The sequence below is a fragment of the Mycoplasmopsis bovigenitalium genome (assembly GCF_900660525.1).
GTDB classification, from domain to species: domain Bacteria; phylum Bacillota_I; class Bacilli_A; order Mycoplasmatales; family Metamycoplasmataceae; genus Mycoplasmopsis; species Mycoplasmopsis bovigenitalium.
Window position 1 is genome coordinate 346029 of record NZ_LR214970.1, and the last position, 230686, is coordinate 576714.

The window sequence follows — 230686 nt, forward strand, 5'->3', positions numbered from 1 at the left end:
CAATGATTTTGTTGGTATGCAACCAACATTAATACAAGTTCCACCAAGTTGGTCTTTTTCAATTAGTGCAACTTTTTTGCCTTTTTTAGCCAATAAAGTTGCTAAAGGATATCCTCCAGGACCTGAACCTATTATTACAATGTCATATTTATTCATAATTACCTCTTTTCGAATTTATTATATAACTAATTTTTAAAATAAAAAAAGCGAAATTAACAAAAAACGCTTTTTTGACTATTTTTAAGTTTAAAAATCAAGTTTTTAATATTCATCAACAAGTGGGAATTCTTTTGTTAGTAATTTGACTTGTTGTTTAATTTGTTTTTTAAGTTCTGAATTCTTCAATATCGAATTGCCATTTGAAAGAATTGTGTGAATAATTTGGGCTAACTCATTTCATTTTGTAAAGTTTCTCGAAGTCATTGCGGCAACGCCAATACGTATTCCCGAAGAAACCATTGGGCTTAATGTGTCATTTGGAATTGTATTTTTATTAACTGTTATGTTGAATTTTTCTAGTAAATTTTCGGCTTCTTTACCAGTTGTTCCATAACTTTTGTGAACATTAATTGTGAATAAATGGTTTTCAGTTTTGCCCGATACTATTTCAATGTTGTTTGCCAAAAATCATTCGCTAAATTGTTTGGCATTTTTAACAATATTTTTGCCATATTGTTTAAATTCTGGCTTTAGTGCTTCACCAAAAGCCACTGCTTTTCCAGCAATTGCATGGAAAAGCGGACCGCCTTGATAACCAGGGAACACCCATCTATCGACTTTTTTAGCAATTTCTTCATCATTTGTCATTATTATTGCACCACGAGCGCCACGAAGTGTTTTGTGTGTTGTTGAGGTAATTATGTCTGCATAACCAACAGGACTTGGATGTACGCCAGCAATAATTAATCCCGAAATATGTGCGATATCAGCCATCAATTTTGCCCCACAAGCATCGGCAATTTCTCTGAATTTTGCAAAATCAATAATTCTTGGATATGCAGAATACCCACAAATAATAACAGCAGGTTTTTCTTTAATAGCTAATTGCTTAATTGCTTCATAATCCAATACTCCATTATCATCGACATCATAGGAAACTGAATTGTAAAAAATCCCGCTAAAGCTAATTTTATAGCCGTGAGTTAAATGCCCACCAGAATTTAATGATAGTCCCATTATTTTATCACCTGTTTTAGCAACTGCAGCTAGCGCTGCTGCATTTGCTACTGAACCTGAATAAGGTTGAACATTGGCAAATTTAACATTGAACAATTTTTTTAATCTATCAATTGCAATCTTTTCAACTTTATCAACATGTTCGCAACCCCCATAATATCTTCTATCTGGATATCCTTCGCCATATTTATTTGTTAAAACACTACCAACTGCGTTTAAAACATCATTAGAAACATAGTTTTCTGATGCAATTAGTTCGATGTGGTCTTGTTGTCTTCTTTTTTCAGCGTTGATTGCATTTTGAATTTCTTTATCTTTAAGTTTAATATTTTTGTACATGTTAACTCCTAGTTATATTGTTCGTTTATTTTTTCAATTGTTGTTGAATCTGCACAAATTCTAATTGTTATTTTTTTGACGTTTTCAATTGAATATGAATCGATTTGGTAAATTGAGAAGATATTAAAATTATTTTTGATTTCATCGATTTTTGATGATATGTTTGCTTTAATATCTAGTTCAAATGTTATATCAATGGTTTTAAGAGGCGACTGGTTGTATGATTCAAAAGTAATGTCAATTTGATTTTTGATATCCATAAATTCAGCTACTCATAAGTTGTGTTGTGAGTATTTTGGATGAATCTGACCAATTCAACCAATCATCTGACCACCAAGCATAATTTTTGCTGATGTATTTGGATGAATATATTCATTATCTTTGAAAGGAATAAATTCAATTTCGTTATTTTTCAAATAGTTTATGATGTCTTGTTTGATTTCAAAGAAATCTTTAATATTTGAAATAAGGCCAATTGTATATTTGTTATTATTTATCATTCCAAATTCAAAAAATGAAAACTTATCAATTTTTCTTTTTAAATTATAGTCAGCGGCTTGAATCATTGATGATATTATTGAGTTTCTAATTTGTTCGCGTTCTTTTGACACAAACGTTTGTAATTTAATTGTATTTGGGAAATTAAATGGGTTTAAAAAGTTAGTTTGTTCGCTTTCTAATGTGAAGGTTCTTATCTCATTGTAGCCCATTGATTGAAGCAGATTTTTACTAATATCTCTTCGGTCTACTTTGAATGGAAGTAGTGTTGGTGCAATTGGTTCAAAATTAGTGTATCCATAAAATCTAAAGTATTCTTCAATGATATCCTCATAATTATTGATATCTTTTCGATAATTTGGAGCAATCAATCTGTTTTTATCCATTCGAAAACCAATAGTTTTTAATTTTTGTTCAACCTCATCAAAACGAGATAATTCTCTTATATCGCAGTTGGCGTAAAGTGCTAATTTGTGTCTATTTTGCAACACTGAATTACCGATTTTTTCAGAAGGCATTCCAACAATATTGCTGAATTGAACTTTATCAAGGTGAGCTTTATACTGTAAGTATTGCATACCAAAACGAACCATTTGACTATTAACACCACGCCCTGCTTGAATTGATGAAGCAGTATCAAATTTAATTTCTTTTGCTCCATGTCTAACTATTTTCGAGTCAAAAGAACCAATTTCAAAGGTAACATTTTCAGTTTTTTCATCAACTTTTGTATTTTCAAGACCCATAACAGAAGCTAATGAAATAGCCCCTTTTTTATTTGTGATTGCTAAAACATTGTTTACTTGTTGTGTTTTATCACCTAGTAGACAAACTTCGCCAGTAAATATTTCACAACCTAGTTTTGAACCAATTTTGTCTTTATCATAAGCATGAGTGGGTGCTCCAGTGTAAATAAGAGCTAGATTTGTAACATCAATTGCTCAAATATTTTTAGCTTCAACACCATGTTTTGCTAAAAATAACATATCTTTAAGCGAACTTTTTTTGTTTTTTGCATGAACATCTAAAAATGATAATGAATTGCAATTTTTCCTTGAAACACTAATTGTTGATTTGAATTTTGGCTTAATTGATTTGTTTTTTCAATTGAATCAGTCAAATTTTGTATTTAAATATGCAGCAATTTCTTGAGCAAGAACATAATATGAATTAGCATCAGGTCTATTTGCCGGAGTTGTTATATCAATAATATAGTCATCAAGGTCAAAATATTCAACTGGGTCTTTGTCAAGAGGTAATTTTTGATTTAGCATCATTAAATCTTCTTGATTGAAAGGTAATTTTGAAATATCGTAACCTAATTCTGAAAAATTGCATAGCATTCCTTGTGATTCAATGCCGGCCATTTTTTTAGCACCAAAAACTATTTCACCTTTTTGCGAACCAACAACAAATGCAGTTGTGTAGGCACCAACTTTTGCGTTTTTAGCATTAGTTTGAATTGTAATTTTTTCATCGTTTGCTAATTCAAGTTCAACAACTGTTAAATTTTTTGAATTTGGGTTAGGGTACACATTAATAACTTTTGCAAATTTTACACCTTTAACATCGCTCAAAGGAGTTATGCTTTCAACTTCGTAACCAAGATTGTTAATTACTTTTTCGATTGATAAATCAAGCTTGATATTGGGCATAAATTTATTTAATTCTTTAAGGGTAATAATCATATTATTTTTCCTTTCTCATTGAAAAATCAATTGATTTGGTTAATTTACTATTTACTTTTCTAAAAAAATTTGAGTCTTTAAATGATTGATTTGTGCGTGTGTATGATAGTGGTGAAGGATGCGAGGTATAAATTATTTGATTTTCGCTGATTTTGCCACTTTCGATCAAGGGTTTTATAAATTGATAAGACTGCTTACCTCATAATCCAAAAATTACATTCTGATTTATATTAGCAATAAATTCAATTAATTTAAAAACAAATTGCTGTCAACCTATATCATTATGCGAGTTAGCCTTAAATTCTTCAACTGTTAAAACAGTGTTGATTAATAAAACTCCTTGTTTAGCTCAAAAATCCAATGAATAAGTTTCAAAAATACTGTTTGGATAATCTTTTTTAACTTCTTTAATTATGTTAGCTAAACTTTTTGGGCATTTTTTCAATCTTGTGCTGAATGCTAAGCCATCAGCTTGATTAGGATTGTGATATGGGTCTTGACCAATGATTATTAATCTAGTTTCATTGGGTTCAAAAAACGTTAGAGCTCTAAATCAATCTGATTTTTTTGGTCAAATAACATTATTTTTAGATGAATTATTAACTTTTTCTAAAATTAATTTGAAATAATCCTGCTTTGACTCATTTTCAAGAAAATCGTAAAATTTATTTTTCTTTGTAAAACTGTTTAAGTGTTCGCAAATCATTATTGTAAAATTCCCGAATATCTTTAATGTTGTATTTAATCATCGCTAGCCTTTCAATACCCATTCCAGCGGCAAATCCATTGTATTTTTTATTGTCATAGCCGGCCAATTTCATGACATTTGGGTGCAACATTCCAGCTCCTAGCACTTCAATTCAACGGTTTTTGTAAAAAATATCTACTTCAACACTTGGCTCAGTAAAAGGGAAGAAACTTGGACGCAATCTTAATTCTAATTCTTCTTCAAAAACATAACTTAAAAGTGATTTAAGAGTTCAAATTAAATTAGGGAACGAAACATTACCAACGCTTACAAAATCTAGTTGCGTAAATTGGTGTGAGTGTGTTGCGTCATCTTCGTCATTTCGATAAACTTTTCCAATAGCAAAATTATTTAATGGTTTATTTGCGTTTTTTTCAAGTTCAAGTGCACTAATTCCAGTATTGTGAGTACGTAATAATGTTGTTGGATTTAAGTATAATGAATCATGCATTGCTCTTGCTGGGTGGTCTGAGGGCATGTTAAGTTTTTCAAAGTTGTAATAATCTGAAACGATTTCGCCTTCTTTTGATTCAAAATAACCATTTTGAATAAATCAATCTCTTAGTCGATTTTCAATGATAGTTATTGGGTGCAGTGAGCCAGTTGCATTAACCGGTTTAGTTACATCAATAAATGATTCATTTATTAATTTTTCGATTTTTTGGTTTTCTAGTTTTAGTTCAATTTCTTTAAATTTTGCCTCATATTCATTTTTTAGTTGGTTGATTTTTTGACCTTGTTGTTTTTTTTCTTCAATTGAGGCAGTTTTAAGTTTTTGTTGCAACTCAAAAATGTCGCCCTCTTTTGAAAATACTTTACTTTTGGCAATTTTTAAGTCTTCAAAACTCTTGATTTCTTCTCAAATTATTTTCATTATTTTTTACCTTTCCTTGTTTCGATACTTTTGTAATAATTAACAATTTTATCTATATCATTTCAATCAGGTTTGAAAAATTTTTCATTAACTTGTTTTGGCAAATAATTTTGATTAATTCAGTTGCCTTCATAATCATGAGGTCACTTATAACCAACACCATTACCAAGTTTGCTTGCTGATGAATAGTGTGCTTCTTTTAATATTTTTGGCACATCATAAACATTTCCTTGTTCAATGTATGATTGAACATTTTTCATTGCCTTATATGTGCTTGCACTTTTTGGACTCAATGCCATATAGCAAATTAAATAAAATATTGGTAAATTTGCCTCAGGAAATCCCAAGCGCTCAACTGCGTTAAGCGCTGCTTCAACACGAAGCGCTATATTTGGGTCTGCCAGTGCAATATCTTCATAAGCCACACAAGTTATGCGCCTAAAAAGCCCTTGATAATCGCCTGTTTTTAAAATTAAAGCCCCATAATAAAGCGAGGCATCAACATCAGAACCCCTTAACGATTTATGAAATGCTGAAAGATTATCATAATGTGCATCGCCATTCATGTCTGAATAAAAGTTGATGTTTGGTATTATTGTTTTTAAAAGTTGTTCATTTATTTCTTTGTCTTTTCCTAATAGAGCTAACATTTGTAAATTATTTAAGCAGAATCGATAATCGCCTGATGAATATTTAACAAGTTTTTCAATGTTGTCGTCATTTATTTTCAACTCGGGAAAGTAATTTTTAATTACATCTTTTATGCCTAAATACACTTGTTTTTCGTCTAATTTGTCAAATCGCAATATTTGCATTCTGCTTCTTAGAGCAGGGTTAACTCGAAAATATGGATTTTCGGTTGTTGTTGCATAAATAATTATTTTGTCAAATTCTAAATATGATAATAAAACATCTTGAACATTTTTAGTTAATCTGTGTATTTCGTCAATTATTATTATTTGATTATCTTGAAGTAACTCTAATAATCTATTTTTATTTTCAATACTTGCATTGAATAAGGCATATTTTAAATTCATTTCATTGGCTAGCGCACAAGCTGCTGATGTTTTACCAGTTCCTGACTCGCCATAAAATATAAAGCTTGTGGAAATTTTATTTTCTACAATTTTGCTCAATAATTTAACATTATTTTCTTGCCCTATAATTTGACTAAGAGTTTTTGGCCTTAATTCATTAGCTAAATTTTTCATATTAATATTTTAATAAATAAAGAATTTTTTTGTATAAAAATTATAAATTTTAATAATTCCTAAAAAAACCATTTGTAATTGAATTGGTAAGAGTTAATTTTCAATAAAATAATTAAAAAAAGCAAATGTGTTAACACTTGCATTTCTTTAATTATTTTTTAACATCTTCTTCAGTAAAGCCTTGGTCATTTTGTTGTTGCTGTTGCATTTGTTGAGCAATTAATTCAAATGCTTTATCGATTTCATCAAGTTTGGTTTTTAGTTCTGTGTAATTTTTATCATCTAGAAGTTTTTGAAGCTCAGCGATTTTTTCTTCAGTTTGTTTTGTTTGTTCTTCATTTATTTTGTCTTTATTTTCTTCAAGTGATTGTTTCATTTTTGCAATTAGAGTTTCGGCACGAACAATTGTTTGAATTTCTTCAGCGCGTTTTTCGTCTGCTTCTCTGTTTGCTTCGGCATCTTTAACCATTCTATCTATTTCAGCATCACTAATTTTTGATGAATTTTCAATAATTTTGCTTTCTTGTTTACCAGATTTAACATCTTTTGCAGAAACTGTTGTAATACCATTAGCATCAATTGTGAATGAAACTTCAATTTGAGGCACTCCTCTTGGGGCTGGATCAATTCCATTTAGGTCAAATGTACCTAGCGCTTTATTGTCTTTTGCTAATTTTCTTTCACCTTGAAGAATGTGAATTGTTACAGATGTTTGATTATCTGCTGCTGTTGTAAAGGTTTTTGTTCTTGTGGTAGGAATACGTGTATTTCTTTCGATTAATGGTGCAACAATTCCATGTTCTGTTTCAATACCCAATGTTAAAGGAGTAACATCAACAAGTAAAATATCATTAATATCACCCGCTAAAACAGCACCTTGAATAGCAGCTCCCATTGCCACAACTTCGTCAGGGTTAACTGATTTGTTTGGTTTTTTACCTAATTTTGTTTCAACTAATGTTTGAACAGCTGGCATTCTTGTTGAACCACCAACAAGTAAAACGTCACTAATATCAGCGATCGATAATTTAGCATCAGAAAGTGCTCTATCAATTGGTGATTTTGTTCTCTCTAATAAATGAGATGTCATTTGCTCAAATTCACTTCTTTTTAATGAAGCTTCAACGTTAATTGGTGCTTGTCCTTCAATAAAAATTAAGAAAGGAAGTGAAATATTTGCCATCATTGATGAAGAAAGGTCGATTTTTGCTTTTTCAGCCGCTTGTTTTAGGCGAGCCATCGCCATTTTATTTTCTCTAACATTGTAATTGTGATCTTTTTGAATTTTTTCAACTAGTCAATTAACTATTGCATTATCTCAGTCATCACCACCTAACTCATTATCACCGGCAGTTGATAGAACTTCGAATGTTCCATCAGCTAATTCCAAGATTGAAACGTCAAATGTTCCACCACCAAGGTCGAAAACTAAAACCTTTTTCTCTGAATCGGTTTTATCTAGACCAAAACTAAGTGCTGCTGCGGTAGGTTCGTTAATTATTCTTAATACTTCAAGACCAGCAATTTTACCTGCTAATTTGGTTGATTCACGTTGCGCGTTATTGAAATAAGCGGGAACAGTAATTACTGCTTTATCAACTTTGTGGCCAATTTTTTCTTCTGCATATTTTTTAAGGTTAGCTAATATCATTGCAGAAATTTCCTCTGGTTTATATTCTTTTCCATTAGCTTTTACTGTTTTATTTGTACCCATTAGTCTTTTAATTGAAGCAATAGTGTCTGGGTTTGTTTCGATTTGGTTCTTTGCATTTTCACCAACGATTGTTTCGCCATCTTTGAAAGAAACAACAGATGGAGTAGTTCTTTTACCATTTAAGTTTTCAAGTACAACGGGAGTTCCATTATCAACAATAGAAACAACTGAGTTTGTTGTACCTAAGTCTATACCAATAATAATTTCTTTTGCCATAATAATTCCTTTCGAATGTTTCGATATATAAGTTAATTTTACCATAATTTAGCACTCAAACAATTAAACTGCTAATTTTTTATTTTTTCGTTTTTTGCTTAAAATAAGTGTTATTAGTAAAAGTAGGTTATAAAAAATAATTCATATTAGTATAGTTTTATTAGAAATTTGCCAATCTGCAACAATATTTATTGATAAAAAGTTGGCAATATTAATTAATCAATCAAGGGCAAAATATATTCAATGTAAAAAATGTGGACTTCATCAAAGTAAAATTGAAAAAAGATAGATAAATTCAAAGATTAAAGCAAAGAAAAATGAATAAATAATTCCTATTAAATTAATTTGTTTATTGAATTTTATTGACCACGTAATCATAAAAATATACATAGCAACACTTATTATAAGTACTTTTAAAAACGTATTTTTTAATTTATAAACATTGAAAATTTTATTAATTAATATAGTAACAAGTGTTGCAGTGTATGACAAAATGAAACTTTCGCTAATTATATTATTAAAATTAATTGTAAAAGTAACCAAGGCACATAACGCGAGTGATTTAAAGCTATCTAAATTAAATTTTTTTCTAAAAATATAAAATAAATAGGCTCTAAGAACTGGAATGTAGCTTGAAAGTGTGCAAACATAGTAAAAAATAATTGAATTAGTTAATATATTTAATAGTTTATATGTAAATTTGTTTTTTATTTTTTTGATAAGTCCAAATAATAAATTGAATAATATATCAATGTGAAATCCTGAAATAACAAGTAGGTGCACTATGTTGATTTGGGCAGATTTTTTAAGTATATCTCTTGAATGAGTATTTTGACCAAAAACAATCATTTTTCAATATTTTTGGAATAATTCACTACCCCTAGAAGTTAAATTTTCAATCAAATTATAGAATGAATAATTGGCTGAATAAATCCGGGTTACTACTGCTTTATTTATTATATTTGTAACATTGTTTGCAATATGAAAATTATTTATATTTTCTAATGCGTCTATATTTCCTTTAATTTCAACGCTTTGACCAACCTGAAGTGGATTTGCTGTAACATATTTATTTAAATAAATCAAAAAATTATTATTTTTTACATTTACTATGGCATATTTTTCTCCTGCTTTAACCACATACGCTTTCATTTCATAATGGCCTAATTCAATTTGTTGAGGTTTATCAATATATTTTTTAATTAAATAAAAGCTTGCGATAATTAAAATAAAAATTATTTTTTTAGGAAAAAAAGCAAAAATAAATAGGCATTTTAATATGTATAAAAATATCCAAAAGTATTGAGTTTCGAGGTTTTTGGTCAATGATAAATGCAATATTAGCGGACTTAAAATAACTAATATGTTAGTTATATTATTAATATATTTTGTAATTTTTTTAGAGTTGCTTGGCCAACGCCTTTTAATGATTCTAATTGCTGTCACGTTATTGATTCATTATCTTTTCTTAGTTTTAATACTTTTTGCGCAGTTGATTTAGTTATTCCATATAAAGTTAATTGATTTATGTTATTTAATTCTTTTCACTTTAAAAATGCCCCTTTATTCAAGTCATAAGGGATATAGATTTCACTATTTTTTAATATTTTTGAATCAAAATCTAGTTTGCTTAAATTTGCATTGTGTTTAGGGCCTGCTCTTTTTAAAATTGAATACAATTTTTCGCCAAAATTAACCTCAAATTCACCTGGATTATTAACTGCACCAGATATTTTTATTTTCAAGGTTTTTGATTTATTTGCAGATTTTAAATATGTACCCCTTTGGTCCAAGGTTAAAGAAAGGGATATACTGAATAACCCAACTGCCAATAATCCGCCTAATATTCACACTTTTTTCTTCATCGCTAAAAATTATGCAACATAAGAAATTTTGCTCAAAAAAGGAAAAAAATATAAAAAAAGCCTTGATTTTACAAGGCTTTGGATTAGAAAATTAAAGTTTTGGCTAATCCTTTGTTAGTAAATACATATGATGTGTTGCCATTAAATACTACATCAACTAATTCTGGATAGTCTATAAATGGGTTTCGATTTTTTTGGTGTTTATAAATTCCATTATTTCTGTCTAAATCAAACTGTGAAATTGGGTCTAGATAGTGTCATTTAAGCATTGTTTTTAAGAAATTTTTATTGATTTTGTTGCCTGAATCAAAAAATCTTTGTGCTGAACGATTGTGTCTGATGCTTTTGTCTTTATAAGTTAGGGCAAAGTATAAAAATGCTCTTGCAATATCCCCTTTGAATTCATCATTTGGCTCAACAACTTGCTCGCCATCTTCAACTCCCGCACCAAGTTTTGTGCCATTGCTTGAAATTATTTTGCCATTTTTAACTTCGCCAAATGGAAGGTTGCCATGAAGTGCATTAACTTGTTTATCAGAAGGTCAAACATGGTGCGCGTCGTTTTTCATTGGCGCTGCTTTTTTAAATCATGACTGAGCAACTAAGTGCTCTCTGTTCATTCCTAAACCTTCTCTATTACCTGTATCTGAATATTTACCAAATTCAAAGTTATATTTGTCGTTTCCATTCGGAATTTCAGTGTATATGTCAAGAACGCTGCCATCATTTTCATAGTATTTATCTACAAATGAATCACGATATGTGGTGTGTAATTGATCATAACCACCAGTTTTGTTTCTATGGGCTTTTTGAATTTCAAAAAGAGCATCAATTAATTCCTGACCGCTTTTGCCTTCTAATGATGCATAAAAGTTGCTATTTGTATATTCAACTTGTTTTGCTTCATTGATTGATTTTGCAACAATTTTAGAGCTTTTTTCATGTTTTGGATTATTTTCAACATTGCTTATTGAAGTGGTGCCTTGGTCATTATTTGGATCTTGGTCTACTGGAAAATCGTCTTGATGGGTTTCAATTCCGTTTGGATTCTTTTCAAGTTTAAATACTGAAGTATAAACATTTTCGCTAACGTAAGGCGGTTTATTTTTGCCTTTGTATTTAGTAACTTTGTAATAAATGGTTAATTCGTTATCATTAATTTTAAAATCAATTAAATCATTTGTCTTTTTGTCGCCTTGTTTCATTGACTGGTTAGCATAATTGAATTTGCCTTGATCTCTAAGTCTAAAAATAAGCTTAGCGGCAGCTCATCCATCTTTGCCTTTTGGCTTTTCTGGTGCATAAACAATACCTCTTTTAGAGAAGGCAAAAAATAATTTATTTGTTTTTAAAATTTCAAGCACATTCCCTTCAAAGCCTTCAACAAGAATTAATCCTTGGTTTTGTTTTTCAGCTATTTCGGCAAATTTAGGGTCTTTGCTTCTTAAATTTGGCTCGCTTTGAATGGTGTGAGTTTTTGAAGGTTGCTTGATTTTATTAGTGTTTTGTCCATTTCCGCCAGTATTTGAAGAACCTGCATCATTTTGGGGATCTTTTTCTGGGGTTGTTACTTGTTTTTGAGGTTTTTTTGTTTGTTCAACTTTTTTACATGATATTGAAACAATGCTTGTTGAAATAACAGCAATGGGACTAATTGCCAGCATTAATTTAAATTTGTTCATTAATCTCCTAGGAATTTGAAATTTAAAAAATTCTTTCTTTAATTATATTAAAAAATCATTTAACTTATTTTTTGCACGTTTTAAAGCAGATTAATTGAATAAAAATAATGGAAATATTATGAAATAATAGTTGAATATAGGTGACATAAAACAGAAAATAAAAAACTCAGAGCACTGAGTTTGATTGATTATTTACCGTTTTTTGAAATTTCAACAAGGTTTGAAAATACTTTAGGTTCGTTGATTGCTAATTCTGAAAGCATTTTTCTGTTGATTGTAATGTTTGCTTTTTTAAGTCCGTTAATAAATTGTGAATATGAAACACCTTCTGCTCTAGTAGCAGCATTAATACGAGCGATTCATAGTTTTCTAAAGTTACGTTTTACTTGTTTACGGTCTCTAAATGCATATGTTCAAGATTTAACAACTGCTTGTTTAGCAACTTTGTAACCTATTGATTTGTGTCCAAAATATCCTTTAGCTAATTTTAGTCATTTTTTTCTTCTAGCTCTTGTAACTGTTCCGCCTTTAACTCTCATAATTTCCTTCTTCCTTTATTGTGAATTGTGAATAAAATCTATTAAAATAGACCTTTAAATCTTTTGATGTCAGATGCGTGCATTTGAACAGATTTACGTGCTTGACGTTTTTGTTTTGTGGTTTTATTTTGGGCTAGATGTGAACGGTATGCTTGCTCTCTTAAAACTTTACCTGTACCAGTAATTTTGATACGTTTTTTTAGAGCACTTTTTGTCTTCATTTTAGGCATATTGACTCCTTTATTCTTCGTCGTTTTCATCAGAATCTGACTCAGAATTGTTTTGTTCTGTATTTTTATCTACTATGTTCTGTATTTTTATCTACTATGTTGTTTTCCTTTTTATATTTAGCAACTTTAATTTTATTTGGTTGTAAATAAAAGTCAAGGAATTTACCGTTAATTAATGTTGCTTCTTTAGTGATTTCCGCTATATCTTCAAGTAAAGCATAGAATCTATTTAATGTGTCATGACCTAATTCTGGTCTAGCAGCTTCTCTACCACGGAATTTTAAACTAACTTTTAGTCTATCACCGTCAAGTAAAAATTCTCTAGCTTTTCTTGCTTTAGTTTTTAAATCATGTTCGCCAATCATAACTGTCAAACGAATTTGACGGTTTTGAATTACGGTTTGCTTTTCTTTAGCAGCTTTTTGTTTTTTCTTTCTTTCATACTTGAATTTGCCATAATCTAGAATTCTGGCAATTGGTTTTGGTTCTACACTAATTAAAACCAAGTCCATTCTATACTCTCTAGCAATCTCAATTGCTTCGCGAGTTGGTGTAACGCCAATTTTGTCCCCTTCAGGTCCAATTAAAAAGACTTTTGAAAAAGGGATATTGCCGTTAATCATGTGTTCAGCTGCTGGCTTTTTATTTTTAGTATTTGTTGGTTGAATAATTAACTCCTTAAATAATAGATAAATGTAAAAATAAAAGTGGTATCCCACTTCTAAACTACGATCAAAAGAGATTTTAATTGTAGCTAGAAACCCAAGGCTATGGCCATCAGGTGAGATGTTATCTACTTTCTGCAATTAAATATTGCTTTTATATTTTAACACTTTTATTAAATAATTTAGAAAATTAATTATTTTCCTTATACGAATAAAAATGAATTGAATTAGTAAAATTAAATAACAAAACTTACTATTATTTTTTCTGCTTTTTTGATTATTTTGTATCCAAATTCATCGCTATGTTCATCTAAATATTTTATAACTTGGTGATACAATTCGTTATCTTCATTGTCAATAAATTTGACTTCAACTTCGTTAGCACCCTTTTCTCAAGCATCATCTAATTCAAGTTCGAAATTACAAATTGCTTGTTTGATGTTTTGGTAGTTTCCTAAAATTATTTCAATCATATTTCTCCTTTACCATTTTTTACATAAAATTCAGGCAATTATTCTTTTAATTCTGCTTGCTGTATAGCGTTTCGATACACAAGCATTAACAAAAGAATTATAATCTGGTTGATTAGCATTTTTTAGTAATAAATTTTCAATGCCTTCAGAAACCAATTTTACCTTTTTCAATTTATTTATGTTTGTATTGGTCAAAATCTTAATAAATTTTTTATAGTATTTATCAATAAAGCGTGGGTGCTTTATTTTCATTGGTGAAAACTGCGATATTGATTCATTGTTGCGCAATTTATTGCGTAATAACGATGCTGAGGCATAATTATCAATTGTTGTTTCACTATGAAAAGCAATATTTCTCTCCAATGAGTAAGGTGTGATATTGTAATCATTAAAAATTATTGTTTTTATATACTCAAAACCTAAAATATCATTAGGCATAGTGAAGTTTTTTCCCGTTAATTCTTGCAATGCACAACTAAAAGCTTTGGGATATGCTAATTTCTCTTTACGAATATATTTACGAATGATTTGGTCAAAATTTTGTTGGTTTTTTTTAAGAGTTTTTGCAATAAAAATCATCTGCTCAATATCATTAGATTCGGAACCAAAAACAATTTTATCAACTCCTGCTTTATATAATTTTTTAATAGCATTTTGAGCAAATATATGGGCGGCTTGAACACCTTGTTCGAAGTTTAGCTTTAAAACTTTATTTACTCCATATTTTTTTGCTATTGCTTTGCGTTTAGCAAAACTAGTGATGGTTAACTCGCCCCGCTGACTGAATTTATCAGTCATGACAACAATAATTTTCTCGTTAGGGAAATTCTCTTTTATTCAATTTAACTGGCGAATATGACCATTATGAAATGGATTATATTCTGCGACAATTCCAATAGCCATATTACTCCTTTTATTTATTAATTTTAAATAAAAAATCAATCTAAAAAAGCAATTAAAAAATATTATTAAATATCCTTATTTTTTTCAATGAACTTATTGAATGAAAGTTTATGTTGTAGCACTAAAGATTATCAATTTGTCATTAATTTATAATTATTTTTTTTGTGATTTGATTCCCAAAACTTCCAAAAATAAAAAGTTTTGTGATTTGATTCCTAAAACTTTTAAATAGAAAAAAGTGGTTTATAATATAAATATTAAGGGTAAATATGGTTGAAAGTAACAAACAATTAAAATCAAGAGATATATATCTTAGTCAATTAATTGAATTCAAGGATAAAGAACCAATTAAGGTTATTACTGGTATTAGAAGGTCTGGTAAGTCAAGTTTATTAAAACTAATGCAAGAACATCTTTTGGATAATGGCGTTAAGGAAAAACAAATTATTTCAATGAATTTTGAATCTTTTGATTTTCAGAGTATGAATTATACCGATTTGTATGAGTATGTAAAAAACCGAATAGTTAAAGGCAAAAGGTCTTATTTGTTTTTTGATGAGCTCCAACGAATTGATAAATGAGAAAATGCTATAAACGCATTTCGTGTTGACTTTGATTGTGATATTTATATTACTGGTTCTAATTCATACTTATTATCAACCGAATATTCTACATATTTGGCAGGTAGATATGTAGAAATTAAAATGTATCCGCTGTCATTTAAAGAATTTATTGATTTTCATGGTTTTAAATTAGTTGAATATAAAACACTGCTTGGCAATAATAAAAAAAGAGCTTTGAATGCAAATGATGAAATTGTTGAAATTAATGACTTATTTGATGCTTACTTAAGATATGGCGGGATGCCTGGAATAATGGATATTGGACTTGAACAAAATAAAGTACTAACACTTTTAGATGGTGTATATTCAACAGTAATTATAAGAGACATTCTTCAGCGACACAGAAAAAGCCAATTAAGTCAAATCTCTGACACAGAGTTATTGAGAAAGATTGTATTATTTTTGGCAGATAATATTGGCAACAATACTTCAATTAATTCAATTAGCAATGTCTTGTTATCTCAAAATATGCTTCAACAAGTTCAAAAATCATCTAAACCAGCTACCAAAACTATTTCATCTTATGTTGCCTCACTAAAGGAATCGTTTTTATTTTATGAAGTAAAACGTTTTGATATAAAAGGAAAAGAATATTTAAGCACACTTGGTAAATACTACATAGTTGATATCGGATTAAGAAATTATTTACTTGGATTTAGAGATAGAGATAAAGGTCATATTCTTGAAAATATTGTTTATTTTGAACTATTAAGAAGAGGTTATGATGTTTGCATTGGCAAAATAAATGATTTAGAAGTTGATTTTATAGCAACAAAACCTGATGAAAAAATTTATATTCAAGTTAATCAAAGCATGAAAAATGAATCAGTAAGAGATAGAGAACTTAATGCATTGCAAAAAATAAACAATAATTATCGAAAAATGATTATTAGTTTAGATAAATTAATCGATGATGAATTCAATGGCATTGAAATTGTTGATTTAATTGAATGGTTGCTAAAATAGCAATAAATTAAAATGTGCGTTTTTGATGTTTAACGCACATTTTATTTTCGCAATTTTCTAAATGCCCTTAATGAATTCACTTATATACGACTTAAATTTTTCAATTTTATCATGTTGCTGATTAAAGAAAGGAAAGCCAATAATTTTATATTGGTCAGAAAGCAGTCCGCTAATATGATTTTTTTCTTCAATTTCCATTAAAAATTCTTCTTTTCATGGGTCTTTTTCAAGTATGTGCTGACCTTTTGGTTCAATGAATGCTTGATATGTTGTTTCCTCATAAATTGTTTTTCTTTTAATAAATAATAAAAAGTCTGGCTCAAATCTTTGGCCTTTATCAAATGAATAGATAGCTAATTCAGGAATTCTTTCATTTCTTACAACATAGTACTCTAGGTCTTTATTTTTGAGCATCGGTTCAATATCGCTTTTAAAGTGTTTGATAAATAATTTTTCTTCGCTTGTGCCATAATTATCATTAAACACATATCAATTTTCTTTTGATAAATCAAGTTGATAAGCATTATTAGTACAATTATTTTGTGAATCACCCTTACCACCATTATTATCAATAGTTTGGAGATTAATAATTTTATCTTTTAATACTTCGCTAAGCTGCTTAGCTACAAATTCTGTTGAACCCTCATATTGTGGTTTTAAATTTAAAATATGTGATGCAATGTTTGCTAAAGCGTTTTTAACGGCAAAAAATATTGTTTTAGCACTTAAATTGCCCGAATATGTGATACTTATATTTGAGTTACCAATAAATTCGTCAGAAGTTAAAAACTCTTTAGTTGATTTTAAATTAGTAAATTTTTCTTTTAAAACATTAAAACTTAACTCGTTATAACATTCAATAGCACCCAAAAGAATGTTATAACTAATGTCTTTTAGTTTGATATTTGTTACATTTACATTCAAATTATTGTTTGAATAATCATCACCAAATAAATTTGATATATAACCTGAATTTTTAACATCAGTATAATCATAAGTTTTGTTTCTAATGCTTGATTCTAGAGAGTCTGGTTTACTTTTAGGTATTCTTTTATTTGAATAAACAAAGGTTTTTTTATAAAATTCGCTAGATTTAAATTCATCTTTTAGTCTATATTCTATTTTATTTTGCACTTCAGGTTGTAAACCGCTAGCAATTAAGGCTCTATGCAGTTCTGAGATATATTGTGAGTCATTTTTGCTATGAAAATACATAGTTTCTAAAATTCGATTTTTGTTTTCGATATCTTGGTCATATTTTCTTTTGAATTTGTCATCTTCATCATTGGTTGCAAATGGGCAATATCTAGCTCCCCGACCAATAAGTTGTGCTTCTTTAATTGTATAAGACCCAATTTTGCCTTTTCCGGCTTGTCGCGTATCATATAAGCGCACTATATCAAATAAATTTAATACATCCCAGCCCTCATTTAACATATCAACTGAAAAAATAATTCTGATTGGATTATTGGTGTCTTCTAATGAATTAACTAACAATTGTTTTTCTTTATTATCGTCAGAAGCTCCATTCATAATTATTGAATTTTCAACAGTAAATGAATTTTTAATTGATTGCTCTAATAATTCAAGAGTATTATCTTTTTGTTTAAAGTAATTGATAGCTTCATTTAATTTTTCAATGTTAAATAGCTCTAAATTCAACAATTCATAACTTGTTAAAGTTTTTATTTTGTTAAAAAATTCTTCATAAAAACTTTTCGATTCATTAATTCTTTGCGACTTAAGCATAATTACAGGTTTAATATTAAGTTTTAAGTCTGAAAAAAGAAATTTTCGATATTCACTCATTACTAATGCTATTAGCGTTCTTTGTCACAAATCACCAGAAGTAGCAAAATTTTGAAAATCTTTTGTATAGCCACTTTCCCTAAAATTTACAAGCGGATAGTTAAAGACAATTTTATCCTTGTATTTTTCAAGAACATTGCTATCTTTTAAATCACAAGTTGCCGTGAATTCAAGCATTATATTATCTTTATTTCTATTAAATGCATTCATAACTGAGATTTCTCAGTTTTTTAATTCAGATTCTTGGTCTATTGTTTTTTTCTTAGTAAATGAATTAATGTGATGGCTTTCATCAGAAATAAATACAACTTTATTGTCTTCAAATTGGTCAAATGTTATTTTATTTTCCTTTGGCTGCATTAAATCTAAGTGCAACTTTTGCGTGGTAGTAAAGACTATTTCAATATCATCACTAAGTATATTATTGGTAAAATTATCAACTTTTTTGATTTTTATATTATTGCCTAAATATTGAATATTTTCGTCAAATAAATATTTGCTAGATAATGGATTAATAAAGTTTTCAATTGTTTTTTCAAGCACATTGGTTTGATTGACAAAAAACAAAAATTTCCGATAACCTTTTGTATATAAATAAAGAATAAGTCCAGCCATTATAACAGTTTTACCACTCCCTGTTGCCATATGAAATAGTGAGTGAATTTGTTTATTATTTCTTAATTTACCATTTTCAAAATACAAAATAAAATTACTAAAAGCATCTTTTTGATACTCTCTTAAAATTATGTTTTTTGATAGTCCACTATTAATAATGTCGGGAAAATCAATACTTTTGCCATATTCTTTTAAAGTATTAATTTTTTCATATAAAAATTGTTCTTTTATATTATTTATCCCTATAAAATGAGTTGGTAAATGATTTATCAACTTCACTTATATTAAAATCTTCATCATCAATATCTGAGTAATTTACATATAGTTTATTTTTATCAACTAAACTAATAAGAGCTTTTTTCTTGTCAGTTAAATCTAAATTATCGAATTCTTTTTCAGCATTTATTAATTCTTCATTTGATATGTAAGGGACTATTCGATTATCTGAATATATTTTGGTTTTGATTTCATTGATATTATTTTCTTTAGAATCTAGGATTTGGTTAATTAAAGTTTGAGAGTTTTCTAAAAGCTCATAATAAACAAATGAACCTCCACCTTGTCATTTTACCGATTCAGAGATGCCGCCTTGTTCGCCTTTGATTACTTTTTTCATTCTTTCAACAGTTATATCTTGAATATAATCCATTTGCTCAATTCCTATGTATCTGCGATTCATTTTGTGAGCAACTGCCGCTGTTGTACCAGAACCTAAGAAAAAGTCAAGAACAATATCGTTTGGTTGAGTACACGATAATATTAAATTTTTTATTAGCAATTCTGGTTTTGGGTTGGAAAAAATACTTTGAATTGTATTAAATATTTTTTTGTTCTCATCGTCTGCATCTTGATTTTGCCCCCAATCCAACAATAAATCTGTTATAGCTTTTTCTTTTCCTTGTTCTTCTTCTGACAAATCTCTTCTAAGACCTAAATTCGCCGTTATAAAAATTAAATCATCTCTTACAAAATTATTGATATTTTCTTGTGTAGTTCTGAAATTTGCTTTTATTTTACAACTATTAATTGTTCTTCCATTTTCTAGATAAACATCATTAAGATATTCTATTGTCATACTTTTTGATGTATAACTTCCTTTTTTAATTTTATCCACATCAGCTTTTACTCTTATTCCCAATGGAAATTCAATAATTGATATTGGATTGCTAGCATTAATAATGGGCTTGTTATTATCTGAAATGCTATCTATTGTAAATTTACCAACATTTTTTTCATCTTTGGCGTACACCAATATGCTTTCCATTATTGCCGCTATTCTCGATAAAAATGATGGCTGTTTCTTTTTCTTTCAATGCAAGTGTCCTATAAAATTCTCTCTACCAAATATGTCATCTAATAAAATATTTAAATAGGGTAATTCTGATGTTCCAACCCCAGCATTTCTCGATGTATCCATTTGTACAAAAATCGCCCCATCATCACTTAGTAGTCTTCTAGCCAACTCTAGTCTATTTTTCATAAATACAAGTCAAGTTGAATGATTAAATGAGTCATTGTAGTTGAACGAATCATTCCCTGTATTATATGGCGGGTCAATATAAATGCACTTTACCTTGCCTTCATAGCGTTTAAGCAATGATGAAAGAGCAATTAAGTTATTGCCTTTAATTATTAAATTATCATTTTCATTAAGTGTGATATTTTCTTGAATACCATCTTTTGTATATCTTTTTGCATTAGTAAAAACTTTGGGAGCGAGCATTTTACTAATTTCTCCGCTGGCAATTACTTCATTATAAAGTATCTCGCGACGCTTTTGTTTGTCTTTTTCTTGCCCCCCCCCTATTAAGCAATCTTTATATGGAAAATCTAAAACAACATCATTTGTTTTAGAAATGAAATTGCCATTATGTGTTAAACCGATTTTGTTTGAATATTTAGTATATGAATCTGGCAAGAATTCTTTTGATTCAATAAATCAAGCAAATTTTTGTTTATCAAAAACCAATGAATTTTCAACATTAACAAAGAATGTCTCTTTTACTTGTTGATTTGCAATTAATAAAGCCAATAAATCTTTATCCATGTTCATAACATCACTATAAACACTTGTTTTTAATAATTTACCATCTTCTGATATATACTTTTCGTTTGTTAAAAGTAATTTAGAAACTATTTCAAAAATGTTATTCTTCATAACTTGCTCCCTTTCTAATTTGTAAAAATGATATGTATATTTATTAATTAATTAAATGATAGCAAAATTTTATTTGCTTTCATCAGCGTAAGTTAGAAAAGCTAAAAAACATTAAAAATATGCTTTTAGAAAAATGTTTGCAGACAAAAAAACACTGAAACCAGCTATTAGATTCAAGGAATTTACTAACGCTTGAGAACAGAGAAGGTTTAATGAATTACTAATTAAAATAGTTGATAAAGGTTATCCCCACATGCCAACCTTAACCGCTTCTGTAACTGGAGATGTATTTCGCAGAATCGATACAGGGTATAGTGTAAGCGTATCAAATGCAAGTTTAATGAACTATGTTCGAGTCTTAAAAAATTATTTCATACTTCACCTTTCATCATTTAGAAGCGGGTTAGCATTCTCTGATTTTGATGGTATTACTTCACCAGCATACTTAGTTTTAAGGCTAATTGGTCAAAATGTTCATAACCCAAAATACTGAAAACACTTTTTTAGAACTGAAACATTTATAAAATCATTAGTTCCATTCACATATGGATTAAGAGTTGGTAAAACAATTAATCTTGATGAGTTAAATGGTATTGAAATTGTTGATTTAATTGAATGGTTGCTGCAATAGCAATAAATTAAAATGTGCGTTTTTGATGTTTAACGCACATTTTATTTTCGCAATTTTCTAAATGCCCTTAATGAATTCACTTATATACGACTTAAATTTTTCAATTTTATCATGTTGCTGATTAAAGAAAGGAAAGCCAATAATTTTATATTGGTCAGAAAGCAGTCCGCTAATATGATTTTTTTCTTCAATTTCCATTAAAAATTCTTCTTTTCATGGGTCTTTTTCAAGTATGTGCTGACCTTTTGGTTCAATGAAAGCTTGATATGTTGTTTCTTCATAAATTGTTTTTCTTTTAATGAATAATAAAAAGTCTGGCTCAAATCTTTGGCCTTTATCAAATGAATAGATAGCTAATTCAGGAATTCTTTCATTTCTTACAACATAGTACTCTAGGTCATTATTTTTGAGCATCGGTTCAATATCGCTTTTAAAGTGTTTGATAAATAATTTTTCTTCGCTTGTGCCATAATTATCATTAAACACATATCAATTTTCTTTTGATAAATCAAGTTGATAAGCATTATTAGTACAATTATTTTGTGAATCACCCTTACCACCATTATTATCAATAGTTTGGAGATTAATAATTTTATCTTTTAATACTTCGCTAAGCTGCTTAGCTACAAATTCTGTTGAACCCTCATATTGTGGTTTTAAATTTAAAATATGTGATGCAATGTTTGCTAAAGCGTTTTTAACGGCAAAAAATATTGTTTTAGCACTTAAATTGCCCGAATATGTGATACTTATATTTGAGTTACCAATAAATTCGTCAGAAGTTAAAAACTCTTTAGTTGATTTTAAATTACTAAATTTTTCTTTTAAAACATTAAAACTTAACTCATTATAACATTCGATAGCACCCAAAAGAATGTTATAACTAATGTCTTTTAGTTTGATATTTGTTACATTTACATTCAAATTATTGTTTGAATAATCATCACCAAATAAATTTGATATATAACCTGAATTTTTAACATCAGTATAATCATAAGTTTTGTTTCTAATGCTTGATTCTAGAGAGTCTGGTTTACTTTTAGGTATTCTTTTATTTGAATAAACAAAGGTTTTTTTATAAAATTCGCTAGATTTAAATTCATCTTTTAGTCTATATTCTATTTTATTTTGCACTTCAGGTTGTAAACCGCTAGCAATTAAGGCTCTATGCAGTTCTGAGATATATTGTGAGTCATTTTTGCTATGAAAATACATAGTTTCTAAAATTCGATTTTTGTTTTCGATATCTTGGTCATATTTTCTTTTGAATTTGTCATCTTCATCATTGGTTGCAAATGGGCAATATCTAGCTCCCCGACCAATAAGTTGTGCTTCTTTAATTGTATAAGACCCAATTTTGCCTTTTCCGGCTTGTCGCGTATCATATAAGCGCACTATATCAAATAAATTTAATACATCCCAGCCCTCATTTAACATATCAACTGAAAAAATAATTCTGATTGGATTATTGGTGTCTTCTAATGAATTAACTAACAATTGTTTTTCTTTATTATCGTCAGAAGCTCCATTCATAATTATTGAATTTTCAACAGTAAATGAATTTTTAATTGATTGCTCTAATAATTCAAGAGTATTATCTTTTTGTTTAAAGTAATTGATAGCTTCATTTAATTTTTCAATGTTAAATAGCTCTAAATTCAACAATTCATAACTTGTTAAAGTTTTTATTTTGTTAAAAAATTCTTCATAAAAACTTTTCGATTCATTAATTCTTTGCGACTTAAGCATAATTACAGGTTTAATATTAAGTTTTAAGTCTGAAAAAAGAAATTTTCGATATTCACTCATTACTAATGCTATTAGCGTTCTTTGTCATAAATCACCAGAAGTAGCAAAATTTTGAAAATCTTTTGTATAGCCACTTTCCCTAAAATTTACAAGCGGATAGTTAAAGACAATTTTATCCTTGTATTTTTCAAGAACATTGCTATCTTTTAAATCACAAGTTGCCGTGAATTCAAGCATTATATTATCTTTATTTCTATTAAATGCATTCATAACTGAGATTTCTCAGCTTTTTAATTCAGATTCTTGGTCTATTGTTTTTTTCTTAGTAAATGAATTAATGTGATGGCTTTCATCAGAAATAAATACAACTTTATTGTCTTCAAATTGGTCAAATGTTATTTTATTTTCCTTTGGCTGCATTAAATCTAAGTGCAACTTTTGCGTGGTAGTAAAGACTATTTCAATATCATCACTAAGTATATTATTGGTAAAATTATCAACTTTTTTGATTTTTATATTATTGCCTAAATATTGAATATTTTCGTCAAATAAATATTTGCTAGATAATGGATTAATAAAGTTTTCAATTGTTTTTTCAAGCACATTGGTTTGATTGACAAAAAACAAAAATTTCCGATAACCTTTTGTATATAAATAAAGAATAAGTCCTGCCATTATAACAGTTTTTCCACTCCCTGTTGCCATATGAAATAGTGAGTGAATTTGTTTATTATTTCTTAATTTACCATTTTCAAAATACAAAATAAAATTACTAAAAGCATCTTTTTGATACTCTCTTAAAATTATGTTTTTTGATAGTCCACTATTAATAATGTCGGGAAAATCAATACTTTTGCCATATTCTTTTAAAGTATTAATTTTTTCATATAAAAATTGTTCTTTCATATTATTTATCCCTATAAAATGAGTTGGTAAATGATTTATCAACTTCACTTATATTAAAATCTTCATCATCAATATCTGAGTAATTTACATATAGTTTATTTTTATCAACTAAACTAATAAGAGCTTTTTTCTTGTTGGTTAAATCTAAACTGTTGAATTCTTTTTCAGCATTTACTAATTCTTCATTTGATATATAAGGGACTATTCGATTATCTGAATATATTTTGGTTTTGATTTCATTGATATTTTTTTCTTTAGAATCTAGTATTTGGTTAATTAAAGTTTGAGAGTTTTCCAAAAGCTCACAATAAACAAATGAACCTCCACCTTGTCATTTTACTGATGTAGAGATGCCGCCTTGTTCGCCTTTGATTACTTTTTTCATTCTTTCAACAGTTATATCTTGAATATAATCCATTTGCTCAATTCCTATGTATCTGCGATTCATTTTGTGAGCAACTGCCGCTGTTGTTCCCGAACCTAAGAAAAAGTCAAGAACAATGTCGTTAGGTTTACTTGAAATTTCTATAATTCTATTAACCAAAAATTCAGATTTAGGATAAGTGAACAAATCTTTTTTAAAAATACTTTTTAAATGTTCTTTTGCTTTATCATTAATTATATTTTTATCAATTAAAAATGTATTTGTTTTTGTTCCTTTAATCATTCCATCTTTAATAATATAATCTTTAACATAAATATCATAAATACCCAATGAATTTTTTTTACAAATAAGTAAATTAGAATTATTCTCCACATTTTCCTTATTCCATCTCCATCTTCCTAATGTTCCATCTGTTTTAACTGGGAAAATTTCAATATAATTAGGATTATAATTTATCGTTATTTCGTTATTTTTTTCATCAAAATATATAGGGTAATACATATTGGGTCTATCTTCTTTTAATGATTCATTTCCTGATTTTCTTAATGATAGTAATCTATATTCATCATTTAAACTTTTATTTTCATCTGCTCCAAACTTATAAAAAACGCCATTATATTGAATTTTTGTATAAACAAGAATATATTCATGAGACCTAGCAATTGGATAGTTAGATTCTTGTCTTCCGCGCGGATTCATTAAAGGTATAATATTAGCGACAAAATTCTCCCTCCCAAAAATATCGTCCATCAACATCTTTAAATAAGCTTGTTCATTGTCATCACATTGCACAAAAATAACGCCATCATCTTTTAACAGCTTTTTCGCTAACTCTAGCCTATTTTTCATAAATACAAGTCAAGTTGAATGATTAAATGAGTCATTGTAGTTGAATGAATCATTCCCTGTATTATATGGTGGGTCAATATAAATGCACTTTACCTTGCCTTCATAGCGTTTAAGCAATGATGAAAGAGCAATTAAGTTATTGCCTTTAATTATTAAATTATCATTTTCATTAAGTGTGATATTTTCTTGAATACCATCTTTTGTATATCTTTTTGCATTAGTAAAAACTTTGGGAGCGAGCATTTTACTAATTTCTCCGCTGGCAATTACTTCATTATAAAGTATCTCGCGACGCTTTTGTTTGTCTTTTTCTTGCCCCCCCCCCTATTAAGCAATCTTTATATGGAAAATCTAAAACAACATCATTTGTTTTAGAAATGAAATTGCCATTATGTGTTAAACCGATTTTGTTTGAATATTTAGTATATGAATCTGGCAAGAATTCTTTTGATTCAATAAATCAAGCAAATTTTTGTTTATCAAAAACTAATGAATTTTCAACATTAACAAAGAATGTCTCTTTTACTTGTTGATTTGCAATTAATAAAGCCAATAAATCTTTATCCATGTTCATAACATCACTATAAACACTTGTTTTTAATAATTTACCATCTTCTGATATATACTTTTCGTTTGTTAAAAGTAATTTAGAAACTATTTCAAAAATGTTATTCTTCATAACTTGCTCCCTTTCTAATTTGTAAAAATGATATGTATATTTATTAATTAATTAAATGATAGCAAAATTTTATTTGCTTTCATCAGCGTAAGTTAGAAAAGCTAAAAAACATTAAAAATATGCTTTTAGAAAAATGTTTGCAGACAAAAAAACACTGAAACCAGCTATTAGATTCAAGGAATTTACTAACGCTTGAGAACAGAGGAAATTCGAAAATGTATTTTTCAATATTCAAGAAAAAAACAATGGCACATTTGATATTAAAAAATATATTTCGGTAGCAACCAATACTTTTAAGACAGATTTGAAAATTGATAATATCAAAACTATTGCAGGTTATAGCATATTTAGAGTTGGCGACATTGCATATGAAGGCCACACTAATAAAGAGTTTCCATTCGGCAGATTTGTACAAAATACTTTAAAAAATGGCATTATTTCTAATATTTTTACAGTTTTTAGACCTAAGATTGAATTTTCGTTGAATTTTTCAAAATATTGAGCAAATAGTAATAATGTAATGCTTGCGGCATTAAAAAGAAGTTCAAAATCAGGAATAATGATGAATTCTTTGGATATAGAAATAATTAATAAAGAGATTATTAAGCTGCCAGAACTCAAAGAACAAAAAAGAGTAGGTAGTTTATTATCAAATATCGACTCCCTAATCACCCTTCATCAGCGTAAGCATTATTATTGATTTTTTTCATTTTTTATACATAAAAAAGTATTTATTTATATGGGTGTAGAAAGGTAAAATGAAAAAATCAGAAATACTTTTATATAAATATTTGAACCTGTAAAATTTAAGTGTGTTATGCAAGCAAGCGTGCTTGCATTTTTTAATATCAAAAAGGATAAAAAAAGAACCCGAACTTCGGGTTCCAAAATTGCTTGCTAATATACAACAAAATTATAACCCAAAAATTCAAAAATAAAAATTTTAAATAAAAGGAGGTTAAATGAGCGCAATTGATAATATACAAATTGAAAACGAATATTTAAATTCATTAACCTCCGGAGAATTAAGAAATTTTTGATTTGAAGAAAAATTTAAAAAATTGTATAGAGAGAGAAAATATGCAAAATTAAATTTTCAAGGGTTAAAACTAATTTCAAATACAAAATTGAAATTATCACAAGAACTTGTTAAAGTTTTATTAGGTAAAAAAATTGCGGTTGAAATTCTAGCAATTTTAAAAGCACTAGGCGGAGTAAAAAAATGAATATCACTAACTAAACTTTTTAAGTACGGCTTAAAAAAATCTAGTGTTTATTCAGTTATAAAATTCCTAATCGAAAATGGACTAATTTTATACTGTAATCAAATGTTAAAATAGCGCCACGGGTTGTCGATTCTAGAAGCAAAAAAACATTAATAATTTCGGGCAAAAAATGCTGATTTATATTTTTGCTTTATGGCTTAAGTGTCGTTAAAATTTTTCGCATTTTAAATTGAAAAGCTAAGGCTGAAAAATTAGCGAAAAAAGACGCTATTTGTAATTACCATAATCGCTTGTATAAAAGAGAGTGTGGATGTGGCAAAAAAGTTATTATCCAGAACAAATATTTTGCAGGCGAGAATAGACATTTCATTTATTCTTGTTTTAAAAAACTAACCTACATTTTTGATAAAGAAATGAAAGATGTTTTTAAAACTGTTAAATCTTGAAAATGATTTGCTAATGGTAGAAATTATTACTTTGATGCTCGGGGCAAATTCTGCTTTGAATTTAAAAGTGAGAGATATCTTCTGTTAAATATTTTTTAGAGTTAATAAACTAAGCACTGCATCGAGGAATGAGGGTGCAAATAAATTAAGTGGTGTACCTTGATTCCTCGGTGCTAGTTATGAACTTAACCTAATAATTTACTTTAAGCAAGTAAATATTTTTGCTATTAAATTTTTGAAAAAAATGAAATTTAATAGTTGGTTGGAAATAGACTTAGTCCAGAATTAGCAACATAAATAAACTGTAGAGGAAACTAATATATGTATATAAAGAAAACTACCTTTAACTCTTATATTGAATGATAAATAATGCTTAATTTTAAATTTAAGTAAAGTATGGCAAAAATTTATTCTCATATCGAGTTTGCAAAGCGTGGTTTTTCAAAAAGAATAATGTCTGGACAAAAAGAACCGCACAATTTTGAATTTTATAAATCGGGCAAGCATTTGGATTACATAGCGAGAAAAAGTGCGGTATGGGTGCAAGATGACGCAATGGATAAAAATACCTTAAAAGCGGAATTTAAGCATAGTGGACTAAGTATGCAAGAGTGAATAAACTCGCGTACTGCAGAAAAAATGAAGAGCGAGAAAAGTGGAGTATATAAACTTTTTGGTAATGGTGAAGATATAGATATTAAAGAAGAAAAAGAATTATTATCAAATCTATCGAATAAACAAGTCGTTTGAGAAATGATTATTAACCCGGGCGACTTAGGAATAGAGAATTTTTTAGTAGATAAATTTGAATGAAATGATTTGCTGACTAAAAACTTGAAAAAACTTTTAAAAGCAAACAAATTGGATGCTGAAAATATAACGGGACACTGGGCTATGCACGCAAACACTGAATATCCGCATATCCATTTAAGTTTTTGAGAAACTAACCCACAAATATTAAATGCAAATGGCAAATTAACTTATAAAAGCAAGGGAGTATTTAATAAAAAAACCTTAGATAACTTTAATGAAGTAATGGCTAATGAAATTACGTTTAATAAGCAATATCAAGAACTAAATATTTTTAAATCTTCAATTTGAGAAAAAAGAAAGAATATTCGTCAATTGACACAAATTGCTTTTGAGTCAGATGAAAAACTGTTAAATGATGTGCTAAATATTAAAAACTCATTACTTGGCGCAAGAAATAAAACATATTCAAAAACATCGGATGACGTTAAAAAATCGATTTGAAATGTATTTGAATATGTACTAGAAAATAATCAAAAATTCAGAGAAGAATATTCTGAATATCAAAATGAAATCCAAAAACTAAAAGAAAAAGATTTAGGAACTCAATTTAACAATAGATTACAAAAAGAATTTATTGAAAAAGAAAGCAAAGAATTTGAAAGTCAAATTGGTAATGCAATTATTAAACTATGTATTGATGATGAAATTGATGAGCAATATGATTCACAAAATCTATTAGGTAATTATTCTGAATATAAATCAAGACAAAGCAATTATCAGTCCAAATCAGATGCAAGCATAAATAAGAAAATCGATTGACAGTGAATTATTAAAAAATGGGAGTGAGAAGCAAACGGAGTGCATTTTAAAAACAAAATAGAAGCAATAAAAAAATATCGCACAAATATAGTTGCTAAAAGGTAAAAAAATATGGATAAAAATTTAACAAAAACAATTGAGAGTGGAGTTTGAATTAATTTACATATTAAAGATATTAATTTAATCAAAAGCGATTTAGATAATATTAAAAATCAATTTATTAATCTGTGTAAAGTCAATAAATTTACTTATGAAAACCTAAACATAACAAAACTAAAATCAAAAGTTAATATCTCAATGAAAGTTGATGATGTTAAATATGCTTTACAGTTGGCTTTATTTTTAGAAAAGAGGCTAGCAAATAAAAAAATAGATATTCAACAATACGTTGTTCAGAAATGGGCTTTAAATGAAAAAACAAAGTAAATTATTTGTTTTAAGTAAATATGTTTTTTGTTTAGTGATATTGCCGCCATTTTTATTTATGGTGCTTGGATTATTAGGTCAATTATATTTTTACAAATTCACAATCTTAAAGAATTGATTTAATGGTTCACGAAATGCTTTAAATGATATTTTTGCTTTTTATAAAAGGGGAAATAATTATTGATTTGTTTTATTAATAATTGTTGTCTGTTTAATACTTTTAGCGGTATTTGAATATAAAAATATACTTGAAAAATTTTCTAAAAAAACTAAAGATGAATCAGCATTCTTGTGAAATGAAAACACAAAAGAGGGTTCAATTAAAAACTTAAAAAAAGAATTTGCAAATAATGATGAACCGGGATTTGCCATTGGTCATATTAAAAAGCACGGTACATTAGTTAATCATACTGATGCACATATGATTTTGTTAGGTATTGCGGGTTCAGGGAAAACTTGAAGAATTCTTTTCGAAAATATAAGACGCAACGCTTCATTAAGTAGTGCCAAAAAACCGCATATGGTTATAACCGATCCAAAAGGTGAATTATTAAAAGCAACAGGAACTATTTTAAAAGATAATGGATACAATATAAGGTTATTTGATTTTGATAATTCACATAATTCAGTAAGGTGAAATCCTCTTAAAAAAGTTTGAGATTGTTTGCATAAAGGCAGAGAATTAAATGATGAAGATTATTCAGATGCAATTGTCGCTATAAATGATATTGTAGAAAACTTGCCAAATGCACAAGAAAAAAATTCATATTGAGTAGCACAGGCAAAAAACTGTATTAAGGTTATTTTAAAATTTATGGCGTTTTATTCAACTGTTAACCCAGAATTTACCTTAGATTTCTTTACTATGAAAAATGCTTATAGTTTTACCTCAATCGATATGTTTGTAAATGGTGCTTGAAGAGAGGAAGTTAAAAAATATCAGTTAGTTAATAAATTTTGAAATGAACTTTTTACTGAAATTGATGGATTAGCAACCGTAGTTCAAGAAACATTATCTGGATATTTATCAAATGCACAAAACGCATTAATTCTATTTCAAACTAGCCCAGTTATTCAAAGTATTACATCACAAAATAATATTGACTTTATCGAAATGTTTAATAGCGAAAAACCGTTTGCGATATTTATTAAATTCCCAGATCATAAAAGAGCAAATTCATTTTTGATACCAATATTAATTTCTCAAATATATGAACAAGCAATAACAAAAGCAAATAGTAATGAAACTTTATCACTTGATAGAACGTTATTAATGATATTTGAAGAATTTGCTTCAATTGAAAAACTAAAAGATATTGGCGACTGAATGGCAATATCAAGGTCTAGAAAAATATTCTTTGCTTTATCGCTGCAAGACTATGCGCAATTAGATAAATACAATACGGGTGCTTCTGAAAATAAATTAATTAAATCACAAGCCCGTTTAACTGTATTTTTAGAAACTAACAACCAAGAAACACTTAAAGAGATAAGTGAAATGATTGGTGAAAATAAAGTAGAGAAAAAATCAACTACATCAAACGATAAAGGGACAAGTACAACGATAGCAGAGCAAAATGAACGTATTTTTAGTATTAGTGATTTGAAATTCAAATCTAAATTAGATGCTTTAGTTCTATCAGGTGGTTATAAACCGATTCTAATTAAGCCATTATTTGCATTTAATTATATGAATATTGATAAGTCATATATTCATAATGAACCAATTGGCAATGCTTCAAGTAAATATGTATTTGATTTTAAGAAAATGAAAAAAATTGCCCTTGGTGTAAATAATCAAATTGAAAAGCAGGAAGAGCAGAACTTAAAGGAAATTAATATACAACCAAAAAATGAAGATAAGTTGGCAAATAATGAAAATAATTCACTACAAAAATTCCGCCAAAAAACCAAACAGATTAGTTCGCAAAACCCAGAAGAAATTTATCAAAAAATTAATGATACATTTACAAAATGAAAATTGTCGCAAGAAGAAAGAGCGCAAGTAGCAAATATTATAAATACTGTGCCAAACAAAAAAGAACAAATACAAGAAATAGCAAAAATAATAAATAAGGAAAATGAATAATGAAAACGATAGTTTGAGATTTATTCAATAAATTTACTAAAAACCTCGATGCACAAAAACAATTATTAATTAGGCGACTCAGTGTGAATTGCATTAATAAGAATATTGATAAAAAGGAGTAAAAATGGCAGAACAAAAACACAATTAAATAAAAAAGCAGCGGAATATAACCAAAAACTAAAAGAAAAATATTTACAAGACTTAAAAGAAAGATATCAAAAATTAGGTCTAACAAAAGATAGCATTTTAATTTTTAACAAAAAATAAAAGAAAACACAAGTGCAAAAAGTAATAGACAAAAACTTGATGAACAAATCCAAAAACTTAATGAAGCAATCAAAAAAGCAAATAAAAACAAAAACCGAAGATAACTTATTTGCTAATCAAGATTCTGAGTTTAAAAAAGGAGAAGTAATGAACAAAATTTATACTTACGGAATTATTGAAGATACAATCAAACCACAAATATATTGAGAAGATTTTTGAAATAATGATTTCCACTATATAGCAGAGAAAGAAGATACTGATTGATATATTGACAATAAAGCCAAAATTGACAGTGAATATTTTGTATTTAAATTTGGCAAAATAAACAGTAGAGATTATTATTATGTATACAAAACTGAAAATAATGGTGTAGATATTCGCCAAGATAAATATGGGGATTATCAAACATATAGTGGCGTATATGCGCTTAAAAAAAGTGATTTTGATAATGATTTTGAACAAGCATACTCTTTTGCGAAACAGGAAATGAATTATTTAAATGAACTAAAAGATAGTTATTTTAATGAAATTCGATTTAGGGCTTATGAATATGATCAAGAAAAGCAGAAATATGTGGAAACTAAAGATTATTTTGAAAATAAATTAATTCAAGCGCACGATTTAGAAGAAATAATGCAAGAAAAAGATTTAACTTTAAAAGAAAAACTAATAAAGATCGCACGCGACGAAAACATATTAAATTGGAACAAACTAGATGAATATGATTTTTTACAAGATCCAAACAGCATTGTAATGAGTGAAAAAGCACTTTTAGAATTACCGCAAGAACTACATCCATTCATTGATAAAGGGCTGAGCGAGAGAGAAAAAGAGTTAAACCAAGAAGCAAAATCCGAAAAAGAACCATTAAATTCACAGGATTATTGGGTAGTTGAATTTAATGAGGCGTTCCCAGAGGGTGGGGTAAAAGATTATAAGGGAGAGGTTATTACACAAGAACTTGTTGATGAACTTAAAAAACTTGATGAAAGAATATGTAAATCAAAACCCGTGTGGGCAAAAGAAGAACAAGACGGAAAAATAACCTTACTTGAGATACCATATTTTAAATTCTATTTTGACCATATTGTAGATGGAGAGGTAATAGATCGTGGTTACAAAATACTTATAGGCGATGGAAATGAATTAAACAAGCACGATTTTCAGTTCTTATATGAGCAAGTAAATAAAGAATACATTACAGAAAATAACCAAGAAGCAAAATCCGAAAAAGAACCAGAACAACAAATCGAGCAACAAGTTAAAAAACAAGTTAAATGTTGCGTATGTAATGGTTGAAAGTTCTGGATTACAAATAGAGGAATTGCTTAGTGATTTGTCGGCATTTTTAAAGCAAATAATTGAGCAAAGCAAGATTAATAAAAAGTATTTACTGGCAAATGATAAGCAAAGCGAATTAGAAAAAGAAATTGATGAACTACTAAATGATGTAGCAAACTTACAAGGAGTTAATAGTAATAACTAATAAATAAAGGAAAAAATGAAGAGCGATAAACAAAAAACGTTTTATAGAATTCGGGGAAGGAAAGGTAAATATACTAAGCCCTTAGGAGCAACGAAAAATTGAGACGTGGCGGTTCAATGAGTTGTAGAAATAGCGGCAAAGAATAAATGGGATATAATAGAAATAGAAAGATGTAAAGTAATAAAAACTTTTAGGGTAAAAAATGAAAAAAATTAAATTGTTAAGTGTAGCACCATTAGCATTATTGCCATTATGTGCGACAAGTTGTAATATTTATCAATTGTTTGTTGATAAGCAAAACAGAGGGAAAGTTGGATCTGGTAAAAATGGAGCGATTATATTACCGGATGATGGAAGCAATCAAGGAAGCAGTGGGCAAAATAAACCCACTGAAGAAGTTGATAAAACAAAAGTATTTGAATATAATGGACTTAAATTTAAGTTAAATAAAGAAGATGATTTTGATAAAAATGAAGTGTTCTATGCTAATGATGTGTTAGAAAATGATTCACAAAAAATAAAAGAGAAAATCCCGAAAATTAAAGATTATTGAGTGGAAGAAATAGCAGTTCAAGGAGTACCTAATATAAGTTATATTTCGCGTTATATCAGAAATATTGATTTAATAAAACGCTATAAATTATCTGATAAAGAGCAAACAATAGCAAGTGAAGAGCAACTTAAAGTACTTGTTAAAAAACTTAAAGGAATATTAGAGGTTGAATCAGATGTAGAAGCAACTGAAAGAAACTCAAGCGATATTGCTTTTAAAATACTTAACAAAGAATATTTAAAAGTTTATTTAAATTATTATAAAACTAAATTATGGCTTGACTGAAAAACACTAGATAAACGTAATGCGGGGCATTTATTAGGAGAGAATTGACCCGAACATCAGTATGATTCATATTACCCTACATCACCACTTGAAAAAGATAAAAATAGACAATTAATTTTTATGGAAAATGGCATTTATTATAATGGATACAATTTGCGTTGAAAATTAGATAGAGAGTATTCAACTGAATCAACTTTTAGTGAAAAGAACAAAGATTTGCTTTTCTCAAAATTGTTTTATGAGCAAGATCCGGCTTTTAAGGTTGAGTATAGCAGAAACCCTAAAGAGGGAGAACCTGGTTCAAAATCAAATCCGATACCTAAATTAGGAATGGATTTCATCGATTACTTTATTATGGGTAATGCAAAGTCAGTGTTAATGCAAAGTGTGCAATATAACTTATTAAAAGCATATTTAAATTATTTAGATATGATGCTTAATGATGTTAAAGACGAAAGCAAAACCATTAAAGAACAACTAATTGCCAAATATGATGTGATTAGAAAGTATGGCGAAGCATTACTTGAATATCTTAAATTAGAGCATATTATGGGCTTAACGATTGATGAGCAATTATTTGTGTTCCCCGGCACTGATAAAGGCGATTTTAGAGATACTTATGTATGAGCATACAACCAATATGAGCAAGTAATTTTACCACTTACAAAATATCTTGAAAAAGCATCGCTAAATGAAGCACTAGATACCTTTTCGAATAGCAACCCGAATATCGAATACTATAAAGTTATATGAAAAAATATAGAACAAATAGATGGAATAAAAAGTCCTGCTTTAATGGATAAAAGTTATTCTGAATCTAAGTTAGATAGAGTACTAGATAAATTTAAACCTTATGGTTGAAAATATAAAAAATAGAATTAAAAATCCGCCACTTATTACTCCCTTAGGAGTAATTGGTGGCATTTTTTTTGGAGTTAAATGAGTAAAGAAACAAATTATTTAATAACCGCTTGTTTATTTCTGGGGGTTATTGGAATAATAAAACTTATATCATTATTAAAAAATTATCGTGATTGTTTTGCACGTGATATACAGATAAAAGAAAAAGCAAGAAATCAAAAACCAGAATGAAAAATTATCTTATCGACAACAATATTAAGCATATTTGGACTTTGAGTAATTATTAGTTTTTGATTAGTAAATTAGGAGGAAAAATGAATAAAGTATTACTAACTGGTCGCATTGCTAGCGACACATTAAAGGAACATAGAAAAGAAAATAGTTTATGAGTGAGATTTAACTTAGCGGTTATTGATCAAGGAATAAATAAAGTTAAATTTATTGATATTAATTTATTTAACAAGGTTGCCGAAAACTATTTGAAATACTGTAAAAAAGGAGATTTAATCGAAGTTATTGGCAAAATTGATACGTCATATTATATTGCCAAAGATACGCAGAAAAAGAAATATAAATTAGATGTAATTGGTCAACAAATAACCTTTTTGGCAAAAAGTCATAAACAAAAAGAAAATAAAGAAACAAGTGAAAACAATGAAACTCAAGAAAGTGAATATGTTTTCCCGATTGATAAAGAAGAATTAAATGTAAATATATTTGGAGAAGAAAATGAATAAATTTGCAAATTTTATGTTAGACACTAATGCTGGTGCAGAAAATATCAAATCGAATTTAGAATCGATTGCAAATACAGTACAACAATACATAAATATTATTTTAGGTGCATTTGCCGGCATATTAACTATTGTTATTATCATAATTACTGCAATTAGTTTTTTTAAAGCGGGAAAAACGGATAATGAAGAAGTTAGACAAACACAAATCAAAAGAATTAAGTGAGTTGGGATATTTCTTATAGCGGTAATTATATTATGAGCGCTTAGTCCATTATTAATGACTATGATTAGAAACTTTGCAGAAATTAAGGCGTCGTAATGGCTGGCTTTATCAGCGAAGTATATAATAAAATTGGATTTGGTGTTTTTAATATATTTTGATATTTAATAGTGGTATTACCACTTATATTAATTAAATCGATATTAATATGTTATCAATTAATAGCGATTAGTTTACCACAGTACTTATTATTCGGAATTGGCTTGTCAGAGGCATTTGAATTAAGCAAATTCCCCACATTATTTTTAAGGCTTTTAATAATATCGGTTGCTATATATATTGTGATATTAGCGGCAAGTTTAATTCGGCTTCATTTTTGAAAAGGGGATAATGAACCAAACCCCGTCAGTGTCGCATTAAAATATTCTGTATTAGCAACTGTATGAATTATAGGTATACCTTTAGTTTTATATGTATTTAACCTATTAATCGGTATTATGATTAATTTAATTACGGGTGCAGATAAGGAAGCATTAGATTATCAAATATTTATAAATCTATATGATCCTACAAGATTAAAAGGTATTAGTCTTAAAGATTGACAATACATTTATGAAAATAATTACTTTTTAAAATTCGAACAATACAAGCAACTTGAAGATGGAAGAGCGGTTGAGTTAATTTTTCTAGGATCACTATTAAGTGTGAGTACATTAGTACCGCTTGTTATGGGTATGCTAGTTGTTGTGCAAAAAGTATTTCAACAATTTTTCTTATTTATCATTGCGCCATTCGTTGCGCCAACTGCTATGGCAGATGATGGAAAAAGATTAAGACAATGAGGGCAAATGTATTTTGCCAAAGGCTTTTCAATTTTAGGCTTTTTAGTATCTATTCAAGTTTTAGGAGCATTTATTTTACAAACTTTTAAATGAGTAAATTCTCCAGATTTAAAAGACTTGCATATTATGGTTAGATACTTATTAATTTTAGGAGTAATCGTTGGTGGTGCTGTTGCTTCAACAAGTATATCTAGTGAAGTTGCTGCATTTATTGGCGAAAGTGCTTCAATAAAAGAAAGTATTTCTGAAACAAAAGGAATGATGGCAGGTGCAATGGCACTTGGCGGTGGTGTGTTTGCCGCGGCAAAAGGAGTTGGCAAATTAATGAAAAGTGGTGGCGGTGCATTAGCAAAAGTGGGTGCTGCCGTTAAAGGTGGAAAAAGAGGAGTACAAGCATTAAACGCTAAGCGTGATCTAAAAGCAAAACTTAAAAAAGGCGATATAGATAAAGAAGAATTCAAATTAGCAAAACAAGGCTTGGACGCAAAAGTTGCAGAAAGACGTGAAGGTGTGCTAGCCGCTAAAAAAGCAGATAGAGAGGACTTGAAAAACCTTAAAACACAATACAAACAAGGAGAAATTAGCAAAGAAGAATACAAAGAAGCAAGAAAAGATTTATCACTTGATACAGAACAACTAACTAAAAAAGAAAATGCATTGGCTAAACAGGAGGCAAAACTATTGAAAAAAGGTAATAAAGAAGAAGCAAAAGCAATTGCTGAAAGAAGACAAAAAATTGGTAGTTTGATTGACAAAAAAATCGAAAGATCTAGTGGGGATAGTTTATCTCTAAGTAAAGAACAAAAATCATTACTTGAAAATGCAAAACGTACAACTAAAAAAGATGCAACTAATCAGGCGATTATTGATACTTGAAGAACAGTAAAAAAAGGTAAAGATTTATAATGCTACAACCTAAGAACATTAAAAAAACTCGTAGCAGAGTATTTAAAAACTATACTTGACTAGACTTTTTTGTTTTATTAATAAATGTAATATTATCTTTTCTAATTTTATATGCTTTTTTACCCCAAAATTTCAATGTATTCATTAGATTTTTAGTGTGAGTGGTATTATTCTTGATTTTATCAACATCGCTTATTAAAGTGCCTAAATATGACGTTAGGTTATATGTTTTAGCGGGTTGAATGATTAGATATTGATTTAAAGTAAAAAAATATGGTAAAGGAACTAAAAATAAAGTTGATTTATTAGTACCTTATCATTCAATAATTGACAGAAAATATGTTAAAACAAAATTTTTAAAAGGTGGAGTTAAATATTTTTCGGTAATTAAATTCAAGGGAAGAGTACCTTGAAATGAAGCAGAATTTGATAAGGAAGCATTTTTATCAAAATTTGTAAATGTTTTAGATTCGATTAGTTCGCAAATATCAATTGTTAGATATAAAGAATTAGTTGATTACAAAAAGAATTTCATTAGTTTAAAAGAAAACTTAAACAAAAAATTAGACCAGTTAGAACAAAACAACGAGTCTGAGGAAGTAGTTGAAAATTTTGTTAAATTATATGAAGAAAAATATGAAGATTTTGATTTATTAGATAGCGATGTGTTATTGGATAATTACTATATTGTCGTATATGATAGAAAACTAAATGAATTAAGCAAAACAATTGAAAGTGTTTATACTACCTTAAATTCAATGGATGTTGAACCAGATATTGTACAGGGTAAAAGTTTGATTAATTTTCTATCTAAACAATTTGGTTCAAAAGTAAATGAAGAGTTAATCGAAAAATACTTTGAACAACAAGAAAGCCCATTTTATAAAAATAAAAATAATGATGTAGTTGAAAAACAAGATTTAATAATGTTAATTAAAACTTGATTTAAAGAAAGATTTAGTAAAAAGCAAAAGAAAAATGACAAACAAGTTAAAGTTGAAAATACCGGAATTAAATTGTCAGATTTATTTGTCTTTGAAAGTGTAGTATTTAAGCCTCATTATTTTAAAATTGATGATAAATATTATTCAGTGCAAACTGTATCTGAATTACCATTAAGACTTGAAGATGGTTGAACATATAATTTATTAAATAATAATAATAAAATTATTTGAAACTTAGGTGTAATCGCTGATGATTCAGTAGGAGATATTCTAGATAAGGGTTCAAGAACAACAAAAGATAATTCACATATGATTAAATCTGCATTTAGCCAAAAAGGTAATAATATTCAACTTGAAGCCATAGAATATTTAGAAAATCAAATCCAAATCGACAAAAACAACTTATTTGATTCTCATTTTATGATTTTAAATGAAGCAAATAGTATTCAAGAATTAAGAAAAATTGAATCTAAAAATTTTTCGGATGCACGCAGAGCGAAGATTTTTATTAAATCATTGCCATTCAGACAATTTGAAGCATTTGCTCAATCATTATTCATTACTACAAACAACTTAAAAGAACCTTTGCAAATGTCATCATATAACTGTGCTTATGGTTGAGGTTTTGAAAACGAATATCAAAATGATGGGAATATTTGTTTTTTAGGAACAACAATTAATACTGCTGAACCAGTAATAGTTGATAGATTTTATAAAAAGAATTCTAGACGTACTAATTACAATTGAATTACTTTAGGTTCAAGTGGTAAGGGTAAAAGTACCTCTAAATCTAAATCGATTGTTGAAGCATTAATGGAAAATCATAATGTATATGTAATTGATATCGAAAACGAATATAAATATTTGGCAAAAAAATTTGGTGGAACAATATTTAACTTAGGAACAGATTCTGGAACTAGTTTAAACCCATTAGAAGTTAGAGTTCAAATATGAGAAGAAAATGAATCTGATAATTTAGATGAATTTAATATTTATAAAATTATTAAAAAACACAATGAATGATTAGAAGATTTTTTCAAACTTGTGAGTGATAATTTTACTAATGAACACATTATGATAATTATGACTGCTGTTCGTCATTTATATCAAAAACGCGGAGTATATGATGTAAAAAATCTTGATGAATTAAGCAATTTAGATTTCCCAATAATTAGCGATTTAATAACAGAACTAGAAAATTACCAATATGCAGATGCTTATGAAAAAGCCAGAAAACAAGATTTAGTGGCAAGAGTGCTTGATATATTCAAATATTTATTCCAATATAATGGTAAATTTGAACGCTTATATAATGCTAAAACTAATATTAATTTAGATAGTGATTTTATTATCTTTAATACAAAAGAATTAATGGCGTTAGGTAAAGATGATAACTCAGTAGGAGTTTATGTGTTATTAAGTTTAATTCAAAACTTGGTATACCAAAACATAATTAAAGACCCTACAAAGCACACAATTGCCTTTATTGATGAAATACACCAATATGTAAATGTAAGTAGACCAATTATGCTTGATTTTATCTGGAAGTTAACAAAAACTGGGCGTAAGTACTTATTATCATTAGATTTAACTACCCAAAGTCCCTCGGACTTGTTAGTATCACCAAAAGCAGAATCAATTGTTCAAAACTGCCAGTATTCTACATTTTTTGGACTTAAAAATAGAGATCTTATCGCGGTAAAACAGATGTATGAATTTAGCGGGGGACTTAATGATTCGGCAACGTCATTTTTAAGTGATGGAGAAATTGGAAACAATATTATCTCATTACACTTAAATTCAAAAATAAAAATTGATGCTTGATATAACAATTATGAAAAATCATTGTTCTTTAAGCAAGGAGACTTTAAAAAAATAGATAGATAACGTGCGCACGCGCGCGTATATTAATACGCACAATGTGCGTGCGTGCGAGATTGAGAGAAAATATGGCAAGAAAACAAACAGAAAAAAATATGGATGCAAAAACAAAAAATAGCAAAGAGTACGCGGAGAATGGAGTTCGTGTTGTATTCAGACTTTATGACCAAAACGAAATTTTAAGATTTAAAAAATGGCAAAGGGAGTTAGCGAGCCAAAATAAAAGTGTATCGCAAGAATTATCAATTATTCTAATGAATTACTTAAACCAACTGGATAAAAAACTTGTAATGCGTGATCTTAAAGAAGATATGTTTTATGCTTTTAGAAAAGCCTTGTATGCTTCTATGTATCCATTTACAAATACATTAAAAACAACCGTTGAAAAATATGAAGTAGAAACAATTTTGGCAAATCAAAAAATAGATATTTTGCTAAATATTTTGGCAAATAACAAAATTGAATTTAATGAGCAATTATTAAATAGACCGGATGATAAATTATTAAATGAATCAATCTATTTTCAACAAATGAGAAATGTGTTTAATAAACAATTAGAAAAAGAAATAGAAGCAGAACAGAAAAAAGCACTAGAAGTTGCTAAATCATTTGAAAAGTATACTAATTATGAATTTGATGGCAGAATGGATTCAAATATAAAAAATAATGAAGAAGAAATATTTTAAATTACTGACAATTTTACCGACTATTTGTTATGCTCCAATTGCAATATCGGGCAAAAATCATTTTTTATCAAATGAATATTTACCTTCTATTCGACAAACTACGCCAATAGAACCTAAGGTATGAAAAGCTAAATTCCGCCGGAATGAAGAAAAAATTTTAAGTATGACAAACAATACAACGCTGAACTTGATTTTAAATATGCTAAATGAAATGGGCTAACTGCATTAAATGGTTTTCGTAGTTATAAAGAGAAATATAAAACAGGAGCAAAATATAAATTAGAATTACCAAACAATCACGTAAAACAATTATCATTTAGTCCGCTCTCGCAAGGGGTTTTGATTGATGGTTGAGGCAATAGCGGTGGACACTGACATCACGAGTGGTCATATAAAGGTTATGAATTATCGGGTGATTTTAATGAACGTGAAGCAGAGGCGCTTTTAGGAAGTCAAAAATGACAACAAATTAAAAGTGAACAAGGTTTTGTTGAAATCCAAAGTGTTGTAATTAGTTTTGTAAATCCCGATATTTACTATACTACAAAAGAAAGTGGTGATAGTTATGGCGATAATTATTCATTTACAGAACCCGAAATACCAAAAGACTGATGAAAATATAGCACACTTAGGATAAAAATTAAGGGTAAGGGAGTTGAGGCTCGGGAGTTGCCCGAATACAACAATTGGTGGTATGAAGTTCAAAACATAGTGCGTGATGAAATATGAATTGAAAGTGATACTGGTGGAAATTTAACTACTCCGATTAAAAATGGAACAACACAAGAAAGTAATCAATCCAAACTAGAAGCAGAAATTAGAAAGATTAATGAAGAAATTCAAAGAACAAATCCTCGCAATCCATTAAGAATAAAATATCGATTTGATAGTGATAGTTTTTTAAGAAATAGCGTTGATATACTGGTTATTGATACTTCAGTTGATGGTTTTCAAGGTTCGAAAACTACAAAATATGGTGTAAAAGTAAAATATAGTCTATCGGATTATGCACAAAAACAAGAAATTAATGATAGATTAATAATTAATTTAGGTAAGTATTTAGATTATGAAAATTATTCGACAAAACTTGTTGATGATAAATTAACGCAGGTAGAAAACGACAAGAAAATTGGTCTTAATGCTACTGGCAAATATTGGTATGGTGGCAAATGAAAAGCGCATACCCCTTTAAGCATTTCATTTAATACAACATTAGATGAAAACGAGGTTTTATATGTTAATGGTAAAAAAGTTGATGTTTTAGACCAACTATTTTTTAAAATGCTAACAGATAATCGAAAAGATGCAAATGATACTGAAAGAGTATTAAATTTTGACATAAGTGCAGATACTGCCAAAACTGAAGAAAACTCACACAGTAAAAATGAATACAAAATAAAAATTGTTCGATATCGTAAGGATACGCCACATATAGACAAAAATAAAGAATTGACATATGAAAAAATAATCATTATCGATTCTAAATCGCTTAAAATGGACTTTAAGTGATATGCTTGAGATCCAGAAAATAATGAGCATCAAAAATTATTAATCGAAAAATATATAAAAAATGAAAGAGGGGAATACAAGAAAGATAAAGACGGAAATTATATAAATAACCCACTTTATGACCCTACAATTGATCCGCATACCGGAACTAAAAAGCAACTTGTTTGATTTGATTTAAATGCATTTAATGGGGTAAAAAGTATTTTTACGGAGGGAGAAGACTTAAATTTTCCAGATGTTGTTGGTGGCGGTTCAACTTATGGTATTATGAGTTCTGACTTTTATGACTATTACAAACAAACTCAATTACCAGCATATTCTAGAGCATTATTTAGCCCCGATTATGGACAAAGCACTGATAAATGAGGATTTATAGCAGAAGCAGTAGTTCTTGGTAAAGGGGGGCTTAAAGAATTAATAGGCAAAGCAGAAAATTTTACTGTTTTACCGCTTAAAAAAGTAAAAGATGAAAAAACTGGTAAATATTTACTTAAATATGAACTCGCAGGCGGTATTATTCCCGCTGAAAGAGAATTAAACACAGACACTACTGAAACAGACTACTTTTCTACTTCTGGAATTTGACTTTTTCACTCTAAATCAAAAGAGGGAATTACTAATTTTAAACTTGTTCTTATTCAAGAACCCGGAGCAAGCACAAATGATATAAATAACCCTCCTAATTCATATTTCACGGATAATGTTGTATTAGATAGCGGACAGATTGAACCACTTTGAAAAACTAAAAGGGGAATTGCATTCTTTAACTATTTAACGTCAGTTGGCATTAGTGAAGCAGAAATACTAAAAATGAATTATGAAGATGTAATGGAACATTACAAGCAATATATTGAAAAACTTTATTATAAATATACTTTTAATACGTATATTACAATTGACCCGATTATTAAACCCATAACAGATGATAAATATACAGTTGACGAATTTTTAGAAAAATTCAAAGATACAAAAGTTGCTGAAACTGAATTATTAGGAGAATTTAATAATAAAGATAAAGTTAATATTGAAAAAGTTGAATTAGCACAGGATAATTCGGGCGTTAATATTACATTTAAATTAAATTCATATGAAGATATTTACCAACTAAGACAAAACAAAGTATTTTTAAAGGTTAAATTTAAAGATATAAAACAAGTAGATAAAAAGATTATTAATTTAAAACTTAATAGACAGTATTTTATAGATACTGCGGCAAATAATTTTATAGATGATTTTGTTAATGCTATTTATAAAAACAAAGAACAATGATTTAATGATTTAAGTGAGCAAGATTTACAAGCATTATCATTTAGTGTTGAATTTAATAGTTTTATTAAATTACTAACTATTAAAGTTGATTTAAAAAACAGTATAGATAATAATGTAATAATAGTGCCAAATAAAACCTTTTCAATACCGCTAATTACATTTAAAGCAAATGGTATAGAAGAATTTGAAAAACCAAATAAAGACTCAGAAAAAACAAAACCAAGCACCCATAAAAATATTTTTGAGAATGTTGAATTTAAAACAATCGAATTAAATGGCTTAGATAATATTGAAGAAATTAAAAAATTTATTATTAATGATATTAGCAAGCAATTAAAAAATCTTAAATATAACGAAGACTATGAAATAAGAAATCTTAATTCAATTGCGCAAGAATTATCTGTACCACAAATTAAACCAACAAATCCTAATCATATACACAATGCTTTATTAAATATAGTTGCTAAAAAAGCAAGTGGAGTTAAATATGCTAAGGTTAATAATGTAGTAGATAATATTTTTGTAAAAAATATTGATTTAAAAGAAATTAAAATTCCAGACCATAATTTTGTAGGTTCAAAGGTAGAGCATTTAAAATCAATTATTGAAAATTATGCTCAAAGCGAACTTGAAAAGCATAATTTAATTCTTAATAAAGATGTAAAAATTGCTAATTTAGATAATGCAATAAGAAATTTAGCAAAAGGTAAGGGATACAAACATACAATAATTATTAAACCAATAAACAGAAAAATTACTGGACTAACTAGTTATCAAGCAACTAATAATGCAAAAGAAGTTAGAGATAAAGACAATAATTTATATTTACTAGATTTAAGCGCTTTAGAAACAACAACGCTTAGTTATAAGGAAAATATATTATCTAATTTAAGGCAATATATAATTAATGATATTGACAAGTATTTAAATGACAAATACGAACTTAAATATGGAGTTGATTACACTGTCGATATTAACAAATTGAACGAAACACTAAAAAGTTTACCTATTATAAAAGACGAAAAAAGGTTGTTTTTTGTCAGAATTAATCCAGTTAATAATGTAAGTAAAAACTTTAATGAGTTTAAAGTTGAAAATACATTTACAAAGCAAGTTATAAACGATTTAGATGAAGTAAGTGTGCAAACTCCAAAAGATAAACAAAAAGCAGAAGAACTAAAAGCAAGAAATAAAAAGATATTAATTGGAGTATTAGCACCATTAGCAATTATTACAATTGCTATTGGTATAACTGCTGCTTGATGAATTAAAGTAAGACACTTTGACAAAAAAATTAAATAGTTATTCTGTGAAAATGTGCCGTTAATTTCGGCATTTTTTTATTTTTCTGTATAATATTAAATATATTTAATATTATAAGCGAGATCCTATTATGCAATTTGATAAATTTACGCCATATATGCCAAAACATAGTATGCTTTTCAATGTTTATGGACAACCAATTAAAGAACATCCAATTGTTATTTGATATAACGGCAATGATGGGATGTATTATTTTGTTAAAGCACGAAGTGCTAATATATACGAATCAAAAAAAGTCAGATTTCCTACAGAAATTCTTATTCCAGCAGATGCAACTGCTTCGTATTCATTATTTAAAAGTGATAGTCTTGTAGATTGTTCACAAATTTTTAGAATGGATGAAAAAGAATTTAAAATCGCTTATGGAAAAGATAATTTTCCAAGAGTAGATAAACTACCTTTCAATTATGCAATGCAAATAATCACTGAGATTGAGAAGAACTTTAAAAATGATCATATCTCCTTAATGAATGTAAGTATTACAGGATACAACGATAAACAAAAACCTATTATCGAACCAGAATTATTGTATGCAAGCAAAGCAAGTTTTGAGCAAGAACAAGGATGATGAGAAAATCTATTTGATAATAATGAAACTGAAACAATTAGAAAAGCCAATGCTTTTGTTGTTAGTTATCATCGAACAAACCGCACAAGAGTTGAACTAAATCCAGTTGATGCTGGAATAGATATAGCAAAAGAACAATTAAAGGTTGATAGGATTTACACCCCCATTTATCATTATCTATATGATAATAAACTATTAGATAAAGGTTATAATGTCGTTGAAATTATCGATTTAGTTAAAAGAGATATTCTCAACACAGAAGAATTTAAAGGTTATAGAGTATCAGATGGAACTATATGGAGTAGTCTTACTCTTCCTTGAGGTAAAAGAAGAACAAGTTTAAATTTTTATGATGAATTTCGCATCAATTCAGACAAATTAACTAAAATTCAACAAGACCATTTTTTCTTTAATGTAAAAGATAATGAAATTTTAGAATTCAAAAATGCTTATGAAAATGAATCATTAACTGAATGAATTGATAAAAGTGTTTTTAGCAATGAGTTTAAAGATTTTAGTAAAGAAATATTCGGCAATTCTGGTTGACCAATGGAAGAGATATCTACTTGATTTATTAAAGAAAGATATTGTGTTGAAAACACTTCAATCATTGATGAAGAATTAAAGTCCAGAAACCTTTTAAATCAAAATTCGCAAGAACCCGAAAAAGAACGAAATCACCAAATCCAAAAACGCAGAACAATGCATATGTAATGTATATTAAAGCATAGTTGTACTATGTTTTTTTTATAATTTTTATGCTATGGATTTTCATATTAATATATTTAACAATGACTTATATTTAAGTAATTTTTATGCTAAAAAAGCACAAGAATTAAATGAGATTGAACAAGAATTTAGAACAAAAAATCGTTTTATATTACACCCAGAATGAAAAATTTCTAAAAGAAAATCCAAGTGTTGAATAACGCTTGGAGGTATTTTTAAACTAAATTATACGATGTATGAATATATCGATGCAAGGGGCAAAAAACGTCGAATAACGCATTATCACGACGATATTATTAAGCGTTTAAAATGTTCAAAATATGATTTTGATTTAATAAAATTCTGTATTATAAGTGATTTAAATAATCAAAAATTACCTAATGAATTAGTTAGTTTAAAACCATCTAAACAGTTGCTATATGAGATGAAAAAACGCTTTAAAATATCGCAGCAAATTTTTGAAAAAAATGACAAAAAATATAACGAAAATACGTCGGTATTTAAGCAAAAAAATTACAAGAAAATTCATATCGAAGTTGACGATTTTTACACTAGATTTCAAGGTTCAAAATACCGCCCAAAAATGCGAATTAGAGAGGTAATATTACATCAAAATTTTATAGGTAAAAACGCTAAAAAAGACACTAAAAAAGCAAGTGCAATTTGCTACTTTTTTACTAAAAATATTAGTGAAAAAACATTAGAAAATGACTCTATTTTTACTAAAAAATTCATAAATAATGAGTTAAAAAAATTAGAAATTAAAAGGAAAAAAGTAGTTTTAAAAGGTGATGGAGCAAGGTGAATGAGCCTTTTTGCTAGTGATATTAAGGTTAAATATAGCCTTGATTATTTTCATTTATTTAGAAAAATTAATGAAACATTTGGATATAAAAAGTTCAATTCAAAGAACCATAAAATGCTATATAAAAACTGATTTAGTAAGGTATACGGAGCGCGTTGAGTTGATTTATTTAGTGCAATTTTTGAAAAAAATTTTAACCTAAAATATGAAGATTTTATGAAATTAAAAGCCACTTTTTTACTTGAAGCGAAAGAAAAAAATATAGAAAAATCTTTTATAAAACAAGCAAGAATACTCTTTAAATACATTAATAATCACTGTAAAAATATATGAAATAACGAGGGAAATTTAATCATTGAAAAAAGTTATACTGAGCATTTTGTCTATAACTTTTTTAAGAAATTTATCAAAAAGCAAGGTTCATTATTTTCGAGAAATAGCATAAAAATGAAAGTAATTTATCATAATTTACTTAAAAATGCAGCAACATTTTTTATAGAATCAGATGAAAAAAATTTAGGATAATTTTTAGTAAATAATCGTAAAAAATAGGTATAGTGCCAATTTTGTGCCAGCATTATTGCCAAATTTTGAATATTATATATTACTACGTAATATAAAAACTTAATGTTGCCGTCTTTGTTGCCAATTTTGTGCCAAATTTTAAATTTGGTGACATTTTGGCACTAAATTTGTGCCAAATTTTTAAAGGTTCTTATTACAAAGTAATAAGCAAGATAAACTGGCGCTACGGTTAGTAGCTCTTTGTTGCCAGTCTTATCTTGCCTTTAAAGGTGTGCGCGCGCACGTAAAGGAGAAAAAAATTTTGGCAACGTAAAAAAATATCCAAAAATAGCGTATAACATTTACGATATTAAATTGCTTTGCAAGCAACACGCCCGAATTTTACTCATTCTTTTTTTATAAAAATCGCTAGATTTAAATTCATCTTTTAGTCTATATTCTATTTTATTTTGCACCTCAGGTTGCAAACCGCTAGCAATTAAGGCTCTATGCAGTTCTGAGATATATTGTGAGTCATTTTTGCTATGAAAATACATAGTTTCTAAAATTCGATTTTTGTTTTCGATATCTTGGTCATATTTTCTTTTGAATTTGTCATCTTCATCATTGGTTGCAAATGGGCAATATCTAGCTCCCCGACCAATAAGTTGTGCTTCTTTAATTGTATAAGACCCAATTTTGCCTTTTCCGGCTTGTCGCGTATCATATAAGCGCACTATATCAAATAAATTTAATACATCCCAGCCCTCATTTAACATATCAACTGAAAAAATAATTCTGATTGGATTATTGGTGTCTTCTAATGAATTAACTAACAATTGTTTTTCTTTATTATCGTCAGAAGCTCCATTCATAATTATTGAATTTTCAACAGTAAATGAATTTTTAATTGATTGCTCTAATAATTCAAGAGTATTATCTTTTTGTTTAAAGTAATTGATAGCTTCATTTAATTTTTCAATGTTAAATAGCTCTAAATTCAACAATTCATAACTTGTTAAAGTTTTTATTTTGTTAAAAAATTCTTCATAAAAACTTTTCGATTCATTAATTCTTTGCGACTTAAGCATAATTACAGGTTTAATATTAAGTTTTAAGTCTGAAAAAAGAAATTTTCGATATTCACTCATTACTAATGCTATTAGCGTTCTTTGTCATAAATCACCAGAAGTAGCAAAATTTTGAAAATCTTTTGTATAGCCACTTTCCCTAAAATTTACAAGCGGATAGTTAAAGACAATTTTATCCTTGTATTTTTCAAGAACATTGCTATCTTTTAAATCACAAGTTGCCGTGAATTCAAGCATTATATTATCTTTATTTCTATTAAATGCATTCATAACTGAGATTTCTCAGCTTTTTAATTCAGATTCTTGGTCTATTGTTTTTTTCTTAGTAAATGAATTAATGTGATGGCTTTCATCAGAAATAAATACAACTTTATTGTCTTCAAATTGGTCAAATGTTATTTTATTTTCCTTTGGCTGCATTAAATCTAAGTGCAACTTTTGCGTGGTAGTAAAGACTATTTCAATATCATCACTAAGTATATTATTGGTAAAATTATCAACTTTTTTGATTTTTATATTATTGCCTAAATATTGAATATTTTCGTCAAATAAATATTTGCTAGATAATGGATTAATAAAGTTTTCAATTGTTTTTTCAAGCACATTGGTTTGATTGACAAAAAACAAAAATTTCCGATAACCTTTTGTATATAAATAAAGAATAAGTCCTGCCATTATAACAGTTTTTCCACTCCCTGTTGCCATATGAAATAGTGAGTGAATTTGTTTATTATTTCTTAATTTACCATTTTCAAAATACAAAATAAAATTACTAAAAGCATCTTTTTGATACTCTCTTAAAATTATGTTTTTTGATAGTCCACTATTAATAATGTCGGGAAAATCAATACTTTTGCCATATTCTTTTAAAGTATTAATTTTTTCATATAAAAATTGTTCTTTCATATTATTTATCCCTATAAAATGAGTTGGTAAATGATTTATCAACTTCACTTATATTAAAATCTTCATCATCTATATCTGAGTAATTTACATATAGTTTATTTTTATCAACTAAACTAATAAGAGCTTTTTTCTTGTTGGTTAAATCTAAACTGTTGAATTCTTTTTCAGCATTTACTAATTCTTCATTTGATATATAAGGGACTATTCGATTATCTGAATATATTTTGGTTTTGATTTCATTGATATTTTTTTCTTTAGAATCTAGTATTTGGTTAATTAAAGTTTGAGAGTTTTCCAAAAGCTCACAATAAACAAATGAACCTCCACCTTGTCATTTTACTGATGTAGAGATGCCGCCTTGTTCGCCTTTGATTACTTTTTTCATTCTTTCAACAGTTATATCTTGAATATAATCCATTTGCTCAATTCCTATGTATCTGCGATTCATTTTGTGAGCAACTGCCGCTGTTGTTCCCGAACCTAAGAAAAAGTCAAGAACAATGTCGTTTTCTTGTGTAGAAGATTTAATAATCTCTTCTAAAAGATTCTCGGATTTAGGATTATCGAAGACCTTAGATTTAAACATATTATTTAAATGAGTCGTCCCTGAAGTATTGGAAATATTTAAAACACTTTTAATTGGCAATGTATTAGCTTTTAAAATATATTTTTCCCCTTTTTCTTCAATAATATCTTCAAACGATACAAATTCCTTTTTTATAATATTTTGATTGTTCTTTATTAAAACTTCATCATTATTCCATAATTCTTTAAAATTATTTATTCCCCAAGTCCAATGCCCTAAAACATTACCTGTTCTTTTTGGAGGTCTTATGATTTTATAGCCTAAAGATAATAGATATTCATCATTTTTATAAATTTCTTCTTCAGTAGAATTTTTGCATAAATTTTCTACACTGTAATCCATTAGTGCAATAGCATGTATTATTTTATTATCTTTTTTAAATACTTTAAAATCGTTATAACCAAGATTATTTCTGTCTAATAGTCTATTGTTATTGCCTGTTATCCCGTTTCCCGTTCCTTCATAGTAGTACACAGTATAACCAAGATTATTTCTGTCTAATAGTCTATTGTTATTGCCTGTTATCCCGTTTCCCGTTCCTTCATAGTAGTACACAGTATAACCAAGATTATTTCTGTCTAATAGTCTATCGTGGCCAGAAGAAGCACCTGTATCTCTTCCTAAATAATATTTATCTTCAAAAACTTCTTTTTTAACATAGTTTATGTATGTTAAAAGTAAATCATGATATTGTTTAACATAACACAAAATATATTCATGATTTTTTTGTATGGTTTTGCTGTCATTTTGGGTATTGCCTTTTAATTGAATGATTGTTCCGTATAAATTCTCCCTCCCAAAAATATCGTCCATCAACACCTTTAAATAAGCTTGTTCATTGTCATCACATTGCACAAAAATAACGCCGTCATCTTTTAACAGCTTTTTCGCTAACTCTAGTCTATTTTTCATAAACACAAGTCAAGTTGAATGATTAAATGAGTCATTGTAGTTGAATGAATCATTCCCTGTATTATATGGTGGGTCAATATAAATGCACTTTACCTTGCCTTCATAGCGTTTAAGCAATGATGAAAGAGCAATTAAGTTATTGCCTTTAATTATTAAATTATCATTTTCATTAAGTGTGATATTTTCTTGAATACCATCTTTTGTATATCTTTTTGCATTAGTAAAAACTTTGGGAGCGAGCATTTTACTAATTTCTCCGCTGGCAATTACTTCATTATAAAGTATCTCGCGACGCTTTTGTTTGTCTTTTTCTTGCCCTCCCCCTATTAAGCAATCTTTATATGGAAAATCTAAAACAACATCATTTGTTTTAGAAATGAAATTGCCATTATGTGTTAAACCGATTTTGTTTGAATATTTAGTATATGAATCTGGCAAGAATTCTTTTGATTCAATAAATCAAGCAAATTTTTGTTTATCAAAAACTAATGAATTTTCAACATTAACAAAGAATGTCTCTTTTACTTGTTGATTTGCAATTAATAAAGCCAATAAATCTTTATCCATGTTCATAACATCACTATAAACACTTGTTTTTAATAATTTACCATCTTCTGATATATACTTTTCGTTTGTTAAAAGTAATTTAGAAACTATTTCAAAAATGTTATTCTTCATAACTTGCTCCCTTTCTAATTTGTAAAAATGATATGTATATTTATTAATTAATTAAATGATAGCAAAATTTTATTTGCTTTCATCAGCGTAAGTTAGAAAAGCTAAAAAACATTAAAAATATGCTTTTAGAAAAATGTTTGCAGACAAAAAAACACTGAAACCAGCTATTAGATTCAAGGAATTTACTAACGCTTGAGAACAACACAAGTTGCAAAATTACCTGCAAGTATCTAATATTAAAAACAACATAGAGCTAGATAAAGAAGATGTTTTTTCAATATCAGGAGAATTTGGGGTTGTTAATCAAATAGAATTTTTGGGTCGCTCATTTGCTGGTAAAAATTTAACTGATTACAAGGTTGTGTTTGAAGGGGATGTAGTTTACACAAAATCACCATTAAGGTCTAATCCATATGGCATAATTAAAACAAATAAACAAAAAACAGGGATAGTTTCAACTTTATATGCGGTTTTTAAACCTTTTGACAATGTTGATTCACCATTTATCCAAACTTATTTTGAACAGGATTATAGAACTAACAAATATTTGCACCCAATGGTTTCCAAGGGTGCAAAAAACACAATGACTATATCCGATTCAAACTCTTTATCAGGATATGTAATTTTTCCAACTAAATATGAACAACAAAATATTTCTAGGTTGTTTTCAAATTTAGACTCCCTAATCACCCTTCATCAGCGTAAGTTAGAAAAGCTAAAAACATCAAAAATATGCTTTTAGAAAAATGTTTGCAGACAAAAAAACACTGAAACCAGCTATTAGATTCAAGGAATTTACTAACGCTTGAGAACAGAGGAAATTCGAAAATGTATTTTTCAATATTCAAGAAAAAAACAATGGCACATTTGATATTAAAAAATATATTTCGGTAGCAACCAATACTTTTAAGACAGATTTGAAAATTGATAATATCAAAACTATTGCAGGTTATAGCATATTTAGAGTTGGCGACATTGCATATGAAGGCCACACTAATAAAGAGTTTCCATTCGGCAGATTTGTACAAAATACTTTAAAAAATGGCATTATTTCTAATATTTTTACAGTTTTTAGACCTAAGATTGAATTTTCGTTGAATTTTTCAAAATATTGAGCAAATAGTAATAATGTAATGCTTGCGGCATTAAAAAGAAGTTCAAAATCAGGAATAATGATGAATTCTTTGGATATAGAAATAATTAATAAAGAGATTATTAAGCTGCCAGAACTCAAAGAACAAAAAAGAGTAGGTAGTTTATTATCAAATATCGACTCCCTAATCACCCTTCATCAGCGTAAGTTAGAAAAGCTAAAAACATCAAAAATATGCTTTTAGAAAAGATGTTTGCAGACGAAAAAACACTAAAACCAGCTATTAGATTCAAGGAATTTACTAATGCTTGAGAACAGAGAAGGGTTGGTGAGCTATTTAATATTAGTCGAGGTTATGTATTGGGTAAAAAAGAAATCAAGTCATATAAATTTGGTGATTTTATCTACCCAGTTTACTCATCTCAAACAGAAAATAATGGACTTTTAGGTTATAACAATAAATACTTAGAAAAAGATGCTATCACTTGAACCACAGATGGGGCTAATGCTGGAACCGTTTTTTACAGAAGAGGCTATTTTTATGCAACAAACGTCTGTGGAATAATATCTGAAAAACTAATGAAACCAAACTTGTTTTATTCAAATTCCATTGGAAAAATTACTCAAAAGTTCGTTAATAAAACAAATAACCCAAAGTTAATGTCAAATGTTATGTCTGAAATAATAGTTAAGTATCCCAATATAAATGAACAAAACAAAATTTCTGAGATATTACAATGATTTTACTCCCTAATCACCCTTCATCAGCGTAAGCATTATTATTGATTTTTTTCATTTTTTATACATAAAAAAGTATTTATTTATATGGGTGTAGAAAGGTAAAATGAAAAAATCAGAAATACTTTTATATAAATATTTTCAAAATTGAATTGATGTATATAAAAAAGGTTCAATAAGAAAAATAAGTTTTAAAAAATATCAATTGACTTTAGATTGGATTATTAAAATTGCTAGAGATGTACGTCTGTGTGATTTGGATAGAACTTTATATCAACGTATACTTAATGAGTATGCACTAACTCATGAAAGACAAACTACAATGGATTTTCACCATCATTTAAAAAGTTGTTTATTAGATGCTTTTGATGATGGCTATTTGACTAATGACCCTACTCGTAAAGTAGTAATTAAAGGTAAAAATCCTCGTAAGAAAAAAGTTAAATTTTTAAGTCAATTCGAATTGCAATTATTAGTTAAAAATTTAAAATTAAAAGATTTTATTAATCTGGATTGACTTATTTTATTGATAGCTAAAACAGGTTTAAGATATTCAGAAGCATTGGCACTTACGCCACAAGACTTTGATTTTGCAAAGCAAACTCTAAATGTATCAAAAACTTGGGATTATAAAGAACAGGGCGGCTTTCTGCCAACCAAAAACAAGTCTAGTATAAGAAAAATACAACTTGATTGAATGACAGTTAGTCAATTTTCGGGCATTATTAAAAATATACCTGAAAATGAACCGATTTTTGTAACTAAAGAACGTATTTATAACTCAACTATTAATGATGTATTAATGCGTCGCTGCAATGCGGCTGGTATTCCTGTTATTAGCGTGCATGGTTTGCGTCATACTCATGCTTCATTATTGCTTTATGCTGGTGTTTCTATTGCTTCGGTTGCTAAGCGTTTGGGTCATGCTAGCATGAACACTACTGAAAAAGTTTATTTACATATTATTAATGAATTAGAAAACAAAGATGTTGACTTAGTAATGAGATCGATATCACTACTTAATTAAAAAATTATTATCACACCCACAAAACAAAAAGCCACATTTGTGGCTATTTTTTGTCTTTTTGTTCTCTAATTCAATTCTCAACAAACGAAATAAAGTCAGCTGGCAGAGCTTTTTTTGGTTTTCTATTTAGTTTTAGTGCAAATTTTTTCCTTATTTCATCTGTATATGATTTTTCGCATAAATCATGCAATCTATTATTAACATTGATTGGTTCAGTTGAGTTAATGATTTTATTAATGGCTTTAGAATCAAAGTTTCACTCGTTGCAAAATTCTTTTAGAATTTCAGTCTCGATATTTAAAATAGCTTCAGTAAATTCTTCATTAATATCTAGATAATCTCAGTTCTTTTGATTATTAAAATATGGTTCTAAAATTCGCAATAATATTTCTTGGTGTTCAGTTGTAAAACTTGAGATTGCATGCACGATGCGTTCTCTTGTGCGATCTAATTTGATAATATCATTAAGTTTAGCTAAATTTAATGGAATTCTTTCATAATAAAAGTGATATTCTGTTGATAAATTTTGCGATTCTAGAGGGTCGGGTTCATCATTAGTGCCAGAAGCGTGATTTTCTTTATGATGTTCTTTCAAGTAGCGAGTTATATCCTCGTTTCTAGCAACTAACGCATCAAAATCATGTTCTGTATATGTTATAGTACTACAAATGTCATTAGGATTTTTTGCTCTTTCTCAACTAAAGCCCATGATCTTGACTGCTCTTACATGATTAATAATTTTATTTATTAATTTATTGGCTTTTCTCATGTTTTCTGTGTATTGTAATTTATCAATGTGTTGCTCGGGATAAATTGAGCCAAATCAGGTGTGTTTGCTATACATTAAGAAAATTTTTTTTACTTCTGCAAATAAATTATTGATGCTTAATAGACGATCTTCAAAACTTGTAGTAAGTATTGATTCAATATTTATATCAGCATACTTGCTTAGAGCTTTATCAAGGTTGTAATTCATTGTGTTGGGTTGGCGATAGAATATTACATTACCAAAATCCTTGCCAGGAAGTGTTCTATTAGTTCTTGAAATAGCTTGAATTAAATGCTCATAAGTCATAACTTTGTCAAAATAAATTGTATTAATATATTTTGAGTCAAAACCTGTTAGCATCTGGTTAACAACAATTAAAAGTTGCAATTTATCTTTATTTTCAATGTTATTAAAATTACCTTTTTGTGATAATCTTTTTGACAAATCTTTCTTAAATTCAGCACTATTGGTCACGTTTATTACTTTTTCAAAATCTTTATTATATCTTTTAATAATATTGTTTATAGCATCTGCTTTGTATTCAGTTTTTGCTAATTCTTCTTCGTGATCAAGGCTTTGGTCAAAAAGAGCTGTAAATTTGAAGTCTTTATATTTTTCATTATTATCGCAAGCATCAGCAAATAGTTCAAAATACTCAATGGCATCAGGAATACTTTTAACTGCGAATATAGCACTATATCTTTTATCATCTAAAAAGTATTCTTGAGTGTTTAATATATCCTCAACAATCAATTTTTTAAAGCGTTTATCATCGTAGTATCCGCCCTTTAATAAATCTTCTTCGTAATCACGATTAATTTTTTTACCATTTTCATCAAGGTCTCTGAAATGACCTAATTTATCTACTATTTTGGCATTTTTATTTTTATATAAACCTTTTTTAAGGAATTTTATGGCATTTTCTTTAAGGAATTTTATGGCGCTTTCTGTGTATTTGTCAAACACTTTATATTCAATATTAAAGTCTAATATCTTTTTATCTTGAATACCATTCTTTAATGTGTAACTGTGCAACAGTTCACCAAAAATATCTTTAGTTTCAAGACCATTTTTTGAGTTTTCTTTACCAAGTGGTGTGCCTGTAAAACCAATTAAAGCAGCATTAGGGAATGTTTCATTGATATTTTTAATCATTTCGCCAGATGTGCTTCTGTGAGCTTCGTCAAAAATAAAGACAATTTTTTGTGAAGCCGCTCTGTTTATTTCTCTCTCTGAAAAGTTTTTTGTATTTACTCTAGATTGTTTTTGGATTGAACCAACAATTATAGTGTTCATCAAATTTTGCTGTTTTATTAAAGCAATAAGATCATCGGTTGATGAAGCTGTTTTAACATCGACTTTTCCACCCTTAAAACTGCTAAATTCGCTAAAACTTTGTGTTCCTAATTCTGTTCTATCTACTACAAAAACAACTGTATCAGCAATATTCCATTCAAGCAATAATTGCGATAATTTAAAACTGGTCAGAGTTTTCCCTGAACCTGTTGAGTGTCAAATATGACCAACTTTTGCACATCCAGAGCGATTTGGGTCAAAGAAAATTTTTTTATCAGTTCTAAACTTTCTTTCAATTTTATCAATTGCATGAAACTGATAACTTCTTAAAATTAATGGAATGTTTTCATTTTCTTGGCAAACAGTAAAGTTGGCAATAAGACGGTGCGCCATTGGAATTGATAAAAAATGTTTAACAACATCTCTTCAATCTCGTAAAACATTGTTTCGGTCATCGTGTCAATAACTAAATGACTGTTCATTAATAGATTGACCAGAATGATCTGTTGGCATATATTTCATTTCTTCAGGGTTCATAGCAACACTAACTTGAACTAGTTTTAAAATTTCATCAAAACCACCTGAATCAATGAAGGTATTAATTTGGGTTATTGATTCTGATATGCTAATTCCTTTTGCCTTTAATTCAATATGAAATAATGGCAAACCATTAATTAATAAAATAACATCAGCTCTATGGCCGCGATTAACTGCTTTTCAAGGCAGTATGACTTCTTTGGCAATTTGATAAACTGAATCACCAGCATTAATTTCTTTTCTACTGAAGATTTTTAAATATATTTCTTTGCCGTATTTTTCTGTATCTTTTTTATTATCTCTTTTAATAGCAATTGTTTCGCTATTTATTAATTTATAAGCGGCTGTTGTGCTATTACATTGTTTAATTTTTTCTTTTAATTGCTCTTTTTCACCCTCTGTAAGGTCAATGTTATTTAATCTATCTTTATTATTGCGATAAACTATTTTAAAAAAGTTGTTTCACAAATCTTCTATAGTGCAATTTTCGAGAACTGGTTTAATAATTTCCTTATTTATATTTCTTCAGCCGTTTTCTTGCAAGGCGTTGACTAAATCATTTTGAAATTTTTTTTCACTATCTTTATTTTCTATCATTTGTTTATTCTCCTTAGATAAATATTTTTATCAAGTTGTTGTTTAATGTTTTAAGATTTTTTAACTTACGCTGATGAAGGGTGATTAGGGAGTCGATATTTGATAATAAACTACCTACTCTTTTTTGTTCTTTGAGTTCTGGCAGCTTAATAATCTCTTTATTAATTATTTCTATATCCAAAGAATTCATCATTATTCCTGATTTTGAACTTCTTTTTAATGCCGCAAGCATTACATTATTACTATTTGCTCAATATTTTGAAAAATTCAACGAAAATTCAATCTTAGGTCTAAAAACTGTAAAAATATTAGAAATAATGCCATTTTTTAAAGTATTTTGTACAAATCTGCCGAATGGAAACTCTTTATTAGTGTGGCCTTCATATGCAATGTCGCTAACTCTAAATATGCTATAACCTGCAATAGTTTTGATATTATCAATTTTCAAATCTGTCTTAAAAGTATTGGTTGCTACCGAAATATATTTTTTAATATCAAATGTGCCATTGTTTTTTTCTTGAATATTGAAAAATACATTTTCGAATTTCCTCTGTTCTCAAGCGAAATTGATTATAGAAACTATTCACCAACTTTTTTAACTGCTAATTCAAGCTCTAAATCGTGCAGACCATAGTACGCTTTTTTCAAAAAATCAAGCGGTACTTTTTTTAGTACTTCTGAACTTGGAATATTGTAGTATCACTGATAATAAGCATAGAATTCGCCGATTCAATCAGGCATAAAACCGTCCATAGCTTTACCAGGCTTTAAAACATAGTTTTCTGTTTTTGTAAAATAGTCCCATAACTCTTTAGCACTCATAGTATTGACATAGGCTTTTGCTTCGTCAATACTTTTTCTTGTTTTGCTTTGCATATAGGTGTTAATAAAGTCTTCGGTGTCTTTATCAAAGAAATTATGAGCAACAAAATCAAAGAGTTTTCCTTGATTTTCTACCACATCATCTAAATAAGAAATTGAATAAGCTCTCATATTTATAACTCCTTAAAAAGTGTGCTAAAAACATTAGTCACGCGATTAGCATCTGAGTCAATAATATTTTTCATTTTATTTCTTGCTGTAATATCACGTTGATTATATTTTTCATTAAACTCAGAATAAAGAACAGTGCTTAATCCATCTTCTAACTCTTGTAGTTTAGAATAAGCAAGTTCAGATTTAATGCAATACTGAACACCTAAACCACCCAATGAAAGCAATTCTTCAAGAATATCGATATCAATATTGTCTTTTACAAATTCCTTTGCAATATAGAAATATGATGCATTTGCTCTCCAACCTTTAATAACATCATATTCTTTGGTATCTACACCATATTTATCTATAAACTTCTTTGCAAGCATACGATAACGCTTCGAATCACTGGCTTCCCTATGTTTCATTAGTTCAGCTAGCCAAGCTAAAATGCCCTTTTCTTGAAAATCTAAAATTTTAAGTCCGCTAATATCAAGTTGATATTTGTGAATTCATCCATTTTGCTCATTTGGTCGACAAACTGCTCATTCTTTTGCTAATTCTTTACTTTCAGTTAAGTAAAATCCTTTTCCATAATCATGTCTTTCTTCACCTTTGCCATATGTAGGTACTACAATTTTCTCGGGAGTGCCATGAAATAAGATTAATTTATCCATCTTTGCATTCCTTTCTAAATAAACATCTTTTCTAAAAGCATATTTTTAATGTTTTTTAGCTTTTCTAACTTACGCTGATGAAGGGTGATTAGGGAGTCTATTAACGAAAATGATGAAACAATTTTATTTTGCTCGTGTATCGAAGGAATTAAAATTGTGCTTTGTTTATATTGTTTGAAATAGAGATGTTTTATTGTTGAACCGATAAAATATTTTGACAAATCCATTCGTTTTATTATTCAAAAGATAAATTTTGTCAATTTATCATTTTTGCCAAATAAGCCTTCAATCGTTGAAGAAAAAGAGGAATTAGGTGGTAATAAAAATACCTTTCCAACCGAACCGTCTTTTACAATTCCAATTAATCATTTATCTTTAATAATAATTTTGTTAGTCTTTCCAATAAATCCATTAACACCATATAAATCGAATTTTCCGTCAGGATATATTTCATCAATTTCAATATCACTTTTACAATTTAAAACTTCATCTCCTAGCCTTCTCTGTTCTCAAGCGTTAGTAAATTCTTTAAATCTAATGGCTGGTTTTAGTGTTTTTTCATCAGCAAACATCTTTTCTAAAAGCATATTTTTAATGTTTTTTAGCTTTTCTAACTTACGCTTTTGAAGGGTGATTAAGGTGTCTATTTCCGAAAACATATAACCTATTTTATTTTGCTCAATTTCAATAGGGAAATGGAAACTAGCAGATTTTATATCACCAGAATTTAATGATGAAAATGTTGAACCGCTTGACATATTATTTCAATATCCATTGTTATACTTATTTGAAAGTAGTTGATAAATAAATTCATTTCCTTTAATAGCTGCGACTCCTCGCCCTATAACTACTTCATATGATGTTTTTCCGATAGCACCAGCTGGGGCTCGCACACTCATTATTAGTTCACCTTCAAATGCTTTTTTTGTTTCTTGTGTTGTTCAAATCCTTGGAAAAACTCACCCATCACACAAATCAGCATTACCTTGTACTAAAATATATTTTGATGGTTTGTTGGAATAGGTCTTGCCATCAGGAGAATGACCCATTGTAATTTGAACAACTTCATCCAACCTTCTCCGTTGTCAATCGTTGGTAAATTCCTTGAATCTAATTGCTGGTTTATGTGGCTTATGCATTTACAAACATCTTTTCTAAAAGCATATTTTTAATGTTTTTTAGCTTTTCTAACTTACGCTGATGAAGGGTGATTAGGGAGTCGATATTTGATAATAAACTACCTACTCTTTTTTGTTCTTTGAGTTCTGGCAGCTTAATAATCTCTTTATTAATTATTTCTATATCCAAAGAATTCATCATTATTCCTGATTTTGAACTTCTTTTTAATGCCGCAAGCATTACATTATTACTATTTGCTCAATATTTTGAAAAATTCAACGAAAATTCAATCTTAGGTCTAAAAACTGTAAAAATATTAGAAATAATGCCATTTTTTAAAGTATTTTGTACAAATCTGCCGAATGGAAACTCTTTATTAGTGTGGCCTTCATATGCAATGTCGCCAACTCTAAATATGCTATAACCTGCAATAGTTTTGATATTATCAATTTTCAAATCTGTCTTAAAAGTATTGGTTGCTACCGAAATATATTTTTTAATATCAAATGTGCCATTGTTTTTTTCTTGAATATTGAAAAATACATTTTCGAATTTCCTCTGTTCTCAAGCGTTAGTAAATTCCTTGAATCTAATAGCTGGTTTTAGTGTTTTTTCGTCTGCGAACATCTTTTCTAAAAGCATATTTTTAATGTTTTTTAGCTTTTCTAACTTACGCTGATGAAGGGTGATTAATGTAAAAATTGATTCTAATAATGTCGCAATTTTTGTTTGCTCATTAAATGATGGAGCATTAAGTACTGAATAATTTAACTCATCAAGATTAATTGTTTTACCAACTCTTAATCCATATGTGAATGGAACTAATGATTTTATAAATGTTTCAGTTCTAAAAAAGTGTTTTCAGTATTTTGGGTTATGAACATTTTGACCAATTAGCCTTAAAACTAAGTATGCTGGTGAAGTAATACCATCAAAATCAGAGAATGCTAACCCGCTTCTAAATGATGAAAGGTGAAGTATGAAATCATTTTTTAAGACTCGAACATAGTTCATTAAACCTGCATTTGATACGCTTACACTATACCCTGTATCGATTCTGCGAAATACATCTCCAGTTACAGAAGCTGTTAAAGTTGGCATGTGTGGATAACCTTTATCAACTATTTTAATTAGTAATTCATTAAACCTTCTCTGTTCTCAAGCGTTAGTAAATTCTTTGAATCTAATTGCTGGTTTTAGTGAATTAGACATTATTTACCACCTAAAATATTGATAAGTTCATTAATAGCTTGCATATCGCTTTCATCACCATTTAAGTCTTTTAATAATTCAACAAGTTTTTGTTCATTATCGTGAATTTGAGTATTAATATCACTTAAAGTGTATTTGTATTTATTTTCAAGGTTTTCAAATTTAGCAATGTAATCATCAATAATTTCTGTTCCTTGCTTACTTATTTGTTGCATTATTGGCTCTGACCATTTGTCTATTAATAGTGCAAAAACTTCATCTTTATTAAGCGAGGTATATTTTTCATATGATTCAATAACTAGCGTTTGTTCTAAAGTGTTTAGTGTTTTTCTAGTTTTGGTTTTTTGGTTAATTAAATCATTGATTTCTAAAATTGAAGATTCAAATGAATCGGCTTCAGGAGTTTCTTTGATACTTTTAGCATATTTTTGTAATTCTTTGGTATCTATTCTGCCTTCAATAAATATTGGTTCATTTTTCTCTGATTCATCAATTGAATCTTCAATTTCGCTAATTCTTGATTCAATATCAGTTAATTCGTCTTTTAAATCTTTTATTTGATTATTTTCGCTTGCAAAATATTTTTGACAAATAAATTCATTGCTAAATAATTGTGAATTTCATTCAACAATTGAATTATCTTTTTTTCTTTTGACATCTAAAATTTCAGAATCTTTTAAAAATTCATCAATGCTTAATTCATTATTTTCATAATATGATATTAATTCTAAATCGTCTTTGATTTTTTCGATATTGTTCATTAATATTTGGTAAATATCATATTTTTCAATGAAAGCTAATTCTTCAATATTATTGAAAATATAGTCAATCAATTTATCTTCTAGATTATGTTTAATATTTTTTAAATTATCTAAATTGCCACATGTATTTAGTAAATAATTATAAAAATCTTTAGCAATCTGTTTAAATTTCTCTAAATATTCTTTTATTTGTTCATTTTCAACAATAGAATTTCTAATTTCACCATTTTCGTTGCTTAAAATTGAATAATAGCCTGGTTTTGCATCGCTGAAAAGCGACTCTTTAACTGTTGGAAAATTATTTAAAAATTCTGAATACTTAGCAAGTTCATTTTCGCTTACTCCGCCATACATTGAAGAATATAAATCATGTGTTTCTTCTTTTGAAAAGTTGTCAATATAGCGAGATATATTTAAGTTGTAGTCATTTTGCTCGATTTCTTTTAAAGAAACAATTCTTGAGAAGTTTTTAATTTCTCTACGATTATTAACGGTGTCAACAATTTTGCGAATGTGTTTTGCTTCCAGTTTATTATCTTTACCGTCTTTGACATAAAGTTGTGAGGCATCAATAAATTGAATATCGCTTGTTGGTTTTTGCTTTTTAATCACCATAATGATGGTTGAAATACCTGTGCCATAAAAGATATTAGCTGGCAAGCCAATAATTGTGTCAATTTGACCTTTTTTAATTAGCTGGGTTCTTATTTCTTTTTCACTGCCGCCCCTAAATAAAACTCCATGTGGCAGCACAATTGTTAAAATCCCCTCGGGGTCTAAGTGGTATAAATCATGTAAAAGAAATGCATAATCAGCTTTCGAAGAAGGGGCTACACCATAACTTTTGTAACGTTCGTCACTTTCTTTATTTACATTATTTCATTTTTGCGAATATGGGGGATTAGAAACTACAGCATCAACACTTTGGTAAATGTAATAACCATTGTTATCAAAAAATGGTCAGTCTTGTTCAAGTGTGTCTGCATTTCTAACGTGAATATTAGCAGTATTAATCCCTTTCATTACCAAATTCATACGTGTTAAGTTAAATGTTTGTTTATTAAGTTCTTATGCATAATAAACAACTGGGCTTGAACTTTTTGAGTATTTTTTAAATGTTTCACCAATTGTTAAAAGTAATGAACCAGAACCAGAAGTTGGGTCATAAACTTTAATTGTTTCGCGGTCTTTTAAGTGATAAGAAACAATTTCTGCCATAAGTGTTGATACTTCATGTGGGGTGTAAAATTCGCCGCCTTTTTTACCCGCACTAGATGCAAATTTACCAATTAAATATTCATAAACATAGCCTAAAACATCATAATTTTGATTTTCAGTTGGGATTTTTTGAATATTTTCCATTAATTTTAGTAACTTTTCTGTTTGTTCATCCGAGTTAATTCCTAATTTACTTAATTCATTTTCAAAAACAAAAAATATACCTTCAAAAAGCTCACGACACTCATTAGTTATTGAACGGATAAATTCGTTAATTGCTTCTGAAAGAACACTAACACTAAATTTATTTTTGTCTTTTGATTCTTGACTAGTTCATGTTTGGTATAAATTTTCATAGTAAATGAAATAACCACAGTCAGTGTTAATTCGCTCTTTAATTGTTTGCATATGGTCATGGTCATTTAAAGTTTCGGTTTGGTCAAAATCAATTTCTTCTCAATTGATTTTGGCTGAAAAATATTTTAAATCTGAGCGGTCAACACCTTGTTTAAGTAGCTCATCTTCTTGTTTTTTTGATAAAAAACGATAAAAAATCAAACCTAAAATATAGTTTTTATATTCATTAGCATCTAAATTGCCTCTTAATTTACTAGCTGAATCTCAAATAATTGCACCAAGTTCATTTTTTGAAATAATCTTATTACCCATATTCTCTCCTTAATACTTATACTTAATATTTATATTATAATTAAGTTATTAATTTTACGCCTGTATAATTAGAAAATATGGTTATGATTTATATGAAGTTCCTGTCCAATTTGGAGCTTTTTTCTTTTTTATTGTAAAAAATTATTGAAACAAAAAAGTTCAAGACCACACAATTAAATTTTTTTTACATTAATTTGTGTTGCACTTGAACTTACAATCAAGAGAGAAATATTTTTATTTCTCTTTTTTAACCTTTATTTATTCTTTATCTTCTAATCTTTTTTCTTATCTTTATCTTTCTAGTCTTTATCTTTAAAATCTTTAGAACTTACATCTTCTATGAGTTTGCCAAAATCAATGGCATTTTTTGAAGTTATGACAGCCTTTCCAGTTTCCTGTTCAATCTCTTTTCTGGCATTACCTGCTATACTTCCACCACGTTTTGCAACTTTTTTATTTTCTTCTAAGCCTTGTGGATTTGCTGCATTCGCTATATCTTTTGTAGCTGCTTCTGCAAGCATATTTAAGATAATCTCGGTTGTTGTCATATTATCTCGTAAATTTTCTTTCTTTAAGCCTTTAAAGTCTTTGTACTCTCTTGTTGTCATACCAGACCAAGCTTTTGTGATTTCATTTGTGAGTATGGCATACTCTTTACCTTTTTCCACACCGTGGTCTTGCCAAGTATCAGCAAGTTGTTTTCTAACTTGTATGGCTTGTAGCCTTTGATTAATCCATTCTCTGCTGTAACCTTTTTTAAGATAGGTTTCTAAGGCTCTATCAATGGTAAGCTCGGGATCAATTATTTCGTTAATTCTTTCTCTCCCAACTTCAGCAAGCCACATTTTAAATGGCTCTGCCTTTGGTGATGGTACAGATTGTATAATACGAAATATTCCTTGCATATCCGCTACATCAGTATTTCTAAGCTTGCCATCTGTTGCTTCCATTTTCAACTGGCTACAAATTGTAGGCAATTCATTTCCTTCTTTTTTTAACCTTGTTTTTAAAACGCTCCAATACTTTCTAGCATTATCACTTTCAGTAAGAATGCCAATAATATCTACTACTGAAAAATACCATTCTTCTTTTTCATTATCCCAAATACTTCTTATTTTATTACCTTCAAATATTTTGATTTGATTATCCAAAAACATCTCTCCTTTATACCTAATATTTATATTATATTTATGTTATAGATTTTGTGCTTGCATAATTAGAAAATTAAAGTATATATTTACTAAAATAATTTAATTTTAAATTTTGGTTAATTTACAAAATTAATAATTAAAAATCAAAATGCCACTAAGCATTAAGCATTTTAAACATAACTTACAATCAAATATAGAGGCTTATAAATTCTTATATTTTGGGGCTGACTCTGAAACTTGCGAGTGCTGATTTATCCTTTGGTGGTTATTTTTCATCTTTTTTATATTAAAAAATGCAAGCAATTTTGCTTGCATAACAAACTTAATTTTATAGGTTCTTATTTATTCAATCACAAACTAACAATTAATTATTACTTGCTTTCTAATTTTTTAATGTCACTATCATTAAGTTTTTCAAGTGATGTCATTTGTGTTCTTGCGAGTTTTCTAAGTTCTATCATTCTTTCTTTTTGAGCCATACCTTTGCCAATAAGGATTGCATTAAAACTTTCCATATTCACAAGAACTAATAATTCATTTAAGCTTGCATAATCTCTTATATTTCCTTTAAGTTCTGGATTTTCATCTCGCCACTCTCTAGCTGTTTTATTAAATAAGGCAACATTTAACATATCTGCTTCACTTGCATATTTATATGATAATTGTTCACTTGTTAAATCAGATAGCAGATATTCCTTGATAGCATCTGTATGAATTTTGTAGTTAATTTTAGAGATTTCACGATGTAAATTCCAATTAATGGATAACTTAGAATTTTCATCCGACTTAAGTCTTTTATAGTCTTGGATTAAATATAGCTTAAATTCAGGAGATATCCATGAAGCAAATTCCATGGCTATATAAAAATGAGCATATGTTCCACCATATCTTCCAGCCTTTGAAACAATACCTATTGCATTTGTATTTTCAATCCATTTTTGTGGTGTCATTGTAAATCTATTAAGACCCGTGTCCATTTTAAACGTGTCGAATTGCACACGGTTAAAATTTTTATTATTTAATATCTCCCACAAACCTATAAATTCTAGTGTATTTCTATTTCTCATCCAATTCTGAATAACAAATCGTGGATCATCTTCGTTTTTATACCTTGCAATATCTGTTAGACTTATATAATCATTTTTAAAATCTTCTGTATAAATTTGTATTTCAAAACCCTTTGCATCTAGTTTTTCTTTTTTTGTTTTTGCCAAAATATATCCCCTTTCTTTTTTCTTCTATGTACTGTTTAGAGTTATCTAAATTTTAAACAACTCTAAACAGCAAACCAGGGCAAAAACCAACACCAAAGTGTTAACTTTTTTGTCCTAGTTTACATTTTCAAAGCGTTACAATTTGTAACGGTTTGGTTTCCTTCTTTTTTTAACCTTGTTTTTAAAACGCTCCAATACTTTCTAGCATTATCACTTTCAGTAAGAATGCCAATAATATCTACTACTGAAAAATACCATTCTTCTTTTTCATTATCCCAATATTTCTTATTTTATTACCTTCAAGTATTTTGATTTGATTATCCAAAAATTATAAGTCTATTATTGATTCATTAAGTAAAAAATCTTCTAAACCAATGTATAAAATCCCATTTTCATCGTGTTTTGGAATTATTTTGTTTCTTACTATAACTATTTTTTTAAATGAATCGTTAATTTTTTTAAGCGAGGTTATTTCTTGTTCTTTTTTCTCTAAATTATCAATATTTAGTGCCGATTGAATATAGTATCTTTTGTGGCCTTTATTTATAACAAAATCAATTTCAAGCTGAATCTTTTTTCTTGTTGAGCCATTTTTAAATTCATGTTCGACAACGCCAACGTCAATATTGTATCCTCTTCGAAGTAAATCATTGTAGATTATATTTTCCATTATATGTGTGTTTTCTATTTGGCGAAAATTTAGTCTTGCATTTCTTAAACCAATATCTGAAAAATAATATTTAAGTGGGGTTGAAAAATATTTAGAACCCTTGACATCGTAGCGATAAGCACTATGAATAATATAAGATTCTTCAAAAAATTTAAGATACTTAAAAATTGTATTTGATGATATGTTTATTTGTTTTTCTGACAAAAAACGTTTTGAAAGCTTAGAAGGATTGGTCAAAGAACCAATATTTGAAGATGTAAAGTCAAGTAGGATTTCAAGTATTTGTTGCCCATTATATATTTGGTTGCGCTCGAGAATGTCTTTAATATAAGTTTGCTTGAATAACTGCTTTAAATAATGATTTTTTTGCTCATCATTTTGCAATTTATAAATATGCGGCATACCTCCATATACAAAATAATGTTCAAAAGCCTCTGATTTGTCATCAAATAATTCATAAACCTCAGCAAAAGATAAAGGATTTACATGCACTTGGTCTCCGCGGTCTCTAAATTGAGTTAATAAATCAGATGAAAGCATTTTAGAGTTGCTACCAGTAATATAAATGTCTAAGTTACTGTGTATCATAAGACTTAAAAGCACATCAACAAAAGTTATATTTTTTTCATTACTCTCAACATAGGGATTTGATACATTTTCAGATAATTGAATTTCGTCAATGAAAATGTAGTACATTTTGTTTATATTTTTTGTTTTTTGCTTAATATATTCATTCAATCTAAATGGATTTCGATATTCAATATTATCAATTTCGTCAAGCGCAATTGTTATAATTTGATTTTCTTTAATTCCGCTGCTAAGTAGGTAATCGCGATATAAATTGAATAATAAATATGATTTTCCACATCTTCTAATTCCGGTAATAATCTTGATTCTGCCATTTTCTTTTTTATCAATTATTTGGTTTAGATAAAAATCACGTTTAATTATCATTTTGCTACCTCACTCGAAAAATTTAGGTGGATTTCCACCTTTTTGTTTCAAAATAATTTTAACATAAATAAACTTATGTTTAGTAATAGTTCGAAAAATTTAGGTGGATTTCCACCTTTTTATTTCAAAGTTTTCAAAAATATTTAATTTAAATTTATGAAAATACTTAAAACATTACTCTATTCATAAATGCTTCTCCATCATTTTTGTTATATAGTTATATTTTTAATGCTATTGTTCATGTGAAGTTCTTTTGTAATTTGAAGCTTTTTCTTTTTTTATTTTAAAAAATAATTGAAACAAAAAAGTTCAGACAACACAATTAAATTTTTACCTTAATTTGTGTTGCACTTGAACTTGCAATCAAGCAATTAAAGAAGTAAATTTAACATTTTTATTTGCATAAAATACCGATAAAGGGTGAAAAACTTGCAATAATGTGATACAATATACAAAATATATTAATTTGGAGTTAGAAGATGAAAATTTCTTATAAACCATTATGGCATATGTTAGTTGAACGAAAAATGAATAAAGAAGATTTAAAAAAAGCTTCTGGTATTAGCAGTAATATTGTAGCTAGAATGGGAAGGGATGAAAGTGTAAGTTTAGAAACGATAGTAAAAATATGTGCCGCACTAGATTGTAAAATTGATGAAGTGGTTGAAACAATAAAAAATGAGGACAATATATAATGATAACTTTAGAGAATATAAAAGAAGTGTTGTTGTCTTTGGGATATACAAAAAGTGAAGATAAGTATACATATCATTTTGATGAATTTGATTGTAATATTGAGGTTGATTTTAGAAATAATAAAATTATTTATCCCGAAGATAAAGGTCTTGTTGTGAACGAAAGACAAACTTGCAATTTATTGAATAATGAAAATTTTGTAGTTTTAGAATGTATTCATAGACTTTTATTAAAAGGATATAAACCATCTCACATTGAAATTGAAAAGAGATGGACGCTTGGACACTCTCAAAAAAGTGGCCGCGCCGACATATGTTTAATGAACGAAACAGGCAGCGATATGTTAGCTATTATTGAATGCAAAACCTATGGAGCTGAATTTGAAAATGAACTTAAGAATTTAAAAGCCGACGGCGGTCAATTATTTAGTTATTATCAACAAGAACAATCTACTAAATGGTTAATGCTATATGCAACAGGATTTGTGGATAATAAGATTAAACATCAAAATAAGACTATTTCTGTATTTGATACAGAGGAAGTTTTGGAAGAATTTGCAAAAGACAAATCCATAAAGTTATACAATGACGCACATTCAAAGGAAAAAGCTTTTGAGGTATGGAAAGAAACGTATGAGCAAATAATATATGGAGATTTAATTTTTGCTGATGATACTATTGCTTATAACATTGGTCAAAAGCCCTTAAGAAAGAAAGATTTAAAAGAGTTTAATCCAAAAGATAAAATCGTAAATAAATTTGAAGAAATTTTAAGACATAACAATGTTTCTGACAAAGAGAATGCATTTAATAAATTAGTTGCTTTATTTATATGTAAGTTAGTTGATGAGATAACAAAACAAGATGACGATATTGTAGATTTTCAATATAAATTTGGAACGGATACTTATGAAACTTTATTAGACAGATTGCAAAGATTGTATAAAGAGGGAATGGATAAATTTATGAAAGAAGAAATTTTTTATGTTTCTTCTGAATATCCTCTTGCTTTATTTAGTAGTTACAAGGGTCAAAATAGAAAAAATGCAATCAACGACTTAAAAGAAACCTTTAGAAAATTGAAATTTTACTCAAATAGTGATTTTGCATTTAAAGATGTTCATAATGAAGAACTTTTCTTGCAAAACGGTAAAATACTTGTTGAAGTTGTAAAACTTTTCGAAAACTATAAGATTGTTTATTCTTCAAAACATCAATTTCTTGGAGATTTATTTGAGCAACTTTTAAATCAAGGGTTCAAACAAAACGAAGGACAATTTTTTACACCAATACCTATTACAAGGTTTATTTGGGAATCTCTACCAATCGATAATATTGCTAAGAATTTAAAAGCCGATAAATACCCTAAAATAATTGATTATGCTTGTGGAAGTGGTCATTTTCTTACTGAGGGAATTGAAACGATAAATAGTGCAATTAAAAGCGATAATAATGACTGGGCAGGTGAAAAAATCTATGGAGTAGAAAAAGATTACAGACTAGCTCGTGTGTCAAAAATTTCCTTATTTATGAATGGTGCTGGTGGTGGAAATATTATTTTTGGAGATGGACTGGATAGTCATAAAGATAAAGGTATAACAAATAATAATTTTGATATTCTTGTAGCTAATCCGCCATATTCAGTAAAAGCATTTAAATCTCACTTGAAATTAAAAGAAAATTCGTTTGAATTGACAGAATGTATCTCTAATGACGGTAGTGAAATAGAAGTTTTGTTTGTTGAAAGAATAGCACAACTTTTAAAGGCAAATGCAATAGCAGCTGTCATATTACCATCAAGTATATTAAGTAATTCACAAAATAGTTATATAGGAGCAAGAGAAAGCATACTTAAAAATTTCAAACTAAGAGCTATCACTCAATTTGGAAGTAAAACATTTGGAGCTACAGGGACAAATACCGTTGTTTTATTTATCCAAAAATACAATGAACCGCCAAAATATTTTAAACTTATTGAAGATAATGTAAATTCTATTTTTAATAATGAAATTTCAAATGATTGGCAAGACAACGAAATATTAAGCGATTATTTAGACCATATAGGTGTCGATAGTGATAGATATATTGAGTTTTTAAATGAGATAAATTATGAAAATTTCTTAAGTGATGAATATTTTAAAATGTACGTTGATGAGTTTATTAAGTCTACGGATTTTAAAAATATGATTTCTAAAAAAATATTTAATAATTTAAGTGAAGATGAGAAAAATAAAAAGAAAAACACAGCTTTCTATTCGAAAGTAAAAGAGATAGAAAGAGAAAAGCTTTTTTACTTTGCTTTAGTTAGAGAACAAAAAACGCTAGTTATAAAAGCACCAAGTGAAAATAAAGAACAAACTCAATTTTTAGGTTATGAATGGTCTAATCGGAAAGGAAACGAGGGTATTCAAATAAAAAATGAGGGTGGACTATTATATAATCCTAATGATAAAAACAGCGAAAAACACATAGCACCACTAATTAAGAAATCTTTTAGTGATAAAGCGGTAGAAATAAATGAGGAATTAAAAACTTATGCTAATATCATAGAAACAAAAAGTATGCTTGATTTTTCAAGGGAAAAGTTTGATAGAGTAATTAGTTTGGTTGAAAAAACTGTAATAAATATTGAAAGTAAATATGAAATAAAAGCATTAGGTAAAGTTTGCGATATATTAATTGGAGGTACTCCATCAAGAAGTAATCCTAAATACTTTAATGGAAATAATTTATGGGTTTCTATCTCTGAAATGAACGGACAACAAATAAAAAATACAAAAGAAAAAATAACAGATGAGGCAGTTAACAGTTCTAACGTAAAACTTATTCCTAAAGGAACGACTTTATTAAGTTTTAAATTATCAATAGGAAAGACTGCCGTAGCTGGAGTTGATTTATACACTAATGAAGCAATAGCGGGTCTAATACCTAAAAATGATGAAATATTAGATTCATATTTATTTTATTTATTTAGTAGTAGCTATATTAATATGACTAATTATGTAGGTAATAAAGCCTTTGGAAAGAGTTTAAATAGTAATATTTTAAATAATGATGTAAAAATTCCAGTACCACCTATTGAAATTCAAGAAAAAATAATAAAAGAGTGTGAAGAACTTGAACAACAATATGAAACAACTCGTATGAAAATAGAAGAATATCAAGCACAAATTCAAAAAATATTTAAAGATCTTGAAGTGATAAAATCTGAAGGGGGGGGGTAAGTGTTAAAGTTTCATCTTTATTAATACCATTAGATAATTCTAATATGAAAATCGCTAAAGATGAAATAAAAGAGAACGGTAAATACCCAGTTATTTCACAAGACTCCGACAAGTTAATACAAGGTTATACAGATGTTAAACCGATAAAAATAGAAAAACCTATAGTTATATTTGGTGATCATAGTTGTGTTTTTAAATATGTAGATTTTGATTTTGTGAGAGGGGCAGATGGAACGAAAATTTTGAATTTTAATGATAAAGTTATTACTAAATATGCATATTATTTTTTATTAAATACAAAAGTTCCTAGTGCTGATAAATATGAAAGACATTTTAAATATTTAAAAGATATCCAAATCCTCCTACCACCTATTGAACATCAAGAAAAAATAGTTAATAAGGTTAAAAATATAGAAAGAGAAATTGAAATTTTAAAAGAACAACAGATAAATTTAAATGAGGAAATAAATAAAATAGTTAAAACGTATATCAATTAAAAAATTTATTTATAGGCGATTAAGAAATAAAAATCTTAGTCGCTTTTTCTATGTTTAAACTTCAAAAAAGGAGAAAAATTATGGAAACTAAAAGAGAATTACAAAAGCCAAAATGAGAGATTGAAAGTAGACAATAGAAAAAAAGAAAACAAAAAAATAAATTAAGTATTGAATAACAGATAAAACAAAAGCAAGATAAAATACAGCTAGAAAAAAATCAATTAAAAATATTAAAATAAAAACTTTTTAAAAATACAAACCTTAAAATAAATCAGGTGAAAAGCCAACACAGTGTTAACTTTTTTGCCTTTATTCCCCCATTTATAATGTAAATTTGTGTAATATAAAAATATATAATTTAATTAAATATCAAATATTGCATAAGATAATTCATTGATTTTGTGCAATATTAAATTAGTATATTTTGTCTTGTAAAGGATGTTTAAATGAATAAGAAATATAAAGAAATAAAAATATCATATTCATCTGTTGAAGATTTTTACAATGATATTGAAATAAAACAGCAGATTCTTTTGTTTTAAAACCACAAGCACTAGAATTACTAAAACAATTCTTGCTACAAAATGAATATTTGTATTATGAGTTAAAAGGCGAACTTTATGGAGTGCACCAAAACCCAATTTTTGGTTTTAAAACAAACAAGGATTCTAAAAAAGAATTTTTAAATAATTTTATTTTACATACTAAAAAAATAAATAATTTAAAAGGTAAATTTGATGTTGAAGATTTAGAAACTGCGATTAAAAAGGGTGTTCTAACTGTAAAAGATTGAAAAAATGCTAATTTTTGAGTTTGATCCATCAAAAACAATCCTAAATATATGCAAAATGCTCCAAAAGAGTTAAGAAATGATAAAGAATTTTTATTGCAAATTATTGATAGAAGACCAGAAGTTTTAGAATATGTTTCAGATGAGTTAAAAAATGATAAAGAATTTATTTTGGCTGCACTTTTAATTGAATCTCAATGTCTAAAATATGCTTCAAAAGAATTAAAAAATGATAAACAAGTTATTATTTGTGCTATTGATAGTGAAACTAGATTTATAAATTCAGATTGATATCATTTAGCAAAAGATGATGAAGATATCATATTGCATGCTGTTAATGAAGATGCAAGCACAATTCAATATGCATGCGATGAGCTAAAAAACGACCGCAAGTTTTTGTTGGATGCAATTGACTATAACATATATATACTTAAATATTTGCCAGAACATTTTAAAAATGATAAAGAGTTAGTGTTAAAAGGCGTTAATATAGGGGGCTTAGTTTTAGAGTTTGCTTCAAAAGAATTAAAAAATGATAAAGAAGTTGTTTTAAAAGCAATTGACAATTCGTTTGGCGAAGCTTTCGCATATGCTTCCAACAAGTTAAAAAGAGATAAAACTGTACTTTTACAAGCACTTAAATGAAATGAAGAGCTTTCCGAATTAATTCCTGAAGAACTAAAAATGACGGATATATTGTTTTAAAAGCTACAAATAATAATATATACATTTGGAAAAAATAAACTATTTAAAAAAATAGTTCGAAAAATTTAGGTGGATTTCCACCTTTTTATTTCAAGTTAACTGGCAATAATTAATTACTAAATAAGCTAAAAATAATTTTTTAATAAATGTTTTTTAAATACAAATTATAGAAAAAATGTAATTAAATAGTAATGCAAAAATAACTAAATGTACTATAAATAAGTCTTATTCGTTATTTCTATTATTTAAAACTGGGAAACTATAAACTTTTGATAATTTAGGAAATATTCAACAAAAAAGCACCTAATTGGCGCTTTAAATTGTTGTATTTAATATTATAAATAAGATAATTTTGATTTATTAAGAACTAATAATCTATAAATTCAAGGTGTTCTGGTTTTATATGGTGACTTACGTCAGAATCTTTTTGAATTTCGCTTGCTGAATGTTTTGACATATATTCTTCTTTACTTGGAATATTTTCTATATAAAGTGCATCATTGCCTTTGATCCAGATTTTGAATTTTGTGCCAAATTCATCGTTAGAGTCGAAAATTAAACCATCACTTAAGTAATCATAACCATTATCTTTTTTAATTGCGGTACTTTTGTGTCAATCTGGATTGCCATATCATTTAATTTCGAAGTTTTTGTATATTTCGCGATAGTATGATTCGTCAATCATGATTTTTGGATTACTTGCAGAAGAATTCTGCTCAAAATAAATTTTGGCAACTTTTGTTTTATATCCAGATCTACTATTATATGGTACAGTTTCACTTGAAATTGACCAAATTCCATTACCGACTAAAAGAATTATTTCATTTTTGAATAATTCTTTGGCAATTGTTTTGATTGGCGATGAATTGATATTTTCTAATTTTGATAGACTTTGTGCAAAAATTCTAAAATCTTCAAAGTTTCTAGTTGAAATACATTTAATTTCAGTTTCGTAATTCTCTAAAATAGCTTTATGATATTCCTCTAAGTATCTATCATTAATTGATTGATTTCTTGATCTTTTATCAATGAACTCAATAGCTTTTTCAAGATTGTTGATGTAATAGCTTGTATTCTTATTAGCAGTGTTTACTTTGGCAGCATACTCACTAACTAATCATTTACTGTTAATTCCCTTTTCTAATTTTTGCTCGTAATCTTTTATATTTCTGTCAAGATTATTGATGATTGTTTGGTTTTGGTTTTTCAATTCACTAATGGTAACTTTTTCGTTTATTTTAATGAATTTATCCAATAATTTCTTGAAGTCTGCAATTGCTTTGATTAATTCATTATTATATGCTTGGTGTTTTGACAGTATATCTTTAATTTCTTGAAGAGTTGCTTGATCATCGTTATTGATTAATTTATTTAGTAATTCACGTTTAGTATCACGGTCAATATCCCCAACAATTTGTGCATTATTTATTTGCTTTCTAATTTTTAATTTTTCATCATTTGTTGCTGAAAGTTCTTCATGTTTAATATTTGAATCCTCAAGTGAATTATTTTTAATATATTCTTCAGCACTTGTTTTTCTATTAGTTGAAATTAAATCAAGATCTTTGACGTTTTCAACTATATTTTGTTTATTTTGGTTATTTGTTTGAGCATTAGATACATGGTTTTCAATTTCTTGATCATCATTTGAATTATCTATATTTGTTTTAAAATCTTGTTTTTCATCTTCTGATAAATATTCTAATTTATCAATTTTTTCTTTTGCAATTTGTTTAGAATGTAAATTAACTGTTGGTTGAGTGGAACTTGTATTATAAATAACATTTGAAGTATTTGAAGAATTTGAATTACTTTCATTTAATTCGTTTGCTTCTTGAACAATATTATTTATTTCTTCTTTATTATTTGCTAAGTCAATTTTATTTATAAAGTTTTGTTTTTCACTATTAATATTTTGAAGTTCATTGATATCATTTTTTGCTTTTTCTTTAAAATTTGCCAATGAAATATCATTTTTAATTTTACTTATTTGTTGTGGAGTAGTTGCATTTTCAATTTGATTTTTGAATGCTTCATTTTGTTGGTCTGATAAATTAGTTGCACTATTTAAATGATTTAATGCATCGTTTTTCAATTTTTGTAATATAGCGTTAGCTAATGATTTTTCATTTTCAATTAGTTCAATAACTTTAGGTGATGCTTCTTGATATTTATATTTATCTATTTTGTCATTTAATTTTGGAATTTCAACTTTTAATCTTTGATTTGACTTGTTGAATTCATCTGTTAAAACATTAATATCATTGGTTGAATCAATTTTACTTTTAGATTCATTTTGCGATTGATTTAGTAAATTTAATTCATTATCGATTTTAGATTTAATATTACTTATATTAGATTTTAATTCATTGATTTTTTGCTCAGAATTTTCAATAACATCTTTTAATTTTCTATTGGTATTGGTAATTTCTTGTGGTAAAGGTTCTTTAATTGAATTAATGAAATTATGTGCATCTTCGGCTTTAAAGTTATCCTTTTCAAATTTTTCAATAAATGGCTCAAGGATTGACAAATCATCATTTAAATTATTTGATTCTTCAATGTTTTTGTTCAAAATATTAATATGTTTGTTTAATTCATCTTGATAAGAATCATATCTTTGCTTATCGGTTTGATTTTGAATTGTATTTATTAATTTTTTTACTTTTTCTTCTGCTTTTTGAACTTCTTTGGCTTTTAAAACTAAATCATCAACATGTGATTGAGAATTCATTTCTTGAGCTGTTTGTTTTGCTTTTTCAAGTTCTTTAGCAGCATTTTGTAACTCCTGGTTTGCTTGTTTTAGTCCAGGGAGATTTGTTTCGGATGTTTTTTCAAGTTTTTCAATAGCTTCATCTGAAGTTTTCTTAGCATTATCAACAATATTTTGGACTGTTTGAATGTTTTGTTTTAATTTTTCCTCAGATTCTTTTATTTTATTTTCTAAATCTTTTATTGACGAGTCAAAATTAGCAAGAGGTTGTTGAATGTTCTTGTATTGTTTATATTCGTTTTTACTCCATTCATTGAACTTTTGTTTGTATTTTTCAAGGGATTTTTTGCTTTTATCGATTGCTTTTTTCAATGTATCAACAGAGTTTTTGTTAGATTCAAGAGTTTGAATATCATTATTTATTTGTTCTATAAGTTTGTCGATTTGCTCAACAATTTTTTGCTCTGAAATATGTTTCTTTGAGCTTATTACTGTTGAAAGTGTGGCGGAAGTTGTGCCGCATATTGTCAAAATAGCTGCTAGACCCAATAATGTGTTTCTTGTTTTCTTTCCCATAGAACCCCCACCAATCATTATTAAAATTTAGTTTTAAACCAAATTTATTAACTAAATTATAAATGATTAATATAACATTATACCAGATTGATTAAGAGCGCAAAATTTAGAAATATCAGTAAATTTAAGTATTTTATTGAAAAAAATGACACTAAATTTATTCAAGATAATTTATTTATTAATTTGTATTCAATAGTTTTGAATTATTAAAAAATATTTTATAATAGTTTTGCAAATGCCCAAGTGGTGGAATGGTAGACACCGTAGACTCAAAATCTACTGGAGAAATCCGTGCAGGTTCAAGTCCTGTCTTGGGTACCATATGTAAGTTCGCCAAAAAAATGATGCCTCGCGCATCATTTTATATTGCTGAAATTTTTGCTCGCTTTTTGCGAATTAATCTTCAAATTGCAAATATGACTAAGGTTAAAGGAATTAAAATTGTAACTGCTACAACAACAAAATAAGTAATCATTAAAGCTTTATTTCTGTCTTTTTTGGCTTTGTTTATTTGCTCATGAATTTCGACGCTTTTTTCGCCAAGAAAATCATCAAGGTCTGCTAAACGTTTTTTGTCAATTAAACACATTATTATGTAGAAAACAATTAAAGCAACCATTGCAATGGTTAACAACAAGCACAATAAACCAGTGTTAACAAAAGCTTGGTCTAACCATTTTCTAAGTTCTAAAATCATTTTAAAATTTGGTTCGTATTCAACTTTTATTACATTAGTTTTATAAAGTCCATATACAATAGCTGTAAATAAACCAACATAAGTTAAAACGAATATTAGCGCTCAGGTTAGATTTACACCTTTTAAAACGATTCTTCGATATGCTAGGTGAAATGTGCTGCTTGAAGTATTATCGCCGCTATTAAGCGCTTCACGATATTTTTTTATTGTATTTTTTCATTGAGCGTTTTCAATTGTATTTATAGTACCAAAGGTAAAAAATAAAAATGCAACAATTGAACATAAAATAATGTAACCAACAGAACCATTAGCAAATACACCAATTTTTAATGAAGCCAAAATTACAATAAGCAATGAAGCCATCATCAATGTATAACTAATTGTTAAATTAATAATTTTTATGTTTCTTTCAGTTCTAATTACTCTTCAAACACGAGGAGAAATTTGATTTTGGGGATCTTTTGCAATTTTCTTGTCTTCAATAGCGCTATCACTATTTGACTTGACAATCTCGATTGTTGAAGTGTTGTTGATTGGTTTATAACTCATTTAGCCTCCTTTGTATTATTTTACATTAATTTAATTGTGACTCGATTAATTATAGAATTATACAAATTAATATACAGAGAAATCACTTAAATGTCTTGAAAGTTAGTCAATTACTCTATCATTGTTAGTCAATTATTGGTATATTAATAAAAATAAACTAAAAAATCATTGAAAATTTTGTTTTATTGTATTAACTCTAATATTATTACATGTACGATTTTATCTATTTTGATGTTCGCACTAAATTTAATTTTCGATTTTATAACGCTGCATTAATCATTGCAGTCTTAAACAATCTTTGAAAATTAGTTAAAACAAAACAAATAAAAAATAGAAAAAAGATGCAAAAGATTGATGCTAGCAAACAATAATATAAGTAAATCTATTTATCACCTTATATATAATAAAAGTGCAATTTATGAAAACATTTTCACATAAAATAAAAAATGCTTTGTTAATCATATTTTTAGTGCTAAAATAATTGCGTTATGTTAAAAACTTATTCAATGAAACGTAATTCAAATATTAATGGAATGGCATGCTGAGCTATTTCTAATTTGAGTTAACCTGTTTTATTTTGAATAAGGAAATAAAAATTTCAAAAGCAGGTTAAGACCTGCTTTTATAGATACTATAGAGGAGCTTTCCATAATAGTAAATAGTTTAGCAGGCATGCAAAGATGCTATTGAAAGGATAGGAAAGCCGAATCTTTAATTTGGGCACAAATTAAAGGTGGTAACAATTCATAACAGTTTGTTACTCTTTGGAAATCCATTGGCGCTATAGTCTACAATTTAATAAAAAAATTATTATTTTGTAAGACTAGGCCAGTCTTACAAAATTTTTATTTCACGATGCTAAACATAACGTAAATTAAATTTATTTGAAAGGAAATTTATGAGAAAAAGATTTTATTTAGCACCGTTGGCTCTAGTAACATTATCTCCACTGACTTTAGCGGCTGCTTGTGGTAAAGCTGATTTTGCACATGATGCAAAACAAAGAATAGTAAGAAGCGGAATTAATGCAAGTTATATTCCTAAAGAATTTGATAGAGATAAATCAAATGCTTATGGTGGATGACAAGCTAGACACGAAGATTCACTTGCTTCACTATTAATTAGAAAAAAAACATATAACAAACCTGAATTGGTTAGAGAATTTGACCAAAAAACCAATAAAATAGCGACAAAAATTAAACAACCATCATTTTGAAAATATAAAATAGAACACGCTGCCAAAATTATTTTGATAGTTGATGGACATGCTAAAGAATATGATTCAGATGATGCACAATTACTTCAACAACCTGATGCTGATGGCTACTACCATGAAGCTGTTATTAAAGGTGAATCAACAAATCCAAAAAGTATTAACTCTAAACAATTTGCAGAAGATTTAGCAAAAGCTACTAAATTACAAATCGAAGTTCGTAAAGGAACTAAATGAGTTGATGCACAAGGCAATGTTACAAAATATGATGTAGTTCCAGAAGACTGATACATTTCATGAATGAGAACTCAACTTTTAGGTAAAGCACAAAGAAAAAATGCAGCTAAGGATAAAGGTGTTGACACAGAGGCGCTAGATACAGCTCTAAGAGAAATTGCTTCAAAAAACACTTCATACTATGGCAAAGATTACCGTTACCCTAACGCATATTTATTTGGATTATATGGAGTAGAAATTAAAGATTTAAATGATAGATCTAAATTCTTAGAAGGCGACAAAATAACATTTAACAAAATTGCTACGCAAGAAAAAGCATTCTTTGAGTTATTGTTAGAAAACTTAACTTCATCTCAAGAATTTAGTGCTGCTCCTAGCCAATATATTGCAGAAGTATCAAAACAAAAACAAATCCCAGCGCTAGAGTCATACTCTGAAAAACAATTATCTGCTGAAACATTTGAAAAAATTAAAAATATTCCAATAGATAACATATTATCGCAAGCTGGTGTTTACTGATATGGCTTTAATAGCAAAAACTTATTATATGCTAGTCCATTTATTTATAAAGGATACAACAGAGACACTCAAGAAGAAACATATGAAAAAAACCCTCACTACGTTGATCAAGAATGAGTTAAAGATCCAACAACCATTGAAAAACAAGTTCTTAGATACTTTGGTGCTGAAGCTAAAGTTGATCAATTGAAAGAAGTTCTATATGACGATTATCTAAAAGGTAGAATTGCTAGATTGGCTTGAACAATGGTTCCTGACAAACAAAAAACTTCAATTATTCAAAACCCTCAAAAATATGGTGTTCAATACAACCAGTCATTAAACAAATCATCACTGCAACTTGAACAAGTATTCGACCTTACACCTACTGTTGCATTACCTAATGAATTTTCTGAAGTTGTTAAATTTGACACAAACAACAAAGATCACTTAAAAACAATAGTTGATCAGTTAACATACAATGATCATTTTGCTAAATTATTGTATGGTAAAACTAAAGAAGATATTGTTAAAGATGCAGTAAAAGGCGCTGACACACAACACTTCTATACAGGTAAAGGTTATGTATTTAGATCATTACTTTCTAGAGCAATTAACTATCAACATGTTGCAAGCTTCATAACAGAAGGTAAATCAAAAATGTATGTAGCTGCAATGGCGCCTGATGCTAAAATTAGCGGTAGTGACCAAACAAATGCAACTAAAAAATCAATGCGTGATGCATATGAAGATATTAACACTACAACCTTTGTTAAATCAGACCTAACTAAATCAACATCTAAAACACCTGAAGATTATCGTAAAATTGTTACAACATCAGGTAGTGAATTAGAAAAACTAAAATCACCTCACTTTGCTGAAATTAAAGCAGAAATCAAAAAATTACTAGACGATGCTAAAATTCCAGAAGATCAAAAAGTTGAATGACAATTAACATTTAGATGAGTTAACTGAACACCAGCTAAAATGCAGACTATTTACGAACAACTCCCACTATTATTTAAAGAATTAGACCCACGTCTAGAATTTAAAGCTGTTAAATACGATAAAGCTCAAGTAGGTCTTTTCTGAGCACAACACTTAAAAGGACGTTCGCCATTTACTATTGGTGGATGAGGTTATGATACTGATAGTGCTGGATCAGGTTTTGATGGTATTGTAAACTTAACACAATCTGGCCCAGTTCTAGCAATTCTTTCTCAAGGAACAGACGCTAACAGAGAAGCATTCAAAAAAGCATTCCCTAAATTATTTGCTTTAAGTGAAGCATTCAATAAATTTATAAAAGATGAACTTGATAAAAAATCATTCACACTAACTGTTGATCACACAAAATGACATGAACTTTCATTTGGCGATCTAGATAAACTAGCACACCACTTAAGAGAATACAAACTTGATGGTGGTAAATTAGTACTAAATACAGATATTAAAGAAACAGATGCTGATTTTGGAACAATTACATCTCGCTTCTTCAACACACATTTAAGAGAAAAAACTAATGACGAAATCATCGAACTAACAAAAGAATTTAGTGATTACTTTGGAACCCTTATTGATACTAAAAAATTAACATCATTAGATCGTTTCTCAGAATCATTAGTAAACCCTAACTTCGTGTTCCCATTCGTTGGAGCCGATCAAGATTGAATCATGGACGCACACGTTATAGTAAAAAAATAATTTTCTAAATAATTTAAATGTTTAAATATATATCAAAAAGAATTGGCCTAGCCATTCTTACATTATTTGTTATTTTAATCTTTTCATACACATTAACTGTTATATTTATTAAAAACCCGTACGAAATTCAGTTAATTGCTGAAACAGACACGGAGAAAAGGAGAGGTTTAGAGGAATTATCTAGACAATATAACGCGATTCCAATCATTACAAAAATTGGCAATTATTTTGCCAATATATTCAAATTTCAATATGGTGAGATATTTGATAAATCAGGAGCATATGAATCAATTCCGCAATTATTTTTCGAGCCACTAAAATGAAGTATTTTAGTTTCGCTACCTTCATTTATAATTTCAGCAACTACCGGCGTTATCGTCGGTATTATTGCGGGATATAAACGCGGTACGTGAGTTGATTGAATAATTAGTGGATTTGTCTTTGTCTTCATTGCAGTACCTAGCTTTATTTTGGCGCCAATGTTTCTTGGTATATTCCAAAAAGCAGGTTTTGATATAAGATTTATATCACCATATTCACAAGGAGCAACTTGAGCTCAAACAATTAAATCAGTTATACCGGCAATCGTTGTTGTCTCACTTGGTTCGCTTTCAGGATATACACTTTATTCAAGAAACCAAGTTGTAACTGTATTAACATCAAATTACGTATTGATTGCTAAAACAAAAGGATTGGGAAATTTTGAGATCTTTAAAAAATACGTTTTTAGAAACATTTCAATCCCATTAGCAACAATTATTATTCCATCATATTTAATCTTATTATCTGGCTCAATTATTGTTGAGCAATTCTGATTCATTCCAGGTACTTCAACAATAATTGCTAACTCATTCCCTAAAGGTGAGATAAATATCCTAATGTTCAACATTTTATTCTTCACTGCTTTAGGTCTATTCACTCAAATCATAGTTGATATTTCATATCCACTAATCGATCCAAGAATTAAATATCAAGCTTCAAGCGGACTAAATATTTTTGCAATATTGCGTGCAAAAAAAATAAGAGCACAACAATACAAATTACTTAATGAACAATCATAGAAAGGAGAATAATGGCTGAAAATTTAAAATTTAATCAACGCTACGGTATTAGTGATGAGCAACAAAATAAGTTAAAACTTGTCAAACAACAAAAATACACTCACAATATCGCTGGCAAACCTAAAATATTAGCGATCGAAATATTAAAAAGATTTTTCACTAATCCAATGGTTGTTATAGCTTTTTGTGTCTTTTTAGCAATCATTATCACCGCTTTAGTTGTCAGTTTTTCTTCTCCTTATCCCGCAGTAAAACCAATTGATTATTATTTACCAGTTGATAAAAAAGTTTCAGACTTTCAAAGTTTGCCACCAATATTTGCACAATGAACAGAAACAACTGATAATAATAAAATTACCAACTTATATAGATGATCAAGTGATCCTTATAGTAAATATTTAAAAGATTACGCGAATTTTAAAGAAATAGTGCCTGGACAAATACTTTATTATAATGCTTATTCATATTTTGAAGGTCAGCAGCTTTATTCTAAAATTTTTAAAATTCTAGATAAAGACCCTAATGCCATTATTACAGCTGAACAACTTGCTGAATTTAAGAATGCTATACCAAAACTTCATACATTTTTTGGTACAAATAATGCCGGAACCGATATTTGAACAACTGTTTGAAAAGGTACTCTTGAATCACTTTGAATTGCATTATTTGTAGCGACAGTAGAAATTATTATTGGTGTATTTGTTGGTGCTTATTTAGGTTTTAACGCTGGTAAATGACTTGATACAGTTATGATGCGTATTATTGAGATATTCACATCGCCACCATCAATAATTTGACTATTATTATTTGTTTCAATTTGAGGAACTAATCCTTGAGTGCTAATTGCTGGTCTATTATTCGTTGGTTGAACTGGGCCAATTGGTGTAACTCGTTTATTTATAATTACTGTTAAAGATGAAGAATACATTTTAGCTGCTAAAAGTATTGGTGCAAGTGAAAAAAGACAAATCTTTTTCCACGCACTACCTGCAATATTGGGTAAAATTGCAATGAGTTATGTAAGAAGAATTCCAAGTGTAATTCTTTCGATTGCTTCGCTAGCATTCCTTGGTTTCTTTAAAGATGATTCATCAGCAAACTTAGGTAAATTCATGCTTGATAACCTAGAAGATTCGAAAAATAACGTTTGACTTCTAATTATTCCAGCATCAATATTATTATGCATTTCAATAAGTCTACAATTTATAGCCGTTGGTCTACATGACGCATTAGATCCAAAAGTTATTAAATTAAAAAGATAGGATAAACTATGTCAAATATAGATTTAATTAAAACTAATCCACTTAAAGAAGGTTTACTTTTAGATATTGAAAATTTAAGAGTCGACTTCAAAAATGGTCGCAAAAATTTCATTAGAATTGTTCGTGGCTTAGATTTAAAAATCAGAAAAGGTGAAATTGTAGGACTAGTTGGCGAATCAGGTTCAGGTAAATCAGTTACATCAAAAGCATTAATAAATGTCAATGATGGCGCTTATTTTCTTGCCGATAAAATGCAAATTGAAGATCTTGATTTAAATAAAATTAAAAAAGAAAATTTATGACAAAAAATTAGAGGACACTACATTGGTTATATACCCCAAGACCCTCTTACTTCATTGAATCCAACCCGTAAAATCGGTAAACAACTTTTAGACGCTTTGAATTTAAATCCAGAGTGAAAAGAAAAAAGTTATGTTGAAAAAAGAAACTATTTAGTATCTCTACTTGATGAGTTTGGTTTAAGAGATGCGGACGCTGTTTTTGATAGATATCCACATACACTTTCTGGTGGTATGAAGCAGCGTGTAGTTATTGCAATGGTTGTTGCACTAAAACCTAAATTAATTATTGCTGACGAGCCAACTACTGCACTTGACCCAACAGTTCAAGCTTCAGTTCTTGCTTTGTTTGAAAGAATTAGACAAACAATGAACATTTCAATAATTTTAATTAGTCATAACATTAGTGTTGTTGCTAAATTCTGTGACTATATTTATGTTATGTACGCTGGCAAAATTGTTGAAAGAGGAACTAGAAAACAGATTTTTACAGACCCTAGACACCCATATACTTGAGCATTGATTTCGGCAATACCTGAAAACAGTCAAGAGCGTCTTTATTCAATTAAAGGTACTCCACCAGACATGGCAAACTTGCCACTAGGCGATCCTTTTGCACCAAGAAATGAGTATGCACTGGAAATTGATTTTCTTAAAGAGCCGCCTTTATTGCCAGTTGAAGCACGCCATGATGCAGCAACTTGACTTTTACACCCAGATGCACCAAAAATTGAAATTCCACAAGATTTAAAAGTTAGATTAGAAAGCTTTAGAAAGGTATTTGTAGACGATGAAAACTAATAAACCAATATTAGAGATTCAATCTCTTAAAAAATACTTTAGTAATGCTGGAATAGTCAATAAAGCTGTTGATGATATTAGTTTTAGTGTAAATAAGGGCGAAATTGTTGGGCTAATTGGTGAATCAGGCTCGGGTAAAACAACTGTTGGTCGTTCATTAATGCGTTTATATGAAGACTTTAATGGATTTGTTACACTTGATGGCAAAGTTATTAGTGGACGTAGAATTTCGCGTTCTAGAACTAAATTTTTACGTAAAAATATTCAAATGATTTTTCAAGACCCTCATGCTTCACTTAATGGTCAGAAAAATATTTATTCGACATTAAAAGAACCATTAATTGTCAATGGAATAATCAAAAATAAAATAAATGATATTTTCAAAGACTGAGTTGATATTAAAGAAATGTACTTTTACACATTTCAAAAGAAATATCAATCACTTGAATTGCAAAATTTAAAATCAATTAATGAGTTAGCTAAAGATTTTTTCCCTTACTGACTAGCTAAATTACAAAATTACAAAATTGATGATTCAATTTCTTTAGAAGATAATTTCAACGCTTATTTTGGCTATCTTGAACAAAAACAAACGATGGAAAGTCAAATTGTAAGTAATTTATACTCAAATACTGATGAATTAATGAGTTTTTACTATGAAAAACAAAACGATTTTAGAAATAGCAATCTAGAATTAGATGAAAGCGAATTAAAAGCTGCTAAAGATGAATATTTAAAGACTTTAAAATTGTCAAAAATGTCTTTAAAACAATACAATTCAATCAAAAATGTATCAATATGAAAACAAGAAATATCTGATATTAAAAAAGCTTTTAAAGAAGAAAAAAATACAGTTGTCAATACTTTTAACAACTTTATTGATGAATTCAAAAAAGATTCAATAATTTATCGAAATGCTAAATTACTATCAACAAATTTAGATATTTATTCACACAATCTAAAAAATCAACTTTTAACTAAAAAACTAAGATCACTTGTTAAAGAGTTAAAAAGTCACTTGTTGTCGCTAAAATATACTCAAGCTCGTGAATTAATTAGTGAAATTCAATCTTATTCGAAAGATTTTTTCACTAAACACTTACAAGAATTAAAATATTCTCCAGAATTAAAAAATACAATATTAGCATTAATTAACGAAAAATTTGTTTTTGATTCAACAAAATGACATGAATTAAATAAGAAAAATTTTGACCAATATATTGCCCAAATCAATTCATTACGTAAAAAAATTGACAAGAACTCAAAAGGCTTTGATAAACATAAAAAATCTGCTACTCCACAAGATGTTGAAATAGCAAAAGAAAAATATGAAAAAGCAAAAATAGTCATCAAACAAATGCTTGACGAGTATGTAATTCTACATAAAAAAGAATTCGCACAACTTTTAAGCGAGGTTGAAATTGAACGTAAAGAATATTTAGGCTTAAAAGATATTCAAAGTGAAACAAATGCGCTTGTTGCGCAAGCACACAAAAAATTCATTGCACATTTACAAGAGAATTTAAAACAATTAATTCAATCAAAAGCCGACAAAACTTCAATAAGTGAATACTCAAAATTAATAAAAATTTATGAATCAAAATACAAATCTAAATTATTAACTTTAAAATCATTTGAAATTGAAGTTAAATATTTAAATAAAGATATCAAAGCAATTAAAGTATTGCTTGGTATTGATACAGAAAATGCAGTTGATTCAAAAATAATTAAATTTTTCAAGAAAATTTCGGGCAATATTATTGCCAAAATATTAATTTCAAATCTATTAATAAAAACTTCGATATATAAATCACTTGAAGATGTTGGTCTATTAAAACAATTTGCATACCGTTATCCTCATGAATTTAGTGGGGGCCAACGTCAAAGAATTGTTATTGCTCGTGCTCTAATAACTGAACCTAAAGTTATTGTTGCTGATGAACCTATTGCTTCATTAGACATTTCAATTCAAGCTCAAGTCGTCAACCTTCTAAAAGACCTTTGTGAGAAGAAAAATATTGGCATGATTTTTATCGCTCATGACTTATCAATGATCGAATATATTGCTAACAGAGTACAGATTATGCACTATGGAAAAATAGTTGAATCAGGAGATACTCAAAAAGTTTACTCAAAACCAATCCACCCATATACAATTAACCTATTCAAGGCAATACCGAAAATATCTAACGCAAATGAAAAATTTGAAAACATTAGTTTTGAGTTAGATTATTTCAAAGGGCAAGCATACCCAAATATTCCTGAATTGTTTAAAGTAGAGGAAAATCACTTCATTTATGGCACTCAAGAACAAGCCGCAGAATGATCTAAACCTTTTGGTTTAACAGTTGAAAAGGTAAAATAACAAGATACTGCTTAAAGCAGTATTTTTGTTTTTTAGCCTATATTAACTATGAAAATTATTAATGATTTAGTAGTTATTAATGAAATTAATCTCTATTAATCAATATAAACATTTTAATTAATATACAAAATTTACTAATTTATTCATTTTACAATTGAAATGGGAAAATAATAAACAAATAATATATTGTAATTTTGCTTTATAATTTTGCTATGAAAAATCGCAAATGACTACACCTTATTACAGTGCTTGTATCACTTATTGTTTCAAGTATATATTTTATTGTTTCATATTATCAAAAAAAATATAACGGAAATGTATATAAAATTTTAAGTGATACTTTTTTCATTTGTGGTGTAATTTGCCTTGCTTATGGAGTATTCATTCTTTCTTTTAAACTTGGTTTAGGTTCTGGATTAATTAGTATTAGTCAGCGTAACCGTGAAAATCGATTAAAACGCAGAATTCAAAGACTAGAATTGGGACAATCAAACCAAGAATCGCGAGCAGAAATTAAAATTTTAAACAATGAATTACAAAGCATCAATAACAAATCCATTGCAAGAAATAATGCTCAAAGCAATAAATTAGTTTTTTTGATAATAATTGCTATTGCAGTTGTACTAATAATAATTGGAATTATTTTTGCTTTTATTTAAAGAAAAATGACGCGATTTTTTCGCGTCATTTATTTTTCCCGAGTTTCACAATTGCATAGGTTAAAAATAACTAATACCCCTATTTTAAAGTGGTTTTAGTTATTTTTAATTACAATTTTTTTAATGAAATCATATTCCGTTCATATATCTGGAATGACTTTTGAATCTTCTCGCTGTCTACTAATAATATCTTTGGTTTCCGAGTTAATATCAACTCTTTCTCTTAATTTTGAGAAATATTTATTAAATCTTTATCTTGAAATCAAAAATTTAAGCGTAAAACATAGTAGTCACAATTTAATAATTATTTAACACTAACCCAAATATTATTACAATTAAATAAAGCATTAAGTAAACTCGTCATATTAGTAATGTGTATTACTAATAATATTTTATAATTTAAATAAATACAAAACAGGAGGCTTGATGAAAACACAAGATAGCTTTGATAATGATGAAATAATAGTGATAAAGGATTTGCAAAAAAGCTTTAAAAAAAATAAAGCACTAAAAGGTGTTTCATTTAGTGTTAAAAGAGGGGAGTTATTTGGCTATTTAGGTCTAAACGGGGCCGGGAAAACAGTTACATTAAACATTATTCTAGGACTATTAAAAAGAGATAAAGGACAAGTTTTTATCAATGGTTTGAGCATAGATAAAAACCAACTTGATATTAGAAATCAAGTAGGTATTGTCTTTCAAGAATCAATTCTTGATCCTGAGCTTTCAATTCGTGAAAATCTTATGGTTAGAGCAACTCTTTATAAAGATTATATGCAAGGTGAATCAGTGGCTTCCGTTGTTGATAAAATCATAAATGAGTTTCAACTTAATGATTTCGCATCTCACCGTTATGGTACTTTATCAGGCGGTCAGAAAAGACGAGCAGACATAGCACGGGCATTGGTTCATAGCCCAAACATTCTTTTTTTAGATGAGCCAACAACTGGCTTAGATCCTAATTCAAGAAAACTTGTTTGACAAATTTTAAAGAAAATACAAAAAACAAGAAAACTTACAATAATGCTAACTACTCACTATATGGAAGAAGCAGATGATTGTTCAAGGGTCATAATTTTAGAAAAAGGTCAAAAACTAGTTGAAGACACACCAGCTGCTTTAAAAGTAAAATATTCATCTTCAATACTTCGCATATATCAAATGACAGACAAACTTAAAGAATTAATCACTCAAAGTAAAAACATTAACTACGAAGTTGAAAATGGTATTTACATTATTCGTTTCGATTCAGCGGCGCAAGGACATGAATTTGTTACAAGAAATATAGCTCAACTAAAAGATTTTGAATTCAATAAAGGAACAATGGACGAGGTATTTTTAAACGTAACACAGAAAGGACACAAATAAAATGAGCAAATTAATGTACTTAACAAGACGTAATTTAATTATTTTTTTCAAAGATAAAAGAAGAATATTCTTCACTTTTTTGTCGCCATTAATTGTTCTTTTGTGTTTCGTTTTGTTTGCGCGAAAAATTTATTTAAGCCAAATGCCTGAGTATTTGCCTGCAAAAATAAAAGATCAATATGCCGATATATCAATGCTAATTGGTTTACTTTCAGTTACCTCATTTACTAATGCTATTAGTCTTTCATCGATTATGGTTACCGACACAGAACGTAAAGTTCTTAACGATTTGTACATTTCGCCTGTGCGAGCTGGAATTGTTAGATGTAGCTATTTAATCTATAATATAATTTTGAACATTTGCATTACTCTATTTATTTTTGTTATCGGTATATGTTGAATGGGTATTAATAAAACATTGGTAGTAGAAGTTAAAAACACTGACTTTCAAAATATGTTTAATATTCCAGAAATTTTAAAAACACTAGATCCTTCGAAGTTAGCAAACACTCTTAATGATTCAAGTCATACAAAGACTTATTATTCATTTGACACAGCTAAGGTATTTATTGTCATAGGGTTAATAATCTTGGCCGCATTTTTAAATAGTTCATTATTTGTCTTTATTTTAAGTTTTTTAAATAATACTTCTGCCTTTAGCGCTATTAGTGCTAGCTTAAGTGCAATTGCCGGCTTTTTAATTGGTGCTTTCGTCCCATTACACACTTTTCCGCGTGCAGTTGCTGAATTTAGCTCTTTAATTCCATCAACTCACATTTCCAACATGATTCGTCATTTTATTACCCAAGGACTTGTGTTTTCAGAAAAAAACCCTATTATTCAAAAATTATTCAGCGAAAAACACGCAATATATGATTTTAATATTTTATTTGGTCAAGACATTAAATGATGAGGCTCATTAATTTATACAGCATCATGAACTCTATTGATGATAACATTAAACATTTCTTTATCTAACCTAAAAAGAAAATAAACGCAGTCAATTTTCCTGAGTTTCCCAATTTCATAGATTAAAATAACGAATACCCCCTATTTTAAAGTGGTTTTCGTTATTTTTAATTAATTTTTAATTACAATTTTTTTAATGAAATCATATTCCGTTATCCTTTTATATCATAATTGTAATTAAAAAATACAAAAAAATCCATACTATATATAGTATGGATTAATAAAATCTTTTAAAACAGCTAACTAACACTATAAAAGTGGGAAACACAGGAAATCGCGTCATTTATTTTTTGGGATCAAATACGCCAATGAATGGTATTCCTCTAAATTTTTCTTGATAATCTAGCCCAAATCCGACAATAAATTCGTTTGGAACTACAAAACCGACTTTATCAGCTTCCAAATTAACTTTTCGATTATATGGTTTGTCGAGTAAAGTAATTATTTTTAGACTTTTTGGATTTCTTTGTAAAAGCATATTTTTTACTTTATCAAGTGTAATTCCAGAATCAATGATATCTTCTGCAATCAAAACATCTTTTCCTTCAATATCAACCTCAAGATCCATAATAATTTTGACATTTCCACTTGATTGACTTGCACCATGATAGCTAGAAGCAATCATAAAAGCAAGTTCGTTTTCAATATCAACACCTTTTATTAATTGAGCAATGAAGGGAATAGCTCCTTTTAACAATCCAACAATAACTAAATCTTTAGAGTTATTGTATGTTTCGTTAACTCATTGCGAAAGCTCTTTAATGCGTTGTTCAATTTCTGTTTGAGTGTATAAAATTTTTGTGAATCTTTTGTCCATATTTAGTCCTTTATATAATTTTATAATTTATTTTGAAAAGTCAAATTTTTCAATTATATTTATTGCTTCGGCTAAAATTTGATGTTCATTTTTATTATTTCCATCAATTATTGCGTATGGGATTTTGTACGTATTCATAAGTTTTTCGTAAAGATGTCTATATAGAGCATGCAATTCTTTAAAATATTCTTCATTTTGCTCATAGTTTTTAATTTCACTTTCACGCCCGCGTTTGAATAAACGTTCCTTGAAATTATCAAAGTCAATATCAATAAAAATAGCTAGATTTGGATTTTGCTCTTTTTCAATCATTTTATTAAACAATTGGTCAAAAGCTTTAATAAATTTTGCTGGTTTGTTTTTCATTGAAATTAATGCAAAAATGTAATGTTCAAGGTTAAATCTATCAAGAAAAATATGGTTTGTTTGGCAAATTTTGCCGCTTTTTGAAAAATCAATTAGAGCACTTCTAAGAGTATTTGCTGAAGATTCTAAAATATAAGCTTGAAATGCTAAATTGATATTTTTTACACCTTTATAAAATCATTCAATAAATTGGTTAAAAATTTTATCTTCAGATTGAAATTCTTCTAAATATATTGAATTATTATAGTATTTTGCTAAATTTTTTGCAAGAGTGCTTTTGCCACTCGCAATCATTCCACTAATACCAATTATCATTTTTTAACCTTTCCCACTTATTATATGATTATCTATTATTTTGATTGCTTGATCTAAAACTTGATTTTCAGATAAATTGTTTGTATCAATTATATAGAATGGCATTTTGTATAATTTTGCCAATTGTTCAAATTTTGATTTATATACAGAGTGCAATTTTGCAAAATATTCTGCATTTTGCTCATAGTTTTTGACTTCCACCTCGCGACCTCTTGCAAAAAGTCTCTTTTTAAATGTTTCATGAGTCATATCTAAAAAAATTGCAAAATGGGGAGTTTCTTCATTTGTTATCATTTGCTTAAACATTGAATCATAGGCTTGTTGATAATGCGGGTTTTTATCTTGAAGAATAACGGAAGCAAATATGTGGTGTTCAATTGCAAAACGGTCTAAAAATAGATGGTCATTATAAAGATTTTTTCCTTTTTCAATAAATAATTGTTTTATTTCGGAAAATTTATCAACATGCCGCTCAATCATATAAGATTGAAAGCTCATTGTTATATTTTCTTCATTTTTGTATAATCATTCTAAAAAAACATTAAACTCTTCGTCATTTTCTTCAAATTCATTCAATATCATTGAACCTTTATAATGGTTTAAAAGTTTTTTAGTAAGTGAACTTTTACCGCTACCAATCATTCCGCTTATGCCAATTATCATATTTGCTCCTTAAAATTCGTAAATAAAAGTTTAAAAAAAGTAATTAAAATAATTTGCATTACTTAATTACTTAATAGATTATTTATATTCAACATCAAGAATTTTGATTGAGTATTTACTTGCAGCATCAACTTCAACAATCTGGCCAATTTTGCCATCGCTAAGTGCTAAAGCCAATGCAGAAACATTAGAGATTTTGCCATTTAAAGGGTCGCTATCGTGGATACCCATTATAGTCACTGTTTTAATTTCGCCACTATCAATTTTTTCGTATTTAACAGTAGAACCTACACCAATTTTGGTTGAAGTTCTTGCTTCATTGGTGCTAATTACTTCAGCTTTTTCAATTATTGCTTCTAATTCTAGAATTCTGCCTTCAACAACTCCTTGTAAGTCTCTAGCCGCGTCATATTCCGCGTTTTCCGACAAGTCACCTTGTGCGCGAGCTTCTTTTAGAGCTTGTTGAACTTCTTTACGTTTTACATTAACTAATTCATGGTACTCGGCTTTATATTTATCTAGTGTTTCTTGGGCTAAATAAATTTTGTCTTGAATTTTTGACATAGAAATCTCCTTTGTAATTATTTTTTATTTTATCAACTTTGTTTATATTTTTTAAGAAATATTTGCATTTTTTACAATGTAAATAAATTTACTTGCAACACTTGAAACTTCATATGTTACTTGCGCAAATTTTAAATCTGAAATTAAATCGCGTAATTTAGCTTTATTTGTGTCATCTTGGCGGATAACCAACATACCATTATTATTCAATAAATTAAAGTAGTTTGCAAAAATATCAGTGTTATTTTCAATGATATTTGTTGCATAAATTAAATCAAATTTAGAATCTTTAATTTCGTTTTGGGATAAAACGCTGATTTTTTTGTTGCTTAATTCAGTGTTTATTTTGCATGCTTGAGCATATTTGTTTTCATCAAAATTATTTTTATTTATTGTAATTTTAGATGGCGAAAGTAAATTCAAACAAACAAGCTCATAGTCTAAGTTTTTACTTGCAATTAAAAGTGTTTTATAATCGTTTAAAAATACTGTATTTATTCAACTGTCAATATCATTATCGTTAGTTTTTGAATTATAAAATTCTTTTAACTCATATGGTAATTTGCCTCAATTTTCACCCCGAAGTTCTATTAATTGTTTCTTAGCTAGCGCATCTTTATCATTAATATATTTATCTTTAATTTTTTTCACTTTAACCAAAGAAATAATAAATGCTGAGATGCCTAAAAAACCTACAACACCTACTGAAACTCATAATGCAATTTTTAATCATTGTGGCATTATTTAACCAACTTTCCGCCATATTGTAAAAACTCTTGCAAAATAATAACTGCAGATAAAGAGTCTTTTATTTCGCGCACTTTTTTGTGATTTAGCTTAGCCGACTTAAGAGTTTTTTCGGCTTTTATTGTTGTTCCATATTCATTCACTAAATAAACGTTTTGGTCAAAAATATCATTGATTTTTATTGCAAAATTTTCAATTAAAATTGTTCTTTCGCTTTTTTGACCATTGCTTCTTAGTGGTATTCCGATGATAAAGCCATCAATGTCATTATATTTAGCTAAATATTTTTTTATATGGTCTATTACTTTGTCAAAATCGTTTTCTTCGAAACGAATAGTTTCAAGGGCACTAGCAATAATTTGCATTGAATCAGTGATTGCAAAACCACAAGTTTTGGTTCCTAAATCCAATGAAAGTTTACGCACTAATTGCCTCCAATATTATTTGCTCAAGTTCACTTGTTGAATCAATTTTACCCATTGCTAAAATAGCTGAACCACCGCCTTTTGCATTTAGATTTTTGCCAATTAATTTGAATAATTGATTTGAATCTTTTGTTTTTGATGCAATAGCGAGTAATGTTTGATTCTCATTCACACTTGCAAGAACAATAGTGGCATTGGGGAATTTTTCTCTAAGTGTTGAGGCTGTTTGTTTGATTTGAGAAGATTCTATATTTAAATTGATATAGAATTTTTTACCTTTTTCAAGTTCTAAAGCATCTTGAGAACTTATTTTAAACTCAACACTTGCTTTCTCTTTATTTATTTTTCTAAAATCTTCTCTACCTTTTTCAATTGATTTTTGAATATTATTCAATAAATTTTCAAGATTATTATCGTTTTGTGTTTCTAAATTATAAGTAGAATCCATAGCTTTAATTTTGTTGACAATGTTTGCAAGCTCTTCGCTATAAATTTGTATTTGCTCTTTTAACCATTCATCAACAAGTTTATTTGATGTAACAACTCTAAAACGATAAACTCCAGCTTGTTTTTTCTCAACTTCTGTTATTTTAAAGTTTTCTAAAATTGAACTATGGTCTAAGTGTGTACCTCCGCAAAGGTCACTAGTAATGTTTGATCATTTAACAATTCTAACAGCTTTAGGATCCATATATTCGTCTTCTTCAATTGTCATAACAGCATGTAAGTTTTTTGCTTCTTCAATTGTTGAAATTATGTATTCACGCTTGATATCATTTTTAATTATTTGGCGCATTTCCAATTCAATTTTTCTAACTTGCTCATCGGTTGGACGCGAATCTCCCGGGAAGTCAAAAGTAAATCTTTTTTCATTGATGTCAGAACCTAATTGTTTAATATATGATCCTAAAACTTTTCTCATAACTGAGAACATTAAGTGAGTTGCAGAGTGGTTTCTTGCACAATTCAAACGAACATATTCATCAACAAAGCATTCAACTGGTTCGTTTTTATTAATTTTCCCTTCAACTAAGTGAATATTATTCCCGAATTTATCTTTAAAAACATCAATGATTTTAATTTTGTTTTCACCCTGAAGCATGTAACCTTCATCGTGTTTTTGGCCACCACTAGTTGCATAAAATGGTGTTTTATCCAATAAAACATAAGCTTTGCCATTTGCTGAATCAACTCGTTTTTCAGTATCAAATAACTCAATTACTTTTGCAGTTCCTCTTGTAGTTTCATAACCGGTAAATATTGAAACTTTAGAGTTTATTAATGATAATGAGTTAATTGCTTTTTGCATACCGCTTTGTTTGTTGCCTCTACTTGCTTCAATGTGTTTTTGTTTTGCTTTTTCAAAGCCTTCTAAATCAATTGAAATACCCTTTTTAGCAAGTATTTCTTCAGTAAGCTCAATTGGGAATCCGTATGTTTCAAGTAAATGAAAAGCAATTTCACCATCAAATATTTTTGTGTTATTTTTAATGTGTTTTTCTAACAATTCTTTACCATTTTCAATGGTTTTGGCAAAAATTTCTTCTTCAGCAAGTATTGCTTGTGAAACACTATTAATATCATATTCAAAAGGTAATGAATCATGAACTACTGGAACTAATTTGTGTAAAAATAAATCTTTAATCCCAAGCTGCATTGCTTTATAAATAGATCTCCTAATTAATCTACGGATGATATAGCCTCGACCAACATTTGAAATTGATTCACCATCACCAAGCGCATTAGCAACAGTTCTAATATGGTCAGCAATAATTTTGAAACACGTGTTAATTTCGCGTTGTTTCTCATCTTTTGTAAAGTAGTTTTCTACATCATATTTTAGGTTAGTGTATTTTTCAATTTCGCGAATAATTCCTAAAAATAAATCAGAATCATAGTTGGTTGGTGCGTCTTGAAGAATTGAAGCAATTCTTTCAAGTCCAGCGCCCGTATCAATGTTTTTTTGTGCCAATTCAGTGTACTTGTTTTCGCCTTCATTGTTAAATTGACTGAAAACAATGTTTCAAATTTCAATGAAACGGTCATTTTCAATATCATTTTTCAATAACTCAATGCCACGCGAGTCAAATTTTGGTCCTCTATCATAAAATATTTCAGTACATGGGCCGCAAGGTCCGGCGCCGACATCTCAAAAGTTTGTGTCTCTTGAACCTGAAATTATATGGGTTTCATCAACACCTAATGACAATCATTTTTGTTTTGTTTGAGTATCTTCTTCAAAAAATGTGAAATAAAGTTTATTGATGTCCAATTTAAGTTCGCTAGTTAAAAATTCAAAAGCAAATTCTATTGCTTCATCTTTGAAATAATCGCCAATGCTAAAATTACCAAGCATTTCAAAAAATGTGTGGTGTCTTGAGGTTACTCCAACGTTTTCAATATCATTTGTCCTGATTGCTTTTTGTGAGTTTGTTAAACGATTTTTTGGTGGTATTTTTTTGCCACTAAAATAATCTTTAAGTGTTGCAACTCCTGAATTAATTCATAATAAAGATGGGTCATTAACTGGAATAAGACTTTTACTTTCAATTTTTAAATGACCTTTTGATTCAAAAAAATCAAGTCATTTATTTCTTATTTCTTTTGAATTCATGCTAGCTCCTTATACATAAGTTTTTTCAATGTTATTTGAATAAATTTTTTCAATAATTGCTCCGCCGATACATTTTTCACCATCGTATAAAACAACTTGTTGGCCCGGTGTGACCGCTTGTGATTTACTTGGATAATGCACTTTTATTCAATTATCTTTTAAAATTTCAATTGTAACTGGTATATCACTTTGTCTATATCTAAATTTAGCTGTTAAATTGTTAGGATTAAAGTCTAAATTGTTTAATGTTAGATTGCTTGCTAATAGTGAATCTGATTCCAAATAACTTAAATTTGAGGATGGCGCAACATAGACAATATTTTTTTGTACATCGTGGCCACAAACATAATGTGCCTCTTGCATTCCGCCTAAATTTAAGCCCTTTCTTTGTCCTAATGTGTAATAAAAACATCCATCGTGTTTGCCAACTACTTTATTGGTTACAATTGAAACTATCTCGCCTGGTTGGGCTGGAATGTAGTTTTGTAAAAACTGAGTAAAATTCCGCTCACCAATAAAGCAAATTCCCGTTGAATCTTTTTTGGAGGCTGTAATTAAATTTAATTCTTTAGCTTTTTGTCTAATTTGTGATTTTTCAAATTTAGCAAGCGGCATTAAAACTTTTTTGAGTTGCTGATTTGTTAGTTGAGCCAAAAAGTAGGTTTGGTCTTTATTTTGATCTTTAGCGCGGTATAAATTACCATTTTTTACGTCAGCATAATGACCCATAGCAATATAATCAGCGTTTAATACGTCAAAAGCATAATTTGCAAAGGCTGAAAATTTAATGTGTTTATTGCAAAGAATATCTGGGTTTGGTGTGCGTCCTTTTTTGTATTCTTCAATGAAATTTTCAAAGACATTTTCCCAGTATTCTTTAATAAAATCCACTCTATGTAGCTTAATGTTTAATTTTTGTGCCACTTTTAGTGCATCTTGGTAATCTTGTTCTTGAGGGCAAATTGGATTATTTATTTCATTATTGCCTAAAAAATCATTGTTGACATACGAGTCTCAATTTCTCATAAATAAGCCTTCAACTTGATAACCTTGTTCAAGTAATAAAGCAGCAGCCACTGATGAATCAACGCCGCCCGACATTCCTAAAATAACTTTTTTATTCATTAGCCCTCCTTACTTTAAATAAATAAAGCCAACCACAAAAGCGGTTGGATAAAATTAATAACTACCAACGTAGCAAACTCTTATATCGTGTGGTTTAATATCAATTAAACTTTTAAAACGAGTTTCAAATTCTGTTGCGAAATTTTCAATAATTTCGGCAATATTTTTATTTTTTTTGACTTTAACATCAATAATAAATGATGCGTTTGAGTAGTCTTTGTTATAAATAATTTTTGGTTCTGCATCTAATTTTAAAAAATTAGTATCACTAGCACACTGACTAATTAATTGGCAAATAGCGTCTCCAGAAACAGTATAACTTTGATTGTAATCACTTGAAACTGTAATTCCAACCATTATTTATTTCCTCTACTAATGTATTTGCCACTTTCAGTTGAGATTACAATAACATCCCCTTCTTTGATAAACATTGGTGTTTCAAGTTCAAAACCTGTTTCAACCTTAACTTTCTTTTGAGGATTATTTGTTGTATTGCCTTTAACAGCATCTGGCGCTTCTGTTACTTCAAGTGTAACAGATGCGTCTAATTCAACGTCAAGAATTTCTTCGCCAAATTTACGAATTTTTACAGTTGAGCCTTCTTTTAAAAAGTTCATTTCTCATTCGACATTTTTCAATGGAATTTCAACTTGTTCGTATGTTTCGTTATCCATCAAAATAATGTTTTCACCATCTGAATAAAGGTAATTCATTGGACGTTTATCAATGTGGGCTTTTTTAATCATTGTCCCACCTGTATATGATTTGATTGTTATAGCACCTGTTCTTAAGTTTTTAACTTTAGCTTTAACATTTGCTTGTCCACGGCCTTGTTTTGAGTGTTGTGCTTCAATAACTACAAAAATTTCGCCTTCATCTTCAAAAGTAATTCCACCTTTAAATGTATTAACATTTATCATTTTAGTCTCCTAAACTTAATTAAATTAATATAATATTATTTTAAACTAAATACTAAATATTAATAATAAGTTTCTTAGAATGTTGTTTAGGTCAATTTTTGAATATATTTTTTTCTTATTTCAATTATTTTTCAATTGAAAAAGAAAAAATAGGCTAAAACCTATTTTGCGCTTTTAAGAGATAATGTTGATTCCTTACCTGCTAACAGTCTTTTAATATTGCTTCTATGAAGAACTATAATAATTATTACTGAAGTTAAATAAAATATACCTGATACAAATCAATATGGCTGTAAATTATTTAATGAAATATTGTTACTATAATTTATAAAATTTAGTCAATAACCTGGCATTCCTTGTGTGAATCAAGGTATGAAAACAAATGGAACAATTATTGATGCAGTGCACATTGAACTTAGTGATACTTTTTTAGTTTTGAATGCAAAACTAAAAAAGATTATTCCGGCAAAAACTCATAAAATTGGATTAATTACAAGTATGAAAGCGGATGTGCAAGCAACTCCTTTTCCGCCTTTAAATTTGAAAAATACAGGTCAACAGTGGCCAATAATAACGCCAAAACCAATTGCTTGCGGGCTCATTCAGTAAATTTTGGCAAAATCATATCAAACATATCTTATTAAAATTATAAAAATTAAAGATGGTATTATAACCTTGAAAAAATCAATAATAAATACAGTTAAAGCAAATTTTTTGCCATAAACCCTTAATGAATTAGTTGCGCCTGCATTTTGACTAAAATGATTTCTAACGTCATCTTTTTTTAATTTTGAAGACAAAATAATTGAAGTATTTAGCGAACCTATTAAATAACCAATAAAAATTAATAATAAATTAAGGCCAATAATTGAAAAAATAATTTTTGAGTCGATTTGATAACTCATTATTAACCTTTTAGTTCAATTAGTCTTTCGTTAGTTCTGTATCAACGGCCTTCTTTTGCTTGTTTTTGGCCATTTAACATTGTTGCATCGGCAGAAAATGAAACATTTGGTTTAAATATGCTTTGGCCTACTCCATAAGCATCTACTGGAGCATTGTTGTCTTCGAATTTTTTGATTTTTTGATCATTAAATCCGCTACTTACAACAATTTTTACATTTTGAGCGCCAACTTTATCCAATGCTTTTCTTAGTCTTTTAACTTGTTCAACATTCACACCATAAAATTCGGGATTATCTTCTTCGTTATCAAACATATGGTCTTTCATGTTTTTTGAGGTATCAATACGCACTCCTCACAAATTATCACCTAGAGCAGCAAATGACTTAAGAGAATCGTCAATAACATTGTTATTGTAGTCAACAAGTGAAATTAATTTATCGTTTGGGAATAATTTTTGGTATGCAAGCATTGCAGCGGCGGTATCGCCGCCAAAGTTTTGAATTAGGCAGTGAGGAACTGAGCCAAAAGTTTCTTCATTACTTAAATCTTGTGCATCGGTTGACATTATTTTGCATCCAGCAAGTTTTGCAGCTTTACCATCAATTTCTTGCATTGATCAATGATCCATTCGATCGCCCATAAAAATTATCGTTTTATTATTTGCTGCTTCAATGCATCTACGCATATTAGTTGCTATACTTGAAGATCTAGCTAAAATGCCATCGATAATACCTTCATATTTGCCAAAATATTGATATGGGCCCTCAAGTTCAAGAACAATTTCAAGATTGTTTATTATTGATCCGTCTTCCAAGTATCTTATTTTGTATTTAGAAGTATCGGTATTATTTTTAAGTAAGCTTAAAACTTCGTCCATACCTGCTAGCATTGCATTATCAGTTCGTTGAAAAAATTGCAATTTAATAACATTATTTGGATTATATGTTTCGATTATTTTTTCTGTTCTGTGAAAATAAGATGAAATATATTTGTCGTATTTATTACTCATTATTAGCCTTTCAAATTATCTATGTAATTATAATATTAAATTAAATTATTCAAATAGATATTAATATTCAATAGTATTAATGTGAATAAATGGATTTATAAACTTTAGTCTAGGTTGATTTTTCCCAAATGAATTGAAAAATCAATTGAAAACAAAAAAAGCAAGACTGCTTTTATTCAAAAAAGTTTTGTCTTGCTTGTTGTTTAACTTCTGAGCTTGTAGCAAATGGAATTCTGGTTGTGTAACCTTTTTCCGCAGCAACAACCATTTTTGTAGGTCATTCTTGAATTGCGCTATTTCATTCTAGAATAGTGTCGTTGTAAATTTCACGAGCTGCTGTAATTTCTTTTTGTAGGTATGAGTTTTGTTGTATTGCATCTCTAAGTGCGCTGTGTGCTTTTAGTTCTGGGTAGTTTTCAATTTGTAGATGTAAGCCCCTAATTGTTGTATCAATATTTGTTGCAACATCATTTCTTGTGTCTTCATTAATATTTACACCACTACGGTATGCAGCAACAGTCTTCATAACATCTTTGTCTAGCTCTACTGATTTAGCAACAATGCTTGCCATATTTTGCATAATAATAACTCTTTGTTCTAAGTAGTTATCAATTTGAGAAGCATTGTGTTGCATTTTTTGTTCAACTTGTGCTAAATATGTTCTTGCCCGAACTTTTTTAAGCATAAAAATTAGTCCAGGAATAATGAATAATAGTCATAAAATAACAATAAAGGCTTTAGTTCCCGCTCCAATTTTAACTGGTATTCTTTGATTTATAACATTGACATCACGCCCATTTTCTAATGTTGGGCCATTCATTTCATCTAATTGATTTGACATAATAAATCTCCTAAAAGTTAATTAAAAGTATTTGTGTAAATATTATACTCTAAATAGTGTTTTATTAATAAGTATCTTCGTTATTGTGCAAGATTAGATGATAAAACTTTAATGATTGAACCACTCGAGATATAAGAATCATCGGTAATGAATTTTTTGTTTTTTTCTTCTCAATCTTCGTCTACAACTTGATTTTCGAAAGGTACTAATTCAATTTTTGTTTTATTTGCCAGTTCAATATATTCATCTCAATAAACAGGTACATGGTGAATCTTGCCATCGCCACCTCTAACCGGTACATAGTCAACTCTCTCGATTATGTCATAACTCAATGAATAAACGTATGATTCTTCAATATTTTCGCCTTTAGTTGGGTTAAATATTTTTAATATTGATTGTGTTTTTGTATTTGGGTGAACAAATAGTTTTCTTGGTAAAAGATTAATTTGACTTTCAATTTCTCATTCGCTTAATGGTGAATTGCTTGACTTGTCAAATTCTCAATCAAAATCTTTTGTTTGCTGATAAATAGGGATTGAAAAATACGGGGCAAATGATCAATAAATTTTTCTAAAGCATTCTTTGTTGAATTTGTAAAATTTTTCTTTAATTTTATTGAATGAATATTCATAAAATTCTTGTTGATCATCAATTAAATTTATATCTTGCAACTCGTCATGGAATATCTCAGTTATTTTTTTATTTTTATACATTGAGAATGTATCTCCAACACCTATTTTTGTATTTTCAAGCAAGTCACATAAATTCTGTTGAGCAAGTGGGGTGAATAATAATCTAAATTCAAGCTCATTATCTCGGTTTGGGGCATTTCAGTAGGCTTCAAATTTTGTGTTAGCAAGCGCAGTAAAACTGTGATCTTTCTTTTTACGTTTATCAATTTCTTTTTGTGTCTTTTTAACTAATGATTTTTGTTCTTTGTCTGACAATTTGTGTATTTTTTGAGAATCTCTTGAAAATGATAAATTAGGTGCCGCCATTGAAAAAAATGTTATTCAAGAGGTGTCGGTGAAAAGTGGATAGGGTTTTACAACTTGAGCGCGCAACACTTCTGTAACAGTTCTTTGAGTAATTTTTCCATCATAATTCCTGTGTGCTACAGTGTAATGGATAGTTAATGAACCGTGGTATGTTTTATCAATTATTTCGTGTGATTTTTCAGTCTTTATAATGAATGGGTTGCCATAAATTGATCCAGATTGAATATATGTTGCCATTTTTTCAATGTCATACGGAGTATCTTCATAGTCATATTTATTTCTTAAATTTTCTATATCAGACATTTTTAAGCTTCTATTAAATTTAATTAGAGGCAATGATTCAGAAAAAATTTTAAATTTTGTCCCTTGTTTGAACAGTAATCTTAGTGGGAGTGTCTGATTATAAGCAGTTTCTTTTTCATCAGAAAGTAGTTTTTCTACTTTACTTTTTTCACTTTCAGTTGAATTTATTTTTTTATTAATGTTAAGAATTTGATTAACTAAAAGTAAAACAAATAATGTTATTCCAAGTAATAATGAAATAATTCCACCAATAAATATTTGCGATTTTGGTGAATTTGCATACATTATCACAAGTGTCAAACCGACAATTGCAGCAATCGACGATCCAACTATACCAATTATGTTAAAAATTGAACCAGTTTTCAAACCTTTTAGCCGATAATTTACTGATGCTAATTTTGCTTGGGTTTTATCAATTTTTTTAACTTGTTCAATGTTTTCTTCAACATTAATATTGGATTTTTCAACAAAATATTGAAAATGTTTATCAATTATTTGATTATTCAGCTCGTCATATTGACCAAATTCTTTTAAAGGTTGATCTATTGTTTTTTCATTTTCCATATTTACCTCAAAATAATTTTACGAAATTAGTTGTTTTAGTTCTCAATATTTGTTTTTAAAATTTTTAAAAATGCTTCTTGTGGAACTTCAACTGAACCTAGCATTTTCATACGTTTTTTACCTTCTTTTTGTTTTTTAAGAAGTTTTTGACGCCGGGTTACGTCTCCACCATAAAGTTTAGCAGTAACATCTTTTCGATATGCTTTAATTGTTTCACGCGCAATGATTTTTCCACCAATGGCAGCTTGAACAGGAACTTCGAAGTTTTGTCTTGGAATTGCTTCTTTTAATTTTTGACAAAGTTCTCTTGCTCTTGGATAGGCATTGTCACGGTGAGTAATGATTGTAAAGGCGTCAATTTTGTCGCCATTTAGTAAAACATCAACTTTTACTAAATCAGTTTCTTTATAGCCAAATAAGTCATATTCAAATGATGCATAACCTTTTGTTGAACTTTTTAATCTGTCAAAAAAGTCAACAACAATTTCGGCAAGCGGCATTTCATAAGTAATTTTGCTACGATTTCCATCTAATGATTCCATGTCTTTGTAAACACCACGTTTATTTTGACACAAGTCCATAACATTTCCAATGAAGTTATCTGGAACAATGATTGTCGCAAAAATGTATGGTTCTTCAATGCGGTCAATGTATGTTTTATCAGGCAATAAAGATGGGTTAGATATCATTTCTAATGTTCCGTCAGTTTTATAAACTTTGTACTCAACTGATGGTGAAGTTGCAATTACTGAAATTGCGTATTCTCGATTTAGTCGTTCTTGCAAAATTTCCATATGCAACATGCCTAAAAAACCAACTCTAAAACCAAAACCAAGCGCTTTAGATGTTTCTTGCTCTCATGATATTGATGAATCTGATAAGGAAATTTTTTCCAAACTTTCTTTTAGCTCCATGTAGTCTCTTGTATCAATTGGGTAAAACCCAGTGAAAACTACGGGTTGTTTTTTCTTGTAACCTGGCAATGGTTTTTCCGCTGGCATTTCTGCAAGAGTTATAGTGTCACCAACACTAACTTCGCGAGCATCGCGAATTGTGGCGGCTACCCAACCAAGTTCGCCTGCACGCAATACATCTTTTTTAACTTCTCAAGGACTTTTAACCCCAAGCTCGGAAACTTGATTCAATTTTCCATTGGACATAAATTGAATTTTGTCATTTTTTTTCAATTGACCTTGAACAATTCTCACCAACATAACAACACCACGATACTCATCAAAGTAAGAGTCGAATATCAATGCTTGTAGAGGTTTATTGTCATCTGCTTCAATTGGCGCTGGAATGTATTTTTCAATAGCTTCAAGAACTTGTTCAATATTTAGTCCAGTTTTTGCCGAAATTGCTACAGCATTCGAACAATCAAGGCCAATAACTCTTTCAATTTCTTCTTTGGTTCTTTCGATGTCTGCTGAAGGCAAATCAATTTTGTTGATTATTGGAATAATTGTTAAGTTATTTTCAATTGCTAAATAAACATTAGCAAGAGTTTGTGCTTCAATGCCTTGCGTTGCATCAACAATTAAAAGCGCACCTTCAGTAGCGGCTAGAGAACGTGAAACCTCATAAGTAAAGTCAACGTGTCCAGGAGTATCAATTAAATGAAAAATATAATCTTTATACTTGATTTGAACTGCGTTTAATTTAATTGTTATTCCACGTTCTCTTTCTAAGTCCATTGTGTCTAAAATTTGCTCTTCTAGATCACGTTTTGCAACTGTTTGTGTAAGTTCTAAAATACGGTCAGCTAATGTACTTTTTCCATGGTCAATATGCGCAATTATGGCAAAATTTCGAATTTTACTTTTGTCCACTTGAACCTCCTTGAAATGCATTAATATATAATGTTATAAATTTTAATATAAAATATTCGGTATTTGTTAAAATAATTCAGTAATTGTAAGGGAGCATTATGAAAATTAAAATAGATAAAGGACATACTAATATTTCCTATCGCGAAGGCGATGTTTTTGTGCAACAAAAAATGCGCAATGGCTTTAATCATGGTATTGATTATTCGTTACTTAAACAATTTGATTTTGTTCCCAAACTTATTGAAAATGAATTCAATACGATAAAATGAGAATTTATTGAAGGCTATGAACCACAAATAAATTTTGACAACATTGAATTAATTGCAAAACAAGTTAAAATCATTCATAATTCAAAGTTAAAATTCCCAAAAAATAATATTGCAGCAAGAATAAAAAGCTATCGAAAAACTTTTAATGAACTAAAACAAAATGTTCCTGTTTTAAATGATTTTTATCACTCAATAAACCAAACGCTAGCAAAAATGGATCGTTCAACTCCGCTTCATAATGATTTGTGGCCATTCAATATGATTGAAAATAATGGCAAAATTTACTTTGTTGATTGAGAATATGCCACAATGGGAGATAAACATTTTGAGTTGGCATACATAATCGAATCAAGCAATATGAGCAAAGATTTAGAGCAAAAATTTTTAGAGGCCTATGGCGAATATAATCCATTATTTTTATTGCGTCATAAAATGCTGGTAAATTACATTGTAATTTTATGAGTTCACACTCAAACACCTGCGCCATTTAACACTGAAATGTATCAGCAAAGAATCTATGATTATGCAATTGAACTCAAAAAAATGACTGGCAATTAGCCAGTTTTTTTGCATTTTGTTTTAATTATTAATTAGAATGTAAATATAATTTATAATGTTATTTCGGAATCAATGGAGGCTTTAATGTTTACAGAAAACGAAAAAAAATATAAGGCAATTTTAGCTAATTTACTTGATGTTGCGCCAAATGATAGTGCTGTTTTGACCAAGGTAGATAATAAGTATAATTTTGACTTATTTAAATTATTTGGGCAAAATGTTTGCAATGAAATATATTACAAAAGTAACTTTGAAGTTGATATTATTGAAGAAAAATTAAGTGTTGCTGCCGATCAAATTGCGCAATGTACTCAAGCTGATGAAGTTATTGAGATTTTAAATCGTTTTGATATCGAACACGAGAATAAAATTAAGGGACTAAAAAGAGATTTTATTTCAACCAAAGCAAGAATTATTGAAGAGTTACAAAAACAATTTCAAAAGCAATCTGTTAAGTGAAAAATGTTTTTAACTAAAGCCAAAGAAGTTAATGAACAAAGCAACACTTGACCAATTCACATTGGTTTTATGTTTGTAAAAGTAAAAATTGAAGATAAAGCTGTTTACGGACCACTATTTTTAAAAGAAGTAAACTTAGTTATCGAGAATGCTAGACCAAAATTGCAATCAGCAGGTGATATTAAACCTAATGAAAAATTACTTTTCTTGCTAACCAATGCCAATTTTGATTTTGATACAAACTTTGATATTTCAGAACTATCCATAGATGAAGTGGTCAAAAGAGTGCGTGGAGTTTGGTCAAAAATTTATACTAATATTCCTAAACCTACAAGTATTTTTAATAATTATTTAAGCGAAGAGATTGTAAATGAATCTGTTGAATTTTGCCCTGGAATGGTGCTTGGTTTATTCCAACCTTCTGGCGGTTATATAAGAAATAGAATGATGCAAATAATAAAAAATAATGAATTAAATTCAATATTTACTTCAGATTTTCGAAAAGCAATCCATTCAAAAAGAATTGATGATTATTTATTTGATGAGCGCAAAAGTTTGTTCAAAATAACTCCAACAAACTATAGTCAAGACAAGGCAATTGCTTCTTCATTGTTGCAAAATACATTAATTTGAGGCCCTCCAGGTACAGGTAAATCGCAAACAATTGTAAATTTACTTGCAAATATCCTAGTTTATAAAAAAACTGCGCTAGTTTGTTCTCAGAAAAAAGCAGCACTTGACGTTATTTTAAAAAGACTTGGTTCATTGAGAATATTTTGTTTGCCTATTTTGTATTCAAGAGCTAATGCAAACAAAAAAGCTTTCTACAAACCTTTACAACAATACATAGATTTTCTTGAATATTTCAATGAAGAAAACAAGCTAAAAAGATTGTCAATTATCAATAAAGGCGAAAAAGACTTTGTTGATAAAATTGGTGAATTAAAACAAAACCCACGTTTTGATTCAGTTGCAAGAATTTTAAGTAGAATTAAGCCGTATTTTGAAAAATTAACTTTTGAGGCATGAAACTTATTGTTTCAATTACCAGATATTTTAGTTTATCCAGAGATTGTTAAATTCGAATCTCTTAAAGATGCTCAAAAATGAATGTTTAAAAATAACAAAGTGCAATGGTCATTTTTCTCACAAAAAAGAAGAAAAGTTTCACAAACTACTGAAAAAATATTCAATATTTTCAATAACACAGGTCTTAATGTTTCTGAACTAACTCAAATTGTAAGCGAACTTGAACCGGATGATTTTAACTTAATTAAAAACATGCTTGAAATTACCAATATCAAGCAAAATGAATTGATTAGTGATGAAAATGAATTAAAAAAATATATTGCAACATATATTATTGAGCGAATGGAAAATCTTACTCAACAAGAAAAAGAGCAATACACTGAATTTTCTTCAACAATAAGAACAGCTAAATTAGAACCTTATAAATTTATTAACTACTTTACTTCATTAATCAAAAAAATGTTCCCAATAGTTATTATTACCCCTGAAGTTGATATGTCAAGTTCAGAAAAAAATGAATTTGACTATGCGATTTTGGATGAATCAAGCCAGATATTTGTTGAAAAAGGCTTGCCTGTTGTATATTTAGCAAAAACCAAAGTTTTAGCGGGTGACCAAGAACAAATGAAGCCTTCTAACTGATTTGGAATTAGGGTTAATGACGATGAAACAGTTTACGGAATGACTGAATCATTACTGGACTTTGGTCAAGCTGTAAAAATCCATAATATTTTACTTAACAAAAACTATCGTTCAAATCATGCTGCATTAATGACATTTAGTTCGAAACATTTTTATAATTCAGACTTAGATGTTATTGATTCAGGATTGGTTGAATCAAATTCAAAACCTATTGAAGTAATCGAGGCGAATGGTGTATGAGAAAATAACCAAAACCTTATTGAAACGGAAATAGCTCTTAATTTAACTAAATATTCATTAAACACTTACGAAAAAATCATTCTATTGTGCTTCAATAGTAAACAACAAGAATATTTAACAAAAACAATTTTTGAAAAATATCCTGAATTGGAAATTGCAATGAAAAATGAAACTTTATTGCTTAGAAATATTGAAAATATTCAGGGTGATGAAGCAGACTTAGTTATTGCGATGGTTGGATATGATAAGAATGCAACTATTCACTCAACATACGTTGGCCGTCCAGGTGGAAAAAATGCATTAAACGTGGCGATTTCGCGCGCAAAAGATAAAATGATTGTTGTTAAATCATTAAAATCTGAAGATGTTAAAATAACTACCGAAAACGAAAATCTTTATGCCTTTAAAAAGTGGCTTGAATTCCTAGAATTAAATGATGAACAAAGAAAAGACTTTTTAAATATCAGTAAAAAAAGAAAATTAAATAGTGATTCTGAATCTCAAATTGAAGAAAGCGAATTATTTATAGAAATAGAAAATTATTTACACCAAATTTCTGACGGAATGAATTGAATTTCTATTCATAAACATCAAACACTAGGTACAATAAATGTTGACTTTTTAATTAAACAAAATGGTCAAAATGCATTTGTAATTATTGTTGATAATTTCGATTATTCTGGAAGTTATGATAAATATTTACAGTTTAATGACTTGTGCAAATTTATTGAAGCCAAGAAATATGATTTGTTCAAGGTCTCTAAACTTAATTGACATGAATTATCAAGTAAAATTAAAGAAAAAATCTACTCATTTACTGAAATTCGGACAACGAATGAGATTTTTGAGCAAGACAATGAATCACAAACTACAATTAATAAAATTGAAGAAAAAAATATCATTACTAGTGTTGAACAATATGAAAATAATTTGAGACACAATACCGAAAACTATGATATTTTAGAGGGTGAAGAAGAAAATTTTGTTGAAGAAAATAATAACACTGATTTATTTTATGATAAAGGTTCTATGATACAAGAACAAATTGATGAAGAATTAGACAAATTCACTAACGAAATGAATGAAGCTAAATTAACTAATTCAATTGAAAAATCTTTATTTAGGGAAAATTCTACGCAACAAACTCAATTAAATGACAATGCACAAAAAGACAATTTTTTCACTTCTGAAACTCAAATTAGTCAATCATATGATTCAACGCAAGTTGAAATTAGCGAAGATAATCAAACTGATGAATATTCATTAACTGCCGAAAAGAATGCAATGAATAATGTTTTTGACAAATAAAAAGCCGTTTGCTCGGCTTTTTATATTTCAGGAAGAATTTTGCTCATATTTGACTTATATACACCCACGCCAGGTTGATTAAATGGATTTACTCCAAGTAAATAAGCTGACATAGTTAAAGAAATCATAAAGAATTGGAATATATAGCCTAAATTGTATTCGTCAAATTTTTCAAATTCAATTACTATATTTGGAATGTTTGCATCAATATTGTGTGCTTGCAAGGTGGCTTCAAATACCGCTCAATTTACTTTGTGTAATGATTTTCCATCAAGATAATTGATTTTATCTAAATTTTCCTCATCTTTTGTTAAAAAGTAATCAACATTAGGGTTTTTTAACACCAGCGAAGTCTCAAATAAGATTTTAGATCCTTCTTGAATAAATTGACCAAGTGAATGCAAGTCCGTTGAAAACATTGTTGAGGCAGGGAAAATTCCCCTTCCATTTTTTCCTTCGCTTTCTGCGTATAATTGTTTTCATCATTCTTGAATTTGTCTTAGTTTTGGTTCATATGAAACAAATAATTCAAGTGAGTAATTTTGCTTACTTAAAATGTGTCTTGTAACAGCGTATTGATATGCTTCATTGTCTTTAATAAGGTGTGACGAGTTGTCTTTAATAGCTTGCTGCGCTCCTAATAAAATATTATCTGTATTTAATCCTGCACACATGAATGGAAAAATTCCAACCGGGCTTAAAACACTAAAACGACCTCCCACATCATCAGGAATTACCAATGTTTCATAGCCTTTTTTATCAGCTAATTCCCGCAGTACACCATTTTTTTCATCAGTTGTTGCAACAATTAAATCTTTTGCTCTTACCGCTCCTACTTTTGCTTCTAAAAGCTTTCTAAACTCTCTAAATGCAATGGCAGTTTCAAGAGTTTTCCCGCTTTTTGAAATAACATTAATTGCAAAGCGTTTATTTTCAACATATTTTAATTGCGATGCAAGACTTTCTGAACTAACATTGTAGCCACTAAAAACTAATTCCATAATAGGTTTTTTAATTGAGTATTGTCCATAGATAAATTCATAGCCAGCAAGCGCACCTAAATATGAGCCTCCAACCCCAATAACTACAACTGTTTCAATTCCCATATTTATTCATTTTTGATTGATATTGGTCATTTTTTGGTATTCATCATTATTTAGTTTAAAAGGTAATTCCATTCAACCTAATCAATCTTTTTCAGCAACTGTTTTCGCTTTAATTGAATTATGAATTTTGGAAACTTTTTCTTGATACTTGTCAAGTTCGCTATATTTAATTGCTTTATCAATCTTTAAATTTATTGTTTTCATTTTAACTCCTAATTAAATGGATTATTTCTTTTTATGTATCACTCGAATATGTTTGCTCAATAAATAAAACAAACTAATGAACCTAAAACAAACTCAGAATTAGAATTTAGTTCAATAACAATTGTTTGAGTGTGTGCAACATTGTTAAATGTATTTAGAATTCCATCAAAACTTGATGATGTGAAGTGGCTTAACCTATTTTGTTTAAATTTTGGCACGCCATCATTAACTAGCAACTCAGGCGTTATTCGATAGTCATGTTTTAAGCTATTAATATGAATTAGACTTACAAAAAAGTTATTCATAGTTAGCGTGTATGGTCCATAAGTATAAATATCATTAGGAAAAATAATTGATGTTGACCAAAAGTTATTTTTAATGCTTTTTGAATTATTTAATAATAGATAATTATTGAATATATTTTTGACCGATTCATTTGTAAATGTCAATAAATGCGCCTGTTTGTTTTTTTTAAGTTCTGCTAAAGCATATGCGTATTGAAAAGCTAAGTTATCTTTAATATTTTCGCCTGAATAATCTTGACTTGCAACTACATATCCTTCTAAAACATTGGAAATATCAACGCCTTTTAAAAATAATAATAAAAGGTTAATTTCACTAAAAAATGAGTGTTTTTCATCAAGTATATTTGGTATTATTAACCGGTTTTTTTCTTCAACATCAATAAAATTTAACTGTTGTTCAATTATTTCTTTACCAATAATAAAAGACTTATCTAATGTGCGATAATAGCCAAAATTTACTTGTAAATAATTCAACATCATTTTTACGAATTCAATAAAGTTTACATTGAATTCGGATAATTTTGAAAATATAAAAGAAGTAGTTTCGAAGTCAAATGTATTTTTTATATATTTAAATTGAGTAAATCATTTATTTATCGGTTCATCAGAATTTATGAATATGTAATTAATTTTGTTATCTGCTAATGTATCAAATTTGAATATAAAATCTAATCCACCAACAAAATTATTATAAGTTATTGTGTCTGTGAAAATTATTAAGGTTTTAGTGTTTTTGGAAATTATTAATTGTGAAATTTTTTGAATTTCTAAAATATTATTCGCACTGAAATTTAGTGCTAGTTCATGAAAACCAAAGTTTTCAAATCCATCTATATTTTTTCGCTTAATTCTATGAATTATGTCAATTGCTTTCGCTACTAAATCATCGTTATTAAAGTCAGGATAATAATTATAAAATTTAAGATTTAACCTTGCCATTATTATCCTCTTTTGCGTGCTTTATAACTTTGTATTTCCATATTTATTGATTTTTTTAGATTCTCAAAACCATGTTTTGTTTCTTTCAATTCTTCAATGAATGGACTTTTAGAATAGTAACTATGTTTCATTTTAAAATTACCGATTCCAGTCTTAGTTTGGTTATTGATTTCTTCAACATAGAAGTTAACTTTATGACGTAGTTTAAAATCATTATATAAGTTTTTTCAACCTCAATCGGTTATGTTTTTTTTAGGTATTTCAAAAACATATTTTTTAGTAGTTTGCACTGTTATTCCGTCATTGCAAATATGAATTATTTTTCCAAATAAAATATCACCTTTTTTATTCATATATGTATTATAAATGAAAATTAAAATATCATAAGATAATATTAAAATTAAACATACTCAGTTTTGCATATCTTGTAATTTTACTAATCAATTCATTTTTCAATTGAATTGGTAAAAAATAATTGCTTAAAAAATCGCTATCATTTTTTTGTTTTTTTAATATAATTTTGTTATCTATATTTATATAGATTTAAATATTAATTTAGGAGTATTAATGTCAAACAAAATAATGGCCTCAACAGAGCTAGCTTACTACATTTCATTAGACCAAGATGTTTTGCTAGACTCACTTAGAAAATACAAGAATAAAGTACAAAAAATTTCTCAAAATCTAGATCACACTAGAGTTAGTCAAGATGAATACTTTAGAATTAAACATAATTTTGCTCACGTTGATGAGTTAATCACAGACTTACTACACGTTAAAAATTATAGTTTCCATGAAGAAACAAAATTAGCTTTTGAAGAATTAAAAATTGCTACAAGCGACATAATCCAAAAACTTTGCATTGATTACACAGTTGAAGATGCGCCTCAAACACAAGCATATACAAAAAATGAAAATGGAATTTTTGAATTAGTTTCATTTGAAACATCATATGTATTAAACAATGATAAATTTATTATTTTTGTGCCAGTTAATGAATACAAATACACCCATATAACTGCAAGCACTGTTGAAGAATCAACTACCGAAATGCATGAACCTGTTCAAGAAACACAAACTACAGTAACAACACAAGAAGAAACGAAAGAAGTTGTTGAAGAAAACCAAGAAAAAGAAGATGAAGCAATTGAAATTATTGAGCTAAAAACAGAAATTAAAGAGGCTAAAAATGATGAAATAGCAAGAACAACAAATTACTACTTTACAAAAGAGTCGAGATGAACATGATTGTTTGTATTTCTTTTAGCAATTGTTTTAATTGCTGTAGTAGTTTTAGTTGGTCTACATTTAATTGACTCATTAACAATCAATGGTATTTTCAACAAGTAGAAATTAAAAAAATATGTTAAACAAAGATAAAAATATCTCTTTATTGATAAACCATCTAAAAACTTTTGGTTTTGTTTTTCAAGGTAGTGAAATTTACGGCGGTTTAGCAAATACGTGAGATTATGGACCACTAGGTTCACTACTTAAAGACAATATAGAAAATTATTGAAAATATTTTTTCATTAAAAAAGAAAAAAACAACCATTTAATTGATTCAAAAATTTTAATGAACCCGCAAGTGTGGGTTACATCAGGACACGTTGTTAACTTTAATGATCCATTAATTGAAAACAAAGTTAATGGCAAACGCTACCGTGCTGACAAATTAATTGAACAATTAAACCCTAATATCAATGCCGAAACACTAAGTTTTGATGAAATGAAAGAATTTTTAGTTGAAAACTTAAAGGAATATGAAGGCTCTAAAACTAATTGGAGTGATGTTAGAAAATTCAATTTAATGTTTGAAACTAAACAAGGTGTTACTGAAGAATCGAAAAGTAAAGTTTACTTGCGGCCAGAAACAACGCAAGGTATCATGGTTAACTTTAAAAACGTACAAAGAGCAACGAGATCGAAATTGCCAATGGGTATAGGTCAAGTTGGTAAAAGTTTTAGAAATGAAGTAACTCCAGGAAACTTTATTTTCAGAACAAGAGAATTTGAACAAATGGAGCTTGAGGTATTCACTCATCCCAATGAAGCTGAATCAATTTTTAACTATTACATTCAAAAATCATTGGAATTCGTTAAAAATCTAGGATTGAGTGAACAAAATACTCGCCTAAGAGCTCATGAAAAAGAAGAGTTAGCTCACTATTCTTCTGCAACTAGCGATATTGAATATAATTTCCCATTTGGTTGAGGTGAATTATTGGGGATTGCCAACAGAACTAATTTTGACCTTGCAGCACACCAAAATGCAACTGGCGAAACTTTAGAATACCTAGACCCTAATACCAATGAAAAATTCATTCCTTATGTAATAGAACCTTCAATGGGTCTTGATAGATTGATGTTTGCGATTTTGATTGAATCATATGATGAAGAAGAATTGGAAAACGAAAAAAGAATCATTCTTCGTTTAAACAAAAACATAGCCCCTTACAAATTTGCAATCTTACCTCTTGTTAAGAAGTTGAGTCCAAAAGCAGATGAAATTTTTTCATTATTACAAAGTCATGGAATCAGTGTAACCTATGACGAAGCAGGTTCGATTGGTAAACGTTATCGTAGACAAGATGCAATTGGCACACCTACTTGCATAACCATTGATTTTGACACACTAGAAGATAATTCAGTTACTTTAAGAGACCGAGACTCTATGCAACAAGTCAGAGTAAAAATATCTGATTTACACAAGTATTTTTAAATTATGAGCACAAAATTGAAACAAATCCATGATGATATCATTGGCAAAATTGATATTGTTAATGAATTAGCAAAACACATTACTTTAACTCGCAAAGGTCAAAGTTATGTTTCTTTATGCCCTTTTCATGACGACTCGAACCCATCAATGAATATAAGTTCACACAAACAAATATTTAAATGTTTCGTTTGTGGTGAGGGCGGAGATGTTGTTAAATTTGTTTCAAAATTCAAAAAAATAACTTATACAGACGCTTTAAAGTATTTACTCAATGAATACAATATTTCATATGACCAAAACACATTTTATGATGCTAATTCAAAATACAATGAAACTGATTTAGCTATATTTGATTTGCTAGAAAGAGTAAATTCTCTATTCAAATTAGAATTTAACAAACTAAAAAATTCCAAACTTAATGATTTTTACACTTCTCGCAAATTAACTCCACAACTAATTAATGATTTTGATATTGGTTATGCTGACCCATTAGTCTTTGAAAAAATATTTAGCGACGAAATCAACCAAAATAAATTGCTTTTTATTCGCGCTGGCTTGATAAATACCAACACCAATACTTTCATTTTTAAAAATAGAGTTACTTTTGCCATTAGAAATAATGATGGCAAAATTGTTGGTTTTAGTGCTCGTTCTATTGACAAAAACGAAAAGCCAAAATACATTAATAGTTCAGAATCTAAACTATTCCAAAAATCGCAAATTTTATACAATTATTACCTTGCAAAAAACAATATAAAAGACAATACCTTAATAATTTGTGAAGGATTTTTTGATGTAATAGCTCTTTATAAAGCCAACTTCAAAAACTCAGTTGGACTTATGGGAACAGCACTAACTACTAAACATTTACCTTTTTTAAAAGACAAAAAAATAATACTTTTTCTAGACGGTGATGAAGCAGGACAAAGTGCTTCAATAAAATCAGCACAATTTTTATTAGCTAACAATATCAATGTAAACATCGTTAATAACAAAACAAAAATGGATCCTGATGAAATTTTAAATCAACTAGGGCCAAACAAAATTAATGAATTAATCAATCACTCAGTTGATTCTTTGGATTTCATTTTCAACACGCTAATAGTTAGACACAATGTTTCATCTGGGGAACAAAATAATTTAACTAATATATCCAAATTCATTCATGAATTCAATGAATACATAAAATTCGCACCAACTAATGCGCAAGAATTTTACACAAATAAAATCAAAGAAAAATTTAAATATGATGCTTCAAAAGACATAGAATCAAGCTCTTTAAATCAAACTTTTAATGATTTTGATGCTGATTATGAATTTAACAATTTTGCCCATTTAAATGATATAGACAACTATACTCCTATGTTTGGCAATGAGCCAATCAATCAAACTCCACACTTTGCAATTTCTAAAAAGAAAAACAAAAAAATTAATAAGTTAAGCAATGTTGATAAATTATTTTATTTAATTTTATACCACGATGATTTAAGAGAATTATTCATTGAAAAAGCCGCTAATGAAAACACACTAAGGTGAAAAACACACGGTTGAGAACCTTATCAAATTGATATTTACCAAAATATAACCAACAATCCTAAGTTAACTAGCGAACAAAAAGACCGCATGATTCAACAACTAAGCGATAATTTTGAGCCATCACTAAAGCTAAACGAATTGATTAAAAGTTTTAACTCAAATAATTCGCAAGCAGAGAAAATAAGTGATTTTATGTTCATTTATGACCTAGCCAAAATCGAGAGCTTTAAAACTAACACAAGCAAAATAATAAATCCAGATAATAAGTTTTTATTTTCTTCAAGTAATGCTGCTCTTGAACAACAAACAGAAGATACACGACAATTAATTAAAAAAATAGAGGGGAAATATGGAAAAAACAAATAACGAACTGCAAGCAGTTTTGAATATGGTTGAAGACCATGCCAAATCAACTAAGAAAAAACAACTCTCTCAAACTCAAGTTTATGATTATTTAAACAAAATTCAAGTCGAAATTCCGGATGAATTAATGGATGAAGTGCTAATGAAACTTCATGAAAAAGGCATAATTTCTGACGAAGCCGATGATGGTGATTTTGACTTTGTTGATGAAAAAGATATTCTTGGCGAAATTGATGAAGAAATTGACGATGAAATAGACGAAAATTTAGAATCTGACGAAGGAGCTCCAAGTAAAAGTGATGAATTTAAAAAGCACATTGACATTGAAGAAGAATTTGATGAGAATCTAGATAGCGAAATTTCTTTTGATAGCGATGACGAATATGACTCATATACAGGCGAATATGGCTATGATGACTATGAATATACCGATAGTTCAAGCTATGATGACGACGATGATGAGGAAGAAGAAATAATTGTTGCAAAAAAAGAGGAAAAAAAGAAAAAAGAAACCAAGAAAAAATCTAAAGATATAACTGATGATGATCTTGAAATCGAAACATATGACGATGAAGAGATTGACCTTTCAAAAGAAGACCATATTTCAACTAGCAATTTAAGAAACAAATTAACCGAAACTAACGATATTGTTAAATGATACATGCGTTGAATTGGTAAATATGGAAAACTTTTAACAAAAGAAGAGGAAGAAAAACTTGCTTACGAAATGGAAAAAGGTGGTTTTCGTGGCAAGCGCGCACGTGATAAATTAATTAAACGTAATCTTCGTTTAGTTATAAATAATGCTAAAAAATACAAAAATCGTGGCTTAAGTTTTATTGATTTAATTTCTGAGGGCAACTCTGGAATTGTTAAAGCAGTCCAAAAATATAATGTAAGCAAGGGTTTTAAATTTTCAACCTACGCAACTTGATGAATTCGTCAAGCAATAACTAGAGCAGTGGCTGACCAAGCCCGTACAATTCGTGTACCTGTTCACATGGTGGAAACAATAAACAAAATTACAAAAATTGAAAGAGAATTACACCAAGAATACGGAACCGAGCCTTCTGATGAAGAAATTGCCGCAAAATTTGGTCAAGGTTATACTGCTGAAAAAGTTAGATATATCCGTAAAATAAACATTGACCCAATTTCACTAGACAAACAAATTGGTAAGGAAAATGACTCATCATTTTCTGACTTTGTAAAAGACGAAAGCGTTGTAAATCCAATTGATTACGCATCACAAGAAGAACTTGGCGAAATGTTAAATGAAGTTTTAACCCAATCATTAGACAAAGACGAATACGCACTAATTTGCAAGCGTTATGGAGTCGGTGTTGATGAAAATGGTGAAAAATACCAAATTACTCCTCTTGAAGATTTAGCAAAAGAACGAGGAGTTTCTAAAGAGCGTATTCGCCAAATTGAAAACAAAATTTTACGTAAATTAAAGAATTCTACTCGTAAAGGTAAAAATTTAAAGGACTTTTACAAATAATGCAAATTCGTAAAGTAACTAAATATTTACTTGAAAAATACCCGCTTGAAAAAGCAGAAATTTGAGATCCCGCTGGCTTTAGTGTTAAATTTAACCTGAGTGAAAAATTAAATGGCATAGTTTGTGCAATCGATTTAACTCATGACGTTTTAAATAAAGCAATTTTACAAGGCGCTAATTTAATAATTGTTCACCACCCTTTTAAATTTGCGCCAACATGAAAAGATGAACTTGAATTAGCACCTTATAAAGCCACAATTTTAAGGAATCTAAAAAAATACCGAATAAATGTTATTTCATTGCACACAAACTATGACAACAATTTTGAAGGAACTTCACACCAAATTGCATTCGCACTTGGATTGCAAAATAAAATTGATTTTGCCGAGCCATATCCTTGTTTAATTAATGCTAATTTATCAATCAACGATCTAAAGCAAAAATTGACCAATTCATTGAATTTGCATTCATTTAGAACAAATTCAATGAACACAAATAAAAAATATAAAAATATAGCAATTCTTTCCGGATCAGGTCCCGCAACACTAGCATTGGCATTAAAAAACCAAGCTAATTTAATACTAACAAGCGATATCAAATGAAATGAGTGATTGCTATATAAAGAACATAATATTGATGTTTTAGAATTATCGCATCTTGATGAGCAAGTTTTTGCAATCGATATATGCGAACAGATAAAAAATAAATTTAGTGATATTAATGTCACAACACACCTTATGGTTGAACCATACACAAATTTGTAACGGAGTTATAATGGATTTTACTAATATTTTCAAAAAACAAAAAGAGCTAGACTTAGCTATTTCATCCCGCGAAGATCTAAGCAGTGTTACAACTGACGAATGACGAGCTAAGTGATCATTAGCGCTTCTTGTCGAGTTTGCAGAATTTGCAAACGAAGTTCAATGTTTTAAATACTGAAAAAAACATAAAGAAATTAATGATAGCGCTATTTTAGAAGAATTTGCAGACGTATTGCATTTTCTAGGTTCATATGCTTACAAGCTAGAAGTACACCCAATTATTGAACCAAAAATTGTTTCAAAATATCCAACTGACCAAATATTAGAAATATTTAAAATTGCTTCAAATTTAAAAAGCGAAATTAACAAAGAAACAATCGCCGACTTATTAGCATTATCGCTTGGCTGCGCCAAATTGTTAAATTATAGCGATGAAGATATTGTAAAATGATACGAAATTAAAAATCAAAAAAACTTCGACCGCATTAAAAACCATTACTAATGAGCTCTTAAGCTCATTTTTTAATAAAAAAAGCCCAAAAGGCTTAAATCTCTATTTTGAATTGTCGTCTTGCTCGACAATTTGTGCAGGTTCTTCATCTTTAAATTTACTTTTATAACTTGGATGAATATTATAATCTTCTGCGCCACGGTGAATTTGTGAATGATTTGTCAATTTAGATGCTTTTTTAATGTAGAAAAATGCAGAAATAAAACTTAAAACTAGAGCCGCTAATAAAGGAATATTTACAACAAATCAAATTAAAATTCTTATTCAACTATTATTCAAAACGTCAGTTTTTGTTGACATAAAACCTACAACATCCAAAGAAGGTCAAACAATATTGAAAAACAATATTCAGCACACTGCAACTGTAAGAACTATTGTTTTAATTTTACCTCAAATTGAAGCTGAGATATCTTGTCTGTGTTCTTTCATTACAACGCGACAACCATCAACAATTAAATCTCTTAAAATTAATAGTGTGACAATAATAAATGAAGCATATCCTCTTGTAATTACTGCTAAGAAAATTAATGCGGAGGTGGTAATTAACTTATCAGCAATCGGGTCTCATAATTTACCAAATGATGTTATTAAATTTCTTTTTCTTGCTATTTTTCCATCGAAATAATCAGTTAACATAGCGGCTAAAAAGATCAGAAACATTAACACTAATATTATCCGTGAAACAATTCCTCACACAAATATTTGCTTGTCAATATTAAATAAACTATCAATATTACCACTTGTATTAGACAAACTAGGTGCTACAAATTCTTGTAAAATCAAGTATAAACAACCTAAAATTATAAAAGGAGCAACCAAAATAATTCTAATTATTGTTAACTTATTTGGTGTATTAAGTTCTTTGAATTTCATTATTGTAAAACTCCTCAATTTCTTTTTGTGCTAATTCAAAATTATCTTTTTCAACTTGCTCATCTATTAAAAACATTCTTGAGTTAATAAATTCACTTACGTCTTTAAGGTTTCTTCAATTAGTTGACCGAACATCCCTTAAATAAGTGTAATTAGTAAAAATATCTTTTGCATCTATATTATCAATAATTAACTCTTTAAAATCAGATTCTTTTTGTTTTTCAATTAGATATTTACGAGCAGTATCAACAATATAATTCATTTTATACTCGCCAATACTTGGTACAAATTCATCAATTAATTTTTGATTATGCTTAATTAAAAAATGTAATCTTAATACAATATGTTTTTTGTATTCTTCAGTTTTATTAATTAATTTGATTTGTTTTAATTTACGACGTTTTTTGGAAATTTTATCCTTTATAAATGAATAAATAAAATAAATCACCAGTGCTGCAACAATAATACCAAACAAAATTCATGTTCACATATTGACCTCCTAATAATGAATAATTATATATGTTAATAATTAAATACATAAACTAAATCTTATATATAATAATTCTATGAAATTTAAAAAATTATTAAATCCATTATTTGTTATTGCTATGCCTCTAGCACTGAGTGCTTGTGGCAAAATTAATGCTGAAAATGAATATCAAGCTTTCAAAACACAAGTTAACTTAGCCAATCAAAAATTTGCTCAAATCAATAAAGAATACGTGCATCAAGACAAAAAAGACCAATTTATTTTAATTGAAAATTATTTTTTAAATGACTTAATAATTTACAAAAATAATCTAAAAAATAATCAACAACAAAGCAACAATTTTCAATCAAGAGTAAATAAATCACTAATTAAAATAAAAAATATTTTAACAAATAATGACGCAGTAAATTTTGATGATGAAAAAGCAAAATTTGATTCCCTAAGCAATGAAGTTAAATTACAAATTGAAGAATGTAGCAAAAATTTTAAACAACTTTACTATGCAGTTAAGTCCATATATGAAAATTTTTCACATTTTGCACAAAAAGCTTTAAAAATTAAAAGCGGCTCAATTATTAAAAAAATCAATAAGGATTTAGAAAAACTTAAAACTTTTTTAACAAAAGAAAAAAATGAAAAAATACTTGAAAAAATTTATCTAGATAGCAACAAAATAGGATTAATAAAAGAGCAATCTAAAAAAATTATTAGCGATTTACAAACTAAAATAACTAAGTTGGATTTGAATTATTATCATAATTTAATTGATAAAATTAATCAAATTTCAAACATCAATTTTGAAAGCAATATAATCTCTTATAGTGATAAAAATATTCTATCTATTGAAATTGATTTTATTCATTTAATGTATATTGAATATTTAACCAATTCAATTGAAAAACCAATTGAGAATGTAAAAAATTTTAAAATAAATATTGATGAAATAAATTCAGTAATTGATACTGTTTATCCTATTAAAAATGAATACTACAAAATGGTATTTAGTCAATATTTAGAACTAGTTAATTTAATAGATAAATTGGGACCTAATTCAAGTGAGCAAATCAATAATAAACACCTTAAAAATCAAGCAAATCTTTGATCACAAAATTTTAAAATAACTTTTGAAAAATTCATTAGTTGAGAACAAAAAATTAACAATAAAGAATTGATTAATTATAACGATAATTTTCAAGATAACTTGGCCTTTAATCAAAGATTAAATCCAAAACAAATAATATTTACTAACACATTTAACTTTATAAAGACTAGGGTTGAATAGGTTAGTTTTTTATTATTAATATATAATATTGAAGCTTATAAAAACTACGTACGCATGTTCTTTATAAGTATTGTTATTTAAGCGATGGACGCATCGCAAGAAAGGTAATATGAATAAAAATAAATTACTATTGACGCTTGGCGCAATGTCTGCTACATTGGCGATCTCATCTCCATTGTTAGCCGCATCGTGCAAGAAAGAAGATGTAATACGTTTTGATGTAACCTTCTCAAGAGGTAAAGATCAATGAAACGCTTTGGATGATGTAATTAAAGTCTACAACGCAAAAGTTGATGAATATCATGCACAAAAAAATAAAGAAATAAAAGAACTTGAGCAAAAAATTGCTAAAGCTAAAAAAGAAGATAAAAAAGAAGAAAAAGAAACTTTAAATAAAGAATTAGAAGCTAAAAAAGCCGAGTTATCTGAACATATAAAAGTTAAATTAGATAATATAGGTTCAGGTTATGGTGCAGGTCACAATAGCATTGTTACAAACCTAAAAAACAATAATATTTCTAGCTTGCCAAATATTACAGTTAACTATGGTTCAACAATCAGCGAGATTGTTAACTATGGAAAACAAGTGGATATAAGTAATAAAGCTAAATTTGGTAATCTAGCAATTGAAAGAAATTCACTAGATGAAAGATTCACCAAAACAAATGATAAAATCTCAGGAGTTCAACCTGGTGGTTTGTACTCTGTTCCATTTTTTAAATCAACAGTTGCTTTTGGTATAAATGGTCCAATTTACAAATATGTTTTTAAAACATTAAAAGAAGCTGGATTAACAATCGATAGTGATTTAACTAAACAATTCAAGCTAGATGATGATTCTTGAACAGAAGATATTGATGTAATTAAAGGTGAAGGCTACTTTGGTAATGCAAAAAGTAAAGAAGAAATCAAAAAAATCTTTACACATGTAAAATATCCAAAAATGAAAATTAATGCAGATATTTTCAAAGATTTTTCATCTCTTCTTAAATTCATTACTGATGCAATTCAAATTTTTGAAAAATCATCAAATGTTTCTAAATCATCAGTTGCATTGCTAGGTATTGACGACCCTTCAGGAATTATTAATACAACATTGTATTCAAATCTAAATCATGATGATAGTAAAATGTTAATGGCTGTTACCAATTCAGGTGGCACTTCAAAAGTTAACTTTGAAAACATTAAAGACTCTAACTCTGATGTGTACAAGGCATTTAAAGAGCTATATGATTTAATGAAAGAAGCAATTCAAAAAGGTGCTTTGAAAATATTTGGTGGTGGTTCATATTCTTCATCTGACCAAGTACAACATAAATTAGGCGGTAACTTTGGTTCAACAGTGGGTTATACACATAACTTCACTGGCAATAGATCTGTTATTGTAGCATTTAATGATGGGCCTACATTAACATCAGGTAAAGTAATCACAAATAGCAAAAATGCATTAATTTTCATGAACGATAACACAAGACTACTTCAAGATAAAGTTGAAGACAATGATGCTGGTGTTTACTTGAAAGCTGAAAAAGAAGTTAAAGATAAAATTCTTAAACTTGAATCAGATACACAAATTATCTATGTAAAAAGTGGTGATGCAAATCTAGCTAAGATTAAAGAACTTGTTAAAGATAAACAAGATTTTGAAGAAATCGGAGAAATTACACAAGTTAAAAGAAGCTTTGCTCAAAAAGCAGACGGTACTAAAGATACAAAATTAACAGACACAGAAACAAAATACACTTTATTCCAAATTAAAGCTACAAAATCTAAAGAAGAAAGTGGCAAATACAAAATTACTATTGGAAATGCTAACTCTCTACAAGAAGAAGAATTAGTTGTTATTACTCCACCTCAAAAACTTAAAAAAGAAGATAAAAACACAAGTGCCTTCCTACAAGGTCCAAACTTATTTGTTATCGACAAAGGCGATAGACACAATAAAGCTACTATGAACTTTTTAAAATTCATGACCGATCTTCAAAACAAACATATATTTGGTAAATCAAAAACTAAAATGACAGCATTTGATTATATTTCAAAAACAGCTTCATATGTTATCCCATACAAAGGTTTTGAAGAAAAAGTCAAAAGCGATAAATCTGTAATTGAAAACAAATACGTTAAGTTAGCAAATGAATTATTTGTTAAACAAGATATTACATGATATGAAGAACCTAATGACAAAAACTCAAGTCCATTTAGAGAATCATTGAATGCAATATTAAAATCAAGTAGCGAATCAATACGTATTGGCAAAGCCGCAGAAAATGATTTTGAAAAGATAGTAAGTAACATTAAAGAAAAAACTAAAGGTTTAAATTAATAAATAATTAACTATAAATTCCCCTATATCATTTGCATTTGCAAATGGTATATTCGTTTTAATTTTATTTTCCGGAGGGAACATGAGTAACTTTAAAAAGTTAGGCTTATTAATTACAGGTTTAAGCCTAACAACATCTTTTGTGAGTGCATCATGCACAAACACAAAGTTATACAATAAAAATGTTAAAGTTAAAGGCGAAGGAAAATGAGACATAAAATTAGATAAAAATTCAGAATTCGTAAAATCAAAAGTTTTTAAAGCTAAAATCGTAGGTCATTCAGACGGTGATACATTCACAGTTGAAGCACTTGAAGAAGTATTATCAAATAGTATAAATGTTGGTGATCATATAAAACTAAGACTTGCAGGTATTGATACACCTGAAAAAGCAGTTGGCAGCCAAAAAGCAGTAAATCCTGAATTACATTGAGCCAAAAAAGCTTCTGCATTTGCAGAAAAAACATTGCCAATTGGCAAGGTTGTTCATGTATTTTTTGGCACAAAAGACGGATTTAGTAGACTTACTGCCGATGTATTTTTCAAAAAAGATGGCACACAAGCTGCAAACTATTGAGATGCAGATACATCTTACTGTGTTGAAATAACAAAAGCAGGATTAACATTGCCACACGCAAGTAATGCTCAAAAAGCAACCGAACGTGACAGCATTGAATATTACACATACTATCCAATTGCTTTGGCACTAAAATATGCGTATGATAACAAAAAAGGATTTTTTGGTTCAGGATTTTTAGGATTTTTCTCTGGAAAACATCCTAAGGATTTCGAAAAAATTTATATGCTAAAACCAAATACTTCATGAAAACTATTTTGACCTTACGATGAAGAATCATTTATAAACCCAGATTATATTTGATATTACAACGCTGAAGAACAAAGAACTTACATACCAGAGTAGCATAAAGGATCGATATGAGAATTATTAAAGAACTATTTAAAAAAATAAATACTAAGTTAACTAAATACACTGAAGAAGATTACGCTGAATATCAAAGAATTTTGAATTCAGTAATCGCTCAACAAGAAGATAAAGATCTTCCTGCTATCGAACTTAAAAATGTTTATATCGACTTTGGTGAAACTCTAGCTGTAGATGATGTTAGTTTCAAGATCCCTGAAGGTTCATTAGTTACTCTACTAGGACCTAGTGGTTCAGGTAAAACAACAGCATTGAATGCTATCTCAGGTTTACTAACAATAAGTAGTGGTAAAGTTCGTTTTTATGGTAAAAATGTTACAACATTAACCCCACAAAAACGTAAAATCGGTTTTGTGTTCCAAAACTATGCACTTTATCCACACATGAGTGTTTATGCTAACATTGCATTCCCATTAAAAAATGACCCAGAATGACAAAATGGTATTATTACAAAAAGAATAATAGCTCAAACTAAAATTAATAACATGTACCTAGCAAAACTTGGTGCTAGCGAAAGCGAAAGAGATGAATATCTAAAAAATGTTATTAACACAAGAGCAACATTAAATGAGTTAGAAAGATTATACTCAAGAGCAATTTCAAAAAGAAGAAGCGAACTATCAAGCGCTCAAAGTAATTACAAATTAGCTCTAAACAAATACAATGCCCAAACAACAATTCTTGCCAAAAACGTTCTAGAGCGTTTTGACCAATTAAAAGAAGAATACAAAAAAATTGTTTCAAACATTAAATACGAAAAAGGAATTGAAAAAGCTAACGGTATTGTTAAAGAAGTAAAAGAGCTTACAATTCTACCTGAAATTAACGAATCAGGTCTATTAAAATTTGTTCGCCCAAGTGTGCAAGCAGAAACCAAAGAGCAAAAATGAGAATTAATGCATGCAGAATTAAGCAAATTACTTGCTAAATATGATGCATTAATTGCCAAAGTATCTCAACTTGAAAAACTTGATTACTCTCAAAAAGATGCAATTCTTCTTGCAAAACTTGAAAGAAAACTACTTAGAAACCAAACAATTTGCAAACACGGTATCAAATTAATTGAAATCGAGCAAAAAAATGTTGATAAGTTAGCTCAATTAAAACAAGAATTGCGTACAGCAGAACAAAACATTAAAACAATAAGTAAAGATGCGGTTAAACGTGCTGCTCGTAACTTAAAAATTGTTCCAATTATTATGCAAAAAGAACACGCTCGTCTAGAAGCAGAACTTGATGCAAAATATAAATTTAAACAAGCAATGGATGAAGATAAAAAACAACGTAACTTCAACTTTACTAAAGAAGAACGTGATGAAATCACTGAAATTAGCAAAGACATCATTTCAATTGCAAAAGCAATGCACAGAGATGTTCTTGAAGTTGCTAAACGTGTAAATATCTTGCCAATTCTTCAGAAAAAACCAACAAGACTTTCAGGTGGTCAACAACAACGTGTTTCAATTGCGCGGGCAATTGTTAAAAAACCAAAAATCTTGTTAATGGACGAACCATTATCAAACTTAGATGCCAAATTACGGATCAACACACGTCAATGAATTCGTGAAACTCAACAAAGTCTTGGTATAACAACAGTATTTGTTACTCACGACCAAGAAGAAGCTATGTCAATTTCAGATATTATTGTCTGCATGTCAGTTGCTAAAGTTCAACAAATGGGTACACCAATGGAACTATACAACAAACCAGCAAACCAATTCGTTGCTCGCTTCTTAGGTATGCCTGAAATGGGTCTAATGCCTGGTAAATATGAAAATGGCACTCTAGAAATTATGGGTGTAAAAATCCAAGGTATAACTCTTGAAGACAGAGACAGTGCAGAAGTTAATGTTGGTGTGCGTGCTGAAGACTTTGAAATTATTACAGCTTCAAACAAAAAAGCACAATTCAAAGGAACAGTTGTAAATACCGAACAATTCGGTAAAGAATCTAAATTAATTGTTAAGTTAAAAGATGATACAAAACTTAACTTCCTAATTTCAAATAAATACGACTTTAAAGTTGGAGATGTAATCAAATTTAACGTACCTACTAATAGACTACATATTTTCGATGCTGTTTCAGAAAATAGAATTGAATACACATGTTAAATAAATTTTTCCGTGAAAAAAGTTTAAGCACAAATAATAAATTTGTCTTCAACTTTGCAGTTAAAAAGCTTGCAAACAGAAATAATGCAATTTCTGAATCAGTTGTTGATCGAAGAACTCCATTCATCATTGCATTTCTATTAATTTTGCCGGCTCTTGCAATTTTATTCACATTCACCGTCATTCCTTTTATCTTTAATATTATTTCAGCGGTTACACACCGCGAAACAGTAAAAGGCGTTGAAACAATAACATTTGTAGGATTCCAAAACGTTACAAAATTATTTGGTCTATTAACTTTCGCAGTCGCAGTGCGTAACTCATTTATTTATGGGATTTTAGTGCTGCCACTGTCAATGATTATTTCATTGCTAGTTTCATCACTTATCGCATCAGTTATTCGCAAGAGAATAAGAGGTTTTTTACAAACTATCTTCTTTCTACCTTACGTTACTAACATTGTTGCTGTGTCGCTAGCATTCGTACAAATTTTCCAAAAAAATGGACAATTTAACCAAATTTTAAGAGCATTCGGCTTTGATGGCGATGTCAACTGATTAGGTGACACCGCTGGCGGATTAGCTGCATTTAAATCAATTGTTGTTATGCTTATTAATGGTGTTTGAGGCGGTTTAGCATTTAATATTTTATTATTTACAACAGCAATGCTATCCGTAGACAAAAACCTATATAGATCCGCTTCAATTGATGGTGTGGGCGGAAGCAAACAATTTTTCACAATTACATTGCCATCAATCAAAAAAACAATTTCATTCATTATGACAATGGGTATCATAAATGGTATTAAAGTCTTTCCACTAGCTCTATTCGAAAACAAACCAGACTTAGCAGTTAATGCTGGTGCATCAACTCTAATGTTATTCATTTTCTACTATGTAAAAAATGTTAACGACTATGAATTAGCTGGTGCAGCATCAATTATCTTATTTATAATTGGTGTATCTTACTCAACAATTATTCGTGCAGGATTTAAGGTATTAAGTTTAGCTTCAATTAACAAAGGAGAATCTGATGTTTGAAACAAAATTAAAAATTCAGCGGAAATTAGCGAATTGAAAGCTAAAACGCAAGAGAGATTCAGTTACTCAGCAAGTACTTGATAAATCGCTAGCAACAGTTCTAACTAAATATTTTGCTAAACTTATCCTTTTAACCTTCTTTGCAATGATAATTATGATACCTTTTATCTACATGATTTTGCTATCTTCAATGTCAAATACCCAAGCCGACGCTGTTAAACAAGGCCAATCAAGTATTTGACCACAAGAATGACATATAGCAAAAAACTTAGCATCCGCTGCTAATGGATCAGGTGAGTCATTTTTCCCACCATTTAACAATCCAGAAGCACTTGCTAAATGACTAGAAAACTTTCCACAAACTTACCTATTTTCATTTATATTAACATTAGCTAACGTACTACTTTCAATTGTTCTTAAAGTGTTTGTTACTATGTTACTTGGCTATGGATTTAGTCTTAAAAAATGAAGAGGTAAAGAACTTATTTGGTGATTTTTGATGATGTTATTAGTTTTACCTGAAGTAGCATTGCTTTCAGGTCAACAATGAGTTGTATTTAAACTTAATAACATACCAAGACCAGCAGATAAATTTAGCGAATTTACATACAACCTATTTATAATCGCTGTGCCTTTTGTGGCCTCAATATTCAATGGTTTAATGTATAGAAACGCTTTTGAATCAATTCCAAACCGTATTAAAGAAGTAGCAATGATTGATGGGGCTGTTGGCGCTAAATATCTATTTAAAATAGCTATTCCAATGGTACAACCAACAACTCTAACAATTGTTATTCTAACAACTCTTGCTTCATGAAACTCATATCTATGACCATCATTAATTGCTGGTACAAACTATAGAGTTATGTCTGTGTGACTATTTGACGTTGGAAAAGACCACTCATCAACTACAGCTGATGATAGAGTCTTCTACAACATTAAAATGGCCGGTGCTATTCTTGTTATTCTGCCAATGTTTGCCTTCTTCTTGGTTGCTCGTAGAAAAATTATGAACGCAATTAGCCGTCAAGGAAGTACAATTAAAGGATAAAATATGAAAAAAATTAACGTTAAGTATAACACCATCTTATGAGGTATTATTGGTTTTATTGCTTTAGCATTCGTTATCTTTTGTAGTGTTTTAATTGCACGGATTGTTAATGATATTGATGCAATAAAAGCTGTTGAAGTTGATAGTTCATTAATCAATGATTATCAAGCCTTCAAAGCTTATGGTATTGGTATATTATCATTCTCATGCATAGTTTTAATAATTTCAAGTTGTATATGTTATCTTGGTGCTAAATCATGAAACTATACAGCGACATTATAGGTAAAATATGAATAAAAAATTATTATTAAGCGCACCAATACTAACAATTAGCTCATTAGCTACAGTATCATGTGTTAATCCTTTTAAAGACCACGAGATGATCGCTAAAGCTCGCGTTCATGACGCAAAAAACAATTTTCTAAACGGTAAAAACTTTGAAGAATTCAAGAAAAATTTCATTGCCAAAAATATTTATAGTAATGAAGCAGAACGCAACAATGTATTAAGTGTTTTTGAAAAAGCATTCAAGAATCTTAATGATGTTAAATACTTATCACTAACCAACTTATTACACTCATTTAAAATTAATAAATTGGAATTAAACAACGAATACACAGATAAAGAACAAAATTCAAGCAAGCAAGCAGATATTAAATTAGAAGCCCAAGTAGCATTTTTAGAATACATTTTAGGTAAAACCCCTTTTGCTTATTCACAATTAAATAAATCTACTGAAAGCCAAAGAAAATCATCAGCTAAAAATAAAACAATTAATTTATTTATTGATAAAAACCCAATTGATAATAAAATTAGCAACGTTATCAACATTCCTCAACTAATTTCTAAAATTGTTGAGCATCAAGACTTTATTAAAAATCCAACTGTTGAAAATGCACAAAAAGCATATGAACACACAGTTAAATCATTAAGCAAATTCGTTTATAAAATAGATGATGCGGAACAAAGACAATATTTAGATGTTTATGCGCCTATTTATTATGTTTTAAATAGTCCAAGTCCTAAAAAATATGTTAATGCTAACTATGCAGTATCAGAAGAAGATCGTTTTGCACTTGTTACAAGCGAGCGTCAAAATGAATTAGAACCAAACTTGGCAGCGCGTGCAAGCGAATTTGCGGCCGACCCTGAAGCTTGATACACTAAAAATAGTAGTCTAATTAATCCAATATTTAATAAGGACTTTAAAGGCGATAAAGCGACTCATAAAAGCGGAACATTCTATGGTTCAATAGAACGTTATCAAAAAGGAATTAGCAGCTTTGGTTTTGCGCAGTTAGTTGCGTTTGCAATGTATTTAACTAATCCAACAGATATTCAATTATTAGCATTTAATAAAACTAGTGATAATTCAAAACACTACTTTGTTCAATTTACAAATGGTGAAAATAAAGTTCTATTTAACCCAGTTGCCGATTTTAAAAAGAATACAGTAACTAAATATACAACTAAAGATGAGTTAACTAAAGCTGGTTATACTCTAGTTGATGATCTACTTGGTTCAAGCTACCAAAGTTCACCTTGGAAATAAATTCAAAAATTCAAGTCTTCGGGCTTGAATTTTTTTGCGCATTTATAGGGCTTTAGGGGCGCAAAAAATATAGGCCTTGCGGCCTATATTAAGATTAATTAAGCAAAGTAATTATTCTTCGAAATCTTGATCGTCAATGTCTTGCACATCTTCGATATTTAACTCTGAGAATAATTCTTCAACATCAATTAAGTGGGCTTCAAAATTATCTAGTGAGTAATCTTCTTCAAGTATTTGTTCATCAAGTTTGTATTTAGAAGCAAAATATGAACGAGGATCACGAATATCGTATTTACCTTTTTGGTCGAAATTAGAGTTTGTACCAGCAGGAATTTTACGTCCTAGAATAATATTTTCTTTTAAGCCTTCTAATCTGTCGCTTTGCGCAGAAATTGACGCATTAACAAGAATTTTAGGTGTTTCTTGATATGAAGCAGCAGCTAAAAATGAGTCAGATAATAATGGAGTTTGTTTTGCACCTTTGATTTTAACTTCACCAAATGGTGGGCGTTTACCTTCTGCTAATAAACGAGCTGATTCTTTTTGGAATGCTAAAATATCAACTAATGAACCAGTAAAGAATTTAGAATCACCAGTGTCAGTAATCATAACTTTTGAAAGCATTTGTCTAATAATGATTTCAATATATTTATCGGCAATTGAAATACCTTGTAGACGGTAAAGTTTTTGAACCTCTTGCAGCAAGTAGTTTTGTACTGAACGTGTATCGGCATATTTTAATAAATCACCTAAAACAACTGGGCCTTCAACAATTTTTTGGCCCGGAATTAGTTTGTCGCCTTCTTTAACAACAATTCTTCGATCAGCTTTTGTTTCAAAAGTAATAACTTCTTTTTCTTCAGCATCATTAAATATTTCAATGTCAATGAATTTAATGTTACGGTGTGATGTTTCAGTTGGTGAATAAATAGATAAAACTGAACCATATCCTGGAGAAATAATAGCAGGACGTCCTCAAGGTGAGTCATAGGCGTCAATCAATTCCATTAGCCGACCAAAACCACCAGTAATATCTTCAACACCAGCAACCCCACCAGTATGGAATGTACGCATGGTTAGCTGAGTTCCGGGCTCACCAATTGATTGAGCAGCAACAACACCAACAGCTTCACCAATGTTAACAATACGGTTTAGAGCTAAGTCTTTACCATAACATTTTTGACAAACACCATTACGTGAATAACAAGATAAAACTGATCTAATTTCAACTTCTTTAATGTTTGCAGCAGTAATTTTGTCTACTATTTCAGGTGTAATTAGTTGGTTAGCAGCAATTATTAATTCACCATTGGCATCAAAAATTGGTTTGTTAGTAAATCTACCTTCAATTCTTTCGGCTAATGATTCAATAATTGTATTGGTTTTGTTATCTTTAATATCGTCAACAACAAAACCATAGTCAGTACCACAATCTGGTTCTTTAACAACGATACCTTGAGCAACGTCAACTAAACGACGAGTTAGATAACCTGATTTAGCGGTGTTAAGCGCAGTATCGGTAAGACCTTTTCTAGCACCGTGAGTTGATGAATAAAATTCATAAGCTGTTAGACCTTCAAGGAATGATGATTTAACAGGAATTTCAACAGTTGAACGAACAACACGTTCGTTTTCAGCATCGGCCTTAAGAATTTTAACGTTGTTATTCATAAGTCCACGCATACCAGCAAGCTGTACGAAGTTAGATGAATTACCACGAGCCCCTGATGTAAACATAATAAATAGAGGGTTATATGGATCTGATTTGGTTACTTGTTTTAAATCATCTTCAATTGAGTTTTTGATTTCAGCTCATTTTTTGATTGATAAGCTATATCTTTCATCATCAGTTAGCATACCTTCTTCGAAGAATGATTTTAATTTTTCAATGTAAATTTCACCTTCTTTGATTTTATTTTTGGTTTCAGGAAGGGTAATAACATCGCTAACTGCAATTGTAGTTCCCGAAATAGTTGAGAATTTAAAACCTAATGCTTTAATTTTGTCTAAAACATTGGCAACAACATTAGTGTATCTAAATCAAACCGATTCAAGTAGTTTGGTGTAGTCATCTAATGTTCAAATTGCTTCTTCATTGTTGTGACCAGCTGTAACAATGTATTGAATTTCTTTAAATTCTTCATTGATAAATCTAGTTAAAATTTCCGCGTGTGAAATATCAATTTGCTCACCTTTGTAATCTTTAAGTGCAGCACATTTTTCAAAGATTTTATCTAAATTATCTTTGTCAATGTCGCTAATTACATTAGCTAAATCTTCCATACAAATAACACTTACATATTGGTCATAAACACGACGCACTATTTTAGCGATATCTTTTTTAGTAAGAGCTAAATTAATTGGCATTTTGGCAATATGCTCAGCAAAATTTGTACCTGGTTTAATTAAATAATGTTGAAGTTGTTCACTTGATTTTGAACTATGAACAACTTCTTTGCCATTTGCTTCAATATATTTACAAAAAATGAATTCAAAACTATTTGGAAAGGCTCTGTTAAAGATAAATTTACCAACAGTAGTTGTGATATATCTATAATTACCATCCGAATTAATTCATTTTTTGTTTACTTGTTCAATTGGTAATACGACTCTAGAATGAACGCTAACAACTTTATTTTCGTAAGCAGTTAACATATCTTCGTAAGTAGCGAAGAATTTACCTTCACCTAAAGCACCTGCTTTTTCTTGGGTTAGATAGTATAGACCAAGAATCATGTCTTGACCAGGGTTAATAATTGGTTCACCGTCTTTTGGTCCTAAAATGTTTTTTGATGCTAGCATTAATTCTCTAGCTTCACGTGCAGCTTCGGGACTAATTGGCACGTGAACAGCCATTTGATCACCGTCAAAGTCAGCGTTGAATGGGGTACATGAAAGTGGGTGTAATTTAATTGCTTTACCACGAATTAAAACGGGTTCATAAGCTTGAATACTTAAACGGTGCAATGTTGGCGCACGGTTTAGAAGTACTGGACGGCCTTGAATTGCTTTTTCAACATATGGTCAAATAATTGGGTCTAAGTTTTCAACTGCTTTTTTACCCGCTTTAATTGAATTTATGTTGTTTTTGTCAGATTTGATAAGTTCTCTAATGATTCAAGGTTCAAATAATTTAGCCGCCATTTCCCGAGGGATACCAACTTGGTGCATTTTTAATTCAGGACCAACAACAATAACTGAACGTCCTGAGTAGTCAACACGTTTACCAAGTAAGTTTTGACGGAAACGACCTTTTTTACCAGTTAATGCGTCAGAAATTGATTTGAATGGACGCCCATCTTTGGATGCAACTGGGTTTGGTTTTTTACGCGCATTATCAATTAATGAGTCAACTGCTTCTTGAATCATACGGTACTCATTTTGCTTGATTAACATCGGAGCATCGGTTTCTTCTCATTTTTTAAGACGGTTGTTTCTTATAATGATCCGACGGTAAAGTTCATTAACATCACTTGTTGAGTGACGACCCCCATCAAGTTGAACTAATGGACGCAAATCAGCAGGAATAACTGGCAAGTTGTAAATCAACATAGATTTAGGGTCTTGGCCAGATTTAATAAAGGCATTAATTACAGTTAAACGTTTGTAAAGTTTAGATCTTTCTTGAAGTTTAGCTGCGCCATTAGGGTTTAGGGCAATTTGTTCATTGATTTCTTCAATTTCTCTTTCAAGTTTACGAGCTTCTTCAGCTGGATCAACGTTTTCTAGTAAATATTCAATTGCTTTTGAACCTGTAGAAATTAAGGCATCAGAGTATTCATGGATAATTTCGTTGTATTCATAAAAGTCAATACCATAATCTTGCCCCATTTTTGATGTTGCTTGTTCAGTTAATTCAGTAATTGCTTCGTCAATAACTTCATAAGCTTCTTGTTCAAATTCATCGCCATTAGGATCGAATTTATCTTTTAATTCTAAAAGGGCTTCATAATAAATAGCGGCAGCATCTGAAATATCGATAATTGTATTTTTCTTTAATGATTTTAGTCCGCCATCTTCAAGAACGATATGGCTTTTGTAGTAAATTAATTTTTCTAATTCAGATTTGGTAACTGATTTAGAAGAATTAGCAACTTTTAAACCTAATAATTTTGAAATAATTGAGTGGTCAATTTTAAAGAATCAAAAGTGAACAACAGGATTTTTAAGAGCAATATGACCCATTCTACTTCTGCGTGTGATTTTAGGCAGAATTTTTGGTTTGTGTTTTACACACATTGGGGTTCTAATGCATTCTGTGTTTTCGTCGCTACGTTTATATTTTGTGTTACATACTGGACATTTATAGTCAGTTGTTGGCCCAAAAATTATTTCGTCAAAAAGACCTTCTCTTTCTGGTTTGTAACTTTTGTAGTTAATTGTTTCAGGTTTTGTAACTTCACCATTTGATCAGTTTGTAACATCTTTGTCAGTGGCTAATGATAGAGTTATTTTGTCAATTGATAATTTTGGTTCGTTGTTAAATCTACTCATTTGTACCTCCAAAAATGTCAAAGTATTGTAAAGTATCTTGTTCGTCATCTTGTTCTGAGTGTTTTACGTCTAATTTCATACCAAGACCACGTAATTCGTATTTTAAAACATTGAATGATTCAGGTTCGCCAGGTTTTGGCAGCTCTTTACCCGAGGCAAGAGCTGCATAAAGTTGGTTTCTACCATTAATATCATCTGATTTGTATGTCAAGATTTCTTGAAGAATGTTTGTAGCGCCATAAGATTCAATTGCTCAAGTTTCCATTTCTCCGAATCTTTGACCACCATTTTGTGATTTACCACCTAATGGTTGTTGCGTAATTAATGAATATGGACCTACTGAACGAGCATGCAATTTATCGTCAACCATGTGGTTTAGTTTTAGCATGTACATAACACCAACCGATACTGGATTGTCAAATTTTTCACCAGTAATTGGGTCAATTAAAATTTGTTTACCAGTAGTTGGCAAGTTTGCCTCTTCAATAACATCATAAATTTCTTCTTTTTTAATACCATCGAAAGGTCTAGTTACAAATTTAGTTTGCAGTGTTCTAGCTGCCATTCCTAAGTGAATTTCTAAAACTTGACCAATGTTCATACGTGATGGAACACCTTGTGGGTTAAGCATAACATCAACAGGTGTACCATCTAGTAAGTGTGGCATATCTTCTTCAGGAAGCACAATCGAAACAACACCTTTGTTTCCGTGACGCCCAGACATTTTGTCACCAACTTTGATTTTACGTTTAACAGCAATTGAAACTTTAACAATTTTTGTTATTCCATCTTCAAGTTGGTCTTTATTTTCTCTACTTAAAACTTCAACAGCAATAACTGTACCGCCATGGCCATTTTTAACTTTAAGTGAAGTATCTTTAACTGGTTGTTGTCTTTGTTGTAAAACAGCTAAAAGTAATTTTTCTTCTTGAGAAGGATTGTCATCACCTTTAGGACTTACTCTACCAACCAAAACATCACCGGGTGTTACATCACTACCGATACGAACAATACCAAATTCATCTAAATGACGTGTAGCAAATTTTGAAACGTTTGGTAAATCAGCAGTTAATTCATCATCACCGGCTTTTGATGTTCTAAATTGAATTGTTTGTTCTTCAATATGAATTGAGGTAAAGACGTCATCTTTAACAAGTCTTTCATTAAGGATAATCGCATCCTCATAGTTGTAGCCTTTGTATGTAGAAAAGGCAACAACTACGTTTTTACCAAGTGATAACTCTCCATCTTTAAATGATGCGCCATCCACAAGTAAATCACCTTTTTTAACTTCTTGACCTTCCTTAACAAGTGGTTTTTGGTGAACAACCGTATCTTGGTTTGAACGTTGGAAGTTTTTTAAATAATATGTATCAAGTGCGTTTTTTGCATTTCTAATTTTAATTTTTTTACCATCAACATATTCAACAAGACCATCATTACGAGCAACAAAGTTTCCCGATGAATATTTAGCAATATCTGCTTCAATACCAGTAGCAACAAATGGTGCTTCAGCTTGTAATAATGGTACTGCTTGACGTTGCATGTTGGCGCCCATAAGTGCACGGTTGGCATCGTCATTTTCAAGGAAAGGAATACATCCAGCAGCAACCGAAACGATTTGATTTGGTGAAACTTCAATAAAGTCAATTTCGTCAGCTGAGGCAATTTGGTATGTGTAATTATGACGAATAGTAATATTTGTATCAATAATTCTGTTGTTTTCATCAACTTTTACTGTTGACTGGGCAATTTTATATCCCATTTCATCAGCAGCAGTTAAATAAACAGGTTCTGAGTAATTAACAACACAATTTTCCACTCTATAATAAGGAGTTTGTAAAAAACCAAACTCATTTACTGATGCATATGTAGCATAGTTTAAGATAAGACCAATGTTAGGTCCTTCAGGAGTTTCGATTGGACAAATTCTTCCATAGTGAGTCGCATGAACGTCACGAACCTCGAATTGAGCTGTATCACGGTTTAGACCACCAGGCCCAAGTGAAGTTATACGTCTTTCATTACTAATTTCAGCAAGTGGGTTGATTTGGTCCATGAATTGCGACAATTTCGATGAGTTGAAAAATGTTTTCATTTGGTTAGAAATTAATTTGTTGTTTGTCGCATTTTTAGGGCTAACTTTATCAGGTTCTTTAGCACCCATTCTCTCACGTGTTGTTTTTTCAAGTTTTGCTAAACCAACTTTTAGGTTGTTTTGAATTAACTCACCAATTGCAACAATACGTTTGTTTGTTAGTGCATCAGGGTCATCATCTTGACCAATGCCATCCAACATATTGAAATAGTAGTTGATTGCAGCAATTAAGTCTGAAACTACTAAATGTGTTTCGTTTGCTTTTGGATCGGTTCCAATAACTCTAACGGGATCTAAACCTTTTTCCATTCATTTTTTGTTAGGGAAAACTTTTATAGAAATGATTTTGTCCCTTCTTTTTAATGAAGAGTTGGCAGGATCATTTAATAATTTTGCATAAACCACATCAGTTTTTATGCATTTTAATTTTTCAGATGAAAGCTTACCATTATTGAAGTTTCATTGAATTAAAACCGCTAACTTGTGAGTAATAGGGGTTCCAATTTTCAGACTAATTTCTTCACCATTTTTGTCTTTAATAACAAGATCTTGACCTAAAATAGTTCCCGAAATACGGTCAACTAGATTTAGTTTTATGTTTAACATATAACGTCCAGTTGCACTTAGGTTGTAGTGCTTTTTATGGAACAACATACTTGGAATTAAGTTCGCTATAGACTCATCAGAAACACGATCGCCCTTTCTAATGGTTCTAAATAGCTCGTCTTGACAATTTTTAATAACTTCTTCAGGTGTAAATTCTGTAGTTGCTTTTTTGTCTCTTTTGATTGATTCTAAAATAACGTCAGATCTACCAAATAATTCAAAAATATCATCATGCATTATTCCTAACGCACCTAAGAAAGTAACAATGTTAACATTTTTATTTTTGTCAATTCTTATTTTTACACTGTCAGGGTTTTTCGATGTTACCTTGTGTGAAATTTCAACTCAAGAACCTACACGTGGTAATATTTCAACCTTGTTAAAAAGATCGTCAGATTGTTTATTTCTAACTCCACGACCAAAATACGCACCAGGCGAACGAATTAATTGACTAACGATAACTTTTTCACTACCGTTGATAATAAAACTTCCGCCAGAAGTCATTAATGGTATTTCCCCAAGAAAAACAACGTCTTCTTTAACTAAACCCTCGTTTGTTGTTGTTGCTCTAAATCTACCATACAGTTTACCTGCATAGTTGGTTCCTTTAACCTTAGCTTTAGTAACTTCATCGTATTCTTTTGCTGGAACTTCAAGTGTTGCAGTATTTGGGATATACTCAAGTGTAACACCTTTGTTTGCAGAAGAAATAGGATAGTGTTCTCTAATCGCTTCTTCGATACCAGTTTTCTTAAATCATTCAAAAGATTCTTTGGATGTTTTTAAAAAGTCTTGAACTTGGAATATATTTTTTGTAGATGAATAATCTCTACGTTTGGTGCCCGAACCAAATTCGTTAACTTTGTACTGGAATTTATTTACATATTTTTTATTTAACTGTTCCATAAAACTCCTTGATTATTGCGTATGAAATAATATTTGCTTAATTTAATAAGTAAATATACTTAATTGTAACATAATTTATAATTAACAAAAGCAAAATTTTATCTTTTTTTGCCAATGTTATTTTATAAGTATATTTTTACTAATCAATTCATTTTTAAATTGATTTGGGAAAATATTTTTTTAAAAAATAGTTTATTCAATTAATAAATTTAAAAATTTGATTTATATGTATTTAATTTTTTTTAAATTTATTTTTCTAAGTAAGATATATTTTAGAATGTCGCTTTTGCGATAAATATGTTATGCATCATATAAATAAATATTTATAATTTAAAATCAATAAAGATTTATTAGGAGTTTTATGATTAAAATTGGATCTCACGTTAGCTTTAATGCGCCAGATTATTTAACTAATTCTTGCCAAACTTCAATTGAAAATGGCGCAAACACAATGATGATTTATGTAGGTGCTCCTCAAACAACTCGTAGAGTCAGTGTCGAAAAATACAAGCTTGAAGAATACAAAAAAAACTTTTCTGAGCTAATAAAACCAGAAGACATTATTGTTCATGCGCCATACATTATCAATTTAGCTTCGATTGAAAAAGGTGATTTTGCTGTTGAATTTTTGATTGAAGAAATCAAAAGAGTTGATTATATTGGAGCTAAATATTTAGTTTTACATCCAGGAGCACACACAAAATTTACCATTGATCAAACACTTGACAAACTTTGCGAAAATTTAAATAAAGTTTTTGAAAAAACATCAAATGTAGTTATTTGTTTGGAAACAATGGCGGGTAAGGGCACTGAAATATGTAAGAATTTTGAACAAATTAAATACGTTATTGATAAAGTGGCTAATGAAAGACTTCAAATTTGTCTTGATACTTGTCACCTATGAGATGCTGGCTATAATTTAAAAAATTATGAAGAGTTTAAAAAACAACTTATTGATTTTGATTTATTAAAAAATGTGCGAGTAATCCACCTAAATGATTCATTAAATGACTTATCATCGCATAAAGACCGTCATGCCAATATTGGTAAAGGATTTATTGGTCTAGAAACGCTTAAAAAATTTGTATTTGATAAAGACTTTGATAACATTCCAATTATTTTAGAAACTCCTTGAACAGACCAAGGGCCAATTTACAAACAAGAAATTGAAATGTTGTTAAATTAACTAATTTATTCATTTTTCAGTTGAATTGAGAAAAAATATTTAGTTTTAGCAAATAAAAAATCAAAATTCTTTTATATTTAATATTAACATTAGTAATTTAATTTAAATGTATAATTTAACTATGACTAAATCACTAGAGAACCAAGTTAAGCAAAAAAATCCGTATTTTATAAATGTAGAAAAAAAGCAAAAAAATCAAATTTTAACAACAAAGAAGGCTATAGCTGGTGTTGAGTTTTTGAAATTGCTTTTTTTACTTTTTATTAGTGCCTTTTTCATTTTAATACAGTATGGCAGCAATTGAATTAAAGACCAAAACACAGCCAATGTTATAGAAATTCTTTATCTTTATTCAGTTGGTTTAGTTTTTGGTGATTTAACAATTTTTATTATCATCGGTGTTCTACTTTCATTAATTATTAATTGGTTAGAACTGTTTCTTAAAAAGTATTATTTTAAGTGATTTAGTGAGCATTTAAAAATTGATTATTGATTTATAAGCAAAAGACTAAAACTTATTTTATGGAGCTCAATAGTTTGTGTTGTTATGCTTTATCATTGAACATTATTAAGCAAGCGTGAATTAGAAAATAATTGATTTTACTCAACAAACGATTTAAAAAATATATTTTTGCGTGGATGATATTATTCGTTTACACAGGGTCCGCAAAAAGCACTAGAAATTCCAAATGCAAAGGGAAATATTGGTGTTTTAGCTGATACAATTTTTAATATTTTGCATGTTATTTCATTTGGACCATATTTAATGATTTTAAGTTGTGCAACAATTCAAATAGTTTCATGGTTGTTTTTTACAACAATAAATCCTATAAAATACTTTAAAAAATATTCGAGCAAAAAAACACCAATTGAATTGAAAAATAACTTAAAAAAGATAAATTCATTATTTATTTATACACAAGAAGTTGAAAGATATTTTGAATTCATCGACAAGGCATGTAAAATCCTTGAAATTGATATTGAACAAACATCATTGAAAAAAATATTGAAACTTATTAAGGTAAATCACGAAATATTATCAACTAATATAGAAACCTTTAAGTATTATGAACATATTAAATCCACTAAACAAAAAGAAGAATCTGATGAGATGAAGTTTAAGAAACTTGTTGATGAAGTACTTGCAAAACAAAATATTGAATCAGTAAAAAATATACCTCCACAACACCAAACAGTGATTATTGAAGAACAATTAGAGCAAGATGATACACTGTTAAATACTGAAATTATAGAAAATAACCAAAACACTGAAAATACACTCGAACAAGTAGAATTTGCATCACCTACGACAGAAGAAAAAACAAATATCATTAATCAAGAAATTATTGATAATAATTCAATTAATAATGAACAAAATAATGAGCAAAATGATTTAAATGAATTCAACCAAAATATCGACAGAACAATTGAATTAAGAAGCATTGATACCGTTACATTAAATGAAATTCAAGACGAAACTTGTGACATTATTTTAAAACCAGAGTCACAAACCTCTTCGATGAAAGTTGAAATAAAGCCAACTATTAAAAATTCAGTTAGCGATAACTTTGTATTAATTGACACTAATGAATTATTACTTAATGACTCAATACAAACAGAAATCACAAATACAAATAATTATCAAAACATGAATAAACAAACACAAAATTCAATGGAATTTGTGAATATAAACACACAAGAAATAGAACATTATGAAAATAGTGTTGATTCTATTAAAGAACAACCAAATGATGAATATGATTGAATAAGCCCATTTGAATAAAGAGGTTAACGTGAAAAAATATACATGAGATGAAGTTCAAAGCACAATTGAAAACAGAGTTAATTCATCTGTTATATTTTTTGTATGTTTCACAAAAAGCAATGATATTGATTCTTTAACTATGTTAAATACCTATGAGGAAGTTGAGGAACAATTTAAACACAACTCAAATGTTAAGTTTATGAACGTTGATATTGAAAAAACAAATATATACAAAGACATAAATGATTCATATAAAATTTGACAATCACCAAAATTTATAGTTATATACAATAACAAAGTAAAAAGGAGTGGTTCTGGTATCTATCCTAAAGAAATAATCATTGACTTTATTGAGGAAAATCTTGAATAATGAATCCCGAATTAAAACAAAAAATGTCAAATTTGCCAAAATCACCCGGCATTTATCTTTGAAAAGATTCATTAAATCGAGTCATATATGTAGGTAAAGCTATAAATTTACACAGAAGAATGCATGATTATTTTGAAGGGGCAATAAACTCATATAAAACACACGCACTCGTTCAAAAAATTTGTGATTTTGAAATCTTTTTAGTTCGAAACAATAAAGAGGCGTTACTACTAGAAAAGCAATTTATTGAGAAATTTAATCCTGAATACAACATACTACTTTTAGACGACAAAAGATACCCTTATATTAAGATTCAAAAATCGACCAAATCAATTGATATTTCAATTGAAAGGAAAATATATAAGCGCGGAAACGATGTAATATATTTTGGCCCTTTTTCATCCGGGGGCGCAACTGAAATACTCAAATTATTACAAAGAGAAGCTCATTATGAAAATGGGTTAAAAATTATTAATTCAGATCCAAAGTTTTGAGAAAGCAAATTTGAAAAAATAAAATCATTAATCAAATTCAATAAAGATTACTTATCGCAATTAAAAACAAAAATGCTAAATGCGGCTGAAAATATGCAATTTGAAATTGCTCTTGACATTAAAAAAAGTTTAATCTTTTTAGAAAAATTAGTCCAAGACCAAGTAATTGAACTAAATAAATATCAAAATGTTGATGTTTTTGCTGCAAAATCAAATTTAAACAACATTTTCATAACAGTTTTGTACTATAGACACGGAAATCTTATTGGTAAAGACGATATGACTATTCCTATTCAAATTGATTTTAATGAAACAATCAATAACTTTTTTAGAGTTTTCTATAAAAATAAAATAAAGCCTGACCAAATCATAATAAGTGAACAAATTGGGCAAGCTTTATTGTTAGATGTCATTGATTATAACTTTGTAATTCCGCAAAAAGGTTCTTACTCAAAAATTTTATCAATTGCCCAAATAAACTTGAATAACTATTTTCAACAAAATCAACACAAATCCGAGTCAATTGAGCAAAAAAATTATGAAATTCTAAAGCAGTTATCAAAATACACAAATGGAATGATTTGCTCAAATATAATTGCATTTGATAACTCAACTTTATCAAATGAGAACCCTGTCGGTGTTGCTGTTGCATACACAAATGCAATGAAAAACAAATATTATTATAGAAAATTCAATCACTCTGAAATAAATTCTCGTGAAGCCGATGTTGAATATATGAAACTTACAACAGAAAAATACTTCAAAAATATTGATGAAAATTTACTCCCGGATTTAATTATTGCAGATGGTGGAAAAGCACAAATCAATGAAATTCACAAAGTTTTGAAAAAACTCAATTTCAATATAAATATTATTGGTTTGGTAAAAAATGATAAACACAAAACAAGTAAAATAATTGATGTTAATGGAAATGTACAAAATATAGAACCACCCAGTCTTAAAAACTTTTTAACACAAGTACAAATCGAAGTTGATAGGTTTGCAAAAGAACATTTTTGAAAGAGAAAAAAAATATTTTCGCTAGAAAGCAAACTTCAAAGAATAAAAGGTATAGGTGAAAAATATGAACAAAAACTCATTGAACATTTCAGGACATATTCCAATATCTATAACGCATCAATTGAAGAACTCGAAAGAGTATTACCAAAAAATTTAGCATTGAAAATATATAACAAAGATTTTTTATTGGAGGACTAATGTGAAGATTATCAGTTCAAAATTTTTATATGTCAAACATGTCTAATTCACTAGCAAGTGATTCAGTCGGGTATTTCACAACCACAAATTTAATTAACATATCAATATTCATTTTATTTGCTGCACCATTATTTCTGCAAGTCATACTAATTCGAAAAATACTATATGGAAATAAAACATATCTCGAAAAAAAATTTATATTTGCTGACATTAAAGTTGTTAAATTAAGCCAAATTTTCCAATATATTATCACTGCGTTAATAACATTAATTATGTTAATTATTGCATTGATTTTAAATGAGTTTTTAGTAAAAGACCCATTAATTCTTAAATCAAATCGAATAAACTATATAATTTTGATATCAATTATTTTCACATTAAATTTATTAGTACTTTTGATTTGCATAATAAAATACAAAAAAATCAAAGTAAATACCAAAATTGATTGAGAAAAAGTCAAAAAATACTGCTTAGAAAATGAGTTAAGATTCAAAAGCGGAGAATTCCTATACAGATTTAAAGACTCGTTTACTAATAAATATCATGAAGAAAATAGCGTAAATATTGAAAAAGAGTGGTCAAAAGATTTATCAAGAAATTCAACATTTACAAAAACAAAAAACATTCCTGTTAAAATGGTGCGTTGATATATTTCAAAAGTTGATAAATTCTTTTTCAAACAAGAGCTTAATTTAGATGACAAATTGCACTTAATTTGTAGCATTGTTATCAATCAATTAGTTGCAGACGGAATTTGCGAAAGTATTGAAAAATCAATTGAAAAAGTTTCTAGTATTGTCAAATAAAAATGCCTCGCGGCATTTTTTTAAATGTGACAAGATTTTTTACGAATAAGAGCAACTTCTCCAAATAAATCTCAACCTTCAGTTGTTCAATCAATTTCAGCTTGTGAGAAAGTATACGCAGTATCACTAACTAATGTTAAAATTTTACGAACTGGTTTAAAATCAAAAATTGTACCCAAATACTCAGTAGTAATAGTGATTGATTTCAAATAATGTTCATATTTGGTTTCGTCCATTGATTCTAGAAATAGAATTGATTTGTCAAAATTATAAGAATTTTCAATCCCATTATTAAACACGTGACCCAATGTTTGATTGTTATTTGTAAATATTAATCCTTTATCATCGCTATAAACGTCTAGTTTACCAAATAAATTATCGATAACGATATTAGATAATGTAAATCCTCTCAAAATAGTTAACATATTAATAACATTTTGAAGAGCATCGTTTGTTTCAAAAGCTTTAGGCCCTTTTTTAACAACTTCCAAAAATGAATTTTGCTTTATTTTTTTAGAAATAAAGTTTTTTGTGTATTCATCAATTTTGTTTTTGTCATTTAATACTTCAATTGCCATTTTTTTCAATTCATTGTATTTTTCTTCATTTTTTACAACATTTGTAAAGTTTTCGATTTTAAAAGCAGTCAAAATTGATAGTGGCATTTGTTTTAAAAAATCTCTTGTAAGTCTAATTAGCATTTTTCCTCCATTTTCAGCATAAACTCAATTGATGATTAACCAATAAACACGATTTTTATGCTTATAAATTATACAGTCATAACGAGTATTATTAATTAATATATTTAATTAAAAGTTAAATTATCCATAATTTTAACAAGAGTTTTTGCGATTTTTCATTCTCTCTGTGTATGCGCGGTTTTACTTAACATAAATAATTTTGAATTTTGCATTGCCTTATGCAAATCATATGCTCCAGATGGGCGACAATCAATGTCATATTCTCCGTGCACAATATAAGTTTCAATATGTTTAATTTTGTCAATATTATTCAAAATATAATTTTCAGGCATTCATGCTTTATTGTAAAAATAGTAGTTTTCTAAAAAAGCTATTTCAGCAGTTTCTTTTGGATATTTATGTGCGTCAAAATTAACTTTATTAACACTAATTAGAGCTGTTTCTCAATTTGTTCAATGTATAAAAGCTTTATTGCGAATATTTTCATCATTACTATTCATCATTTCATAATATGAGTTTAGGATATTTTTCTTTTGCTCTGGACTCAAAATTGAAGTATATTTTTCAAATTCGATTGGTTTAAGATAACTTGCTCCTTCTTGAAATAATCAATCTACATCACTTTGACGATTAAGATATATGCCTCTTAAAACTAATTTTGATACATTTTGCGGATATTTTATTGCATAACAAAGTGATAAAGTAGTGCCTCATGAACCGCCAAAAAGAATTCACTTGTCAATTTTTAAAATTTTGCGAATATTCTCCAAATCTTCAATCAAAAAATCCGTTGTATTGTTATTTGTAAGCATCGATGGAGTTGATTTGCCACAACCTCTTTGGTCAATCAAGATAATTTTGTATTTTTTGGGGTCAAAAAATCTGCGACAAACAGGACTAGTTCCACCGCCTGGCCCGCCATGAACATAAACGACTGGTATACCATTAGGATTCCCGCTTATTTCATAGTAAATTTTGTGTTCGCTATCATTAGGATTATAAAATTTTTTTAAATAAGGTTCTATTTCTGGATACAAATATTTAAGATAACTTTTCATAAAATTATTATAAAACTTTCCCAAACGGGAAAGTCTTAAAATGCAAACTTTTATACTAATCTTCTTTGACTTCAATAAATAATTCATCGAGTTGTTTTTTATCAACCGAACTTGGCGCTTGAGTAAATACATCTTGCGCTTTTGCATTTTTTGGAAATGCAATTACGTCGCGAATACTTTTTTCATTGGTCAAAATCATCACAAGTCTGTCAAGACCCAAACCAATTCCACAGTGAGGAGGAACACCATATTTAAATGAGTTTATGAATCAACCAAATTTTGATTGTTGTTTTTCTTTATCCATACCAATCATTTCAAACATTTTTTGTTGTGTTTTAGAGTCGTAAATTCTTGCAGAACCCGAACCTAATTCAAATCCATTTAAAACTAAATCATAACTTCGAGCCATGACTTTATCAAGTGGCAATGAATCCAATTCATCTAATTCATGGTCAAATTGAGTAAATGGATGGTGTGCTGCTTGTCAAGAGTTATTTTCCTCATCATATTCAAACATTGGTCAGTCAGTAACTCAAGATAAATGATATGTATCTGCCTTGGCATATTGGAACATTTCGTTTAATTCAACACGAACAGCTCCAAGCGCTTTTGAACAGTTTTCATATGTGTTAGCAACAATGAAATAAGAACCGTGTTTATTTTTTCTTTTTTCAATTAGATTATATACAGATTGGGAAACTTTGTTGGCAAAATTACTATGTGTAATTTCACCATTTTCAACAACAAAATAAAACAAAATATTAGCTTTATTTTTCAGAGCAATTTCCGCAAGTTGTTTAAAATCTTTTTTAGTAATTATTGTATCTACTTGCAATAGTCTTTTTGCAGGAGAATTTTTGATAATATCGAAATCAGTATCTAAGCAAAAATCATTTATATCTTCAATTTTATATCCAAATCTTAAGTCAGGTTTGTCTGTTCCATAGTCTCTTAAAGCATCAAAATACTTGATTCTTGCCAATGGTGTAACTAAATTAAGACCTAGTTGAGCAAAAATATGCTTAAACAATTCTTCAATATATTTTTGAAAATCCTCAACATTTAAAAATGCAGCCTCAATATCAAGTTGAGTAAATTCGGGTTGACGGTCTTTTCTGCCATCTTCATCCCTAAAACATCTTGCAAATTGATAATATTTTTCAAAGCCAGATACCATTAATAATTGTTTAAAAAGTTGCGGGCTTTGTGGTAATGCTCAAAATTCATTTGCATTTCTTGTTGGAACTAAAAAGTCTCTAGCGCCCTCAGGTGTTGAACGTGCCAACATTGGTGTTTCAATATCAATAAAGCCATTTTTATGCATAAATTCACGCACAGCAAACATTAAATTACTTTTTAAAATTATGTTATTTTGCATCTTATTTCTGCGCAAGTCTAAAAAACGATATTTTAGTCTTAAATCTTCGTTAACATTTATATCATCGCGAATTGCAAAAGGTAATTCTTCAAGCGACTCTGAAAAAATAAGATAATTTTCAACAATAATTTCAATAGCGCCACTTTTTAAGTCTTTATTTACACTTTTTCGAGCTACAACTTGACCACTAACTTCAATAACACTTTCTTTATTAATATGAACATCTTTATTGAAAACACATTGAACAATTCCGCTTCTATCTCTTAAATCGATGAATGTTAATTCACCAAAACGACGTTTATTTGCAACAAAGCCGTGAATTGTTACTTTTTGGCCAATATTATTAATACCTAATTCTGAATTATTGATATATTTTGATTTCATTATTCTCCTAAATTTTGATTTTAATTATATTTTATTTACAATTTACCAATATAAAAATTAACATAAATTATTAAATATTGCAATTGCCAAAATTGTCAAGCATTTTCAAAAATAAATATTTATAATTATTATTAATTATTTAATTTAATTATTATAATAAGCTACATAAATATTTTTTTAAATTTGTTTCTTTGCTAAAATTAAAGTGCTATTTTATTGATCGAATAAATTAGCCATGGATAGGATGCGGATGAAAGGCCGCACTTAGGTTGGTTTAGCGCTAAAACAATTTATATTTAACAAAATGAAAGGAAATATATAACATGGCAAAAATAGATTTTAGTCGTTCAAAAGAACACGTTAATATCGGTACAATCGGTCACGTTGACCACGGTAAAACTACTCTTACTGCTGCTATTGCTTCTACATTAGCTAAAAAAGGTTTAGCTGAAGCTCGTGACTATGCATCAATTGACAACGCACCAGAAGAAAGAGAACGTGGTATTACAATTAATACTTCACACATCGAATACGAAACTGAAGCTCGTCACTATGCACACGTTGACTGTCCTGGTCACGCCGACTACATTAAAAACATGATTACCGGTGCTGCACAAATGGATGGTGCTATCCTAGTTGTTGCTGCAACTGACGGGGCTATGCCTCAAACACGTGAACACATTCTACTTTCAAAACAAGTTGGTGTTCCACGTATGGTTGTTTTCTTAAACAAAACAGACATGCTTTCAGAAGATGAAGCTGAAATGGTTGACCTAGTTGAAATGGAAGTTCGTGAACTTCTATCAAAATACGGTTTTGATGGCGACAACACTCCATTTATCCGTGGATCAGCTGCTAAAGCTTTAGCTGGTGAAGCTCAATGAGAAGAAAAAATTATGGAGTTAATGAACGCTGTTGACACATGAATCGAAACTCCTATTAAAGAATTCGACAAACCATTCTTAATGGCAGTTGAAGACGTATTTACAATTTCAGGTCGTGGTACAGTTGCTACAGGTCGTGTTGAACGTGGTAGATTAAACTTAAACGAAGAAGTTGAAATCGTTGGTCTAAAACAAACCAAAAAAACTGTTGTTACAGGTATGGAAATGTTTAGAAAAAACCTTAAAGAAGTTCAAGCTGGTGACAACGCAGGTCTATTGCTACGTGGTGTTGAAAGATCAGCTATCGAACGTGGTCAAGTTCTAGCAAAACCAGGTTCAATTGTTCCTCACACAGAATTCCAAGCTCAAATCTATGTTCTAACAAAAGATGAGGGTGGACGTCACACACCATTCTTCAAAAACTATAAACCTCAATTCTACTTCCGTACAACAGACGTTACAGGTGGTGTTGAATTTGAAGCTGGCCGTGAAATGGTTACACCAGGTGAAAACGTTGAACTAACAGTTAAACTAATTGCTCCTATCGCAGTTGAAGAAGGAACTAAATTCTCAATTCGTGAAGGTGGACACACTGTAGGTTACGGTAACGTTACAAAAATTATTAAATAATAATTCAAAATGGGGCATTGCCCTATTTTTTATTGCTTAATAAAAATTCTTATTAAGTATAATAATTATTATTAAATATCTAAGGGGCAGTAATGGTCAAAATTTTTACAACAAACAACAATGAAAATATCCAACACGTGGCACAATATGTATTAAAAAATCTAACAAAATCAAAAATCATACTTCTTAACGGTGATTTAGGAGCGGGCAAAACAACATTAGTTAAAGAAATAGCAAAGTTAATTGGTATAAAAGATAACATAACCTCACCTACATTTAATTTTATGAAGGAGTATGAGGGTTTAATTCATATTGATGCATATAACTTAACACAAGACTTAGATGAATTTGAAGACTATTACCTAGATAATATTGTTGCCATCGAATGGTCTGATAATATATCCCATATGTACACAAATTATCTTGATATTAGAATCAAATTAGATTGCGAAAAACACGTATTTTTAATTGAGGAGGTAAAATAATGAAACTTTTTCTAGATACCTCAAATGATGATTTTGTCATTGCTTTATTCGATAATAATTCCAACAAATTAAATTCATATATCATTGAAAACCAACCAAAAAAAGTCCCCCTTATTCCGCAATACGTTCAAAAAATATTAATTGAAAACAATATTAAAATCAATGATATAAACGATTTTTACATTAATCTTGGTCCCGGATTTTTTACCGGCGTAAGAATATCATTAGTCTTTCTAAGAACCATTGCCCTAATGACTAATGCAAATATTCATACAATTAGCTCAATGCAAATTCTTGCAAAACAAAACCCATGAAAAAAAGCATTTTCAATAAATGCAGCAGGTGGTAAAGTATATAAATATTTGACCAATAACAATATATTTTCAATTGAAAACATAAAAATTGAACAATTAGAAAATCAAGAAATAGATTTTATTAATTACGAAAATCTAATTGAAAATTTTCAGGATTATTCTAGTTTATTTACAATGCATAAAGATTTAATGAATATTGAACCATACTACATAAAAAGTCCGCAAATAGGAGTTAAGAAATAATGAGAATATTAGGTATTGAAACAAGTCATGATGATACATCAATTGCCCTATTGGAAAATGGCAAGATTTTGACAATGAAAGCAATCAGTCAAATTGATATATTTAAAGAATTTGGCGGAACAATTCCTGAAATTTCTTCAAGATTGCATGTAAAAAATATAAATTTAATTCAAAAATTACTATTAAATGAATTTGATTTCAATTCAATTGATTATATTGCATATACTGAAAAACCTGGATTAATTGGTACATTGCAAATTGGTTATTTATTCGCATCAGCACTTTCTTTGACCCTAAATAAACCATTAATTCCAATAAATCATTTACACGGTCACTTTTTTTCTAACGCAATTGAACAAAAAATACAATATCCATCTCTATGCTTGCTTGTTTCAGGTGGGCACACTCAATTAATGGTTGTAAATTCGCCATTTGCCATTGAAATTATTGGTCAAACACTTGATGACGCTGTAGGCGAGGTTTTTGATAAAGTTAGTTCAAAATTAGATTTAGGATTTCCAGGCGGACCTATAATTGATAAAATCTACCAAAATTACAATGGAGAATTTATTGATTTTACAATGCCACAAACTGAAAATAAATTTGATTTTAGCTTTAGTGGTTTGAAATCGCAAGTTCTAAACTATTACAATAACCAAACTATGAAGGGCAAAAAAATAGATAAAAATAAAATTGCAGCAAGTTTTCAACGCACTGCAATTAAATATTTAATTAATAAAACTAAATTAGCTCTTAACCAATACAATGTAAATTCATTGACGCTTGCTGGCGGTGTAAGCGCTAATAGCGAACTAAGAAAACAGTTTATGCAATTAAGTGATAAAGCGCTTGTTCCAAATCTTAAATACGCAACTGATAATGGTGCAATGATTGCAATGTGTGCGTATGAACAAATCAAAAATAAGTGCTAATTTTCCGCAAAAATACAATAAAATTGCAATTTTTGCACTTTTTTATTATTACTAAATATTTATAATATAATTATAATATTAATATTAGTATTTATTGGTTCTATTAAGGAGAATATATGGCATACAAAAAACCAGAAATAACAAACAAAATTGTTCGCCACATTGGAAAAATAGCTGAAACAAATAGCGGTTACACAAGAGAATTAAACCTTGTATCTTGAAATAATGGTGAAGCTAAATACGATATCAGAGATTGAAGTGAAGACCACGCGCGTTCATCAAAAGGAATCACATTAACAATCGAAGAATTAAAATCTCTAAAAGCAATACTAGATAAAGAACTTGAATCACTTTAATAGCTTATTGCAACAACCTTTAAAAGAGGTTTTTTTAATATTTTAAGGAGGTAAAAATGCTTAGAAAAGCTACTGAATTAGAGACTAAAAAAATAATTGAATTTCTTAATCAAGATAGTGAAAATAACTTTTTTTTAATTGGTGATATTGAAGCTTTTGGTTTACACTCAAACATTCATACAACATTTATTTTTGAATTAGAATCAAAAATTAAATATGTAATTTTAATTTATAATCAAACATTATTATATTTTGACCCTTACTATTTAATTGATGAAAAAATCATCAATTATTTCATTGAAAAAGAGGGTATTAAAAATATTAATATATCAAGTAAAATGTTTGAAAATTTATCTGTTTTTTTCAATCAAAAAAACAAATTTGATGTTCACAAACAAATAATTTCAAAATTAGAGCAAAAAATTATTCAAGATAAAAACATTGCAACAAAAGCACAAAGTCAAGATATTGAACTAATTGTTAAATCACGAATGAAAATTGACGAATTTAAAGATTTTCGTAATGATTACGAAAAAGAACTAAAACTTTATAAACAAGCATTTGATTCAAATGTTTCAAACCCATTTATTATTAAAATTAATAATGAGGTTGTTTCTTGTGCTCTTATTGCCATTAACGCAGCAAATATTAGTATAATAGGTGGAGTATTCACACTAGAAGAACACAGAAAAAAAGGATATGCTTCGCAAGTAGTTGGTGCTATTTCAAATTTTGTGATTGAAAACAATAGAATTCCAATGTTGTTTTACCACAACCAAAAAGCAGGAAAAATATATGAGGAGCTAGGCTACAAACCTATTGGTCATTTGTACACAATAGTTGTCAAATAGGAGGGTTATGTTTAATTTTTTAGAAAACAGAATTCAAAAATCCATTGAAAAAATGAATCGCAAGACAATGGTTAATGAAGAAGACATTCTAGAAGTTACTCGCGACATAAAAATGGCACTTTTAGAAGCTGACGTTAATTTAAAAGTTGTTAAAGAATTTGTTGCTAACGTTAAACAAAAAGCAATGGATTCACGTTTAGTGGGTTCTTTAAATGCTTCGCAACAAATGATAAAAATAGTTCACACTGAGCTTCAAAATGTATTAGGCGGGCAAGTAAATGAATTAAAAATAACCGCCAGACCATTCATAATCATGATGTGTGGTTTGCAGGGTTCTGGTAAGACAACTGCGGCAGCAAAACTTGCTTATTATTTACGTAAGAAAAACCACATTACTAAACCTTTACTGGTAGCTGCTGATATTTATCGTCCAGCCGCTGTCCAACAATTAGTTACTCTTGCTAAAAGCATACAAGTAGATTTCTTCGAAAAAGGAATTAACGAAAGTGCACAAAATATAGTTCGTCAAGCAATTGAGCACGCTAATGAAAACAAAAATGACCTAATAATAATCGATACAGCGGGTCGATTATCAATTGATGAAGCATTAATGAATGAATTAATTGATTTAAAACATATTGCAAAACCGCATGAAATATTTTTTGTAGCTGACGCACTTAGTGGTCAAGATATTATTAACGTTGCTTCAACATTTAATGAAAAATTAAATCTTTCTGGCTCAATTATTACAAAATTAGACTCAGATGCACGTGGTGGTGCTGCTCTTAGTTTGTGTAAAGTTTTAAACCTACCTATTCGCTTTATAGGTACTGGAGAAAAAATTTCAAACCTTGACTTGTTTTATCCTGACCGAATGGCTGATCGAATTTTAGGAATGGGAGATGTTTTAAGCTTAATTGAAAAAGCTGAAGAAGTTTATGACCCATCGCAAGCAAATAATATGGTTGCTAAGGTTCTAAAAGGTGATTTTACGCTTGATGATTTAATGCAGAATCTAGCCCAAATGAAAAAACTAGGAAAAATGAAGTCAATTTTAAAAATGATTCCTGGTTTAGCTAAAAAAGTTAGCGATGAAAAAATACAAGAAGCTGAGTCAAAATTTGCTTCATATGAGATTTTACTTTCATCAATGACTAAAAAAGAACGCAAAAACCCTAAATTACTAAAACAAGCATCTAGAAAAGCAAGAATTCTTGCTGGTTCTGGTCGAAGTGCATTTGAATTCAACAGATTAATCAATGATTTTGAATCAATGAGCAAACAAATGAATGAAATGGCTAAAAAAATTAAATCCGGAAATTTGGGCGACCTTACTAAAATGGGATTTGGCGGAGGAATGTAATGCTCGAATTCTTTCGATGACAACCCGATAATAAACACTTTTATTTCAAGGGAATAAGTCTTGCCCTATACATAACTTGCGTGGTTATTTCATTCTTTGCAGTTATATTAATTTGAATATTTAAAAACCCTATCCACATATGATATAACAGTAAAAGCATTCATTTAGGAACACTTTCATCAAAATCTTTAAAAATCCTAATTGGTTCAATAACCATAGTGTTTATGAGTATGAGAAGTTTAATTCTTTGATTTGCTAAATACCCAAATATTTATGAAATAATACCTTTCCATCTTTGCAGATTAATGCTATTGTTTACCGCATTAAGCTTAGTTTTTAATAAAGTAAATCTAATTAAGTATTTTGGACCAATAGCGATAATTGGTTGCATAATTGCTTTATTGCTTCCTAGTTTTGATTTTGTGCCTGCTACAAAACCACAAAAAATCGGTATTGATTCAGTGTACTACTATGATTATATTTTATGCCATTGCTTTTTACTTATTATTACTTCAATGCTACTTGCAACCCATAGAATTCAAATAAAAGCAAAAGACTTGCTTATTACAACTATATTCTTTATTTGCTTGGCCTTAATAATGTTTAACATTAATTTAGTAACATATATTTACGCTCCAAAAGGCTGACAAACTAATTATTTATACTTGGGTAAAGATGAAGTTAATTCCCAATCCAACTTGTTTGGTGTTTTATCTAAATGACCTTGAAACCTATTCACTTGAACTATTTTAGGATTAATATTTTATTCAATATTTGTTGCTATTTGAATTGTTCAAGACAAAGTTCAAATTGACTTTATGAATAGAAAAATGAGTATATCGGTAAAAAAATCCGATAGATGAATTGAATTTAAAAACTGCCAGCATGTTAACAATATTCAAAACAAATAATACACTATACTAATGAACCATTTATGGTTCATTTTTATTACAAAATGCTATATGGCCACTATTAAATTACTAATTATGCAAATGCTTAAATTATTTATTAAGTGTCAATGAAATATGTGGTATATTAAATTATATGTGGGGGTGTAATGGCTTCGACATGTAATGGGTATTAATAACATCAGTGGTTTGGTAGACCATAATACTTCTAGGCTTTATAGTCGCAAAAGATAAAAACAAAGTTCAAGTTGAACTAAAACACTTAGTAGCAGCAAACGCTCTACAAAGTCATTCAAATCTAGTTTTTGCGTAATTTGCAAACTAGTGCAGTTATAAATTCGCCTTAATTTATTGCTGTGGTTTAAAGGCTCGGAATTAATTTGTGCAAAATTAATTCTTAAAAATAAGCACAACCACAAATGAGCTTTTGCTTATTTAGTTTATTTGTGGTATATAAATAAGCTAAACTGTAAAAAGTGTTATTATGTCTCATTATGTGGACACGGGTTCAACTCCCGTCATCTCCACCATATGCAATGCACCTAACCGCAATGCGGGTTTTTTAATATATAAATATTAAATAATGCTAAAATTAACTTATGAAAATTTTCAAACAATTTAGTTCACATAATCAGACCGAAACAATTGAATTAAAAGAAGAACTAACCCTAAACAAAAAAAATATTAAAAAACTTTCAAAAGAGAAACGACTAGAATTATTAGCAGAAGCTCGAAATTCAATTAGTGAGGATAAAGTAAAAAATCGCAAAGCGATTTTAAAACGTGCCCTTGCAATTATTGCAATCGTTCTTTTATCATTATTAATAATTGGCGGATTATATTTAATGATTAGTGAAATATTTGTGAGATAAATTAGTTCTATTTATTGCCAATAATAAATCATTAATATTATTAATAGTCATTATATGTTTTATAGGATTAAATAAAAATGCACAATTTACAATTTATTTGTGCATTTTTGTATTTATGAATTATTGAATTGTTGCTTCAAAAACTTGAGTTGAAATGTTTGGATCTATACTTTTTCCATTATATTTAAAGAATCTAAATTTAAATTTAATTTTATCGCCTTCTTTGAATAAATCAATGTATCCAGATGAATTTAAGGTATTTTTGTTTTTATTTTCGTAAATTGGTTTATCAGCATTTGTTATTGAAAAACTTTTTGGTAAACCAGTGATGGTGCCTAGAACAATTCCTTTAAATGGAGCATCACCTTTTTTTGCTTTACCATAAATTGTTGTAGCATTGATATATGTATTTATGAAAATTTGACCTATAGAACCTGCTTTTTTGTATTTAGAATCTATAAAATTATCACTTTTGAACTTTGATCAATCAATATCAACTGTAATTCCGTCAAGGTTAATGCTATCGCCAAGGTCTTGATATGTAACTTTGTCGTATCCATCAACTTTAGCGCCAGCTGTTTTAGATGCATCATTTAAATCTATAATTGTAACTTTTCTTTCTTTTTGTTGTTCTGATTCTTTACTACATGATGCAGCCACAAATGGAACAGCAGCAAATGAGGTTATCACTCCCCCAAGTGAAAATAATATTTTTTTCAAACTAATCTCCTTAAAACTTATTATATGCATAGTAATTATACTATAAATGCTAGTTTAATCTATATAATCTGAATAGCCATAATATGATAAATTAACTATGTAACAGCCTTCTCTTTCAATGTAATATTCTAAATTTTCATCTTCTAAAAACTGTTCAACTGTTACTTGCATTGCACCTGTGCCTTTGCCTGTTATTATTTCTAAATAATCATAGTCCTGCTCTTTTGCTTGAAATAAACCTAAGATTAATTTACTAATCGCTTGTTCAACATTATTACCGTGCAAGTCTATTTTAAAGCTCATAATCGCCTCTTTGACATTTTGGACAATAATATGTGCCTCTACCACCTAATTTATATTTAATTATTAATGTTTGGCATCTTGAACAAGCTTGATTATTTTTGCCATGCACTTTTAAAAAGTTTTGAAATGAACCTCTTTTTCTATTCATAGATTCATAACTTTGAATACTACTGCCACCTAATTCAATTGATTTATCCATTATTATGCCGGCAGATTTTACAAGTTTGCCTAACGTATTAATATCTAGTAATTTAGAAGGAGTAGACGGATGGATTTTTTGTTCTCAAAGAGCTTCATTGGCATAAATATTGCCAATACCTAGAATAAGAGTTTGGTCTAAAAGCGCATTTTTTATTGGCATATTTCTATTTTTAAGTTTTTTGTGTAATTCATTAATATTTATATTATTTGGTTCGCTTGCTAGCTTATTCAATGGCGGGCTATTAAATATAGTTTGTTTGGTTTTTAAGTGAAATGTACCAAAGGCTCTTGCGTCATTATAATATAAAAAACCTCCATCTAAACTAAATATTAGATGGTCGTGAATTTGTGGCTTATGAAACTCCTTATAAAAAGAATATTTACCACTCATTCGTAAATGGCTTATTATAAACAAATCATTTGTAAGTTCAAAAATTATGTGTTTTCCAATATTTTTTACAGCAGTAATTTTTTGACCAATTAATTCATTTTTAAATTGATTAGGATCAATTTGCTTAATTAATTTTTCTTTGTTTATTTGTATAGATTTTATTGTTAAATTTTTCACTTTGCTATTAAGTTCACGGGCAACAATAGTCACTTCTGGAAGCTCTGGCATTATTTCTCCTTAATTTTACTTAGCATTTTAATTGCGGCGGTTTCTGCTCTTAGAATTGTTTTGCCAAGCGAAATTATTTTGATTTGATCATAATTTTTGCTTGCAACATAATCAATTTCACTTTGACTAAAACCGCCTTCAGGGCCTATTAAAACAACTGAATCAGTTTCAATATTATCTAGAGTGTTATCTGTTGAAACTAATTCATGAGCAATATACAATTTATAACCTTTTTCAACATAAAAATCAATAATATTGGTAAATTTTTGAACACTTGTTATTTCAGGTATCACATTACGAAAACTTTGTTCAGCAGCTGATAAAATTTTTGCTTTATAACGCTGCATTTTTTTGTCACTAAAATTATTTTGAGCATATTTATGATTGCAAAATTGACTTAACATTGGAATTATTTTTTTAACACCTAATTCAGTAGCTTTTTCAATCATTCATTCAAAACGCTCAGGTTTTATTATTGGAGCGGCAAGCACAAGATCTTTTTGATATTCATTATCAATATTTACTTGTTCAATAATATCGGCACATAATGTTTCTTTATTTAATTTGCACTTATAAAACTGATTTTGATAATTGATTAAAAAATCATCATTTTCTAGACGAGCAACTTTAATATGGTGTAGCAAGTCTTTATCTAAAAGAAATGAATTGTTTTGTTTATTATCGCAAAAAAATCTGTGCATAATACCCCTTTAATTTATAAATATTTTACCCAAAACTTGCATTTATTAGTTCATTATCGTTAAATTTCAAATAAAAAACCGGTTACCCGGCTTTAATGCATGCATATTTAAAATTCTGGTAGTTTATCAATGTTTTTGTTTATTGAATCACTTGAATCATAAGAATTAAAAGCATTGGTAATTTCGTCATCTATTATCTGAGATAAATCCATATTATTATTAATAATATAGCTAGTTGATGAATTATGATTTCCTTGAGTTAGTATATAACTAAATTTTAGATAATCATCTCGCGAATCTTCATGTTCTTTATAATCAATTCCAAATTTACCATCAATATCTTCAGGTAATTGGTATTCTTCAATTATTTTTTTTCTTAATTCCAAAATGTCTGCATAAGATATTTTTGTATCTACTGTGCAATTGGTAAGTAAAGTGGCGAAACTTGTGGGTTTATCAATAAAACTCGATGAGTCTCTAGCTGCTTCAAAAGCATTAGCAACTTTGTCGCCATTTTGCGATTTTCCGCTAGCAACAACAATTTTACCCCCATTTATTAAAGCACTTTTAACATCACTGAAGTCAATATTTAGATCACTAACATTGCTGATAATATCGTCAATAACATCAATAGTTGTTTCAACGGCAACATTAGCCATTTTAACTGCTTGATACATTGGTAATTCAGCATTTTGTTGTAACATTCTGTTATTATCAATTACCATATATGAATTTACACATTGGGTTAATTTCTCTAGGTAATTGTTTGCTAATTCAAGTTTTCTTTTTCCGACTATATCAGCCATTGGCAAAGTAATTATTGCAAGTGTTAAAATATTTTTATTTCTTGCAAGTTTTGCAATGGTTTCGCTAGCACCAGTGCCTGTGCCGCCGCCAAAACCGCTAACAATAATTAACATATTGCAATCATCTATGATTTGCGAAATTTGCTCAGAACTTTCTTCAGCAGCTTGGGCTCCTAATTTAGGGTCACCACCAGTGCCTGAACCATTTAGAGAAGTTCCAAGAATAATTTTGTTAGTTATTTTGGTTTTATTAAGTTTATTTTTATCTGTATCAGCTGCATAAATTTCAATATTTGTGTTTTGACGTTCAATTAGCGACTCACAAATATTTAAACCTGCATTACCAATACCAATTACTTTAATTTTTATTGCATCAGGTTCCATTGCTATTTCCTTAAATTATTGTTTTTAAAGTTACTAAATAGTTTTTGAAAAATGTTTTTTGACTTGAATTCACTGACATTTGTCAATGTTTGTGATTGATCTTCTTTATTGACTAGTGAACTTAAATTGTATGCTCCATAATGAATTGCATCCAAAGCATCATAACTTTTATCATTTTCAGAAAAATCAACAATTTTTATGTATTTAATATCATTAATATAGCTTTTTACTAAATCATTATAAGGAGATTTGATAATAAAAATTACTTGTTGACCTTCTGAATAATGTTCATAATAAGCTTTTTTAACAAATTCACATAATCTTTGAATTAAGTTTTCAAAAGCTTTTAAGATATTACCTTGTTTAGAATTAAATTTTTTTGAATTGAAATATGACCAGTTAGTTAGTGTTGCATCAAGAAATGCGCGAGTTTGTTCTTCTCTGCAATTTAATTTTTGCGAAACTAACTTAATTACTGTATCAAGTGGTAAATTTCGGTTAACACTAAATAAATTAACATCATTGAAAAAACCATCAATTTTTACACCCTCAGCATCAAATTCAACAAGTGCAACGTGTTTATCTAATTTTTGCGAAGCATTTAAGCAAGTTGATTTTGAAAATGTATTTTTTATTGTTATGTTGTATTTTTTAAATAATGAAGTGATTGCTAAATACAATTCTTTGTTTGAATCTAAAAATAACATTGAATAATGAATAATCAAAATTTGTGCTTGTTTTTCAAAATTTAATGTTTGATATTTTTTTGATACACCTTGATTTATTAACTCATACATAAATGCTTTTTTTCTTAAGCAAAATGAGTTGTTATCAAGTTCTTTTGACAAATATTGTTCAAAGTTATTAATATGAGTTTGTGATATATTATTATCAACTTTTTGCTAATATTTATTTATATAACATTGAGTTTTAAAGTGTTTGTCATCCAGAATAAGATTGTATTCAACACTGTATTTTTTAAACTTAATTTTTTGTGTTAGTAAAGTTTTTATAAATTTAATGAATTTCTCTATATCTTCAATGTTTTGGTAAAAATATGATTCGTTTAATATTGTGCTAAAACTTGAGTCAGTGTCGCAAATAACACTGGCTCGAATTATTTTGTTGGCTACTTCAAAGTTGACAACAAAATTCTTCATAACTTCTCCTTTTATATTAATTTAGTTAAAACTCTTAATTTAGCACTTCTTGATCGATTGTTTAGCTCGATTTCACTTGAACTAGGATCAATAACTTTTACACTGAAATTTTTTTGTTCTTTTATTGGCATTTTGGCGGGCATTTTATCTTTGATAAGAGCGCCAAAAAATTTTTTAACAATTCTATCTTCGATTGAATGAAAACTTATAATAGCTAACTTAGCATTTGGTTTTAATAAATCTAGACTTTTATTAAGCATAGTTTGCAACGATTTAAATTCATTATTGACAGCAATTCTAATTGCTTGAAAAACCGCTTTGCATGGGTTTTTCGCGTTAACAATTTTTGCTGGTAATGAATTTCTAATTACATTCGCAAATTGTAATGTTGTATCAATTGGGCGAGACTTAACAATGGCATTCGCAACTTGACGAGCAAGCTTTACCTCTGCGTTATTAATTAAAATCTGCTCAAGAGATGCAACATCATAATTATTGATGATGTAATGCGCATCTAAACTTTGATTTTGGTCCATTCGCATATCAAGATATGCATCTTTGTTGTAACTAAAACCGCGCTCAGCATTATCAATTTGTGGAGAAGAAATTCCTAAATCTGCAATTATTCCATCAACAGATTTAATTCCAAGTTTATTTAGCTCTTCAGTTATATATTTAAAGTCTGACTTAACTAATATGAAATTTGTATTAATTTTACTCAAACGCTCGCGACTTTTCTCTATCGCAAAGTCATCTTTGTCAAAACTAATTAGTTTACCTGTTGTTAATTTTTCTAATATGGCTGCTGAATGTCCACCCATCCCAAGCGTTAAATCCACATAAATTCCATCTGGTTTAACTTGCAATGAATCAATAGTTTCCTTCAGCAACACTGAATAATGATTATCTAGCATATTTTGCCAACTCATTTGCAGCGTTTTCTAATTCTTCAACACTCATTTGCTCATTATATTTTTCAAAGTTTTCTGCTGACCAAAGTTCAACAGAATTACCAACTCCAATAAAAATAACGTCTTTTTGGATAGCAGCTTTAGTAATAACGTTTTTAGGTAAAACAAAACGCGCCAATGAATCAAGTTCGATTTCATGAGTGTTTCCAAGTCAAAAACGCTTTAACAAATTCGCGTTTTTGTCAAAAGCACTCTTAGAAGTTAAGTCAGCGGTTAGTTTTGCAAACTCAGCTTCGCTCCGTAATTCAACAATATTTTGCATTCCGATTGTTAAATAGAATTTCGAGCCCAGTGCATCACGCAATTTAGCAGGCAACGCAACTCTATTTTTCGAATCAATTGTTCTATCGTATTGTCCGTACACACTTTCCTCCACTATCCACCACTATTCTACATTATTATTGCTTTAATTTCTAATTAATTTTTAATAATTTTTCCAAGATTTTTGCATATAAAACAAAAACGAATTTTTGGGTGATTTTTTACAGCAAAAATTCGTTTTTTGTAAATTTAACAATTTTGTAAAAAAGTGGATAAAAATTTATGAAATAAGCGTTTCATAATTAAAAAAATCTGTTTTTTACAACCAAAAATAAAAAATAGTCAAAGATAAACAAAAAATCAATCTATTTTTCAATGAATTTTTGAATGCATTTTGCAAAATAAATAATTACGAAAAAATTACCTAGATATATAATTTAAATTATTTATTTTATATTTGAAGGAGCTACATGTCTTATTTAACAAGAGCAAAAGAACTTTTTGAAGAAGCAAAACAAATTAGACGTCAAATTCACGCTAATCCCGAAGTTGGCTTCGAATTGCCAAATACTGCAAAATTAATTGAAAAAATACTAGATAAATACAATATTAAACACCAAAGACTTGACGATACCTACGCAATTATTGGAACATTAGGTGATGCCAAAAAAGGTAAAACCTTACTTTTAAGAGCTGATATGGATGCGTTGCCAACTACTGAAGAATCAGGATTAGATTTTGCATCTAAAAATGGTGCCGCGCACCTTTGCGGTCATGATTTGCACACTACTTGTTTGCTTATTTCTTTAATTATTCTTAAAGAAAATGAAAACAAATTAAAGGGCCAAATTAAATTTTTATTCCAACCCGCTGAAGAAACACTAAATGGTGGAGCATTAATGCTTAAAAAAGGTATTTTAAATAACCCTAAACCAGATGCTGGCTTAGCACTTCATATGTGACCTAATGGCGAAAAACTTGGTATATTAGTTCAAAGAAAAGAAGCATTAGCATCTGCATTAAATTTCAAAATCGAAATTGAGGGCAAGGGCGCACATGGCGCTATGCCATTTAATGGTGTTGATCCAGTTTTTGTAGCATCGCAAATTATTAACGCAACAAATGGCATTCTTGCAAGAGAATTGCCATCAAATAAAGGCGCATCATTATCAATGGGCTTTATTGAAGCTCCTGGCGGAGCTATTAATGTTGTGCCATCAAGAGCATATCTTCAAGGTACAGCTCGTTCATTATTTGCTGAAACTACTGAACACTTAAGAACTCGCCTTCCAGAAGTAACTGAGTATATTGCTAAGGCATTTAGAGCAAATGCTAAATTTGAATTTGTAGCAAATGTTCCCGCACTAGTTAATAATGAAAATATGGCTGATTTAGTTATAGAATCATCGCAGCAATCACTTAATAATGAATATAATGTTGATTATTATGAACCTGCACTTGCTTCAGAAGACTATGCTCACATTGCTGACGAATTGCCAGAATCTTGTTACTTTTTGGTTTCGTGTCCTGCTTTTGAAGACAAAAGCAAAAATATTGGTGTTCATAATCCTAAAACCATATTTAACGAGCAAGCACTAATTATTGGTCCAACTGCCATGGTTCAATCTGCAATTAATTGATTAGATAAAAATTCTAAGTAATGCTTAAAATCTTAGGTTTAGAACTAGATTGAGTTACCATTTTTGAAATAATTGGCACAATAGCCTTTGCTGCATCAGGAGCTGATGTAGCAATCAAAAAGAAAATGGACTTATTTGGTATAACTGTTTTAGGTGTCACAACCGCAGTTGGCGGGGGGATAATTCGTGACATTATATTAAACAAAGATGAACTAACAGCATTTACTAGCCCAATATATATATCTTTGGCAATAGTGGCATCAATAATTACCTTTTTATTAAAAAATAAAAGAATTATTGATGTTGATAGCAAATTTTTCAATTTTGTAGATGCTCTAGGACTTGGTGTATTTACAATTGTTGGTAGTCAGCAAGCAATCGAAATAAAACAGATAACTGAAATAAATGCAAGAAATATAATATTAATAATGTTCACTGGTGCTATAACAGGCGTTGGTGGGGGAATAATTAGAGATATATTTGCCAATCGAGTCCCAGTTATTTTTGAAAAAAATATATATGCATTAGCCTCAGTATTAGGAACAATTGTTTTAATGCTTCTTTATCGTGTTGATATTAAGTTTGCGATGCTAATTGCCTCATTTACTGTGATTATGGTTAGAATCCTGTCAATTAAGTTCAATGTATCGCTCCCAAAACCCAAATAATAAAATGCGCGCGTGCGCATTTTTTAGTCTTCATAAAATAAAACAGAAATATATGAATCAATAATTTGTTTAGAACGCTCAATAATTTGTTCTTTAAATTCATTAAATGAATCTCTTGTTAAATTTTGAGGAAATGAAATAATGTTTGGCAAATTTATTTTTTTATCCTGTGACCAAACAAATTTGTTTTCCTTTTTGCTTTTACCAAAATCAATTTGTTTATACCATTCACTCTCCCCATATTTGCAACGGATAAGCCTTGACAAGGAAATGAATAGGTTACTAAGTCAATTTTTTCTTTTTCAATAATATTTCCATTCATTTTAGTAATATCTACTTGGTTATTTGCTAGGATTATTCAAGCAGCTAAATGCTGTTTAAAAATAATGTCTTTTCCATTTAATTTTGATTGTTTTTTTGAATCTAATGAAATGGCATAATTACTCAAAAACAAATCAATTTGCTGTTCATTATCAAGTTTTTTTGATTGTAAAACTTGTTTAAAATTCTTTAATAAGTCATGGTGAATTGCTGTGTAGGCAATATTTGCTCTTGCATCTCAATCAGCGGTTGCTTTTATATTAAAAATTTTTCCTTTTATGCCAATCTTTTTTATCGCTTTATGCTGTGCTCCTATTCCTGAAAAAGTTTCTAAAACATTAATTATTTTGCTTTTCATAAATAGAAAAAAGCCTTAAATGAATTTAAGGCATTAAAATATTGCTTTGATATTATTTTAGAAACTTTTTTAAGACTATCAATTATATATATACTAAATATTGATTATTTGTATTAGTATTCATATTAAAATTATAAATTTTATTCTAAATTTAATAAGAAATTCATTCATAATTTCCTACATTTGAACTATATCTTTTGTGTCTGAATGTTTAATAGGTTTCCAAACTACTTTTTTCTTTAATAGCGCAGTTAAAAAAGCTGCTAAGTAAATGAAAAATGCAATCGGAAATAAAATTGAGTATCAGATCTTTTTTATAAAAGATGCTTTGATTCTTTTAAACTCGGTCAAAGTTGTTATTAATCCAAAAACAAAAGGAGTTAAAAATGTTAAACTAATTCCGATAGTTAAATTAATAATTGCATAATTTCCTAGAGTAATGTTAGAAGTTGAATATCCAAAAATTGCAAATGACAAATTAACCAAAAATGAAAGAATAAAAATTAAACTGGTTGGGAAAATGAATGAAAATATATCAAACGCAGATATACTTGTGAATGATTTTAAAAATAGTTTTCCAGAATATTTTCTAAAAACTTGTAAAAAACCTTTAGCTCAGCGAGTTCGTTGTCTAAAAAATGTTTTTAAATCTGTGGGCTGTTCATCATATGTTATTGCATCTTTAGCATATCCAATTTTTTGACCCTTTGAAACTAAATCTGATGATAGTTGAATATCCTCAGTTAGTAAATGGTATTTTCAACCATCTTTTAAAATATTTGAATCAACTAAAAATCCTGTGCCAGATATCGAACAACTTATATTTAGAGCATTTTTTGGTCTATTAACAAATACTGATTCACGAATGTACATTAATCCAGAAATTGCTGCAACCCATGATGAATTGTAATTTTTAGGCATTCTGTATGATGTAATTATTTTGTATCCTTTTGAATACTCAATATTGATATAGTGTAAAAAATCTTTATCAACAACATTATCAGCATCAAACACAATAAAAGCATCATATTCTAATGAATTAGATAGCTGCCCCCCCCCCGTCTTAATTGGTTAATATGCTTTATTGCATAATCCAAAGTATAGCCTTTGCCAATGTTTTGAGTATCATTTCTTTCAATAACAATCGCACCTTCTTGGTCTGCAATTTCTTTTGTATTATCAGTGCAATTGTCTGCAATTACATAAATATCAAATAAATCAGATGGATAATTTTGACATTTAAGAGACTTAATTAAATTCGCAATCACGCTACTTTCATTTCGAGCAGGGATTAGAATCGCAAATTTGTGCATAGCGCACATTAAACTATTCTTTTTATTTTTAAATATTCTTAATATGAACCCAACAACAAAATACAAGATATTTAAACATAGGAATAAAAGAGAAAATATCAACATCGATATATTAAACCACATTAAAAATATTTGCATTATTGCTCCTTAACAAATTATTTAGCATTTTTTATTGGTTAATACTAAATAAATATCAAAAATTATAATAAAGTTTTAATTAAAAGTAATAAATATTACATTTATAAAGAAATAAATGTATAAAGAATATTGATTAATGTTACGACATTTCAGTTAACAATGTTTAATAAATCACAATCACTAAAAAAGTTTCTATTAAAACTAAACAAAAAAAGCCAACACTTTTAACGCGTTAACTTTTTTTCATGTTTAGTAATGTTGGCTAGTTTAAATGTTCACTTTCATCTTCGTATTCTTCATCAAATGAAACATTAATTTTGCTTTTTTTAGCAATTCCAAGCGAACTTGCTTGTTTATTGATACTTCCCAAAACACTATCTGAGTGTTTTTTAACTGTAATAATTGATTTTTTCGCCTTATCAATCGATTTAGCACTATCAGAAACACTCTTAACAAGTTTTTCATATGTTGATTGAACACTCAAGAATAAGTCACGAATCTTGTCAATTTGTTGTGAAAAATGATAGTTATTGCTTTGCATAAATATTGAATAAATGAATGCAAGAATATTGGTTGGTCCTAAAACTTGAACATAATGTTCTTTGTATAAGTCAAAGATAAATCCATTACCCTCTTTTATTAAAGTTAAATAAATTGTTTCAGCGGGAATATACATTATTGCATAAGGAGTTGTTTTTTTGTTAGGTTTGATGTATTTATCGGCTATATCTTTGGCTTGTTTTTTAACAGCATCTCTTAGTGTTTTAAATTTTTCTGCTTTTCTAGATGGGTCATCTTCTTCATCGAATTTTTTTCAAATATCTAAATGGAATTTTGAGTCTATTGGAATTAGTATTGATTTTGTTGTATCAAGTTCTCCATCTTTTTCTTTCATTATTGATTTAATAACAAAGTCAACTTTTTCTTGTGTGTTAGGGTCAATTGAGTATTGTTCAAATCATAATTTATCTTTAAGATTAGGGAAATGATGTTGAAGCATTTGTGAAAGCGAAAATTCACCAATTAAACCAACAGTTTTGTTGTTATTAAATACTTTTTCAAGCCCCATAACACTTTTTTGAACAGTTTCAAACTTAGTCATTCCTTGGTTCATTTCGTCCATTGAAGTTTTAATATTATTAAACTGTTCTTTAATGTGTTTGGTTAGTTTGTCTTCGAAATGTGAGTCAATATTTTCTTTAATTGTTTTGTATCAATTATTATTGTTGTTAGTAATTTCTAACAATTTGTTATCAATTTTTTCATTCAATTTTTCAATTGCTTCATTATTAATTTCAATTATTTTTGCTTCTAAATCTTTAAAGTTTAATTCCTGCTGCGCAATATTTTTATTTATTTTTTCATTGCCTTCATGCAAATTTTTATGAATCAATTCGTTTCCATCTTTTAGATTTTTATTGATTGTATCCAAATTAGTTTGATTGTTTTTGTTTAATTCATCTTTAACATTGCCCAAAACATCTTTTACATTACTTAATTGGTTGGCAATACTCAAAGCAATATCTTTTTCAATATTGCTTGAGATATTTTTACTCATACTATCAAATTGTTCTTTAAAACCATCATTAATCCCTTTAGAAATATTTTCACCAAATGAATTGAATTTACGGCGTTTTAGTAAAAATACAATTGATTGAGTAATTGCGAAAATAATGATAAATATCATTGTAAAAATTAACAAAATCAATATTGATAAATCCATATTTCCCTCCCTAATTTATCTCTAATATAATTATATGCTGAATTATTAACTTGCTTTCTGAATTATCGTCAAAAATAGACAATGTTTGCAAAACATTGCTATTAATCAATCAAGATAATTATTAATTTAAGGTTTTCTGTTCTATCTCTTTTCTAAATTCGTCTTGAGATTTTAATAAATCTTTAAGTGCTTTTTTACCTTGACAAAGATTCTGGTTTTGATATGAATATCAAGACCCTTTCTTTTCAAAAACATTCTTTTCACAAGCCAACTCAATTAATTCTCCGATTGAATCAACACCCTGGCCAAAAATTATTTCTGTTTGGAATGTTTTAAATGGTGGTGCTAATTTATTTTTAACAACTTTAATTTTGACATCATTACCAACAATTTCTTTGCCATCAACAATTGATGATACTCTTCTAACTTCAATTCTTACCGATGAATAAAATTTAAGAGCTCTACCACCAGTTGTGGTTTCAGGATTACCAAACATCACACCAATTTTTTCTCTTATTTGGTTAACAAAAATAATAGTTGTATTTGTTTTATTTAATGTTGCAGTAATTTTTCTTAATGATTTTGACATCAATCTAGCATGCAAGCCAATTTGATTATCAGACATTTCGCCATTTAACTCAGCTTCGGGAACTAAAGCGGCAACTGAATCAACAATTATTAAATCAATTGCACCTGATTTTGCTAAATAATCAACAATATCCATTGCTTGCTCACCGCTGTCGGGCTGAGAAATAATAACCTTTTCTAAATCTATACCTAAATTAGCTGCGTAATTTGGGTCAATTGAGTGCTCAGCATCAATAAAAGCTGCCACCCCGCCCGCTTTTTGTACTTGCGCAATAGCATGTAAGCACAATGTGGTTTTACCACCACTTTCTGGACCAAATATCTCTATTATTCTGCCTTGCGGATAACCCTTAATTCCTAATGCTTCATCAAGTAAATATGAACCAGTTGGAATTACTTTAATTGATTTTGTTAAATCTGATGTGTCAAAAAATGTTATAGCCTCTTCACCAAATTTTTTAGTTATTTCGCTAATAGCTTTTTGAACTGCGTCGTTTTCGATTTTTTTCATTCTATTTTCCTTTCAATATGCTATTAGCAATAATTCAAATTTTATTTAAATAAGGAAAAAATTATTAAAAATTGTTTGATTTTTCAATAAACTCTTAAATTATTTTATTTTAAGTTAAATAAATTTTAAATAGAAAGTTAACTATATATTAAAAAATGTAAATTGGGTTATTTTATCGCTAATTTTTTTGTTTTTTCAATAATATTAGTATTATTGGTTAAAATATGGAAAAGATTACACATTACCAGTTAATTTATTATAATAATATCGGTACATAATTGTGCCAACAACACTTTCAGTGAATTAAGATATATATTGAGGATTATATGTTTTTTAAAAACCTAGTTAAAATCCTTTCTGACCAAGGGCTATATGGGGCAGTTATTGCGACATTAGTCTTTGTAGGTATAGGTTATCTAGTTACCAAAAAAGGTATATTTAATAAAGAAATAAATGTAAGCTTTCTAAATTCTTGTTAGATTATGCATTGCCATTTCTATGCATTGTCGCATTTATGCAACCAGCGAACGCTAAATTAGGTCGTGAAGCTGGTATTGTAATTGGTATTTCTGCAGCGTTCTACATTTTAATCGGTGTATGAAACACAGTAATAATCAGATTGTGACCAAAATTAATGTCAAAATCTGTTTATGCAAAAGCTGAAAGACTATATCAAAAACAAGGCGGAGATTTGACAAAAGAGCAATTTAAACAAGCTCACATTCAAAGCTACGCTAGAAAAATCTCTGCAGCGCAAATGATGGTCGCTTACGCTTCGCTTCAATTCTTTGCGGTTCCATTAGTTACAGCTCTTAAAGGAAATGGTCCAGAAGCAATATTCAATGATTCAGCAACTGCGCTACTACAAGTATGAAACCTACCTTACATGATTGGTGCGTTCTCATACCTAAAAATGTCTTATTCAGGAGAAAAATTCTCAAAAGACATGATTAAACCTATAGTTAAATCATTATTATCACCAATGATGATTTGCCTATACATTTCAGCAACTCTTTGAACACTACAATTTATTCCACAAATTGGAAAAAACCTTGTAACAAGTGCAAAAGATCCATTCGACTTTAATGTTGCAGCAGAAGGCGGAAAACAATTCTGAGCCGGAATGCTAGAAAGATTTACAATTCTTAAAGCATTCCTAGTTCCAGGTGTTCAATTGATTTCTCCAATGGCTTGAATTCTAATTGGTGGCTCAATTGCTACTTCAGACTTAAAAGAAGCTGTTAAAGATAAAGCTGTTTGAATTACAACTATCAGAAAACTATTCACAGTTCCAATTTTCATGTTCTTAGTGGTAATAGGATTTGTGGTTGGCGGACTACTTACACCAAGTACAGCTACACTACTAGTTATCCTAGGTGCTTGTCCACCTGCTGCTGTTACAATAGTATTCTCAGTTGCTTACAAACATGAACACACACCATTTACAGCTCAAGTTAGTTCATTATCAACAGTTGGTTGCTTAATTGCATTACCAATATGAACTCTTTTAGCTTCGGCTGCTTTCAAAGCTTTAGCTCCAGTTGTTGCAGCTTAAGCAATAAAACAAAACAAAGTCAATTTTATGGCTTTGTTTTTTATACAAAAAAATGTGCCCAAAAGCACATTTTCATAAATTAGTCTTGACGAGCTACAGTAGCAACTGCACGAACACGTTCTTTTGTGTAAGGCATAAGAGCCATAAAACGAGCTCTTTTAATTGCCATTGCAACTTTTCTTTGATCTTTTGCTGATAATCCAGTTGCAGATCTTGGTTTAATTTGTCCTGTTCCAGTAATAAATTTGCTTAGTAATTCTACATCTTTGTAGTCAATGTAATTTAGATTTAGTTCAGCAATTAAGCTTCTACGACGTTTTGTAAAAGGTTTTTTTGTTTTGTTAAATTTAGCCATTATTATCTCCTAATTTAAATCATCATCTAATGATTCAAACACAAAATTGTGTTTAACATTATTTTGATTATTGTCTTCAAAATCACTTTGAGCTGGCGATTGAGATCCTGCAAATTTATGTGTTTCATCAGTGAATTTACGTTCAGAATTAGCAAAGCTTGAACGTTGTTCTCTTTGTTGTTTTGATTCCAAAGCAGAAACATTATCAACAGTTACTTCGTAAGTTCTAATTACTTCACCAGAAGCATTTTTATATGAACCCGTTGTAAATGAACCCTCAATTGAAACTAGAGCACCTTTACTTAAGTATCTTGCCATAAAATCTGAATTATTTCTTCATGCAACAAGTGGGATAAAATCAGTAATTGGTTCAGTTGAACTAACTCTTCTATTCACTGCTATTGTAGCACGGCAATAATTGACACCGCTTGGTGTTGTAAATGATCTAATATCAGATGCAATTCTTCCCACTAATAAAACTTTATTCATTTAATCTCCCTCAAAATTAATTATTCAGCTTTTCTTTTAGGTTTGTCATTTTGAACAAATTGTTTTTTTGAACGGTTTTTTCTTTCTTTACCGTAACCTTTTTCTGAGTCTAAATTAATTACTAATTGTCTTCAAATTTCTTTAGAAATGTTTGAACGACGAACAAATTCTGCCACCAATGATGCTTCACCATTCAACTGAATTAATAAGTAAATTCCTTGTGTTGAATGTTTAATTGGGTAAGCAAGAGTAGTATTTTCTAGCTTTTCAGCTTTTGTGATGTTTTCTTTTCCAAAAACACTTTCCACTAATTCGAAACCGATTTCTGGGTTTGCTTTAGGATCAAGAATCATCATAATTTCATATTTATTCATTTCAATCCTCCTTATGGACTTCTGGGTCTAACGACCAAGGAGTAATATATTTACTCAATGGCAATTATATACAAATAATTAATTTAAATAAATATTATTTAAAAAGAACTTATATGGTATTTTTATTCAAAAAATTTATTGAAATATTTGAGCATTTTTCTATTTTTATTACCAAATGTGGTAAATTTTTTATTATGAATAAATTAGTCATAGTCGAATCTCCAAACAAGGTAGCCACAATACAAAAATATTTAGGAAGTGAATATCAAGTTTTAGCATCTGTTGGGCACATTGCTAAACTTTCAACAAAAAACGCTTCACCATCAATAAAAATGGGTATTGATTTCGAAAATTGAGAACCCATTTATTTATTAGACTCAACTAAAAAGTCAATAATAAAAAAATTACGTGATGCCGCAAAAAATGCTGATCAAGTTTTAATTGCAACTGACCCCGACCGCGAGGGTGAAGCAATTGGCGATCATTTAGTTAAATTTCTAAAATGCGAAAATAAGTATGTTCGAATTAAATATAACGAAATTACAAAAGACTCAATTTTAAAAGCGATATCCAACCCAGGTAAATTAGATATTGATCTAATAAATGCCCAAAAAGCACGAAGAATGCTAGATAGAATTATTGGTTTTAAATTAAGTGGATTAATTAAACAAAAACTATCAAACTCACCAACCAAGCCATCTGCTGGCAGAGTTCAATCAATAGCATTAAAATTGGTTGTTGATAGAGAAAAATTAATTGAAAAATTTGTTCCTGTTTTCTACCATAAAGCATTTGCAAATTTTGGTAATAATTTTGAGGCAACTTATCATAACGATGCAAATGAATCAGGGCAAAAAGATTGAATTTTTCCGCATGAAAAAGCTGATATAGAAAAAATAATTTTTAACGAAAATAAACATTTTATATTGGAATCAGTAAAAGAAACCAAGAAAACATTATCAGCATTAACACCTCTTAAGCAAGCTGTTTTATATAAAAAATCACCATTCTCAGCTTCATCAACTCAAATGGCTGCCCAGAATCTTTATGAAGGTTATGGAGATGGTGGTTTAATAAGTTACCCTCGTACAGATTCAACTAGATTAAGTCAGTACTTTATTGATAATGCACGAAAATATATTGCTCAAAAATATGGACAAGAGTATGTTTCAAGTGAAATCAAAGGTTTTTCTGGTGATCAAGATGCACACGAGGCTATCAGACCAACAGATGTTTCACTAACTCCAGATATGGCAAAAAATAAATATAATTTAAATAATTATGACTATCAAGTTTACAAAATAATCTATGAACACACATTGCAATGTTTAATAAATTCTCCTATAAGATTGAGTAAGTTATACATATTCAACAAAGATTCTTTAAAATTTAGATATTCAACAAGTAAAATTCTTTTTGACGGATACTATGTAGTAAAAGGTGAAAAAGAAGAAGTTGCCGATTTGGATTATAAAATAGGTGAATTGGTAAAAGTTAATCATTTTAAAATAACAGATCATCAAACAAATCCGCCATCTAGATATAGTGAAGGGTCATTAATTGAAGCACTAGATAATATTAAAGTTGGTCGCCCATCAACATTTGCATCAACAGTTAAAATTATTTTAGAAAGATGCTACGTTGAAAATTTAAATAGTTCATTACACCCTACTGAATTTGGTAGATTAGTTCTTGAAAAATTAATAACTTCATTCCCAGACATAATTGAAGAAGGTTATACAGCAAAAGTTGAAGAAGAACTAGACTTAATTTCACAAGGTAGTGTTTCATTGCAACCTGTTATGAGTGATTTTTGAAACAAATTTAATAAAGTTTACCTTGAAGCACAAGCAACAATGGAATTAACTCAAATTCAAAAAGAATTTTTAGATGAACCTTGTGAAAAAGACGGCGCAAAAATGATAGTTAGATACAATAAAAAAAGCGGTTTAAAATTTGCTGGCTGTGAAAATTTCCCAAAATGTAGAAATACAAAAAGTATTTAATGCATAGGCAACTATGCATTTTTATATCTTATTAAATATTAAAATTAATATATACTTTAACTATATATATTTATGTAGAAAGATTGTGAATGAAATTTTTTAATTACATAGAATATTTATTAAAAAACATATTAATAAATTTTTGCCTAATATTAATTTCAATATTTCTAATTCATTTTGCACTAGGTTTTAACTTAGTACAAAATTTTCGTATTCAATATAGTTTTGAATATATTGGCAAAATATTAATATTTAATTATGGCAATGTAGAATTAAATTCACAAATTAGTGTTTCCGCAATATTCAATCCGTATTTTTACACAACTTTTGCAATATTGATTATTGTATTAATATTAAGTCTTGTAATAGGTTTTGCTATTGCCTATAATTTAGCAAAATCAAACAATAAAGTGTTTAAAACGTTAAATGCAGCACTAACATTTTTAAGTGCAATGCCAATTTTCATTATTGCGCCTTTGTTAGTCATAATTAATAAATATTTATTTCTGCCTTCCGTTTACATTGACACTTTTTATGGCAATTTATTTAATACTATTTTATCTTTATTGACTCCAATTTTAATTCTTTGCTTACTTGTTTTACCTTTAATTATTTCAATAAATTATCCAATTATTTACGATATTGTCAAGAGTGAATATTATTTGTGAGCTAAAGCAAATGGATTAAGCTATAAAAAAATATTTTGAACAATTCTAATTAGAAATTGATTGTCAAAATTCATTGAAAAAATTGTATTAATTTACTCATACTTGTTAACACTAGTATTAGTTATTGAAAGATTTTTCTATATACCAGGTCAGTCATTTATATTCCAATATTTAAAGCAAGAAAAATACTTTAATTTGCTAATGTATTCAATTTTGTTAAATATAGTTAGCATAATTATGATTAAATCCGCAAGTGAATTGGCAATATTTATATTTGACATAAACAAAAAGCAAAGAAATATTTATTTAAGGAGGTTAAAATGGATAAAAAATTATTCAAAATAGCCTCAAAAAAACAACCCCTTGCTCAATTAACACAGATAAAATCTTCTGCAAAACGTTATTGACAAAGAGTTTTTGCTAATAAGTGAATGATAGTTGCAATAGTAATTTTAGTTTTGCTTTTTGTTTTACTTATTGTTTCTAAACTTTTTTACTCGCAAAGTTTCAACCAAAGCATCAATGATGCATATAGTATAAACTATGAATTACCCTCATCTTTAGCCCCACTTAAGTCTATTACGCTTCCCGAAGGTGAAGAGTTAAATGTTTTTACAGTGCTAAAACAAAAATACCCAAATTACATTGAAATTAGCAAAATAAATAATCAAAACTATGACTCAAATTCTTATTGAGTTTTATTCAATGCATATGGAATTTTGAATGATAATTCCCTTCATTTATTAGGAACTAATTCAAGTGGGATTGATATCTATGCAAGGGTAATAAAAGTTCTATTTGATTCATTTATAATTTGTTTTTTCTCAATATTATTTGCTTTACTTTTTTCAATGATTTTTGCGCCAATTTCGGCAATATATTTGCAGAAAGATTTGTCCAAATCAATAGAGAAATGAATATCTATATTCGCTTTATTGCCCTATTTATTATTTGCATTAATAATTAATTTAACAATGAAATTTAGCATATTAAATTTCATAATATCTTATAGCATTTTGTCATCTTTATTTATGTATATAAATGCTTATCAAATATCTGGCGAAATATTAAAAAATGAGTATATAAACGTTGATAAATCTCTTGGATTTAGCAAGTGAAATATATTTACAAAAGATTTAATAAAACCAGTATTTTTTAGTCAACTTATTTTTGCAATAGAGCAAATATCATTAATGCTTATTTCATACTCAGCACTAGCAATATTTAATATCGATAACACTAATATTTCGCTAGGTTTGATATTAAATGAATCATTACAACTGTTTGATAAAAATCCAAGCTATCTTTTAACAATATTTGTGTACATATCCGCAACAATTTATGCACTTAAAACAATATCATATTCATTAAGCTCGGCATACACAAATATAAGGGGGCAAAATGTTTAAAAAATTACTTTTTTGCTCAACTTTACCTCTTGCATTGGTTTGCAGTTCATGCTCGTCACTATATAAAGTTGACAAAAAAACATATGTAATCGAAGTAAATAATCAAAATGAAACTTTTAACAATTTGTCAAAAGTTTCAGGCGTTTACGAACTAAGAAAAACACATCATGACACTTTAACCGGAAACTATTTATTAAGATATAAGTATAAAAACGAAACAAAATATGACTACTTGAATAACTATTTCTATAAAAATGGAGTTAGTGCAAAATTCCTTAAATTTGGCATTATTGATGAAATCCATCTAGTAGATGAACAAAATTCAACTCATATTTTTAACACTGATGAAGATTCTCAAATAAATAATGTAAGCGATTTTATTCACCCTGACATTAATAGAGGTTATAAAAACCCGATTTATCAAATTCAAACAAATAACCATATTTCAATAAATTCTTCATTTTTTAACCAAAAACTTGCAAGCAGTAAACTAATTCGTTTTAAAGTTAAAAACAATATTTACTGATATGATAAAGATAAAAAAACTAATATTTTAATTAATGCGAAAGATATTGAAAAATCAATTGAAACAGCAAATTTATCTTCTCAACAAACAAATGAATTAAAGGCATTTGGAATTGAAAAAATGGATTTCAAAACACATGAAAATAATTCATATTTTGAAATCAAATTAAATGATAATTTTAAAGCTGAATTATTTTTAGATTTAATTATTAACAATAAGATTTTTTCTGCTTATAGCGATAAATTCAACTATTCTGAATATTATTTAGTTAAAAATGACCTTAAACACACATTATATAAATCTGTTAATAATACTAATGATATTCAAAGTGTTTTAATTAAATATAATTCAGCTGGTAAAGTTGATAAACCAACACATGCAAAACACTTATTAAATGAATATCATCAAGGACTTGTTTCTAGCAATCTATTAGATGATTTTAGTGATGTTCAGCAAAAACAATTAATTCGAGATTTTAACTCAAATAAAGGCATAAAATTATCTGTTGTACAGAACTTTTCAAATAATATAGTGAATACAATTATGTTCAAAGATTTTATTGATGAACCTGATATAAATAACGTTTTTGAAATAATGATGTATGGTAAAAATAAAGATAAAAATGGCCAAATAAGTCAATTTTATTCGCAAAATAATATTGATTTTAGAAACAATATAACGCAAATAATAAACAAATATACATTGAATTTTATTGCTAATAAAACTAATTATTACGATAATTTTATATCTCCAAACGCGATAATATCTAATGCCCAAAACACAAATTATCTTAAAGTTATTGATGCAAATGATCATGTGAGCAAAGGTCAAATAAATTTAACAAAAAATATTGAATTTTATCCGCAGGATCTAAAGAAAAATTATTACAATGCTGAATCATTTTTAAATGTAGATAAACAACTAAAATCAATACATTTTGAATCGATTAGTAAAAATATAGCCAATATAATTGATGATTTTTACAAGGAAAACCCTAATATAAAGAATAAAAAAATTAATTTTATATTACCGCTAAAACTTGAATCTTTAGACACAAGAATTATTGAAAAATTAAACAAAATTTTCAATGAAATAAACCAAAATTTACAAGTTAATATTGTTGATATTGATAGTGAAATAGCGAAAAAATATTACAACTTTTCAAACTACTCCACAAATAACACAATTGAATATATTAATAAATTATTATTAACAAGCAATAACAATCTTATTAATGCTTTAACTAATTCTGATGTTTCGCAATATAAAATACTTAACAAAACTAAACAGCTATTAATTAAATTTATTGAGCAAAATAAAATTATAGTGAACATAAATGACAAACATTTTTTTGAAAAAATGGGTGAATTTTCAATAAAATTACACAATAAATTTTCATACTTTGAAATAATAAAATTAATCAACGAAATAAAACTTTTATACTCATCACCTTATAATTTAAGCTCAAATATTGATTTAGATAGTTTTAAATATGAATTAATTCAACCATGAATAATTAAACCAACAAGAGAAGATAACTTAATATATTTTGAAGACATAAAAATGGAGGGCAAAAATGAATAAATTTTGACTTGGCTCAATTTTATTAACTAGTCCTTGCTTTTTAGCTGCTTCTTGCGTTAAAAATCAATTTGAAATAAATTCCAAAATTACACATAAATTAACAGCTAATGAAAATATTTTTGATGTTTTTTCAAAAGACCAATTGAAATTTATAAATGAAAATTATCAACCAATTTTTATCGATAAATCCAACCCAACATCTAAAATAGATATTGAATTTTTAGAGAATGATATAAAAATTAAAAATAGCAAAAACACTGTTTTTGCCTCAAAAGTTATTGATAAATTTCATTTTTTACCTAGATTAGGAATTCATAAACACCCGAGCCAAAATTATTTTATTGTAAATAATAAACCTTCAACTATTAATAATTATGAATTTTTATTTGAGAAAAATGATTTTGATTTTCAAAATCCCAATGGTGGAGAATATATTGACTTAAACAGTATTTTTTCAAGATTATTTAGTAGTGAATTAAATGATAGTTTTAATATTTTAAATCCAAATTTTATACCGCCTAAATGATTAAGGGCGAAAACAATGTAAAAAATATTGAACAAATAAAGCATTGAGAAAACTACATTAAATTAGAATTACTAAGATATGATTTTGGGCAATTGCCTCAAATTGATAGAGTTAAAATTTTTCCCATTAAACACATAGAATCAATTGAAAATGGAAAATTTAAAAGTGCAATAATTATAAAAATAGACCTACAAGATAAAGACGGTAAAAGCTTAATATCAGAAAAATATCGCAACCAACATTATCTATTAGGCAAAAACCAAAATCAATACTTAATTAAAACTGAATTAGACAATGTTGCAAAATATAATTCATCCTTATTTAAAAATTACAATTCTGTTATTGACTTCAATAACACATTAAACATTGATGATGATGAATTGTTATTTAATGAGTATGCAAATGTCTATTTTGGCGACCAAACAATTTTAATGTACAAAAATAAATTAGCAATAAACGCAGACCAATATGAAGCATATGTTAATCCAACATACCCATATGAAAAACTTACAGCAAGGGCATTTTTGTGATTTTTAAATAATGATCAAAAATATTTTGAATTAGTAGTGCCAGAGCATAGAAAAAACATTGATTTAGAGTACAAAATAATAAACAAAAAAATCAATAAAAAATACTTAAACAATACTCTTTCGCTAATTGAGTTTGATATCGAAGTAACAAAAAGAGATTTATCAAAAAAAGTTTATAAATGATATTCAATTGACATTAACTCACACTATCACACATTTTCGAAATATAAAATAACACCGGATCTTAACTGATTTGACCAAGAAACTTATGGTTGAATTTCAGGTGTGAATTATAATGAAAAAACCTTACCAAATAAGGTTATAGGTGCTAATGAATTTTATGAAAAAATTTTACTAAAACTATTGTCTTTACAATTGTATAAGATAAATTCGAACCTATCAATATTCGACAATAAAATAATGGCAAACTATGAAGCACATTTGGCAATAAATAACACAAAATTACACGAACAATTAAAAACAAAACTTGGAAGTGACGTATTCAAATATTTAGTAGCCGATGAAAAAGACAAAACAAATCTGCTTTATGACATTGAGATAAAATATCTTGGAGTAGGTGATGAACCCGGAGTTTTAAATATCCGGGTAGATTTTCTTGATAAAAACAAAAAATCACTTCTTAGCGATGAAAATCGCAAAAAAATAATAAAATGATATGGTTTTAAAGGCACAAATTACACTAAAATTAATGAACAAATCAAAAAACAAAACATTCAAGAATTAACACTAAAATATTTATTGGAAAATGATTCAATCAAATTAAAAGACCAAAACAATGTAATAGATTATTTCTTGTGGGGAGGAGAAAATGAAAAAAATAATTAAATTACTTGCGCCAATTGCGGCATTAAGTCCCACACTTATTGCTAGCTCATGTTTTTTAGATGGTTCTTATAATATTCATCAAGGAAATTGAGATTTTAATTCATTTGGCAATATAGAAAACTACAAAAATATTGACAAAAATTCTATTAAAATTAATTTTAAGAATAATTATAGTGTTGATTTCCAAAATAATGTTATTGCACCAAAAATCAAAAATGTTAAAACAATTGAAGATTTAAAACGAGTAATTAATGAACACTTTATAATTTCAATTACAGCACTAAGGCCTCATTCAGGATGGGGTGATGGCTATGCTCAATTCAATCATATTCACATTGAAAACATTCCAAACGTGTTTTTAGACCATGAAAAAGTTCTTCACTTCCAAATGCATATTGATAGTATTGAAAATTTCAAATTTGAAAACAATATTATGAGACTAAAAGCAAAATTTGCAAGCAAAAACTTTGATAAAAACAACAAAAACCAGCCCTTATATTATTTTGAGCATGAGTTGCAAATTAAGGTTGGAGGCCAAAATGGATAATTATTTAAACAATTTTTACAATTGATTAACATCTCAACCTCACATTAATGATTTAGGTGCAAAAGCGATTTTGGCGCTAATTGTTTCAGTAATTTTATTATCGATACCTATTTTAATTGCAAGCATTGTTCCTTTTATAATCAAAAAACCAAAAAAAGAGTTTTCAATATATCTTTATTCATTCATAACGGGTATGTTTATTATTTTAGGTTCTTTTGGATATTTAAGAGAATCAATCGAAATAACAAGCATTGGTAGCGGACTTAAAGGCGAAAATATTCCGGCAAGCAATATTTATTTATATAACATTTTTGTTGTTGGGGGTGGAGCATTAATGGGAATTATCAGTGCTTTTGTAATCAAAATAATTATTTACAAAGTTATTCAAAAAAATTACAAGTTAAAAAACTCAATTTTTATTCATAATCACGAACACGGACATCATCATGGCGAAATTGCTCACACTCACGAGCATAAAGACCATATTTGAAATGCAAATGATTTAGCTGACGTACATTCAAATGCTCCAAAATCAAAAAATAAATGAACTGCATTAGTGCTTTTATTAGGGCACAGAATACCTGAGGGCTTATTAATTGGAATTAGTTTGCATAATTTGATTGCAAATCCAAATATTAATGCAATATCAGTAGCCTTCTTTGTTTCATTTTTATTACACACAATACCAGAAGAAATCGTATTTTATTATCGTCAAAGAGAAATGGGTATAAAACCAATTTTTGCATTGCTTAATTCAATAGGAGCACTTGCACTTATTATCCCATTTATATTTATTGGCATCTATGGAGCAAAATTTATTGATTCAGTTGCTTGACTAAAAGCAATGATTTTAGCAATCGTAGGTAGCGTAATGCTCTTTACTGCTCTAATGGAATTTCTACCCGAGTTTTACCACAATAATATGGAAAAACGCAAATGGTTTACAACATTCATAATGTTATTTTTAGGAATTATATTCACAATTTTAATACTTTGTTTCCATCAACATGGCCAATCAATATCAGCTTTTAAAAAATAGTTTATACTTTGTTTATAAAGGGTAATTATGGATAAAAATAACTATATAAAATACAAAAAATTTGTTTCTATTTACTATGTTTTGTTAGTGGTTAGTAGTGCAATAACACTATTGTTTACGGCATTAATTGTAAATAAGGTTGAATTTTTCCACTTTACACATGGTGCTAAAAATCTGCAAATTTACAACATAATTTACATTGTATTTATTTGCGTTTTTGCTTTTCTGTCTTTATATGCAATAATTTTAATTATCGCAATCAATTCATTTATCTATAAATTAGAAAAAATCAAGACCCTTAAACACGAAGAATTTGAAGCAATGGAAAAAAGAATTAAAAAACACAGCATTGCGCTAGATATTATTAGTTTCAACAAACATCTTTCATATGATATTTACACCGCTTCAAAGGATTAATAAAATGAGCTTTTACGAGCTCATTTTATTATTCTCACAATTTTGCGTATTTTGCGCACAAATCTTGGCTTCTTTATTAATATCAATCAATAAGACAATTAAACCAACCAAGGCTAAAAGAGTTATTAAAATACCTAACCCAATTAAAACTTTATGAACTGTTTTTATATTACTGGTTAATAAAATAATTATCAATACTATAAGTGTTGTTTCTAGAGGGATAATAATTACGTAGATAATTCCCATACTCATCAAAATTTCTGATAAAAGAGAAGCTAATGATTGTTGTTGACCATTAGCAGCTGCTAAAATGAATTTTTGTAGTTCAATTCCCATAAAAATTATTCCAATAAAGTTTAAAATGAATAGCAATGAAACAATGATTAACGACGCTGTAGCAATTTTTTTAATTAATTTATTCATATTAACATTTTATACTATTAGACAATGAATATTATAAATTAAGTGAATTAGCTCTTATTTCTCTTTAAAACGAGCGTCTTTTTCTATAAAATCTTTTAATTCATCTAAAACTTTTTGTTTATCTTCAATTGAGTCTGATGAGTCCATTTTTGCAACGAAATTTTCAATTGTTTTTTTAAGTTCTTCATCTTTATTTTTTTCAATATATGAAGCAATTTTTGCTAATAATTCCTTAAATTTTTCAATAAGAACTTCTAATTTTTTGTCGTATTCAAGATATTTATCAATATTTTTGATAAAATTTTTTTTGATATTTCAAATATGCTGATTAATTTGATTTTCATCTAGATTTATAATCTCATTATTAATTTTAATAATCTTGTTGTATTCTTCTTTGTCGATTACTCTAAGGATATATTGTGCTTCTTTAAATATTTGTGCTCATTGATTTAATGCATATTTTTTGTCATCAAAAATTTCACGTTCTAAAATTCTTGATGCTTTATGTAATTCAGGAGTTGCAGGTAAATCCATTCCATTTTTAATTTTTTCGTCAAATAAAGGTTTGATGAAGTTAATCAATGAATTCTTGCCTTGATTATAAGCTTCTACTATGGCTTGATTATATTTTGATTCTTTTACTTTTTGCTCTGTTTCTAAATTGATTTCACCAATTCTTTTTTCTTGGATTGCAAAATTAGTTTTACTGTAATTTAACATTTCAAGATAATCTTGTTTTGTTAAGGGAACTAAAAAAGTATCAATTAATTTCTTGCGTAAAACTTCTAGATTATTTTTACTATCAGCACCATTAATTTCTTTTTTCAATTCAAGAATATCATTTGCTTTCTCAAGACTAATTGATTTATAGTGCTTTTCAATAAGATTTATTCTTTGAAGCAAAATATCTTTTAGATTGTTTAATTCAATTTTTTGTGAATCCAAGTTATTGCCCCCATCATTCTGGCCACCAGAACCTTTAGAAGGATTAGAAATAGTACCATTACCAGGTTGTTTGGTTTTCTCAGGAGCCTTAATATCATTAGTTGTTTTAGAACAAGATATTGAAAATACACTAACAATAAATATACTTGATATTGATAAAAATTTATTTAACTTCATATGACCTCTTTTGCGTAATTGTTTTATTATACTTTTAAAATTATTTTATTAAATAAATAATGAATATTTTACCAATTCATTCGAAATCAAATTGGTAAAATAAAAAACCAATTCGGTTTTATATCTTAGATTATTATTGTTTGAATTATTTTGTTTCAACTGATTCAGCATCAGCATCTTCATCATCTTCATTATCTCCAATTAACTTATTGATTTTTTCAATTGCAGTTTCATAATCATATGTACGAGGGATTGAAGGAATTTGGTCATTTATGCGTTTCAGGTCTTCTAATTCTTTTTTACCATCTTCTCCTTCCAATATTCTTCCAGCTTCCTCCAATAACATTTCATATTCTTTTTTTACTTCTTCAAGAGGTCTTTCTTTAGCATCTCTCTCATCTGTTTGTATGTCATTTTTACTTAAAAGTTCATTTATTTTTTTTATCGCTGCTTCATAATCTTGAACAGTAGAATTGTCAGTAATAGTTTTATTTATTGATTCTAATTCTGTAATTTGCTCTTTGTCTAATTCTTCGTCAGAAAATAACAATTTAGCTTCTTTATATTCACTTTCGTATTTTGCTTTTATTTCTGTTAATTGATCATTTTGCTGAGTTTTAGGTGTTTCTTGATCAGACATAGGATCATCTTGTTGCACTCTGCCATTGTCGGCATTATTTGCTGATGAACCATCTTGTTGATTATTCCCAGATTGTCCTTGTTTAGTTAAACCATCTTGATTTGTATTCCCAGATTGTCCTTGTTTAGGCTTTTGGTCTTTTTGACCATTTTTATCTGGCGATCCTGGTTTAGAACTTTGAGCTCCTTGTTGATCTGAGGGATTCATTACTTTATTATTTTTATTTTCTTCTTCTACTTTTTTTACTTCTTTTGTTTTAGTGCATGAAATAGCCACTAATGGTAAAAATGTAGTTGCACTTGCCAAAATTAAAATTCTTTTATTTTTCATTATCTCTCCTCGAAAAATTTATAAGGTTATAATATACTAGCTGAATTATTAATATAAAATAAATATCTTTATTTATACAATTCATAATTATTTCCATATTTTTTTCATATCAATAAACACACAATTATTAAAACTTTTAAATATAAGTTATATTTCTATTTTTTTAAATAAGGCTTATTAGTAAATTAATAAGACTAAAAAATCCCTAATTTATAGGGATAAAATATATTAATAATTATTTATTTTTTGCAGCATTTTCGATTTTTGTTACTAATGGAGTAATAATTTTATTAACTAATTTATTAGCTGCCTTGTCAATGAATTTTATTTTTAAAAGTGCAAATTTTTCGACTTTTTTAAGATTATTAACAAGTAATTTAGAAATTTTTTCTGATAAATCCTTAGAAATTACATTTTCATTGTCAATTAGCAACATTAAATAAATTGTTTTACCTAAATTTTCGATGATGCTATTATCAAATAATTCAGAAAGTTGATTGGCTAGTTTAGTACCAATTGTTCTAACTCTATTTTTCTCTTTAATTTCATCTTCACTTCAATTTCTATCTGGTTTTTTAAAGTCTAATTTAACATTTTTAGTTTTGATATTGTTTTTTGTGTTGGTTAGTTCAACATTTAATGACCAAGCAGGCTTAATATTTTGGTTAATTTTAGTAATTCTAATACCATCTCCAAAAGTTACATTTTGTGATTTTAAAAAGTCTAAAATCATTTTTTCAGCTGCTTGATATTCAGTTTCTTTTTTATCTTTTTTAGCTTCTTCAAGTGATGTTTCACCCTTGCTTTTAGCATTTTTAGTTCCTACTTTATGAATAACATCCTTAAGTTGATTTGTAAATCAATTTTCAGTTACATAAAAATTATTAAATTCTTTTTGCAGCAGTTTTTCAAATTCCTTAGCATCATCATTAGTTTCAAATTGCACATTTATTTCTTCTGATCTAATCTCTGGTTTAAGATTTGTAAAGTCGAATTTATCTACTTTATTAAATATATTTTGCAAGAATTCATCTTTTGTAAATTTTTTAGACAAACTTTTGCCTGAAAAATTTACAGATACATTTACAAAATCATCATTTGATTGAGATGCTGCAGTTAATTGACTAACTAAATCTTTTAACCTAGCTTTAAGTTCTATATTTTCATCAGTGTTTAACTTAACTTCAAATGTAGTTTTAGCTTTAATTTGTTGCCCTGGTGTTGGATTTGGAATGTTTGTAGCATTTAATTTATCATCTTGCTTTTTCTCTGATTTCGCACAAGAAAAAGCAATAAGTGGTAATAATGATACTGGCGATAATGAGCCAAAAATAAATAATTTTTTAAGTGATTTTTTCATGATTCTCCTTTATCAAGTGTAAACATTATATATATATATATATATATATATATATATATGGCAAACATATAGTTAAAAAATCACTTAAAGATGGAAATTTAGAGTATTTTCTCAACCAAATTTGTTTAAATTTTAATTTTACAAATCCAAGATCTTTATAAGGTAAATAAAGAAAATAAGGGCTCGCTATCTGTTAAAAGTGAATATTAGACACGCGGAAAAAGGAACTAAGTTAACTACGGGTTAAATAGATGATTATGATTAAACAAATCTACGAACAAATGAAAAATATGAATATAAACATTTTAAAAAAGAGAATAGGACAATGAATTTTTAAATATGAGTCTTATTATAAGATAAATGAACTTTTAAATAGTCGCACCATTAAAGAAAAGGAAAAAAATTGAGCTAAGTGAGTATATAAAAATATAGTATATATGTTAAAAGAAAAAAGTAGAAGACAAATATAAAAAAATCAAAGTTAACTTAAGCATTGTTAAATGGTCAAGATAAAATGAGTAAATTTGTAAATATTTTAACCTATGGATATAAGCTAAAATAATAAGTTAAAAAATGCCGAAAATAAGAAAGAATCAACCTTAGATGCTATTATAAAATTTAAAGATAAGATTAGTTATGATAGTAATATGGCAAATAATTAAGAAGTCAAAAGATAAGAATTTGTCGGTATGCGCCATGGACTGTGCCAGCATTTTTGTTGTAATAATTGAATATATAATGACTATAATTTATATGATAATAAACTTAAAAACTTGTTCCTAATAGAAATATTATTCTTAATATGATATATTAATATTATAAAAATCCACATATATTAAGCAAGGAAAAGAAAAATGAAATTCAATTACAATGGACTTTGGAGACTCTTCTTGATAAGAATATGTAGGGAAAACTGAATTGATAAAACGAGGGGTATCGCCTAATACAATCTCAAAAGATGGTTAATAAAGAGCTGTATCACTTACGATTATCAGAAAAATCTGCTAAGAACTTGGAACAGATATAGGTGATATAGTTTATATGAAAAAGATAAAGGAAGGTGAATAAATGGCATTTACAATAGATGTAGATGAAGGTAAATGGAGCGAAAAAGTTCTTAAAACCCTTCTAATTGATAGAACAACAAATAGAAATATAATTTGGGGAACAAATGATTATATTTCACTAGGGGAAAAATATAATTCACACTATCAAATTTTATTTGAATCTATAATCGGAGAAAATTTAGGCGTGATTAAACCTAGGATATTAAAGACAAAAGAAAAACAGGGTAATAGAACAAAAGTCAAAGCTGAAGTTTTTACACCTAGCTGGGTTTGTAATGCACAAAATAATCTTGTAGATAATGCTTGGTTTGAGAGCGAAAATATATTTAATAGAGAAATTGAAAAAGGTTGGGAAACGAATATAGAAAAAATCAAATTCCCAGATAAAAAAAATAAAACTTGGCAAAATTATGTTGACGAGAGAAGACTTGAGATTACTTGTGGAGAAGCTCCATATTTAGTTAGTAGATATGATACAGTTACTGGAAAAGCATTTGAGCTGAAAGATAGAATAGGTATGCTTGATAGGAAAATGAGAATTGTAGCCGAAAATACTTCTACTGAGGAAGAATGGCTTAAATGATCTGAAAGAGCGTTCCAAAGTATATATGGATTTGAATTTCAAGGAGATAGCCTTCTTATCGCAAGAGAAAATCTACTTATTTCATATTGTGAATATATGGAAGAAAGTCTAAATAGACAGCCAACCGAAACAGAACTAATCAATATTGCAAAAATAATTTCATGAAATATATGGCAGATGGATGGTCTTACTTTTAAAATTCCTTATGAAGAAGATATGAAACCATCTCAGCAGTTAGAAATATTTGATGTACAAGAAAAAACAAAGAACAGCTTATGTATCATTAAAGATTGGAGAGCAAATAAAATTCATACATTCCAAGATTTAGTAAACAAAGGTAGCAAAAATGGATAAAACAAAAATAGAAGCAATAGATGTGCTTGATAGAATTATAATAGGACGTGTAGATCCACATATATATGCTTTTACAACAAATACAGTGCCAAATTATCTAAAGGTTGGCGACACATATAGACCAGTATCACAGAGATTAAACGAGTGAAGAGCATTTTTCCCCGATCTTGAAAAACAATATGAGAATAAAGCTATTATTGATGGAGAAATTTATTTTAGAGATTATGCTATTCATCAATACCTTGAAAATGATTTAAATAAGAAAAGACTAAAACCAGAAGAATTGGAAGATGGGATTTATTACAGTAGAGAATTTTTTAAAGAAACAGAAATAGAAGATATTAATAATGCTATTAAAGATATAAAAGAAAACTATCATGCAAATTTAGGCAAATATGAATATTATAGTTCTAATAGTAGATTGCCCGAAAGGTATCATTATCAAAGAGGTGAAAACTGGATTTTAAGACCAAATCAAGCTATGACTGTAAAAAATTTTAGAAATGCAATAAATAATGGCAGAAAAAATTTATTGATATATGCAGTTATGCGTTTTGGAAAGTCATTTACCTCTCTTTGCTGCGCCTTAGAAATGGATGCAAAAACAGTCTTAATTGTATCTGCAAAAGCTGATGTAAAAGATGAATGAAAAAAAACTGTTGAAGAAGCCGGGAACTTTTCTGATTATGTTTTTCTAGAAGCCTATGATTTATCTTCTAATGAGAATGTTATTAAAGAAAATAGAAACAGAAACAAAAAACTTGTAATATTTTTAACTTTACAAGACCTGCAAGGTTCTGAAATAAAAGATAAACATAAAGAGGTGTTAAATGAACTAATAGATTTACTCATTATTGACGAAACCCATTTTGGAGCAAGAGCACAATCATATGGAAAAATTTTAAAAAATGCTGGCTATGATAAGGCGGATGAAGGGAATATCAATAAACTTGAAGATGAAAATGTAGATGTTGCTGAAGCTGAAATAGAAATTAAGAAACTTAATGCCAAAATTAGACTACACTTATCTGGAACACCTTATCGTATCTTGATGGGTAGCGAATTTGAAAAAGAAGATATTATTTCTTTTGTACAATTTTCGGATATAGTTAAAGAGCAAGAAGAATGGGATAAAAATAATCTTAATAATGATGATATAAATGAATGGGACAATCCATATTATGGTTTTCCTCAAATGGTTAGATTTGCATTTAATCCCAATAAATCATCACGAGATAAAATGGAAGCTCTTAAAAGAAGCGGGGTTACATTTGCTTTTTCCAAACTATTTGAGCCAGAGTCAATAAAAAAAGATACAGTAAATAATGGACATAAGAAATTCATAAACGAAACTGAAATATTAGACTTGCTTCAGGTTATAGATGGCAGCAAAGAAGATGAGAATTTACTTAGTTTTTTAGATTATGACAAAATTAAAGATGGCAATATGTGCCGTCACATGGTAATGGTGCTTCCGTATTGTGCATCTTGTGATGCTATGGAAGAACTTTTAAGCACTAAAAAATATGACTTCAAAAATCTTGGCGAGTACGAAATTATAAATATTTCTGGTGTTGATGCAAAAAGTAGCTATAAAAAACCAAGCGATATAAAAAATAAAATAAAAGAATGTGAAAATTTAAATAAAAAGACAATAACATTAACAGTTAATAGAATGCTTACTGGTTCTACTGTTGAGCAATGGGATACAATGCTTTATTTTAAAGATACTTCTTCTCCACAAGAATATGACCAGGCTATTTTTAGGTTACAAAATCAATATGTTAGAACATTGTCTAGCACAAATGGTGTTATAAAAGAAAATCTAAAACCACAAACACTACTTGTTGATTTTGATCCAGATAGATTGTTTAAAATGCAGGAACAAAAGTCTCTGATTTATAACGTAAATACAGAAGAAAATGGAAATAGCAAATTAAAAGAAAGAATTGCTGAGGAATTAAGAATATCTCCAGTTATTATGATGAATCATAATAAAATAAAAGAGGTTGATGCAACTAATATATTAGAGGCAATCAGTGAATACAACAATAAAAGAAGCGTATCAGATGAAGTTTTAGATATACCAATCGATTTTTCAATTTTAAAAGATGATGATATTAGAAAAGCGATTGAACAGCAAGCTCAATTTAATTCTAAGCAAGGACTCACAATAGTTCCAAACCAAGGCGAAGGTGATGAACTTGATATTGATGAACCAGTTGATGAAGCCAAAAAATCTGAACAAAAACATGATAAACCAGAGAATAATGAATATATCGAAGAAAAAAGCGATAAAGAATTAGAGAAATTAGAAGGTCAGATTAAAACATATTATCAGAGGATTTTGTTCTTTTCTTTTTTGACTAGGGATAAAGTAGCTTCGCTTGATGATATTTTAAGTGTGCTTGAAAGAGATGAAAATATTAGATTATCTAAAAATTTGTTTTTGGATAAAACTATCATTGAAAAAATAAGCAAGTCAATGGATCCATTTAAGCGTAGCAGACTTGATTACAAGATACAAAATATTTCAATGCTTGCATACGATGAATCTATTGAGCCTATTGAAAGAGCAATGACGTCTATCAAAAAATTTAAAAGAATGTCAGAATCAGAGGTTATTACACCATTTAAGGTGTGTGATGAAATGGTTGGTTTATTGCCTGAAGAGGGTTTAAAAGAGATTGTATCTAATCAAGATAACCTTTTAGATATTGCAAGCAAATCTGGAGAATACGCGGTTGCTTTATATAAGAGATTGACATCTGAACTTGGGTATTCACATGAAGATGTTAAGGATATTATTTACTCTATTCCAACATCATCTATTGCATACGAATTTACGAGAAGATTTTATGAAATTTTGGAGTTAAATGTTGAAAATATAGCAACAATGTTTAATGCATATGATTTGATTGAGGTAAAAAACGATAAAGATGAAGTTGATTATGAGAAAATAAGTGGGATATTAAAACAAAATAAAAAATTTAGTAACATAACATTACAAGATGAAGTAAAGGTAGGTGATAAAAAAGTGAATTTTGCAGCAGTAATAGGTAATCCTCCATATCAAGAAAATAATTCTTCGAGAAATAGAGATGATTCGATATACAATTTGTTTATGGAATTGGGGTATTCTATTTCCAATATATGTGTTTTTGTTACTCCTGCAAGATTTCTTAATAATGTGGGTTCTACGCCTACTATTTGGAATAATAAAATGTTGAACGATCAGCATTTTAAGGTTGAGAGATATGCCACTAAATCTACAAATATTTTTGAAAATGTTGATATAAAAGGCGGTGTTGCTATAACATCTCGAAATAAAAATATTATTTATGAACCAATAGAAATGTTTATTTCAAGTAATATTCTGAGAGAAATATATGAGAAAGTTAAAATAAAAAGCAACAATTTTGAGGATAATATTAGTTCTCTTATGTATGTTCAAAATAAATTTAATCTTAAAAATGTTTTTGATGATTTTCCTAAATTAGAGAATATTATAAAAAAAGAAAAGAGAATTACATCATCAGCATTTAAAGATTATAAAGAATTATTCAAAGAGCATAAATTTAATAATTCAGTTCAAATATATGGAAGAATTTCTAACGAAAGAACATATATGTGGATGGATAAAAAATATCTTGAACCACATGATAACTTTGAATTTTATAAGGTTTTTGTTCCTGCGGCAAATGGAAGTGGTGCATTAGGAGAAGTTTTATCTACACCCGTAATCGGGTACCCCGTAATCGGGTACCCCGTAATCGGGTACACCCAAACATTTATTTCGCTAGGTAAATTTAATACAGAACAAGAAGCGGAAGCATTATTGAAATATATAAAATCAAAATTTGCAAGATTGATGTTAGGGTTAAAAAAGACAACTCAAAATAATAAAACAAAAGAAACTTGGTCTAAGATTCCAATGCAAGATTTTACAGAAAAATCTGATATTGATTGGACAAAATCTATCGGAGAAATCGATGAACAACTTTTTGATAAATATAACTTATCAATAGAAGAAAGAGAACATATAAAAAAGTCAATCAAGGATATGTAGGAGGAAAAATAGAATGTTGAACTAAGATGATGATATATTGAAATCATTAGTCAAACAACTTTTTTTATTCACTATCTAAAAATAAAAAGTTTATAAAATAAGCTATTAATAAACTAGAACAAAAAAGTTAACACAAAGGTGTTGGCTTTTTTTGTTGTGGTTTAAAGTGAATATGTTTGCTCAAACTACATATTTAAGAATGAATCAACAGTTAAAACTCGGCATGATAATTTTATTTTTTTAATTATTCACCTTCATATTGAGATAATGTGGAAAAAATCTTATTTTTTCCGCAAAATTAAACAAATTAGCCTGTTTTTCAGCACTGATTTCTTTTTTTTTTTTTTTTTGTAAACTCTTACTATCTGCACGTAATTTAGCAGATATTTATGAAATATTAAGGAGTTAAATATGTCGAAAGCAAAAATAATATTAGCTGGTACGCTATCAGTTTTAGCAGTTGCTAGTGTAACAACAGCTGCAGTTGTTGTTACACAAAAAAGAAAACAAGATGATAGCCCTAAAAAAGGAAATGAAGGAAACCAAGTTGTAGTAGCAGCTAATTCAAAATTTGAATATGATTTAAATGCTGAACAAACAAATGAATTGACTGGTAAATTACTACTTGTTAAAGGTCAAGATGTAACAGTTACTTTGACTGAAAATAATGCATCAAAAACAATTAAAACAAAAGTAAAAGAAGATGGAACAGTAGATTTTTCATCACTAAAAGATGGCAAAACATATAAAGTTACAAAAATTGTTGTTAAAGAAGGTGAAAAAGAAAGAGACTTAATTGCGGAGGTTAAAGAACCTAAAGAAAAACCAGGCAATGATGCACAACCAGGTGGTACTACAAAACCAACCGATCCAACTAATGGAGATGGCAAAAAACCAGGGGATGCAGCAAAACCTACAGAACCAATTCAAAGCGATAATCCAAGTGTTAGTGGCAGCTCAGCTGGTGGTGCAACTGGTAAAGAAACACCAGGACAAGCAGGGAACGCAGAATCAGGCAAAGAACCAGAAGCTGGTAATGTTTCAACTCCAAATCAAGATAAAAAAGATTCTGAAACCTCAAAACCAAGTCAAGATCAAAAAGGTTCTGAAACAGATAAAGATCCAAAAGTAGGTGGCACAGATGCCGGAGCTGCTGGCTCACAAGGTTCTGGAACCGAAGGTAGCGCACAAGCAGGTAAGACAGAAACAGGCAAAGGCCCAGAATCAGGCGGCGCAGAAGCAGATAATGCACATGCTGGCAACTCAGAAACAGGTAAAGCTCCAGAAGCAGGTAAATCAGACGCAGGTGGCGCACAAGCAGATAATGCACAAGCAGGTAAATCAGAAGCAGCTGGCACAGAAGCTGAAACTACAGATACACAAGATGATGGATTAAAAAATAAATGATCAGTTGTTGAATCAAAATGAGATAAAGAAAATGGAGTTTTCACTTGAAAAATTAAAACAAGTATTGAAAATTATTCACAAATTAAAGATAAACAATTTAAATTTGGTCTTAGAGTAAAAGGAACAAATATAGAAGATGAAGATAATTCATTCAAACCTAATGGAGACAAACAAAAACCTGGAATATTTAAAGAAATTACAAGAGATAATAAAAATATCACATTAGAAGTATCTAGCCTTCCTTATTACCGTAAAGATGGAAAAAACGGCACACCTGAAGGTGAATGAGTGCTATTTAAGGTTTATGAGCCTGACAAACAAAGCATCAACTTACTAAAAGAAAGTGCTCAGCCAATTACATATAAATATGAGAAATAACCGAGTAAATAATAATTAATTATTTTACATAGAGTACACCAATATTATGTTGGTGTATTTTATTTATATTTATTAATATGTGCTAATTAATATGCAGACATATGAGAACTCCTACTAACTTTTTTTCTTGATTAAAATTAACTTTTATTTTTTAAACATTCATCCTTATATTGCAATATATATGGAAAATTTAAATATTTTTCCATAAAATTAAACAAATTAGCCTGTTTTTGTTCCCTGATTTCTTTTTTTTTTTTTTTTGTAAACTCATTGTATCTGCGCACAAGATTCGTAGATATTTATAAAAAATATTAAGGAGATTAATAATGTCAAAAACAAAAATAATATTAGCTAGTACACTATCAGTTTTAGCAGTTGGAGGAGTTACAACCGCAGCAGTTGTAGTTACTGTGAAAAATAAAAAACAAAAACCCGATCCAAAAACACCAAATCAAATAGAGTCTAAAAAAACTAAACCATTAACTAAAATCCAAAATATTGCTAAACCTATTAAAAAAACTCAGCCTTTAACCAAAATTCAAGAAATAGCTAAACCTATTAAAAAAACTCAGCCTTTAACCAAAATCCAAGATATTGCTAAACCTATTAAAAAAACTCAGCCTTTAACCAAAATTCAAGAAATAGCTAAACCAACTAAAATACTACTTGATGCACCTAATGGGGTGTTAGATAAAGGCACTGGATATATTGATTATAGATTTACTACTTCAAAAGAAAATTTTGACTATCTAAAAGCTAATGAAAAAAATATTGAATTATTGTTTGAATACACAAATACAAGTTATGCCGATGAAAAATACTCAGCCGGAGTATATACACATGATCCTAAAAATCCTACAATATTCACAAGAGTTAAAAATTCACAAGATGGTAAAGTTTCATTTACAATATTTGGAGAATTTAGATTTGTAAAAGGTCAAGTTCCTCAAGAGAATTTTCCAGTAACATTAAAAGGTCTATTTATTAAAGGTAATGACAATAATCTGTTAAAAAGTAAATCAAATACCGTAATTACAAATCCAAAGCAATCATAAGAATGTAAATATCACGAGTTAAAAAGGATAAAAAACTTTAATCTTAAGTACCCAATTATTAAATAGTCAGTTCAAGTGCAAAATTTGTGCTTGATTTTTTATTTAACATATTTAAGCTTATTTCATCATTTCAACTATGATTACAAAATAAGGCTTTTTACCATAAGGGTTTATGTATATTAATTCATAAATTCAACCAAACAAGTAAGATAATATGGAAAATTTAAATATTTTTCCATAAAAATAAACAAATTAGCCTATTTTTCAACCCTGATTTCTTTTTTTTTTTTTTTTGTAAACTCATAGTATCTGCACGCAAAATTGCAGATATTTATGAAATATTAAGGAGTTTAATATGGCAAAAACAAAAATAATATTAGCAAGTACGCTATCAGTTTTGGCAGTCGCTAGTGTAACAACAGCTGCAGTTGTTGTTACACAAAAAAGAAAACAAGATGATAGCCCTAAAAAAGGAAATGAAGGAAACCAAGTTGTAGTAGCAGCTAATTCAAAATTAGAATATGATTTAAATGCTGAACAAACAAATGAATTGACTGCTAAATTACTACTTGTTAAAGGTCAAGATGTAACAGTTACTTTGACTGAAAATAATGCATCAAAAACAATTAAAACAAAAGTAAAAGAAGATGGAACAGTAGATTTTTCATCACTAAAAGATGGCAAAACATATAAAGTTACAAAAATTGTTGTTAAAGAAGGTGAAAAAGAAAGAGACTTAATTGCGGAGGTTAAAGAACCTAAAGAAAAACCAGGCAATGATGCACAACCAGGTGGTACTACAAAACCAACCGATCCAACTAATGGAGATGGCAAAAAACCAGGGGATGCAGCAAAACCTACAGAACCAATTCAAAGCGATAATCCAAGTGTTAGTGGCAGCTCAGCTGGTGGTGCAACCGGTAAAGAAACACCAGGACAAGCAGGGAACGCAGAATCAGGCAACCCACAAGTAGGTGGTGCAGAATCAGGTGGCACGCAACCAGGAGGAGCACAAGCAGGTAAACCACAAACAAGTGGTGCAGAGTCAGGAAACCCACAAGCAGATGGCGCAGAGTCAGGTGGCACACAACCAGGAGGAGCACAAGCAGGTAAACCACAAACAAGTGGTGCAGAGTCAGGTAAACCACAAACAGGTGGTGCAGAGTCAAGCAACCCACAAGCAGATGAAAAAGAAGCTGAAATTAAAAAAGTAACTATAGTACAGCAACAATATGACAAAAGTACTGGCTATATTAATTTTTGATTTAAAACAACTAAAGAAAATTTTGAAAAAATGAGAACCAAATCATGAAAAATGGAATTTGATTTAGGGGGTAATTGACAAAATATTGAAACAGATGCCGCCAAAACTGGAACATCTGGTAATGAAAATGTTGCTATAGTTTCAAATTTAAATGATGGAGTTGTGGTTTTTATGTCAACCAATTATTACTATAATAAAGCAACAAACGCTCCCCAAACAACATACAAACTAATTAATTTATATTATGATAATAATAAATCAAATAATGTCTTGAGCGAACCATCAAAAGATATACAAGTAAAATATGAATAATAATATTATCTAAATAATGTATCACACGCTATTGATTAGCGTGTTTTTTATTTTTTTAAAATTTGATAATTATGCGCCTCAAATTATGGAAAAAATAACTATTTTTTCATAAAAATGAACATAATTGCACATTTTTTGTCCCCTATTTCTTTTTTTTTTTTTTTTTTTGTAAACTCATAGTATCTGCACGCGAAATTGCAGATATTTATGAAATATTAAGGAGTTTAATATGGCAAAAACAAAAAATAATATTAGCAAGTACACTATCAGTATTAGCAGTTGCTAGTGTAACAACAGCAGCAGTTGTTGTTACACAAAAAAGAAAAAAACAAAATGATACCCCTAAAAAAGGAAATGAGGGAAACCAAGTTGTAGTAGCAAGTGATTCAAAATTTGAATATGATTTAAATGCTGAACAAACAAAAGAATTAAGTGCTAAATTACTACTTGTTAAAGGTCAAGATGTAACAGTTACTTTTACTGAAAATAATGCATCAAAAACAATTAAAACAAAAGTAAAAGAAGATGGAACAGTAGATTTTTCATCACTAAAAGATGGCAAAACATATAAAGTTACAAAAATTGTTGTTAAAGAAGGTGAAAAAGAAAGAGACTTAATTGCGGAGGTTAAAGAACCTAAAGAAAAACCAGGCAATGATGCACAACCAGGTGGTACTACAAAACCAACCGATCCAACTAATGGAGATGGCAAAAAACCAGGGGATGCAGCAAAACCTACAGAACCAATTCAAAGCGATAATCCAAGTGTTAGTGGCAGCTCAGCTGGTGGTGCAACTGGTAAAGAAACACCAGGACAAGCAGGGAACGCAGAATCAGGCAAAGAACCAGAAGCTGGTAATGTTTCAACTCCAAATCAAGATAAAAAAGATTCTGAAACCTCAAAACCAAGTCAAGATCAAAAAGGTTCTGAAACAGATAAAGATCCAAAAGTAGGTGGCACAGATGCCGGAGCTGCTGGCTCACAAGGTTCTGGAACCGAAGGTAGCGCACAAGCAGGTAAGACAGAAACAGGCAAAGGCCCAGAATCAGGTGGCGCACAAGCAGGTAAATCAGAAGCAGCTGGCACAGAAGCTGAAACTACAGATACACAAGATGATGGATTAAAAAATAAATGATCAGTTGTTGAATCAAAATGAGATAAAGAAAATGGAGTTTTCACTTGAAAAATTAAAACAAGTATTGAAAATTATTCACAAATTAAAGATAAACAATTTAAATTTGGTCTTAGAGTAAAAGGAACAAATATAGAAGATGAAGATAATTCATTCAAACCTAATGGAGACAAACAAAAACCTGGAATATTTAAAGAAATTACAAGAGATAATAAAAATATCACATTAGAAGTATCTAGCCTTCCTTATTACCGTAAAGATGGAAAAAACGGCACACCTGAAGGTGAATGAGTGCTATTTAAGGTTTATGAGCCTGACAAACAAAGCATCAACTTACTAAAAGAAAGTGCTCAGCCAATTACATATAAATATGAGAAATAACCGAGTAAATAATAATTAATTATTTTACATAGAGTACACCAATATTATGTTGGTGTATTTTATTTATATTTATTAATATGTGCTAATTAATATGCAGACATATGAGAACTCCTACTAACTTTTTTTCTTGATTAAAATTAACTTTTATTTTTTAAACATTCATCCTTATATTGCAATATATATGGAAAATTTAAATATTTTTCCATAAAATTAAACAAATTAGCCTGTTTTTGTTCCCTGATTTCTTTTTTTTTTTTTTTTTGTAAACTCATTGTATCTGCGCACAAGATTCGTAGATATTTATAAAAAATATTAAGGAGATTAATAATGTCAAAAACAAAAATAATATTAGCTAGTACACTATCAGTTTTAGCAGTTGGAGGAGTTACAACCGCAGCAGTTGTAGTTACTGTGAAAAATAAAAAACAAAAACCCGATCCAAAAACACCAAATCAAATAGAGTCTAAAAAAACTAAACCATTAACTAAAATCCAAAATATTGCTAAGCCAATTAATAATCCTAAAACAGACAATCAAACCAACCCTGAAACAACAAATAAAAAAGACTTCAAAGAAATAAATGAAGCAATCAAAAATGAATATGACAAAGAAACTTAAATAATTAATGAATACGATGATAATGTAGCAAAATACTGAGAAGAAAAAATTAAAAAGGATAAACAACCTAATAGTGTAGAAAGCCCAAATAACCAACCCCAAAGCGATGGTCCAAGCACTAATGGCAGTGCTAGTGATGGCAAAGACAATAGTGGCTCAATAACTAAACCAACCGAAGGGCCGGAAACTAATAAAGAGCAAGCAGACCAAGCAAATAATGGACAAACTAATAGTGGAACTACCACACCAGATAAAAAACTTAATGATAAAGTAGAGACACAAATAAAATTAGAAGTGAAAAAAACAGAAGTTGAATGAGCAGATAATTCAAAAAAAGAAAAGGCATACATAAATTACTACTTTGAGACAACTAAAGATAATTTTGAAATTTTAAAAAAATCTAAATCAATAGAGATGCTATATGACATAAAAGGTTATCAAGATTTATCATACAAAGCAGGAAAATTTGGTGTTAGCTCAAATGATACATACTTTACAAAAGTATCTGGTAATGGAAAAACCGTTTCATTTATGCTATCTGGTGAATATTACTTCCAAAAAGACACATTACCAGATAGACCAGAAAATAAAGTTTCATTAAAAGGATTGTTTATTAATGGGGATAAAGCTAATAATTTATTAAGTAAACAATCTGAAGCTGTAACTTTTAATTTCAAATAAATTAAAAATAAAATTTTTACATTTTTTCTTAAATATAAATAGACAATTATTAATGTAATTAATAACAGGGGGGTATTAATCATACTCTCTTGTTTTTATTAAAATCTTAATAACTTAAATTAAAGCGCTTTCAAAAACTAATGAATTAGTAAATATATGAGTGTGTATCTTATTTAAATTATGGAAAAAATCATATTTTTTCCGCAAAATAGAGCAAATTTACGGATTTTTTCACCTTGATTTCTTTTTTTTTTTTTTTTTGTAAACTCATTGTATCTGCAAGCAAAATTTGTAGATATTTAAAATCTATTCAAGGAGATTAATAATGTCAAAAACAAAAATAATATTAGCAAGTACACTATCAGTTGTAGCAGTTGGAGGAGTTACAACAGCAGCAGTTGTAGTAACAATTAAAAACAAAGAAAAAGAAAATAAAGAAAATAAAAAGACACAATCTTTAACTAAAATACAAAATATTGCAAAACCAATTAATAATCCCAAAACAAACAATCAAACTAATTCTGAAACATTAAGTAAAAATGACTTCAAAAAAATAAATGAAGTAATCAAAAATGAATATGACAAAGAAACTCAAATAATCAATGAATATGATCAAGCAGTAGCTAAATACTGAGAAGAGCAAGAAATAAATAAAACTATCAAAAGTCACTATGATGAAGAAGCAGACAAAATTAATGAATATGATAAAAAAGTGGCTGAATATTATAAAGATAAACAACTCAACCAAGATCAAGAATTAAAAAATAAATGATTAGTTGTTGAATCTAAATGAGAAAAAGACGCAGGAATTTTTGTTTGAAAAATAAAAACAAGTATTGAAAATTATTCAATAATTAAAGATAAAAAATTTAAATTTGGTCTTGAATTAAAAAAAGAAAGTATATCAGACGATGAAAACTGATTCCAAGCTTATGGGCCCAACCAAGAACTTGGTATATTTAAAGAAGTTTCAAGAGATAATAAATATGTTACATTAGAAGTGTTTAGTGCTCGTCTCTTTGATAAATATGGAGAAACTGGTAGTCCCGCAGGTGATTGAGTACTATTTAAGGTATATGAACCCAATAAACAAAGTGTGAACTTACTAAAACAAAGTGCACAACCAATAACAGTCAAATATGAGAAAAAACCAAGCAAATAATAATTAATTATTTTATATAGAGTACACCAATGTTATATTGGTGTATTTTATTTGTATTTATCAATAAATGTAACTTAAGAAATCACTACAAAATGCAATAGATCTTAAGATTTGTGTCCCAGTTAAAATTAACTTTTATTTTTAAATTATTCATTAACATATTGTAAAAATATGGAAAAAATCATATTTTTTCCGCAAAATTGACGAAATATCCCAGTTTTTCAGCCTTGATTTCTTTTTTTTTTTTTTTTTGTAAACTCATAGTATCTGCACGCGAAATTGCAGATATATACGAAATATTAAGGAGATTAATATGGCAAAAACAAAAATAATATTAGCTAGTACACTATCAGTTTTAGCGGTTGCTAGTGTAACAACCGCAGCAGTTGTTGTTACACAAAAAAAGAAAAAACAAAGTGATACCCCTAAAAAAGGAAATGAAGTTGTAGTAGCAGTTGATTCAAAATTTGAATATGGTTTAAACACTGAGCAAACAAAAGTATTAAGTGCTAAATTACTACTTGTTAAAGGTCAAGATGTTACAGTTACTTTGACTGAAAATAATTCATCAAAAACAATTAAAACAAAAGTAAAAGAAGATGGAACAATAGATTTTTCAAACCTAAAAGATGGCAAAACATATACAGTTACAAAAATTGTTGTTAAAGAAGGTGATAATGAAAGAGATTTAATTGCAGAGGTTAAAGCACCTAAAGAAAAACCGGGCAATGACGCACAACCAGGCGGCACTGCAAAACCAATCGATCCGACTAATGGAGATAACAAAAAACCTGGTGATGCAGCAAAACCAACTGAACCAAATCAAGGAGATGACCCAAGCGCTAATGCCGGTGCAGATGCAGGAAAAGGTCCAGAAACCGGTGGAACAGGGGCAGGTAAAGATAAAAAAGAACCTGAAACTTCAACCCCAGGTAAAGATCAAAAAGAACCTGGAACAACTGCTCCAGATAAAGATAAAAAAGAACCTGAAACTTCAACCCCAGGTAAAGATCAAAAAGAACCTGAAACATCTACTCCAGAGACAGATCAAAAAGAACCTGGAACAACTGCTCCAGAGACAGATCAAAAAGAACCAGAAGCATCTACTCCACAACCAGAACAACCTGTCCAAAAACATAACCTTGTTGTTGCAAAAAGTGAATGAGAAGGCGAAGATAATGATAAATGAGGTTATTTAACTTATACATTTAATGCTACAAATCAAATGTATGAGACTTTGAAAAAAGCTACTAAAATAGAAATAGTATTGGATAGTACTCCATATGATGACATAAAATCAGATGTATCAAATTGAGGTAAACCTAATGGGTCACCTATTTACCTAGCAAATCCTAAGCCAATTGAAAATGGAATGAGTTTTCAAATCTCACCTACATATTACTTAAGCAAAAAAAGAGGAACTGTGCCTCCACACGTTAATAAATTTAAAGTTTTTGTTAAAGCTTTATACATAAATGGCGATAATACAAAAAACTTATTAGATAAAGTTTCAGAACCTATTGAACTTGATTTTACAAAAAAAGCTCAATAGTAAAATTAAATATTACTTATAAGTATAGACAAACCAGTTAAATTGGTTTGTTTTTTGTCTATATAGCATAATATGGAAAAAATGCGAATTTTTCCGCAAAATTGACTAAATAACGATGTTTTTCAGCGCAAATTTCTTTTTTTTTTTTTTTTGTAAACTCATAGTATCTGCGCGCAAATTTAGCAGATATTTATAAAAAATATTAAGGAGATTAATATTTCGAAAGCAAAAATAATATTAGCAAGCACGCTATCTTTTTTAGCGGTTGGTGGTGTTACTGCTGCCGCTGTTGTTGTTACAACAAAAAATAAAAATAAAGAAAAAACTCAACCAGAATTAGCTAATCAGCAAGATCCTGCTAAAAAAGTAGAAGGTGGTCAACAAGATCCTGCTAAAAAAGTAGAGGGTAGTGAGCAAGATCCAACCAAAAAAGTAGAGGGTAGTAAGCAAGACCCTGCTAAAAAAGTAGAGGGTAGCGAGCAAGACCCTGCTAAAAAAGTAGAGGGTAGTGAGCAAGACCCTGCTAAAAAAGTAGAAGGTGGTCAACAAGATCCTGCTAAAAAAGTAGAGGGTAGTGAGCAAGATCCAACCAAAAAAGTAGAGGGTAGTAAGCAAGACCCTGCTAAAAAAGTAGAGGGTAGCGAGCAAGACCCTGCTAAAAAAGTAGAGGGTAGTGAGCAAGACCCTGCTAAAAAAGTAGAAGGTGGTCAACAAGATCCTGCTAAAAAAGTAGAGGGTAGTGAGCAAGACCCTGTTAAAAAAGTAGAAGGTCGTCAACAAGATCCTGCTAAAAAACCAGAAAGCACTCAACAAGATCCTAAAAAAGTAGAGTATAAATTAAGCCAGCCAATTAGAGCAGAATATGATAAAAATACTGGTCACATAAAATATACTTTTGAATCAAATGCTGAAACTTTTAAGTTATTAAAAAATAAAACAATTACTCTTAAAATTGAAAATCCTAGAGTTGATTTAGATGAAAATATTTTTAGTACTGTGTCATATACAGTAGGAAATGAAACAACAAACTTGTTTGTCAAAGATAGAAGAAATAAACCATATACATTTGAAATAGAAACTCTTTATCCATTTAAAGATAAATATGCACCAGCAGCTAAATATACATTAAAAGCCGTATATGCAGATAATGATACAAAAACCAATCTTCTAGAAGGTCCATACGACACTACTGTTGATGTTAAGTTTTAAATTTATTAATTTAATAAATGACAATAACAAAATAATCTACCAAAAAGTTAGCGTGCTACAAGCGTTAACTTTTTTTAATTCAAAATTTATCTGAAAATGTATATAGTCATATATATTTAAAATTTATAATTTTAATAATAATTAAAATAAATTTTTTGCTGATTCTATTTTAGTGCAATAATTGGATTATGAAAAAAATAAGATTATTATTCCCTGCACTATGTTCTTTAGTTTTATTTTCTACTTCTTGTGTTCAGCAACAAACTAAAAATGGCCCCAAAAAACATGAAAATACCCAAAATATAACTTTAAATATCGGTGTTGGAAACATAAGAAATGATAAAAAAGATAAAAATAATGGTTCAAATGGATCAATAAATATTAAAAAAGATACTGGTTCACAAAGTTCGAGCGAACTTAATGATTTAAACTCTATTGAAAAAGATGTAGCAATTTCCATTCCTCTTTATAAAAATCAAGATGCAAATAGCTCATGAATAGCATTAAAAAATAACATTAATGACCTTATCCCTTTATTGGGTTTAAATCACAACATTAAGTCAAAATACAACATAGAATATGCTCAAAATAATATTCCGAATATTGACAATAATAATGGAATAATTACAAATATCGGTGTTAAATTTTCATATAAAAATCAAAGCAAAGTGCTTTACTTTAACTTGAGTGGATTTTATTCACACAATAATAATTTGCCAAAAAATAATAAAAATGAATATCTAATACCAAAAAGCACTCTACCACCATCAGTAAAAGGCTTATTTCCTTCATTAATTGCTCACATGTTATTACATGCTGAAGACCCAAACAAATATAACCAAAATCAAGAAAGTGCTAATGATAGTAAATATATAATTAATTTTGAACAACTTCAAAATAAAAATAGTAATTTATTTCACGATCAAGTTGCACCACTAAATATTTCACTTAAAGAAGCATTTTTTGAATATAATGAAAAATTCAAAGAAAAATATAAAACAAAAGTAGTAGCAACAAAATTCAATGATCTTGAAGGAACTCTTGGTATAAAAGTTCAGATCTCTAACACTGAAAATGGACCACAAGGTGAACCTGAATTAACTGCCGAATATCAATTTGATGGTTTAAGAAAAATTGATCTAAATAACGGTAATAAAAATGTTATTGATTTCAATGTCTTACCGAGTGATTTGGAAAAATTGGTTAATGAAAATAATCAAATCAAAAAAGTAATTGCAGAAAATCAAAATAACTTAAATCAAGCAATTTATTTAATTAGTAAATTAAACGAATTTAACTATAAAAGCCTGGTGAACAAATTAAACAAAATTGTTAATGTGGGTATCATAGATAACGAACTAAACACCTATCGTTTTACAAATGGAAGTGCAAAAATCAACTCTTTTGCTGGTTTAAAACAACAATTTGGCTTATATCCTTTCTATACACGCTTTAATGAAGTTATTAAAAACGTACGTTTAGAAATAACTAATGACTCTGGCAATAAAACTGGGAATATATATTTTGATGTTGAACTGCCAATATTTGTGCAAAATTCATTTACTGATTTATCAACTAATGAAGCAACAGGTAAAACAATTAAAATAAATGTAAAGTCGAAATTCAACTTGGGAAAAATCAAGGATTTAAAACAATTTAAAAACAATTATGATTTAAGTTCATTCTCTCACAATGAAGCCTTCGTTGAAAAACATTATGAAGATAGCAAAATTAAAGAAATGATTTTAAGCACCAAAGACACTGCTCACAATTTTTACTCACACATTGATTATAAAATTACAAGCGTTGACAAAGCATTAAACTCAAAATCAAGTACTGATAATAAAATAAAACTTGAACTTCTTGATAAAAATCAACAACCTGTATCAGATGTAAAATGGTTCTTAAGAACTCATTATCCGCAAGATGAAGTTTATAAAGCTGGTCAAAGCCCTCATGATGCATTAGTGAAATTAGATCAAGACGGAACAGTAACTGCAAAAGAGCATAATGGCGAAAATAAACATGCAGAAATATGAGCCGAATATAAAGGTTACTTATTCCGCAGAGACATCATGGTCTTAAATACAACCCATGCAGTTTATAATGTTGAAGAAGAACAAGCAAGACAAGAAGCTATTAAGGTTTCAAAAGATTGACACAATTTATCAAACTATCAAAAAGCTCTTAAAGCATATGATTGAATAACTAAAAACATTGCTTATGAGGAAAGAGGAGATAGAGTTGATCAAACTGCATATTCAGCAATCATAGAAAAAAGAACAGTATGTACAGGTTACACATTAGCATTTAAAATGTTTATGGATATTCTAGGAGTTCCTTGTTCAACTATTCAAGGTAAAGTAAGTGATCCAAAATATGCAGACGATAAACACATTTGAAACTTAGTTGAATTAGATGATGGATGATACCATGTCGATGCAACATGAGGAATCAATCGTAATCAACGCGGTGATAATAACTACTATTACTTTTTAATTAGCAATGATGATTTTGGTCAAAATCGAGATTTTACCAAACCAGATGAAAATCTTATGGGTAAAAAATACCGTTTTTCAAAAATTGAAAATTATGTAAGTGATCTTAAACAAGCAGAAAAGGTTATCGAATTAACCAAGATACAAAAACCAGATGCTAAAGGAATAGTTTTACAAACTGACTTAAATTTTAATGATTCGAGAAAACTTGGAGATTTAGTAGCTAAAAGCATTGATGAAAATGGGTATTTATGAGGTAGCCCTCAATCAAGTGAATATATGAATATGAGAAGATATTCATATGAATCTTGAGGTACTATTTCAGCCAAAAATAAAGAAAATATTGACTTAAAACTTTCCGCTGAAACAAATAATAAATTTATCAAAATAGATGTTCCTAATAACATTGAATTATCAATTGAAAACGTCGATGTAAAGGGCGCATTTATCAAAGATGTTGTAAAACAAAATAACTCATATATAGTTAATTTAATGAATTTTGATAATACTGGCGAGTGTGAGGTATCAATTAAAGTGTTTAAAGATGGCTATAAATTTACACTTGATAAAGATAAATTTAAATTTATGATTCAAAAACATGATAAACCAAATGCTTACGTTGAAACATACAACAGTGATTCTGGAATACTAAAAAATGTTGATAATACAATGCAGTATCGTATTTATGGCACTAAATGAAAAGATATTGAATCGGATAGTGTTTTATTAGAACAAGTAGGAACAAAAGAAATTTTGATTAGAAGAAAAGCGACTGCCGATAAAGAAGCCTCTGATATTCAATTCATTCGTCTTGTAAAACACAAAGACATTGATTTTGTTGTTAAAGTACATGGTAATGATATTATCGGCGTTGACCAAACAATGCAATATCGTCTTAAAGGCAGCAATGATTGAGCAAACATAAATGGTTTAAAATTAAAAAATCTACCAAAAGGTGATTACGAAATAAGAGTTAAACCTGAAAAAAATATTTTAGCTTCTGATTATAAAGAACTAAGCATCAAATAATTAAAACAACAAGTACAAGCCTAATGCCTGTACTTGTTTTATTTATCTAAAAGTTTACTAATTTAACTATTATTATTTAAATCATTTTTAGCTTCTGAAATTAATGTTTTAAGTTCTGATGTTAATAACTGATATTCGTCATCGCTATTATTTTTATTTTCTATTAAAGTTTGTAATTTTACTTCTAGTTTTTGATAATTATCAATGATTTGTTTGCGAGTTTCATTTTGATTATTTGACGAATTTATTAAATTAGAAAACTCTTTGTGCAATGCAGCAAATTCCTTGAATGTTTCACTACTATTTGCATACTCAAATCACGATTGAAATTCTTCTTTAAATTTATCAAATTTTTGCATTTCAAAAGGCATTAATACTGGTTTGTCTTTTTTTATCTTAATATGATTTTTATACAATTCGTCAGATTTTGGTTTTCAATATTTTTCAATGAAGTTTTGCAGATTTTTATCAGATATCTCTTTAATTTTTTCATCAACAATTGATTTTAGATACTCGCTAATAGAAAATGTATAATCATGAGCAAAAGATCACATTTTATCTAAATAATCTTTTGTTTGGTATTTATTAAATTCTTCTCAACTTATATCAAATATATCTTTTTTAAATTGTTGCTCTTTGGGTGCATTTGGATTTAGTAATAAGTATTTATCATCTTTAAATAATGAACCATTATATATTGTTATTAATTCTGCTCAAGAATGCTGTGGTGTATAAACATCTTTTAGATAATATTGATCTAATATCTCACCATTAGTTCCGTATCTAGTTAGTATGCCTTTATGGTAATTACTGTTGCCATATTCCAAGTGAGTTTTAGCATTGCTGTAATGAGTAAATCTGTCTTCTTTATATCTTAAAGGGATATTTGTTTCACTAAGTGTTGTTATGCGATCAAGCTCATCTCATTTTTCGTCTTTAAAAATATTTATATCATTTAGTTTTCAAAATTGATCAAAACCATTACTTTTGGGCGTCTCACCATTTTTTTTGATTACTAACAAACAAAGTACATTTTCCTTATTGTTAAAATTATCTTTGAATTCATCTGAATTAAGTATTTTTTGATAATCTTTAAATCAATCAAAAATTATTTTAGGATCAGAAATTTTTGCTGAATTGTATTTCTTATCATTCTTATAGTTTTCAGATTCAAAGTATTTTTTCTTATTTTCTATAACTTGTTTTTGAATTTGCAGAACTTCATGATATTTAGCAATTTTTTCGCTTTCAAAATATAGATGGCCAATATCACTATCACTATATGGTATGGCTTTTAATTTTTCAATCAAACCAGACCCGTTACGTAAATCTCTACCATATAATTCATCATCAGAAACGGCTATATAGTTATAGTATTTTGAGTCTGGCGCAATTTTATTTATTAATTGATATGTTTCATCAATTGCGCGTCTTAAATTATCATTACTTGCTTTCGCTAACTCTTTATTATATTTTTCAACTAATCTTGAATTCAATTTATCAATAGTTTCATTGTACTCTTTTAAAGCTTCAAAAGTTGGCGCTTGATTTGTTTTCTCAAAATTAGAAATTTTATCAATTTGCGTTTGGTGTTCTTTATTGATTGGCTCCAAAAACTCATCAAAGTAACCATTAGGTAATTGGTTGCGTAAACCCAACATTTTGTCATCAATATATTTGTTCAAAGCTTTTTCGTATTCATTGATTTCGTTATAATCTTTTTCTAATTCTTTTGCTAATTTATTAATTTCATTGATGTTTTTATTTTTTACTAAGTTATATTTTTCTTCAATTTTTTGTAACTTGTCTGAATAATAATTATTTATATATTGTTTTTCAGCATCAGATAGAGGCGAATCTTCAAAATCATTTGACCAACCACTGTTAAATGAATCATTTGTTTCTTTTATTTTTTGTCTATTTTTGGCAATATCTTCTTCTAATTTAGCACTCAATTTTATTGCATTTTGTTTATTTTCATTAATAAAAGATTGAAGTTTGGCTTCTGTATTTTTAAATTCCGTTTCTCAGTCTTGATTGTTTTTACTTTTTAGCGAATTTATTTTATTAATTGATTTATTTAGCACAGTTTTTTGTTCATCTAATAATGTTTCATCGTCATTTATTTTTTTAATTAAATTTTGAATTTTGATTTCATCATCATTAATTTCGATACCTTGTTTATCTGGTTTAGATATATCAGTTGTGTTTAATGTTTTTGGCTTGCTTACACGTTTATTAGAATTCACTACAACCAAACTTGTTAAATAAATAGAACTAGCCACAACAACTGGTGAGAATAGTGATAGTAAAATTTTGTTTAACTTATGCATATGCACCTCTTTTACTAATTTTATTAGTAAATTAATTTAAACAAATTATACTACCACACATTTTTATATGCAAAACTATAACCGAGTTTACGGTCTACATAACTTTAAATATGAAAATATATTGCATATCTTGTTCAATGACAGTGTTATATTTTTTAAATGAAAAATAACTAAATAATTAAATTCAGCAATAAAAAAATATGAATTAAATTTATAACTCATATTTTTTTATTGCTAAATTGTAGACGACTTTTGAAATTCCTGCTAACTTGTTTTTTGCCAATGCATCTATATTGTGAACTCGTTTAAATTCACTAATTTTAAAGGCACAATAATCAATAAATTCACTATTTTGATTAGGTTGAATTATTTTATTCAATCCGTAGTAAGTTAAATATATAGATATGATGAATAAATTTTTAAGTTCATTTAATTGATAATTATTGTCTAATAATTTAAATTTTAAAATGTTTAAAAATGTTTGTGAATATGCATTATACACTTTATCAATTTTCTCTTTTCAATCAATAATTCTGCTTGATAATGAATTTTTTCTCATTTGATAAGTGAACAACTTTTTATTTAAAAATTTGTGTTTTGGGTTAGAAAGAAACAAAAGATATGTCATTCTTATATCTTCATAATCATGCTCACTAAAGCAAATATTATATTTCTCACAAATATTTAAATAGTATTCTTTTTTAATTAATTTGCCTCACGCAAATAAAGGATTGTGTAAGAAAAAATCTTTTGGATCATCAACATCATAATTTTTAAAATAGGGAAAATTAGGAAGCGAAACTCTTATGTTTTTTGCAATTTCAAAACAATAAACAGCTTTTGAAGAAACGATATCATAATCTTTATCAAGTGAATTAGCAAATTCTTTAATTGTCTTTGGACTCATTTTGTCATCATCATCTATAAAAACAAAATAATCGCCAGTAGCCTTCTGAATTAAAAAATCTCTATTAAATCCCACTCCAACGTGTTGATTATAGTCTTGCAAATCATACACTTTTATTCTTTTATCTTTTTGAGCTCAATTGTGCAAAATTTTTAAAGTGTTATCTGTGGAATAATCATTCAAAACAATTATTTCTAAATTAGGATATTTGTTTTTTACAACACTTTTTAATGAAAAATAACTTAATTTTTCAATATTATGGCATGGAATTAAAACACTTATTTTCAAATTATTTTTGTCCATACTTTCTCCTAATTTATTAATCTAGGTACTATTATTATATATTTAAAATTAATCCATATTGATATTAATATTAAATAATTAAAATAAAATTAAATTTTACATATACCAATTGTTATTATATATTGATAATATATTTATAAATTTGCTAAAATTTTAATCATAAAAATGACCCGTTGCTTTTTGCAACATTTTATTTGAAAATTGGAGTTGGCATGAAATTATTACCTATTAAATTTAGTTATGTTAATATTTCAAAAAACATTTATAGCCCCGATTTTTTAAACTTGGCAAATATACATAATGAAAAAATAAATTTTGATGAAAAAACAAAATTTTTATCCGCTGCAACAAAAAACAAATTAAATCAAGAAAAAATAGAAAACAATAACGAAAGCGTTTATGTATATTTATATAATGGTAAATATGGTGTTGTTGCCGACTTAGACATTTCAGAATACAAGAAAGGCAATATTAAGTGCCATGAATTGGTTTTACCTGATATTGTGCAAGGAATGATTGCTAATTATCAAATTTATAATACTGAAACAGCGCCTGTTTTTATTGTTCATAAAGAAGAAATAGATCTTAAAAACTTTACTCAAGAAGTTAAATATAATAAATTTTATGATTTTAGCAATATAAAATTATTTCAATATACTGGTAACAAAGCTAAACTTTTATTAAATAAATATAAACAAATTAAATCTATGTTCATTGCCGATGGACACCACAGATTGTATGCTACATCAATGTCAAAAAATAAGAAAAGCATGTTAGCATCATTAATGAGTTTATCACAAGTTGATATATTACCAATTCATCGAGTATTAAATAATATTGATGCTTCAACATTTGAAAAAGCTAAAAGCTTTATTGATAAAATGTTCGAAATATCAAATGAGCAAAATTTATCCAAAGGCAAAGTTAATGTAACTTATCAAAATGAATCTTTTGTTGTGAAACTTAAAGATATGTATGAAGATTTATTTTGAAATAATGACATTTATCGACTTAATACTCAAATAATATCAACGGCTTTTAGAATTTTAGATTTTAGTCAATGTGAAACAGTTTTTCAAAGTGATTTAGAAACAAGAAAAAGAAATTTATCAAAAAATGATGTTCTTTTTGAACTTTTCCCTGTGAGTGCGAATGAATTTATTGAAATATCAAATAATAATTGTATTCTGCCGCCTAAAGCAACCTGTTTTGAGCCAAAATTTCCATCATTTTTAATATTAAAAAAATATTGTTAGAAAGGGAAAAATAAATGCAAGCGTTAATTTTAGCAGCCGGCAAAGGCACTCGTTTAAAAAAAATAACTAAAGATAAACCTAAATGTATGGTTGAGGTTAATAACAATACTTTAATAAAAAAGGCATTAGATATTTTAGATAAAAAGTCGCTTAGCCAAATAATAGTTTTAACGGGGTATAAAAGTGATTTATTAAAAAATTACATTAACTCATTAGACTTAAAAACCAAATTAAAATTTATAAATAATGATGATTTTGACTCAACAAACAATATTTATTCAATGTTTTTAGCAAAAAACGAAATGATTAAAGAAGATACATTAATACTAGAGTCTGATTTAATATTCGATGAGCAAATTATTGACGAACTAATTAATGATGAAGAGAAAAACTTGGCATTAGTTTCAAAATATGAAAGTTGAATGGATGGAAGTTGTCTAAAAATAGATGAAAACAAAAAAATAACCGATTTTGTTTCAAGTAAAGAATTTGATTATAGCCAAGTAGATAAATATTATAAAACCGTTAATATTTATAAATTTTCGAAAGAATTTTCATCTTCAACATATTTTCCTTTTTTAGAAGCATTAATTAGTGCAAAAGGAAAAAATGATTATTACGAAGATGTATTAAAACTAATCATCCAACTTAATAATCACGATTTGTATGCAAAAATTACACCTAATAGTTGCAACTGATATGAAATCGATGATGAAGCTGACTTAAATATAGCTGAATCTATTTTTGTAACTGGAGAACAAAAATTAATAAAGTTTCAAAATCGATATGGAGGATATTGAAGATATCCAAAATTACTAGATTTTTGCTACTTAGTTAACCCATATTTCCCGCCTAGAAAAATGATAGAAGAATTAAAATATAATTTTAAAACATTATTGGAACAATACCCATCTGGACTAGAAGTTAATTCTAACTTATGTGCAAAAATTTATGGAATCAAAAAAGAAAGAACAGTAGTGGGTAATGGTGCAGCAGAATTAATTAAATCTATAATGGAAAACATGGATGGAAAAATCGGTTTTATAAGACCTACTTTTGAAGAATATCCAAATAGATATCCTAATTTAAAAAGTGTAATTTTTAATCCAAATAATGATAACTTCTCATACACAGTAAATGACTTAATTAGTTTTTTTGATGATAAAAATATTAAAGCATTGATATTAATTAACCCTGATAATCCATCTGGTAATTATATTTCTAAAAATGATATTATTAAATTAGTGAATTGAGCTAAACAAAAAGATATTACATTAATATACGACGAAAGTTTTTCGGATTTTGCTCAAGAGCAAAATAATAGTTTTGTTGATGATAGCATACTTGATTTATATGAAAAACTTATAGTTATAAAATCTATTTCTAAATCATACGGAATCCCTGGTTGCAGGCTAGGATTTTTATGCAGCGCTGATGAAAATCTTATTAGTAATATTAAAAAATCAGTATCAATTTGAAATATAAACTCATTTGGCGAATACTATTTACAAATATTTGAAAAATATAAAAAAGACTATTTAATTGCTTTAGAATTAATAAAAAAATCAAGAACAAACTTTATTGAAAAACTTATAGAAATTAAAGAATTTAGAATTATTCCTAGTCAGGCAAACTATTTAATGATCGAAATTCTAAAAGGTAATTCTAAAGATTTATGTATTAATATGTTAGAGAAAAATATTTTTATTAAAGATCTCACAACTAAAATTAATCTATATGATAAACAATTTATTAGGGTAGCTGTAAGAAGAGATGAAGAAAATGATTTGTTTATTGAAGCTGTTAAAGATTATTTTAATAATTAGTGCAGTTGAAAAGTTAATTGTAAATCAAAAAACATCTGTAAATTCTCAATGTAAAATGCGTCAAGATTTATTGCTTGGCGCATTTTACTTTAAGGATGAATAAAGATAATAAAATGGTTAAACCAACATTTTAATGTTGGCATTTTTTTATCAATAACACATTTATGAAAAAATGACACATATTTCCATAAAATGGAACTAATTTAGGCTTTTTTTAACACTAATTTCTTTTTTTTTTTTTTTTTTTTGTAAACTCATAGTATCTGCAAGCGAAATTAGCAGATATTTACAAAAATATTAAGGAGTTTAATATGGCAAAAACAAAAATAATATTAGCAAGTACGCTATCAGTTTTAGCAGTTGGTGGAGTTACTACTGCCGCTGTTGTTGTGACAACAAAAAATAAAAATAAAGAAAAAACCAAACTTGAATTAGGTAACACTGGTAAACAAGATAAACCAGGCGCAGGAAAACAAGATCAACCAGCGGATCAACCAGGTGCTGGTAAACAAGAACAACCAGGCGCAGGAAAACAAGATCAACCAGCGGATCAACCAGGTGCTGGTAAACAAGAACAACCAGGCGCAGGAAAACAAGATCAACCAGCGGATCAACCAGGTGCTGGTAAACAAGAACAACCAGGCGCAGGAAAACAAGATCAACCAGAAGATCAACCAGGTGATACTAAAAAACAACAGTTATTACAATTAATTAAAACAGAATACATAAAAAATGGTGGATATATTAATTATGTTTTTGAGTCAAACAATGAAATTTTTGATAAATTAAAAAATTCAAAAAATGACTTAGTTTTTGAAATTCAACATGAAAATGGAGTGCCTAATAAATTTAGCCCTACTAAATATGGTAATGGAGAAGGTTTGCCTGTCAGACTTATTAAAGATCTTGGGAATAAAAAGCAATTCGAAGTTTCACCATTATACTATTTCGATGCTAATCATAAAACCCCAAAAGGAAAATACACCCTTACTTCGCTATACATAAAAAGTGAGAACAATATTAATTTACTAGGAAATGCTAAACCAATAGTTGAAGTTAAATATTAATGATTAAACCAAAACAAAAAGTTAACACTAGGTGTTGGCTTTTTTGCACTAGTTTATTGTGTTAGTTTTTTATTTATGAGCATCCAAATATAATTCAAAAAAGCTAAATCTGCATCATTTCGCAAAACTATAATTATTTAAATTAATTGTATTTATTTATATTATTTTAAATTACAATTAAAGTATATAAACTTAAAATGAGGAGAAAATATATATGAAAATGAAAGCCTTGGTTTACCATGGTGAACACAATATAACTTTAGAAATGGTTGATAAACCTGTTATTCAAAAAGAAACAGATGCGATTGTTAAGATCACAAAAACAACTATTTGTGGTACTGATTTAGGTATTTACAAGGGTAAAAACCCAGAAGTCGCTGATGGTCGTATTCTAGGACATGAGGGTATTGGAATAGTTGAAGAAATTGGTTCAAGTGTTTCAAATGTTAAAGTTGGTGATAAAGTTTTAATTAGCTGCATTACACCATGCGGTAAATGCGATAACTGTCGTAAGCAACTTTATTCACATTGCCGTGAAAAAGAAGGGGGTTGAAAATTTGGCTACATGATTAATGGGACACAAGCTGAGTATGTAAGAGTTCCTTTTGCTGATAATAGTCTTTATAAATACCCACAAACAATTTCAGATGAAGTGGCGGTTATGCTTTCAGATGCTTTGCCTACTGGTCATGAAATTGGTGTTCAATATGGTAATGTTGCGCCGGGTAAATCAGTTGCTATTGTTGGCGCTGGCCCTGTTGGTATGGGAGCACTATTAAGCGCACAATTATACTCACCGGCACAATTAATTGTGATTGATTTAGATAAAAACCGTTTAGAAATGGCTAAAAAACTAGGAGCAACTCACACATTAGTTCCAGATGCCTCTTTAATTGATGAATTATACAAAATTGTCGGCACGGATGGTGTTGATGTTGCAATTGAAGCAGTTGGTATTCCTCAAACATGAGATACATGTCAAAAAATTGTTAAAGCAGGTGGCAATATCTCAGTAGTTGGTGTTCATGGTAAAAAAGTTGATTTTAATGTACAAGACTTATGAATTAAAAATATTACAGTTACAACTGGTTTAGTTAACACAAATACATTGCCAATGTTAATTAATGCGGTTTCAACTGGTAAATTACCTGTTGAAGGATTAATTACTCATAAATTTAGCTTATCTGAAATGATGAAAGCATATGAAACATTTTTAAATGCTGCTGATAATAAGGCAATGAAAATTTTTATTGATGCTACTAAATAGTTAAATATATTACCCCGCGCTAAGTGGGGTAATTTTTTAATTTAAGAGACTTTATTTAAAGTTACAGCAAAATTTACGTTTCTAATTAAATTGATGCGTATAGACCGCATAAAAAATAACAGAACATCTACACGTCAAGCCCAGATTAAATATGCTACATTTTAATTTAATAATAGTGTGTTAAGTAATTTATGTGCTTAGAGGCTAAATGAATTACTGCAAAAAAGCAATAAAAAAAACTGCCTAAGCAGCGTGTTCTCTGAAAACTGAATAGTAATTTTTAAATTCATTGAAATGTATTAAATACACATTACTTTTAAACCTATCGATTTATTAGTACTGGTCAGCTCAACATGTCGCCATGCTTACACATCCAGCCTATCAACCTTGTAGTCTTCAAGGAATCTCAAGGGAATACTAATCTCTGAGGAGGCTTCCCACTTAGATGCTTTCAGCGGTTATCCTTTCCGTACTTAGCTACCCAGCTATGCTCCTGGCGGAACAACTGGAACACCAGCGGTACGTCCGTTTCGGTCCTCTCGTACTAAAAACGGCTCTCATCAATATTCCAACGCCCACATCAGATAGGGACCGAACTGTCTCACGACGTTCTGAACCCAGCTCGCGTACCGCTTTAATGGGCGAACAGCCCAACCCTTGGAACCGACTCCAGCTCCAGGATGCGATGAGCCGACATCGAGGTGCCAAACCTTGCCGTCGATGTGATCTCTTGGGCAAGATAAGCCTGTTATCCCCAGGGTAACTTTTATCCGTTGAGCGACTGCCATTCCACAATGTACAGCCGGATCACTAAGTCCTGCTTTCGCACCTGCTCGACTTGTAAGTCTCACAGTCAAGCACACTTCTACCTTTGCGCTCTGCATACGGTTTCTGACCGTATTGAGTGTACCTTTGAACGCCTCCGTTACTCTTTAGGAGGCGACCGCCCCAGTCAAACTACCCACCACGCACTGTCCTCCTACCCGATCAGGGTAGCAAGTTAAGAAACTCAATATAACAAGGGTGGTATTTCAAGGTTGACTCCACTAGAACTAGCGTCCTAGCTTCAAAGTCTCCCACCTATCCTACACATGTTAGACCAAATTTCAATACGAAGTTGTAGTAAAGCTCCATGGGGTCTTTTCGTCTTGATGCGGGTACCCAGCGTTTTCACTGGGACCATAATTTCACCGAGTCTAGTGTTGAGACAGTTGAGAGATCATTGCGCCTTTCGTGCAGGTCAGTATTTAGCCGACAAGGAATTTCGCTACCTTAGGACCGTTATAGTTACGGCCGCCGTTCACCCGGGCTTCATTTCAACGCTTCGCATAAGCTAACGCATCCACTTAACCTTCGGGCACTGGGCAGGCTTCACCCCCTATACATCACCTTGCGGTTTAGCAGAGAGCTGTGTTTTTGATAAACAGTTGCCCCTCATAATTTTCTGTGGCTCACTTGCGTGAGCACCCCTTCTTGCGAACTTACGGGGTCATTTTGCAGAGTTCCTTAACACTAGTTTTCTCGCTCGCCTTAGAATACTCATCTTAGGGACGTGTGTCCGTTCTCGGTACAGGTTTCCATAATATTAAGTTTAGAAGCTTTTCTAGGAAGTATGAAATCAACTAATTCAGCTAAAGCCTATGCGTCATAGCTTCCGGTTAATGAATTGCGCATTTTACTACAATTCCCAGTAACTATTTGCCCCTCAATCCAGTAAGAGGTAAGCCTATCCTTCTCCGTCACTCCATCACTATTATAGAAAGTACAGGAATATTAACCTGTTGTCCATCGACTACGCGTTTCCGCCTCGCCTTAGGTCCTGACTTACCCTGGGTGGACGAACCTTGCCCAGGAAACCTTCCCCAATAGGCGTCGTAGATTCTCACTACGAATCGTTACTCATACCGGCATTCTCACTTCTTAGCGCTCCACCAGTCCTCACGGTCTGACTTCACCGCCCTAAGAACGCTCCTCTAACGTACATAAATGTACCCGTGGCTTCGGTTTCGTGTTTTAGTCCCGTTAAATTGTTGGCGCAGGGTCTCTTGACTAGTGAGCTATTACGCACTCTTTAAAAGATGGCTGCTTCTAAGCCAACTTCCTAGTTGTTTATGAAACCCCACAACCTTTCTCACTTAACACGAATTTGGGACCTTAGCCGACGATCTGGGTTGTTTCCCTCGCGAGCCGGGACGTTAGCACCCCGGTTCCGACTGCATGGCAATCCATAATGGTATTCAGAGTTTGATTATAGTCAGTACCGCTAGGCGCGGCCATTCCACATTCAGTGCTTTACCACCATTACTTAACACCACACGCTAGCCCTAAAGCTATTTCGAGGAGAACCAGCTATCTCCAAGTTCGATTGGAATTTCTCCGCTATTCACAAGTCATCCGGGCACTTTTCAGCGTACTACGGTTCGGCCCTCCACTTGGTGTTATCCAAGCTTCAGCCTGCTCATGAATAGATCACCTGGTTTCGGGTGTATGCCATCATACTTAACGCCCTATTAAGACTCGATTTCTCTACGGCTCCGCTTTTTTCCGCTTAACCTTGCATGATAACATAACTCGCCGGTCCATACTGCAAGATGTACGCCATCACCCTTAAATGGGCTCTGACTAATTGTAAGTAAGTGGTTTCAGAATCTATTTCACTCCCCTCTCGGGGTTCTTTTCACCTTTCCCTCACGGTACTAGTTCACTATCGGTGTCTGGTTAGTATTTAGCCTTACCGGGTGGTCCCGGCAGATTCAGACAGGGTTTCACGTGCCCCGCCCTACTCAGGATACAGTCAAGAGATTTAATGATTTCGCGTACAGGAGTATCACCCTCTATGCTACATTTTCCCAAATGTTTCTGCTATCATTAAATTTTGTAACTCTATGTAGACTGTCCTACAACCCCACTTTAAAGTGGTTTGGGCTGTTTCTCGTTCGCTCGCCGCTACTAAAGAAATCATTATTTATTTTCTGTTCCTCATGCTACTAAGATGTTTCAGTTCACATGGTGTCTCGCTCGACTTGCTATGTATTCACAAGAAGGCAACTAGGCATTACCCTAGTTAGGTTTCCCCATTCGGAAATCCCCGTTTCGTAGCTTATATCCAGCTCCACGAGGCTTATCGCAGGTAATCACGTCCTTCATCGACTTCCAGACCCAAGGCATCCACCACAAACTCTTACTTATTTAAAAGTATGTCCTTAATTTATTAAATTAAGATTTCCTATTGTTATGATGTGTATTTTAAGACATTTCAATGAATCATATAATTAATATGATTACTCGATGAATCAATACGAATAAACCAAATTTATTCATTTTTTTGATGTCGTTGTAATATTTTAAAATATTTACTATTCAGTTTTCAAAGAACAATTGAGAGAATTGTTCCCTCAAAACTAGATATACACTTGGGACCTAACCAAGCCATGACGATAAATAATAATAGTAGGTCTGAAAAATAAGGTTAATGCTAATTAAATTAGCTTTGTACTCCGTAGAAAGGAGGTAATCCATCCCCACGTTCTCGTAGGGATACCTTGTTACGACTTAACCCCAGTCACCAGTCCTGCCTTAGGCAGTTTGTTAATAAACCGACTTCGGGCATTACCAGCTCCCATGGTTTGACGGGCGGTGTGTACAAGACCCGAGAACGTATTCACCGTAGCGTAGCTGATCTACGATTACTAGCGATTCCGACTTCATGGAGTCGAGTTGCAGACTCCAATCCGAACTGAGACCGGCTTTTTGTGGTTTGCTCACTGTCACCAGGTTGCTTCACTTTGTACCGGCCATTGTAGCACGTGTGTGGCCCCACTCGTAAGAGGCATGATGATTTGACGTCGTCCCCACCTTCCTCCCGATTACTCGTGCAGTCTCCCTAGAGTGCTCAACTGAATGTTAGTAACTAAGGATAAGGGTTGCGCTCGTTGCAGGACTTAACCGAACATCTCACGACACGAGCTGACGACAACCATGCACCATCTGTCATTCTGTTAACCTCCACTATATCTCTATAGCTTTGCAGAAGATGTCAAGAGTGGGTAAGGTTCTACGCGTATCTTCAAATTAAACCACATGCTCCACCGCTTGTGCGGGTCCCCGTCAATTCCTTTAAGTTTTATTCTTGCGAACGTACTACTCAGGCGGATCATTTAATGCGTTAGCTGCGCCGATGAGTTCCCCATCAGCTAATGATCAACGTTTAGGGCGTGGACTACCAGGGTATCTAATCCTGTTTGCTCCCCACGCTTTCGTCTCTCAGTGTCAGTGTATGTCCAGTTAGCTGCCTTCGCCATGTTGGTGTTCTTCCTTATATCTACGCATTTCACCGCTTCACAAGGAATTCCGCTAACCTCTACATAACTCTAGTCTGCCAGTATCCAACGCGGTTTGGGGTTGAGCCCCAAAATTTAACGCCAGACTTAACAAACAACCTACAGACGCTTTACGCCCAATAATTCCGGATAACGCTTGCAACCTATGTATTACCGCGGCTGCTGGCACATAGTTAGCCGTTGCTTTCTAATAAGGTACATTCAATATAGTGGCATTTCCTACACTATTTTTTATTCCCTTACCACAGCAGTTTACAACCCATAGGGCCTTCATCCTGCACGCTGTGTCGCTCCATCAGACTTTCGTCCATTGTGGAATATTCCCTACTGCTGCCTCCCGTAGGAGTCTGGGCCGTATCTCAGTCCCAGTGTGGCGGATCAGTCTCTCAACCCCGCTAAACATCATCGCCTTGGTGGGCCGTTACCTCACCAACTAGCTAATGTTGCGCACCCCGCTCCTCCAGCGACGCTTTAAGGCGTCTTTTCCGTAAATGCCATGCGGCATCTACGAGTATTTGGAATTATCGGTTGTTTCCAACCGCTATGCCAAACTGAAGGGTACGTTGAGTACGTGTTACTCACCCATTCGCCGCTAAGTGATAAATCACTTCGCTCGACATGCATGTATTAGGCACACAGCCAGCGTTCATCCTGAGCCAGGATCAAACTCTCGAAAAAATTGACTTCGTCATGTTTATATATCTAGTTTTCAAAGAACAATTGCAACCGTCATTAGCAAAGTTGCTTAATAATAATACCACTATTTTATAGATAACAAAATATTTTTTATTTTTTTGTTTTAATCTTTAAAATCGCTTTAAATTATTTTTGGCGGTTGATATTAATATACATTATTTATCTTTTTAACAAAGAAAAAAATCAATATTTTTTTGTTTATTTTGCTAAGTCTTGCAAATGGTCTGATTTTGTCTTATCGCGTGCGTATATTATTAATAAAGGCAAATAAAAAATGCCTTTTGCGCATACTTAAATAAGTGCAAAAGGCAATTATATTATTGGAATTAAAGTGCTTTAAATTCACCGCCAGCTTTTTCAATAGCATCAATTGCACTTTGAGAAGCGGCATGAACATTAACGTGTAATTTTTTGCTTAATGTACCATTAGCTAAAACTTTAACAGGAAGATTTCTCTTAATTAAATTAGCAGCAGCTAGTGTTTGAATATTTACTGTATCGTTTGCATTAAATCTTTGCTCTAAATCTACTAAGTTAACTACTTGGTATTCAACATGGTTAACATTTGTAAATCCACGTTTACAAATACGACGGAATCAAGGAGTTTGACCCCCTTCAAAACCTGGTCTGTGACCGTGACGTTTATTTTGACCTGATTGACCTTTACCAGCTTGCTTACCTTTACCAGCGGCATGACCTCTACCAACACGGTGTTTTTCTTTACGTGATCCAGCAGTAGGTTTTAAGTTTTGTAAATTCATAATTTCTCCTTATATTATTAAATATATAGTCTGAAAAGTACTTTTCAAAATCGAGTTTGAAGTTGCTTAACTAAACAAATATTTAATTATAGTAAGTCTTTTACTTCTTTGCCTCTGATTTCAGCAATTTGCTCAGGTGTACGCATTTGGGTTAAGGCTTTAAGAGTTGCTCTAACAATGTTAGATTTTGAACGTGAACCATAAGTTTTTGAGTATAGATCTGTATAACCAGCAAGTTCTACTACAGCACGAACTGTTGAAGAAGCAACAATTCCTGTACCTTTTGCAGCAGGTTTTAGTAAAACTTTAGAAGCTAAGAATTTAGCTTGATTTTCATGTGGAACTGTACCTTTAATAACTGGTAAAGTAATTAAATTGTTTTTTGCGTCTTTAACGGCTTTTTTGATTGAATCTGGAACTTCATTTGCTTTTCCATGTCCAAAGCCAACACGTCCTTTTTTGTCCCCAACTACAACAAATGTTGAGAATGAAAATCTTCTACCACCTTTAACAGTTTTAGAAACTCTCTCGATAGCAATAACTTTTTCACCAAATTCGTTAGCTACTTGTTCTTCTCTTCTTCTTGGTGCTCTACGTTCTTTGTTAACTCTTTGGGTAGGTTTTTTAACGTCTTTAACTGGTTTTTCAGCTTTAACAACTTTTGTTGTTGGAGCTGCTTGGTCTTGAATTTTTTCTGTCATTAGAATTTAACTCCTTTAGCATGTTCTCTTACAGCGTCAGCAAAAGCTTTAACACGCCCATGATAAATATATCCTGAACGGTCAAATACAATTTCAGTAATTTTTAGAGCTTGGATTTTAGCAGCCATTGCTTTACCTGCTTCAGCAGCTGAAGCAATATTACCATGGAATTCACCTTTAACTAGTGTTGATACACTAGCAAGTGTAATACCTTTTGAATCATCAATTAGTTGTGCGTAAAAGTTTTGGTGTGATTTAAATACTGTCAAACGTGGTTTTGTGCTGGTGCCAAAAATGCTTTGACGTTCACGCAAGTGTTTACGTTGACGAGCTTGATTTCTTGATAAAATAGCCATATTTTTAACCTTAAACTACTATTTAGCAGCAGTTTTCCCTTCTTTACGACGAATAACTTCGTTTTTGTATGCTACACCTTTACCTGAGTAAGGACTTTGTTTTCTTGTTGCTCTAACTAAAGCAGCAAATTGACCAACACTTTCTTTTGAAATTGATGATAGAGTAATTTCAGTTGGTTTTGGTAACTCAACTTTAACATCAGCTGGAATGTCTAATAATTCTAAGTGTGATTTACCAACAGCTAATTCTAATTGTTGACCTTTCAAAGTAGCTTTGTAACCAACACCTTTAATTACTAATTCTCTTTTGAAACCTTGTGAAACGCCAATTAACATATTTGAAATTAATGCGTTTGTAGTTCCGTGTAATTGTTTGGTTGCTTTTAGTTCATTTGCTCTAATTGTGCTAATTTTGTTATCTTCGATTTTAATTGCGATTAGCGGACTAAAGTTAGCTTCAAGAGTTCCTCATGAACCTTTTGCACTGAATTTTGTGCCTTCAAGTGCAACACTAACTCCATCAGGAATTGTTAATATTCTGTTTCCAACACGTGACATATTAACCTCCTATCAAATGTAAGCGATAACTTCACCGCCCACATTTTCCTTACGCGCTTGTTTTTCAGTCATCATCCCTTTTGAAGTAGAGATAATAGCTGTTCCATAGCCTGATAATACTGTTGGCAAGTCCGCAGCTGATGAATAAACTTTTAGACCTGGTTTTGATACACGTTTAAAATCAATGATTGCTCTTTGATTTCCTTTATATTTTAATGATACTTCAAGCATTTTTTCAACGCCTTGGCCTTTGATTGTAACATCTTGAATGTATCCTTCTGCTAAAAGAATGTCTAGGATTTTTGCTTTTTTGTTTGAAAAAGGAATTAGAACTGTTTTGAATTTTCTTTGGTTAGCGTTTTTAATACGCACAATCATGTCTGAAATTGGATCTGTAATAAACATAATTATCAACTCGCTTTCTTGTAGCCTGGAATTTGACCTTCGTGTGCTTTAACACGGAAGCAAATACGGCAAATTTTGAATTTTCTTAAAACAGCGTGTGGACGTCCACATAGTTCGCAACGTGTGTAAGCACGTGTTGAAAATTTGGCGTGTTTTTTTTGTTTAACTTTTAATGAAACTTTAGCCATGATTATTTATCTCCTTTAGCAAATTTCATACCAACTAGTTCTAATAATTTTTTAGCTTCAGCATCTGAGTTTGTTGAAGTTATTATTTGTACGTCTAATCCTTTAATTCTTCTAATTTTGTCAAAATCAATCTCTGGGAAGATGATTTCTTCTTTAATTCCTAATGAATAGTTCCCTCTACCGTCAAAGGCTTTAGGATTTGCACCGTGAAAATCACGAATACGAGGCATAGCAATGTGGATTAATTTTTCTAAAAAGTCTCACATTCTGTCTCTACGAAGTGTAACTTTTCCGCCCATTGGCATACCTTCTCTTAATTTTCAAGAAGCATTTGATTTTCTAGCTCTTGTTTGGAAAGGTTTTTGGCTAGAAATTAAGGTTAATTCATGTAAAACTTCTTCAATAGCTTTTGAGTTTGTTACTTCTTTACCGGCTGTCATATTTAAAACAATTTTTTCAATACGAGGCACTTGCATTATTGATTTGAAGTTGAATTCTTTCATTAATGCAGGCACAACTGTTTCTAAGTAATGTTTTTTAATTTGCATAATTAATATTCCTTGTTAGTTTTTTTGATAATTCTTGTTTTTTTGCCGTCTTTAATTGTGTAACCGATTTTTGAAACTACTGGTGCAGAAGTTTTTGTTCCTTTTTTAGCCATAACAGCTACATTTGAAGCATGAATTGGACCTTCTTGTTTTTTGATTGCTCCTTCACCGCCACGAGTTGGTTTTTGGTGTTTGGTTTGAACATTTACGTCTTTAATAAATACAGTGTTATTTTTTGCATCAACTTTGATAATACGGCCTTGTTTTCATTTGTGAGAACCTGAAATAACTACTACTTCATCATTAACTTTGAATTTCATATTTTAGATTCCTTTCTTATAAAACTTCTGGCGCAAGAGAAACAATTTTTAAATATCCCTTGTCACGTAATTCACGAGCAACCGGTCCAAAAACACGAGTTCCTCTCATTGATTTATCTTCTTTAATAATTACAACAGCATTGTCATCAAATTTGATATGTGAACCGTTTGGACGTTTAATACCATAACGAGATCTAACAATAACCGCTTTAACAACTTGACCTTCTTTAACAGCACCATTTGGTAATGCTTTTTTAACTGAACACACAATAATGTCACCAATGTTAGCAGTTTTCTTTCTTGAACCGCCTAACACTCTAATTAAACCTACTTCTTTAGCTCCTGAGTTATCTGCAACTTTTAATTTTGATAATTCAATAACCATTATTCATCACCTCTAGCAGCTTTTTGTCTAATTTCAACTAAACGGAAGTGTTTGGTTTTTGATAATGGACGGGTTTCCATAATAGAAACAATGTCACCAACAGAAGCTAATAGTTTTTCATCGTGAACTGCGAAACGTTTAACAACTCTATAACGTTTTGAATATAAGTTGTGTGAACGGTAGCTTTCTACTTCAACAAAAATAGTTTTGTCACCACGAACTGAAGTAACTTTACCAATAAGGCTTTTACGTGTCGATCTTTCCATTATTTGTCTCCTTGCATTTGACTTAGTGCAGTTAAGCATTTTGCGATGTCTTTTTTAACAGCTTGAATTTTGTGGCTGTGATCTAGTTGTCCTGTTGCATTTTTAAAACGTAATGTTAATAATTCAGCTTTTAGGTCATTAACAAGTTTTTTAAGTTCGTCAGCTGATTTAGCTTTGATATCTTTGTAAAGCATTATTGTTGACCTCCTTGTGAATCTTCTCTAGTAATAATTTTTCATTTTACTGGTAGTTTGTGACCACCTAAACGTAGGGCATCACGAGCAATATCTTCTTTAACACCTGATACTTCGAACATCATTGTGTTAACTTTAACTGGTGTATATCATTTGTCTGGTGAACCTTTCCCTGAACCCATACGAACACCAATTGGTTTAGAAGTTTTTTGGAAGTGAGGGAAAATTCTAATAAAAACTTGACCTTCACGACCCATACGACGAGTAATCGCGATACGAGCTGATTCAATTTGACGTGAGTCAACTCAAGCTGAAGTTACGGCTTGTAAACCGAATTCTCCAAATGATACTTTGTTTCCTTTATGAGCTTTACGTTTATCATGACTTAAAACGAAAGGTTTTCTATATTTGGTTCTTTTTGGTTGTAGCATTATTTTTTACCACCTTCCAAAATTTCACCTTTAGAGATTCAAACTTTAACACCAATTGCACCATATGTTGTACGCGCAGTTGCTTGAGCATAATCAACATCTTGACGTAATGTGTGTAGTTTCATTTCTCCACGTGAATAACCTTCAGTACGCGCCATATCAACACCATTTAAACGGCCTGAAACAGCAGTTTTAATACCTTTTGCTCTTGCTTTTAAAGCATCATTAATAATGTATTTTTGTGCGATTCTAAAGCTTTCACGGTTTTCTAATCTAACCGCAATAGCTTCAGCTGCTAAACGTGCATTAAGTTCTGGTTTAGCAATTTGGATAACTTGTAAATTAATATCAAGTGCTTTATCTTTAATAAATTTGTGTAATTGTACATTTAGAGCTTGAATGTTTGCTCCATTTTCACCTAAAATTTTAGCTGGATTAGCAACGTGTAGATAAACTGTTACTTTATTAGCTTGTGTTCTTGAAATTTCCACTTGACCGATTTGGTATTTACGTACTAATTTATCGAAGAATTTGTAAATTTTGTCATCTTGCACAAGTAGTGCGCCATAATTTGCTTTTTCAGCAAATCAAGTTGTTCTACGTTGTTTTGTAACACCGTATCTAAATCCATTTGGATTAACTTTTTGTCCCATATTTGTGCTCCTTAATTTCTTTCTTCTAATACTACTGATAAATTAGATGTACGTTTGAAAATTGAGAATGCTCTACCTTGTGAGTGAGGTTGAAATCTTTTTAGTGTTGGTCCTTCATTAACTATAACTTCTTTAACAAATAATTTAGATGCATCCATTCCATGGTTATTAGTTGCATTAGCAACTGCTGAATTGATTAGTTTAATAAATAGGTATGCTGATTTTTTGTTGGTGTTGTGTAAGATACCTAAAGCTTCTCTTACGTCTTTGCCTCTAAATAGAGCAGCAACTAGAGCGGCTTTACGAACGCTAACACGTTGAATTTTAATGTGTGCTTTTGCTTGCATTATTTTTTACCTTTATCAGCACCGTGACCTGTGTAGTTTCTTGTTGGTGAGAATTCACCTAATTTGTGACCTACCATGTCATCTGTTACATAAACATCAATAAAGCTTTTACCATTGTGAACTTGGAATGTTAAACCTACAAAGTTTGGGAAGATGGTTGAACGTCTTGATCAAGTTTTGATAGGTTTTTTAGCTGCGCCACCTTCAACGATTGCTAGCACTTTTTTCATCAAGTGTTCGTCGACAAATGGGCCTTTTTTAAGACTACGAGCCATTATTTAGCATCCTTTCTTCTTCTTAAAATCAATTTGTTTGAAGATTTTTTAGTTTTTCTAGTTTTAACACCAAGAGCTTTTTTACCTCATGGAGTAAGAGGTGATTTACGTCCAATAGGTTGTTTACCCTCACCACCACCATGTGGGTGATCTACAGGGTTCATTACAGAACCACGCACTGTAGGTCTAACACCCATGTGACGGTTTCTTCCGGCTTTACCTAAGTTTACTAGCAAGTGTTCTTCATTGCCAACTTCACCAATTGTTGCACGGCAACGTGCTAATATACGACGAGTTTCACCTGATTTTAGACGAAGAACAACGTATTTTCCATTGTCATCTTTACCAAGAATTTGAGCACTTGTACCAGCTGAACGAGCAATAATTCCGCCGCCGCCTGGTTGCATTTCAATGTTGTGGATTAATGTACCTTCTGGAATTGAAGCTAATGGTAATGTGTTACCCACTAAAATATCAACGTTTTCTCCAGAAATTACGCTTTGGCCTACTTTAAGACCTTTAGGTGTAAGAATGTATCTTTTTTCTCCATCAGCATATGCTAATAATGAAATATTAGCTGAACGGTTTGGGTCATATTCAATTGACTTAACTACTGCTGGAATATTATCTTTATTACGTTTGAAGTCGATTATTCTATAAAATCTCTTAACACGTCCACCGTGGTGTCTTACTGTAATTTTACCTTGGTTGTTTCTACCAGCGTTATTTTTTAAAATTACTAGTAATGACTTTTCAGGAGCATGTCCTGATAGGTTTTGTGAGTAGTTAAGAGAAGACATATTACGACGACCATTTGTAGTTGGCTTATAATGTTTAATTGCCATGTCATTTCTCCTTGCTTAAAAATATTCGAGGAATTTTGTCTTTTAAGCAGCTACTATTTTCCTCTTTTGACTAAGCCTCTTT

Annotated in this window: 194 protein-coding genes, 1 tRNA gene, 2 rRNA genes, 1 other RNA gene, 3 pseudogenes and 1 riboswitch (2 of these 202 only partly in view); of the genes and pseudogenes, 98 read left to right on the top strand and 103 right to left on the bottom strand. The window is 29.0% G+C overall.

What is annotated here, in order from left to right; translation table 4 throughout:
- From EXC34_RS01510 to EXC34_RS01580, 15 genes are all read right to left on the bottom strand, one after another.
- Positions 1 to 156: the start of a dihydrolipoyl dehydrogenase gene (locus EXC34_RS01510; RefSeq protein ID WP_129687626.1), read on the bottom strand. Its footprint begins 1212 nt before the window's first position; the window shows 156 of its 1368 coding nt (coding positions 1–156); the start codon lies at positions 154 to 156; the stop codon falls past the left edge of the window.
- Between the two features lie 105 nt (positions 157 to 261).
- Positions 262 to 1515, bottom strand: a complete 1254-nt coding sequence (glyA, locus tag EXC34_RS01515; RefSeq protein ID WP_129687627.1) for a serine hydroxymethyltransferase — start codon at positions 1513 to 1515, stop codon at positions 262 to 264.
- 8 nt (positions 1516 to 1523) lie between these two features.
- Positions 1524 to 3701, bottom strand: coding sequence for a phenylalanine--tRNA ligase subunit beta (locus tag EXC34_RS01520; protein ID WP_129687628.1), 2178 nt, complete (start codon positions 3699 to 3701; stop codon positions 1524 to 1526).
- Position 3702: 1 nt separating this feature from the next.
- A complete protein-coding gene (locus EXC34_RS01525; RefSeq protein ID WP_129687629.1) occupies positions 3703 to 4407 on the bottom strand; it encodes a uracil-DNA glycosylase in 705 nt (234 codons plus the stop codon).
- Complete coding sequence (pheS, locus tag EXC34_RS01530; RefSeq protein WP_129687630.1) at positions 4367 to 5323, bottom strand: phenylalanine--tRNA ligase subunit alpha; 957 nt, start codon at positions 5321 to 5323, stop codon at positions 4367 to 4369. Before pheS ends, EXC34_RS01525 begins: the two co-directional genes overlap by 41 nt.
- Positions 5323 to 6534, bottom strand: a complete 1212-nt coding sequence (locus tag EXC34_RS01535) for an AAA family ATPase (protein WP_129687631.1) — start codon at positions 6532 to 6534, stop codon at positions 5323 to 5325. The genes pheS and EXC34_RS01535 overlap by 1 nt, the downstream gene beginning before the upstream one ends.
- Positions 6535 to 6685: 151 nt before the next feature.
- The gene (gene dnaK / locus EXC34_RS01540) at positions 6686 to 8464 is read right to left on the bottom strand and encodes a molecular chaperone DnaK (protein WP_129687632.1); all 1779 of its coding nucleotides are present in this window, start codon (positions 8462 to 8464) and stop codon (positions 6686 to 6688) included.
- Between the two features lie 63 nt (positions 8465 to 8527).
- Positions 8528 to 9910 (bottom strand): MAG0480 family ComEC-like protein, encoded by a 1383-nt coding sequence (locus EXC34_RS01545; RefSeq protein WP_408634011.1) that lies wholly within the window; start codon positions 9908 to 9910, stop codon positions 8528 to 8530.
- Entirely contained in the window at positions 9835 to 10329 is a 495-nt protein-coding gene (locus tag EXC34_RS01550) for an MAG0490 family ComEA-like DNA-binding protein (RefSeq protein ID WP_129687634.1), read from the bottom strand. The genes EXC34_RS01545 and EXC34_RS01550 overlap by 76 nt, the downstream gene beginning before the upstream one ends.
- Before the next feature lie 83 nt (positions 10330 to 10412).
- Positions 10413 to 12011, bottom strand: a complete 1599-nt coding sequence (locus tag EXC34_RS01555; protein ID WP_246003942.1) for an endonuclease — start codon at positions 12009 to 12011, stop codon at positions 10413 to 10415.
- 188 nt (positions 12012 to 12199) lie between these two features.
- A complete protein-coding gene (gene rplT, locus EXC34_RS01560; protein WP_004419203.1) occupies positions 12200 to 12550 on the bottom strand; it encodes a 50S ribosomal protein L20 in 351 nt (116 codons plus the stop codon).
- Positions 12551 to 12591: 41 nt separating this feature from the next.
- The gene (rpmI, locus tag EXC34_RS01565) at positions 12592 to 12780 is read right to left on the bottom strand and encodes a 50S ribosomal protein L35 (protein ID WP_004419201.1); all 189 of its coding nucleotides are present in this window, start codon (positions 12778 to 12780) and stop codon (positions 12592 to 12594) included.
- A gap of 65 nt (positions 12781 to 12845) precedes the next feature.
- Entirely contained in the window at positions 12846 to 13403 is a 558-nt protein-coding gene (infC, locus tag EXC34_RS01570; RefSeq protein ID WP_129687952.1) for a translation initiation factor IF-3, read from the bottom strand.
- A 278-nt stretch (positions 13404 to 13681) separates the two neighbouring features.
- Positions 13682 to 13918 (bottom strand): hypothetical protein, encoded by a 237-nt coding sequence (locus tag EXC34_RS01575; protein WP_004419197.1) that lies wholly within the window; start codon positions 13916 to 13918, stop codon positions 13682 to 13684.
- Positions 13919 to 13927: 9 nt separating this feature from the next.
- Positions 13928 to 14821, bottom strand: coding sequence for a nucleotidyltransferase (locus EXC34_RS01580; RefSeq protein WP_129687635.1), 894 nt, complete (start codon positions 14819 to 14821; stop codon positions 13928 to 13930).
- A 269-nt stretch (positions 14822 to 15090) separates the two neighbouring features.
- On the opposite strand from EXC34_RS01580, the gene EXC34_RS01585 reads away from it, so the two are divergent.
- Positions 15091 to 16410 (top strand): ATP-binding protein, encoded by a 1320-nt coding sequence (locus EXC34_RS01585; RefSeq protein WP_129687636.1) that lies wholly within the window; start codon positions 15091 to 15093, stop codon positions 16408 to 16410.
- A gap of 57 nt (positions 16411 to 16467) precedes the next feature.
- Here EXC34_RS01585 and EXC34_RS01590 read toward each other — a convergent pair whose 3' ends face one another.
- Together EXC34_RS01590 and EXC34_RS01595 are read right to left on the bottom strand one after the other, a co-directional pair.
- Positions 16468 to 19113: a DEAD/DEAH box helicase family protein gene (locus EXC34_RS01590; RefSeq protein ID WP_408634012.1), complete on the bottom strand. Its 2646-nt coding sequence runs from the start codon at positions 19111 to 19113 to the stop codon at positions 16468 to 16470.
- Complete coding sequence (locus tag EXC34_RS01595; RefSeq protein WP_129687637.1) at positions 19067 to 20992, bottom strand: DNA methyltransferase; 1926 nt, start codon at positions 20990 to 20992, stop codon at positions 19067 to 19069. The genes EXC34_RS01590 and EXC34_RS01595 overlap by 47 nt, the downstream gene beginning before the upstream one ends.
- 133 nt (positions 20993 to 21125) lie before the next feature.
- On the opposite strand from EXC34_RS01595, the gene EXC34_RS03680 reads away from it, so the two are divergent.
- Entirely contained in the window at positions 21126 to 21623 is a 498-nt protein-coding gene (locus EXC34_RS03680) for a hypothetical protein (RefSeq protein ID WP_197722236.1), read from the top strand.
- A gap of 57 nt (positions 21624 to 21680) precedes the next feature.
- On the opposite strand, the gene EXC34_RS01605 is transcribed toward EXC34_RS03680, so the two are convergent.
- From EXC34_RS01605 to EXC34_RS03740, 3 genes are read right to left on the bottom strand one after another with little or no spacing between them, the layout of a single operon-like run.
- Positions 21681 to 24278, bottom strand: coding sequence for a DEAD/DEAH box helicase family protein (locus tag EXC34_RS01605; protein ID WP_129687638.1), 2598 nt, complete (start codon positions 24276 to 24278; stop codon positions 21681 to 21683).
- Position 24279: 1 nt separating this feature from the next.
- The gene (locus tag EXC34_RS01610; protein WP_246003944.1) at positions 24280 to 25755 is read right to left on the bottom strand and encodes a site-specific DNA-methyltransferase; all 1476 of its coding nucleotides are present in this window, start codon (positions 25753 to 25755) and stop codon (positions 24280 to 24282) included.
- Positions 25756 to 25786: 31 nt separating this feature from the next.
- Positions 25787 to 26191, bottom strand: coding sequence for a site-specific DNA-methyltransferase (locus EXC34_RS03740; protein WP_246003945.1), 405 nt, complete (start codon positions 26189 to 26191; stop codon positions 25787 to 25789).
- Between the two features lie 133 nt (positions 26192 to 26324).
- On the opposite strand from EXC34_RS03740, the gene EXC34_RS01615 reads away from it, so the two are divergent.
- From EXC34_RS01615 to EXC34_RS01715, 20 genes and pseudogenes are all read left to right on the top strand, one after another.
- On the top strand, positions 26325 to 26948 hold the full coding sequence (locus EXC34_RS01615) for a restriction endonuclease subunit S domain-containing protein (RefSeq protein ID WP_129687639.1): 624 nt from the start codon (positions 26325 to 26327) through the stop codon (positions 26946 to 26948).
- Between the two features lie 205 nt (positions 26949 to 27153).
- Positions 27154 to 27531, top strand: coding sequence for an MAGa4850 family ICE element protein (locus tag EXC34_RS01620; protein WP_129687640.1), 378 nt, complete (start codon positions 27154 to 27156; stop codon positions 27529 to 27531).
- Between the two features lie 176 nt (positions 27532 to 27707).
- Complete coding sequence (locus EXC34_RS01625) at positions 27708 to 27962, top strand: MAGa4850 family ICE element protein (protein ID WP_129687641.1); 255 nt, start codon at positions 27708 to 27710, stop codon at positions 27960 to 27962.
- 297 nt (positions 27963 to 28259) lie between these two features.
- Positions 28260 to 29540, top strand: coding sequence for a relaxase MobL (gene mobL / locus EXC34_RS01630; RefSeq protein WP_129687642.1), 1281 nt, complete (start codon positions 28260 to 28262; stop codon positions 29538 to 29540).
- Between the two features lie 6 nt (positions 29541 to 29546).
- Positions 29547 to 29861 carry a hypothetical protein gene (locus EXC34_RS01635; RefSeq protein ID WP_129687543.1) on the top strand — a complete coding sequence of 105 codons (315 nt, stop codon included), beginning with the start codon at positions 29547 to 29549 and terminating at the stop codon, positions 29859 to 29861.
- On the top strand, positions 29845 to 31950 hold the full coding sequence (locus EXC34_RS01640) for a type IV secretory system conjugative DNA transfer family protein (protein WP_129687542.1): 2106 nt from the start codon (positions 29845 to 29847) through the stop codon (positions 31948 to 31950). Before EXC34_RS01635 ends, EXC34_RS01640 begins: the two co-directional genes overlap by 17 nt.
- An 81-nt stretch (positions 31951 to 32031) precedes the next feature.
- Positions 32032 to 32217: a hypothetical protein gene (locus EXC34_RS01645; RefSeq protein WP_129687643.1), complete on the top strand. Its 186-nt coding sequence runs from the start codon at positions 32032 to 32034 to the stop codon at positions 32215 to 32217.
- 12 nt (positions 32218 to 32229) lie between these two features.
- On the top strand, positions 32230 to 33549 hold the full coding sequence (locus tag EXC34_RS01650) for a hypothetical protein (RefSeq protein ID WP_129687644.1): 1320 nt from the start codon (positions 32230 to 32232) through the stop codon (positions 33547 to 33549).
- Positions 33509 to 33703 (top strand): hypothetical protein, encoded by a 195-nt coding sequence (locus EXC34_RS01655; protein ID WP_129687538.1) that lies wholly within the window; start codon positions 33509 to 33511, stop codon positions 33701 to 33703. The genes EXC34_RS01650 and EXC34_RS01655 overlap by 41 nt, the downstream gene beginning before the upstream one ends.
- A gap of 15 nt (positions 33704 to 33718) precedes the next feature.
- The gene (locus EXC34_RS01660) at positions 33719 to 33919 is read left to right on the top strand and encodes a hypothetical protein (RefSeq protein WP_129687645.1); all 201 of its coding nucleotides are present in this window, start codon (positions 33719 to 33721) and stop codon (positions 33917 to 33919) included.
- Complete coding sequence (locus tag EXC34_RS01665; RefSeq protein ID WP_129687646.1) at positions 33906 to 35417, top strand: MAG3960 family lipoprotein; 1512 nt, start codon at positions 33906 to 33908, stop codon at positions 35415 to 35417. Before EXC34_RS01660 ends, EXC34_RS01665 begins: the two co-directional genes overlap by 14 nt.
- Positions 35418 to 35480: 63 nt before the next feature.
- A complete protein-coding gene (locus EXC34_RS01670) occupies positions 35481 to 35708 on the top strand; it encodes a hypothetical protein (RefSeq protein ID WP_129687647.1) in 228 nt (75 codons plus the stop codon).
- An 8-nt stretch (positions 35709 to 35716) separates the two neighbouring features.
- Complete coding sequence (locus tag EXC34_RS01675; protein WP_129687534.1) at positions 35717 to 36139, top strand: single-stranded DNA-binding protein; 423 nt, start codon at positions 35717 to 35719, stop codon at positions 36137 to 36139.
- The gene (locus tag EXC34_RS01680; protein WP_051043988.1) at positions 36132 to 36458 is read left to right on the top strand and encodes an Mbov_0395 family pilin-like conjugal transfer protein; all 327 of its coding nucleotides are present in this window, start codon (positions 36132 to 36134) and stop codon (positions 36456 to 36458) included. The genes EXC34_RS01675 and EXC34_RS01680 overlap by 8 nt, the downstream gene beginning before the upstream one ends.
- A complete protein-coding gene (locus EXC34_RS01685) occupies positions 36458 to 38107 on the top strand; it encodes an Mbov_0396 family ICE element transmembrane protein (protein ID WP_129687648.1) in 1650 nt (549 codons plus the stop codon). The genes EXC34_RS01680 and EXC34_RS01685 overlap by 1 nt, the downstream gene beginning before the upstream one ends.
- A complete protein-coding gene (locus EXC34_RS01690; RefSeq protein ID WP_165001211.1) occupies positions 38107 to 40938 on the top strand; it encodes an Mbov_0397 family ICE element conjugal transfer ATPase in 2832 nt (943 codons plus the stop codon). The genes EXC34_RS01685 and EXC34_RS01690 overlap by 1 nt, the downstream gene beginning before the upstream one ends.
- A gap of 62 nt (positions 40939 to 41000) precedes the next feature.
- Positions 41001 to 41618: an Mbov_0398 family ICE element protein gene (locus tag EXC34_RS01695; protein WP_129687650.1), complete on the top strand. Its 618-nt coding sequence runs from the start codon at positions 41001 to 41003 to the stop codon at positions 41616 to 41618.
- Positions 41599 to 45698, top strand: a pseudogene (locus EXC34_RS01705) (Mbov_0399 family ICE element protein). The gene EXC34_RS01695 and the pseudogene EXC34_RS01705 overlap by 20 nt, the downstream one beginning before the upstream one ends.
- Before the next feature lie 91 nt (positions 45699 to 45789).
- Entirely contained in the window at positions 45790 to 47001 is a 1212-nt protein-coding gene (locus EXC34_RS01710) for an Mbov_0400 family ICE element protein (protein WP_129687653.1), read from the top strand.
- 49 nt (positions 47002 to 47050) lie between these two features.
- Entirely contained in the window at positions 47051 to 48346 is a 1296-nt protein-coding gene (locus EXC34_RS01715; protein WP_129687529.1) for an Mbov_0401 family ICE element transposase-like protein, read from the top strand.
- A gap of 341 nt (positions 48347 to 48687) precedes the next feature.
- Here EXC34_RS01715 and EXC34_RS01720 read toward each other — a convergent pair whose 3' ends face one another.
- Positions 48688 to 50322 (bottom strand): DEAD/DEAH box helicase family protein, encoded by a 1635-nt coding sequence (locus EXC34_RS01720; protein WP_246003946.1) that lies wholly within the window; start codon positions 50320 to 50322, stop codon positions 48688 to 48690.
- A 1-nt stretch (position 50323) separates the two neighbouring features.
- The gene (locus EXC34_RS01725) at positions 50324 to 52498 is read right to left on the bottom strand and encodes a DNA methyltransferase (protein WP_129687654.1); all 2175 of its coding nucleotides are present in this window, start codon (positions 52496 to 52498) and stop codon (positions 50324 to 50326) included.
- Positions 52499 to 52631: 133 nt separating this feature from the next.
- Here EXC34_RS01725 and EXC34_RS01730 point away from each other — a divergent pair, with 133 nt between their 5' ends.
- Genes EXC34_RS01730 through EXC34_RS01745 form a run of 4 tightly spaced genes read left to right on the top strand, consistent with a single transcriptional unit; the run spans position 52632 to position 55356 of the window.
- Complete coding sequence (locus EXC34_RS01730; RefSeq protein ID WP_129687655.1) at positions 52632 to 53240, top strand: restriction endonuclease subunit S domain-containing protein; 609 nt, start codon at positions 52632 to 52634, stop codon at positions 53238 to 53240.
- Positions 53241 to 53244: 4 nt separating this feature from the next.
- A complete protein-coding gene (locus EXC34_RS01735) occupies positions 53245 to 53835 on the top strand; it encodes a restriction endonuclease subunit S (RefSeq protein ID WP_129687656.1) in 591 nt (196 codons plus the stop codon).
- Entirely contained in the window at positions 53826 to 54434 is a 609-nt protein-coding gene (locus EXC34_RS01740; RefSeq protein ID WP_246003947.1) for a restriction endonuclease subunit S, read from the top strand. The genes EXC34_RS01735 and EXC34_RS01740 overlap by 10 nt, the downstream gene beginning before the upstream one ends.
- A gap of 1 nt (position 54435) precedes the next feature.
- Positions 54436 to 55356, top strand: coding sequence for a site-specific integrase (locus tag EXC34_RS01745; protein ID WP_129687657.1), 921 nt, complete (start codon positions 54436 to 54438; stop codon positions 55354 to 55356).
- Positions 55357 to 55399: 43 nt separating this feature from the next.
- On the opposite strand, the gene EXC34_RS01750 is transcribed toward EXC34_RS01745, so the two are convergent.
- The 10 genes and pseudogenes from EXC34_RS01750 to EXC34_RS01805 all read right to left on the bottom strand — a co-directional run bounded on the left by EXC34_RS01750 (position 55400) and on the right by EXC34_RS01805 (position 69175).
- Positions 55400 to 58555: an HsdR family type I site-specific deoxyribonuclease gene (locus EXC34_RS01750; RefSeq protein WP_129687658.1), complete on the bottom strand. Its 3156-nt coding sequence runs from the start codon at positions 58553 to 58555 to the stop codon at positions 55400 to 55402.
- A 13-nt stretch (positions 58556 to 58568) separates the two neighbouring features.
- Positions 58569 to 59003, bottom strand: a complete 435-nt coding sequence (locus tag EXC34_RS01755) for a restriction endonuclease subunit S (RefSeq protein WP_129687659.1) — start codon at positions 59001 to 59003, stop codon at positions 58569 to 58571.
- Positions 59004 to 59134: 131 nt separating this feature from the next.
- Positions 59135 to 59548: a hypothetical protein gene (locus tag EXC34_RS01760; protein WP_129687660.1), complete on the bottom strand. Its 414-nt coding sequence runs from the start codon at positions 59546 to 59548 to the stop codon at positions 59135 to 59137.
- A 2-nt stretch (positions 59549 to 59550) separates the two neighbouring features.
- Positions 59551 to 60207 carry a DUF3990 domain-containing protein gene (locus EXC34_RS01765; protein WP_129687661.1) on the bottom strand — a complete coding sequence of 219 codons (657 nt, stop codon included), beginning with the start codon at positions 60205 to 60207 and terminating at the stop codon, positions 59551 to 59553.
- 14 nt (positions 60208 to 60221) lie between these two features.
- A complete protein-coding gene (locus tag EXC34_RS03685) occupies positions 60222 to 61346 on the bottom strand; it encodes a restriction endonuclease subunit S (RefSeq protein WP_197722237.1) in 1125 nt (374 codons plus the stop codon).
- A complete protein-coding gene (locus EXC34_RS01780) occupies positions 61339 to 62538 on the bottom strand; it encodes a restriction endonuclease subunit S (protein WP_129687662.1) in 1200 nt (399 codons plus the stop codon). The genes EXC34_RS03685 and EXC34_RS01780 overlap by 8 nt, the downstream gene beginning before the upstream one ends.
- Positions 62538 to 65186: pseudogene (locus EXC34_RS01785) on the bottom strand (type I restriction-modification system subunit M). Before EXC34_RS01785 ends, EXC34_RS01780 begins: the two are co-directional and overlap by 1 nt.
- 299 nt (positions 65187 to 65485) lie before the next feature.
- The gene (locus EXC34_RS01790) at positions 65486 to 66343 is read right to left on the bottom strand and encodes a BRO family protein (protein ID WP_246003948.1); all 858 of its coding nucleotides are present in this window, start codon (positions 66341 to 66343) and stop codon (positions 65486 to 65488) included.
- A gap of 365 nt (positions 66344 to 66708) precedes the next feature.
- Positions 66709 to 67551 (bottom strand): KilA-N domain-containing protein, encoded by an 843-nt coding sequence (locus EXC34_RS01795; protein ID WP_129687664.1) that lies wholly within the window; start codon positions 67549 to 67551, stop codon positions 66709 to 66711.
- Between the two features lie 328 nt (positions 67552 to 67879).
- On the bottom strand, positions 67880 to 69175 hold the full coding sequence (locus tag EXC34_RS01805; protein ID WP_129687665.1) for an ATP-binding protein: 1296 nt from the start codon (positions 69173 to 69175) through the stop codon (positions 67880 to 67882).
- Between the two features lie 509 nt (positions 69176 to 69684).
- Here EXC34_RS01805 and EXC34_RS01810 point away from each other — a divergent pair.
- The 4 genes from EXC34_RS01810 to EXC34_RS01820 all read left to right on the top strand — a co-directional run bounded on the left by EXC34_RS01810 (position 69685) and on the right by EXC34_RS01820 (position 75086).
- Positions 69685 to 69870, top strand: a complete 186-nt coding sequence (locus tag EXC34_RS01810; protein WP_259772305.1) for a helix-turn-helix domain-containing protein — start codon at positions 69685 to 69687, stop codon at positions 69868 to 69870.
- Positions 69870 to 73094 carry an N-6 DNA methylase gene (locus EXC34_RS01815; protein ID WP_197722238.1) on the top strand — a complete coding sequence of 1075 codons (3225 nt, stop codon included), beginning with the start codon at positions 69870 to 69872 and terminating at the stop codon, positions 73092 to 73094. Before EXC34_RS01810 ends, EXC34_RS01815 begins: the two co-directional genes overlap by 1 nt.
- A gap of 44 nt (positions 73095 to 73138) precedes the next feature.
- The gene (locus tag EXC34_RS03690; protein ID WP_197722239.1) at positions 73139 to 73591 is read left to right on the top strand and encodes a restriction endonuclease subunit S; all 453 of its coding nucleotides are present in this window, start codon (positions 73139 to 73141) and stop codon (positions 73589 to 73591) included.
- A 592-nt stretch (positions 73592 to 74183) separates the two neighbouring features.
- Complete coding sequence (locus EXC34_RS01820; protein WP_129687667.1) at positions 74184 to 75086, top strand: DUF4116 domain-containing protein; 903 nt, start codon at positions 74184 to 74186, stop codon at positions 75084 to 75086.
- A 367-nt stretch (positions 75087 to 75453) separates the two neighbouring features.
- On the opposite strand, the gene EXC34_RS01825 is transcribed toward EXC34_RS01820, so the two are convergent.
- On the bottom strand, positions 75454 to 78375 hold the full coding sequence (locus tag EXC34_RS01825; RefSeq protein WP_165001213.1) for a GA module-containing protein: 2922 nt from the start codon (positions 78373 to 78375) through the stop codon (positions 75454 to 75456).
- Between the two features lie 237 nt (positions 78376 to 78612).
- Here EXC34_RS01825 and EXC34_RS01830 point away from each other — a divergent pair.
- Positions 78613 to 78696, top strand: a tRNA-Leu gene (locus EXC34_RS01830).
- Between the two features lie 40 nt (positions 78697 to 78736).
- Here EXC34_RS01830 and EXC34_RS01835 read toward each other — a convergent pair.
- Complete coding sequence (locus EXC34_RS01835) at positions 78737 to 79621, bottom strand: MSC_0882 family membrane protein (protein ID WP_129687669.1); 885 nt, start codon at positions 79619 to 79621, stop codon at positions 78737 to 78739.
- A 626-nt stretch (positions 79622 to 80247) separates the two neighbouring features.
- A riboswitch (Lysine riboswitch) is annotated at positions 80248 to 80413 on the top strand.
- A 106-nt stretch (positions 80414 to 80519) separates the two neighbouring features.
- Between EXC34_RS01835 and EXC34_RS01840 the strand changes: the two genes are divergently transcribed.
- The 8 genes from EXC34_RS01840 (at position 80520) to EXC34_RS01875 (ending at position 92082) form a co-directional block, all read left to right on the top strand.
- The gene (locus EXC34_RS01840) at positions 80520 to 83273 is read left to right on the top strand and encodes an OppA family ABC transporter substrate-binding lipoprotein (protein WP_129687670.1); all 2754 of its coding nucleotides are present in this window, start codon (positions 80520 to 80522) and stop codon (positions 83271 to 83273) included.
- Between the two features lie 17 nt (positions 83274 to 83290).
- Entirely contained in the window at positions 83291 to 84334 is a 1044-nt protein-coding gene (locus EXC34_RS01845) for an ABC transporter permease (protein ID WP_004419019.1), read from the top strand.
- A gap of 11 nt (positions 84335 to 84345) precedes the next feature.
- The gene (locus EXC34_RS01850) at positions 84346 to 85596 is read left to right on the top strand and encodes an ABC transporter permease (protein ID WP_129687671.1); all 1251 of its coding nucleotides are present in this window, start codon (positions 84346 to 84348) and stop codon (positions 85594 to 85596) included.
- A gap of 8 nt (positions 85597 to 85604) precedes the next feature.
- Positions 85605 to 86696 carry an ABC transporter ATP-binding protein gene (locus EXC34_RS01855; RefSeq protein WP_129687672.1) on the top strand — a complete coding sequence of 364 codons (1092 nt, stop codon included), beginning with the start codon at positions 85605 to 85607 and terminating at the stop codon, positions 86694 to 86696.
- A complete protein-coding gene (locus EXC34_RS01860) occupies positions 86686 to 89061 on the top strand; it encodes an ATP-binding cassette domain-containing protein (protein WP_129687673.1) in 2376 nt (791 codons plus the stop codon). The genes EXC34_RS01855 and EXC34_RS01860 overlap by 11 nt, the downstream gene beginning before the upstream one ends.
- A gap of 212 nt (positions 89062 to 89273) precedes the next feature.
- Complete coding sequence (locus EXC34_RS01865; RefSeq protein WP_129687674.1) at positions 89274 to 89720, top strand: DUF3899 domain-containing protein; 447 nt, start codon at positions 89274 to 89276, stop codon at positions 89718 to 89720.
- 426 nt (positions 89721 to 90146) lie between these two features.
- Complete coding sequence (locus EXC34_RS01870) at positions 90147 to 91088, top strand: ABC transporter ATP-binding protein (RefSeq protein ID WP_129687675.1); 942 nt, start codon at positions 90147 to 90149, stop codon at positions 91086 to 91088.
- 13 nt (positions 91089 to 91101) lie between these two features.
- Positions 91102 to 92082 carry an ABC transporter permease gene (locus EXC34_RS01875; RefSeq protein WP_165001214.1) on the top strand — a complete coding sequence of 327 codons (981 nt, stop codon included), beginning with the start codon at positions 91102 to 91104 and terminating at the stop codon, positions 92080 to 92082.
- 258 nt (positions 92083 to 92340) lie between these two features.
- Here the strand turns inward: EXC34_RS01875 and hpt are convergent, their stop codons facing one another.
- The 15 genes from hpt to lepA all read right to left on the bottom strand — a co-directional run bounded on the left by hpt (position 92341) and on the right by lepA (position 107063).
- Positions 92341 to 92874 (bottom strand): hypoxanthine phosphoribosyltransferase, encoded by a 534-nt coding sequence (gene hpt / locus EXC34_RS01880; protein ID WP_129687677.1) that lies wholly within the window; start codon positions 92872 to 92874, stop codon positions 92341 to 92343.
- Between the two features lie 27 nt (positions 92875 to 92901).
- Complete coding sequence (locus EXC34_RS01885; protein ID WP_129687678.1) at positions 92902 to 93555, bottom strand: deoxynucleoside kinase; 654 nt, start codon at positions 93553 to 93555, stop codon at positions 92902 to 92904.
- Between the two features lie 3 nt (positions 93556 to 93558).
- Positions 93559 to 94218 carry a deoxynucleoside kinase gene (locus tag EXC34_RS01890; RefSeq protein WP_129687679.1) on the bottom strand — a complete coding sequence of 220 codons (660 nt, stop codon included), beginning with the start codon at positions 94216 to 94218 and terminating at the stop codon, positions 93559 to 93561.
- A 78-nt stretch (positions 94219 to 94296) separates the two neighbouring features.
- On the bottom strand, positions 94297 to 94782 hold the full coding sequence (gene greA / locus EXC34_RS01895; RefSeq protein WP_004418999.1) for a transcription elongation factor GreA: 486 nt from the start codon (positions 94780 to 94782) through the stop codon (positions 94297 to 94299).
- A 51-nt stretch (positions 94783 to 94833) separates the two neighbouring features.
- Complete coding sequence (locus EXC34_RS01900) at positions 94834 to 95523, bottom strand: BC85_0335 family putative methyltransferase (RefSeq protein ID WP_129687680.1); 690 nt, start codon at positions 95521 to 95523, stop codon at positions 94834 to 94836.
- Positions 95523 to 95954, bottom strand: a complete 432-nt coding sequence (gene ruvX, locus EXC34_RS01905) for a Holliday junction resolvase RuvX (protein ID WP_129687681.1) — start codon at positions 95952 to 95954, stop codon at positions 95523 to 95525. The genes EXC34_RS01900 and ruvX overlap by 1 nt, the downstream gene beginning before the upstream one ends.
- Positions 95947 to 98568: an alanine--tRNA ligase gene (alaS, locus tag EXC34_RS01910; protein WP_129687682.1), complete on the bottom strand. Its 2622-nt coding sequence runs from the start codon at positions 98566 to 98568 to the stop codon at positions 95947 to 95949. The genes ruvX and alaS overlap by 8 nt, the downstream gene beginning before the upstream one ends.
- A 9-nt stretch (positions 98569 to 98577) precedes the next feature.
- Positions 98578 to 99693 (bottom strand): tRNA 2-thiouridine(34) synthase MnmA, encoded by a 1116-nt coding sequence (mnmA, locus tag EXC34_RS01915; RefSeq protein WP_129687683.1) that lies wholly within the window; start codon positions 99691 to 99693, stop codon positions 98578 to 98580.
- A 54-nt stretch (positions 99694 to 99747) separates the two neighbouring features.
- Positions 99748 to 100050, bottom strand: coding sequence for an MMB_0454 family protein (locus tag EXC34_RS01920; RefSeq protein ID WP_129687684.1), 303 nt, complete (start codon positions 100048 to 100050; stop codon positions 99748 to 99750).
- Positions 100050 to 100613, bottom strand: a complete 564-nt coding sequence (efp, locus tag EXC34_RS01925; RefSeq protein ID WP_096385738.1) for an elongation factor P — start codon at positions 100611 to 100613, stop codon at positions 100050 to 100052. Before efp ends, EXC34_RS01920 begins: the two co-directional genes overlap by 1 nt.
- Before the next feature lie 161 nt (positions 100614 to 100774).
- The gene (gene plsY / locus EXC34_RS01930) at positions 100775 to 101518 is read right to left on the bottom strand and encodes a glycerol-3-phosphate 1-O-acyltransferase PlsY (protein WP_129687685.1); all 744 of its coding nucleotides are present in this window, start codon (positions 101516 to 101518) and stop codon (positions 100775 to 100777) included.
- Positions 101519 to 101520: 2 nt separating this feature from the next.
- Positions 101521 to 102528: a nicotinate phosphoribosyltransferase gene (locus EXC34_RS01935; RefSeq protein WP_129687686.1), complete on the bottom strand. Its 1008-nt coding sequence runs from the start codon at positions 102526 to 102528 to the stop codon at positions 101521 to 101523.
- Positions 102529 to 102700: 172 nt separating this feature from the next.
- Positions 102701 to 103369 (bottom strand): LemA family protein, encoded by a 669-nt coding sequence (locus tag EXC34_RS01940; protein ID WP_096385747.1) that lies wholly within the window; start codon positions 103367 to 103369, stop codon positions 102701 to 102703.
- Between the two features lie 80 nt (positions 103370 to 103449).
- Positions 103450 to 105234, bottom strand: a complete 1785-nt coding sequence (locus EXC34_RS01945; RefSeq protein WP_129687687.1) for an MAG1210 family protein — start codon at positions 105232 to 105234, stop codon at positions 103450 to 103452.
- A gap of 35 nt (positions 105235 to 105269) precedes the next feature.
- On the bottom strand, positions 105270 to 107063 hold the full coding sequence (gene lepA, locus EXC34_RS01950) for a translation elongation factor 4 (RefSeq protein WP_129687688.1): 1794 nt from the start codon (positions 107061 to 107063) through the stop codon (positions 105270 to 105272).
- Positions 107064 to 107161: 98 nt separating this feature from the next.
- Between lepA and EXC34_RS01955 the strand changes: the two genes are divergently transcribed.
- Together EXC34_RS01955 and EXC34_RS01960 are read left to right on the top strand one after the other, a co-directional pair.
- Positions 107162 to 107890, top strand: coding sequence for a phosphotransferase family protein (locus tag EXC34_RS01955; RefSeq protein ID WP_129687689.1), 729 nt, complete (start codon positions 107162 to 107164; stop codon positions 107888 to 107890).
- 84 nt (positions 107891 to 107974) lie between these two features.
- Positions 107975 to 111568 carry a DEAD/DEAH box helicase gene (locus EXC34_RS01960; protein WP_129687690.1) on the top strand — a complete coding sequence of 1198 codons (3594 nt, stop codon included), beginning with the start codon at positions 107975 to 107977 and terminating at the stop codon, positions 111566 to 111568.
- 20 nt (positions 111569 to 111588) lie between these two features.
- Here EXC34_RS01960 and EXC34_RS01965 read toward each other — a convergent pair whose 3' ends face one another.
- From EXC34_RS01965 to EXC34_RS01975, 3 genes are read right to left on the bottom strand one after another with little or no spacing between them, the layout of a single operon-like run.
- On the bottom strand, positions 111589 to 112878 hold the full coding sequence (locus EXC34_RS01965) for a glucose-6-phosphate isomerase (protein WP_129687691.1): 1290 nt from the start codon (positions 112876 to 112878) through the stop codon (positions 111589 to 111591).
- Between the two features lie 8 nt (positions 112879 to 112886).
- On the bottom strand, positions 112887 to 114122 hold the full coding sequence (locus EXC34_RS01970; RefSeq protein WP_129687692.1) for a glucose-6-phosphate isomerase: 1236 nt from the start codon (positions 114120 to 114122) through the stop codon (positions 112887 to 112889).
- Positions 114123 to 114124: 2 nt separating this feature from the next.
- Positions 114125 to 114475, bottom strand: a complete 351-nt coding sequence (locus EXC34_RS01975) for an RNA-binding protein (protein WP_129687693.1) — start codon at positions 114473 to 114475, stop codon at positions 114125 to 114127.
- 214 nt (positions 114476 to 114689) lie between these two features.
- Between EXC34_RS01975 and EXC34_RS01980 the strand changes: the two genes are divergently transcribed.
- From EXC34_RS01980 to EXC34_RS02005, 6 genes are read left to right on the top strand one after another with little or no spacing between them, the layout of a single operon-like run.
- Positions 114690 to 115472, top strand: coding sequence for a hypothetical protein (locus EXC34_RS01980; protein ID WP_129687694.1), 783 nt, complete (start codon positions 114690 to 114692; stop codon positions 115470 to 115472).
- Between the two features lie 13 nt (positions 115473 to 115485).
- Positions 115486 to 116844 carry a glycine--tRNA ligase gene (locus EXC34_RS01985; RefSeq protein ID WP_129687695.1) on the top strand — a complete coding sequence of 453 codons (1359 nt, stop codon included), beginning with the start codon at positions 115486 to 115488 and terminating at the stop codon, positions 116842 to 116844.
- Between the two features lie 3 nt (positions 116845 to 116847).
- Positions 116848 to 118746 carry a DNA primase gene (gene dnaG, locus EXC34_RS01990; protein WP_129687696.1) on the top strand — a complete coding sequence of 633 codons (1899 nt, stop codon included), beginning with the start codon at positions 116848 to 116850 and terminating at the stop codon, positions 118744 to 118746.
- The gene (locus EXC34_RS01995) at positions 118730 to 120247 is read left to right on the top strand and encodes an RNA polymerase sigma factor (protein WP_129687697.1); all 1518 of its coding nucleotides are present in this window, start codon (positions 118730 to 118732) and stop codon (positions 120245 to 120247) included. The genes dnaG and EXC34_RS01995 overlap by 17 nt, the downstream gene beginning before the upstream one ends.
- Positions 120247 to 121011: a Nif3-like dinuclear metal center hexameric protein gene (locus EXC34_RS02000; protein ID WP_129687698.1), complete on the top strand. Its 765-nt coding sequence runs from the start codon at positions 120247 to 120249 to the stop codon at positions 121009 to 121011. Before EXC34_RS01995 ends, EXC34_RS02000 begins: the two co-directional genes overlap by 1 nt.
- A 10-nt stretch (positions 121012 to 121021) precedes the next feature.
- The gene (locus tag EXC34_RS02005) at positions 121022 to 121513 is read left to right on the top strand and encodes a dUTP diphosphatase (RefSeq protein WP_129687699.1); all 492 of its coding nucleotides are present in this window, start codon (positions 121022 to 121024) and stop codon (positions 121511 to 121513) included.
- A 51-nt stretch (positions 121514 to 121564) separates the two neighbouring features.
- Here EXC34_RS02005 and pgsA read toward each other — a convergent pair whose 3' ends face one another.
- Both pgsA and EXC34_RS02015 read right to left on the bottom strand, forming a co-directional pair.
- The gene (gene pgsA, locus EXC34_RS02010) at positions 121565 to 122395 is read right to left on the bottom strand and encodes a CDP-diacylglycerol--glycerol-3-phosphate 3-phosphatidyltransferase (RefSeq protein WP_129687700.1); all 831 of its coding nucleotides are present in this window, start codon (positions 122393 to 122395) and stop codon (positions 121565 to 121567) included.
- Entirely contained in the window at positions 122376 to 122885 is a 510-nt protein-coding gene (locus tag EXC34_RS02015) for an MHJ_0274 family protein (protein WP_129687701.1), read from the bottom strand. Before EXC34_RS02015 ends, pgsA begins: the two co-directional genes overlap by 20 nt.
- A 76-nt stretch (positions 122886 to 122961) precedes the next feature.
- On the opposite strand from EXC34_RS02015, the gene EXC34_RS02020 reads away from it, so the two are divergent.
- From EXC34_RS02020 to EXC34_RS02055, 8 genes are all read left to right on the top strand, one after another.
- A complete protein-coding gene (locus tag EXC34_RS02020) occupies positions 122962 to 124167 on the top strand; it encodes a hypothetical protein (protein WP_129687702.1) in 1206 nt (401 codons plus the stop codon).
- 109 nt (positions 124168 to 124276) lie between these two features.
- Positions 124277 to 126493 (top strand): P68 family surface lipoprotein, encoded by a 2217-nt coding sequence (locus tag EXC34_RS02025; RefSeq protein WP_129687703.1) that lies wholly within the window; start codon positions 124277 to 124279, stop codon positions 126491 to 126493.
- A gap of 82 nt (positions 126494 to 126575) precedes the next feature.
- Positions 126576 to 127415 carry a thermonuclease family protein gene (locus EXC34_RS02030; RefSeq protein ID WP_129687704.1) on the top strand — a complete coding sequence of 280 codons (840 nt, stop codon included), beginning with the start codon at positions 126576 to 126578 and terminating at the stop codon, positions 127413 to 127415.
- Positions 127416 to 127429: 14 nt separating this feature from the next.
- The gene (locus EXC34_RS02035) at positions 127430 to 129547 is read left to right on the top strand and encodes an ATP-binding cassette domain-containing protein (RefSeq protein ID WP_129687705.1); all 2118 of its coding nucleotides are present in this window, start codon (positions 127430 to 127432) and stop codon (positions 129545 to 129547) included.
- A complete protein-coding gene (locus EXC34_RS02040; protein WP_129687706.1) occupies positions 129541 to 130671 on the top strand; it encodes a carbohydrate ABC transporter permease in 1131 nt (376 codons plus the stop codon). The genes EXC34_RS02035 and EXC34_RS02040 overlap by 7 nt, the downstream gene beginning before the upstream one ends.
- Complete coding sequence (locus EXC34_RS02045) at positions 130580 to 131638, top strand: ABC transporter permease subunit (protein ID WP_129687707.1); 1059 nt, start codon at positions 130580 to 130582, stop codon at positions 131636 to 131638. The genes EXC34_RS02040 and EXC34_RS02045 overlap by 92 nt, the downstream gene beginning before the upstream one ends.
- Positions 131639 to 131641: 3 nt before the next feature.
- Positions 131642 to 131920, top strand: coding sequence for a hypothetical protein (locus EXC34_RS02050; RefSeq protein ID WP_129687708.1), 279 nt, complete (start codon positions 131642 to 131644; stop codon positions 131918 to 131920).
- Between the two features lie 7 nt (positions 131921 to 131927).
- Complete coding sequence (locus EXC34_RS02055; RefSeq protein WP_129687709.1) at positions 131928 to 133190, top strand: hypothetical protein; 1263 nt, start codon at positions 131928 to 131930, stop codon at positions 133188 to 133190.
- 111 nt (positions 133191 to 133301) lie between these two features.
- On the opposite strand, the gene rpoC is transcribed toward EXC34_RS02055, so the two are convergent.
- Together rpoC and rpoB are read right to left on the bottom strand one after the other, a co-directional pair.
- Positions 133302 to 137684 (bottom strand): DNA-directed RNA polymerase subunit beta', encoded by a 4383-nt coding sequence (gene rpoC, locus EXC34_RS02060; RefSeq protein WP_129687710.1) that lies wholly within the window; start codon positions 137682 to 137684, stop codon positions 133302 to 133304.
- Positions 137677 to 141294: a DNA-directed RNA polymerase subunit beta gene (gene rpoB / locus EXC34_RS02065; RefSeq protein ID WP_129687711.1), complete on the bottom strand. Its 3618-nt coding sequence runs from the start codon at positions 141292 to 141294 to the stop codon at positions 137677 to 137679. The genes rpoC and rpoB overlap by 8 nt, the downstream gene beginning before the upstream one ends.
- Before the next feature lie 361 nt (positions 141295 to 141655).
- Between rpoB and EXC34_RS02070 the strand changes: the two genes are divergently transcribed.
- The 5 genes from EXC34_RS02070 to EXC34_RS02090 all read left to right on the top strand — a co-directional run bounded on the left by EXC34_RS02070 (position 141656) and on the right by EXC34_RS02090 (position 147133).
- Positions 141656 to 142480, top strand: coding sequence for a deoxyribonuclease IV (locus EXC34_RS02070; protein ID WP_129687712.1), 825 nt, complete (start codon positions 141656 to 141658; stop codon positions 142478 to 142480).
- Between the two features lie 121 nt (positions 142481 to 142601).
- The gene (locus tag EXC34_RS02075) at positions 142602 to 144263 is read left to right on the top strand and encodes a hypothetical protein (protein ID WP_129687713.1); all 1662 of its coding nucleotides are present in this window, start codon (positions 142602 to 142604) and stop codon (positions 144261 to 144263) included.
- Positions 144264 to 144273: 10 nt separating this feature from the next.
- Positions 144274 to 144615, top strand: a complete 342-nt coding sequence (locus EXC34_RS02080; protein ID WP_040539501.1) for a thioredoxin domain-containing protein — start codon at positions 144274 to 144276, stop codon at positions 144613 to 144615.
- Positions 144615 to 146327, top strand: a complete 1713-nt coding sequence (locus EXC34_RS02085) for a GIY-YIG nuclease family protein (protein WP_129687714.1) — start codon at positions 144615 to 144617, stop codon at positions 146325 to 146327. Before EXC34_RS02080 ends, EXC34_RS02085 begins: the two co-directional genes overlap by 1 nt.
- Positions 146327 to 147133, top strand: coding sequence for a hypothetical protein (locus tag EXC34_RS02090; protein WP_129687715.1), 807 nt, complete (start codon positions 146327 to 146329; stop codon positions 147131 to 147133). Before EXC34_RS02085 ends, EXC34_RS02090 begins: the two co-directional genes overlap by 1 nt.
- Positions 147134 to 147153: 20 nt before the next feature.
- Here the strand turns inward: EXC34_RS02090 and EXC34_RS02095 are convergent, their stop codons facing one another.
- The 3 genes from EXC34_RS02095 to aspS all read right to left on the bottom strand — a co-directional run bounded on the left by EXC34_RS02095 (position 147154) and on the right by aspS (position 150654).
- Entirely contained in the window at positions 147154 to 147834 is a 681-nt protein-coding gene (locus tag EXC34_RS02095; RefSeq protein ID WP_129687716.1) for a hypothetical protein, read from the bottom strand.
- Positions 147835 to 147938: 104 nt separating this feature from the next.
- Positions 147939 to 148892: a prolyl aminopeptidase gene (gene pip, locus EXC34_RS02100; protein ID WP_129687717.1), complete on the bottom strand. Its 954-nt coding sequence runs from the start codon at positions 148890 to 148892 to the stop codon at positions 147939 to 147941.
- 55 nt (positions 148893 to 148947) lie between these two features.
- Complete coding sequence (gene aspS / locus EXC34_RS02105) at positions 148948 to 150654, bottom strand: aspartate--tRNA ligase (RefSeq protein WP_129687718.1); 1707 nt, start codon at positions 150652 to 150654, stop codon at positions 148948 to 148950.
- A 323-nt stretch (positions 150655 to 150977) separates the two neighbouring features.
- Here aspS and tuf point away from each other — a divergent pair, with 323 nt between their 5' ends.
- The 10 genes from tuf to EXC34_RS02155 all read left to right on the top strand — a co-directional run bounded on the left by tuf (position 150978) and on the right by EXC34_RS02155 (position 158492).
- The gene (gene tuf, locus EXC34_RS02110; RefSeq protein ID WP_004418907.1) at positions 150978 to 152168 is read left to right on the top strand and encodes an elongation factor Tu; all 1191 of its coding nucleotides are present in this window, start codon (positions 150978 to 150980) and stop codon (positions 152166 to 152168) included.
- Between the two features lie 92 nt (positions 152169 to 152260).
- Positions 152261 to 152653 (top strand): tRNA (adenosine(37)-N6)-threonylcarbamoyltransferase complex ATPase subunit type 1 TsaE, encoded by a 393-nt coding sequence (gene tsaE / locus EXC34_RS02115; protein WP_129687719.1) that lies wholly within the window; start codon positions 152261 to 152263, stop codon positions 152651 to 152653.
- Positions 152653 to 153210: a tRNA (adenosine(37)-N6)-threonylcarbamoyltransferase complex dimerization subunit type 1 TsaB gene (tsaB, locus tag EXC34_RS02120; RefSeq protein ID WP_129687720.1), complete on the top strand. Its 558-nt coding sequence runs from the start codon at positions 152653 to 152655 to the stop codon at positions 153208 to 153210. Before tsaE ends, tsaB begins: the two co-directional genes overlap by 1 nt.
- Positions 153210 to 154142 carry a tRNA (adenosine(37)-N6)-threonylcarbamoyltransferase complex transferase subunit TsaD gene (gene tsaD, locus EXC34_RS02125; protein WP_129687721.1) on the top strand — a complete coding sequence of 311 codons (933 nt, stop codon included), beginning with the start codon at positions 153210 to 153212 and terminating at the stop codon, positions 154140 to 154142. Before tsaB ends, tsaD begins: the two co-directional genes overlap by 1 nt.
- Positions 154143 to 154258: 116 nt before the next feature.
- Complete coding sequence (locus EXC34_RS02130; protein ID WP_004418898.1) at positions 154259 to 154498, top strand: YdbC family protein; 240 nt, start codon at positions 154259 to 154261, stop codon at positions 154496 to 154498.
- A 56-nt stretch (positions 154499 to 154554) separates the two neighbouring features.
- Entirely contained in the window at positions 154555 to 155349 is a 795-nt protein-coding gene (locus EXC34_RS02135) for a GNAT family N-acetyltransferase (RefSeq protein ID WP_129687722.1), read from the top strand.
- Positions 155350 to 155356: 7 nt separating this feature from the next.
- Positions 155357 to 156712 carry a signal recognition particle protein gene (gene ffh / locus EXC34_RS02140; RefSeq protein WP_129687723.1) on the top strand — a complete coding sequence of 452 codons (1356 nt, stop codon included), beginning with the start codon at positions 155357 to 155359 and terminating at the stop codon, positions 156710 to 156712.
- Complete coding sequence (locus EXC34_RS02145) at positions 156712 to 157623, top strand: YwaF family protein (RefSeq protein ID WP_129687724.1); 912 nt, start codon at positions 156712 to 156714, stop codon at positions 157621 to 157623. Before ffh ends, EXC34_RS02145 begins: the two co-directional genes overlap by 1 nt.
- 137 nt (positions 157624 to 157760) lie before the next feature.
- Positions 157761 to 158150, top strand: a transfer-messenger RNA (tmRNA) gene (gene ssrA, locus EXC34_RS02150).
- Positions 158151 to 158219: 69 nt separating this feature from the next.
- Positions 158220 to 158492 carry a hypothetical protein gene (locus tag EXC34_RS02155; protein WP_096387253.1) on the top strand — a complete coding sequence of 91 codons (273 nt, stop codon included), beginning with the start codon at positions 158220 to 158222 and terminating at the stop codon, positions 158490 to 158492.
- 120 nt (positions 158493 to 158612) lie between these two features.
- Here the strand turns inward: EXC34_RS02155 and EXC34_RS02160 are convergent, their stop codons facing one another.
- The 9 genes and pseudogenes from EXC34_RS02160 to mraZ form a co-directional block, all read right to left on the bottom strand.
- Positions 158613 to 159212, bottom strand: a complete 600-nt coding sequence (locus EXC34_RS02160) for a variable surface lipoprotein (RefSeq protein WP_165001216.1) — start codon at positions 159210 to 159212, stop codon at positions 158613 to 158615.
- Between the two features lie 54 nt (positions 159213 to 159266).
- On the bottom strand, positions 159267 to 159515 hold the full coding sequence (locus EXC34_RS02165) for a Smr/MutS family protein (protein ID WP_129687726.1): 249 nt from the start codon (positions 159513 to 159515) through the stop codon (positions 159267 to 159269).
- Complete coding sequence (gene mutM, locus EXC34_RS02170; RefSeq protein ID WP_129687727.1) at positions 159505 to 160335, bottom strand: DNA-formamidopyrimidine glycosylase; 831 nt, start codon at positions 160333 to 160335, stop codon at positions 159505 to 159507. The genes EXC34_RS02165 and mutM overlap by 11 nt, the downstream gene beginning before the upstream one ends.
- Complete coding sequence (locus EXC34_RS02175; RefSeq protein WP_129687728.1) at positions 160335 to 161036, bottom strand: 16S rRNA (uracil(1498)-N(3))-methyltransferase; 702 nt, start codon at positions 161034 to 161036, stop codon at positions 160335 to 160337. The genes mutM and EXC34_RS02175 overlap by 1 nt, the downstream gene beginning before the upstream one ends.
- 107 nt (positions 161037 to 161143) lie before the next feature.
- A complete protein-coding gene (locus EXC34_RS02180; RefSeq protein ID WP_129687729.1) occupies positions 161144 to 162226 on the bottom strand; it encodes a cell division protein FtsZ in 1083 nt (360 codons plus the stop codon).
- A gap of 2 nt (positions 162227 to 162228) precedes the next feature.
- Positions 162229 to 163113 (bottom strand): annotated as a pseudogene (locus EXC34_RS02185) (MAG3720 family protein); the annotation flags it as partial.
- Positions 163114 to 163128: 15 nt separating this feature from the next.
- Positions 163129 to 163386: a hypothetical protein gene (locus EXC34_RS02190; RefSeq protein ID WP_129687731.1), complete on the bottom strand. Its 258-nt coding sequence runs from the start codon at positions 163384 to 163386 to the stop codon at positions 163129 to 163131.
- An 11-nt stretch (positions 163387 to 163397) separates the two neighbouring features.
- On the bottom strand, positions 163398 to 164300 hold the full coding sequence (gene rsmH / locus EXC34_RS02195) for a 16S rRNA (cytosine(1402)-N(4))-methyltransferase RsmH (RefSeq protein WP_129687732.1): 903 nt from the start codon (positions 164298 to 164300) through the stop codon (positions 163398 to 163400).
- Positions 164290 to 164721 (bottom strand): division/cell wall cluster transcriptional repressor MraZ, encoded by a 432-nt coding sequence (mraZ, locus tag EXC34_RS02200; RefSeq protein WP_129687733.1) that lies wholly within the window; start codon positions 164719 to 164721, stop codon positions 164290 to 164292. Before mraZ ends, rsmH begins: the two co-directional genes overlap by 11 nt.
- A 367-nt stretch (positions 164722 to 165088) precedes the next feature.
- Between mraZ and EXC34_RS02205 the strand changes: the two genes are divergently transcribed.
- Positions 165089 to 166279 carry a M20 metallopeptidase family protein gene (locus EXC34_RS02205; protein WP_129687734.1) on the top strand — a complete coding sequence of 397 codons (1191 nt, stop codon included), beginning with the start codon at positions 165089 to 165091 and terminating at the stop codon, positions 166277 to 166279.
- A complete protein-coding gene (locus EXC34_RS02210; RefSeq protein ID WP_129687735.1) occupies positions 166279 to 166926 on the top strand; it encodes a trimeric intracellular cation channel family protein in 648 nt (215 codons plus the stop codon). The genes EXC34_RS02205 and EXC34_RS02210 overlap by 1 nt, the downstream gene beginning before the upstream one ends.
- Before the next feature lie 23 nt (positions 166927 to 166949).
- Here EXC34_RS02210 and EXC34_RS03750 read toward each other — a convergent pair whose 3' ends face one another.
- The 6 genes from EXC34_RS03750 to recA all read right to left on the bottom strand — a co-directional run bounded on the left by EXC34_RS03750 (position 166950) and on the right by recA (position 171878).
- Positions 166950 to 167078, bottom strand: coding sequence for a hypothetical protein (locus EXC34_RS03750; protein WP_259772304.1), 129 nt, complete (start codon positions 167076 to 167078; stop codon positions 166950 to 166952).
- 2 nt (positions 167079 to 167080) lie between these two features.
- Positions 167081 to 167605 carry a DNA cytosine methyltransferase gene (locus EXC34_RS02215; RefSeq protein ID WP_246003950.1) on the bottom strand — a complete coding sequence of 175 codons (525 nt, stop codon included), beginning with the start codon at positions 167603 to 167605 and terminating at the stop codon, positions 167081 to 167083.
- Between the two features lie 177 nt (positions 167606 to 167782).
- Positions 167783 to 168619, bottom strand: coding sequence for a glycosyltransferase family 2 protein (locus EXC34_RS02220; protein WP_129687736.1), 837 nt, complete (start codon positions 168617 to 168619; stop codon positions 167783 to 167785).
- A 17-nt stretch (positions 168620 to 168636) separates the two neighbouring features.
- Complete coding sequence (locus tag EXC34_RS02225) at positions 168637 to 168918, bottom strand: glycosyltransferase family 2 protein (RefSeq protein ID WP_165001217.1); 282 nt, start codon at positions 168916 to 168918, stop codon at positions 168637 to 168639.
- Positions 168919 to 169318: 400 nt separating this feature from the next.
- Positions 169319 to 170779, bottom strand: coding sequence for a DNA recombination protein RmuC (gene rmuC / locus EXC34_RS02230; protein ID WP_129687738.1), 1461 nt, complete (start codon positions 170777 to 170779; stop codon positions 169319 to 169321).
- Positions 170780 to 170900: 121 nt separating this feature from the next.
- On the bottom strand, positions 170901 to 171878 hold the full coding sequence (gene recA / locus EXC34_RS02235; RefSeq protein ID WP_004418866.1) for a recombinase RecA: 978 nt from the start codon (positions 171876 to 171878) through the stop codon (positions 170901 to 170903).
- Positions 171879 to 172392: 514 nt separating this feature from the next.
- Between recA and EXC34_RS02240 the strand changes: the two genes are divergently transcribed.
- A complete protein-coding gene (locus EXC34_RS02240) occupies positions 172393 to 173433 on the top strand; it encodes an AEC family transporter (protein WP_129687739.1) in 1041 nt (346 codons plus the stop codon).
- A 79-nt stretch (positions 173434 to 173512) separates the two neighbouring features.
- On the opposite strand, the gene rpsR is transcribed toward EXC34_RS02240, so the two are convergent.
- From rpsR to rpsF, 3 genes are read right to left on the bottom strand one after another with little or no spacing between them, the layout of a single operon-like run.
- A complete protein-coding gene (gene rpsR, locus EXC34_RS02245) occupies positions 173513 to 173788 on the bottom strand; it encodes a 30S ribosomal protein S18 (RefSeq protein ID WP_004418862.1) in 276 nt (91 codons plus the stop codon).
- A gap of 9 nt (positions 173789 to 173797) precedes the next feature.
- The gene (locus EXC34_RS02250) at positions 173798 to 174277 is read right to left on the bottom strand and encodes a single-stranded DNA-binding protein (protein ID WP_004418861.1); all 480 of its coding nucleotides are present in this window, start codon (positions 174275 to 174277) and stop codon (positions 173798 to 173800) included.
- Between the two features lie 20 nt (positions 174278 to 174297).
- Positions 174298 to 174651: a 30S ribosomal protein S6 gene (gene rpsF / locus EXC34_RS02255; RefSeq protein ID WP_129687740.1), complete on the bottom strand. Its 354-nt coding sequence runs from the start codon at positions 174649 to 174651 to the stop codon at positions 174298 to 174300.
- A 194-nt stretch (positions 174652 to 174845) separates the two neighbouring features.
- On the opposite strand from rpsF, the gene topA reads away from it, so the two are divergent.
- The 9 genes from topA to EXC34_RS02300 all read left to right on the top strand — a co-directional run bounded on the left by topA (position 174846) and on the right by EXC34_RS02300 (position 184749).
- Positions 174846 to 176657 carry a type I DNA topoisomerase gene (gene topA / locus EXC34_RS02260; RefSeq protein ID WP_129687741.1) on the top strand — a complete coding sequence of 604 codons (1812 nt, stop codon included), beginning with the start codon at positions 174846 to 174848 and terminating at the stop codon, positions 176655 to 176657.
- 89 nt (positions 176658 to 176746) lie between these two features.
- Positions 176747 to 177670, top strand: a complete 924-nt coding sequence (locus EXC34_RS02265) for an ABC transporter permease subunit (RefSeq protein ID WP_129687742.1) — start codon at positions 176747 to 176749, stop codon at positions 177668 to 177670.
- Positions 177646 to 178734 (top strand): hypothetical protein, encoded by a 1089-nt coding sequence (locus EXC34_RS02270; RefSeq protein WP_129687743.1) that lies wholly within the window; start codon positions 177646 to 177648, stop codon positions 178732 to 178734. The genes EXC34_RS02265 and EXC34_RS02270 overlap by 25 nt, the downstream gene beginning before the upstream one ends.
- Positions 178727 to 180844 (top strand): OppA family ABC transporter substrate-binding lipoprotein, encoded by a 2118-nt coding sequence (locus EXC34_RS02275; RefSeq protein ID WP_129687744.1) that lies wholly within the window; start codon positions 178727 to 178729, stop codon positions 180842 to 180844. Before EXC34_RS02270 ends, EXC34_RS02275 begins: the two co-directional genes overlap by 8 nt.
- Complete coding sequence (locus EXC34_RS02280; protein ID WP_129687745.1) at positions 180837 to 181391, top strand: hypothetical protein; 555 nt, start codon at positions 180837 to 180839, stop codon at positions 181389 to 181391. The genes EXC34_RS02275 and EXC34_RS02280 overlap by 8 nt, the downstream gene beginning before the upstream one ends.
- The gene (locus EXC34_RS02285; RefSeq protein WP_129687746.1) at positions 181367 to 182746 is read left to right on the top strand and encodes an MAG3240 family lipoprotein; all 1380 of its coding nucleotides are present in this window, start codon (positions 181367 to 181369) and stop codon (positions 182744 to 182746) included. Before EXC34_RS02280 ends, EXC34_RS02285 begins: the two co-directional genes overlap by 25 nt.
- Positions 182730 to 183293 carry a hypothetical protein gene (locus EXC34_RS02290; protein ID WP_129687747.1) on the top strand — a complete coding sequence of 188 codons (564 nt, stop codon included), beginning with the start codon at positions 182730 to 182732 and terminating at the stop codon, positions 183291 to 183293. Before EXC34_RS02285 ends, EXC34_RS02290 begins: the two co-directional genes overlap by 17 nt.
- A complete protein-coding gene (locus tag EXC34_RS02295; RefSeq protein ID WP_129687748.1) occupies positions 183286 to 184332 on the top strand; it encodes a ZIP family metal transporter in 1047 nt (348 codons plus the stop codon). The genes EXC34_RS02290 and EXC34_RS02295 overlap by 8 nt, the downstream gene beginning before the upstream one ends.
- Before the next feature lie 27 nt (positions 184333 to 184359).
- On the top strand, positions 184360 to 184749 hold the full coding sequence (locus EXC34_RS02300; protein WP_129687749.1) for a hypothetical protein: 390 nt from the start codon (positions 184360 to 184362) through the stop codon (positions 184747 to 184749).
- Positions 184750 to 184761: 12 nt separating this feature from the next.
- Here EXC34_RS02300 and EXC34_RS02305 read toward each other — a convergent pair whose 3' ends face one another.
- From EXC34_RS02305 to EXC34_RS02320, 4 genes are all read right to left on the bottom strand, one after another.
- Positions 184762 to 185172, bottom strand: coding sequence for a hypothetical protein (locus tag EXC34_RS02305; RefSeq protein WP_129687750.1), 411 nt, complete (start codon positions 185170 to 185172; stop codon positions 184762 to 184764).
- A 54-nt stretch (positions 185173 to 185226) separates the two neighbouring features.
- Positions 185227 to 186294 carry a hypothetical protein gene (locus EXC34_RS02310; protein WP_129687751.1) on the bottom strand — a complete coding sequence of 356 codons (1068 nt, stop codon included), beginning with the start codon at positions 186292 to 186294 and terminating at the stop codon, positions 185227 to 185229.
- Positions 186295 to 186439: 145 nt separating this feature from the next.
- Positions 186440 to 187264: a variable surface lipoprotein gene (locus EXC34_RS02315; protein WP_129687752.1), complete on the bottom strand. Its 825-nt coding sequence runs from the start codon at positions 187262 to 187264 to the stop codon at positions 186440 to 186442.
- 235 nt (positions 187265 to 187499) lie between these two features.
- Positions 187500 to 188624: a variable surface lipoprotein gene (locus EXC34_RS02320; protein WP_129687753.1), complete on the bottom strand. Its 1125-nt coding sequence runs from the start codon at positions 188622 to 188624 to the stop codon at positions 187500 to 187502.
- 1068 nt (positions 188625 to 189692) lie between these two features.
- Here EXC34_RS02320 and EXC34_RS02325 point away from each other — a divergent pair.
- The 10 genes from EXC34_RS02325 to EXC34_RS02370 all read left to right on the top strand — a co-directional run bounded on the left by EXC34_RS02325 (position 189693) and on the right by EXC34_RS02370 (position 204640).
- The gene (locus EXC34_RS02325; protein WP_129687754.1) at positions 189693 to 190628 is read left to right on the top strand and encodes a restriction endonuclease subunit M; all 936 of its coding nucleotides are present in this window, start codon (positions 189693 to 189695) and stop codon (positions 190626 to 190628) included.
- Complete coding sequence (locus EXC34_RS02330; RefSeq protein ID WP_129687755.1) at positions 190621 to 194697, top strand: Eco57I restriction-modification methylase domain-containing protein; 4077 nt, start codon at positions 190621 to 190623, stop codon at positions 194695 to 194697. Before EXC34_RS02325 ends, EXC34_RS02330 begins: the two co-directional genes overlap by 8 nt.
- 411 nt (positions 194698 to 195108) lie before the next feature.
- The gene (locus EXC34_RS02335) at positions 195109 to 196482 is read left to right on the top strand and encodes a hypothetical protein (RefSeq protein WP_129687756.1); all 1374 of its coding nucleotides are present in this window, start codon (positions 195109 to 195111) and stop codon (positions 196480 to 196482) included.
- 326 nt (positions 196483 to 196808) lie between these two features.
- Positions 196809 to 197537, top strand: coding sequence for a hypothetical protein (locus tag EXC34_RS02340; RefSeq protein WP_129687757.1), 729 nt, complete (start codon positions 196809 to 196811; stop codon positions 197535 to 197537).
- Positions 197538 to 197892: 355 nt separating this feature from the next.
- Positions 197893 to 199113, top strand: coding sequence for an ICP22 family protein (locus EXC34_RS02345; RefSeq protein WP_129687758.1), 1221 nt, complete (start codon positions 197893 to 197895; stop codon positions 199111 to 199113).
- A 503-nt stretch (positions 199114 to 199616) separates the two neighbouring features.
- On the top strand, positions 199617 to 200627 hold the full coding sequence (locus EXC34_RS03780) for a hypothetical protein (RefSeq protein ID WP_408634015.1): 1011 nt from the start codon (positions 199617 to 199619) through the stop codon (positions 200625 to 200627).
- Positions 200628 to 200954: 327 nt separating this feature from the next.
- On the top strand, positions 200955 to 201245 hold the full coding sequence (locus EXC34_RS02355; protein WP_129687760.1) for a hypothetical protein: 291 nt from the start codon (positions 200955 to 200957) through the stop codon (positions 201243 to 201245).
- Between the two features lie 294 nt (positions 201246 to 201539).
- Complete coding sequence (locus EXC34_RS02360) at positions 201540 to 201926, top strand: hypothetical protein (RefSeq protein ID WP_129687761.1); 387 nt, start codon at positions 201540 to 201542, stop codon at positions 201924 to 201926.
- Between the two features lie 325 nt (positions 201927 to 202251).
- Positions 202252 to 203088 (top strand): hypothetical protein, encoded by an 837-nt coding sequence (locus EXC34_RS02365; RefSeq protein WP_129687762.1) that lies wholly within the window; start codon positions 202252 to 202254, stop codon positions 203086 to 203088.
- A 313-nt stretch (positions 203089 to 203401) separates the two neighbouring features.
- Complete coding sequence (locus tag EXC34_RS02370; RefSeq protein WP_129687763.1) at positions 203402 to 204640, top strand: DUF1410 domain-containing protein; 1239 nt, start codon at positions 203402 to 203404, stop codon at positions 204638 to 204640.
- A gap of 179 nt (positions 204641 to 204819) precedes the next feature.
- On the opposite strand, the gene EXC34_RS02375 is transcribed toward EXC34_RS02370, so the two are convergent.
- On the bottom strand, positions 204820 to 205680 hold the full coding sequence (locus EXC34_RS02375; RefSeq protein WP_129687764.1) for a hypothetical protein: 861 nt from the start codon (positions 205678 to 205680) through the stop codon (positions 204820 to 204822).
- Between EXC34_RS02375 and EXC34_RS02380 the strand changes: the two genes are divergently transcribed.
- Positions 205670 to 205849, top strand: coding sequence for a hypothetical protein (locus EXC34_RS02380; RefSeq protein WP_129687765.1), 180 nt, complete (start codon positions 205670 to 205672; stop codon positions 205847 to 205849). The two genes, EXC34_RS02375 and EXC34_RS02380, sit on opposite strands and share 11 nt — an antisense overlap.
- Before the next feature lie 188 nt (positions 205850 to 206037).
- Positions 206038 to 209376, top strand: coding sequence for an MAG6410 family transglutaminase-related lipoprotein (locus EXC34_RS03695; protein ID WP_197722241.1), 3339 nt, complete (start codon positions 206038 to 206040; stop codon positions 209374 to 209376).
- A 62-nt stretch (positions 209377 to 209438) separates the two neighbouring features.
- On the opposite strand, the gene EXC34_RS02390 is transcribed toward EXC34_RS03695, so the two are convergent.
- Together EXC34_RS02390 and EXC34_RS02395 are read right to left on the bottom strand one after the other, a co-directional pair.
- A complete protein-coding gene (locus EXC34_RS02390; RefSeq protein ID WP_129687766.1) occupies positions 209439 to 211709 on the bottom strand; it encodes a coiled-coil domain-containing protein in 2271 nt (756 codons plus the stop codon).
- Positions 211710 to 211920: 211 nt separating this feature from the next.
- The gene (locus EXC34_RS02395; RefSeq protein ID WP_129687767.1) at positions 211921 to 212919 is read right to left on the bottom strand and encodes a glycosyltransferase family 2 protein; all 999 of its coding nucleotides are present in this window, start codon (positions 212917 to 212919) and stop codon (positions 211921 to 211923) included.
- 212 nt (positions 212920 to 213131) lie between these two features.
- On the opposite strand from EXC34_RS02395, the gene EXC34_RS02400 reads away from it, so the two are divergent.
- From EXC34_RS02400 to EXC34_RS02415, 4 genes are all read left to right on the top strand, one after another.
- On the top strand, positions 213132 to 214175 hold the full coding sequence (locus EXC34_RS02400; RefSeq protein ID WP_129687768.1) for a DUF1015 family protein: 1044 nt from the start codon (positions 213132 to 213134) through the stop codon (positions 214173 to 214175).
- A 14-nt stretch (positions 214176 to 214189) separates the two neighbouring features.
- Positions 214190 to 216001 carry an aminotransferase class I/II-fold pyridoxal phosphate-dependent enzyme gene (locus EXC34_RS02405; protein WP_129687769.1) on the top strand — a complete coding sequence of 604 codons (1812 nt, stop codon included), beginning with the start codon at positions 214190 to 214192 and terminating at the stop codon, positions 215999 to 216001.
- 311 nt (positions 216002 to 216312) lie between these two features.
- Entirely contained in the window at positions 216313 to 217068 is a 756-nt protein-coding gene (locus EXC34_RS03700) for a hypothetical protein (RefSeq protein ID WP_197722242.1), read from the top strand.
- A gap of 214 nt (positions 217069 to 217282) precedes the next feature.
- Entirely contained in the window at positions 217283 to 218335 is a 1053-nt protein-coding gene (locus EXC34_RS02415; protein ID WP_246003951.1) for a zinc-dependent alcohol dehydrogenase family protein, read from the top strand.
- Positions 218336 to 218647: 312 nt separating this feature from the next.
- On the opposite strand, the gene EXC34_RS02420 is transcribed toward EXC34_RS02415, so the two are convergent.
- The 19 genes from EXC34_RS02420 to rplW form a co-directional block, all read right to left on the bottom strand.
- Positions 218648 to 221530 (bottom strand): 23S ribosomal RNA (locus tag EXC34_RS02420).
- 308 nt (positions 221531 to 221838) lie between these two features.
- Positions 221839 to 223353 (bottom strand): 16S ribosomal RNA (locus EXC34_RS02425).
- The 16S and 23S rRNA genes sit together here, the layout of an rRNA operon.
- 344 nt (positions 223354 to 223697) lie before the next feature.
- Complete coding sequence (gene rplO / locus EXC34_RS02430) at positions 223698 to 224132, bottom strand: 50S ribosomal protein L15 (protein WP_129687770.1); 435 nt, start codon at positions 224130 to 224132, stop codon at positions 223698 to 223700.
- Between the two features lie 86 nt (positions 224133 to 224218).
- Positions 224219 to 224833 (bottom strand): 30S ribosomal protein S5, encoded by a 615-nt coding sequence (gene rpsE, locus EXC34_RS02435; RefSeq protein WP_004421697.1) that lies wholly within the window; start codon positions 224831 to 224833, stop codon positions 224219 to 224221.
- Positions 224833 to 225189: a 50S ribosomal protein L18 gene (rplR, locus tag EXC34_RS02440; RefSeq protein ID WP_004421695.1), complete on the bottom strand. Its 357-nt coding sequence runs from the start codon at positions 225187 to 225189 to the stop codon at positions 224833 to 224835. The genes rpsE and rplR overlap by 1 nt, the downstream gene beginning before the upstream one ends.
- A gap of 18 nt (positions 225190 to 225207) precedes the next feature.
- Entirely contained in the window at positions 225208 to 225747 is a 540-nt protein-coding gene (gene rplF / locus EXC34_RS02445) for a 50S ribosomal protein L6 (protein ID WP_129687771.1), read from the bottom strand.
- A 9-nt stretch (positions 225748 to 225756) separates the two neighbouring features.
- Positions 225757 to 226152, bottom strand: a complete 396-nt coding sequence (gene rpsH / locus EXC34_RS02450; RefSeq protein ID WP_004421690.1) for a 30S ribosomal protein S8 — start codon at positions 226150 to 226152, stop codon at positions 225757 to 225759.
- A 2-nt stretch (positions 226153 to 226154) separates the two neighbouring features.
- On the bottom strand, positions 226155 to 226340 hold the full coding sequence (locus tag EXC34_RS02455; RefSeq protein WP_004421689.1) for a type Z 30S ribosomal protein S14: 186 nt from the start codon (positions 226338 to 226340) through the stop codon (positions 226155 to 226157).
- 2 nt (positions 226341 to 226342) lie between these two features.
- The gene (gene rplE / locus EXC34_RS02460; protein ID WP_096385906.1) at positions 226343 to 226888 is read right to left on the bottom strand and encodes a 50S ribosomal protein L5; all 546 of its coding nucleotides are present in this window, start codon (positions 226886 to 226888) and stop codon (positions 226343 to 226345) included.
- Between the two features lie 2 nt (positions 226889 to 226890).
- Positions 226891 to 227208 (bottom strand): 50S ribosomal protein L24, encoded by a 318-nt coding sequence (gene rplX / locus EXC34_RS02465; protein WP_129687772.1) that lies wholly within the window; start codon positions 227206 to 227208, stop codon positions 226891 to 226893.
- A gap of 16 nt (positions 227209 to 227224) precedes the next feature.
- Positions 227225 to 227593, bottom strand: a complete 369-nt coding sequence (rplN, locus tag EXC34_RS02470) for a 50S ribosomal protein L14 (RefSeq protein WP_004421686.1) — start codon at positions 227591 to 227593, stop codon at positions 227225 to 227227.
- Entirely contained in the window at positions 227593 to 227859 is a 267-nt protein-coding gene (gene rpsQ / locus EXC34_RS02475; RefSeq protein WP_004421685.1) for a 30S ribosomal protein S17, read from the bottom strand. Before rpsQ ends, rplN begins: the two co-directional genes overlap by 1 nt.
- The gene (rpmC, locus tag EXC34_RS02480) at positions 227859 to 228053 is read right to left on the bottom strand and encodes a 50S ribosomal protein L29 (RefSeq protein WP_004421684.1); all 195 of its coding nucleotides are present in this window, start codon (positions 228051 to 228053) and stop codon (positions 227859 to 227861) included. The genes rpsQ and rpmC overlap by 1 nt, the downstream gene beginning before the upstream one ends.
- Entirely contained in the window at positions 228053 to 228484 is a 432-nt protein-coding gene (gene rplP / locus EXC34_RS02485; RefSeq protein ID WP_004421683.1) for a 50S ribosomal protein L16, read from the bottom strand. Before rplP ends, rpmC begins: the two co-directional genes overlap by 1 nt.
- Complete coding sequence (gene rpsC, locus EXC34_RS02490) at positions 228484 to 229137, bottom strand: 30S ribosomal protein S3 (protein WP_004421682.1); 654 nt, start codon at positions 229135 to 229137, stop codon at positions 228484 to 228486. The genes rplP and rpsC overlap by 1 nt, the downstream gene beginning before the upstream one ends.
- 11 nt (positions 229138 to 229148) lie before the next feature.
- Entirely contained in the window at positions 229149 to 229484 is a 336-nt protein-coding gene (gene rplV / locus EXC34_RS02495; RefSeq protein WP_004421681.1) for a 50S ribosomal protein L22, read from the bottom strand.
- Positions 229484 to 229759, bottom strand: a complete 276-nt coding sequence (rpsS, locus tag EXC34_RS02500; protein WP_129687773.1) for a 30S ribosomal protein S19 — start codon at positions 229757 to 229759, stop codon at positions 229484 to 229486. The genes rplV and rpsS overlap by 1 nt, the downstream gene beginning before the upstream one ends.
- Positions 229759 to 230604 (bottom strand): 50S ribosomal protein L2, encoded by an 846-nt coding sequence (gene rplB / locus EXC34_RS02505; protein ID WP_004421679.1) that lies wholly within the window; start codon positions 230602 to 230604, stop codon positions 229759 to 229761. Before rplB ends, rpsS begins: the two co-directional genes overlap by 1 nt.
- A 70-nt stretch (positions 230605 to 230674) precedes the next feature.
- Positions 230675 to 230686, bottom strand: the 3' portion of a protein-coding gene (gene rplW / locus EXC34_RS02510) for a 50S ribosomal protein L23 (protein ID WP_096385897.1). It continues 417 nt past the right edge of the window; 12 of the gene's 429 nt are visible here — the last part of the coding sequence; the start codon falls outside the window, past its right edge — the gene reads right to left on this strand; the stop codon is at positions 230675 to 230677.